This is a genomic window from Sphingomonas sp. SL1004 (assembly GCF_057815015.1).
In genome coordinates, this window is record NZ_JBYMUX010000001.1 from 1,138,080 (window position 1) to 1,368,765 (window position 230,686).

Consider the following 230,686-nt stretch of genomic DNA (forward strand, 5'->3'; position numbering starts at 1 on the left):
TCAACGGCGTGAAGGACGAAGCGTTCGAGCAGGCCTACCGCGCGCAGAAGAACCAACTTTACGACTTCGGCGGCAACATCAAATGGGACGTCACCGACAAGTTCTCGCTCGCACTCGACGGCCATATCGGCAAGGCGGACAGCACGCCGGACAATCCCAACGGCAAGACCTCGACCACGGTCGCGTTCAATGCGCCGGTCATCGCCGCGCATTCGCTCGACTGGGGCACCAACGGCTTCCCGGTACAGACGCTCGCCATCAACGATCGTACCACGAGCACGACGCCGACCGGCCAGACCTTCGTCAAGGGTAACGGCAACGGCGTGGTCGACATCGGCGATCTGTCGAGCGCGATCCAGCGCGAGTTCGCGTCGACCCAGTCGCAGCGGATCAAGGAAATCCGTCTCGATGGCGGTTATGATCTGGGAGGTGGCAGCCGGTTCGACTTCGGCGGCGACTACCGCGAGACCAAGACGCGCCAGACGCAGTACAACACCCGCCAGGTGCTGGGCGACTGGGGCAATTCGCTGCCGCCCGACATCGAGCGCGTCGCACCGGGCCAGGTGTTCCAGTTCTGCACCGCGTGCCAGTTCAATCACAATGATGCGAACCCGGACGCGAACACGATGGTCGCCTTCCGCACCGAAGACGCAACCAAGCTCTACAACTCGCTGTATAGCCACTATATCGGCATCACGAACGATGGCGTGAACCATCAGCTCAACATCGATGCGAACAACGACAACCGCGTTCGCGAGAAGATCTGGGCGGTGTACGGCCAGGTCACGTGGAGCGGCCAGTTCGGCGGCATGAACGCCAATCTGGTCGCGGGCGCACGGTTCGAAAGCACGCGGGTCAGCGCGACTTCGCTGCAGCCGGTGCCACTCGCCATCGTCTGGCAGGCGGACAACGATTTCAACATCCTGAACTCGGCCGACCGGCAGGCGATCTCGTCGAAGGGCAGCTACAACAACCTGCTGCCATCGATGGATTTCTCGGTCGACCTGACCAGCACGCTGAAGGGTCGCCTGTCATACAGCAAGACGATCGCGCGGCCGCCTTATGGCACGCTGTTCGCCTCGACCGGGGTCGGCGCGCCGCCGCGGCCGTCCGCAATCGGCGGCACTGCGACCGGCAATTCGAACAACACCGATCTCGATCCGCTCAATTCGGACAATTTCGACGTGTCGCTCGAATGGTATCCGCGCAAGGATGTGTATCTGTCGGTCGGGTTCTTCGACAAGCGGGTGCACAACTTCATCGGCAACACGCAGGTCAACCGCAACCTGTTCGGCCTGCGCGATCCGACATCGGGGGCTGCCGGCACGCGATCGGGTACGGCCAAGACGCAGCTGACCGACGTCTTCCGCGCGGACATCACCGACGTGAACCTGTTCACCTACACCGCCGTCCTGCAGCAGAACAACGGCAACGTGGCCGCCGCCAATGCGCAGTTCGCGCAGCATTACAATGCGGCGACGCGCTCGCTCGATCAGGGGTTCGTCGACCAGACTTTGGCGGCGGTCGACATCCTTGCCGATGCGAACGATCCGCTGTTCAACTTCTCGGTCAACACGCCGATCAACAACAAGGATGCCGAAATCTACGGCGCCGAGATCGCCGGGCAATATTTCCTGGGCGATACCGGCTTCGGCGTGGCGGCGAGCTATACACTGGTCCGCGGCAATATCGGCATCGACGTAGCGGCGGACCCGACCGTCGATCTGTTCGCGCTGGTCGGTCTTTCGGACACCGCCAACGCGACGCTGATCTACGAGAAATACGGCATCTCGGCGCGCGTCGCGTATAACTGGCGCGCGAAGTTCCTGACGCAGATCAACCGCGACAGCTATCGCAACCCGGTGTTCACCGCGCCGTACGGCCAGGTCGACGTCAACGTCAGCTACGACATCACGCCGCGGATCGCGGTCAGCGTCGAGGGCATCAACCTGTTCGAGGAAGGCGTCCGGACCTATGGTCGCGACAAGATCAACACCTGGTTCCAATCGGAAGGATCGGCGCGGTATCTGGCCGGCGTGCGCTATCGTTTCTAACGTCGTCGCCAGAGTGTGATCCACTCGACGTCAATGCGAGAAGGCCGCTGTACGGCGGCCTTCTTCGTGTAGACTATTCCCCTCATCCTCGGCACGAGTTGAAGCATGTCCGGCCCCATCCTGCTTAACCCCGTCCTGCTTAACAATGTGGACCATCATGACCTGCGCGTCGTCACCGCGGCGGGCGCGGCGTGGGGCGATGGCGTCAATCAGGTGGCGGTGTTCCCGACCGAATTCGAAGCCTTGTCGCGCGACTATGCGATCGTGTTTCGCCGCGATGCCGACGGCGCGCTGGAAGCGCGGGCGCTGCTCGGGCTGGAGCGCGGCGAGAACCTGTTTCTCGAGGACGACCACTGGACCGCGCGCACGGTGCCGGCGCTGATGCAGCGCGGACCGTTCTCGATCGGCGTGCCCGCCGGCGGCGCCCCCGGCGAACCGATGATCCATATCGACGCGTCCGATCCACGCGTCGGGCGTGACGACGGCGAGCGCATCTTCCTCGATCACGGTGGCAACGCGCCGTATCTGGACCGGGTCGGCAGCGTGCTCCGTTCGATCTATGCCGGGCGACAGATCATGCCGGCGATGATCGATGCGTTCGCCGAGGCCGAGCTGTTCGACGAGGTGACGCTCGAACTGGCCTATGGCGACGATCGCCGCCACGTCATCCCGGATGCGATCACGCTGTCGGCGGAACGGTTCGCCGCGCTCGACGGCGCGGCGCTCGCCCGGTTGCACGCGGGCGATTTCCTGCGGTGTGCAGTGTGGCTGATCTCGTCGCTCGGCAATCTACCGGCCCTGCTCGACCGCAAGCTGGTGCGCGATGGCCGACGCTGACGCCGTGATCTCGCGGGCGACCTGCCGGGTCAGGACGATCGAGAACGTCGCGATCGACGCCATCGCGGTCGGCGAACTTGTCGAGCAAGGCCGTCCGGTCCTGCTGAAGGGTGCGGCGCGCGACTGGGCGCTGGTACAGGCCGGGCTCGACTCCCCTGCCGCCGCCGCGGCGATGCTGCGCGAGGCCGATGCCGGGCTGCTCGTCGTCGGCTATGTCGGCGCGCCTGCGATCCGCGGCCGGTTCCATTATACCCCCGATGCGACCGCGATGAACTTCGCCAGCGAACGCGCATCGCTCGGGCAATTCCTCGATCGCATCCTCGGCACGCTGGACGATGCGGATGCGCCGTCGATCTATCTCGGCTCGACCGACCTCGACACGTATTTTCCCGGCCTGCGCGCGGCGAACGACCTCGTCCCGTCCGACGGCACTTTCACCGCGCACCCGCCAGTCGCCAGCATCTGGATCGGCAACCGCACGACCGCCGCGACGCACTGGGACATGTCGAACAACATGGCGGTCTGCGTCGCCGGCCGACGCCGTTTCACGCTGTTTCCGCCCGATCAGGTCGGCAATCTCTATCCCGGCCCGATCGAGCCGACGCCTGCGGGCCAGGTCGTCAGCATGGTCGATCTCACAGCACCCGATCTCGACCGCTATCCAAAGTTCGCGGACGCGATGGCCGCGGCCGAAGTCGCCGAACTCGAACCAGGCGACGTCCTCGTCTACCCGGCGCTGTGGTGGCATCATGTCGAGGCGCTGGCGCCGTTCAACATCCTGGTGAACTATTGGTGGAATGCCGCGCCCGACTATCTCGACACGCCGATGACCACCCTGCTCCACGGCCTGCTAAGCCTGCGCGGACGGCCCGATCACGAGAAGCAGGCGTGGCGCGCGATCTTCGATCATTATCTGTTCGCGCCGTCGGAGCAAGCGGCCGGACACTTGCCCGAGGCGGCGCAAGGCCCCCTTGCCCCGCTCGACGCGATGATGGCGCGGCGGCTCCGCGCCCTGGTCGCCAACAGGATCAACCGATGACCCAAGTCCCCCGCAAACGCGTCGTCATCGCCGGTGGCGGCACCGCCGGCTGGATCGCTGCCACCGCGCTGATCCGCCAGCTCGCCGGCCTGATCGACGTCACGCTGATCGAATCCGACGAGATCGGCACCGTCGGTGTCGGCGAGTCGACCATTCCGACGATCCGCACCTTCCACCAGTTCATCGGCGTCGACGAAGACGCGTTCGTCCGCGCGACCAACGCGACCTTCAAGCTGGGCATCGCGTTCGAGAACTGGGACCGGATCGACCAGCGCTATTTCCACGCGTTCGGATCGGTCGGCCGGTCGACCTTCGTCGCGGCCTTCCAGCATTTCTGGCTCGAGGCACGTGCCCGCGGGTTCGGCGGCGAATATGGCGACTATTCGCTCGAACTGCAGGCCGCCGCCGCCAATCGCTTCGCGCTCGATCGCGACCAGACGCTCGCCTACGCCTATCATCTCGACGCGACCGCCTACGCGAAGTTCCTGCGCGGGATTGCCGAACCCGCCGGCGTGCGGCGCGTCGAGGGCAAGATCACCAGGGTCGAGCAGCATGGCGAAACCGGCAAGATCGAGACGCTGGTCCTCGCATCGGGCGAACGCATCGACGGCGATCTGTTCATCGACTGCTCCGGTTTCCGCGCGCTGCTGATCGAGGATACGCTGAAGACCGGGTTCGAGGACTGGACGCACTGGCTGCCGACCGACCGCGCGTTTGCGGTGCAGACGACTGCGACCGAAGCGCCCGTGCCGTTCACGCGCGCGATCGCGCACGGCGAAGGCTGGCGGTGGAAGATCCCGCTCCAGCACCGCGTCGGCAACGGCCTGGTCTATTCGAGCGCGCATTTGTCCGATGACGACGCGCGCGCGCGATTGCTGGCGGGGATCGATGGCGAGCCGTTGTTCGAGCCGCGACAGTTGCGCTTCACCAGCGGGATGCGGCGGCGTGTGTGGAACGGCAATTGCCTGTCGCTCGGGCTCGCCAGCGGGTTCGTCGAGCCGCTCGAATCGACCAGCATTCATCTCGTGATGGTCGCGGTGACATGGCTGATCCAGCATTTCCCGTTCGGCGACGACAGTGACGCGCTGGCGGAACGCTTCAACGCGCGATCACGTCGCGAATGGGAGCAGGTCCGCGACTTCATCATCCTGCATTATGCGCTGACGCACCGCGACGACACGCCGTTCTGGCAGTCGCGCCGGACGCTCGACATTCCCGAAAGCCTCGCAACGCGGATCGCGCTCTTCCGCGAGGCGGCGATGGCGTATCAGGATCAGGACGAGCTGTTCCGCACGGACTCATGGGTCGAGGTGATGCTGGGACAGGGTGTGATCCCGCAGGCCCATCACCGCCTGCCTGCGACGATGCAGACGACACAATTGCAATCCGCGCTGACCGACCTGAAGCGCGGGATCGCCGCAAAGCTCGACCATCTGCCGACGCACGCCGAGTTTCTCAGGCGATACGCGCCGGTCGCAGCGTAAGGATCGTCCGAAGCCCGGACCGAACAGGCCGGGTTTCGGACGGCCTGTGGTTACTTCGCCGCGGTCGCCTCGATCTCGACGAGGAACGCCGGGCCCGCCAACGCCGCGACCTGCACCGTCGATCGCGCGACGGTGTTCGGGTTCTCGGGCGTGCCGAAAAACATCTTGAAGGCATCGTTCATGCCGGCAAAGTCCATCTTGCCGCCAAGCTTGGGGTCGCCCGCGACGAACACGGTGAGCTTGATGATGTCGCTCATCGCATAGCCCTGCGCGGCGAGGATCGTCTTGATCTTGGTGAACACGCTGATCGTCTGGGTCTTGGTATCGCCGAAATCCGCGATCGTCAGGTCCGCCGGCGCAATCTTCTTCGACGGATCGACCTGCGCCGCGAGTTGCCCGCTGAGGTACAATGTCGTCGCGCCAGCCGGCACCGTCACGCCCTGGAGGATCAACCCCGGCGGGGTGTTGGCGTGGCGTACCACTACAGGCTTGGTTGCGGCACTGGCCATACCAGGCATCGCCAGCGCACAGGCCAGCGCAGCGGCAATCGTTGCGGTCGTCATCTTCATGCATTTCTCTCCCGAAACATACTCGAATGGTTCGGGCGCAGGCAGCACGCCACCCACGCCCGATCTCTTAGAAGCTTACGTTGACGCGGGCATAATAATAGCCGCCGTTGATCCCGTACGGGCTGAACGTCAGCGGTGCGTCGAGCTGGTTGCCGCCGCCGACGAGCGTGTTGTTCAGCGTGCCGGGGACCAGGCCGATCGTCGGCGGACGCTTGTTGAAGACGTTGTTCGCACCGATCGAGAATTCGAGATCGTCGGTCGCCTTGAAGTTCAGTTCGACGTCGCCGATGAATGCGGTGCCGATCTTCTGCGTATAGAACACGCCGCCGTCCGGGCTGTATTTCGACGAACTCTTGCCATAGACCGTCCCGCGCAACGTCATCGAGAATTTGTCGATCGAGTAGAAGGTCGATCCGATGAGTTTGACGCGCGGTGATGCGGTCTCGATATTGGCGCGGGCACCATCGTCGAACAACAGGAGTGTGCCGAGCGCGGGCGGCGCGCTGGCGAGCTTGGTAATCTTGGTCTTGTTGTAATTGCCGGACAGCGTCCACGTCGCCTTGCCATAATCGCCGAAGTCGCTGGCATAGCTGGCGACGAGATCGAAACCGCGGGTGCGGGTGTCGGCACCGTTGGTGAAGATGTTGATGCCGGTCTGGCTGACGGTGGAGTCGAGAACGTTACCATTGGCCCGGATCGCGGCGGTCACGATCGGGAAGTTGGTCGCGCCGCCGCTGCCGAAGATCGAGCCTGTGCCAAGGATGCGATCCTCGATCTTCACCTGATAGGCATCAAGCGTGATCGTCAGCCGCGGCACCGGCCGAATGACGGTACCGAGGCTGTAGTTGGTCGACTTCTCCGGCTTCAGATTGGCAAAGCCGATGAGCTTTGCCGCCGCGGAGTTCGCTGGCAACTGCACGAATGCCGAGGTCGGCGAGACGTTCGTCGCGGAGTAGAAAGACTCCGCCAACGTCGGTGCACGGAAGCCGGTCGAGAAGGTGCCCCGCAGTGCGAACGCATCCGAGAAGTCGTAGCGGCCGGTGCCCTTGTAGATAAACTTGCTGCCGAAATCGGAATAATGCTCGTACCGACCCGCGACGTCGACCTTCAGGCCTTCGACCGGCATGAGGGCGATATCGACATAGGCGGCTTCGGCTTCGCGACCGTTTACGCCCGCATCGGAGGCGCGGAAGCCGGGATAGGACTGGCCGCCTTCCTTGTAGGTCGAGGCGGCGTCGCCAGCACCGATCTCGTAGACGTTCTTGCGGTACTCGCCACCGAAAGCGAGGTTTAGCGGTGCGGCCATCCCGACTTCGAACTCACGCGTGAAATCGGCGTTGGCGGTGAATTCACTCGATTTGAAGAAGCCGTTGTAGAAGGTCGTCGGGGTGAAACCGGTATCCGCGTAAAGCGAGGCATTGGCGGAATTGACGGTGTAGATCTCGTTCTTGTCCTGCCCGAACGTCGTCGACAGGTCGTAGTGGAAGCCGCTGGTATCACCGCGCACGCCACCGGTGAACGCCATGTCCTCCTCGCGGATCTTCTCACGCGGAGAGAAGCCGTTGACCGGGCTGTCGCCTTCGGGGTCGAAATAGGTCGTCACGCCCGCCACGGTGCGCGACACGCGGGTCGGCACGCGGACATTCTCGTACGCGCTGGCGATGCGACGCGAGAAGGTGCCGAAGCTGTAGACCTCGACATCGCCGAAATCATAGCCGGAATTGAACTGGAGATTGGTCAGTCGCGACTGCGCATCGCCGCTGATCTTGTTGACGTACGGGAAGCCCGACATGCCCGGATAGAGGCTCTGCTGGACCGCGGTGAGCGACGGGTTGGTCGTGCTGGTCAGCAGATTGCCGTTGATGTCGGTGACGCGGCGATCGAGTCCGCCGACCTGGGTAAAGTCGTGATAGCGATAGAAGCCCGTGACGTTGATGAAGCCGTCTTCGCCGAGCTTGGTCGCGAGGTGCAAGGTGCCGGCATAAGTGCGGCCGCCGGTATCGTAATTCTCGCCTGCGGTCGCGTAGCCGTCGCCGCCTTCCTTGTCGTCCTTGAGGATGATGTTGATGACGCCGGCGATCGCATCCGAGCCGTATTGGGCGGCGGCGCCGTCCTCCAGCACTTCGATGCGCTTGATCGACGAGGGCGAGATCAGGTCGAGATCGGCGGTTGCCGCGCCCTGATAGGGTCCGCCGAGGACGGCGAGGTTCGAGGTACCATGACGTCGCTTGCCGTTGATCAGCACCAGCGTGTGGTTCGGGCTCAGCCCGCGCAACCGCGCCGACAGCGTGAGGTTTGCGGTGTCGCCACCGAACGCCTGTGCGGTGAACGATGGCACGAGTTGGGTCAGGACCTGGTTGAGGTTCGGCTGGCCGACATGGCTCATCAGGTCGGCATCGAGCACCTTGATCGGTGCGGCGCTCTCGGCGGCGGTGATGCCGGTGGCGCGCGTGCCGGTGACGATGATCTCGTCGCCCGGTGTGGCTTGCGCGGACGCCTGGCCCGCGGCTTCGATGGCCTGGGCATGCGCGGCAACGGTCGAAAGGCTTGCGAGCGCCACGATGAGTGCGCCACGTGAAATGCTGCTAACGGTCTTCATAAGGATTCCCCCCTTATTGATGATCGCCTTCAGACATCTCTCCCAAATTGTACGATGATCTTAGTCACCTGTACGCGTTTCATCATTCTCGTAACGCAAGTTTACGAACCACAAGGCCCAGTATTGTTATTGGTCGGCATAAGCATGGTTGCGGTGATTTATTGGCAACGCAACTGATTCGACGCCGTATTGAAACCGTATCGTCACTATTTATAGAATCGTTACTTTAGAGCAACGATCCGCAAGCGATTATGCCGCGCGACGGGTCCGCTCGGTCGAGGCCTGCGCGGCGACACGGCGGGCGAGCGCCATCACCTGACCTTGCGCGGACTGGATTCCCCCCTCCTGCCAGCCCGGCGTCTGGCTGAGCGCGGCGGACGCGAAATACACGCGGCCGTCGGGCTTCTGCAGCAGGCGGAAGCTAGGCGTGTCTATATGCCCCTCCTGCCGACCATTCGCGCTGCCCGCATTCCAGTCGGGCCACGGCCCCAGGCTGTACGGGATCTTGTGCCAGTTCACCGCCAGCCCGTTGACCAGATCGGCGCCATGCCCCGGATGCAACCGGTCTATCACGCCCCGCGAGAAGGCGATCTGCTCGGCGATCGGCCGCTTGGCGAACTCCGCCGCGGCTGGCCCGGAGGAGTAACAACCGAGCAGCATGCCGCGCTCGGAGTGGAGGCCGGCCGAGGGGTACCAGATCAGCGTGGTCGGTCCGCCGACGAACGAGATGCCGCCATAGATCTGTTCGCGCTCCCAGAAGCGCGGGCTCTCGAACGCGACCTTGTTCGAATGATCATAGACGACGCTCGCGATCGTCTTCTTGAGCGCAGGCGAGAAATCGGTGTCGATCGTCGCCAGCACGGGGAACGGGATCGTGCAGATGATATAGTCCGCCGCGATCGTCTGGACGACATCGCTCGCCTTGTCGCGGTAGACCACGTCGACGCCGCGTGCGGTGTGGCGGATCTTCGTCACCTCGGCACCGCGGATCGCCGGGCGGCGCAGATTGCGATCGAACCCGGCGTGAATCCGGTCCATGCCGCCGACCGGTTCGAACATCGTCGCCTGCATATAGAGATTGTCTTCGAACAATGTCATCGGCAGCCGTTCGTTGGCGAGTAGCTGGTCGAGCGGGACCGCACTACCTGCCGACGAGAAGGTCACGCCCGCACCGGGGGCCGCGCCAAAGCCTGATCGCTCGGTCCCGGCAAAGGCGTAATCCTCGCCGAGATCGCCGTACGCCTTGAGGAACGGCATGAGCTTCTGCTTGTCCGCCGCGGTCATTGCCTGATCGAGCGAGCCCTGGTTGATCGCCTTGGCCAGAAGTTCGGCGATATGGCCGCGCATGTCGTTGATCGCGGTCCGCATCCGGATCTTGCTGCCATTCTCACCCATCACATAGGCAGAGCGGCTAGAATTCACCTCGACTTCGAGTGGCACGCCGAACTTCTTGGCGTATCCGATCAGGCCCTGGTGAAAGCTCGGGATCCGTGCCGGCCCTGCATTGAAATAGATGCCGTCGGAGAATTTCGCGGTCTGCGTCTGCTCGCCCATCATCTCGATCTTGTCGCCGTCGCGCACCGTCCAGGCTCGCCCGCCGACCCGGTCTCGCGCCTCCAGCAACGTCACCTGGAAGCCCGCCTGCTCCAGTTCGTACGCGGAGGTGAGGCCTGCGATCCCCGCGCCGAGCACGACGACGTGAACGCCCTTGCCCAGGGTCGGCGTCAGCGTCGCGATCTCCTCGCCGTGCGCTTCGCCGATCAGGCCGCCGGTCAGCCCCAACGCCTGCATTGCGCCAAGCGTCGCGCCGAGCCCCCCGATCAGGCCAAGTCGCTCGAGTGCCGTCCTGCGTGAAATCGCCGTTCCGTCGGTAACCGAAGCTGTGTGTGTCGTCCTGCGTATGATCATCGAGGCCCCCGAAAACGGCACCCCTCCCCAGGGTCTGCCGAGTGTCAGAAACACCGTCGGGTCCAACCCGCCGGCGGCCTTTCGCGATCATCCTCCCCCGATCAGTGACGATGGACGGCAAGCTACGAGTGGGAAAGAGCGCCATCGCCCTCCCCCACGCGGCGTCTCGGCCCGTTGCATCTTTTGACTGAACGAGTCGGATTGAACAGTGGAATGAATTGTAACGCAACTGAAATCTTACATTATTCTGACAGCATATCACGCAACAGTATATTTACGCGAACCCCCGAGGCATTACTAAGCTGCGTTTTGCTATATTTGACCGTTGCGCGCCGTATCCCTCGCCGGAGCTGCTGAAAGCCGATTCAAACGCAGGCCCAGTCCGTACGCGGCCTCTTGAATTCGGTTCGGTGCCCGGCCAACTCTCGCCCAGCGAATTCCAACGAAAGATTCTCCGGACACCATGACCAGCGAGACCATCCCACCGACCCAAACCCCCTCCACCGACGCCGGTGCGCCGGACGTTCCCGCCCCCGCGACCCACGCGTTCGAGGCGGATGTCGCGCGACTGCTGCACATGATGGTGCACTCGGTCTATTCCGATAAGACCGTGTTCCTGCGCGAGCTGATCTCGAATGCCGCCGATGCGTGCGAGAAGCTGCGCTACGAGGCGTTGAGCACGCCAGACCTGCTGGGCGCCGAGACCCGCACGCACATCGCGATCACGCTCGATCCCGATGCGCGGACGCTGACGATCGAGGACAATGGCATCGGCATGACCGCCGACGACATGGGCGAAGCGCTTGGCACGATCGCACGCTCGGGCACCAAGGCGTTCATGGACCGGATCGCTGCCTCGAGCGGCAGCGAGGGCGCGCAACTGATCGGCCAGTTCGGCGTCGGTTTCTATTCCGCGTTCATGGTTGCGGCGAAGGTCGACGTGGTATCGCGCCGCGCTGGCGCAGACACCGCGTCGGTCTGGTCGTCGGATGGTCTCGGCACCTATACGATCGCGCCCGTCGACACCGCCGAGGCACCGCCACGCGGTACCCGCGTCGTGCTGCACCTGCTCGAGGACGCGACGTCCTTCACCGATCGATACACCGTCGAGCGGCTGATCAAGGACCAGTCGGGTCACGTCCCCGTTCCTATCACCCTGCGCGAAACGCCCGACGCCGAGCCGGTCGACATCGCCGATGGCGCCGCGCTCTGGACCAAGCCGAAGTCGGAGATCAGCACGGAAGACTATGCCGATTTCTACCGCAGCGTCTCTGGCCAGTTCGACGAGCCTGCACTGACGCTCCACTACCGCGCGGAAGGGCTGCACGAATATTCGGTGCTGGCCTTCGTGCCGGGTGCCAAGCCATTCGACCTGTTCGATCCCGACCGCAACGGCCGGATGAAGCTGTACGTGAAGCGCGTGTTCATCACCGACGATGCCGAAGTCCTGCCGCGCTACCTCCGCTTCATGCGCGGACTGGTTGATTCATCCGACCTGCCGTTGAACGTCTCGCGCGAGATGATCCAGGAGAGCCCGATGCTCGCCGCGATCCGCAAGGGCGTGACCGGTCGCGTGCTGGGCGAACTCGACAAGCTCGCGACGCGCGATCCTGAGGCCTATGCGAAGATCTGGGAGAATTTTGGCGCGGTCCTCAAGGAAGGGCTGTACGAGGATTTCGAACGCCGCGAACCGCTGCTCAAGCTCGCGCGGTTCAAGACCACGACGTCGGCTGGCGCATGGCGTTCGGTCGCCGACTATGTCGCGGCGATGAAGGACAACCAGACGGCAATCTATTACGCGGTCGGCACCGATCTTGACCGCCTCGAAGCGTCGCCGCAGCTCGAAGGGTTCCGCGCCCGCGGGATCGAAGTCCTGTTGCTGCCGGATTCGGTCGACGGCTTCTGGGTGACCGCAGGCATCGACCATGACGGCAAGCCGTTCAAGTCGGTCACGCAGGGCGCCGCCGATCTCGGCCTGATCCCGCTCGTCGATGGTGGCGAACAGCCCAAGTCCGATGCCGCCCCGGAGGTCGCGGACTTCATCGCGTTCGTGAAGACGACGCTGGCGGACGCTGTGTCCGACGTGCGCGTTTCCGAACGCCTCACCGACAGCGCGGTCTGCCTGGTTGCGGCGGACAGCGGCATGGACCGCCAGCTCGAACGCATCCTCGCCATGAGCGGGCAGGCGCCGCCCGTGGCCAAGCCGGTGCTCGAGATCAACCCGACCAACCCGCTGGTCGCGAAGCTTGCGGCGCTCGGCGATGACGAGGCGAGCTTGCGTGAGGATGCCGCACACCTGCTGTTCGACGAAGCGCAGATCGCCGATGGCGAGCGCCCGGTCGACCCGCGCGCATTCTCGGCTCGTCTTTCACGCCTGTTTGATCGCGCGCTGGGGTAAGCGCCTCGACCACGGTTCCACAGATTTGCGGAACCGTGGTCCAGCGACTAGTCCGTTCCAAAGACTTAGGAGCAGGACATGTCGCCCATTCTAGACCGCCGCCAGATGCTGACAGGCGGCGCGGCCATTGCCGGTCTGTCGCTCGGTTCGACCGCGGCGTTTGCGCAGAGCGACCGGATCGAGAGCCTGATCGTCAGGATGACTCCGGCTGAAAAAGCCGGCCAGCTCAGTTGCTTCTCCGACCAGATCCGCCCGATCGGCGTGCCGTTCAATCCCGGCCTCGCCACCGGCGGCGCGGCCGAACAGATCGCGCGGATCAAGACCGGGCAGATCGGCATGCTGTTCAACGGCGTCGGCTATGCGGGTGCCAAGGCCGCACAGGATGCAGCGCTTGCCACCCGGCTCAAGATCCCGCTGCTCTTCGGGGGCGACGTCATCCACGGCCTGCGCACGGCGTATCCGCTGCCGATCGCCGAGGCCTGCGCGTTCGATCCCGACCTTGCCGAACGTACCGCGCGCGCCGCTGCTCTGGAAACCACCGCGCTCGGCATCCATTGGACGTTTGCGCCGATGGTGGATGTAGCGCGCGATCAACGCTGGGGCCGTGTTGCGGAAGGATCGGGCGAGGACCCGTATCTCGGTATCCAGCTGGCACGTGCGCGCGTCCGTGGTTTTCAGGGTAACGACCTTCGCGATCCGACGCGCGTGGCCGCGTGCGCCAAGCATTTTGCAGCGTACGGCGCGGTTTCCGGCGGCCAGGACTATAACTTCACCGAGATTTCGCCGGCCACGCTGCACGAGGTCCATCTTGCGCCGTTCAAGGCGGCGGTCGACGCCGGGGTCGCGACTTTGATGAGTGCATTCAACGAGATCGACGGCGTTCCTTCCAGCGGCAATCATTGGCTGATGACCGATCTCCTGCGCGGCGAATGGCGGTTCCGGGGCATGGTCGTCGGCGACTATACCGCGGACGAGGAACTGATCGCGCATGGCTATGCCAGCGACGGCCGCGATGCCGCGAAGAAGGCGTTCATGGCGGGCATGGACATGGCCATGCAGTCGAACCTGTTCAATCTGTGGCTGCCCGACCTGGTCGAGAAGGGCGAAGTCCCGCTCGCCCGGCTCGACGAAGGTGTCCGCCGTGTGCTGCATCTGAAGGACGCGATCGGGCTGTTCGACAATCCTTACCGCTCGGTCAGCCAGAAGGCCGAGCGCACCAGCGTCTCGACACCGGCGATGCTGAAGCTCAGCCGCGAGGCCGGCGCGCGTTCGATCGTGTTGCTAAAGAACGATGGCAACCTGTTGCCCTTGAAGAAAAACCCCGGCCGTATCGCGCTGATCGGTCCGTTTGCGGAGGACCGCAAGAACGTCGTCGGCACCTGGGCGTTCATGGCCGACGAAAAGCTCAACGTGTCGATCGCGCAAGGCCTCCGCGCGCGGGGGCTGACCGTCACGACGGCGCCGGGTTCGGACATCGAGGCCCCCCTGCCCGGCGGGATCGCCGCAGCCGTTGCCGCTGCGCAAGGCGCGGACCTCGTCCTGCTCGCGGTCGGCGAATCGCAGCTCATGTCGGGCGAGGCGCAGTCGCGCACCGAGATCACCATCCCTGCCCCGCAGATGGCGCTCGCCGAAGCCGTTGCCGCGACCGGCAAGCCGGTCATCGTCCTGCTCCGTCACGGCCGCGCGCTCGCGCTCCACGGCGCCGTCAAGGACGCGCCCGCGATCGTCGCGACCTGGTTCCTTGGGTCCGAAAGCGGCAACGCGATCGCCGACGTGCTGTTCGGCGACGTGAATCCCTCCGCCAAGCTGTCTGCCAGTTTCCCGAACGAAAGCGGTCAGGAGCCTTATTTCTACAACCACAAGAACACCGGCCGCCCGGCGCCGGACACGGGCAGCCAGGAATACAAGTCGCGGTATCGCGAGACGAAGAACGAGGCGCTCTACCCGTTCGGCCACGGCCTGAGCTACACGAGCTTTGCGGTCTCGAACGTCGTCGTGCCGGCGCGGATGACCGATACGCTTGCCGTCACGGCCACCGTGACCAACACTGGTGCGCGGGCCGGTGATGAAGTGGTGCAACTCTACATTCACGACCGGGTCGCAAGTCGCACTCGCCCGGTCCGCGAGCTGAAGGGGTTTGCGCGCGTCTCGCTGGCGCCCGGCGCATCGAAGCGCGTGACGCTGACGGTGGAGCGCGAGGACTTGCGGTTCTGGGAAGATGGCGATTGGGTCGTCGAGCCGGGCATGTTCGACGTGTGGGTCGCGACCAGTTCGATCGATGGCGAGAAGCGAAGCTTCGAACTCGTTTAACTTCGCAGGGAAACAATTTACATCCGCACGACCCGCGTTCCGATCCGCTCGGCCTCCGCCGGGTCGTGCGTGACCATCAGGATCGGCAGCTTGAGCACGTCGCGGACATGCTCGATCGCCAGCATAATCTCCTCGCGGCGGGCGCGATCGAGCGACGAGAGCGGCTCGTCGAGCAACAGGAAGCGCGGTTGGCTGAGCAACGCGCGGCCGATCGCGACGCGTTGCGCTTCGCCACCCGACAGCGTGCGCGGCCAGCGATCGAGCAGGTGGCCGATGCCGAGGAAGCCGATGATATCCGCGAACCGCTCCGCCTCGCCGCGGACCCCGTAGAGCAGGTTCGCGCGGACCCGCATGTGCGGGAACAACCGTGCTTCCTGAAAGACATAGCCGGCGCGGCGACGTTCGGGCGGGACGTCGATACCGTCGCCGAACAGCGTCTCGCCGTCGATCGCGATGCGTCCGCGATCGGGTCGGAGCAGCCCGGCAACCATGTTCAGGATGCTTGACTTGCCGACCCCGGAAGGTCCGAACAGCACCGTGGCGCCCTCGCCCGCCTCCAGCGTAAGCGACACCCGCGCATCGCCGAGGCGCTTCTCGACATCGATCTCAAAGGACATGCAGCCCCCGTCCGGCACGCCGGGTCAATAGTTCGGACGCGATCAGAGCGACCAGCGACAACCCCACGGAAACGGCCGACAATCGCCAGACCAGCGCGTCCGCCCCCGGCTGCTGCAGTGCGGAGTAGATCGCCAGCGGCAAGGTCTGCGTCTCGCCCGGCACGTTCGAGACGAAGGTGATCGTCGCACCGAATTCGCCGATCGACCGCGCGAAGCCGAGCACTGCGCCCGCCATCACGCCGGGAATGCTCAGCGGCAAGGTCAGCGTCCAGAACACGCGCCACGGCCCGGCGCCCAGCGTCCGCGCCGCGTTCTCAAGCCGCCGGTCGACCGCCTCGATCGAGATCCGCATCGCGCGCACCATCAGCGGCAGGGCCATCACCCCCGCCGCGATCGCGGCGCCGGTCCAGCGGAACAGCACCGTCACCCCGAACCAGTCCTGCAACCATCCGCCGATCGGCCCATTGGGGCCGAATGCGAGCAGCAAAAGCCATCCGGTGACGACCGGTGGCACGACCAGCGGCAGATGGATCGCCGCATCGACGACGACCTTCCCCGGAAACCGGACGCGCGCGAGCAGCCATGCCAGGGCGAAGGCGATCGGCAGGGTCACCGCCATCGCCACGCCGCCGACCTTCAACGACAGCCCGACGATCGCCCATTCGGTCGCATCGAGCATTTAACGCGCAGAGAAGCCATACCGCACGAAGATCGCCTTGCCCGCCTGCGACACCAGGAACCGCCGGAACGCCTCGGACTCGGGATTGGTCGACGCCCGCAGCCGCGCGACCGGGTAGGTAATTGCGGGGTGCGTGCTTTCCGGAAAAACGCCTGCGATCCGCACCTTGGCGGACGCCTTTGCGTCGGTTGCGTAGACGATCCCGAGCGGTGCAGCGCCGCGCTCGACCAGCGCCAGCGTCGCCCGGACATTCTCCGCGCGCACCACCTTTGGCGCGACCTGCGCCCAGACGCCGAGCTTCTCCAGCGACGCCTGCCCGTATTTGCCCGCAGGCACGGCGCTATCGGCCATCGCCAGCGGACCCGCGGTCAGCACCCGCACCAGCGCGGCAGGCGGACGGACCGGGATACGGACCGTGCTACCCGCCGGTGCCGCGACGACGAGCCGGTTGCCGAGGAACGTCACGCGGGTCGAGGCGACGATCAGGTTCTTTGCCGCGAGTTCGTTCATCCAGTCCTCGTCGGCGGATACGAACAGATCGGCGGGCGCGCCGGATTCGACCTGGCGCGCCAAGGCCGACGAAGCGGCGAACGAGATCGTCGGCTTCACATGGCCCTGCTTCGCCCAGGCGTCCGCCGCGGCGGTCAGCGACTCCTGCAACGACGCCGCCGCCAGCACGAGCGGCGGCCGCTGCTCCGCCTGCGCTGCGACCGACCCGCCGATCAGGGAAACGGCCAGGACCAGCCGCACAGAATGTTTCACTTTTGTGACTCCTCGAACCCGTAGCCCCCGCTATAGGGCGCGACGATTGTCCCGCGCTACCGCGAAACGGAGTTACGATCCTGCCGCTCAACTCGTTCCGTCGCGCCGCGCTCGTGTCGACACTGGCCCTTGGCGGGGTGGCGTCGCCAGCCGCCGCGCAGGAGCAGGGGCTCGACGTCAGCGGCAGCGTCCGGGTGCGCGGCGAGGCACTCGACGGGCAGCCGCGCGTCGGCATCTCCGCCGACGACCATGCCGTCTTCCTCCGGGTTCGGCTAGCAGCGAGCTATGCCAGCGGTCCGTTCGCGATCGGCGGCGAAGTGATCGATTCCCGCGCGTATTTCGAACCGCGCGGGTCGACCGTCAGTTCCAGCGAAGTCGATGCGCTCGAACCGGTCCAGGCCTGGCTTCAGTTCGCGCCAGGCGGGAACGCGAAGCTCCGTCTCGGGCGGTTCACGATGAACCTCGGCTCGGGGCGGCTCGTGGTCGACGAGAATTTCCGCAACACGACCAATGGCTTCACCGGTGCGAGGTTCGATTGGGGCAACACCGCCGGCGACGCGCTGACCGCGTTCTGGACGATGCCGCAACAGCGCCTGCCCGATGACGACGCCGGGATCCGATCCGATCGCCTGGTGCGCGACCGCGAACGCACCGCGCTGCAATTCTACGGCGCGATCGGCACCAAGGCCGGAGTGCTCGGCGGGAAGTTGGAGGGCTATGCCTTTCGCATGCAGGAACGCGACGCCCCAGACTTCCTGACCCGCAACCGGCGATTGTGGACGATCGGCGGTCGGCTTGCGAACAGCGCCGCCCCGGGTCGCTTCGATTACGAACTGGAAGGCGTATGGCAATCGGGGACCGCACGGGCCTCGCCCCTCGCGACCGACGTGACGGATCGTCGCGTCTCTGCGGTATTCGTCCATGGCGGGCTAGGCCAGAGCCTGCCGGGCACGTGGAAGCCGCGACTGCGGTTCGCCGCAGACTATGCAAGTGGGAACGGACGCGGGGACCGTATCGGGCGGTTCGATACGTTGTACGGCGCGCGCAGCTTCGAATTCGCCCCGAGCGGGTTGTATGGCGAGGTCGCTCGCGCGAACCTGATCAGCGTCGAAACGCGGCTGGAACTGGAGCCGACGTCGCGCACCGACGCCTATCTCGCGGTCCGCCCGCTGTGGCTCGCCGACGCCACCGACAGTTTCGGCCAAACGGGCGTGCGGGATGCGACCGGCGCGTCGGGGCGCGAGGTCGGCACGCAGGTCGAGGCGCGCGCACGGTGGTGGGCAATTCCCAAGCGCGTCCGCATGGCGGCGGGCGGCGTGTATCTCGCCAAGGGCCGCTTCCTCCGCGATGCGCCCAACGCGCCGGCCACGGGCGATACGCGCTACGCTTATGCCGAGATTACCTACAGCTTCTAGCGGGCGGCTCTTCTCCTTTGGCGGGGAGTAGATTTGTTCTAGTTCGCGGTTACCCGGCCGGTACGTGCCAGCTTGCCCCAGCCTACGAGCGGGCCACGCAACGCCTGCGCAATCGCCTTCAGGACGACGTAGTACATCACCTGACGATAGCCGATCCGCTGCGGGATCAGCAGCCACAGTAACCGCCAGCGTTCCTTGCGCTCGAGGGCGAACGCAATCGTCGCGGCCAGAAGGTCGATCGCGGTGAAGATCAGCCAATACGCGAGCATCGTATAGACGTCGTGGCTGGTCTGTTCCCAGCCATGCGCCTGGACCGCGACATAGGTCGAGAAGAAGCTGACCAGCAGTGCGAGATCGATGATCGGCGAGATCGAGGCCAGCACGATCTGGAACACGATCGCCTGCGGCAATCCGACCCAGCCTAGTCCACGCGGTTTCGATCCGCCGATCGCCGAGCGATGCTTGTACAGGCATTGCAACGTGCCGAATGCCCAGCGGAACCGCTGTTTGGCGAGCGCGCGGATCGTCTCGGGTGCCTCGGTCCAGGCGATCGCGAACTGGTCGTACTGGACGGTCCAGCCGTAGCGCTGGATCGCGATGGTGAGGTCCTGATCCTCGGCGAGCGTATCGTCGGGATAGCCGCCGACGCTCCTGATCGCTTCAAGCCGCCATGCGCCCACCGCTCCCGGCACCACGGTCATCGCGTTCAGCCGCGCGAGTGCGCGTCGTTCGAGATTCTGCGCGGTGATGTATTCGAGCGCCTGCCATTTGGTGACGAGATTGACCCGGTTGCCGACCTTCGCATTGCCCGCGACCGCACCAAGCTTCGGATCGTCGAACCAGCGTGCGAGGCGGGCGATCGTCATCGGCTCGAACTGCGTATCGGCGTCGAGCGCGATCACGATCTCGCCGCGCGCGAGTTCGAGGCCGCGGTTCAGCGCGCGCGCTTTGCCACCGTTTTCCAGCGTCAGCAGGCGGACGCGATCGTCGCCTGCGAACGCGTCGGAGACGACGCGGCTGGTGCCGTCGCTGGAGCCGTCGTCGATCACGATGACCTCGATCGCGACTTCGGCGGACGCCAGCACGCCCTGCACCGCGCGGACGATCACGCGCTCTTCGTTGAACGCCGGGATCATCACCGTCACGAACCGGTCGGGATCGATCGCGGGGAACACCGTGTAGAGTTCGCGACGGGCCTGGATCAGTGCCAGCGCCGACAACGCCAGCGCGCGCAAGATGCCGATCGTGATCGCGATCCCGAAAATCCAGCGCAGCGCGACGACGATGCCGCCCAGCGTGCTGAACAGCGCGAGATCAGCGACGGCGGCGACGCGGTCGCTCGACGAGATCACCGGCATCGCCGCATCGCGCGACAGGCCGGCAAGTGTCGATACGGGGACGAAGCTGTAGCCCATGCCGCGCAGCCGCTCGATGATGATCGGCAGCGCGGCGACCGTCTGCGCGCGGTTGCCGCCGGCGTCGTGGAGCAGGATCACGTTGCCGCTGCGCTCGGGATTGCCCGCCTCGACCTGCGTTATCGTCCGGTCGATGATCGCCTGGACACCGGGGCGCTTCCAGTCGTCGGGATCGACGTGGAGCCCGACCGAGATATAGCCGCGCTGCTGGGCTTCCAGTGCCGGCACGATTTCGTCGGCTGTGCTCGGCTCGGCATCGCCGAAATAGGGCGCGCGGAACAGCCGGAGCGAGCGCCCGGTGAACGCCTGGAACAGCCGCTGCGTGGTGTTCAGCTCGTATTTCACCTGCCGCTGCGAGACGCTGGCGAGGTTGGGGTGCGTGTAGGTGTGGCTGCCGATCTCGTGGCCTTCGTTGACCATTCGCTCGAGCAGGGGCCGCTCGGTCAGCGCATTCTCGCCGATCACGAAGAACGTCGCGGGGACGTGTTCGCGCTTCAGGATGTCCAGGATCTGCGGAGTCCATTCCGCATCGGGGCCGTCGTCGAAAGTCAGCGCGAGTTGTTTCGGGCGATAGCCAGTGCGGACGACGACATAGGGGGACGGCATCCGCGTAAAGACGACCTCGGCGATCGTGCCGTCCTTGGCGGTTACAGCGTTGCGGATGCCGGTGACCGGCTCGGCACCGATCTTCAGGATCTCGCCGCTGCCTTCGATATCGACATTGGTGCCGGCCGGCATCGCGTCGATCGCTGCGGGCGGCGGCAATCTGCGGTGGTTGCGGCCCCAGATCGACCAGAGGCCGGGATCTTCCGACCCGAGACGCCACAGTGCGACGCTGCCGAGCCCGGCCTTTTGCAGGAACGCGATCTGGTTGTACGCCGATGCCGCGTCGAGCAGCCAGACCTGGTGTTGCGAGCCGCCTTCCGAATAGGCGAAGCTGCTGTTGCCGCTGGTCTTGTCAAAGGTCGGCTTGGTGCCCGAGTCCGCCGCGTTCTGCCACGCTTCCTCGACGTCGAGCGCGTCGCCGCCCTTGTCGTGCCAGTCATACGCATAGGAGCCGATCGCGACGACCAGCTTGGCGGGCGGGATCCCCCGCGCTGCGTCGGCGACCATGCGCGCGAACCAGCGTTGCGAGGCGATCGGCCCGGCCGGACCGCTCGTCTCATGCTCGTCATACGCCATCAGGAAGACCTTGTCGGTCACCTTTGCGTACGCGGGCAGGTTCCAGTCAGGATTGCCGACCGGCGCCGCGATCGCGACCACCCAGCCGCGCGGTGCGAACCGGGCATGCGCGTCGGCGAGGAACGCGCGGTAGTTGGGCTGCGCGCTGGCCGGCAGATCCTCGAAATCGAAGAACGCGCCACCGGCGTGGTTGGCCGCCAGGAACGGCACCAGCTTGTCGAGGAATGCACTCCGCGCCTTGGGGTCGGCGAACAACGCGGCACTGCCGGCACCGTCCCAATTCCCCTCGACCGCGTTCTGCACCATCGGCAGGATCACCGGACGGTGAACCGCCTTGTTGAGGATGTCGCGCCCCGCCTGATCGCGGAAGACGGTGATGTGGTGATCTGCGCCGGTCACCGAAATCCAGCCGGGAATCAGCCAGTCGAGCTGCTCGACATGGCGACCGAGGCTGGCGACGCTGGATTCGTCCCATGGCGCATGGAAGGCGATCGCGAGCGACGGGTTCCCACTGCGTGCGGCCTGGCTCTTGGCCTGGCCCGGCAACGCGGCGCTCGCCCCGAACAGGCGGTTCGCATAGTAATTGATGTCGCGCTTGGTCTGGCGAATGATCCCCGCGCGTGGTGCGGGCAGTGCGCGAAGGGCGGGATGCTCCGGCTCGATCGGCAGCAGCGGCGCGGTCGGCACCATCCCGATCGATGCGGCGAACACAGCAATCGACAGCAGCAGCAGCGCGACGAACGCCACCACGCCCAGCGTGAACCGCCGCCGCCGCCGGCCGCTCGCATCATAGAAAACGGGATTGAGCGACATGGGCGTTCGTATCAACCGACTAAAGGAAACGGCAAATTGCCACGTCCTGCGCTACATGGCCAATCCGGTTCGCGCTCCTGAAAAATACGTCACTCGACGGGTCATGTTGCAGGGCTGACATGATCGGGAGCGAGCAATCCTCCCCCGCAAGGGGGAGGTGGCGCCGAAGGCGACGGAGGGGGAGGACACGGAACAGCGGTTTGCCCTTACCTCCCCCTCCGTCAGGCTGACGCCTGCCACCTCCCCCTTGCGGGAGAGGATCGAGGGGCGCCCTACTCGATCAGCGGAACTTGCCGCTGAGCGACACGCCGATGATCCGCGGCTCGTTGAACACGGCGGCCATGTAGTTCTCGATCACGCCCTTCAGGTTCTTCTCGCCGGTGATGTTGCGCGCGAATACCGCCAGTTCATAGGCATCGTTCGGCGCCGCGTAGCCGATCTTGAGACCACCTTCGAAGTTGCCGTTCGCGGTGAACTCCTTGGTCTTGTACAGCACGAACTGCGTGTAGCCCTGGATGTTGAAGTCGCCCGCGATGAACGCGCGACCGCCATTGCCCAGCGGCTGGTCGTAGCGCGCCGTCAGGTCGACGTTATACTCAGGCGCATTCGGCAGCGGCTCGCCGTCGATCTGCGCGAACACGTTTGTGCCGACCTTGATCGTCGGATTCTCGACCGTGCAGACCACTACGCCGTTCAGCGCGCAGACCTGTGCGTAGACGCGCTTGTCGCGGATCGCGCTATGCAGCAGGCTGAGGCCTGCCCCCAGCGTCAAGTTCGGTACCGGCTTCCAGTTCGCCTCGGCTTCCATGCCGTACGCCTCGGCCTTGTCGGCGTTGAACAGCACACCGTTGCCGTTCACGTCGTTGCCGTTGAGCTGGATGTCCTTCACGCGGTAGCCGAACACCGTCGCGTTCAGGGTCAGCGTGTTGTCGAGCAGACGCGTCTTGATGCCCGTCTCCCACGACAGGATCGTCTCGGAATTCGCGGTGGTGAAGTCGGAATTGAACACTGCCGACCGGCCCTGGATCGTTGGCCCGCGGAAGCCTTCAGCCACGCGCGAATACAGGCTGATGTCCGGGTTCACCTGGTACAGGACGCTCGCATCCCAGCTCGGCTTGGTGGCCTTCAGCGTGACGTCGGTACGCCCCTTGTAGGTGACCCCGCCGGTAGCCGAGTCCGCCGTCTTCAGAAGCTGCGTACGCTTCTTGTCCTCGGTGATGCGGCCGCCGGCCGTGATCGTCAGCTTCGGTGCTATCTCGTAGCTGATCTGGCCAAAGCCCGCCCAGGAGGTGTTGACGTCGTGCAGGCGCACCCAGTTGTTCGGGTTGCGCTGCGGCGTGGTCAGGAAATAAGCGCGCTGGTAGAAGTCCGTGACGTCGCGCGTATCGAAATACAGCCCGCCGATCTGCCAGTTGAACTTGCCGCCCGGCGTTCCCGCGACGCGCAACTCCTGCGACCATTGATCCAGATCGCGGATCTGGCCCTGCGATTCGCCGAAGCCATTAGGCTGGCCGCCAACCGGGAAGTTCGCCGCGGCACCACCATCGGTATCGCCGCGGCTGAAGCCCGAAGTCGTCTCGTACGCGGTGATCGAGGTCAGCGCGGCAGGACCGAAGTCGTAGGTCGCACGGACCGAGCCGCCATAGGTGTTGTAGCTCTGCGGGTTGTCGTTACCCTCGTCGAGCGACACGCTGTTGCGCGGCTCGGCCGAGACGTCGTTCGAACCCTTTTTTAGCGCGGCGCGGTGGAACAGGGTCGAGGTGCCGTCATACCAGCGCGCATGGCCCGACACGTCCAGCGTGAAGTCCTGGCTCGGGGTCAGCAGCAACTGAACGCGGACGTTGCGATCGTCGAAGCCGCCCATCGCGTCCTTGCGCGGGGTCGCGGTGCTGTCCTGGCTGACGCCGGCGAAGCGGTTGTCGACATAGTTCTCACGGTGCTGGATCAGCGTCGACAGGCGGATCGACAACAGGTCCTTGATCAGCGGACCACCGACACCGGCGTCGAGGCTGACGCTGTTATACGATCCGACCGAGGCCGATGCGCGGCTCTCGAAGTCGTTGGTCGGCTTGTTCGTGTCGAACTTGATGATGCCGGCCGTCGTGTTGCGCCCGAACAGCGAGCCCTGCGGCCCGCGGAGCACTTCGACCTGGCGGACGTCGTAGACCGGGTTCGACTTCAGCACGACATGCTCGAGGATCACGTCATCCTGGATAATCGTGACCGGCTGCGATGCGCCGAGGTAGAAATCGATATTGCCCAGACCGCGGATGTAGAAGCGCGGGAAGATGCGCCCGGTCGTCGTCTCGACATACAGGCCGGGAACGCGACCCGACAGCGCGAGCAGCGTATCGTCACCGCCCGACGTGTAGGTCCGGAGGTCATCGCCCGACGCGACGCCGACCGAAAGCGGCACCTTTTGCAGGTTTTCCGAGCGACGCTCTGCAGTGACGACGATCTCATCGAGACCGTCCGCCGGCCCTGCTGCCTGATCCTGCACGGGAGCGGACTGCGCGAAGGCAGCCGAACCGACCGACAGCGAACCACATGCGACGCCGAGCATCAGCGCCGACTTAACGACCGAAAACTTCAAGATGACATTTCCCCAATCGCGCGGCGCCGTCCCTGACGGGCGATCGCGCATCCCATACCCAACGCCGTGCTTTCCCGCGGCCGCCTTTCGGACGGTTCACGACATTACGCGACGCTCACTCCCCGAGCCGGCGATTAGGCGTCGATTGTGTTGGTATGATGACAGTTTGTACGCGGGGGCGGGCGGACGGCCCGTCCCGTCCCTCACGCTCATTTCGCCTCTGACGCCTCCAACGCCTTTGATGCCCCTCAAGCCGACCGCCCTCACCCGTCATCCCAGCGAAAGCTGGGATCTCCCCGTGGGGCGCGCGTCGGTAGCCACGCGGGAGACCCCAGCTTTCGCTGGGGTGACGGAAAGATGTCTGGAGTGACGGGAGAGATGTCTGGGGTAACGGGGAAGATGTCTGGGGTGACGGGAACATATCAGGCGTCATGGCCAGATATAGCGCCTTACCTCAGCGGGACCGTGCCACGTTGTTGCTCCGGTCCCGATCCGGCAGCTTATGATCCGGATCGAGTTCCGCGCTGACGACCGTCCCCCGCGGCACCGGGATCGCCGTCGCCGCCTGGCGGATCCACGTTTCCGCCGGCAGTCGCAGGTCGGTCTTGTGCCCATCCGCATAGGTGACCCGCAACGTCACCGGCATCACCAACCGGTCGCGAGACTCGACATTGACTAGCGGCGTGCCGTCCTTCGCAGCGGCGATCCCCGCCACCGCGAGATCCATCTGCCAGGTGTTGGCGTACCAGCCGCGCCACCACCACGACAGGTCCTCGCCCGCATCGCTCTCCATTGCGCGGAAGAAGTCGGCGGGCTTAGGATGCTTGAACGCCCAAGCGGCGATGAACTTGCGGAAGGCGGGATCGAACAACTCAGGCCCCAGGATCTGCTCGCGCAACAGCACTAGGCCGAGCGCGGACTTGAAATAGGTCACCGGGTGGCGCCATTTCTCGATCACGGTGTCGGACCGCGACAGGATCGGCGGCGCATCGGGATCGGCCAGTACCGGCAGGATCTCGTCGACCGGATTGCCGCCGCCCGGCGCGAATTCGCTGTCGCGCTTGGGCGCATATTCGCCGCGGTTGAAGTCGTCCGACTGATAGGTGTCGATGAAGGTGTTGAAGCCCTCGTCCATCCACGCGTGACGGCGCTCGTCGAAGCCGACGATCATCGGGAACCAGCTATGCCCGATCTCGTGCGCGGTGATCCAGAACAGCTCCTTGCCCTTGTCGTCGATCCCGTCGAACACGATTCCCGGATATTCCATCCCCGACGCCGGGCCGGCGACGTTGACGGCGGCTGGCCACGGATAGGGGAACCACTTCGCCGAGAAGCGCTCGACCGAATCCTTCAGATATTCGGTCGACCGCCCCCAGCGATCCTGCCCCTGCGATTCCGCGGGATAGAAAGACATCGCCAGTGACGACTTGCCGCCCGGCAGGTTGATCCGCGCAGCATCCCATGCAAACGCCTTCGAGGCGCTGAACGCGACGTCGCGCGTATTCTCCATCCGGTAATGCCAGGTCAGCGTTCCGCCCCGCTTCGGACGGCTGGCTGGGTCGGCGATCTCACCGGGCGCGCGGATGACGACGGTCGCGTCGCTCGTCCGCGCCTTCGCCAGCCGCGCGACCTGCGTCGGCGTCAGCACCTCGACCGGGTTCTGCAGTTCGCCGGATCCCGCCACGAGCATGTCCGACGGCAGGGTCAGCCAGTAATCGAAGTCGCCATATTCGAGATAGAATTCCTGCGCGAGATATGGCGCCGTGTCCCACCCGCGCAGATCGTCGTACACCGCCATCCGTGGATACCATTGTGCGATCGAAAAGATGTCGCCGCCGTTCTTCGAGGCCAGCCACCCGGTCCGCCCGCCGAACGCCTCCGACGGCACGGTATAATGATAGCGGATCCGGATCACCGCCTTCGCCCCCGCCGCGAGCGGTGTCGCCAGCCGTAGTTGCGCGCGGGTGTCGGAGATGAGCGGCGTCACCGTCGACGTCCGCCCGCCGCTCTCGACCGTCACCGTCTCCAGCGTCATGCCACCGGTATTGCCCGCCGCAGCACCGCCCCGCGAGTCCGCGCCGCGCGACCCCGGACGATACAGGTTCTGGTCGAGCTGCAGCCAGAGGACGTCGAGCACGTCAGGGCTGGCGTTTGTGTAGTGAATGTCGACGCTGCCCGTGATCGTCTTCGCCGCCGGATCGAGGGTCGCCCGGATCTGGTAATCCGCGCGGTTCTGCCAATAGTTTGGCCCCGGCAAGCCATTCGCCGACCGCACCCGTCCCGAGGGCTGCGCCATGTCGAACGGCGCGAACGTCTCGCGCGGCTGATAGCGAGACGGAGGGGTTTGGGCACTCGCGCCCGTCGCCAGCGCGAGGGTCAGCGCCAGCGTTAAAGTCTGATAGGATCCGGTCACGTTACCCCCATGTCGATCAATAATGAGACATTGTAACGGCTTGGCGGTCCATGCAAGAAGAGCGTCATCACTCCTGCCATTGTGAGTCTTTGATGCTGCGTTCCACCCTGCTTCGTTCCGCCGCCATCCTGTGCTGCATCGCCAGCACCGCTACCGTCCAGGCGGCCCGCGTCAATCCGCTGACCGTCCCCAGCACGCTGCCGTTCCAGGCGCCGCGCTTCGACCAGATCACCGACGCCGATTACCAGCCCGCGCTCGAACAGGGTATGGCGGAGCAGATCGCCGAGATGCGGAAGATCGCGAATAATCCCGCGGCGGCGACCTTCGCCAACACGATCGAGGCAATGGAGCGCTCGGGCCGGACGCTCGACCGCGCCAGCCAGGCGTTCTTCGGCGTGTCGCAGGCGAACACCAACGACGCGCTCGACAAGGTCCGCAGCGCAGTGGCGCCAAAGATGGCGCAGCACGGCGACGCGATCTATCTCGATCCGAAGCTCTTCGCCCGCGTCCGGGCACTGTATGCGAAGAAGGACTCGCTCGGGTTAGACGCCGAACAGAAGCAGGTGCTGGAAATCTACCACAGCGATTTCCTCCACGCCGGCGCGCAGTTGAACGATGCCGACAAGGCCAAGCTGCGGTTGCTCAACACGCAGATCTCGACTGCGACGACCGACTTCCAGCAGAAGCTGCTGGCCGGCACCAAGGCTGGCGCGCTCGTGGTCGACGACAAGGCCAAGCTGGCCGGCTTGAGCGATGCCGAGATCGCCGCTGCCGCGGAAGCCGCCAAGGAGCGCGGTCTTACCGGCAAATACGTGCTGTCGCTGCAGAACACGACGCAGCAGCCGGCGCTGTCCTCGCTCACCGATCGCGCGACTCGCGCCGCGCTGTTCGAGAAGAGCTGGAACCGGTCGCAGCGCGGCGACGCCAACGATACGCGTGCGTTGGTCCAGAAGATCGCCCAGTTGCGCGCACAAAAGGCGCAGCTGCTCGGCTATCCGAACTACGCCGCCTATTCGCTGTATGACCAGATGGCGAAGACCCCAGACGCCGCCAAGCGCTTCATGACGCAGCTCGTTCCCGCGACCGCCGCCGAACAGCGTCGCGAGGCCGCCGAATTGCAGAAGACGATCGATGCGACCGGCGCTTCGTTCCCGCTCGCACCGTCCGACTGGGATTTCTATTCCGACAAGGTGCGCAAAGCCAAGTACGACCTCGACCAGAACGAGCTGAAGCCGTATTTTGAGATTTCTCGGGTCCTGCAAGACGGCGTGTTCTTCGCGGCGAACCAGCTCTACGGCGTCACCTTCAAGGAACGCCGCGACATCCCGGTGTACCAGCCCGACATCCGCGTCTTCACGGTGTTCGACAAGGACGGCTCCGAACTCGGCCTGATGTATTTCGATTACTGGAAGCGCGACAACAAGTCGGGCGGTGCGTGGATGTCGAACTTCGTCGGTCAGTCGAAGCTGCTCGGCACCAAGCCGGTAGTCTACAATGTCGGCAACTTCACCAAGCCTGCGCCGGGCCAGCCCGCGCTGATCACGTTTGACGACGTCACGACGATGTTCCACGAGTTCGGCCATGCGCTGCACGGCCTGTTCGCGAACCAGACCTATCCGCTGGTCTCGGGCACCAATACCGCGCGCGACTGGGTCGAGTTTCCGTCGCAGTTCAACGAGCATTGGGCGCTCGATCCCAAGATTTTCGCCAACTATGCCAAGGACTATCGCAGCGGTGCGGTGATGCCAAAGGCACTCGTCACGAAGATCAAGAACGCGGCGAAGTTCAACCAAGGCTATGAACTGGGCGAACTGGTGGCGGCCGCGACGCTCGATCAGGACTGGCATTCGCTGCCGGCGTCGGCCGGACCGCAGGACGTCGATGCGTTCGAGACCAAGGCACTCACGACGATGGGGCTCGATACGAAGGACGTGCCGCCGCGCTATCGCACCAGCTATTTCGCGCACATCTGGGCGGGTGGCTATGCGGCGGGGTATTACGCGTATCTGTGGACGCAGATGCTCGACAACGATGCCTATGCCTGGTTCGTCGCGCATGGCGGTCTGACCCGCGCTAACGGCCAGCGCTTCCGCGACATGATCCTGTCGAAGGGCCATACCGAGGATTACGGCCCGATGTTCAAGGCGTTCTACGGCAAGGACCCCGACATCGGCCCGATGCTCGAAGACCGCGGCATGGCACCGACGGCTAAGTAAGCCGAGGGCATCGATCCAGGCTCGCCGTCACGCCGGCGGGCCTGGACCTTCATGGATGACACGCGTGATCTCAGGCGCCCGAGGGCCGCGCTACGCTCTTCAAGATAAAGTAAATTCGGGGAAAATCCCGGGCCCTGCCTCAGGAAAATCGGCAATGGTCGGGGCGATAGGATTCGAACCTACGACCCCTGGACCCCGAGACCAGTGCGCTACCAGACTGCGCCACGCCCCGACAACATTGCCGGTGAGCCCCCTAGCCCCGACCCGCAGATCGATCAAGACAAATATCCGTACCGCACCAGCATCCGGACGGCTCCACGCAACCTGCACCGGCATGGCGGTTCTTTTATCGTGCCCGACCAGCGACGTGCCGCGCGAGCATCCCGCCTATAATCGTTTTGCCTCCGAAACGGATTTCGTCGTGATTGTCCGGCCTGCGCCGTGCGCGCAGCTTTGACGGGACGCAAAGGGGCTTTCACAAAACCAGCGTCGCGTTCCCCTCACTCTACCAGGAGAGCAGACATGCCTAGCGAACAGGACATCAACGACATCGTCGCCCGCGTTTCGGCGCAGGTGCTGCGTGAAGTGAAGAGCAGCGAGCAAGTTTTCCGGATCGGCGACCTCAGCACGCACGTGATCGATCTCGGCAAGGGCGGCGAAGCGGCGTGGACCGTCACCTACAGCACCGCCGCGGCACAGCTGGGCGACGCGAGCCGGATCCGCCCGCTCGATCAGCTGGCGTGGACGATCAGCTACAGCACGTCGAAGGCGGCGCTGACCGAGCGCGGCATCGACGTAAAGAACTAGGGCGATGGACGGGAAGATCTGGCGCGGGGTTCAGTCCCTGCTGGACGCCTATGTCCGGATCGCCGGCGGCGACACCGCGGTTATCCTCTACACGAGCGATAGCCAACGGTCCGCCGCCCTCGTCTGCGCCGCGCTCGAGATGCGCGCCATCCCCGCCGTACGCGTGTGGATGGCGCCGCTCGTCGACGAGACGTTCGAGGAGCGGCTGCGCGCCGAACTGCCGTCGCTCGATGCGTTCGAAGGGTGGCTGATCCTGTTGTCGTTCGAGCGCGACACGTTCTCGCATACCGGTGCGCTGACGCGGGCGCTGGCGATCTACCCGCCCGAGCGCCTGCGGATTTTCCGGTCGATCAGCGCAAGCGACAGCCTGTTCGCTGATGCGCTGCTCGCGACACCCGACGAACTCTCCCGCCGCAACGTCGCGATCCTCGAGCGGCTGACGCGGGCGTCGAAGCTGCGGATCACGACGCGCGGGGGCACCGATCTGGAGGTCACGCTCGATCCCAAGCATCGCTGGATCAGCAACCGCGGCCGCGCCCGTGATGGCGGCACGGTGATCCTGCCCGCCGGCGAGGTCGCGACGTTCCCGGCGGCAATCTCCGGCATCCACGTCGCGGACTTCGCGTATAATGTGAACGCGATCACCGAGGACGACGTCCGGCTGGAGACCTTCCCGGTGACGATCGAGCTCGCCGGCGGCCGGGTCGTCGCGCATCGCTGCGAGGATGCGCGGACGATGCGGTTCCTCGATTCCGCGCTGACCACGCACTGCGCGTACAATGTCGGCGAGCTCGGCTTCGGCACGAACTTCGGCATCGGCGAGCCGATCGCGATGAACTCGCACATCAACGAGCGTCGGCCGGGCGTGCATCTCGGGCTCGGCCAGCACAACCAGGATCCGGGCGTGGTCGGCTATCAATGCGCGATCCACCTCGACCTGATCGCGCGCGGCGGCATCGTCGAAGTGGATGGCGGGAGCGACGTGATCGACCTCGAACACCTTGCGCCGTCGGACGCGCCGCATCCCGAAAGCACCCGCGACGAGGACGTGTTCTCGCCCGACACCTTGCAGATCGAGGATGGCGATTGCTGCGGGCTGTTGTCGGACGGCGTCCTGACGCCCTGCCCCGTGCCGATGGTCGCGGCGTGAATTACTGGACGTCCGCGCCCGGCATCGCGGACGCGTTCGTGCGGCCGGGCGGGCATGAAGAAACGAGTATCCCGCTCGAACTGACGATCCGCACGCTGACCGCAGTGCTCCCCGAGCGACCGTTGCGCGTGGTCGATCTTGGCGGTGGCGATGCGGCGCTCGCGGTCCGGCTGGCGATGGCGGGGCATGAGGTGGTGGTCCAGGACATCGATCCGCACATGATCGCGCTCGGCGAGCAGCGGCTGGCGCGGCGCCCGGCGGCGATCCGAGACCGCGTCCGGCTGATCTGCGCGGACGGCGCGACGATGGCGGCGGACCAGGCGGGCGTGGCCGACCTCGTCTGCTGCCATAGCGTGCTGATGTACGAGGACGATCCGGCGCCATTGGTCCGGGCCGCTGTCGCGCTCTGCAAGTCCGGTGGTCTCGTTTCGATCGTCGCGATCAATCCAGCGGCGGCGGCGATGCGTCCCGGACTGGCCGGACGCTGGACCGAGGCACGGATCGCGCTGGAGACGGGCGACGACGCGCACGGCCCCTATGCCGCGAGCCGCAATCACGCGCGGGCGACAATCGAGGCTCTGCTGGCCGAGGCTGGCGCCGATATCGTCGCATGGTCGGGGATCGGCATCTTCACCGATCATCACACCGGTCCGATCGCGGCCGACGATCCTGAAGAGGTGTTGCGCGCCGAATGGCTCGCGGGGCGCCTGGACCCGTATCGACAGGTCGCACGCTGCTATCAACTCATCGCGCGCAAGCTTTAGCCCGCCCGTCTATCCCCCGCGCGGCGGCGCTGCTAGGAGCGCGGCATGACTCCGCTCGACCGCATCCGCAATTTCTCCATCATCGCCCATATCGACCACGGCAAGTCGACGCTTGCCGACCGGCTGATCCAGGAAACCGGCGGGCTCACCGCGCGGGAAATGTCCGAGCAGGTGCTCGACAACATGGACATCGAGAAGGAGCGCGGGATCACGATCAAGGCGCAGACCGTGCGCCTCGCGTATCACGCCAAGGACGGCCTCGATTACGTCCTCAACCTGATGGACACGCCGGGCCATGTCGACTTCGCCTATGAAGTGAGCCGCAGCTTGGCCGCGTGCGAAGGCGCGCTGCTGGTGGTCGATGCCGCGCAGGGCGTCGAGGCGCAGACGCTGGCGAACGTCTACCAGTCGATCGAGCACGATCACGAGATCGTGCCGGTGATCAACAAGATCGACCTTCCAGCCGCCGAGCCCGAGAAGGTCCGCAAGGAAATCGAGGACGTGATCGGCATCGACGCATCCGAGGCCGTTCTCGCATCGGCGAAGTCCGGGATCGGCATCGTCGAGATCCTTGAGGCGATCGTCACCAAGATCCCGCCGCCCAGCGGCGATCCCGAAGCGCCGCTGAAGGCGATGCTGGTCGACAGCTGGTACGACCCGTATCTCGGCGTCGTCATCCTCGTGCGCGTGATCGACGGGGTCCTTAAAAAGGGCCAGCAGATCAAGTTCATGCAGACCGGCACGATGCACCTGGTCGACCGGGTCGGCTGTTTCCGCCCTAAGATCGAGCAGCTGACCGAACTTGGCACCGGCGAGATGGGCTTCATCACCGCGCAGATCAAAGAGGTCGCGCAGACGCGCGTCGGCGACACCATCACCGATGCGAAGCGGCCTGCGCTCGAAGCGCTGGCGGGCTTCAAGGAAGTCCAGCCGGTCGTGTTCTGCGGGATGTTCCCGGTCGATGCCGCCGAGTTCGAAAAGCTGCGCGAGAGCATCAGCAAGCTGCGGCTGAACGATGCGAGCTTCTCGTTCGAGATGGAAACGTCGGCGGCTCTGGGCTTCGGCTTCCGCTGCGGGTTCCTCGGGCTGCTGCATCTGGAGATCATCCAGGAGCGTCTCACGCGCGAATATGATCTGGACCTGATCACCACCGCACCTTCGGTCGTATACGAGATCGAGCTGACCCACCCCGATCCCTCCGGCACGACTCATATCGAGCTGCACAACCCCGCCGACATGCCCGAGCCAAACAAGATCGCGACGATCAGCGAGCCGTGGATCGAGGCGACAATCTACGTTCCCGACGAATATCTCGGGTCGGTGCTGAAACTCTGCCAGGATCGCCGCGGCATCCAGAAGAACCTGACCTATGTGGGCGGTCGCGCGCAGGCGACCTACGAACTGCCGCTGAACGAAGTGGTGTTCGATTTCTACGATCGGCTGAAGTCGATGTCGAAGGGCTATGCGAGCTTCGATTATCATCAGATCGGCTACCGCGAGGGCGATCTCGTCAAGATGGGTATCCTGGTCAACGAGGAGCCGGTCGACGCGCTCAGCATGATCGTCCACCGCGGCACCGCCGAAGTGCGCGGCCGCGGGATGGTCGAGCGGCTCAAGGAACTGATCCCGCGCCACCTGTTCAAGATCCCGATCCAGGCGGCGATCGGCGGCAAGGTGATCGCGCGCGAGACGATCAGCGCAATGCGCAAGGACGTGACCGCCAAATGCTACGGCGGTGACGCTAGCCGCAAGAAGAAGCTTCTGGAAAAGCAGAAGAAGGGCAAGCTGAAGATGCGCGAATACGGCTCGGTCAGCATCCCGCAGGAGGCGTTCATCGCGGCGTTGCGGATGGGCGACGACGCTTAGGCGCTGGCGGCGTCCCTGCGCGCTCAACGCGCTGCAGTGTTTTCGTCCGAAAAGCCGCCGTCACTAATCGGTTGGCGACGATCGCGTGGCTTGCGGCTTGCTCCCGCCCCCGCTCTTGTGCAGAGACGGCGCCTACCCCGAGGAGTTCAGACTAACATGGCAAGCCGCCTTGAGATCGACCAGGCCAGCGTTACCGACAACGACGTCGCCAAGCAGGTCGAGTTTACCGCCGAGATCGACGGCGACGAGCGCGATTTCGCGGTCCAATACGCCGTGCTCAAGGAATTGAGCGGCGACGAGCCCGAGGATGATGCGCTGGAGATGTTCGAGCGGTTCAACGACGAACTGACCGACATCTGCCTTGAAGCCGCGTTGCAGCGTCCTTCGGCCAACGTCGTGGTCATCGACGAAGGCGACCTGGAATAGTACCAGTACGGCGGCGTTGACGTGACCGGGTCGCGAACGCCGCCGGCTATACCGAGGGCAAAGCTCAGGCCGCGCCAACCGGGATGCGTGCCAGCGCTTCCTGCTCGATCTTTTCCAGCTCGTCGCGAGTCTGCACGATCGCCTCGCGCTGCGCATCCAGCAGGTCTATCCGCTGACGACATCGCTCCGCCAGCGCGCGCATCTGCTCGACATGTTTGGGATCGGCGTCGTACAGATCGAGGAACTCCTCGATGTCGCGCAACGTGAAGCCGAGACGCTTGCCGCGCAGGATCAACTGCATGCGCGCCACGTCGCGTCGGGTATAGACGCGGGTCGTCCCGATCCGGCATGGTTCGATCAGCCCCTTGTCCTCGTAGAACCGCAACGTCCGCGCACTGACGCCGAGCGTCCGCGATACTTCCTGGATTCCGGTAAGATCGTCCTGACGATCGTTCATGTCTGTACGTCCCTCTCCCCAGACGCCGCTTTTGCGTTTTCTTCAGCGACAAGTTCCTTTTTGGATAGCTTGCCGATCAGCGTCTTGGGGAGAGTGTCGCGGATTTCGACCTCGCGGGGAAGCTCGATCTTGCTTATCTTGTCGCGAAGAAAATCGCGCAGTTCGAGCGGGGTAGCCACCGCGCCTTCCGCCAGCACGACGAACGCCTTGGGGGCCTGCCCACGGTATTTGTCGGGCACGCCGATCACGACCGCTTCGAGCACGGCGGGGTGTTCGTACAGCGCCTCCTCGATCACGCGCGGATAGACGTTGTAGCCGCCCGCCAGGATCAGATCCTTGATCCGGTCGACGATGAAGAGGTAGCCGTCTTCGTCGAGATGGCCGACGTCACCGGTGCGCAGCGCGCCGTCCGCGAACAGGTCGGCGGTGGCGGCGGGCTTGTGCCAATAGCCTTGGGTGATCTGGGGTCCGCGCGCGCAGATCTCGCCGTTCTCGCCGATCGGCAGCAGCCGAGTCGGGTCTTCGCGGTCGCGGATCTCGATCGTCGTGCCGGGGAATGGCAAGCCCGCCGAGCCCGGCTTGTTGATGCCGTCGATGGGGTTGCAGGTGATGATCGGTGATGCCTCCGACAGGCCATAGCCCTCGACGAGCTTCGCGCCGGTCGCGGCCTCGAACGCGGTGCGGACTTCGGCGGGCAGCGGCGCGCCGCCCGAGATGCAGGCGTGGATCGAGGACAGGTCGATCTTTTGCGTTTCCGCCGCGGTGGTGATCGCGGCGTAGATCGTCGGCACCGCGGGAAAATAGCTCGGCTTGGTGCGGTCGATCGTCTTGAGCAGTTGCTGCAACTCGAAGCGCGGCAGCAGGATCATCTCTGCACCGGTGCGGATCGAATAGGTCAGCACGGTGGTCAGCGCAAAGACGTGGAACAGCGGCAGCGCGCCGAGCACGCGGTCCTGATGCGGCTGCTCGCCACCGACGAACATCACCATCGCATCGGCGTTCGCGACGAGATTGGCGTGGCTGAGCATCGCCGCCTTGGGCTCGCCGGTGGTGCCGCCGGTATATTGCAGCACCGCGACCTCGTCCGGGGAGACCGCGACCTGGGACGGCGCGCCCTTCGCCTTCAGCAGCGAGTCGAACGTGCAATGGCGCGCATCGCTGGGGGCGTGGCCGATCTCGGCACGCTTGAAGACCCGGTAGGCGATCGACTTAAGCGGCGGCAACGCGCCGGCGATCGGGCAGGTGATGACGTGCTTCACCCCCATCTGCCCCGCGACCTTCAGGACTCGCGCATGGATTTCGGCGATGTCGCAGGTCGCGATGATCGTCGCGCCCGAATCCTCCAGCAGATGCGCCAACTCCCGCTCGACATAGAGCGGGTTGACGTTGACGACGATGCCGCCGGCCTTGAGGATCGCGAAGAACAGGATCGGGTAATAGGGCGTGTTAGGCAGGCACAGCGCGACTCGCGTGCCCTTCACGACGCCGAGATCTTGCAGGCCCCGCGCGGCTCGGTCGACCGACTCGCCGAGTTCGGCATAGGTGATCGTCCGACCCATGAAGTCGAGCACCGTGCGTCCCCCGAACCGACCGACCGACGTATCGAGCATGTCGCCCAGCAGCCGAGGCTCGCCCAGCAATGGCTTGCCGATCGCTTTGCCCCCGGAAGTGTCCTGCATCTCGCTCTCCATAAGATGGTGTGCGTAAGCCATATTGTCGGCCGCTTCACCTTGACGTAAAGGTGAGGTATCGCACCTTAAGGGTAACCCGCAAGCGTTAACCGGGTCGACCGCAATATGAGAGGATCATCGTGACCAACGTCGTCATCGCCGGGTACGCCCGTTCGCCGTTCCACCTCGCTGGCAAGGGCGAGCTCGCCCGCGTCCGTCCGGACGATCTCGCCGCGCAGACGATTCGCGGGTTGCTTGACAAGACCGGCGTCGACCCCGCCGAGATCGAGGACATCATCCTCGGCTGCGCATTCCCCGAGGGCGAGCAGGGCCTCAACGTCGCCAAGCTGATCGCGCAGATCGCCGACTTGCCGATCTCGGTCGGCGGCATGACGGTCAACCGGTTCTGCGGCTCGTCGATGAGCGCGATCCACATCGCTTACGGCCAGATTGCGGTCGGCGCGGGCGAGGCGTTCATCTGCGCCGGCCTCGAATCGATGAGCCGCGTGCCGATGGGCGGCTACAACCCCCTCCCCAACCCCGAGCTCGCGAAGAAGAGCGCCGGCGCGTACATGGGCATGGGCGAGACCGCCGAGAACGTCGCGCGCAACTATCAGATCACGCGCGCCGAACAGGACGCGTTCGCGGTGAAGAGCCAGGACAAGGCCGCCGCGGCGCGTGCCGATGGCCGGCTGTCGGACGAGATCGTGACGATCCAGACCAAGGCAGGCCCGGTCAGCCAGGACGGCACGATCCGCGCCGGCACGACCACCGAAGCGCTCGCCGGCCTGAAGCCCGCGTTCAGCGCGGATGGCTCGGTGACCGCGGGCACCTCGTCGCCGCTGACCGATGGCGCGTCTGCGGTGCTCGTCACCTCGGAAGAGTTCGCCAAGAAGCACGGGCTGACGATCCTCGCGCGGATCAAGTCGATCGGCGTGTCGGGTTGCGCGCCCGAGACGATGGGACTCGGCCCGATCGATGCGTCGAAGAAGGCGCTAGAGCGTGCCGGGATCACCGTCGCCGACCTTGACGTGGTCGAGATCAACGAGGCGTTCGCGAGCCAGGCGATCGCCTGCATCCGCGACCTCGGCCTCAAGGACGAGACGATCAACCTCGACGGCGGCGCGATCGCGATCGGCCATCCGCTCGGCGCAACCGGCGCGCGAATCGTCGGCAAGGCGGCTGCGCTCTTGTCGCGCGAAGGTGGCCGCTATGCGCTGGCGACCCAGTGCATCGGCGGCGGTCAGGGCATCGCAACGGTGTTGGAGCGCGCATGATGGGCGATCAGGTCAAGAAGGTCTGCGTCATCGGCGCGGGCGTGATGGGCGCAGGCATTGCGGCGCAGGTCGCCAATGCCGGCATCCCCGTGCTGTTGCTTGATATCGTACCCCGCGAGGGTGACGATCGCGACGCAGTGGCCAAGGGTGCGGTCGCCAAGATGCTCAAGACCGACCCCGCCCCCTTCATGTCGAAGCGCGCGGCCAAGCTGGTCGAGACGGGCAACATCGACGATCACCTCGACCGGGTCGCCGAGTGCGACTGGATCGTCGAGGCGATTGTCGAGCGGCTCGACATCAAGCATGCGCTGTACGCCAAGCTCGAAGCGCTGAAGCGTCCCGGCACCGCGGTGTCGTCGAACACCTCGACGATCCCGCTCGGCAACCTTGTCGAGGGGCGATCGGACCAGTTCAAGGCCGACTTCCTCATCACGCATTTCTTCAACCCGCCGCGCTACATGCGGCTGGTCGAGATCGTCCGTGGTGAGCATACCGACGTCGCGGTCGCGGAGAGGGTCGAGGATTTCGTCGATCGCTTCATGGGCAAGCGGATCGTGCGGGCGAAGGATACGCCGGGCTTCATCGCCAACCGCATCGGCACCTATTGGCTGGCGATCGCGATCAACGCGGCGATGGACCAGGGGCTGACCGTCGAGGAAGCCGACCAGATCGGCGGCCGTCCGATGGGCGTGCCGAAGACGGGCATCTTCGGGTTGGTTGATCTTGTCGGCGTCGACCTGATGCCATTGCTGTCGAAGAGCCTTTCCTCCACGCTGCCGGCCGGCGATCCGTATTTCGATACGGTCCGCCCGCTGCCGCTGGTCGACAAGATGATCGCGGAAGGGTTCACCGGCCGCAAGGGCAAGGGTGGGTTCTATCGCTTTGACAAGGCGACGCGGACCAAGCTGTCGCTCGACCTCGCCACTGGTGAGTACCGTGCGGAAGCCAAGCCCGCGGAGTTGCCAGGCAAAACAGGCAAGGACCTTGCCGCGCTGATCGCCGAGCCGGGCAAGATCGGCACCTATGCGTGGACGATCCTCGGCCGCGTGTTGTCCTACGCGGCGATGCTCGTCGGCGAGGCGGCGGACGATGTCGTCGCGATCGATGACGCGATGAAGCTCGGCTACAACTGGAAATACGGGCCGTTCGAGCTGATCGACCGAATGGGGCCGGGCGTGCTGGCCGTGCGCCTTGCCGAGGAAGGTCGCGACGTTCCCGCGATCCTGACGACCGCGGGCGATCGTCCGTTCTACCGCGTCGAGAACGGCCAGCGTCAGTTCCTCACTGCCGCCGGCGAGTATGCCGACGTGCCGCGCGCGGACGGCGTCGAACTGCTGGAGGACATCAAGCTCCGCTCGCAGCCGATCCTCACGAACCTGTCGGCGTCGCTCTGGGATGTCGGCGACGGCGTCGCGGCGCTCGAATTCCACACCAAGATGAACGCGCTCGACGACCAGGTCGTGGCGCTCATCAACGAGGCGATCCCGGTCGTCCGCGAGCGCTTCAAGGCGCTGGTGGTGTATAACGAAGCGTCGAACTTCTCGGCGGGTGCGAACCTCGGCGCGGCAATGTTCGCGGTCGGGGCGGGCCTTTGGGACATGGTCGAGGCTAGCGTCCAAGGCGGGCAGCAGGCATACAAGGCGCTCAAATACGCCCCCTTCCCGGTCGTCAGCGCGCCGGCCGGGCTCGCACTAGGCGGTGGCTGCGAGATCCTGCTCCACTCGGACGCGGTGCAGGCGCATGCGGAGACCTATGCGGGCCTCGTCGAGTGCGGCGTCGGGCTCGTCCCCGGCTGGGGCGGCAACGGCGAGATGCTCGACCGCTGGACCAAGTCTCGCACGCTGCCGAACGGACCGATGCCGGTGCTGACCAAGGTGTTCCAGGCGGTCTCCACCGCGCAGGTCGCCAAGTCGGCGGCGGAGGCGAAGGAGATGATGATCCTGCGCAAGGACGATGGCATCACGATGAACCGCGACCGGTTGCTGGCGGACGCGAAGGCCAAGGCGTTGTCCTTGGTCGAGGGCTATGTCGCGCCGGAGAAGCCGACCTTCCGCCTCGCCGGCGCGAGCGGCCGGACCGGACTCAACATGGCGGTGTCCGACTTCCACAAGAAGAGCATGGCGACCGACTATGACCTCGTCGTCGCAGACCGTCTCGCCGAGGTGCTGACCGGTGGCGAAGCAGATCTCGTCGATACGGTGACCGAGGATCAACTGCTCGACCTGGAGCGCGCGGCGTTCATGGCGAGCGTCAAGGATCCGCGGACCCAAGCGCGGGTCGTCCACATGCTCCAGACGGGTAAGCCGCTGCGAAACTGACGCGTCGCGCTCCCTCACCGTCATGCCGGGCTCGTTCCGGCATCTACCTGTCCGCCCCCGCAATGCATCCGGGGTTGCGGACAGGTGGCCCGGGAACAATCCCCGGGCGGCGGAAACGAGGGCCGTCATCATCTCGGGCGGGCGGGGATACATATTCGCTGACGTGCGTATCCATCGCGACGGTGGCCATAGGGGTTCCCGCCTGCGCGAGAATGGCGAACGTGGCGAGATGAACACTTTTTCACCAAGCCGAATGAGTAAGAAGGCTTGACTAGTCTTCGTACAACTCTAGTCCGGAACGGTACCTGCCGTATACGGCAACAGGCTCGCGATTAGGTCGCTTGCCTAACTGGAACTCCGACGACCGTACGCATACGGCGTCACCCGCATCATAGGAGAGGATAGAAGATGTCCCTGTTGCTCATCGGCGCATTGCTCGCCGGCGCTCCAGCCACCGCCGAGACCGTCCTCGGCCGTTGGAAGACCGAAACCCACAACGCCATCGTCGAGATCAGCCGCTGTGGCCCGTCGATCTGCGGCAAGATCCTGACCTCCGACGCGATTCGCGCCAATCCTGCCATGAAGGATGCGAAGAATTCGGATGCCGCGCTGCGCAATCGTCCGATCCAGGGCATGCAGATGTTCGGTGGTTTCAAGCCGGACTCGGACGGCGTCTGGAGCGGCGGTCAAGTCTACAATGCCGAGGACGGCAAGACCTATAGTGGCAAGATCACGCCCCTGGGTGCGAACCAGCTGAAGCTGCGCGGCTGCGTCTTCTTCCCGCTCTGCAAGACGCAAACCTGGACGCGCGTGCGCTGAGGCGCCGCACATTCCACCAGTATATCAGCTGAGGACTTATCCCATGACTCTGCGTACCAAAGCCCCGCTTCTCGCCGCCTCCGCCCTCGTTTCGGCGTTCGGGTTCGCCAGCACTGCCTATGCCGACGCCTTCTATCTGCAGGCGCAGTCCGCGCGCGGCGCTGGTCGCGCGTTCTCGGGCGAGGCAGCCGACACCGGTGCCGCCTCGCTGTGGTGGAACCCCGCGGCGATCGCCGGCATCCGCGACGGCAGCGCGACGCTCAGCGCGACGGCAATTCTGCCCAAGGGCGACGTCGTCGACACCGGCACGCGTATCTGTCGCCCGGGCCAGGCCTGCACCACGATCAGCGGCCAGTCCGATTCGAGCGACCCTATCAACAAGGGCGTGCTGCCGTCGGGCGCGATCGCCTATCCGCTGACCGACCGGATCGCTGTCGGCGTTGCAGTGACGTCGCCTTTCAGCTTCACCACCAACTATGACGCCGACAGCTGGGCACGCTACAGCGCCGACAAGACCCGGTTGCGGACGATCGACATCCAGCCGTCGATCGGCGTGGCAGTGACGGATTGGCTGCGCGTCGGTGGTGCGCTGAACGTAGAATATACCGACGCGACGCTCAGCAACGCCCTACCCAATCTGTCCGCGGCGCTACCCGATGGCCGCCAGGAATTGAGCGGCGACGGTTGGGACTTCGGCTGGACCGCGGGCGTGCAGCTTCACAACGACTTCGCGACCGTGGGCATCAGCTACAAGTCGAGCATCCGCCATAATCTGAAGGGCGATCTCACGATCAGCGGCCTCGTCGGCCCGCTCGCGTCGTCGAACGCGACCGTGTCGGGGGCCAAGGCCGCGTTCAATACGCCCGGCCAGGTGATCGTCGCAGGCCGGTTCCGTGGCACCGACAAGCTCACGCTGAACGCGCAGCTGGTGGCGTATAATTGGAGCAAGTTCGACACGATCGATCTGGGCGCGCCGTTGAATACCGCGATCCCCGAGAATTATCAGGACAGCTGGAGCCTGGCCGGTGGTCTCGACTATGACGTCACGCCGAAGCTCACCGTACGGGCCGGCCTGCAACGCACCAAGTCACCGACGCAGGATGGCCAGCGCGACGCCCGCGTGCCCGATGCCGATCGTTGGACCTACGCAGCCGGTGGCTCGTACCAGCTCTCGCCGCACATCGCGCTCGATGCCGCCGCGCAATATGTCGACTTCGAGAATACGACGATCGACCGGGTCACGGCGGCGTATGTCGGCACGGCCGCGCAGACCAACATCCTGACGTCGGGCGCGCTGCGCAACGCCTCGGCGGTCGTGCTGTCGCTCGGCGGGCGCGTGAGCTTCTAAATTACTATCCTCCCCCGCAAAGGGGAGGTGTCTGGCGCTTGCCAGACGGAGGGGGCGGTGAGGGAGAAGCTTGGTTGCGAGTGCCTCCCCCTCCGTCGCCTTCGGCGACACCTCCCCCTGGCGGGGGAGGATTCTATACCTCGACCAACCTCAGGCCCTCGCCGTAGACGCGCTGCTTGGCCAAGTAGGCTGCGGCCGACATCTTGAGGCCGGCGATCGCTTCCGGCGACAACTCCCGGACCGCTTTGGCGGGCGAACCGACGATCAGGCTGCCGGCTGGAAACACCTTCCCCTCCGTCACCAACGCATTCGCGCCGATCAGGCAGTTCTCACCGATCACGGCATTGTTGAGGATAGTCGCCCCCATCCCGACCAGCACGTTGCTGCCGATCGTGCAGCCGTGGAGGATAGCGTGATGGCCAACCGTACAGCCCTCGCCGATCGTCAAGGGTGCGCCCGGATCGGAATGCAGCATCGCGCCCTCCTGGATGTTGGTCCGCGCGCCGACGAGGATCGGCGTGTTGTCCGCGCGGATTACGGCGCCGAACCAGACGCTTGCCCCCTCCCCCAGCCGTGCGTCGCCGATGACGTCGGCGGACGGCGCTACCCAGACATCGTCGGCCAGCGTCGGGCGCTTACCCTCGATCGCATACAGAGGCATCAGGCGGCATCCCTTTCTTTCGCCCGCGCGCGGAACGCGTGGAGCAGCGGCTCGGTATAGCCGCTCGGCTGCGTCAGGCCATCGAACACGAGTGCGCGGGCGGCCTGGAACGCGAGGCTCTCGTCCTCATGCCCCGCCATCGGGCTGTACAGCGGATCGCCCGCGTTCTGCGCATCGACCTTCGCCGCCATCCGCCGCAGCGCCGCGTCCGCCTCCTCGGGCCTCGCGATACCGTGGAGCAGCCAGTTCGCCATGTGCTGCGAACTGATCCGCAGCGTCGCGCGGTCTTCCATAAGGCCGATGTCGTGGATGTCGGGCACCTTCGAACAACCGACGCCCTGATCGACCCAACGCACGACATAGCCGAGGATGCCCTGCGCATTGTTCTCCAACTCCTCGCGAACCTCGTCAGGCTGCCAGTTGTACCCGGTCGCCACCGGAATAGTCAGCAAGGCATCCAGCGAGGCGATCGGCTCGGCCTTCCGCTCCGCCTGCCGCGCGAACACGTCGACGCGGTGGTAGTGCGTGGCGTGGAGCGTCGCGGCGGTCGGCGACGGCACCCACGCGGTGTTCGCGCCGGTCATCGGGTGCGCGATCTTCTGCTCGAGCATGTCCGCCATCCTGTCCGGCGCTGCCCACATGCCCTTGCCGATCTGAGCCCGGCCGCTGAGCCCGCAGGCGAGCCCGATCTGGACGTTGCGATCCTCATATGCCTTGATCCACGACGAAGCCTTCATGTCGCCTTTGCGGATCATCGGGCCGGCGCGCATCGAGGTGTGCATCTCGTCACCGGTGCGATCGAGGAAGCCGGTGTTTATGAACACGACGCGGTCCTTCACCGCGGCGATGCAGGCGGCGAGATTCGCTGAGGTGCGGCGTTCCTCATCCATCACGCCAACCTTGATCGTGTAGCGCGCGAGGCCGAGCAGGTCCTCGATTCCGTCGAACAGGCGGTTGGTGAAGGCGGCTTCGTCGAGGCCATGCATCTTCGGCTTGACGATGTAGATCGAGCCGGCGCGGCTGTTGCGGATCGGGCCGGCGCCCTTCAGGTCGTGCAAGCCGATCAGCGACGTGACGATGCCGTCGAGGATGCCCTCGGGCGCCTCTTTGCCGTCGGCGAGCAGGATTGCGGGCGTCGTCATCAGGTGGCCGACGTTGCGCACGAACATCAGGCTACGACCGGGCAACGTGAACGCGCTGCCGTCGTGCGCGGTGTACTGCCGGTCCGGTTCGAGCGAGCGCGTAACCGTGCGGCCGCCCTTATCGAAGCTGGCGGTCAGGTCGCCCTTCATCAGTCCAAGCCAGTTTGCATAGGCGGCGACCTTGTCCTCCGCATCGACCGCGGCGATCGAATCCTCGAGATCCGCGATCGTGGTCAGCGCAGATTCCAGCACGACGTCGGCGAGGTTCGCAGGATCGTCGCGCCCGATCGGATGCTCCGGATCGATGACAAGCTCGATGTGCAGGCCGTTGTGACGCAACAAGATATTGTCGCCAGCATGCCCGACAAGCTGGCTCGGATCGGCAAGTGCGGGCGTGCCACCGGTCCAGTCGGTCCACGATCCGCTGGCCAATGGCACTGCGTCGTCGAGGAAGGCCTTTGCCCAAGCAATCACCTGCGCGCCTCGAGCGGCGTCATACCCCTTGCCCGACGCCGCGCCCGGAATCGCATCGGTGCCGTAGAGCGCGTCGTACAAACTCCCCCAGCGCGCGTTCGCCGCGTTCAGCAGGAAGCGAGCGTTGAGGATCGGCACCACCAGCTGCGCGCCGGCGAGCGAGGCCACCTCCGCATCGACGTTCGTCGGCGCGACCGCGAACGGCGTAGGCTCGTCGACCAGATAGCCGATCTCGCGCAGGAATGCCTGGTACTCGGGTTGGTCGATCGGCTTGCCGGCACGGGCTTCGTGCCAAGCGTCGATCTTTGCCTGGAGGTTGTCGCGGACTGCGAGCAGTTCAGCATTCTCCGGTGCGAACCTCGCGTAGATGTCGGACACGCCCTGCCAGAATGCGGCCGGGTCGAGACCCGTGCCCGGCAGCGCCTCCGTCTCGATGAAGTCCACCAGTGATGCGGCGATCTTCAGACCCGCCCGATACTGATAGGTGTCGATCATCTCGGTCATGCTGCTCTCCTATGCTCTGTCGGGACGATAGACGTCCACCACCTTCGCCACTAGACACTATAAACCGAAAGCTGTTGATCGCGTGGAGAACGAATGGATCCCGACATCGTCCTCTTCGTCGAGGTCGTCCGCACCGCCAGCCTCAGCGCGGCGGGGCGCTCGCTCGGCATCTCGCCAGCGATGGTGTCGAAGCGGATCGCGCGGCTGGAGGCGCGGCTGGGCGTGCGATTGCTCAATCGGACCACCCGGCGGCTGGACCTGACGCCACGAGGCGCGGCGTATCACCGCGACATGCTGGAGATCCTCGCCGCGATCCGCGATGCCGAGGCGCGCGTGTCGGACCGCGCCGAGACGCCGGCGGGGCCACTCCGGGTCAGCGCGCCGACCTCGTTCGGCCGTCTCCACATCGCGCCGCATCTGAAGCCGTTCCTCGATGCGCACCCCGCGATCGAACTCGATCTCGATCTGTCGGACGGCTTCTCGGACGTGATCGGCGACCGGCTCGACCTCGCCATCCGGATCGCGCCGGCCGTGCCGCCGAGCCTGACCGGTTATCGTCTCGCCGACAGCCGCCGCGTGCTCTGCGCTGCGCCAAGCTACGTTGCGCCAAACGACGCGGCCGACCTCACGAAACACCGGCTGCTCGCGGCGAAGGGCCAGATGCCGTGGCGGCTCGCTGGACCAGACGGCGCCGTCACGATCGACCGCCCGAGCTACGTCGCGACCAACTCCAGCGAGGTCGTTCGCGAACTCACGCTGGCCGGCGTCGGCATCGCGTTGCGCTCGCTCTGGGATGTGAGCGCGGACCTCGCAAGCGGCCGGCTCGTGCGGGTCCTGCCAGAGATGGCGGGGTCTGCGGACGTCGGCATCTACGCGGTGCACGCACGCGGGGCGGTGTCGTCGGGCACCAGCGCGCTGCTCGATTACCTACGCGGCCTCTGGTCGCCAACGCCGCCGTGGGACTCCTGAGCGAGGTCGATCGTCACCGCGTCGATCCGCCGCAGCATCGCTACGAACTGCTCCACCTCCTTGGCCGAGAACCCGGCGAAGATCCGGCGCTCCAGATCGAGCGCTTTCGGCGCCACCGACGCATAGAGCGTGTGGCCGTCGTCGGTCAGCTTCAACAGATGCGAGCGACGATCCTCCGGGTTCGCGTGGCGCTGCATCAGCCCGCGCTCGACCAGCGCGATCGCGGCGCGGCTGACGGTCACCTTGTCCATCCGCGTCTGCTGGCCGATCTGCTGCTGCGTGATTCCGCCGGCCTCTGCGACCACGGTCACCAGCCGCCACTCCGGGATCGTCAGCCCGAACAGCGCCTCATACGTGTCCGCCACCGCTTCGCTGACGAGGTTCGACGTGATCGACAGGCGATACGGAATGAAATCGTCCAGGACGAGTGCGCGGTCAGCCATGGCGGAATCGTAACGATTGACACCAGTTGTTCAACCCGCCAGATTGGTAACAACGGATACCAACTGTCAGGATGTGATCATGGACCATATGGACGTAAACCCGATGGGTCTCGACGGGTTCGAGTTCGCCGAATTCACCTCTCCCGATCCAGACCGGATGGCCGCGCAGTTCGAGCAGTTCGGCTTCGTCGCCGCCTCGACCCATCCGACCAAGGCGGTCACCCGCTACAAGCAAGGCCGGATCAACCTGCTGCTCAACCGCGAGGATGGTGGCCACGCGGCGGCGTTCCGCGCAGATCATGGTCCGTCCGCAAGCGGCATGGCGTTCCGCGTTCACGACGCCAAGGAAGCGTTCGACGCGGCGCTCGCTCGCGGCGCCAAGGCAGCCGATGCCAGCATGGGCGCGCTCGGTGAGGGCAGCTACGTGCTCGAAGGGATCGGCGGTTCGCTGCTGTATCTGGTCGACAAGCATGGCGCGGCCGGCAGCCTTTACGACGACTGGACCGCGGTTTCTGGTGCGGCCGAAGCCGAGGCCACGAACAACGTCGGCCTCGACCTGCTCGACCACCTCACGCACAATGTAAAGCGTGGCCAGATGCGGACTTGGGCCGAGTTCTACGGCCAGATCTTCGGCTTCGAGGAGCAGAAGTATTTCGACATCAAGGGCAAGGCTACGGGTCTGTTCAGCCAGGCGATGATTGCCCCCGACAGGGCGATCCGCATTCCGCTCAACGAGAGCCAGGACGACAAGAGCCAGATCGAGGAATTCATCAAGGATTACAACGGCGAGGGCATCCAGCATCTGGCGCTGACCACCAACGATATCTTCGAGACGGTCGAGAAGCTGCGCGCGCGCGGCGTCAAGCTGCAGGACACGATCGAGACCTATTACGAGCTGGTCGACAAGCGCGTGCCGAACCACGGCCACGACCTCGAACGCCTGCGCCGCAACCGCATCCTGATCGACGGCAATGTCGGCGAGGAGGGGCTGTTGCTGCAGATCTTCACCGAGAACATGTTCGGGCCGATCTTTTTCGAGATCATCCAGCGCAAGGGTAATGAAGGCTTCGGCAATGGCAATTTCCAGGCGCTGTACGAATCGATCGAGCTCGATCAGATCCGCCGCGGGGTGATCACGGTCGACGCCTGATCAAGGATCGAAGCGCAGCTTCGGTCGAGATGCAGCGCGCAGGCGCTGCCGTCGACCGGCCGGCGCGAACGGAGCCGCCCCACAGGGCGCGGCTTCGCCGTGACCGACGGGGCTGCGGTTGGAAAAGAGTTTGAACGGCCGGCGGTTCGGGCGTTGATCGGAACAGGTGACGGAGAGGAAGCCATGACAATTCACCAGCCGACCAACGGCGCAGGCGAGACCGCCGGCCAGACCGAAGATAGCGCGGCGTACCGGCCCGGCTTCGGCAACCACGTATCGACCGAGGCCATCCCCGGCGCGCTGCCGATCGGCCGCAATTCCCCGCAGCGCCCCGCTTTCGGACTCTACACCGAGCAGCTCTCCGGCACCGCCTTCACCGCGCCCCGCCACGAGAACCGCCGCAGCTGGCTCTACCGGATGCGCCCGACCGCCGAGCATCCCCCTTTCGAGCGCTACGCCGGTGCCAAGCAATTCGCGCCCGGCACCACCGACGCGCCGCTCGCGCCCAATCGCCTGCGCTGGGATCCGATCGAGGCGCCTGCCCCGAATACCGACCTGATCGACGGCATGACAACGATGCTCGCCAACCGCGATCCCGCCGATCTCGAAGGCGTCGCGCTCCACGTCTACGCTGCTAACACCGACATGAAATCGCGCGTGTTTATGGATGCGGATGGCGAACTCCTGTTCGTGCCGCAGAGCGGTCGCCTCCGGTTGCTGACCGAACTCGGCCGAATCGACATCGCCCCCGGCCAGATCGCGCTGATCCCACGCGGCGTCCGCTTTCGCGCCGAACTCCCCGATGGCGAAGCGCGCGGCTACGTCGCGGAGAACCACGGCGCGCTGTTCCGCCTGCCCGATCTCGGCCCGATCGGCGCCAACGGGCTTGCCAACCCGCGCGATTTCGAGACGCCGGTCGCGTGGTTCGAGGACCGCGACGAACCGGTCGAGGTCGTCCAGAAGTTCATGGGCTCGCTGTGGACCACCACGCTCGATCACTCGCCGCTCGACGTGGTCGCATGGCACGGCAACCTCGCGCCTTGGCGCTACGACCTGTCGCGGTTCAACACGATCAATACGGTCAGCTTCGACCATCCCGACCCGTCGATCTTTACGCTGCTGACCTCACCCAGCGACGTGCCCGGTCGCGCGAACGCCGATTTCGTTATCTTCCCGCCGCGCTGGATGGTCGCCGAGGGCACGTTCCGGCCACCATGGTTCCACCGCAACGTCATGTCCGAAGCGATGGGGCTGATTACCGGCGCGTATGATGCGAAGGCCGAGGGATTCGCGCCGGGCGGTATCTCGTTGCACAACCTCATGTCGGGCCACGGACCCGATCTCGCCAGTTGGCAGGGTGCGAGTGCGGCCGAGCTGAAACCGCACAAGATAGACGGAACGATGGCGTTCATGTTGGAGAGTTGCTGGCCGTACAAGCCGACCGCCTATGCGCTCGAACATTCGCAGCTCGATTACGATGCGGTCTGGTCGGATTTCCCCAAGGCGATCCTGCCGAGGTGAGCCTTACTCTGCACGGCTATTGGCGCTCGACCACCGCCTACCGCGTTCGTATCGCGCTTGCCCTGAAGGACGTGGCGTATGCGCAGGTCACGCACGACCTTCGCAAAGGTGCGCAACGCGAGGCGGGGTATCGCGCGCTCAATCCTCAGGGGCTTGTTCCGACGCTGGAGACTGATGACCGGATCTTGACGCAGAGCCCCGCGATCCTCGAATGGATTGACGAGACCTATCCCAACCCGCCGCTGCTTCCTGTCGACACGAACGGCCGGGCGATCGTTCGTGCGATGGCCGCATCGATCGCGTGCGATATTCATCCGGTGAACAATCTTCGTATCCTGAACGTCTTGCGCACCGAGTTCGGGGCAGACGAGGCGGCGGTGAACCGCTGGATCGCACGCTGGATCGGCGACGGTTTCGCCGCGCTCGAGATGCAGATCGCGCGGCATGGCGACGGCTTCGCGTTCGGCGCGACACCGACGATCGCCGATTGCCATCTCGTCCCGCAAGTCTACTCCGCAGAACGGTTCGCAGTCGATCTTACCCCTTACCCAAAGCTCAAGGCGGCAGCAGACAACGCCAGCGCCCTGCCCGCCTTCACCGCTGCACACCCCGACCGGCAACCCGACGCCGACCGCGCATGAGCGACGGCGAACGGCTGACCGCCACGCCCGGCGGCATCAAGCTCGCGCCGCTTGACGCGATCGCGGACGGCAAGGCGCGGAACTTCGTACTCCAGATGCGTGCGGGACGCTTCCACGGCTTCGTCGTGCGCAAGGACGACGCGGTGTTCGGCTATGTCGATCGCTGCCCGCATATGGGCCTGCCGCTCGCGCAGGTGCTCGACGATTATCTCACGCCGCGCGGTGACCTGATCGCGTGCAGCTGGCACTCCGCCTTGTTCGAGATCGACAGCGGCGCGTGCGTCGGCGGACCGTGTGGTGGCGCGCGACTGACGCCCTGGCCGGTGGCAGTGGTCGACGGGATGATCGTCACCGCAGGCTGACGCGAGGGGCGTCTTGCGCTAAGGGGGCGCACCTCCTCCCCTGCACGATAGACCGATGACCGAAACCCTCCCCATCCGCGTCGTGGCGCTGTACCGCTTCACGCCCTTCGCCGACATCGCCGCCATCCAGCCGCCACTCGCGCACGTCTGCTGCTCGAACGGGGTCAAAGGTACGTTGCTGCTCGCGGCCGAGGGGATCAACGGGACGATCGCCGGATCCGAAGAGGGCATCGACGCGGTGCTCGCGCATATCCGTGCGCTGCCTGGATGTGCCGATCTCGATGTGAAGGAGTCCCGTGCCGACACGATGCCGTTCCACCGGATGAAGGTGCGGCTGAAGCGCGAGATCGTCACGATGGGCGAGCCTGCGATCGATCCGCTGGAAGGCGTCGGCCATTATGTCGAGCCCGAGGACTGGAACGCGCTGATCGCCGAGCCTGGGACGATCGTGATCGATACGCGCAACGACTATGAGGTCGCAGTCGGGACGTTTGCCGGCGCGGTCGATCCGCAGACGCGGACGTTTCGGGACTTTCCGGCGTGGTTTCGCGAGCATCGCGACGAACTGGTCGGAGAAGGCCCGCCGCCGAAGATCGCGATGTTCTGCACCGGGGGGATACGGTGCGAGAAGTCGACGGCGTTCCTGAAGGCCGAGGGGCTCGACGAGGTGTATCACCTCAAGGGCGGCATCCTGAAATATCTCGAGACCGTGCCCGCGGCGGAGAGCCTTTGGGAGGGGGAATGTTTCGTGTTCGATCAGCGGGTTGCGGTCGGACATGGCCTTGCGCTCGGAAGTCATGTCCTGTGCCATGCCTGTCGGATGCCGGTGAGTGTCGCGGATCATGCATCGCCGCTGTATGTCGAGGGGGTGAGTTGCCCGGCGTGTCATGACGCGCGGGACGAGGTGCAACGGGCGGGCTATGCGGAGCGCGAGCGGCAGGTTCGGTTGGCGGAAGCGCGAGGCGAGACGCATGTCGGGGCGGTGTTGCCGAAGACGCATGGGGCGGATTGATCCACGGAACCCTCGCCAATTATACCGCCCCGGCGAAGGCCGGGGTCCAATTGGGGAACGGCGCTAACGGAGCGCAGTTCGCCGTTACTGCAACCTTCCCAATTGGACCCCGGCCTCCGCCGGGGGGGGCGTCAAGGCTAATCGACCTGCTTCGAAAAGCGCTCGGCCAAAGTCGCATTGCCCTGCGACACCGCCAGCGAATGCACGGTGTTCCCTGCCGCATCGACGATCGCCGGGTCCGCGCCGTGCTCCAGCAACAGGTCGATGATCGCCGTCTTGTTGACCAGCGCCGCCATCATCAGCGCGGTTTGCCCGACGCCATTCCGCCGGTTCACGTCGGCGCCCGCATCGAGCAGGATCTGCGCGATCTCGGTATAGCCCTTGAAGCAGACGCCCATCAGCGCGGTGTTGCCGCGTGCATCCGCCGCTCCGTCGACCTGCGCGCCTGCTGCGAGCAAGGCCGCGGTGGCGTCAGCCTGGCCGTTGTAGCTGGCGATCACGAGCGGCGTGTAGCCCTTGGCGTCGGTGACCTCGATATCCACGCCCGCTTGCAACAACGCCGGGATCATCTCGTCCCGCCCCGTCCGCGCGGCGTCGAACATCAGTTCGACCAGCCGTTCCATCGGTGGTAACGGCGGCAGGTCTCGCGCGTCAGTCATCATTCGCCTCGATGATATGCGGCACGAACCGCGCGAGATTGCGCGTCACGACCGTGTCATCTTCTCGAACGCCGATCCCGGCGGCTTCGTTGCCGACCATCCACGCGCCGATCACCGGATGGCGGCCGTCGAACACGGGTGGAGGCGCATAGGCCTGGCGGATTGCGCCCTCCGCGCCATAGCCTTGGTCGAGCACCGCGTGGCCATCTTCGCCGATCACCTCGACGTTCGCACCCTCGCGTGAGAACAGCGGCTTGCGCACATATTTCGGCCCAAGAATCTTCGCGGCGGGATCGTCGTCGAAGAACGCGGGCAGCAGGTTTGGATGCTCGGGATGGCGCTCCCACAGCAGCGGCAGGATACCCTTGTTCGACAGGATCGACTTCCACGCGGGCTCGATCCAGCGCACGTCGGCGCGCGACAGGTTCGGCGCATAGGGCTCGCGGAGCATGAACTCCCACGGGTACAGCTTGAACGCGGCCTGCACCTCGAAGCCGTCGGTGTCGACGAAGCGACCGTCGGCGGCGAGGCCGATATCCTTCATCTCGACGAACTTCGGTTCGATCCCGACCTGCGACGCCAGATCCTCGAAGAACCGCACCGTCTGGCGGTCTTCGATGGCGCTCGCATCCGCCGCGAAGTGGACGAAGCCACCGCTCGGGAACAGCGCACGGAAGCGTTCACGGAGTTTGTCGAACAGGCTGTTGAACTGGTCCGTGCCCGCCGGCAACGCACCGCTCGCGAGCAAGTCCTCCAGCCACATCCACTGGAATGTCGCGCATTCGAACACCGAGGTCGGCGTGTCGGCATTATACTCGTACAGCTTGGCAGGCCCTGTGCCGTCGTACGCGAAATCGAACCGACCATAGAGCGACGGCTGGCGCGTGCGCCACGTCTCCGCGACGTAATTCCATTGCTCGCGCGGGATCGCGAGACGTTCCATCAGTTGCTGGTCGCGGACCACCTCGTCGACCAGATCGAGGCACATCGCGTGCAGCTGTTCCGCGGCGGGTTCGAGGTCGTCCTCGATCTCCGCCAGCGTGAAGGCATACGCCGCGCCCTCATCCCAATAGGGTTCGCCATCAGTGTCGTGATAGACGAACCCGATCGCATCGGCCCGTTCGCGCCAGTCGCCGCGCGGGTCGACCGCGATCCGGCGCATCAGGAGTCCGACGTCTTGGAGTCGTCGCGCTGCTCGATCTGCAGCGTTTGGCCGAGCTGCCCGGTCTTGGGGGCCGTCAGGCGCGCGAGCACGTCGTCCGCGGACGACTGGCCCGGTCCGATGCCCGCCAGCCGCAGCTTCTCGTCGAGGTCAGCGCCGGTGCGACGGTCTTCCAACTCGCCCGCAGCCTTGATCCGCTCGCCACGGATCGCTTGGCGTTCACGAATACGCGCGAGGCTGTCGGCCGCGGAACCGAGCTTGTTGCCCGCGCCCATGCTGCCCGACGCGACCGAGGCCTGCGCCTTCTGCACCGACTCGTTGACCTTGACGACCTCGACCTCGCGGCGGAGCTGTTCGATCTTCCGATCGGTCTGCGCGACGGCGGTGTGGATCTGCTCCTCGGCGGCGCGCATGTCCTCGACCTGCGGGGACTTCAGCGCGATGTCCTGTTCGAGATCGGCGATCCGCTGAGCCACCTGGCGCGCGAGATCCATGTTGCCCTTCTCGACCGCGATCCGTGCCGAAGCCTCGTACTTGGTCGCCTGCGCCCGGAAGCTCTCGACTTCGGTTTCGAGGATGCGGCGACGTGCGACCAGCCCGGCGAGATCGTCGCGAGCCTTGCCCTGGGCCTTGTCGGCGTCGCGAATTTCCTGGTCGAGGATACGCAGCGCGTTCGCGTCGACGACCGCCGCACCCGCTTCGTGCGCGCCGGCACGACCGAGGGTGAAAAGCTTGCTCCAGATGGCCATGCCAGTCTCTCCGTTTGTATCAGTTCAGGCGGCGGGAATCTGCGCGTGGCGCAGGTCGGTGGCCGCATCGATCGCATTCTCGGCAAGCGTGCGCAGTTCGATGATCACAGTATCGAGCCGGCTCGACGTCGCAAGTTCACCGAACAGCTCGTAATAGTCCCGGCCATCGACCGTGCCGATCCCAAAGTTCGACAGCGGCACCAGCTTCTGCGACTTCAGCAGGAAGGTGTTGAACGCCAGCTGATCTTCCTGCTCGTCGCACGGCCACAGCAACGTCGAGCACGCGATCTGCGCCTCGCTGACGTTGACGAACAGTTCGAGGTCGCCGTGGTGGTGCATCGTCACCAGCAGCACCGGGTCCGCGCCTTCCAGGATCCGCGCGGAAAATTCGCCGGCTTTCGCAGGCTCGGACGTGTCGAGCGCGGCTTTCAGGCTGCGGACGGTCCAGATGTCGGTCAATGCAAGAACTCCCGTGCTTGTCGCTCGCGCAGACACATAGGCGCGCACGAGAGGCACGCCAATGGCGCTTTGCGACGGCTCACGCTTTGGCCTATGCGGGGGGTCAATCAGAGATACGAGGATTGCATGTTCGATCGCCTGTTCGGCCGCAAGCCAGCGCTTGACGGCAACGCCCTGCCCGTCGTCCGCAACGTTACGCTGGGACGAACGGTGACCGTCGATCCGCTCGCATGGCGCCGGTTCGGGTCGGAGCTGCTGTTCCCGTTCGACCGCGATACGCTGGTGATCGTTGCGCAGGGTCTGATCGACCTCAACGAAGGCGGGTTCGTCCACCGGTTTTACACCGACGACGACATCATGTTCCAGGCGGTGTCGAACGACCGCGACGGGCAGGACGTGACCGATGTCACGCTGTTCGCGCCGTGGGACAGCAGCTATCCTTCGTCCGCCGCCGAGCGCCCGGCGTGGAAAAGCCGGCTAAAGGCACGCACCTTCACCGCCGAAGGACTGCCCGAATACAGCCGCGCATGGTTCGGTCCCGAAGCGAGCGAGCAGGAGCCGGTGACGTTCTGGGAGGAACTGCACGACGACCGCGACGGGATCGTCGACCGCCGCATCTTCCAGACCTGCATGCTGTTCAGCCGCGACCTGCCGGGCGACGACGGGCGCGAACTGCTGCTCGCAATCGACATGGAGACCGAGTCCGGCGACGTCTCGTTCGAGATCATGCTGGGCGTGGCACTGGAACTCGGCGAGTTCAGGGCCTAGCGTCACGCGTAGACGGCTCCGGGGGAAAATGCCATGATCGACCAATACAGCTTCGGTGCCAGCGCGCTCGCCTTCCTGATCGCGTTCGTCGCGGCCGGGGCGTTCACGATCGTCTTCAAGATCGTCTATCAGGTCGCGACGCCGTATCATGAGAAGTCGTTGATCCGCGAGGGCAATACCGCAGCCGCGATCACGCTTGGCGCGGCGCTGCTCGGTTATGTCCTGCCACTCGCCTCCGCGCTGACGCATACCGTATCGCTGCTCGAGTTCGCGGTGTGGGCGTTGCTGGCCGGCGTGATCCAGATCGTGACGTTCCTGGTGGTGCAGCATTTCGTGATGCGCGACTTCAACGACCGGATCGTCCGCGGTGAAATCGCGGCGGCGACCTATATGGGCAGCATCTCGCTGTGCGTCGGCATCCTCAACGCCGCCTGCATGACGAACTGAGGGGCATAGCGATGAAGCGTTCCAGATCGATCGTCCTCACCAGCCTGATCGCAGGCTCGGGCATCTCGCTGACCGCCTGCGACGGCGACGTCGGCGGCAAGCCCGTCGAGGCGCAGAGCTATGCGTCGGTGCAGGAGTGCCGCGCGGCAGGTGCCTTGTCGGCGGTACAATGCGACACCGCGTTCGAGCAGGCCAAGGCCGATGCCGCGAAGACCGCACCACGGTTTCAGGACCGGCAGACCTGCGAGGAGCAATACGGCGCCGCGCAGTGCGAACCGCGCAACAACGGCAGCGGCGGAAGTTTCTTCACACCGCTGCTCACAGGCTTCCTGGTCGGACAGGCGCTCAACGGCGGCTTCGGCAACCGCGGCGCGCCGATGTACCGGGATCGTGACGGTAACTATTACGGCGGTGCGGGCGGGCGGATCAACCGGGACTATGTGACCGGACGGACGCGCGTGGGTTCGGATGCGTTCACGCCGACCACGGCCAGGGCCCCTGCCCGCGTACAATCGCGCAGTTCGGTGATCTCGCGCGGCGGGTTCGGTGGTGGCTTTGGCGGCCGCAGCTTCGGGGGCTAGCATCACGTCACCCCGGACTAGTTCCGGGGTCCACCGTTCCGCGAATCCATCGGCTTGTGAGTCCGCGGAACAGTGGATGCCGGAACAAGCCCGGCATGACGGCTGGCTTCAGGCGTCCCGCGGCACCCGCAACATCGCCAGCGCCGCCACACCCATCACGCCGGCCGCGATCAGCATCGCCCAGACCGCGTCGCCGGGGAAGAACGTCCGCACCACTTCGCCCATCACCGACGACACGATCAGCTGCGGCAGGACGATAAAGATGTTGAACAGACCCATGTAAACGCCGAGCTTGGCCTGGGGCAGCGCGTTCGACAGGATCGCATAGGGCATCGTGAGGATCGACGACCACGCGATGCCGATCAGCACCATAGATCCGATCAGCAGATACTGGTCGCGGACCACGAGGAACGTCGCGAACCCCGCCGCGCCGCACAGCAGCCCGAGGATATGCGCGTCGCGCCGACCGATCCGCGCTGCCAGCGCCGGCATCACGAACGCCCAGAGCGTCGCCACGCCGTTATAGACGGCGAATAGCACGCCGACCCAGTTCGCGCCCTCGTTATACGCCGAACTGGTCGTGTCGGTCGTGCCGAAGACGTGCTGGGTGACGATCGGCGTGGTGTAGATCCACATGATGAACAGCGCCGACCAGGTGAAGAACTGGACCAGCGCGAGCCGTTTCATCGTCTCCGGCATGGTGGCAAGATCGCCGACGATCTGGCTGAGAACATTGGACTCCCGCCCCGACCGGACCAGCGCTGCGCTGACCAGCAATGCCGCGCCAAACGCGACCAGTCCGCCACCGAGCAGGTAGACCGGCTTGTCGAGCCCGAACCGCGCGACCGCGGCGATGACGATTGCTCCCAGCGCGATCCAGACGGGCGCGAGCTTTGCGCTGGAGCGAACGACCGTGTCGCGCGGTGCAACCTCACCCTCGTCCTCGAACGCGGTCATCTCGGCCGGCGAATATTCGCTGGTCGTCAGCACGGTCCACAGCACCGCGAAGAACAGGGCTAATGCACCGATATAGAAACCATATTGCACCGACGGCGGGATACCGCCCGCAGGCGCGGTATTCGCAACCTGGAACACGTCGGTGAGGATGATCGGCGCAAGGCTCCCGATCACCGCGCCCGCGCCGATGAACCCGGTCTGGAACGCGAAGCCCGCCGTCCGCTGGCGGCTGCCGAGCATATCGCCGACGAACGCGCGAAACGGCTCCATCGCAACGTTGAGCGATCCATCGAGCATCCACAGCAGCACCGCGGCAACCCAAAGCACCGGCGCATTGGGCATAGCCAGCAGCGCGAGAGTCGCCAGCAGCGCGCCAGCCAGGAAATACGGTCGCCGGCGCCCCAGCTTGCCCCAGGTCCGATCGCTGTAATGGCCGATCACTGGCTGGACGAGCAGCCCGGTCAGTGGCGCGGCGATCCACAGGAACGCGAGATCGTCGACCGACGTGCCCAGCGACTGAAAGATCCGGCTGACGTTCGCATTCTGCAGTGCGAAGCCGATCTGGATGCCGAAGAACCCGAACGAGATGTTCCACAGCCCCCAGAACCCCTGGCGCGGCTTTTCCCTACCTGAAATCGGCATTCAATGTCCTTCGCCCGACGATCGCCGGATGATCAATTGCGTAGGCAGCACGACACTCTCGGCCGGCCGGTTGCCGATCCGCGCGAGCAGCGTCTCGACCAGCCGACGCCCGGCCAAGCCGGTATCCTGCGCGACGGTCGTCAGGGGTGGATTGGCGAGGCTGGCGGCGGGAATGTCGTCGAAACCGACGATCGCCACGTCGTACGGTACGTTCAGTCCCGCGCCGGCCAGCACGCGCATCGCCGCCAGCGCGATCAGGTCGCTCGCCGCCACGATCGCGTCGAACTGCACGCCGCGCTGGAGCAGTTCCCGCGCCGCCCGCGTGCCGTCTTCCTCGGTCGAGATCGCCTCGACCTGCAATCGCGGATCGACCGTCAGGCCGTGTTCACCGAGCGCCGCGACATAGCCGCGATACCGGTCATGAAATTCGGGATAATGATCCGTCGCGCTGCCCAGGAACGCGATCCGCCGCCGGCCCCGCTCGATCAGGTGCCGCGCCGCCGCCGTCCCGCCCGCGACATTGTCGCACCCGATCGTGATCCCCGGCTGGCCCGGCTGGACCGAGCCCCAGCGCACGAAATGCGTGCCCTGCGCGACCAGCAGTTCGAGCCGCGCGCGATAATCGGCATAATCGCCATAGCCGAGCAGGATCAGCCCGTCGGCGCGGTGGCTGTCCTCGTAGTCGGTGTGCCAGTCGCCGGACAATTGCTGGAACGACACGAGCAGGTCGTAGCCGTGCGACGCGCACGCCGCCATCATCGCGCCGAGCATGCCGAGGAAGAACGGATTGACCATCGTCTCGTCGGGGGTCGGATCGCGGAACAGCAGTAGCGCCAGCGTCTTCGTCGTGCCGTTGCGCAGGTTCGAGGCACTGCGATCGACGGTGTAGTTCAGCTGCTTGGCGATCGCCTCGATCCGCTGCCGGGTGGCCGCGTTGACCGTCGAGCTGCCGCGCAGCGCACGCGACACCGTCGGCTGCGACACGCCCGCGAGTTGGGCGATGTCGAACGAGGTCGGTTTGCCCGCTGGTTTGCCCATAGGTCTGGCGGCGGTCACGTGAACGGCATCCTCGGTCAGCCCGTTCGATCGGCGGGCGCTACCCGCCCGACACAGCGCAGAACGTCTTCGCCGTCAATCGGTTAGGCGCGGCGGACTGTGTCCCGGACGCAACAGGTCCGGAGCGGCCGGTTTGAATACGTATGTAGCTTGCTTCCCTTTGCGCGGCGCGAATTCCAATGACGGTCTCGTTACATACCCGAGGCGCGAAAGATGCCCAACGGGACCCCAGGGGAGGATTACCATGACGGTTCGCATTCGTGCGTCGGCAACTGCCGCACGCGCCATCCTGAAGCTCTCGGCAAGCGGCGCGACGCTCGGCGCGGCGATGCTGTTCGCCGCCGCGCCTGCTTATGCGCAGGACGTGAATGCCGGCACCAAGGTGTCCGATCCCGCCGGCAGTTCGTCGACCGCCGGCAACCCCAACGAGTCCGGCAGCGCACCCGAGCGTCGCGCCGCCAACGCCGCCGTCACCGGTGACCTGACCCCGGCGCAGAACGAAGCTACGGCGCAGGCGGCAGGAAACGCGGTCCAGGACGCAGGCGGCACGACCTCCGAGGCCGAGATCGTCGTCACCGGCTTCCGCCGCAGCCTGGAGAACGCGGTCGCCGAGAAGAAGTCGCGCGATCAGGTCGTCGAGTCGATCTCGGCCGAGGACATCGGCAAGCTGCCCGACGCATCGATCGCCGAGTCGATCGCGCGCCTGCCCGGTCTCACCTCGCAGCGCGTCAACGGCCGCTCGAACAGCATCTCGATCCGCGGCTTCTCGCCCGACTTCTCGACCACACTGCTGAACGGTCGCGAGCAGACCTCGACCGGCGACAACCGTGCCGTCGAATACGACCAGTATCCGGCCGAAATCATCAACCAGGTGCTGGTCTACAAGACCGCGAACGCATCGCTGATCGGCCAGGGCCTGTCGGGCACCGTCGACCTTCGCACGATCCGCCCGATCGAATACGGCAAGCGCGTCATCTCGGTCGGCGGCCGCGGCACCTATGCCGATATCGGCAAGCTCAACGCCGGTTCGAAGGACAAGGGCTACCGCGTCACCGGCACCTACGTTGACCAGTTCTTCAACGATACGCTGGGCGTCGCGCTGTCCGCCTCGTATCTCGACGAGCCATACCAGATCCAGGAATTCAACGCCTGGGGCTATGCCGGCGACGGCACCGCGGCCGTCCCCGCGATCATCGGCGGATCGAAGTCATACGTCACCTCGACCAACCTCAAGCGCCTCGGCCTGCAGGGCACGGTCGAGTGGAAGCCGATCCCCGAGGTCACCGCGACGCTCGACGGGTTCTTCTCGGACTTCAACGACGACCAGATCAAGCGCGGCATCGAGCTTCCGCTCGGCTTCGGCGCGGCGACCACCATCCCGACCGCGACGACGATCACCAACGGCCTGGTTACCGACGGCTCGTTCCGCGGCGTCGAGGGCGTCGTTCGCAACGACAGCTTCGAGCGCAAGGCCAAGCTCTATTCGTTCGGCTATAACGGCAAGTACGAAGGCGACGACGGCTGGAACGCGATGGTCGACGTCAGCATGTCGCGCACGACCCGCGACGAGACCGTGCTCGAGACCTATTCGGGTACCGGCTACGGCCAGGGCGTCGGCGCACAGGACACGATCGGCTTCACGTCGAGCGACACCGGCACGTTCTTCAGCCCGACGCTGAACTATTCGGATCCGGGCCTGATCAAGCTGACCGATCCGCTCGGCTGGGGCGGCGCGAACGTCCAGGCGGGCTATTACAACGATCGTCACGTCGTCGACGATTTGAAGCAGTACCGCGTCGAGATCGAGCGTGAACTCGACAGCCCGATCTCAAGCGTCCGCTTCGGGATGAACTACACCGATCGCAACAAGTCGCTGACGCCGAACGAGGCGCTGGTGCAGCTTGCCAATGGTGCGCTCTCGCAGACGTTGCCGACACAGTATCAGCTGACGCCGACCAACCTGTCGTATCTCGGCCTCGGCCCGATCCTCAGCTACGATCCAACCGCGCTGCTGGCCGGCGGCGTGTACCGTCTCGTATCGAACAACAACAATCTGGACGTGGTGGCCAAAGGCTATTCGATCCAGGAACGCATCATGACGTCGTACCTGCAGGCGAACATCAAGCAGTCGATCGGCTCGGCCGAGTTGACTGGTAACGCCGGCGTGCAAGGCGTCTTCACCAATCAGAAATCGTCGGGCAACGTCGTCGCCAATGGCGGCCTGATCCCGGTGACGCGCGGCGCCGACTATATCGACTTCCTACCGAGCGTGAACCTTGCCCTGCGCTTCTCGAACGACATCGTCATCCGTGCAGCGGCAGCGCGTCAGATGCAGCGTCCGCGGCTCGACGACATGCGCGTCGCGCTCGCTTACGGCTATGACACCGCACAGGGCATCCTGAGCGGCAGCGGCGGCAACCCGTATCTCCGCCCGATCCGGTCGAACTCCTACGACGTCACGGTCGAGAAGTATTTCGGCAACCGCGGCTATCTGGCGGTCCAGGGCTTCTACAAGCAGCTCAAGAGCTTCGTTTACAGCCTTGCCGATACCAACTTCAGCTACGCGGGCTACCCGTTGCCGGCAAACGCACCGGCCACGACGTCGACGATCGGTACCGCGACCGTGCCCATCAACGGCGAAGGCGGCAACATCTACGGTGTCGAGCTGGCCGGCACGCTGCCGATCGGCGAGATCGTCTCCGCGCTCGATGGCTTCGGCCTGACCGGTGGCGGGTCGTACACCAAGACCGAGATCGTCCCGACGCCGGGTGGTCGCGCCGAGGACATCCCGGGCTATTCGCGCTGGGTCGCCAACGGCACCGCCTACTTCGAGAAATGGGGTTTCTCGGCACGCGGCAGCCTTCGGTATCGGTCGACCTTCGTCGGTGAGCTGTCGGGCTTCGGTGCGAACCTGGTCCGGCGTCGTGCGGCGGGCGAGATGATCATCGACGGCCAGCTCGGCTACGACATCTCGACCGGCATGCTGAAGGGCGTCTCGCTCTATGTGCAGGGCCAGAACCTGACCAACGAGCCGTTCACGACGATCAACGGCACGCGTAGCGACGAGATCATCGATTATCAGAAGTACGGCCGCCGCTTCCTCGCCGGCGCGACCTTCAAGTTCTGATGCCTACGTGCCGCGCGCCAAGGTGCGCGGCACGCTTTTCGCGGGGCTCATTGCTGGAGCCCTCGCCGGGCCGGATGCCCCTACCGACAAAGGATCCCGCATGATCAAGACGCTGATCCTTTCCGCGTTGCTCGGCGCCACCGCTCTGCCCGCAGTCGCCCAGACATCGTCGACCGACTACCGCGCGCGCCTGCCACAGGACGAGGTGATCTATTTCGTCCTCCCCGACCGGTTCGAGAACGCCGATCCTAGCAACGATCGCGGCGGGATCACCGGCGACCGGCTCAGAACCGGCTACGATCCGACCGCAAAGGGCTTCTATCACGGCGGCGACCTCAAGGGGCTGACCAAGCGGCTCGACTACATCCAGCATCTCGGCGCGACCGCGATCTGGCTCGGGCCGATCTTCAAGAACAAGGCGGTGCAAGGGTCGCCCGGCCACGAGTCCGCGGGCTATCACGGCTATTGGATCACCGACTTCACGCAGGTCGACCCGCATCTCGGCACCAACGCCGACATGACCGCCTTCGTCGACGCGGCGCACGCCCGCGGGATGAAGGTGTATATGGATATCATCATCAACCACACCGCCGACGTGATCCAGTACCGCGAATGTTCGGTCGGCATGCCCTGCCCGTACCGCGACCGCGCGACCTATCCGTACCAGCGCAAGGGCGGTGTCGGCGGCAAGGCGATCAACGACGGGTTCGTCGGCGACGGCGTCGAGACCGCGGCGAACTTCGCCAGACTGACCGATCCGACCTACGCCTACACGCCGTACGTCCCCGCCGCCGAGAAGACGGTGAAGGTGCCGGCGTGGCTCAACGACCCGATCTACTACCATAATCGGGGCGACACGACTTTCATGAACGAGAGCTCGACGATGGGCGATTTCTCGGGGCTCGACGACGTGATGACGGAGAATCCGCGCGTCGTGAGTGGGATGATCGACATCTTCGGATCGTGGATCGACCGGTTCAAGGTCGACGGCTTCCGCATCGACACCGCGCGCCACGTGAACCCGGAATTCTGGGCCCAGTTCGTCCCAGCCATGCTGACGCGCGCGCAGGCGAACGGCATCCCGAACTTCCACATCTTCGGCGAAGTCTCCGACCACGAGATCCGCCCCGCGGTGCTCGCGCAGCATACGATCGTCGACAAGCTGCCGGCGGTGCTCGACTTCGCGTTCCGCCAGGCGGTGGTCGAGACGGTCGCGGGCACGCGCGGCACCGACGCGTTCGAGGCCTTGTTCGACGGCGACGTGCTGTACGCGAAGGGGGCCGACACCGCGGCGATCTTGCCGACCTTCACCGGCAACCACGACGACGGCCGCTTCGCCACGTTCGTGCGGAAGGCGTTTCCGCAGGCGTCCAACGAGGAGGTGCTCAAACGCGTGCTGTTGTCGAACGCGATGCTGTTGACGCTGCGCGGCGTGCCGACGATCTATTCGGGCGACGAACAGGGCTTCGTCGGCGACGGCAACGACCAGGACGCGCGCGAGGACATGTTCGCGTCGAAGGTCGCGATCTACAACGACAACCGCCTGCTCGGCACGACCAAGACTACCGCGACCGAGAGCTTCGGCGATACGAACCCGCTGTTCCGCGAAATCGCCGACCTTTCGAAGGTCCGCATCACGCATCCCGCCCTCACCCGCGGCCGCACGCTGATCCGCAACCGCAGCGAAACGCCCGGCCTGCTCGCCGTCTCGCGCTTCGATCCGACCACCGGTGCGGAGATTCTGCTGGCGTTCAACACCTCCGCCAAGTCGCTCACGCAGGCGGTGCAGGTCGAGACCAACTCTTCCCGTTTCACCACGATCGCTGGCCGGTGCGCGCCCCGCGCTGCCGCGCCCGGCAGTGTCATGATAACCCTGCCCGCGTTCGGCTATGCCGTCTGCGCCGCGGAGACCCGTTAATGCCTGACACTGCCTTGCTGCCCGTTGCCGCCGATCACCGACTCCAGGACCGCCCGTGGTGGAAAGGCGCGACGATCTACCAGATCTATCCGCGCAGTTTCGCGGACTCGAACGACGACGGGATCGGTGACCTCCCCGGCATCACCCGGCACCTCGATTACGTCGCCAGCCTAGGCGTCGATGCGGTATGGCTGTCGCCGTTCTTCACATCGCCGATGAAGGACTTCGGCTATGACGTTGCGAACTACCGCGATGTCGACCCAATTTTTGGCACGCTCGCCGATTTCGATGCGCTGATCGCCCGCGCCCATGCGCTGGGCCTCAAGATCATCATCGACCAGGTCTACAGCCACACCTCGGACGAACATCGGTGGTTCGTCGAGAGCCGGTCGTCGCGCACCAACCCCAAGGCGAACTGGTACGTCTGGGCCGACGCCAAACCCGATGGCAGCCCGCCCTCGAACTGGCAGTCGGTGTTCGGCGGCCCCGCCTGGACCTGGGACGCGCGCCGCCGGCAATATTATCTGCACAACTTCCTGAAGGAACAACCGCAGCTCCACGTCCATGACGCCGACGTGCAGGACGAGATCGTCGATACCGCGAAGTTCTGGCTCGATCGTGGCGTCGACGGCTTCCGCCTCGATGCGATCAACTTCACGATGCACGATCCGGCGCTCACCGATAACCCGCCGGCGAGCGACAACAGCCCGAAGACGCGGCCGTTCGACTACCAGGCGCACGTCCACAATCAGAGCCATCCGGACATCCCGGAGTTCCTCGAACGGCTGCGACGGCTGATCGACGGATACGGCGACCGGTTCACCGTGGCCGAGGTCGGCGGTGCGGACAGCGACCGCGAGATGAAGCTGTTCACGCGCGGCAACACCCGGCTCAACAGCGCGTACGGTTTCGACTTCCTCTACGCCTCCGCGCTCGATCCGAAGACGGTGGCGGACGCGATCCTGCTATGGCCCGCGGACGCCGATCTCGGCTGGCCGAGCTGGGCGTTCGAGAACCACGACGCGCCGCGCGCGGTGTCGCGCTGGGTCGATCGCAGCCATCATCCGGAGGTGCGCGACGCGTTCGCGCGCATGAAGATGCTGCTGCTCGTCTGCCTGCGCGGCAACATCTTCCTGTACTATGGCGAGGAACTCGGCCTGACGCAGGTCGAGGTGCCGTTCGACCTGCTCCAGGATCCGGAGGCGATCGCCAACTGGCCGCTGACGCTGTCGCGCGACGGGGCGCGGACGCCGATGCCGTGGATCGCCGATGCGCGCAACGCCGGCTTCTCGAACGCGACGCCGTGGTTGCCCGTAGGCGGCGATCATGCCGCGCTGGCGGTCGACCGGCAGGAGGGCGATCCGGACTCGCTGCTCCAGTTCACCCGCCGCCTGCTTGCGTTGCGCAAGGCGAGCCCTGCGTTGGCGATCGGCGACCTAACCCTGGTCGAAGTCTCCGCTTCAATACTCGCCTTCGAGCGCCATGCCGAGGGTGAGACGATGCTGTGCGTGTTCAACATGGGCACCGACCCCACTGAATGGCGCCCCGCCCAGCCCGAGCGCTGGCGCGTGCGCGATGTCGTCAATTCCATCGATACCCATCACGCCGGGGGCTGGACCCTCGGCGCCTATGCGGCACTCGTCGCCGAAAGGATCGCCTGACCATGAAGACCCTGTTGCTGCTCTCCGCAGCGCTGATCGCCGTGCCCGCCTTCGCGCAGGACGCGGCCCCCGCACCGACCTCCAACGAAACGATCAAGCCGCAGCCCGCCTCCGCCATTCCGAGCGCCAGCGTGACCTCGCCCGATGGCGGCATCGTCGTCACCGTCGCGACCGACGGCGAGGGCAAGGCGAGCTACAGCATCACGCGCAAGGGCGAGCTGATCGTTAGCCCCTCGCGGCTCGGCTTCCTGTTCACCGACGCGCCGAAGTTCGATCGCCATCTCAAGATCGAAAGCGTGACCCGAAACAAGGCGGATTCGACCTGGACCCAACCCTGGGGCGAGTGGAAATCGATCCGCGACAACCACACCGAGATGCGCGTCCGCCTGGTCGAAACCGACCGGCTGAAGCGTGCGATCGACGTCGTGTTCCGCCTCCAGGACGACGGCGTCGGCTTCCGCTACGAATTCCCCGAGCAGCCGAACTTCAAGACGATCAACATCGCCGAGGAGCTGACCCAATTCGCCTTCGCTGAGGACGCAACCGCGTGGTGGAAGCCGGCGTTCGAATGGAACCGCGAGGAATACCTCTACAACCGCACGCCCCTGACCGGCGTCGGCACCGCCGCCACCCCGATCACGATGAAGCTCGCCAGCGGCACGCACGTCGCGCTGCACGAGGCCGCGTTGACCGACTATGCCGGGATGAACGTCGCCAAGGTCCAGGGCAACACGTTGAAGGCGGTCCTTACGCCGGGTGCCGGCGCGCCGAAGGTCACGCGGACGGGTCCGTTCGCGACGCCGTGGCGGACGCTGATCATCTCGAACGATGCGCCCGGCCTCTACATGAGCCACCTCGAACTCAACCTCAACGAGCCCAACAAGCTCGGCGACGTGAGCTGGGTGAAGCCGGGCAAGTTCGTCGGCGTGTGGTGGAACATGATCACCGGCAAATGGAGCTGGGCGACCGGGCCGCAGCACGGCGCCACCACCGCGCATGTGAAGAGCTACATCGACTTTGCCAGCGCCAACAAGATCCCGGGCGTTCTGGTCGAGGGCTGGAACGTCGGCTGGGATGGCGACTGGTTCGGCGACGGTAACGCGATGCAGTTCGACACGCCGACCCCCGACTTCGACGCGAACGTCCTGGCGAAATACGCGAAGGCGAAGGGCGTGTACCTGATCGGCCATAACGAGACCGGCGGTTCGGCGAGCCATTACGACAGCCAGCTCGACCGGTCGTTCGGCTATGCGCGCGATCACGGCATCCCCGCGGTCAAGACCGGCTACGTCACCGACGCGGGCCAGATCGAGCGCGTCGATCCCGATGGCTCGCAGCACCGCGAATGGCACGAGGGCCAGTGGATGGTGAACCACTATACGCGGGTCGTCACCACCGCGGCAAAGTACAAGGTCGCGATCGACAGCCACGAGCCGGTCAAGGACACCGGCCTGCGCCGCACCTATCCCAACTGGATCGCGCGCGAAGGCTCGCGGGGCATGGAATATAACAGCTGGGCCGGCAAGAACCCGCCCGAGCACGAGGCCAACCTCGCCTTCACGCGCATGCTCGAAGGGCCGATGGACTTCACGCCGGGCGTGCTGAGCCTCAAGGGCAGTGACAACAGCGACATCCTGTCGACGATCGCCAAGCAGCTCGCGCTGTACGTGGTGCTGTATTCGCCGGTCGTGATGGCGGCGGACACGCCCGAGAATTATGCGAAGTATCCGGCGGCGTTCCAGTTCATCAAGGACGTGCCGACCGACTGGTCCGACACGCGCGTACTAAACGGCGAGGTCGGCGATTACGTCACCTTCGCGCGGAAGGACCGGAAGTCGAACGACTGGTACATCGGCAGCGTCACCGACGAGAACGCGCGGACGCTGACGGTGACGCTCGACTTCCTCGATGCGGGCAAGAGCTACACCGCACAGATCTACCGCGATGGTCCGGGCGCGGACTACAAGACGGATGCGCGGCATTCGATCACGATCGAGACGAAGACCGTCCGCAAGGGCGACACGCTGACCCTGCCGCTCGCGCAGGGTGGCGGCGAGGCGATCCGGCTTAAGACGCGGTAACTGCCCGTTCCGTCGTCCCGGCTCAAGTCCAGGACGACGGAGCCGCGATCAGCGGCGCGCGGGCATCAGCGGACCGCCGATCTCGGTGGCAGCGATGAAGGCGGGACGAGCGCGCAAGCGATTGAGATACGCGGCAACGTCGGGGTGCTCCTTGAGCAGCCCGGCGGTCTCCGCGATCGCGAGCATGTAGCACATCTGGATGTCGGCCAGCATCAGCTGCTCGCCCATCAGATACGGACCGTCGCCGACACCCGCGCCGATATAGTCGAGCGTCTTGGTCACTTCGGGGCCGGTGAACTTGGCGAGACCGTCGGGGAGTCCGCCCATCCGTTTGCCGAGCGACGTGATCATGATCGGCAGCGATGCCGAGCTTTCGACATATTGCAGCCACTCGTCGTGGATCGCCGCGGCATCGGTGTCGACCGGCGGCGAGAACCGGCGGTCGCCATAGCGCTCGTCGATATATGACAGGATCGGTGCGCTCTCGGCCAGCGTCAGTGCGTCGTCGACGAGAACCGGTGCCTTGCCGAGCGGGTGGATCCCCTTGAGTGCGGGCGGCGCGCGGAAATTCTCGTCGCGCTCGTATTTGACGAGGTCGTACTCGATACCGAGCTCTTCGAGCAGCCACAGCACGCGGATCGAGCGCGAGTAGTTCAGGTGGTGGAGCGTTAACATAAGCGTCCTTCGTCAGGGAATGTGCTGCACTGCGGAACGGCTGGGCGGCGTCGAAGGTTTCGTCGACCGTAACTCCGGAATTCTCCGGCAACGGAGAGACGTATGACGAAGCTGACCTGCGACGTGGCGATCATCGGCGCCGGCACCGCCGGCCTTGCCGCCGAGCGCAGTGCGCGTCGCAACGGCGCGAAGACGCTGCTGATCGACGAGGGCTTTGGCGGCACGACCTGCGCTAGCGTGGGATGCATGCCCTCCAAGCTGTTGATCGCGGCGGGAAATTCGATGCACGCGGTCGAGCAGGCTTCGGTGTTCGGGATCGAGGCCTCGGGCAAGGTCGACGGCGTCGCGGTGATGGCGCGGGTGCGGCAAGAGCGCGATGCGTTCGTCGCAGGGGTCGAGGAGTCGATCGACAAATTGCCCGACGACGTGAAGATCGAGGCCCGCGCGACGTTCGCGGGTGCGACGATCCTCTTGTTGAGCGACGGGCGTGAAGTCCACGCCAAGTCGGTGGTGATCGCCACGGGGTCGAGCCCCTCAATCCCCGAGATGTTCGACACGGTGCGCGATCACGTGCTGACCAACGAGAGCATCTTCGAACTGCAGGACCTGCCGGGCTCGATCGGCGTCATCGGTGCGGGTGCGCTCGGACTCGAACTGGCGCAGGCGATGGCGCGGCTCGGCGTCGAAACGATGGTGTTCGATACGGGCGAGACGATCGGCGGGCTGAAGGACCGCCATGTCGCCGAGGCGTATCACGCGATCCTGTCTCGCGAGATGCCGATCCTGCTTGGCGTCGAGCTCGAGGTCGAGCCCGATGGCGACGGGGTCGCGCTGTCCTGGACGGGGTCGGCGTCGGGAACGAGGCGCTTCGACTATCTGCTCGTCGCAGCCGGGCGACCGCCGCGGATCGCGGGCATCGGGCTGGAGACGACCGGTCTGGCGCTGGATGAGCATGGGATGCCGGACTATGACTGCGAGACGATGCAGTGCGGCAGCGCGCCGATATTCATCGCCGGCGATGCGGATCATGATCGGGCGGTGCTGCATGAGGCGTCGGCCGAAGGGACGATCGCAGGGCGGAACGCGGCGAGCTATCCCGAGGTCACGCCGGGCAAGCGTTCGGTGCCGTTCGCGATCACCTTCACACATCCCAATATCGCGGTGATCGGCGAGATCGCGAAGGACGACGATGCGGGCAGCGTGATCGGTACCGCCTCGTACGACGATCAGGGGCGCGCGAAGGTCGAGGCATGCAACGCCGGGCTGGTGCGCTTCTATGCGGATCGACGTGACGGGCGGCTGACCGGTGCGACGATGGCGGGGCCGGCGGTGGAACACAGCGCACACCTGATCGCATGGGCGATCCAGAGCGGCTGGACCGCGACCGAGGTGCTGGATCTGCCCTTCTATCATCCGACGTTCGAGGAGGGGATGAAAGGCGCGCTTCGCTCGATCTGTAGCGCGGTGCATGCGCCAACGCCGCCGGATCGGGACGATGGGTTTACGCCGGGAACGTAATCTAACCCAAGAAATGAGCACTACCCCGGCGGAGGCCGGGGCCCACTTGGAAAGGTGGCAATAACCGATTGCCGTCCACTGTCAGTTACATCTCCAACTGGGCCCCGGCCTTCGCCGGGGTGGTGCTGTCGGGGGGAACGCGTGGAAGCTCCGCTTGCAGAGGTCGCGCTACTCCTCCAGATCAAGATACGCGACGACGTCGTTTTCCGTTGCCAGGTACAGCCCCGCTTGCACGTCCTCCTCCTGTTGTGCGGCGATTGCCAACGCCTCGCCCAGCGGCCCATAGAACAGCGTGGTCGCCGCCCCGCCCTCGCCGCTATCGTCGAGATGATACAGCCGAACCGAGACGCTCGAAGAAATCGTCCGCATTACAATACCCTACCCAAAGCTTCATGACCGAGAATTCACGGAACAAAACGCGAAGCAGCGCAACTTTGCCGCGCGTCGCTTGTTATGCCAACAGATACAGGGGTTTATATGCATCAGGATGAAGGTTTTCCGGTGTCACGCCGTGGCGTGATTGCCGGCGGTGTTGCGTCGGCCACGTTGGCTGCGGCACCTGCCGCGCAGGCCCAGACGCAGGGTACCGCGCAGTCGGCCCCGCCGACCATGCCGGTAACGCTCAAGGTCAATGGCCGTACCACCAAGCTCAACGTCGACACACGCACCACGCTGCTCGATGCGTTGCGTGAAAATTTGAAGCTCACGGGCACCAAGAAGGGCTGTGACCACGGCCAGTGCGGCGCGTGCACGGTGATCGTCGAGGGACGCCGGATCAACAGCTGCCTGACGCTCGCGGTCATGCACGAAGGCGAGGAAATCACGACGATCGAAGGCCTCGGCACGCCCGAGAAGCTGCATGCTATGCAGGCGGCGTTCGTGAAGCATGACGGTTATCAGTGCGGCTATTGCACGCCCGGCCAGATCTGCTCGGCGATCGCCACGCTCGGCGAGATCAAGGCCGGCATCCCGAGCCATGTCACCGGCGATATCGCCGCCCAGCCGACGGTATCGACCGCCGAACTGCGCGAACGGATGAGCGGCAATCTCTGCCGTTGCGGGGCCTATTCCAACATCATCGACGCGATCCACGATGTCTCGGGCACGGAGCGCACCGCATGAAGGCCTTCACCTATGAGCGCGCCACGTCGGCAAAGGCGGCCGCAAGTGCCGCGGTCCGCATGCCGGGCGCCAAGTTCATCGCCGGCGGCACCAACCTGCTCGACCTGATGAAGCTGCAGATCGAGACGCCGCAGCATCTGATCGACGTCAATGGCCTGGGCCTCGACAAGATCGTGCCGACGTCGGACGGCGGCCTGCGTGTCGGCGCGCTGGTGCGCAACACCGATCTCGCCGCCGACGCGCGCGTGCGGAAGGATTACGGCGTGCTCAGCCGTGCGCTGGTGTCCGGCGCGTCGGGCCAGCTTCGCAACAAGGCGACGACCGCGGGCAATCTGCTCCAGCGGACCCGCTGCCCGTATTTCTACGACACCACCAAGCCGTGCAACAAGCGCCAGGCCGGCAGCGGCTGCGCGGCGATCGGCGGGTTCAATCGCAACCTGGCCGTGCTGGGGACGAGCGAGGCCTGCATCGCGACTCATCCGAGCGACATGGCGGTTGCGATGCGCGTGCTCGACGCAACCGTCGAGACGGTCAACGCGGCCGGCGAGACGCGCGCGATCCCGATCGCCGACTTCCACCGGCTTCCCGGCACCACGCCGCAGATCGAGACGTCGCTCGCACCCGGCGAACTGATCACCGCGGTGACGCTGCCCAAGCCGATCGGTGGCACGCATATCTACCAGAAGGTGCGTGATCGGGCGTCCTACGCGTTCGCCGTGGTTTCGGTCGCGGCGATCATCCAGCCCGACGGTCGCGGCCGGCTTGCCTTCGGTGGTCTCGCGCACAAGCCCTGGCGCGTCGAATCCGCCGAGGCGCAGCTGCCCAACGGCGCCAAGGCGACCGCAGCGGCGGTTCTCGCCGGCGCCCGCACAACCTCACAGAACGCGTACAAGCTGCCCTTGGTCGAACGCACCATCGGCGCCGTGTTCGAAGACGCGAAGGCCTGATCGCCATGAAGTTCGATACCCCCGCAACCGCCAATCCCACCGACCGGATGAAGGTGCTCGGCCAACCGATCGATCGCATCGACGGCAAGCTGAAGACCACCGGCACGGCGCATTATGCGTATGAGCGCAGCGATGCGGCGCCCAACGCCGCCTATGGCTGGATCGTCGGCGCAGCGATCGCCAAGGGCCGGATCGAGAGCATCGACATGGCCGACGCGAAGGCCGCGCCGGGCGTGCTTGCGGTCGTCACCCATGAGAATGCCGGCAAGCTCGGCAAAGCGAAGAACCACACCGCGCGCATGCTCGCCGGCCCCGACGTCCAGCATTACGACCAGGCCGTCGCCGTCGTCGTTGCCGAGACGTTCGAACAGGCGCGTGCGGCGGCCAAGCTGCTCCGCGTCACGTACGCGCGGGCGAACGGCAATTTCGATCTCGCCGCCTCGCAAGGCTCGGCGACCAAGCCCAAGGGCGGCACGCCCGACACCGCAGTCGGCGACTTCGCAGGCGCGTTCGCCAAGGCGGCGGTCAAGGTCGACGAGCGGTATACGACGCCCGACCAGAGCCACTCGATGCTGGAGCCGCATGCGACCACGGCCGCATGGAAGGACGGCAAGCTGACGTTGTGGACATCGAACCAGATGCTCAACTGGGCGGTCGGCGACATGAGCGAGACGTTGCTGATACCCAAGGACACCATCCATGTGATGTCGCCTTACGTCGGCGGTGGCTTCGGGTCGAAGCTCTGGATCCGCAGCGATGCGGTGATGGCGGCGCTTGGTTCGCGCGCGATCGGGGGGCGTCCGGTCAAGCTCGCGCTCGCGCGGCCGCAAGTGATGAACAACACCACGCATCGCCCGGCAACGATCCAGCGCCTCCGCATCGGCGCGCAGAAGGACGGCAAGATCACCGCGATCGCGCATGAGAGCTGGTCGGGCGACCTGCCAGGTGGTGGTCCCGAGACCGCACCGAACGCGACCCGTCTGTTGTACGCCGGCGCCAACCGGATGACCGCGACGCGGCTCGCGGTGCTCGATCTGCCCGAGGGCAATGCGATGCGGGCACCGGGCGAGGCGGTCGGCCTGCTCGCGCTCGAGGCGGCGATGGACGAGCTTGCCGAGAAGCTTAAGATGGATCCAGTCCAGTTGCGGATCATCAACGACACGCAGGTCGACCCGGAAAAGCCGTCGCGCCAGTTTTCGCAGCGCGATCTGGTCGGCTGTCTGAAGACCGGTGCCGAACGCTTCGGCTGGGACAAGCGCAATCCGGTACCCGGCCAGGTCCGTGACGGTCGCTGGATGATCGGCATGGGTATGGCGTCGGCATTCCGTGACAACGTCACCATGAAGTCGGGCGCACGCGTCGGGATCGACAAGAAGGGCGTGGTGACGGTCGCCACCGACATGACCGATATCGGCACCGGCAGCTACACGATCATCGCGCAGACCGCGGCCGAGATGATGGGCGTGCCCGTCGATAAGGTCATCGTCCTGCTCGGCGACAGCAGCTTCCCTGAATCCTCGGGGTCGGGCGGGCAATGGGGCGGCAACAGCTCGACCGCCGGCGTCTATGCGGCATGCATGGCGCTGCGCGACGCGGTTGCCCGCAAGCTGGGGTTCAACTCGGCCGACGCCGTATTCGAGGATGGCAAGGTGAAGTCGGGCAACCGCAGCGTCGCGCTGTCGGAAGCGGCAGGCGACGCGGGGCTTTCCGCCGAGGACTCGATCGAGTTCGGTGACCTGGCCAAGACGTACGCACAGGCCACGTTCGGCGCGCATTTCGTCGAGGTCGCGGTCGATTCGGCAACCGGCGAGATTCGTGTCCGTCGCATGAGCGGTGCGTTCGCCGCGGGCCGTATCCTCAACCCGAAATCAGCGCGCAGCCAGATCATCGGTGCGATGACGATGGGCGTCGGCGCGGCGTTAATGGAGGACGCTGTGGTCGACAAGCGCTTCGGCTATTTCGTCAACTACGACATCGCCGAATACCATGTCCCGGCGCATGCCGACGTGCCGCACCAGGAGGTGTTCTTCATGGACGAGCTCGACACGAAGTCGTCGCCGATGAAGGCCAAGGGCGTCGGCGAGCTTGGCATGTGCGGCGTCGGCGCGGCGATCGCCAACGCCGTCTACAACGCCTGCGGGGTGCGGATCCGCGAATATCCGCTGACGCTCGACAAGGTCATCGGCAAGATGGCCTGATACCCTGCCCTCCACCCTGCCGCATCATCGGCCGGGGTGGAGGGAAAAACCGGCTCTGGCGCGCGCGAATGGGTTGCGCTAGAAAACCCATATGACCGTACCCGCTATTCTAAAAAACCTGCGACTGCCCGTTATCGGCTCGCCTCTGTTCATCATCTCGGGCCCGGAACTGGTGATCGCGCAGTGCAAGGCTGGCATCGTCGGCTCGTTCCCCGCGCTCAACGCGCGGCCCCAGGCGATGCTCGACGAGTGGCTGCACCGGATCACCGAGGAACTCAGCGCGCATAACCGCGCGCATCCCGATCGGCCGGCAGCGCCGTTCGCGGTCAACCAGATCGTCCACAAGTCGAACGACCGGCTGGAGAGCGACCTCGCCACCTGCGCCAAATGGCAGGTGCCGATCGTTATCACCTCGCTTGGAGCGCGCGAGGACCTCAATACTGCGGTGCACGGCTGGGGCGGCATCACGCTGCACGACGTGATCGACGACCGATTCGCGCGCAAGGCTATCGAAAAGGGCGCGGACGGGTTGATCGCGGTCGCGGCCGGTGCCGGTGGTCATGCCGGCCGCCTGTCGCCGTTCGCGATCGTCCAGGAAATCCGCCAGTGGTTCGACGGCCCGCTCGCGCTGTCGGGCTCGATCGCGACCGGCGACGCGGTGCTGGCGGCGCAGGCGATGGGTGCGGACTTCGGCTATATCGGCTCGCCGTTCATCGCGACCACCGAGGCGAATGCGGATCGGGCGTACAAGGACGGCATCGTCGCGGGCAAGGCGTCGGACATCGTCTATTCGAACCTGTTCACCGGCGTGCACGGCAATTACCTGCGCGCGTCGATCGTCGCCGCGGGCATGGATCCGGATGCGCTGCCCGAGGGTGACCTGAAGACGATGGACTTCGGGGGGGGCAATGGCTCGAAGCCCAAGGCGTGGCGTGACATCTGGGGTTCGGGTCAGGGCATTGGTGCGGTGACCGAGGTCGAGAGCGTTGCCGACCGTGTCGACCGGCTGGAGCGGGAATACAACGCAGCCCGGAACAGACTGGCACTGGGCACTTGAACGCCCGCAGCCGTCCCCTTCTCGGACGGGAGAGGACCTAGGTGGCAGTGGTGGCGTGACGACCTCCGGCTTTGATGCACCGTTAGAATGTGTTCGCGAGCATCATCTGCATCGATAGCGCGGGGCTGTTGATCACGTTCGGCGTATCCTGTGCAAGATCGAGGCGTCCTACCCGCCGGTGCAACTCCGCGCTCGATTCGACCAGGTTCCGGGCGTGCGTCGGCAGTAGGTCGAGCAGAACCTCGTCGGTTATGGGCGCATCGCCCAGCCGCCGTGATGGATCGAGCGCGTCATGCGCGCGCAATTCACCGGACTGCACCGCACGCTGCGTCAGCAGCCAGGCGATGACGTGCATCAATCGCGTCGTCACCTTTAGCGATTCGCAACTGAAGCTTACCCGGATAACGGGATCGAGCGCCTCGCGTTCAGCCCGTCCCGCCTCGTCGAAATACGCACGCGCTTCGTCGGCCAGCAGCATCGCCTCGACATACAGCGCGTCGACCAAACGTCGATGCAGCCGCAACTCCTGTTCCACGCCGTTCATTCCAAGGCGATGCCATAGCGGATCGGCCACGCCCAGAGTAATGAACGCCGTGCTAACCATAGAGTGTGCCGAAATGCGTCATTTACGCGGCGAATCGATGCCGGTCACTCGCAACGCGTTATATTCAGGCGATAATATCCGGAATTAGGAAGTCTTCACGCGCCGCGATCTCGTCGCGCAGGCGCAGTTTGCGCTTCTTTAGGCGGGCCATCTGCAACTGATCGGGAACCGGCATCAGCGCAAGCGCGGCGATCGCATCATCGAGATCGCGGTGCTCGATCCGCATCCCGTCGAGCCGAACCCTGATCTGTGCCTCGTCCACGCTGTTCCCCGGTTGCATGCCCATCGCGGTGTGGCTTTAGCAAAAAACGGCGATGGTGCGAGGGTTAAACCAATCGCGGCAGGCACCGGGCTAGCCATTCAGCCCGTCGCTCTGCCAGCCACTTCGCCTGCGCCACGCCCATCGTCGCCCCTCTCCAGTCGTCGTGCCGAATCGCTCGGTCAATCGATTAGGTCGATTTCCGATGAAGACATTTCGATGACACGGTGGTTTACTCAGTCTCCCAACCCGAATGCAGGAGGTACCTCACCATGCAGACGACGCATCAGACGGCCCTGAAAACCAAGCACGCCGTTCTCGATCAGCGAATTGCGGCCGAAACACACAGGCCTTTGCCCGATGCGACCATCCTGGCGGGCCTCAAGAAACAGAAGCTGCGACTGAAGGAAGAGATCGTAAGCCTCTGACGCTTCTACGCGCAAACCTTCGACATAGCTTCCCGGACTATGATCCGGGAGGCCACATCAATGCAAATTATCGGAACGAAGGATCAGGTCCTCGGCGGTGCCTTGGCGTAGAATGGCGGTAGCGACAGCGTCGAGATAGCGGTGCCAACCGGCTTGCGGGCTTTTTTAGGATCGATCACCGAATCGAGCGCGATGCCGATACGCCCCTGTGTGCACCATGCGACTTTGCCCGAGATTTCGCCGATCCCGCGCAGTTCCAGTCGCACCGGCGTACCGACTTCAGCGACCTTGTCGAGTTCGATCATGAGACCGCCCTCGGAGAGATTGCGGACCCGAACCTCGCGTACCCCTAGTTCCTCACCCAAACGAAGCTGAGCGACCAGAAGCAAGCTGTCACGGCCACGAGCCCGCGGAATTTGCACGCGCTCGGAAACGGGATCGTGCTCTACCGAACCGGAGTCGGCCACCTCGCGATTGAACCTGTCCATGTCGTGACCTCGCACCGTCAGTTCGTCGCGCTACGCATACGCCGCAAAGGCTGGCGGAACGCTTAACATACGCGGTACTAACCGTGTCGGAACCATCCGCAAAGGTAGCGAGGTCAATCTCCCGAGATCAGTCCTCGCGCGAGACCTTCTCGTTGCGCTCGTGACGCTCCTGCGCCTCGACCGTCATCGTCGCGATCGGCCGCGCTTCGAGGCGGGCCAGGCTGATCGGCTCGCCGGTCACTTCGCAATAGCCATATTCGCCTTCGTCGATACGCCGGATCGCTGCCTCGATCTTCGACACCAGCTTGCGCTGACGATCGCGGGTGCGTAGCTCGATCGACCAGTCGGTCTCGCTCGACGCGCGATCGGTGAGGTCGGCCTCGCGCAACGAATCGACCTGAAGTTGCGACAGGGTTTCCTGTGATTCCCGCAGGATCGCATCCTTCCAGGCTTGCAGCTTCGTGCGGAAATACGCCTGCTGCTTCAGGCTCATAAAGGGTTCATCGGCATCGGGCCGATACCCGTCATTGCCGCAATCGTTAGCGGCCTCTCGACTGGAATTCCCGGTATCGTCCATACGATTCATAACGGTCGCCATACCACTCTCCCTCTGGTTCCGTCGTATCAGCCTCGCTGATTTCCGGGAGCCGCCCCCAAATGGTGAAAGCGCCTATAGTCTCACGCGATGGCGACCACAAGCGACACGACTTGCGCAATCGACCGCTGATCGGACATTTTATTACGATATTTGGTGGGCCAGTTTCGGCGCGGGTTCCGGCAAGCCACAAGGTTGCGGACAGCGCGGGACTGACAGCATTGTGTCCCACGTCGGCACGTTAAGTGCGATCAGGACGCGGCCGATCCAGTAAATTCTCGTTTAACCATCCGAAATGTGGTTAACGCGCTTGCACTTAATGCTTTGTTTTGCAGTTAGTCGGATAGCGGTAATCCAATGCTGCAAACGGGGATCCGGCAACACGAGGGTGCCGGCAACGAGAAAGAAACGATATGTCGGTGCGGATGGCTTTAGCCAAATTGTGCGCGTGCGCATGCGGAGGTGCCCTGATCGGCGGTGGCGCCGTGCATGTCGCCGAACGCCCGGCGCGGACCGCGGACTCGAAGCGCGTTCTCGTCAAGCGCGTTGCCCGGCCGCAGCTCGCGGCCGTCACGCGCCCTCGCGTGCGGCGCGTAACGACCACGACTCGCACGACCTGCGCACCGACGATCGTCAAGATCGCCAACGCTGCGGTTCCCGTACCGGTTGGTGACGGATATATCGGCGGCGGCGGCGCTGGCCCCGCAGTGAGTGGCGGCGGCGGCACCGTACCGGTCGTGATTGGCGGCAGCGGCGGCTTCTTCGGCGGTGGCTTTGGTGGCGGGTTCGGCGGCGGCTTCGGGGGAAGTGGCGGATCGAGCGGCAGCATCGTGATCTCGTCGACGTCGAGCGGCGGTTCGACCTCTACCGGCGGTTCGTCGAGCAGCACGGGTGGCGCCGAGGTGTCCAGCACATCGTCGTCGGGCGGCTCCAGCGGTGACGTGTCGTCCTCGTCGAGCAGTTCGTCGGCATCCTCCTCCGCCTCGTCGTCTTCGTCCGCAAGCAGCGGCAGTTCGTCGGGTGGTTCGGGTGATCCCAGCGATCCAGGCAAGCCGGGTCACGGCCATGGCGGATGGGGCTCGAATGGCGGCTCGGGATCGTCCGGCGGCTCGGGATCTTCCGGCAGCTCTGGTTCATCTGGCAGCAGCGGTTCGTCGGGAAGTAGCGGTTCGTCGGGAAGTTCCAGTTCATCGGGGAGTTCGGCATCGTCGGGCAGCAGCAGCGGGAGCTCGTCGGGATCGAGCGGCTATGGTTCCAGCAGCAAGGGCTGGGGCTCCAGCGGCGGTTGGAACTCGACCGGAGGCTGGAGCTCCAACGGCAGTAGCGGGTCATCGGGCAGTTCGGGATCATCGGGCAGCAGCGGATCTAGCGGCAGTTCGAGCGGATCCAGCGCATCAAGCAGCGCCAGTAGCAGTGCGAGCAGTTCAGGTGGTAGCACCGGTTCGAGCGGCGGCCAGCCCGCTCCGGTTCCTGCACCGCCGATGGTGCTGTTGTTCGGTGCGGCCGCGGCAGCCCTCGTAGCGCGCAAGCGGTTTTCCAAGCCGAGCACTGCCACGGGCTAAGTAGCGTCATCACGCAGCAAAAAAGGCCCCGTCGGAAGTCTCCGACGGGGCCTTTTCTTTTTCGGCGGTTCAGGCGTTCTTGAGCGCCTTCTCGATGTCCTTGATCGGGTGACCGGTCAGGTCCTTGTCGAGTTCGCCGGCCAGGCGACTGCTGACCTCCTTGTGATAATGCTTGCGCAGTTCGCCGAGCGTCTTGGGCGGCGCGACGATGATCAGCGTCTCGAAATCGTTCTTCAGCGCACGCTTCTTGAGCATCGCGGCGGCATCCGCGGCAAAGCGATCTTCCTCGATCTGGTGGAAATCGGTCGGCTCGACCGAACTCTGCACGCCGCCCTGCGGTGACGAGGCGCGGCCTGCTGAATCGGTGGCCTGATCGCGCGTCGCGGGATTGTCCTGCTCCTGCGCTTCCTCAACGATCAGGTTGGGGAATTCACTGTCGCCCTCGTTGCGCAGGAACAGCATTTTCCGGCCATCCGCGACGAGCACGACGGAATTATGGGGAAGCTGCATGCGATATCTCCTTTTCGCTGTGCGTGTAGTGGATGAACGCGTGGCGTACCGGGGAGGTTGCTTCTGATCCGCCCTCGCCAAGGGTACGAGCGTAGGGGCGGGCCGCCTTGCTTACGCCTGCCCGCCCCGGCATAGCCTGAGCCATGCACGACATACGCCTGATCCGCGACGATCCCGCCGCCTTCGACGCCGCCCTCGCCAAGCGGGGCTTCGCACCGCAGTCCGCTTCGCTGGTGACGCTCGACGAGCAGCGCCGCGCGACGATCGCGGACTCGCAGACCGCACAGACCCGCCGCAACGAACTGTCGAAGGCGATCGGCCAGGCCAAGGCGCAGAAGGACGAGGCCAAGGCGCAGGCGCTGATGGCCGAAGTCGCGAGCCTAAAGGAGGCGCTACCCGCGCTGGAAGCCGACGAGGCACGGTTGAGCGGCGAACTCGGCGACCTGCTGGCAGCGATCCCCAACCTGCCCGCCGCGGACGTCCCCGAAGGCGGCGGCGAGGAGGACAACGCGCTCGTCCACACGCGCGGCACGCCCTCGACCTTCGCGTTCACCGCGCGCGAACACGACGCGATCGGCCCCGCGATCGGCCTCGATTTCGAGACCGGCGCGGCGATGTCCGGCGCACGCTTCACGCTGGTCCGCGGGCCTGCCGCCAGGCTGCAACGCGCGCTCGGGCAGTTCATGCTGGATCATGTCGCAGACGCCGGCTTCGAGCAGGTTTCGCCGCCGCTGCTGGTCCGCGACGAGGCTGTGTTCGGGACCGGGCAGCTGCCGAAATTCGCGGAGGATCTGTTCCGCACGACCGACGGTCGCTGGCTGATCCCAACTGCCGAGGTGAGCCTCACCAACATTGTCCGCGAGCAGATCCTGTCCGAAGCCGAACTGCCGCTGCGCTTTACCGCCCTGACGCCGTGCTTCCGCTCCGAGGCGGGCGCTGCGGGGCGCGACACGCGCGGCTACATCCGCCAGCATCAGTTCGACAAGGTCGAGATGGTGTCGATCGTCACCCCCGACATGTCCGAAGCCGAGCATGAGCGGATGACGGCGTGCGCGGAAGGCGTGCTCGACGCGTTGCAGCTACCGTTCAGGCGGATGCTCCTATGCACCGGCGATATGGGCTTCACCGCGGCACGCACCTACGATCTCGAAGTCTGGCTGCCGGGCCAGGCGCGCTACCGGGAGATCAGCAGCGTCTCGACCTGCACCGATTTCCAGGCGCGCCGGATGAACGCACGCTATCGTCCCGAGGGCGAGAAGGGTACGCGGTTCGTCCACACGCTCAACGGTTCGGCGCTGGCGGTCGGCCGGACGCTCGTCGCGGTGCTGGAGAATTACCAGCAGGAGGACGGCTCGGTCGCGGTACCGGCCGTGCTTCAGCCGTATCTAGGCGGGCTGACCGTTCTGGAGCCCAAGCGCTGATGCGGATCCTCCTCACCAACGACGACGGCTATCACGCGCCCGGCCTGAAGGTGCTGGAGGCGATCGCGAAGACGCTGTCCGACGACATCTGGGTGGTCGCGCCTGCAGAGGAACAGTCGGGGGCTGGGCATTCGCTCACGTTGTCGCGGCCGATCCGGGTGCGAAAGCATGGCGAGAAGCGCTATGCGGTGGCAGGCACGCCGACCGATGCCGTGATGATGGCGCTCGCCAAGATCATGAAGGATTGTCCGCCCGACCTGATCCTGTCGGGCGTCAACCGCGGCGCCAACCTCGCCGAGGACGTGACCTATTCCGGCACGGTCTCAGCGGCGATGGAGGGCGCGCTAGGCGGTATCCGGTCGATCGCGCTGAGCCAGATCTACAGCCGCGAGGGCATGGGCGACAGCGTGCCGTTCGAGGCGGCAGCGGCGTGGGGGGAGCGCGTATTACGCCCGCTGGTCGATGCACCGCTCGCCCCGCGAACGCTGGTCAACGTCAACTTTCCCGCCGGCCCGGCCGATGCGGTAAAGGGCGTGCGCGTCGTCGGTCAGGGCCTGCGCGACTATGGCCGGTTGCAGATCGTCACCAACACCGATCCGCGTGGGTACGAGTATCACTGGTTCGCGCTCGGCCGGACCGTCGAAACGCCTGCGCACGCGACCGACCTCGAAGCGACCGCGGAAGGGTATGTGTCGGTGACGCCGCTGCATCTCGACCTGACGCATTTCGAGTCGATGGACATGCTCGAACGGGCCTATCGCTGATGCGGCATACGCGCGCGCTGGTCTCGATCGCGGCGCTGCCGTTGCTCGGGCTCGCCGCGTGCATTCCGCATGTCGATCGTCCCGCCGGCTATGGCGGCCCGCCATCGCGCCCGTACCGCGATCCACCGCCTCGCCGCGACGATCCGCCGCCGCGCCGGGACGCCGCGCCGGCTAGGGACATCCCCGGCCGCGACACGGGCGAGGTCACCACCCTGCCCGCCCCGCGCCCCGCCTGGGAAGCGCGTCCGGTCAGCGCCGATGCGATGATCATCCCCGATTCGACCTATGTCGTCCAGCCGGGCGATACGCTGCGCCGCGTGGTCGATCGCAGCGGCGCGAGCCTCGAGGCCATCGCGCGGGCCAATGACCTCGACTCGCCCTACACGATCCGCAGCGGCCAGCGGCTGACGATTCCCGGCGGACGCTATCACCAGGTCCGCCGCGGCGAGACCGGGATCGCAATCGCGCGCGCCTACGGCGTCGAATGGTCGCGGATCGTCGCTGCCAACGCGCTGGTCGAGCCCTATGTCCTGCGCGCCGACCAGCGTGTCCTGATCCCCGACGCGCCGGGCGGCGGCAGGCCCAGCGCATCCGAACGCGCGCAGGCCTTCACGCTCGACATCGACGACATCCTGACCGGTGGCGAACCCGCGCTGGCGAGCAACCAGGCGCCGGCGAAACCGATCGCGACGCCGCGCCGCGTGCTGCCGTCGAACGCGGTCGTCACCGCCCCGGCGCGCTTGGCGAGCGGCGGGTTCCTTTGGCCCGTCGACGGCAAGGTCGTGAAACGCTTCGGCCACGGCGCCAGCGGCGAACGCAACGACGGCATAAAGATCGCCGTACCGGTCTCGACGCCGATCCATGCCGCGGCGGACGGCGTGGTCGCCTATGTCGGCGACGGCATCGCCGCACTCGGCGGGCTGGTGATCATCAAACACGGCGGCGGCTGGACGAGCGTCTATGGCCATGCGTCGAAGCTGCTCGTGCAACGTGGCCAGAGCGTGAAGCGTGGCCAGACGATCGCGCTGTCCGGGGATACTGGGTTCGCGGACCGACCGGAATTACACTTCGAACTCCGCAAGGGGCGCACGCCGGTGGATCCAACGTCGCAATTGCCGCGAACCTAGCCGCTCAGGCAAAACCGTCATCCCAGCGAAAGCCGGGATATCCCGGTTCGAGCCGGAGCACCCGCCCCATAAAGATCCCAGCTTTCGCTGGGATGACGGCGGTGGGAGCGCATGCTAGTCGCCCTCCCATGACCTACCAGTCCGACCTGCTCACCACGCTGACCTCGCGCGGCTATGTCCACCAGATGACCGACTCGAGCGCACTCGATGCGCTCGCCGGCACGCAGGTCGTCCCTGGCTATATCGGCTTCGATCCGACCGCGCCGTCGCTGCACGTCGGCAGTCTCGTCCAGATCATGCTGCTGCGCCGGCTTCAGCAGACCGGCCACAAGCCGATCGTCCTGATGGGCGGCGGCACCGGCAAGATCGGCGACCCCAGCTTCAAGGACGAAGCTCGGAAGCTGCTCGGTGAGGACGGGATCAAGGCCAACGTCGCCTCGATCCGCCGCATCTTCGAGCGCTTCCTGACGTTCGGCGACGGCCCCACCGACGCGGTGATGCTCGACAATGCCGAGTGGCTCGACGCACTCGAATACATCCCGTTCCTGCGCGACGTCGGCCAGCATTTCTCGGTCAACCGGATGCTCGCGTTCGATTCGGTCAAGCTCCGCCTCGACCGCGAACAGTCGCTGAGCTTCCTCGAATTCAACTACATGATCCTCCAGGCGTACGACTTCCTCGAACTGTCGCGCCGCGCCGGGTGCCGGTTGCAGATGGGCGGATCTGACCAATGGGGCAACATCGTCAACGGCATCGAACTCGCCCGCCGGATGGACTCGACCGAGGTCTACGGCGTCACCACGCCGCTGATCACGACCGCGGATGGCGGCAAGATGGGCAAGACGATGTCGGGCGCGGTCTGGCTGCACGAGGACCAGTTGCCGCACTTCGATTACTGGCAGTTCTGGCGCAACACCGACGACCGCGACGTCGGCCGCTTCCTGAAGCTGTTCACCGACCTCCCGCTCGACGAAATCGCGCGTCTCGAGGCGCTCGAAGGCGCGGAAATCAACGCCGCCAAGATCGTCCTCGCCAACGAAGCGACCGCAATGTGCCGCGGTCGCGATGCCGCCGAGCAAGCCGCCGAAACCGCGCGAAAAACGTTCGAAGAAGGCGCGTCGGGCGATGCGCTGCCGAGCCTTGCCGTAACGGGTAGTGCGATCGGCATTGTCGAAGCGCTCGTCGGGCTCGGCTTCGTCGCCTCGAACGGCGAAGCGCGGCGCAAGATCGCCGAGGGCGCGGTGCGCGTCGACGGCGAGCCGGCGCGCGAGGCGACGCTTTCGATCGACGTGACGGTTCCGGTTCGCCTCAGTCTCGGGAAAAAACGACATGGGATGCTAACCCCTTCGTAATAGACGCATTCTCGTTCCGAAAAACGGCGCGTTAAGGATGACCGTTCGTATCCGGTTCACCGCGCGGGTCTTACAATTGGCGAATGTTCGTAACCGGGGAACGATCAATGCCAGGCTATGCAATGGCCGTTCGAGATGCGCGCGGCGACCCTCGTGACGAGGTCATGCACCGCACGCGCGCGGTCGACTCCGAAGGGCGCAGCATCAAGCTGGTGCTCGTCAACATGTCCGCAAACGGCTTGATGGCGCGCTGCGAGGGCGATCCGAAGGCCGGCGATCGCCTGCAGATCCAGCTGCCGATCCTGGGCAATGTCGGGGCCGTGGTGCGCTGGTCGCTGGGCGGACGGATCGGCTGCGAGCTCGAACGGACGATTCCGCTCGCCGAATTTTACGGTATGCTTTCGGTGATGATCCGGCCCAGTTGACCGCTCAGCCCGAGCGAAGCAGCGCCACGCCCGCATCGCGGTCGAACAAATACAGCGCGGTCCTTGCCGCCTGCCCTCTCGGTCCCTCCAACCCGCCATCGCGATCGATCAGCAAGCGTGCGTCGTCGTGCGCGCATTGCAGGAGGTCGGCCATCATGTCCGGGGTCGCGAGCCGGAACGCCATCTCGCCCGACTGCTTCGTGCCGAGCAGTTCGCCGGCGCCACGGAGGCGCAGATCCTCCTCGGCGATGCGGAAGCCATCGTTGGTCTCGCGCATCAGGGCTAGGCGCGCGCGCGAGGTCTCGCTGAGCGACGAGCCGCGCATCAGCAGGCAGATCGATCGTCCGGTGCCGCGCCCCACCCGCCCGCGGAGCTGATGAAGCTGGGCGAGGCCGAAGCGATCGGCGTGCTCGATCACGATCAGCGTCGCGTTGGGGACGTCGACGCCAACCTCGATCACCGTCGTCGCGACGAGGACGGAGGTGCGGGCGGCGGAGAACTCGGCCATTACCGCATCCTTCTCCGCGGGTTTCATGCGGCCGTGGACGAGCGCGACCTTCTCGCCGAACCGGGCACGCAGCGTTTCCGCACGCATTTCGGCAGCGGCGAGGTCGCTCTTCTCGCTCTCCTCGACTAGCGGGCACACCCAGTATGCCTGCCCGCCATCCGCCAGATGCCGGCCGAGCGCGTTGACCACGTCATCGAGGCGATCCTCCGAGATCACCCGCGTTTCAATTGGCTGACGGCCCGGCGGCATCTCGTCGAGGCGGCTGACATCCATCTCGCCGTACTGCGCGAGCGTCAGCGTGCGTGGGATCGGCGTCGCGGTCATCGCCAGCAGATGCGGCGGTGCGACGCCCTTCGCCTGCAACGTCATGCGTTGCGCGACACCGAAGCGGTGCTGTTCGTCTACCACCACCAGCGCGAGGTCCTTGTAGCCGACCGCCTCCTGGAAGATCGCGTGCGTGCCGATCAGGATATCGATCTCGCCGCTCGCCAGCGCCATCAATGTTGCTTCCCGCACGCGCCCCTTGTCGCGACCGGTGAGCACGCCGACCTCGATCGGCAGACCGGCGAGCGTCTTGCGCAACGTCTCGTAATGTTGGCGAGCGAGGATCTCGGTCGGCGCGAGCATCGCCGCCTGCGCACCAGCCTCCACGGCGATCAGCATCGCCATCGCCGCCACCAGCGTCTTGCCGGAGCCGACATCGCCTTGCAGCAGCCGCAGCATCGGCGCGGTCTGCACAAGATCGCCCTCGATCTCGCCGACCGTCCGCGATTGCGCGCCGGTCAGCGTGTAGGGCAGCTTCAGCAGGTCCCGCAGCCGGCCGTTGCCCTGCAATGCACGGCCACGACGCTTGCGGGTGTCCGCGCGGACGATTGTCATCGCGAGCTGGTTCGCGAACACCTCGTCATACGCCAGCCGCTCGCGCGCCTTCGCATCCGACGGGTCGGCATGGATGCGCTCCAGCGATTCGTGCCAGCCCGGCCATTCGCGTTTCGCCTTCAGGCCGGGCTCGATCCACTCGGGCAGGTCCGGCGCGCGCGCGACCGCCTGCGTAGTCAGCGCCGCCAGCCGTCGCGACGTAAGGCCTTCCGACAGCGGGTAGATCGGCTCGCGTTCGCGCAACTCCTCGTCGGGTTCGACGATATCGGGGTGCACGATCTGCAATTCCTGGCCGTATTCGTCGAGCCGGCCCGAGATACGCTTGGCCTCGCCGATCGGGAGCAGTTTCTTCGCCCAGCCCGAACTGCCCCCGAAGAAGACGAGGCTGACGTAATTGCCGTGCTCGTCGGTTGCCTGCACGCGCGTCGGACCGCGGCCTGCGCTGATCCTGTAGTCGCGCGGGGTCAGCGTGATCGTGATGATCCGCCCGGCATCGCTCGACATCAGCTCGGTGCGCGGCAGGCGATCGACGTACCCCGTCGGCAGATGGAAGGCGACGTCGACGACGCGCGCGAGCCCGAGCCGGTCGAGCGGCTTGGCGAGCGCAGGCCCCACCCCCTTCAGGACGAGGGTTTCGGCGAACAGCGGATTGAGGATTTCGGGTCGCATGACTATCTGGCCTCTATAGCCTAGCCGACGCCCGCCGCCAGCGGGTCGCCGGCTCTTCGTGTTTGGAGATACGATGGACCACGAGACCCGCCTCAAGCGCCTGGGCTTTCGCAGCTCGCACCGCGGCACGCGCGAAGCCGACATGATGATCGGCGGCTTCTTCGAAACCTATGGCCGGACGTGGACGCCCGAGCAGCTCGACTGGTTCGAGGCGCTGCTCGAGGAACAGGACGTCGACATCATGGGCTGGGCGATCGGCTCGATCGCGTGCCCGCCCGAGTGGGACGGGCCGATGATGCAGGCGATGCGCGACATCGATTACGTGACGGTCGTGAAGTAATTTTCGGAACTGTTCCCCGGCGAAGGCCGGGGCCCAGGTGGGGGACGTCGATGATTGACGTTCGAGCCTAATTACCATTGCCTTCCCAACTGGGCCGCGGCCTCCGCCGGGGAACGAGAAGCGAATATGCCAGACCTCAAGACGATCCTTTCCGCGACGAGCCCGCTGACGCTGTCGGGCGTGCCGTCCGGTTTCCAGCCGTCGCTGCTCGCCGACCTTGCGCGCGCTGCGAAGACCCGCGCGGTGTTCATCGCGCCCGACGATGCGGCGATGCGCGCGATCGCCTCAACCGCGGCGTATTTCGCGCCCGATCTCGAAGTGCTGAGCTTCCCGGCCTGGGACTGTCTTCCCTACGACCGCGCCTCGCCGACGCTCCGCATCATGGCCGAGCGCGTCGCGGCGCTGCAACGCCTGCAAGGCAAGCCAAAGGGTCCGCAGCTCCTCCTCACCACCGCCAACGCCGCGACGCAGCGCGTCCTCACCCCGTTCCGCATCCGCCAGCTCGTCGCGCGGCTCGCCCCCGGCGAACGGATCGGCCGGGACAAGCTCGCGATGCTGCTCCAGGCGAACGGCTATGTCCGCACCGACACCGTCCACGACCAGGGCGAATACGCGGTGCGCGGCGGGATCGTCGATCTCTACCCCTCGGGTGAGGACCACGCGCTCCGCCTCGATTTCTTCGGCGACGAGATCGAGAGCGTCCGCACGTTCGACGCGGCCGACCAGCGCACCACCGGCCGGATCGACGGCTTCGTCCTGCTCCCTGCCTCCGAAGCGCTGCTCGACGAAGACTCGATCAAACGTTTCCGTACACGCTACCGTGACGCGTTCGGCGCGACCGCGACCGGCGATCCGATGTACCAGGCGATCTCCGAAGGTCGCCGCATCGCGGGCATGGAGCATTGGCTGCCGCTGTTCGAGGAGAAGATGGCGACGCTGTTCGACCATCTCGGCGCCGACGACGTGGTGGTGCGCGACAACGGCGTCGCCGCGGCGGTGGAGAGCCGGCTCGAATCGATTGCCGACTATTATGAGAACCGCAAGCGCGCCGAGGCCGCCCAGCCCGGCAGTTATCGGCCGATGCCCGCCAAGGCACTGTATCTCGACGCGCAGGAATGGTCCGGCGGGGTTGAGGCGTTCGCCGCGCATATCACGTCGCCCTTCCACGAACCGCCGAGCGACACTGTCCTCGACTTCGACGTCGACGGCCCGCGCGATTTCGGTCCCGAGCGCGCGGCGCAGGCGAACATCTACGAAGCCGTCGCAGATCACGTCGAGAAGCTCCGCAAGCAAGGTCGGAAGCCGATCCTTGCCAGTTACTCGATCGGCGCACGCGAACGCCTGGGGAGCCTGCTCGCCGACCACGGGATGAAGGGCGGCAAGCACGCCGACACCTGGCAGGAGGCGCTCGGCATCGCCGACACCGCCAAGAGCTTCGGCGTCGCGCTGATCGTCCTGCCGCTCGACCACGGCTTCACCGCGCCGGGGATCGCGGTTCTCACCGAGCAAGACATGCTCGGCGACCGCCTCGTCCACCGCAAGAAGCGCAAGAAATCCGCCGACGCATTCCTCGCCGAGCTCGCGACGCTGACGCCCGGCGACCTCGTCGTCCATACCGAGCACGGCATCGGACGGTACGAGGGACTGACCTCGATCCCGGTCGGCCAGAGTCCGCACGACTGCGTCGCGCTCAGCTATGCCGGCGGCGACAAGCTGTACGTGCCGGTCGAGAATATCGACGTCCTCTCGCGCTACGGCTCGTCCGAGGAAGGCGCGACGCTCGACCGTCTCGGCGGCGAAGGCTGGCAGCGTCGCAAGTCGAAGATGAAGGAGCGGATCCGCGAGATCGCCGGCGAACTCATCGCGACCGCCGCCGAACGCGCGCTGCATCCGGGCGACGTGCTCGAACCCGATGCGAGCGGCTACCCGAGCTTCGTCGATCGCTTCCCCTACGAGGAGACCGAGGACCAGGACCGCGCGATCGAGGACGTGCTCGGCGATCTCGCCGCGGGCAAACCGATGGATCGGTTGGTCGTCGGCGACGTCGGCTTCGGCAAGACCGAGGTCGCGCTGCGGGCAGCGTTCGTCGCGGCGATGGGCGGCAAGCAGGTCGCGATCGTCTGCCCCACCACCCTGCTCGCGCGCCAGCATTACAACAACTTCGTGAGCCGCTTCGAAGGCTTCCCGATGAACATGGGCCGCCTCTCGCGGCTCGTCACCGCGAGCGAAGCGAAGGCGACCAAGGAGGGGCTCGCGAACGGCACGATCGACGTCGTCATCGGCACGCATGCGCTGCTCGCCAAGAACATCGACTTCAAGCGGCTCGGGCTGGTAGTGGTGGACGAGGAGCAGCGCTTCGGCGTGACGCACAAGGAGCGGTTGAAGGCGCTGCGAGCGGACGTCCACATGCTGACGCTGACCGCGACGCCGATCCCGCGGACGCTGCAGATGGCGATGTCGGGCATCCGCGAGCTGTCAGTGATCCAGACCCCGCCGGTCGATCGCCTCGCGGTGCGGACGTACATCATGCCGTTCGACCCGGTCGTGCTGCGCGAGGCGTTGCTGCGCGAGCATTACCGCGGCGGGCAGAGCTTCGTCGTCACGCCCCGGGTGGCGGACCTGCCCGAGATCGAGGACTTCCTGCGCGAACAGGTCCCCGAGATCCGCTTCGTCGTCGCGCACGGCCAGATGTCGCCGACCGAGGTCGAGGAGCGGATGTCGGCGTTCTACGACAAGAAGTTCGAGGTGCTGGTCTCGACCACGATCATCGAGAGCGGGATCGACATCGCGTCCGCCAATACGATGATCGTCCACCGCGCCGATCGCTTCGGTCTCGCCCAGCTATACCAGCTGCGCGGGCGCGTCGGCCGGTCGAAGACGCGCGCGTACGCGTATCTCGTGACGCCGCCTGAGCGGCAGATGACCGTCACCGCGGAGAAGCGCCTGAAGGTGTTGTCCGATCTTGATTCGCTGGGGGCTGGCTTCCAGCTGGCGAGCCACGATCTCGACATCCGCGGCGCTGGCAACATGCTCGGCGACGAGCAGACCGGGCATATCAAGGAGGTCGGGTTCGAGCTCTACCAGGCGATGCTGGAGGAGGCGATCATGGACGCCAAGGCCGGCGGCATGACCTCGTCGCGGCCGCGCGATTTCTCGCCGCAGATCACGGTCGATGCGCCGATCCTCATCCCGGAGGATTACGTGCCCGATCTCGATTTGCGGATGGGGCTGTATCGTCGGCTCAACGACCTCGACGAGAGCCAAGAGATCGAGGCGTTCGCGGCCGAGATGATCGATCGCTTCGGCCCGCTGCCGGATGCGACCGAGAACCTGATCAAGGTCATCGAGATCAAGCTGAACGCCAAGAAGGCATGCGTGTCGAAGATCGATGTCGGGCCGAAGGGCGTGCTGGTGTCGTTCCACGACGACAAGCCGCCGAACATCGACAAGCTGCTGGCCTATGTCGAGCGGCTGAACGGGGTTGCGCGGTTGCGGCCGGACAGCAAGCTGGTGTTGCAGCGGGCGTGGGGTGATCCGAAGGCGCGGCTGCACGGGGCGTTGCAGTTGTCGAAGGGGTTGGCGAAGGCGGCTGGGTGATGTCTTAGCCCTCTCTCCCCTTCGGGGAGAGGGTTGGGTGAGGGGCGGCGCGGGCGCTGCCCTCTATAACAGCCCCTCACCCCGGCCCTCTCCCCGAAGGGGAGAGGGAGCAGCGCTACGAAAAAGGCCGGACTACCCTAGGGTAGCCCGGCCTTTTTACCGTTTCGAAATGTCGAAGGTTACTTCGGCAACACGACACTCGGTCCGATGCTGTCGACCACCTTTCGCGCATCGAAGGCGCGGATGTTGTCGCGGGGGATCGGGCCCTTGCGCATCACGATCTCGGCGGTCGCTTCATACCGATCGATCGTGCGGACGTCGAAGTCGTTGCCCCATGGGCCACCACCGAAACCGCCATAGCCGCCGCCGAAACCACCACCGAAGCCGCCGTAAGGGCTCCAGTTGCGCCAGCCGAAGCCGCGGCCGTAATAGCGCCACGACGGACCCCAGTAGCCGCCGAAGCCGCCATACCCGAACCCGCCGCCAATGCCCGGCGTCGAGTAGGTACGCGACTGGAGGTTGGTGTCGCGATCGGCCATCAGGTAATAGTCATAGCCGTTCTGCAACGTCAGTTCGGCCGCGCGGAAGAACAGGTAACGCTCGACGGTATCGCGCGACGTGACGCTGTTGCCAGCGAAGCTGACAAGGAAGCGACCGGGCTCGACCTGGCGGTCGCTATAGCCGGTGCGGTTGAACCCCTGACCCGTCGCGGGTCGATAAGCGGTCTCGGTCGCGCATCCGGCCAGCAGCAGCGCGCCCGTTGCGAGCGCTGCGAATGCGACCTTGCGACCCGGTGTCTTGAACATGGTCTAGTCTCCGTTCGCGGCGAATGCGGCGAAACGCCGCTTATTAGCCGTCAGTGGTGGAACGGTTGATGAACGACATCGCTCCAATGCGCCACCTAGCTGACGCATTTTTCATAATCTGGGTCAGTCGCCGATGGCGTGAAGTGCCAGAGTGCGGCGATGTGGGCGGCGGCGGTGCTCGAAGAGATAGATGCCCTGCCACGTGCCGAGTGCGAGTCGGCCGTCGATCAGCGGGATCGAGAGCTGGAGCTGGGTAAGCGCGGTGCGGAGGTGGGCGGGCATGTCGTCCGGGCCCTCGTCGTCGTGAAGATACTCACGCGATTCAGGAGCTATGCCGGCGAAATAGGCTTCGAGGTCGGTGCGGACCTCGGGCGCGGCGTTTTCCTGGATCAGGAGGGACGCGGAGGTGTGGCGGCAGAAGATTGTCAGCAGGCCTTCGGTCAGGCGCTGTTCGCGGGTCCAGCGGGCGATCTGCTCGGTGACATCGACGAGGCCTTGGCGGGTGGTGTCGATGGTTAGGATGGTGGAGGCTTGGCGCATGGCGTCCTAACGATCGGTCGGGAGGGTTGCTCCAAGTCCGGTTCCCCTGGGCGTAGCCGTTCCCCTGCGAAGGCGGGGGCCCAGAGTCCCATATGCCATCGCCAATGGCCTGGACTCCCGCCTTCGCGGGAGAACCGGAGGGGTCGCATCATATCGCACCACCCCGGCGGAGGCCGGGGCCCAATTGGGGGACGTCGCTAACGAAGGGCGCGCTCCGTTACTGCGACCTTGTCAATTGGGCCCCGGCCTTCGCCGGGGTGGTAGCAGGTTCGGAAATTGGCGAGCGTTTAGTCCCGCAAGCTCAGCGCCTCAAACAGCCCCGTGGCACTGCTTGTACTTGCGCCCCGACCCGCAAGGGCAAGGCGCATTACGGCTGACCACACCCTCCCAGTTCGCCGGATCCTCGCCGATGTCAGCCTCCTGCGGCTGCGGGATCTGCAACGGCGGCATCGTCGACGTTATGTGACCACGCGTCCCCGCATCGAAGTCGTTCGAGTCATCATCCCCCGTGAACGGGTCAAAATGCGTCGTGATGAAGTCCGGCAGTTCGGGCAGCCCGACCGGCGCCTGCATCTGGAACTGCGCATGCGCGATCGTCTTGGTCACGTCCTCGCGGATCGTCTCGAGCATCCGCTGGAACAGCGAGAACGCCTCCTGCTTATACTCGTTGATCGGCGTCTTCTGCGCATAGGCCCGCAGATGGACTACCTGACGCAGCGCATCGAGCGTCGCCAGATGCTCCTTCCAGTGATGGTCGAGGTTCTGCAACAGGATCGACTTCTCGACCGACGTCCACGTCTCCGCATCGAGGTCCGCCGACTTCTGCGCGATCGCCTCGTCGGCCATCGCCCGGACGCGCTCCTCGATCACCTCGGGGTCGACCGACTCCTCGAGCAGCCACGCGTCGATCGGCGGCTCGAGGTTCATCACCTCGGCAAGCCGCGTCTTCATCCCCGCGACATCCCACTGCTCGGGGTACGAGTTCGGCGGGCACGCATCGCCGACGATCACGTTGACCGTCTCCGCGCGCATGTCGGTCACCACGTCGCCGACCGTATCGGCATCCATGATGTCCGCGCGCTGCTCGTAGATGACCTTGCGCTGTTCGTTCATCACGTCATCATATTCGACGACCTGCTTGCGGATGTCGTAGTTGCGCGCCTCGACCTTCTTCTGCGCGGTCTCGATCGCCTTCGACAACCACTTGCTGCCGATCGCCTCGCCGTCCTCGATGTTGTTGCGCATCATCTTGGCGAACAGCGTGTCCGGCCCGAAGATGCGCAGCAGATCGTCGTCGAGGCTGAGGTAGAAGCGCGACAGGCCCGGATCGCCCTGGCGACCCGAGCGCCCGCGCAGCTGGTTGTCGATACGCCGGCTCTCGTGCCGCTCGGTGCCGAGCACGAACAGGCCGCCGGCGGCGAGCACCGCCTGCTTCTCCGCCTCGATCTCGATCGTGATCCGCTTCGCCGCCTCGTCATATTCGGGCGTACCCTCGACCAGCTCCGGATGCTCGTCGAGCATGCGGAATTCGAGGTTGCCACCGAGTTTGATGTCGGTGCCGCGGCCCGCCATGTTGGTCGCGATCGTCACCGCGGACTTGCGCCCGGCCTGTGCGACGATGTGCGCCTCCATCTCGTGGAAGCGCGCGTTGAGGACCTTGTGATCGACGTTCTCGCCGACCAGGAACTCGCTCAGCATCTCGGACTTCTCGATCGACACGGTGCCGACCAGCACCGGCTGGCCGAGGTCCGCGTGATGCTTGATCTTCTTGGCGATCGCCGCGAACTTGTCCTTGGTATCCTTGTAGAACTCGTCTTCCTCGTCGACGCGCTTTACTTCGACGTTGGTCGGGATGCTGACGACGTTGATCTTGTAGATGTCGTAGAATTCGGCCGCCTCGGTCGCCGCGGTGCCGGTCATGCCGCCGATCTTGGGGTACATGCGGAAATAGTTCTGGAACGTGATCGAGGCCATCGTCTGGTTCTCGGGCTCGATCTGGACGCCCTCCTTCGCCTCAACCGCCTGGTGCAGGCCGTCCGACCAGCGCCGGCCGTCCATCATGCGGCCCGTGAACTCGTCGATGATGATGACCTTGCCGTCCTTGACGATGTAGTCGATGTCCGACTTGAACATCACGATCGCACGCAGCGCCTGGTTGAGGTGATGCACGACCTGCGTGTTCTCGAAGTCGTACAGGTTCTGCCCCTCGAGCAGTCCGGCAGCCTCGAGCATCCGCTCGACCTTCTCTGTACCGTCCTCGGTGAGGATGATGGTCTTCTGCTTCTCGTCCTTGTCGTAATCGATCGGATCGAGCTGCTTCACGACCGCGTCGACCTGCATGTACAGCTCGGACTTGTCGTCGGTCGGGCCGGAGATGATCAGCGGCGTGCGCGCCTCGTCGATCAGCACCGAATCGACCTCGTCGACCACCGCGAAGTTGAACGCGCGCTGCGTCATCGCACTGCGCTCGTACTTCATGTTGTCGCGGAGGTAGTCGAAGCCGAACTCGTTGTTGGTGCCGTAGGTGATGTCGGCTGCGTAGGCGGCGCGGCGTTCCTCGTCGGACAGGTTCGGGATGATGACGCCGATCGTCATGCCGAGGAAGGTGTAGACCTGCCCCATCCATTCGGCGTCGCGTGCCGCGAGGTAATCGTTGACGGTGACGACATGGACGCCGTCGCCGGGGAGCGCGTTGAGATAGGTCGCGAGCGTGGCGACGAGCGTCTTGCCCTCGCCCGTCCGCATCTCGGCGATCTCGCCGCGGTGGAGGACGATACCGCCGACCATCTGCACGTCGTAGTGACGTTGGCCAAGCACGCGGTGCGCCGCTTCACGGACCGTCGCGAACGCCTCGGGGAGCAGGTCGTCGAGCTTCTCGCCCTCTGCAAGCCGCGCGCGGAACTTGACGGTCTGCGCGGAGAGTTCCTCGTCGGACATCGCCTGGAGCGACGGCTCGAACGAGGCGATCTTGGCGAGGATCGGGTTGAGCGACTTGACGTAGCGGTCGTTGGACGAACCGAACAAGGATTTGGCGAGGCCACCGAACATGGGCTGATTTCCTGAATTTGAGACGCGGCGGCGGCACACGGTGGGCGCACGCGGAAGTGGATCACTCGGATCCAAAGGTTACGATAACGTCACACCAAGACGCTATTCGCGGCGGCGCTCGGCCCATAGTGGTAGCGAGACGACGGCGATAGTGCGCAGCGCGCGGGCCACCGCGACCTGAGGCAAAGTAGAAAGGCGAGCTACCGGCCTTATCAAGACTTTGGCCGGCGTTGCAGCCACCGACTGCGAGCAAATGCTGCCTTGCGCGACCGCCTGCGCCGACTGGCCACGCACACCCGGGACCGCGCCGGTCAGCGCGGAGAGCAGGGCAGAGAGGAGCAGCAGCAGGTTCATGCAGCACCGGCTGTATGCGAGCTTGCGCGGAAAATCTACCGTTCGTCGGACGGCAGCACCCAACGGACGCGCGGAAGCTCGATCCTTGACGGGATGGCATGGCCCTTCGCATTGCGCGCGGCCACGAAACGACCGTGGCGAACCGCAGCGCGACACGTTCCGCGATCGAGCGAACCGGTTCCGCTGCGCGCAAGGATTTCGCACGCCTCGACCGCGCCATCCGCGCCAACGAGCAACGCTATACGAACTGCACCTTCCTTCTCGGCGCGCACTGCGGACGCGGGATAATCGTCGGGGCCGAACCAGTCCGCATAACGACCTACAGGTTGCGCCTTCTGGGCAACGACCGGCAAATCGCGCGGGATCGTGGTCGGGATCGGCAAGCGCCACCAGCGATAGCCATCCTCGGCGATCAGCAGGATACAGGCTGCCAGCGCCAGGCCGACCGTTGCGATCGCCACGAGGACCGCCACCATAACGCACGTGCTGCTGCCATCGAACCGCGCGACGGGTACCGTATCTATGTCCTGATCGATCTGCACGCGACCTTGGACACCGGCGCAAGGCGACCGGTCAAGTGCGACCGGCGATCTTGCCGGCACGGAAGCAGCGACTATTAAGGCGCGATGCAAACTTCCCCCCTCGCCCTGCCCTTTCCCGCCGCCCCTTCGATCGACGGCGTCGCGCTGCATGTCGCGCGGGCGCAGTACAAGACGTGGGATCGTTGCGACCTGACGTTCGTGACGCTGGAGCCGGGAACGGTGGTTGCCGGCGTGCTGACGCAGAGCAAGTGCCCGTCGCCTGAAGTGGAGTGGTGCCGCGCGGCGCTGACGCTGGGACAGGCGCGAGCGCTGGTAGTCAATGCCGGCAATTCCAACGCCTTTACCGGGTCGCGCGGGCGAGCAGCGGTCGAGGCAATCGCGGCCCGGACGGCTGCGCATCTTGGGTGCCTGCCTTCGGACGTGTTTGTGTCGTCGACCGGCGTGATCGGCGTGCCGTTGCCGATCGACAAGGCCGAGGCTGGACTCGACGCCGCGTTCGCGTCTGCGCCATGCGGTTGGGAGGATGCCGCCGCGACGATCATGACGACCGACACCTTCACCAAGGGCGCGGTGACGACGGCGGTGATCGGCGATCGGACCGTGACGCTCGTGGGGATCATCAAGGGCTCGGGGATGATCGCGCCGGACATGGCGACGATGCTCGGCTTCATCTTCACCGATGCCGCGGTCGAGCCGGAGTTCCTGCAGGCCGCGCTGTCGAAGGCGAACGCGCCGAGCTTTTCGTGCATCACCGTCGACAGCGATACATCGACCAGCGACACGGTGCTGGCGTTCGCGACGGGCAAGGCCGGTAACGTCGCGCTGGCGGACGATGACAGCGTGGGGGCGGACGCCTTCCGCGCGGCGCTGGCAGACTTGTGCCATCGACTCGCCATGCTCGTGGTTCGCGACGGCGAGGGCGCGCAGAAGCTGATCGAGATCCAGGTGACCGGCGCCGACAGCGACCGCAGCGCGCACCGCATCGCAATGAGCATCGCCAACTCGCCGCTGGTGAAGACCGCCATCGCAGGCGAGGACGCGAACTGGGGGCGTGTCGTCATGGCGGTCGGGAAGGCCGGCGAGCCCGCCGACCGCGATACGCTCTCGATCCGGTTCGGGAACACGCAGGTTGCCGAGCGTGGGCTGGCGCTTAGCGGCTATGACGAGGCGCCGGTCGCGGCGCACCTCAAGGGCCAAGAGATCGAGATTGGTGTCGACCTCGCGCTAGGCGAGGGTCGCGCAACAGTATGGACCTGCGATCTGACGCACGGATACATCTCGATCAATGCAGATTATCGCAGCTGATCCCCAAGCCCGTCACCCCAGTGAGAGCTGGGGTATCCCGGTTGGCGAGAGGGATGGCTCGAACCGGGAGATCCCCGCTTTCGCTGGGATGACGGAGGGGCAAGTGTTCCTTAAGCCAGCTCGCCCTCTAGCCAAGCCTTCAACTGCCCCTTGGGTGCAGCGCCGACCTTGGTCGCCGCCGGTGCGCCGCCCTTGAACAGGATCATCGTCGGGATCCCGCGCACGCCGTATTTGCCCGGCGCGTCGGGGTTCTCGTCGATGTTGATCTTGGTGATCGTCACCTTCTCGCCCAGCTCGTCGGAAAGTTCCTCGAGCGACGGCCCGATCATCTTGCACGGACCGCACCATTCGGCCCAGAAATCAACGAGCACGGGGCCTTCGGCGTTCAGAACGTCGGCGGTGAAGCTGGCATCGGTAATCTGCTTGGTAGCCATCGTGAAATCTCCTTCGTTGATCATAATCTAGGGTCGGGCGTGCACGCGCTCAACCACCGGGCGGCTAGCTTTGCTCCGTGCCACGATAGTGCGGCTTGTGCGCGGCTAGCATATCGGCCGTCAGCCCGATCAATCGCGGTCCCGCGGTGTAGAGCAATGCCGCCTCGACGGTCCGCCCGGGGAAGATCACCCCCAGCGCCTCGGCATAGGCCGCGAGTTGTTTCAGGTGGTACTCGGGCACCTCGTCTACTCCGCGGGGCGCGCGCCGCCCGGTCTTGAAGTCGACCACGCGAATGCGGTCGGCCTCGATCAGCAAGCGATCGACGGTGCCCGACACGACGATACCGTTCGGCAAGGTCGCCGCGATCGGCGCCTCGGCCAGCGTCTCCGCCCCGAACAGATCGGCAAGCTCGGGATCGTCGAGCACGGACAGCACGCTCCGCACGATCTCCGCGCGGGCTGCCGCATCCTCAACCCCGCCGGCCTTCTCCAGCCAGCGGTCGGCCGCGTCGGCGCGGTCTGGTGTAGCGACTGCGGGTAGCCGCTCGAACAGCGCATGGATCAGCCGGCCCCGCTCGGCCGCGATGCGCATCGCAGGCGTAGGCGGCGGATCGGACACCGCATCCTCACCCAGCGCCGACGGTGACAGGGGGCGAGGTGGACGCGCCTCATGTGGCGCCGGTTCGTGCGCCCAGGCCGGCAGGTGCGCGTTCTCCACCTCCCGGACCGACGCCGCAGGTTTCGCCACCACGGCGGGCTGAGGCTCGACCCCGGCGAACGTCCGCGCGCCCTCGCCTTCGACCACGCCGAGCGCCGTCAGCGCACGGTCAGCCGCTGCGTACCAGCTATTCTCCGGCGGCACGCCCTTCGCACGGGGACCGAGCGCACCGGCGATCACCAACCGCTCCTCCGCCCGCGTTGCGGCGACGTAGAACAGCCGCCAATGCTCCTCCAACTCGCGCTGTTCGGCCGCCGACACGACCGCGTCCAGCGGCCCGCCGCGCTCCGCCGATCGGGGGCGGAACACCGGTATCGGCGCAGCCCCAGGCTCGGGCGCCCATTTCAGGATCGAGCGCGGCGTCGCAGACGGGTCCGCCGTCGCATCTGCCAGGATCACAAGAGGCGCCTGCAACCCCTTCGCGCCGTGCGCGGTCATCACCCGGACCGCATCGAGGGGGGCGGACGGATCGCGGACGATCTCGACATCGCCGCGATCGAACCAGTCGAGGAAGCGTTGCAACGACGGTGTCGTCGTACTCTCGAACGTAAGGGCGGCGTTGAGCAGTTCCTCGATCGGATCGCGCGCCTCGGTCCCCAGCCGACGGATCAGTTTGCGCCGTCCGTCGAGCGGTCCCGACAGCAGTTCCTCCAGGAACTGGTACGGCGTGGCGATGTCAGCGCGCGCCAGCATCGCCAGCAACGGGGCGAGCCGCTCGGCCGACTGCGTGCGCTGCAGGTGGCGCCACAACGGGCCTGCCTCGCGCGGCGCCGCCGCCATAAGCTTGTCCTGCGTCCACCCGATCAGTGGGGACACGAGCAGCGCGGCGACGGACAGATCGTCCTCGGGCTGCAAGACGAAGCGGATCGTCGCGAGCAGATCCTGCACGGCCAGCGGCGCGTTCAGCCGCAGCCGATCGACCCCCGCCACCGGCACGCCCTCGGCATAGAGCCGCGCGACGATCAGTGACGCGAGATCGCCGCGCCGCTTGACGAGAATCATGACGTCCTCGGGCCGCAGCGCGCGGCCCTTGCTTTCCAGCATCAATCCGTCGGCGATCCAGCCTTTCACGGCGCGCGCAATGGTCCGCGCCATTTCGCGCATCGCATCGTCGATCCAGCCCTCTTCGTCCTCTTCCGCGCCGCCTGCCGATATCGTCGGCCACAGTGACACCGTGCCGGGCCCCGCGACCTCGCTCGCGTGACGTTCGACCTCGCCCACGATGCCTAAGCCCGGTTCGCCGATTGCACCGATTGCCGCATCGACGAACTCGAGCACGGTTCGCGTCGACCGGAACGAGTGTCGCAGCGACAGGCGCGCCAATGGCAACCCGCGCTCCTCCTCGGGCCAATCGTCGTCACCTTCGGCTTCGCTCGCACGGCCGCCGAAATACTGTTCGGCTGCCTGGAAATTGAGTGGATCGGTCCCCTGGAACCCGAAGATCGCCTGTTTGTAATCGCCGACCGTGAACAGGGTGCGCGTCGATGGCGCATAGATGCCGCGGCCGACGAAGAACTCGTCCGCCAGCGCGCGGACGATCCGCCACTGGTGCCCGTTGGTGTCCTGCGCCTCGTCGATGAGCAGGTGCTCGGTCGCTTGGTCGAGCTTGTAGCGGACCCACTCGCCGATCCCTGGCTGGTCGAGCAGCGCCACCGTCGTCGCGATCAGGTCGTCGAAATCGACCGCGCCCGCGCGCCGCTTGGCCTGCGCATAGCCGCGCGCATAATCGCGGCCGACCTCCAGCCCGTTGGCGAGCAGGTCGCAATAGATCGCGCGCTGGACCATCAACAGCACGTCGGTGCACGCCTCGCCCAGATCGCGGGCGAGGATTTCGTACTCGGGTTCGGCATCGATCAGTTTCTTCGAGGCCTTGCGCTGCGTGCCCGTGCCCGTGAGCACGACGCTGGCGAGGTCGGCCAAGGTCGCCGCGCGATCTTCGGAAACGAGCCAGCGCTGAACGGTCGCCGCCGCGGCCTGACCGGTGGCGGTCCCCCACGCGCGGTTCGCCGCGGCAATACGCGCAATCGCGTCGAGGTCGAGCGCGTCGCACCACTCCGCGATCGCCTCGTCGATGTCTCCGGACGGAAGCCCGAGTTCGCGGCGGAGCCACGGCTGGATGCCGACCGGGAGGGCCTCCAGCGCTGGCAGCGCACGCGCGCAGGCGAGCAGGAAGGCCTCCGCCCCGCCCTCGCCCATCCGCAGTGACAGGCGGCCGACGATCTCGACCGGGCGCTCGCGTCCATCGCGCTCGGCATCGGACAGCATCGACGCCAGCGCCTCGCGTGCGAGCCCTGCCTCTTCGCGCGCTTCCAGCGGTCGGAAGCCCGGCGTCAGCCCAGCCTCGACCGGGAATGCTGCCAGCAAGCCCTGGCAGAAGCCGTGGATCGTCTGGATGCGCAGGCCACCGCCGGGCGCATCGAGGACCTTGGCGAACAGGGTGCGGGCGCGGTCCTGCAACGCCTGCACCGGGCTCTCGCCGAGCGCGATCAGGTCCGCCGCGAGCGCCGGCGCGGGCATCCGCACCCAGGCGGCGAGGCGCCCGTTGATCCGCTGCGCCATCTCGGCGGCGCCCGCCTTGGTGAAGGTCAGGCACAGGATCGCGCCGGGATCGACACCGCGCAAGAGGAGCCGGAACACGCGCGCCGCCAGCACCTGCGTCTTGCCCGTGCCCGCCGACGCGGACAGCCAGACGTGCGAGGCGGGGTTGCTCGCATCGGCCTGTGCGCCCCTCAGCCGGGGCAGCGTTGCGAGCGCATCACCGCTCACGGCCATACCATTCGTCGCGTCGCATCAGCTGGTCATACTCGGCATAGGGGGCGTATTCGGGCACCAGTTTCGCGGTGAACGCGGCGCTGCCGGTCAGCCATTCGCCGACGACTTCGGTGAAGTTGTGCGCGGCGATCGCGGTGAACTCGGCGGTCGGGATCTTGTCGCGCTTGCCCTCGGGATCGACCGGGCTCTCGATGTAGCCGAACGCGTCGCGCTTCTTGCCGAGCGACCAATATTCGAACGCGCCTGCGGTGCCGGAGACGTCTGGGAAGCCGCCGCGCTCGGCGATCAGGCCGAGCAGCCCGAGTTGCAGGCTATAGCCAGCGCGGACTGCGGTCGGCGAAGGCGGCTTGCCGGTCTTGTAGTCGATCACGGCTAGGCGCCCGTCCGCCAGCTTGTCGATGCGGTCGTAGCGGCCCGACAGGGTGACGCCGGCGATCTCGATCTTGCCCTTGCCCTCGGCGCTGGCGACGGTGCGGCCGTCCTCGCCCTGCGCGACGATAGCGCCCGCGATCCAGTCGATCGCCTCCAGCAACCGCGGCTGCCACAGCGCGCGCATCATCGGATGCGTCCGTTCGTCGTCGAGCATCGCCTTCGCGCGCTGCCGGAGCGTGTCGACGGTGCAGTTGTCCTGCTTCCACCATTGCTCGAGAATGTCGTGCACCGCGGTGCCACGCCACGCGGCGCTCGGATCGGCATCGACCGGATCGAGCGGCATCAGCCCCAGCACGCGGCGTGCGTAGAAGGCGTAAGGGTCGGCCTTGAGGCGATCGACCTCGGTGACGGAGATGGCCTTGGGGCGCAGCAGAGCCGGCGGCGACGGGGCGGGACGATCCGCTGGAAGATGCTCTCCCGGATCGTCGAGCGCCCGTGTCCAGCCTTCGAGCGCCGACGCGCGTTCGAACCGATCGCCGGCAAGCGCCTGCAACCGGAGCCAAAGCCGCGAGGCCAATGCAGGCGACTTCGCATCACGCCGCGCTCGCGTGACCACCGCGCGTGGTGCGCCAAGCGCCTGCGCGAAATCATGTGCAGCGGTTCCCACGCGCCGTTCCAGCCCCGGCAGCCCAAGTTCCATCCGAATACGCGGCGCAAGCCAAGGATCGGGCGCGGGCCGGCCCGGCCACACGCCTTCGTTGAGCCCGCCCAGCACCATGACGTCGGCGGTCTGCAACCGCGCCTCGATCAGCCCGTAGATTGCGAGGCGGGGATGGCCGCCCGGCGCTGGCCGCACCGCGACCTCGTCGAGCAATGTTCGCAACAGTTGCGGCAACTCGCGCGGATCGATCCGCGGCGGTCCGGCCGGCGCTTCGGCTTCCAGATCGGCCAGGAACTCCGCCGCGGCTCGCCCCGCCAGCCCCGACCAGAGATTGTCGCCGCACAGGGTTTGCGCCGTCTCGCGCAGGCAGGCGAGCACCGACGCCAAGGGCTGCGGACCCTGATCGAACGCCGCTGCGATCGGCGTCAGTAACGGCTGGACGTCGGTCCACCACGTCGCCGCAGTTCCCTTGCGCTCATCCAGATGCCCGGCGATCCCGTCGAGCCCCGCCGCCGGCCTCGGCCCGCGTAGCCTGCGATCGAGCGCACGCGCGCCGTCGAGCCAGAGCAGGCGATCCTCGCCCGCGCGCACCAGTGGATGCTTGAGCAACGCCAGCAGTGCGAGCGGCGAGAAGCGCTGAGCCGCCGCCTCGGCCAACGCGAGCAGCAACGTTCCCGGCGGCAGGATCGACAAGGGCCGTCCCGCGCTGTCATCGATGCCGATGCCCCAGCGTCCGAGATGCGCCGACACGCGCCGCGCCAGGGCACGGTCCGGCGTGACGAGCGCCGCGGTCCGCTCCGGCACCTCCAGCGCTTCACGCAGAACGAGCGCAATCGCCTGTGCCTCTTCCGCCGGCGTCGCGAGTTCGGCTGCGGTCACCCCCTTCAAGCGGCGATCCTCCGCGGCGATCTGCGTCCACTTGCCCGTGAAATCCGCGGGCGCCAGCGCGTTGGCGATCGCCCGGCCGCGCGCGGCATCGGCGTCGTGCCCGCCGCCCTCGCGCCAAGTCTGCACCTCGCCGCGCGCGATGCCCATGCGCAGGAGCATCAACTTGGCATCGAACTGCGGATGCGTCTCGATCGACCGCCGAGCGAGCCCGGTGACCGGGTTCGGATCATGCGGGCCGAGCGCGTCCCATTCCTCGTCCGGCAGCGCGAGATCGAGTCCGGCGAACACCACCATCCCCTGCGGCATCTCGGCTATACACCTGAGCAGCTGTGCGACTGCGGGAGCGGAATCGGTCACGCCCGCGGCGCACACGATCCCGGCGGGCGGCGCGTTCCGCCAGCGCCGGGCAAGCCGGTCGAGCAACGCCGAGCGCCGCGTCGCTTCGTCGATCCGCCCCAGCCGTGCCAGTTCGCCCGGCCAGCGTTGCAGCACGATCTCGAACGTCGCCAGCGCGCGCCGCCAATGCTCGGTGAGTTCAGGCCCAAGCTCGATATCGCGCAATCTGGTCGGCGGCACCTCCTCGACCAGCAGCTGGTCGAGCGTCCGCGCGAGTTCGCCCGCCAGCCGCACCGCTTCGGCCGCATCGACGGGATGGCCTTCGCGCGCGCGCTCTTCCGACACCAGCCGCGCGAGGATCATGCGGCGTTGATAGGGCGGCACGGCGGGCAGCGGCGGATCGATGTCGTCCGCCGGATCGAGCGCGGCGCCGACCGCCTCACCCATCTCTGGATCGCCCAGCGCCACCAGCCGCGGCAACACGAGCCCGCCGCCACTCGCGCGCACGAACGCCTCGGTCACGGCCTTCACCGCGCGGTTGTTCGGCAACACGACAAGCGCTCGGGCCAGTGCGAGCGGATCTCGCCCCGCCCGTCGGGTCAGCCCGGCGACGAGCGCATCCGCAAACGCCCGGTGCGCGGGGATCGTGTACAGCGTCGGTCGATCCGTCGCGATGAGATCAGCCATCCGCGAGGATCGCCTCGGTCTTCGGGATCGCGGCGGGGGTGCCGACGTCGAACCACAGGCCCTGGTGGACCTGACCGTAGGCGCGACCGGCCTCGATTGCGCGGTCCCAGAACAGGTTGGTCGAGAACGGCCCCTCCGGCCAGTCCGCGATCAGGCGGGGATGCAGGATCTGGATGCCGGTATAGGCGAACGGCGCGACGCGGCCGGGCTTGCGCCGCCCCGCGATCCGCCCGTCGCTGCCGAGATAGAAATCGCCCATCCCGCCGTGATTGTTGGCGCGCGCGAGCGGCACCATGAGCAGAAGCGCGTCCATCTTCGCGTCGTCCCAGCGCGATGCGAGCAGCTTGATCGCGTCCATCGGCCCGTCGATCCAGAGATTGTCGCTGTTGACGACCAGCACCGGCGCATTCCCGAGCAGGTGCCGCGCCTGGACGAGCCCGCCGCCCGTCTCCATCAGCATCTTGCGCTCGTCGGAGATCACGACGTGGATCCCTTCGAACCGGTCTGTGACGTGCGCCTCCAGCGTATCCGCCAGATAATGCACGTTGACGACCGCGCGTTTGATCCCGGCGGCCTGCAACCGTTCGAAGACGTGATCGATCAACGGCTTGCCCGCGACCTGCACGAGTGGTTTGGGCCGCGTCGCGGTCAGCGGGCGCATCCGCTTGCCGAGCCCGGCGGCCATCACCATCGCCGTCTCTGGCACGATCCCGCGAGGGACAGGGCGAATCGTCTGCTGGCGGGTCACGCGCTCAAGGCCAGCGGATCGCCACGAAGTACCGACGGCACGTTCGCCGCGAACCACGCGGCGACCGGCGCCATCACCGGCTGCGCCAGATCGCGCTCCAGATACGTCCAAACGCGCGGGCACATCGTCGCGTAATGCGGCTTGCCGTCGCGCTTCCACAGCCGCGTGAAGATGCCGAGGATCTTTGCATTCCGCTGCGCGCCGAGCACGTGATACGCGTTCATGAACTCTTCCCCCGCGTCCGCCGCCGCGCGATATCGCTCGAGCATCGCCGCCTCGACCGCCGGATTGACCGTCCGCCGCGCGTCCTGCAACAGCGATACCAGGTCGTAGGCCGGATGCCCCGCCAAGGCGTCCTGGAAGTCGAGCAGGCCGAGCGAGCGCTCCGGCCCGACCAGCATCAGGTTTTCAGCATGATAGTCGCGCAGAACCGTGACTGGAGTCTCGGCGATCGCATGATTGAACACCGCCTCCCAAGCCGCGTCCCAACCCGCGAGATTAGGCTTGATCCCGACCGCCGGGCAGTACCATTCGACGAACAGCTCCGCCTCGCGCTTAAGCACCGCGCGATCATAGGGAGGGACCGGTCCCGCGGGCTCTGCACGCAGCCGAACCAGCAAGTCGATCGCCGGCGCGTACAACGAAAGCTCCTCGTCAGGCGCCGCGTCGACCGCCTCGCGCAACCGGTCGTCGCCGAAATCCTCGATCAGCACCAGCCCCTGGTCTAGATCGCACGCCAGGATCGCTGGAGCTGCAAAGTCGTGCTCGACCAGCCATTCCGCAATGGCGATAAAGGGGCGCGGGTCCTCATGCGGCGGCGGCGCGTCCATCAGGATGGCCTTACGCCCCCCCTCTTCGGCGCCTTCAACTGCACGGAAGTACCGCCGGAACGACGCGTCGCCTGCAACCGGGAGGATCTGCGCGCCTCCCCAGCCATGAGCATCGAGAAAAGCGGCGGCGCCGGGCGGCGGGGTCATGTCGGCCATCGCGACCTCCAAGCTTCCGGCACCTCGGCTGTCAAGCTGCGCGTGCCATCCGGCTCGATCGTCAGGCTGAGCCGAAGCGCGTCGGGCCAATGATCGGGACCGGCGCGCTCAGGCCATTCGACGAGCAGCAGGGAGTCGTAGCGTGCGTCGTCTAGCGCCAACTCCTCGATCTCGGCGGGATCGTCGATCCGGTAGAGGTCGACGTGGAGCACGGGGAAGTGGACCTCGGGCGGCTCGTAGGGCTGGACGATCGCGAAGCTAGGTGACGGCGCTTCGCCGGCGAGCCCGAGCGCGGTGAGGAGTCCGCGGGCGATGCTGGTCTTGCCTGCGCCGAGCGTGCCTTCGAGCGTGATGACGTCGCCGTGGCGGACGAGAGTAGCGAGCATAGCCCCGAACGCCTCGGTCGATTGCGGATCGGGTAGGAGGATCACGCGCATGAGCGCTCTCTCCCTCGGGGAGAGGGTTGGGCGAGGGGCTGCGCCAGATAGTGCACTGCTTGACTGCCCCTCTCCCCAGCCCTCTCCCCAGAGGGGAGAGGGAGTAGATTCAAGACCCTCATCGCCGCGGCAATTCTACGGTGATCAGCGTGCCCTCGCCCGGCTCCGACACCAGTTCGATCGTCCCGCCATGTGCCTCCACGAACTGCTTGGCCAACGGCAGGCCCAACCCCAAGGCGCGATCCCCCATCGTCTTCGATTCCGCAAACCGGTCGAACGCATGCGCGACGGCCTCGGCATCCATGCCGGGTCCGTCATCCGACACCACGATCCGCGCGGACGTCGCGTTGCCATCGGTATGCAACAACACCCGCCCGCCATCCGGCGTCGCCGCGGCCGCGTGGCGCAAGAGGTGCTCGACCACCTCCTTCAATCGCTTCGCATTCCCGTTCACCCGCCCTGTCGACCGCGCCACTTCCACTGCAAAATCCAGTTTCCGCCGCTTGGCCGACGGCAGGATCGTCTCCGCTGCCGCACGCACCGTGGTCGCGAGGTCGACGTCACTCCGGTCCGTCTCCTCGCGATCGCTCTCCGCGCGCGTCAGGTCGAGCACGTCGTCGACCAGCAACCCCAGCCGCTCGACGGACTCCAGGATCGCCCCGACATAGCCCTCCGCCTGCTTGGTCATCTTGCCGGCGTATCCCCCGTGCAGCATCTCCGCGAACCCGCTGATCGAGGTCAGCGGCGTACGCAGTTCGTAGCTCATATTGGCCACGAATGCGGTCTTGACCTTGTCCGCCGCCTCCAGCGCGTTGGCACGGTCGCGCAATGCCTGCTCCGCACGCCGGCTGTCGGTGATGTCGAGCATCGTGAACAGCGCGTTGCCATCGGGCAGCGGCACGCCGGCGAACTCGAAATGCCGACCGTCTGCAAACGCGACGCGCCCGCCGCGCTGCTGTCGCTCGACCGTCGCCGAGCGGACCAGATCGGGAATCAGCGCCGAGCGATTGGGCGTGAGCAGCTTTCCGCCTGCGGCCTCGGCGAACGCGTCGACGCGGGGGTGCGACGCCAGGAACTCTTCCTCCAGCCCCCAGAGCAGCCGAAACCGGTTGTTCCAGAGCTGCAACCGCCCGTCAGCTGCGAACACGCCGAGCGCCTCGAACAGATTATCGAACGTGGCGGTCCGCACGCGCAGCAACGTATCGCGCGCGCTGGCGAGCTGGACCTGCTCGGTGCGATCCTCAAAGATCAGCAGGAGGCCACCATCAGGCAGTGGCTGCGCGACGACTCGGAGATGCGTGCCGCCGCGAAGATGCCAATTCTCCTCCATCGCGCCGCCGCCGGGAGAGCCACTCGTCTGCATGAACCAGTCGCGGCGCTCCGCCTTCCAGCTCGGGAAGTCGCGCACTTCGGGCAACCGGTTGGCCTCGCGCATCCGTTCCAGCACGCGGTCGAACTCCGGCCGGTCGGCGAGCCATTCGCTGCGCATCGCGAACATACGCCGGAACGGCTGGTTGCAGAACACGAGCGACCGATCCCCGCCGAACTGTGCCACGCCCGCCGACAACCGGTCGAGCATCGCGCGTTGGGCTTCGGCGAACCGCTTGGCCCCCGACCGCGCCTGCTCCAGCTCCTCGATATCGATCGCGAACCCGGCAACCCCGCCGCTCGGCAACGGGACGTCGTAGATCTGCAACGACCGCCGGGCACCATCGATCGTCGCGGGCAGGACCTGCTGGTGCGGCCGACCCTGCTCGCGGGCCACCGCAGCACCAGCTAAAGGTCCGCCCCGCCCCGATCCCTCGACCAGCTCCAGCCCACGCGCCACCACGTCGGCGGCGTCGCGCCCCTCGACCGCATCGACATAAGCCGTATTCACCATCGCCAGCCGCAGGTCGGTCGCGCGATACCACATCGGCATCGGCGCCGCCTCGATCAGCCCGGTCAGCGACTCATACGCCTCGCCCAGCCGCGCGGTCTCCGCGCCGAGCCGGGCGATTTCCGCCTCGCTGTCGGTCGCATCGAACGCCCAGAGCAGCACCGCCCCGGTCGCGCCCATCTCGCCCGGCGCGCGCCCGCCGCGAAACGTGATCGCCCGCGTCGACTCCTGCAGCCGCACCGACCGCACGAACCCCCGTCCCGACCGCTGCGCCGCAGTGATATCGGCGATCAGTCGCGCGGCGTCCTCCGGTGAAAGCCCGGTTCCGCCGGTCGCCAATTCCGCAAGCGATCGCGGCGGAACCGCGAGCCCGAGCCAGTCCGCCATCCGCTGCGACATCTCGATCCGACCGCCCGAACGAATGATCGTGACGATCGCCGGCGATCCGTCGATCAGCGCTTGCAGATGCGCGTTGGCGTCCAGCGTCTCCGCCGCATCCCCCCGCGCCCGCATCCCCACAAACAACAGCACGCCCCCGGCGACGATCAGCACCAGCAGAAGCGCGCCCACCAGTACGGCTAGGCCGGTGCCAAGCGTGATCATCGGAAGTATGCGAGAAAATTCATCACACCCGTCTAAGCCAAGCATGTCGCGATAGGGAAGACGCTTGCCGCGAAATGCCGCCCTTTCGTGGGCGCGCAACCTGGCACCGATGACGCCTGTGAGTGGCACCTCGGACAAATCCGCTACTGTGGCGAATTTGTTTCACTTGGATCGAAAAGCGACAAGATCGCTGACATTCCATCGCATACGCTTTGCATTGCAGCATCCCCGTGACGCAATTGAAACATCATGTCGCGTTGATTGAGGAAGACTGAATTTGTCTCGGAACCTGCTCCTAACTGCTACCATCCTTGCCGCAGGAGCGCTGTCTGCGCCCGCATTCGCACAGGACGCCAGCGTTGCCGCGCCCGCAGCCGGCACCACGGCTGCCGCTGAACAAGCGCAGGAGCCGATCGCCGGCGAGGACGACGCGATCGTCGTTACTGGTTCGCGCATCCGTCGCCCCGATCTCGAATCCGCATCGCCGGTCGCCGTGATCGACTCGCAGCAGATCCAGTCGCAGGGTATCGTCAACACGCAGGACCTGCTGGCGAAGCTTCCCCAGGTCGGCATTCCCGGCCTCAGCCGCACGAACAGCAACTTCCTGACGACCGGTAACGGCGTCGCGACGATCAACCTTCGCAACCTCGGCGATTCGCGCACGCTGGTGCTGGTCAACGGCCGCCGGTTCGTGCCGGGCGTGGCGGGCACGTCGATCGTCGACGTCAACAACATCCCGGCCGACTTCGTCGAGCGGATCGAAGTCGTCACCGGCGGCGCATCAGCAATCTACGGCTCGGACGCCATCGCCGGCGTCGTCAACTACGTCATGAAGACCGACATGCAGGGCATCACCGCCCGTGCGCAGTACGGCCTGACCAGCCGTGGCGACAACCCGAACTACACCGCCAGCATCACCGGCGGCACGAAGTTCGGCGAAGATGATCGCGGGTCGATCATCGTCAACGGGACCTATTCGAAGGACCTCGGCCTGCTGTCGAACAAGCGCGGCATCTCGGCGGAGGATTGCTCGAACCTCGGTTGCGGTCCGCAGTCGTACAGCTCGTATTCGGCGCAGGGCCGCTTCCAGTTCCGGAACGGCGCCAACGAATCGACGAACGCTGGCGGCTATGCGAGCAACCTGTTCTCGTTCAACCCTGACAATTCGGTCGTCACGGGCAGCGGCACGGGCTTCAACCGCAATTCCGTACGTCGTATCTCGACGCCGACGGAACGCTACCTTGCGGCAGGTGCAGCGCAGTACAAGTTCAGCGACTCCGTGACGGCGTTCCTGGAAGGCACCTACGCCAAGACCAAGTCCAGCTCGCAGATCGAAGCACTCGCGCTCGATTCCGGGCTCGACGTCGGGACCGGCTATGCGATCGACAACCCTTATGTGCCCGCTGCGATTCGCCAGCAGATCATTGCCCGCAACAGCGACGGTATCGCCGACAACGACGTGACCTCGATCGCGTTTCGCCGTCGCCAGAACGAAGTGTTCAGCCGCAGCAACACCAACGACCGTGACACCTTCCGCATCGCCGGCGGCTTCCGCGGCGATATCGCTCCGAAGTGGAGCTATGAGGTATCGGGCGTCTATGGCCAGCTGAAGGATCGCACCAGCAGCCAGGACATCGACATCACGAAGTACGCGAACGCGCTCGACGCGGTCACGGACGCCACGGGTACGATCGTCTGCCGCGATGCAGCCGCGCGTGCCGCCGGTTGTGCACCGATCAACCTGTTCGGCTACAACACGGCAAGCGCCGCTGCATCGACCTACGTCCAGGCGGACGTGCCGCGTGAAGTGTCGATCAAGAACACGCAGTTCGTCGCGAACGCCAACGTCACCGGTTCACTGTTCGCGTTGCCATATGGCGACGTCCAGGTTGCATTGGGTGGCGAGTATCGCCGCGAGAAGAGCAGCGAGAATTGGGACGCGCTGACCAACGCCGGCCAGAATTCGGGCAACCAGACGCCCGATACGGTCGGCAAGTTCAACGTGAAGGAGCTGTTCGGCGAAATCGACATTCCGCTCCTGAAGGGCCTGCCGTTCGTCAATTCGTTGAGCCTGCAGGGTGCTGCGCGCTATTCGGATTATTCGACGATCGGCACCGTGTTCAGCTGGAATGCCGGCGCCGAGTATTCGCCGATCCAGGGCCTTCGCTTCCGCGGCAACTACGCCGTTGCGAACCGCGCTCCGAACATCAACGAGCTCTTCTCGTCGGCATCGGAAACCTTCCCGGCGGTGCAGGATCCTTGCGACGGCGTGACGGCAGCCTCGACCGGCACCTATGCCAATGCCTGCCGCCAGATCCCCGCGATCGCCGCCGCGGTGAGCAATGGCGGTACGTTCCAGTACTCGCTGGCGGACACCCAGAGCATCAACGGCTTCGACGGTGGCAATCGCAACCTGCAGGAGGAGAAGGGCAAGACCATCACGCTCGGCGCGGTCATCGCACCTGACCAGGTCCGTGGTCTCAGCCTGACCGTCGATTACTTCAACATCAAGCTGACCAACGCGATCGGCATCGTCCCCCGCGCGACGTCGATCCAGCAGTGCCTGCTCACCAGCGAGCCGCAGTTCTGCAACAACGTCATCCGCTATGACAACACCGGCTACATCAAGACGGTGAACGCGCAGAACATCAACATCGCCGACACGAAGACGAGCGGTATCGACGTCAATCTGCGCTACGGCCGTGCTCTTGGCTTGATCAGCGACGACCGTCTCGACCTGAGCGTGCTGTACACGCACACAATGAAGTACAAGACCCAGTCCGATCCGGCAGCGCCTGCCTATAGCGGCGTTGGCAACCTTGAATATGGTGCGGTGTTCCGCGACAAGGTCAACGCGACGGCCAGCTACAGCGCCGGTCCGTACAGCGTGAACTGGACCGCGACGTATCTCAGCCCGATGGTCGACACCGTTCGCGACGAGTTCGCCGAGTATTCCGACCAGATCGGACTCTCGCCCGAGATCGCCGCGCATAACGAGATCAAGGCGCGGATCTATCACGACGTTCAGCTCCGCGCGCGCGTCGGCGAGGAGAGCCGGCAGATGGAGATGTTCTTCGGCGTCACCAACCTGTTCGATCGCAAGCCACCGAAGCTTGAGGACACCGTGTTCTACGGCACGATCACCGGCACGACGACCGCAGCGGACGTCTACGACCCGATCGGCCGCCGCTTCTACGTCGGCGCACAGCTGAAGTTCTAGTAGTCCAGGATTTGGCAAACAGACGGGCGGGGCAGGCAACTGCCCCGCCCGTTTGCGTTTGTGCCACGTTGCGATGGCGGCGACAGATCTGCGATCTCAATCGGCCGCCAGATCCTTCTCGACCTTCTCGCGGAGAGTCTTCTGCTGGCTCGACGCGGGTAGCCGTCCATCCATCGTGTACAGATTTGCCAGCAGGCTACGGTCGATTGCGGTCATGCCCATAGGTTGAAGGGCGGGCCGAGGACGTATCGCATCTCGTGCGGCAAACAGGCCGAGGATCGTAGACGTATCGTAGGAGCCTGCCAGCTTCGGGCGCGACAGCGTGACCATGCACAGATAGTCACCCAATTGACCCCACGTCACGCCGGCGATCGCGCGTGCATCGACGACCGCGATCGCCTTGGTCAGACTTTGCCGGGTCTGCGCTCTCAGCCGCGACACCGAACCGCCCTTGACGGACTCGTCAACCTCGTCACGCCCCATCCACGTCACCGGCCGAGGCGCCATCAGCTCTTCCCATTCCGATTTACGTGGCAAACCATATCGCGGATCGCGCAGCAGTTCGGGCTCGCGCTTTCTGATGTCGAGCAGGACGTCTTGGGGCGCATCGGTGAACGCGACCACGATATTGGGTGTGCAATCATCCTTCCGCACGACCGGAATCTTCAGCGCCTCGGCGGTGGATTCAATTCGCTTGCGCAGAAACGTCGCATGGTTCGCCTCAAGCCCCACGACCTGAACGCATATGCTCCACTCCCATTTCGCAATCTGTCGGCCGCCACGCGACGGCGCAAGGTCGGCAATCATGCGATCGATGGTCTTGGCGCGTCGCCCCTCCACGATGATGGTGGCGCCCTGCTCCTGAGCGGGCATCGTCTGCGCGACCGCGGGCGTCGCGCTCGTCGTGCACATCATCGCGAGAAGATACGGCGTGGTACGGCGCAGCGCGAGGCTGGACAGCATCGGCGGCTCCGGAGACTAAACGATGTTCGTTCTAACCACTGGCCGTGCGCTAGGGCAACCCGGCCGTGCGGTATGGTCGTTGGAGCGCCCCGAACGCAGAAAGGCCGCGCCCACCTGAATGGTGGACGCGGCCCTCTACGCAACGATCGCGGGTGCGATCAGTAGCGGTAATGGTCCGGCTTGAACGGCCCTTCGACCGGTACGCCGATGTAGCCGGCCTGCTTGTCGGAAAGCTTCGACAGCTTCACGCCGAGCTTCTCGAGGTGAAGCATCGCGACCTTCTCGTCGAGGTGCTTCGGCAGGACGTAGACTTCGTTCTTGTAGTTCTCGCCCTTGGTCCAGAGCTCGATCTGCGCGAGCGTCTGGTTGGTGAACGAGGCCGACATCACGAACGACGGGTGGCCGGTCGCGCAACCGAGGTTCACCAGGCGACCCTTCGCCAGGATGATGATCTGCTTGCCGTCCGGGAACTTCACCAGGTCGGTGCCGGGCTTCACTTCGGTCCAGTCATAGTTCGACAGCGCGGCGATCTGGATCTCCGAGTCGAAGTGGCCGATGTTGCAGACGATCGACATCGGCTTCATCGCCTTCATGTGATCGGCGGTGATGACGTCGGCGTTGCCGGTCGCGGTGCAGAAGATGTCGGCGCGCTTCACGGCCTCTTCCATCGTCACGACCTCGAAGCCCTCCATCGCCGCCTGCAGTGCGCAGATCGGATCGACTTCGGTGACCATCACGCGCGCGCCGCCGTTGCGGAGCGATTGGGCCGAACCCTTGCCGACGTCACCGAAGCCGGCGACGCAGGCGACCTTGCCGGCGAGCATGACGTCGGTCGCGCGACGGATCGCGTCGACCAGCGATTCCTTACAGCCGTAGAGGTTGTCGAACTTCGACTTGGTGACCGAGTCGTTGACGTTGATCGCGGGGAACGGCAGTTCGCCCTTCTTGGCGATCTCGTAAAGACGATGAACGCCCGTGGTGGTCTCTTCCGAGACGCCCTTCAGGTTCTTGACCGTCTCGGTCAGATAGCCGGGGTTCTTCGCGACGTACGCCTTGAGCGCGCGCTGCATCTCGACCTCTTCCTCGTTCTCGGGCTCGGGCATCGTGTGGCCGGCTTCGAGCTTGGCGCCCCACAGTGCGAACATCGTCGCGTCGCCACCGTCATCGAGGATGATGTTGGCAGTCTGGCCTTCTACGTCGCGATCCCACGAGAAGATGTCGCCGACATAGTTCCAGTAATCCGCGAGGCTCTCGCCCTTGATCGCGAACACGGGGACGCCGGTCGCGGCGATCGCGGCGGCGGCATGGTCCTGCGTCGAGAAGATGTTGCACGTCGCCCAGCGGACGTCGGCGCCGAGTGCGGTCAGCGTCTCGATCAGCACCGCGGTCTGGATCGTCATGTGCAGCGAACCGGTGATCCGCGCGCCCTTGAGCGGCTGCGCTGCGCCGAACTCGGTACGCAGCGACATCAGGCCGGGCATCTCGGTCTCGGCGATGTTGATTTCCGCGCGGCCGAAATCGGCGAGGCTGATGTCGGCGACGACGTAGTCGGTCTTCGCGGGGGCGAGGGTGGTGGCCACGATGGGTCTCCTGGAAATTCTGTGATCGGCGAGCCTCATGCCCGTGCCGGATGCCGTGCCACTTAAGGGATCGGCGGGCTCAAATCAAATATAAAGATATCTTTATATCACGTGCGAGCGGGCGAACTCACGAACTCACTCCGTCACCCCGGACCTGTTCCGGGGTCTACCGTTCCGCATATCGTCAGGCCGGTAGATCCGCGGAACGGTGGATGCCGGAACGAGCCCGGCATGACGGAGTGGCGGGATCACGTTGGCCTGCCCCACCCTCACCTTCTTTCCCGAAATCACGCCCGCCCCGTCTCGGCGACAAGCAACCGCGGGTCCACGCCGGCCTGCGCGAACGCCAGCGTCCAGCGATCCTCCGCCACGGTATCGAACAGCAATCCGGTATCGCCGGCGACGTTGAACCACCCCGGCCGCGACAGCTCGCCCTCCAGCTGCCCGCCGTCCCAACCGGCATAGCCGAGTGCCACCACCCATTCCGACGGCCCCTTACCCTCGGCGATCGCGCGCAGCACGTCGACCGTGCTCGACAGCTTCCACCGCCCCGCGACGTCGACCGAATCCTGCCCGCCCCAGTCGGGCGAATGCACCACGAACCCGCGCCGCGGCTCGACCGGGCCGCCGAAATGGACCGGTGCATTGGGGGCATCGCCCGGCTCGATCCCGAACTGTTCGAGCAGATCGTGGAAGCCCAGCCCGTCGATCGTCGCGCCGATCCCGATGCCGATCGCGCCGCTCTCGTCATGGCTGCACATCGCGATCACCGCGCGGGCGAACCGCGGGTCGCTCATCCCCGGCATCGCCAGCAGGAATTGTCCCGAAAGAAAGGCCGTCTTGTCCATGCGTTGGAACATAGCGCCGCATGGGAGCCCCCGCCACGCTTGAAATCGCCGCCGGGTGGTACGAGGTACGGGCCGCCCGCGACCAATGCGCGGCGACAGGAGATTTCAGATGACGATCAGCGTCGGCGACCGGCTTCCCACCACCAATCTCGTCAAGGCCACGGCTGATGGCCCCGACCAGGTCGACACCGACAGCTTCTTCAAGGGCCGCAAGGTCGCGCTGTTCGCAGTCCCCGGCGCGTTCACCCCGACCTGCTCGGCCAAGCACCTGCCGGGCTTTGTCGAGAAGGAAGCCGAACTGAAGGCCAAGGGCGTGGACGAGATCGCCTGCGTGTCGGTCAACGACGCGTTCGTGATGGGCGCGTGGGGCAAGTCGGCGGGTGCCGGCGACATCACGATGCTGGCGGACGGCAACGGCGATTTCGCGAAGGCGATCGGCCTGACGATGGACGGTTCGGGCTTCGGCATGGGCACGCGCAGCCAGCGCTACTCGATGCTGGTGAACGACGGCGTGGTCGAACAGCTGAACGTCGAGGCGCCCGGCGAGTTCAAGGTGAGCTCGGCCGAGCATCTGCTGAGCGAAATCTGATCATTCCTCCCCGGCGCGGGGAGGTGGCAGCCCGTCAGGGCTGACGGAGGGGGCTCTCCGCGAACGTACCGTATGCGGCACGCCCCCTCCACCCTTCGCTTCGCGAACGGTCCCCCTCCCCGTGCCGGGGAGGATTTCGAAGTCTTGCCACCGTAACCTCCGCCACCTAACACTGTGCGATGACAATCGCATCCGACCTCGTCGCCGACCTCGACCGCCTCTACCGCGCCTCCGTCGCGCGCCTCCAAACTGCCATGAGCGCCTATATCGCCGACGGCACGACACCCGATCCGGTCAGCCGCACCGACGGTTCGTTCGCCTATCCCGAGATCCGGCTGATCTATAAGGGTGGCGTCGATCGCCCTACCCCGCTGCGGTCGTTCGGTCGTCTGGTCAACGCGGGCGAATACCGCATCAGCGTCACCAAGCCCGCGATCTTTGCCGAATACCTGACCGAACAGCTGACGCTGCTGATCGAGGATTACGACGTTACCGTCGAAGCGGTCGAGGGCCGCCAGGAGATCCCGTTCCCGTATGTGATCGAGCCCGGCCACGCGCTGAGCCTCGACGAGGTCTCCGCCACCGAATTGTCGCGTCACTTCCCCGCGACCGAACTCGCGCATATCGGCGACGAGATCGCTGACGGGCTTTGGGTCGCGAATGATGAGACGCGCCCGCTCGCGCTGTTCGATGGCCTGCGCACGGACTTCAGCCTCGCCCGCCTGCGCCATTACATGGGCACGCCAGCAGAGCACGCGCAGCGCTTCGTGCTGTTCACCAACTATCACCGCTATGTCGACGAGTTCGTCCGCTGGGCCGGCACGCAGCTTGGCGAGGGCTCGCGCTTCACCAGCCTGTCGGGCGCAGGCGGGATCACGATCTCGTCGGGCGACGACATCGACAAGATCATTTCCGACAGCGCATGGCGTCGTCACCAGATGCCCGCCTATCATTTGATGGCAGACGACCGCACCGGCATCACGCTCGTCAACATCGGCGTCGGCCCGTCGAACGCCAAGACGATCTGCGACCACCTCGCCGTGCTCCGCCCCGAGGCCTGGCTGATGATCGGTCATTGCGGTGGCCTGCGTCCCAGCCAGCGGATCGGCGACTATGTCCTCGCGCATGCCTATCTGCGCGACGACCACGTTCTCGACGACGTCCTGCCGCCCGAGATCCCAATCCCCGCGATCGCCGAAGTCCAGCTGGCCATGGCCAAGGCCGCCGAGATCGTCTCGGGCCAGTCGGGCGAGGAACTCAAGCGCCGCCTGCGGACCGGCACGATCGTCACGACCGACGATCGCAATTGGGAACTCCGCTATTCGAAGTCGGCGCTGCGCTTCTCGCTGTCACGCGCGGTCGGGATCGACATGGAGTCCGCGACGATCGCCGCGCAGGGCTACCGCTTCCGCGTCCCCTACGGCACGTTGCTGTGCGTCTCCGACAAGCCGCTCCACGGCGAGCTGAAGCTGCCCGGCCAGGCCAACCGCTTCTACGAGCGCGCGATCAGCGAGCATCTGCGGATCGGGATCGAGACCTGCGAACAGCTGAGGCTCGAAGGTGCCAAGCTCCACAGCCGCAAACTGCGCGCGTTCGACGAGCCGCCGTTCCGGTAAGGGGGCCGGCAAAAGTGGAGCGGATCGGCCGGTAATGCGTTACGCATCCGGAATCATTTCTGAGGGAGCATAGCCGTGGCCGACACCGACACGCCCGATACGGACGCCAAGAAGCCCGTTACTCGCCGTCGTGCGCCGCGCAAGGCCAGTGCGCCGAAGGCGGCTCCGGCTGCGACGTCGTCTGCAAAGCCGGTCGCGCCCAAGCCGGTACCGGTCGCGAAGCCGGCGGCGGACAAGCCGGTGTCCGCCGTGCCGCCAAAACCCGTCGCGAAACCAACGCCAAAGCCGCGCTCGACCAAGCGCAGCACCCCCCGCCCGGCCTCCGCGCGGAAAACGGCCACGCCGGTCGCGGTTGCCAAGCCACCCGAAAAGACGCGTGGCAAATGGGGTGCCGCGGCGATCTTCAGCGGTGTCGCGGTCGCTGGCGCGGCGGTCGGCGCGTTGCTGACGCTGCGTGGAAGTACGCCCAAGGTTCCGGCCGCGCCCAAGCCCAAAGGACAGCACGCGCACCAGGCGGACGGGGCGGACTCGTCAAAGTCGTTCGAGGCCGGGATTGCCGACGAAGGTACGATCCCGGAGTGACGAACGTCGAATAACCACCACGGCGAAATAAGCACCACCCCGGCGAAGGCCGGGGCCCAATTGGGGGACGCCGCTGACAGAGCGGTGCGCTTCGTTACTCTGGACGTTCCAATTGGGCCCCGGCCTTCGCCGGAGTGGAAGCGATGGGGTCGGTCCTGGCGAGAGCCGTTCCTCCGCGGAGGCTGGCTCGGCTAAAACCAAATGGTGCGTTCGTAACCTTGGGCCCCCGCCTTCGCGGGGGAACTAGATTTTATCGGGTAGCAGGCTCCCAACGCCTCTCACCACCCGGTCGGCTTCCCCTTGTTCTGAACGTCCAGCCACTTCTTCAGCGGCGCGAAATACTCGACCAGCGCCGCGCCCGACATCTCGCGGCTGCCGGTGAACACCTGCAACGCATCCGGCCAGGGTTTCGACTGCCCCATGCTCAGCATCGCGTTGAGCTTCGTGCCGACCGCCTTGTTGTTGTAGAACGAGCAGCGATGCAGCGGCCCCTTCCAGCCCGACTGGTCGCACGCAGCCTTGTAGAACTGGAACTGCAACACCCGCGCCAGGAAGTACCGCGTATACGGCACCGCCGCCGGGATATGGTATTTCGCCCCCGCATCGAATTTGGTCTCGTCCCGCGCAACCGGCGGCTTGATACCCTGGTATTGGAGCCGCAACGCATCCCACGCCGCCTGATACCCGGTCGTCGCGATCTGACCCGAGAACACCCCCCAGCGCCACTTGTCGATCAGCAGCCCGAACGGCAGGAACGCCACCTTGTCCATCGCCTGCCGCAGCAGCAGGCCGATGTCCTTGTCCGCGCTCGGCACCTTAGACGGGTCGAGCAGACCGATCTTCACCAGATAATCCGGCGTGATCGACAGCGCGACGGTATCGCCGATCGCCTCGTGGAAACCGTCGTTCGCACCGTTCGCGTACAGAAACGGCTGCGCCTTGTACGCGCGCTGGTAGTAATTGTGGCCGAGCTCGTGGTGGATCGTCACGAAATCGTCCGCATTCACCTTCGTGCACATCTTGATCCGGATATCGTCCTTGTTGTCGATATCCCATGCCGACGCGTGGCAGATCACGTCGCGGTCGGCCGGCTTGGTGATCTGCGACCGCGTCCAGAACGTATCCGGCAGGGCTGCGAAGCCGAGCGACGAATAGAACCCCTCGCCCTGTTTCACCATCTTCAGCGGGTCATAGCCCTTGGCCTTCAGCAACTCGCCGGTATCGTAGCCGACATCCCCCGCCCCCTTCGGCGCCACGATGTCGTAGATGTTGCCCCATTCCTGCGCCCACATGTTGCCGAGCAGGTCGCTGCGGATCGGTCCGGTCTTGGCCTGCACCGCGTCGCCGTATTTCTCGTTCAGCTTCCACCGCGTGTAGGTGTGGAGCGCCATGTACAGCGGCTCGACCTGCTTCCAGATCTTGTCGGTCAGCGCCGCGAACTGCTCCGGCGTCATGTCGTAGCCCGACCGCCACAGCGCACCGACGTCCTTGTAGCCAAGCTCGCGCGCGCCCTCGTTCGAGATCGACGTCATCTTGGCATAATCGCTGCGCATCGGCGCGCCGACCTTGTCGTTCCAGCTCGTCCACATCTCGGTCAGCTTGGCCGGATCGCGCACCGATCCCATCGCCGCCTCAATGTCCGACCCGTTGATCGGCTTGCCGTCGAGCGTCCCCATCCCCTTGCCGTAGGACGACGACATCTTCGTGGTGAGCGTCGACAGCTCCTCGGACGCCCCCGCGCGCGTCGGCGCCGGCAGGGTCAGGCCGCCGCGCAACAGATCGAGCTTGCGCTTGGTATCGAACGACAGCCCCGGCAGCGACGCGTACCGCGCGGCGCCAAGCGCGTACCTGACGCCAAGATCAGTCATCTCCGCGCCCGACTTCGCCGCCAGTGCATCGGTATCGTCGGTAATGTAGGTCGCGTTGACCCACGCTACGCGGTTCGCGTCGAGCGAGGCAGCGGCCATCGCCTGCTCGGCTTCGGCGACGAAGGCGTCGGCCTGCGCGACGGTGGGCGTGCCGGTCGCGACAGGCGCGGCAGGCGCGGCAGTCTGGGCCTTCGCAACGGACGGCACGGCAATCGCGCACGCGAGCGCGATCAGAGAGACGGTACGGATCATGATCTTCCCTTGGATTATGCGCCCAGAGTGGTCACCTGCCGCCGCCCGGTCAACTGCCAAGAAGCTGATCCTTGCGATCCTCCCCCGCAAGGGGGAGGTGGCGCCAAAGGCGTCGGAGGGGGAGGACACGGAACAGCAGTCGGCGCTTACCGCCCCTTCCGTCTGGCAAGTGCCAGCCACCTCCCCCTTGCGGGGGAGGATCGCGGGGATGGGGTGGATCAGGCCGCGAGGAAGTCCGCGATCGCCTGGCCGAGCTCGGGCTTCACGACCGCGCTCATATGACCGCCCGGTGTCTCGACATAGGTCCCGTTCGGCAGCACCGCCGCGAGATCCGGTGCCGAGCCGTTATCCTGGTCCTCGCCGCCGCACACGACCAGAGTCGGTTGCTGGATCGCCTTCACGGACTCGAGCGGCGTGTCGACGAACGTCTCGAGGATCCCGAGTAGCGCGACCGGATCGCCCCCGGTGGTCTTCAAGAACGCCTCCGCCAGCCATTCGGGTGTGCCCTGCACGTGCCGCCCGAGCTTGGTCAGGATGTTCCGGAAATGCCCGGCACGGCGCGACGTATGCGTCAGCCCCTCCAGCCCCATGCCCGAGAAGATCACGCGCCGCGGCGTCGCGCCCGTCGCCAGCATCCGCGACGTCGTCCGCGCGCCGAGCGAATAGCCGCCAAGGTCGTAGTCCGTCAGCCCAAGATGCGCGACCAGCGCGTGGGCGTCCTGCGTCAGTGCATCCGCGGGATACGCCTCCAGCCCGTGCGGCTTCCCGCTGTCGCCGTGCGCGCGCAGGTCCGGCATGATCACCCGGAAGCCCTTAGCGGCGATCTTCGCAGCGTGGCCGTAGCGGATCCAGTTGGTCTTCGCGTCGGAGAAATAGCCGTGGATCAGTACAACGGCGCGACCTTCGCCGACCTCGTGCCACGCCAGCCGGGTGCCGTCGAAGCTCTCGAAAAACTGGGTATCGCTCGGGGTGCTGGCCACGGTCTCATCCTGTCGTGCTGGGGGTGCCGCCAATTCGGTCTCCGGGTCCGGAGTGTCAACCCGCGGCCGTGTGAACTGAAAATCCGGTGCGCGGGGTAGCGCCCATGAAAAAGCCGCGCCACCAGGTCATAATGGCGGCGCGGCAATGTCGTTCAACCAGTCCTGGCCGGCGGGTTACGCCTTCTGCAGATGCCGCCGCCCGAGCAATTCGGCGATCTGGACCGCGTTCAGCGCGGCACCTTTCCGCAGATTGTCGCTGACGCACCACAGGTTGATGCCGTTTTCGACGGTCGGATCCTCGCGCACGCGGCTGATATACGTTGCGAAATCGCCGACGCACTCGATCGGGGTGATGTAGCCCCCGTCCTCGCGCTTATCGACCAGCATGATGCCGGGTGCCTCGCGGAGGATGTTCTGCGCCTCCTCGGCCGAGATCTCGTTCTCGAACTCAATGTTGATCGCTTCTGAATGGCCGACGAACACCGGCACGCGCACGCAGGTCGCGGTGACCTTGATCTTCTTGTCGAGGATTTTCTTGGTCTCGACCACCATCTTCCACTCTTCCTTGGTCGAGCCGTCGTCGAGGAAGCTGTCGATGTGCGGGATCACGTTGAACGCAATCTGCTTGGTGAACAGCTTGGGCTCGGCCGGATCGCCGACGAAGATGTTGCGGCTCTGCTCGAACAGCTCGTCCATGCCCGCCTTGCCCGCGCCGGACACCGATTGGTAGGTCGAGACGACCACGCGCTTGATCACGGCGGCATCGTGCAGCGGCTTCAGCGCGACGACCATCTGCGCGGTCGAGCAGTTCGGGTTGGCGATGATGTTTTTGACGCGGTAGCCGTCGATCGCCTCGGGATTCACCTCGGGCACGATCAGCGGCACGTCGGGGTCCATGCGGTAGAGCGACGAATTGTCAATCACCACGCAGCCTGCAGCGGCGGCGATCGGCGCGTAGACCGCGGTACCCTCGGAGCCGATCGCGAACAGCGCCATGTCCCAGCCGTTCCAGTCGAAATGCTCGATGTTCTGGCATTTGATCTGCTTGCCGGTGTCACCATAGTCGACCATCAGCCCTTGGCTGCGCGACGACGCGACGCAGGCGATCTCGTCGGCGGGAAACTCGCGCTCCGCCAGGATATTGAGCATCTCGCGCCCGACATTGCCGGTCGCCCCTGCGACCACCACCCGATAACCCATGTCATAACTCCGATTGGACTTGGCCGCGCCCTAACGTCGTTGCGCCGCAAGGTCCAACGGCTTTCGACTTGTTGCGCGGATAGGCGGGGTTTGAGGAGAACAACAAGCGAGCCCGATCGCTATTCACCGACTCACGGCAATAATACCTCCCCGGCGGAGGCCGGGGCCCAGTTGGAAAGGTCGCAGTAACGAGGCATCGCGCTCAGTTAGCTACGTCCCCCAACTGGGCCCCGGCCTCCGCCGGGGTGGCACATTGCAAGTGGGGCCCGAGCGGCCTTCAGATGCTCGACAATCCCGGATCGCCGGTTACTTCGTCGTCACCGCCTCTGCGGGAACCGGCTTGTCCTTCACCGTGCGATCGAGGAAGTTCAGGATCGTTCCCCAGACATGCTCGCTGATTCCCGGCCCCGACACGCGGTGCGTGTAGCCGGGGTAGAACATCATCTCGAACGGCGTCGCAGTCGCCTGCATCCGCGCGGCCACCTTGGTCGAATTGTCGAGGAACACATTGTCGTCCGCCATGCCGTGGATCAGCAGCAGCGGATCGACGATCCTGTTCGCCTCTTCGACTGCCGCCGACGTCACATAGCTCGCCGGATCCTTCGCCGGGTCGCCGAGATACCGCTCGGTGTAATGCGTGTCGTACAACTGCCAGTCGGTGACCGGCGCACCCGACACCGCCGCCGCGTACACTCCCGGTGTCTTCTCCAGCATCTTCAGCGACATATAGCCACCGTACGACCAGCCATAGGTCGCGATCTTGCTGGGCTCGACGAACGGCAGCGACTTCAGGTAGTTCGCGCCCGACAGCTGGTCCTCGACCTCGACCGTGCCCATCGCGTGGTAGATCTGGTCCTCGAACGCCTTGCCGCGATTGTACGAGCCACGATTGTCGATCTTAAAATAGATCCAGCCGCGATCGACGAGATATTGCGGCAACGCGCCCTGCCAGCCGCGCGTGACCTGCTGGCCGGTGCCGGGGCCACCATAATGTTCGAAGAATACCGGGTATTTCTTGCCCGGCTCCAATGGCGGCGTGATCATCTCGTAATGAAGCGTCATGCCGTTCTTCGCCTTCAGCGTCCCGAACTTGGTCTCCTGATGGCTGGCGAGATACGGGTAGTAAGGATGCCCATCGACCACCGCATTCTCATTGATCCACGAGAGCCGCTTGCCGGTCGCGTCCGCCAGATAGACCTGCGTCGGCTGTTTTGGGTTGGAGCGCGAGATAATGAACCGGCTGGCCGCCGCATCCATCGTCGCGCTGTTCCACCAGCCCGCCTCGGTCAGCTTGGTGATCGCATTCGGCTTGGCGACGTCGACCGAATAGAGCTGCTGCTCGAGCACGTCGTCCTTGTTGCCGAGAAAGAACAGCCGTCCCTTGGTCTCGTCTACGCCGACCAGATCGGTGACGACCCAGTCGCCCTTGGTAAGCTGCGTCCACTTACCCGATGCGAACCGGTAGAGATGCCCGTAGCCGCTGCGCTCCGACCGCCAGATCAGGCTGCCGTCCTTGAGCACATGATACGCATCGGACAGGTTGAGCCAGCTCTTCACGCCCGATTTTTCGGTGAACAGCACGGTCGACTTACCCGTCGCCGGATCGACGCGGAGCATCTCCAGCAGCTTCTGGTCGCGGCTCTGGCGCTGCACCAGCAGCATCCGGCCATCCGGCGTCCAGTCGACCCGCGCCAGATAGATGTCGGGGTTGAGACCCAGATCGACCTTGACCTGACCCGATCCGTCCGCCTTCATCACATACAGATCGACCAGCACGTTGGGCGTCCCTGCCGCCGGATAGCGTTGCTCGTACACCTTGGTGCCGGTCGCGCCGATCGACGCGCGCGTGGCTGTGTGAACCGGCGCCTCGTCGAACCGCTCGACCGCGACATATTGCTCGTCGGGCGACCACCAATAGCCCGTGCGGCGATCCATTTCCTCCTGCGCTACGAACTCCGCCTCACCGAAATGGACGGTGCCGCCGCCACCGGTGGTGACGGCCCGCGCAGTGCCTGCGCTCAGCGGCTGGACGAAGACGTTCTGGTCGCGGACGAACGAGACGAAGCCGCCCTTGGGGCTGACCACCGGGTTCAGCTCGCCGCCGGGGGTGTTGGTCAGCCGCGTCACCTTGCCGTCGAGCCCGGCCAGATACAGGTCGCCGTCGAGCGGCACGAGGATCGACTTGCCGTCGGGCGCCCAGTCATAGGCAACGATGCCCTTCGACCCGCCGATCCGCGCGCGCTCACGCTGCATCTTCTCGGCTTCGGTCAGTTCCGCGCCGCTGCCGACGGTCTTCGAATCCACCAGCATTCGCGCCTGCCCGGTCGCCGTATCGACCGCCCACAGATCGAAGCGCTCCTTCTCGTCCGCACGGTTGCGCAGCGACGTCAGCAGCGTGCCATCGGGCGACAGACGCACCGCGCGCGGCTGTTGTCCCGACAGGTCCGGGTTGCCGAACACCCGCGCCATCGTCAGGTCGCCCGGCTTGGCCGCCTCGACCGGCTTGATCGGCTCTACCGGACCAGCAGCGGGGGCAGCGGCGGGCGTAACCTGATCAGCGGCCATCGCGGCGGTTCCGACCGAAGCAAGTGCAAGCCCGAGCAACCATGTGCGCATCCTGTAGACTCCGTAGGGATCATGCCCCCGGATACGTCCCGGCGGCCTGTAGATATTCGTGGCGCGTTATCGCGACGGTGGCGGACGGCGTAAAGGCCGGATGTAGCGCCCAGACGTCTGGTGAAGCAGGCGATGGGCGGTCAATCAAATCACTTTGCGGTAATTAATTCTACGTAAACCATGTCTTTACGCGCTTCGTATAATGAAAACGCCGATAAGGATGTGCGGCCTGAGGCTCGCCGCGATGCATTACGTCCGGGGTATGATGATTTCGAACGCGGAAACACTGGTCGGGCCGACAAGCGCATGGGACGCACTCGTCCGCTTGGGCGAGGCGGATGGCAGTGCGGTCCACCCCCATTTGCGGCGTCTGACAGCAGGCGGTCCGGGGCAGCGCAACCTGTCCGATGCAGTCCATGCCCTGTGTTCGGTTCACGGTCATCACCCGGGCCTGATCGCCGATGTACGCGCGCGCGGCGTGCAGCCCGACGCGACCGCGTGGCTCGGCGATGCAGCGGCCGGGTTCGCCGACGAACGCGCCTATCTGGCGCAGCTCACCGCCGCCGTCGGCCCCCTGCCCTCGACACCAGGCCAAGCCATGAGCGAACTGGCGCTGGTCGCGGAACGCCACGCGCTGGAGATGCTGGCGCGCTCGGAGCGGACCGGGTGCGCGACCGGTGCCGCCGCCGCGCTGGTCCTCGACTGGATGGCGATCCGCCGCGTCCTCGACGTTGCGGCCGACAGGTTCGGCGTCGCCGTGCCCGCCTCGGCATTCCCACCCGAAACCGAGACCACCGCAGCGATCGCCACGCTCGGCGCGTCGCCCGGCTGCGAACGCGCGATCCTGTTCGGCGCGCAGCAGCTCTTCGCCCAGCACCGCGGCCTGTGGTCACTGCTCGAAGCGCGAGCGAGTGCCCGCGGGGATCTCTGACCGCTTGCGCTAGGCTGCGCATTCCCTCTATCCATACCCGGTATTCAGAACCGGACGGGACATCGCATGAAGCGCTTCGAGGGCACCCAGAGCTACGTCGCGACCGACGATCTGAAGGTCGCGGTCAACGCCGCCGTCACGCTGCGCCGGCCGCTGTTGATCAAGGGCGAACCCGGCACCGGCAAGACCGTCCTCGCCTACGAGATCGCCAAGGCGCTCGGCGCGCCGCTGATCGAGTGGAACATCAAGTCGACCACCAAGGCGCAGCAGGGCCTGTACGAATATGACGCCGTCGCCCGCCTGCGCGATGGCCAACTCGGCGATGCGCGCGTCCACGACATCGGCAACTATATCCGCAAGGGCAAGCTCTGGGAGGCGTTCACCCAGCCTGCCCCGCCCGTCCTGCTGATCGACGAGATCGACAAGGCCGACATCGAGTTTCCGAACGACCTGTTGCAGGAACTCGATCGGATGGAATTCCACGTCTACGAGACCAAGGAAACGGTGCGCGCGGTCGAGCGCCCGATCGTCATCATCACCTCCAACAACGAGAAGGAACTGCCCGACGCGTTCCTGCGCCGCTGTTTCTTCCACTACATCAAATTCCCCGATCGCCAGACGATGCAGGCGATCGTCGACGTCCATTTTCCCGGCATCCAGAAGATCCTTGTCACCAAGGCGATGGACCTGTTCTACGACGTCCGCGACGTGCCGGGCTTGAAGAAGAAGCCGTCGACCAGCGAGTTGCTCGACTGGCTGAAGCTGCTGCTGCACGAGGACATGCCGCTCGACATCCTCCAGAACCGCGACCCGACCAAGGCGATCCCGCCGCTCCACGGCGCGCTGCTCAAGAACGAACAGGACGTCATGCTGTTCGAGCGCCTCGCGTTCATGGCGAAGCGGCAGAAGAACCAGGGGTAAGGGCGCCCTTAACTTCCATGCGCGATAGGCGTGGCGGTAATCGCAATCCTCCCCCGCCAGGGGGAGGTGGCGCCGCTGGCGACGGAGGGGGAGGACACGAAACCGATGTTACCCCTTTCCGCACTCTTCGTCAGGCTCCGCCTGCCACCTCCCCCTGGCGGGGGAGGATTTTCGTGTCCCGATGGATCTGAACGTAGCTCCGCGGTCACGCCATGCTGACGGCGCAACGCCCCCCGTCCCGACCCAAGCGCGAGAAAGTCGCGCTCGCCGCCATCGTCCTGCTCGGCCTCGCACTACGCCTGTGGAGCGCGCGCGGCGGGCTTTGGCTGGACGAAGCGTGGTCGGCGCAGTTCGTCGCGCAGACCGAGTCTGCCTGGGGGATCTTCTGGCGGATCAACCACGACAATAACCATTATCTCAACAGCCTGTGGATCCTGCTGGTCGGGCCCTATGCGCCGCCACTGCTGATCCGCACCTTCTCGATCGTCACCGGTACCGTCTCGATCGCAGTCGCCGACGCGATCGGCTGGCGACGCACGCCCTCGGCGGGGCTGATCGCCGCAATCCTGTTCGCGGTCTCGCCGGTCCTCGTCGCATATGGCGCGGAAGCACGCGGTTACGGCCCGATGCTGCTGGCGATGCTTGTGTCGGTTCTGCTGATCGATCGTTGGCTAGCCCACGATGACATACCGGCCCCGGCCTGGACGCTTGCGGCACTGACGTTCGCGGGGTTGCTGGCTCAACTCACCTACCTGTTCGCGCTCGCCGCATTCGCAGGGTGGATCGTCATGGCCCGCAGTCGACGCGGCACGATCGACGCCGCCGTCGCCGCGACCGCCCGCGCGCTCGGCCCGTCGCTCGCGGTGTTAGCAGTCGTCGTCGCGTTCGTCGTCGCGGCCGCGTCGGCCAGCACGACCGGGTTCCAGGCCGGCGGCTATCCGAGCTTCACCCTCGCCTCGTTCGCCGACGTCCTGGCCGAGACGATCGCCTACACCATCGGTTTCGCGCTGCCCGTGGCATGGGCGACGATCATCGCAGCGTTGGCCGTCATCGCGATGCTGCTGCTGCGTGCGCCTGCCGATCGCCGGCCCTTCTATCTCTTCGCGACGATCGCGTTCCCGCTGGTCCTCGGGGTCGCACTCTGGCGGATCGGCAATGCCGGCTTTGCCCGCTATTATCTGGTTGCGGTCGTCGGATTGCTCCTGCTGTTCGCCGACACCGCCAGTGCCGCGATCCGACACGGCGGATGGCGCAGGATCGCCGCGATCGGCCTGACGATGCTGGTCGCCGCCGCAAGTCTCTACCGCGACGACGCACTGGCCACCGCGGCGCGCGGCGATCCAGGCTTGGCGATCGAGGCCATTCGCGCACGCGCACCGAACGGTAGTAGCATTCTCGTCGATACGATCCGCCCGATCCCGGTACTCGATGTCGCCGCCCGTAGCGCCGGCTATGCACTTGCCATCCGACAGCACTGTCCCGCTCCAGCCTTCGTCTTCGTCGATCTCGACCGAGCAGCGCCCGCTGCAGCCACGATCACCCGCTGCGACACTCGCTACTCGGGCATCCGGACCGGACGATACCTCGCGCTCTCCGGCCTCGACTGGGCGCTCTATACGCGCGCCGGTCCGACCGAAAAACGCGCTGAATCCATGCGTTAACCATAGGCCGAAACCGGCCAGTCACCGACTCTGCGGTACCTCTCGATGCATGAAGCGCATCCCCCGAACGCTCCTCCGCCTTGCTCTCGCAGCCGTCACGACAACCGTTACGGCCGCCAGCGCGAACGCCTCCCTGCTCGATTATGTCGGCCAGTGCGTACCCTTTGCCCGCGCCGCATCCGGTATCCAGATCTACGGCAACGCCTGGACCTGGTGGAGCCAGGCCGACGGCAAATACGAACGCACCCACACGCCCAAGGAAGGCGCGGTGATCGTCTTCGAGAAGACCAAGCGCCTGCCGATGGGTCACGTCGCGGTCGTCAGCCGTGTCGTCGAGAAGCGTGTCGTCATGCTCACCCACGCCAACTGGTCGCGCCAGAACGGCGAGCGCGGGCATGCCGAGCAGGACGTGACGCTGTTCGACGTCTCGCCGCGCAACGACTGGAGCGACGTGAAGGTCTGGTACAAGGACAGCGAGGGTCTGGGCGGCGGAATCTACCCAGTCTACGGCTTCATCTACGGCCATACCCACGCTGCCGCCGAACTGACGAGCCGTAACCCCGATTATGTCGGCGCGCTGATCGACGCCTATGTGCCCATCAGCGGAGAACCGATCGCGCGCTGACGGTCTTCACCCCTCCCTGGGAGGAAGGGTCGGGGGTGGGTCCGCCTCCGCATAGCCCGACAGTTGCGACCAAGGCCGGCCACCCCACTCCCAGCCCCCTTCCGGGAAGGGGAGCCAGAAGAGCCGTCGGGTCTGCATTTCTTAGATTGCCGCCACCCACGAAACCGTGTCACCACCGTTGGAAACACGGTGAGGACGACGATGCGGCTCAAGACTCTGACGACGATCACGCTGGCCTTGCTCGCGACCGCGGCGCCCTCGATCGTCGGCGCCCAGAAGGAAAAGGCCCCGCCGCCGGGCGGCGACATCCCCGCCAAGTTCACCCCGGCCAACACCGGCTTCGATTTCGACCGCCGCGAGGTCAACATCAAGATGCGTGACGGCGTCACGCTCCACGCCGTCATCGTCCAGCGCAAGGGCCTCACCGACGCCCCGATCCTGCTTCAGCGCACGCCCTACAATGCTGGAAGCAGCACCAGTCGATCGTCGAGCCCCCGCGGCGCCATGAACTTGCGCGCGTCCGACGCGATGTTCTTCGATGCGGGGTATATCCGCGTGTTCGAAGACGTCCGCGGCAAGAACGGCTCGAACGGCGCCTATATCAACGAACGCCCACTGATCGGCCCGCTCAACGCAACCAAGGTCGATCACTCCACCGACGCCTACGATACGATCGACTGGCTCGTGAAGAACCTCAAGAACAGCAACGGCCGCGTCGGTATCATCGGTGGCAGCTACGACGGCATGATGGCCGCGATGGCGCTGGTGAACCCGCATCCCGCACTGAAGGCCGCCGTCCCGATAAACCCGGTGATCAACACCTGGAAGGGCGACGACGACTTCCACGGCGGCGCGTTCCGCCAGATCGGCTACGATTATTACTACACGCAGGACGCGGCGAAGGGCGAAGCGGGCGACCTGTGGCGCGACGCCTACGACGATTACGACACCTTCCTCCGCGCCGGATCTGCCAGTGATTTCGTGAAGAGCCGCGGCCTCGAACAACTCCCCTTCGTCAACCGCCTCCACGATCACCCGACCTACGACGCATTCTGGCAGGGCCAGGCGCTCGAGACGATCTTGCCCAAGCAGACGCAGACCGTACAGACGCTCTGGGTCGCCAGCCAATGGGACCAGGAGGACATCTACGGCGCGGTCGCAGCATACGAGGCGGTATCGAAAGTCGACCCCAACCACGTCAACCACCTCGCACTCGGCCCCTGGGCGCATGGCGGCGCGAACGGCGACGGCTCGACCCTCGGCGCGATCCGCTTCGATGCCGACACCGCGCTCTGGTTCCGCAAGAACGTCCTGCTTCCGTTCCTGAACGGCGCGCTGAAGACCGGCGCGACGCCGCCCGCGCTCGCCCCCGTCACCGCGTTCCAGACCGGCACCAACCAGTGGCAGACGCTCGCCGGCTGGCCGAACTCGACGGCGACGCAGAAACTCTACTTCCAGCCCGCCAGCGGCCTCGCCCCGAGCGCGCCCACGCAGGATGGCCATGACGACTACATTTCCGATCCCGCCAAGCCGATCCCCTACCGCCTCCGCCCGATCCGCCCGACCTACGCGACCGGTTCGACCTGGCGGCAATGGCTCGTCGACGACCAGCGCCCGTTCTCGGATCGCACCGACGTCCTCACCTACCAGACTCCACCGCTGACCAGCCCGGTCGCGATCGCCGGCGCGCCCGTCGCGGACCTGATCGCCAGCACCACCGGCACCGACGGCGATTTCGTGGTGAAGCTGATCGACGTCTATCCCGCCGAATATTCCGACAAGCCCGAGATGGGCGGCTATCAACTCGCCGTCTCGATGGACGTCCTGCGCGGCCGCTACCGCGACGGCTTCGAGAAGCCGACCCCGATCGTCGCCGGCCAGCCCACGCATTTCCGCGTCGTGCTGCCCAACGCCAGCCACGTCTTCCTCCCCGGCCACCGCATCATGGTCCAGGTCCAGTCGAGCTGGTTCCCGCTCTACGACCGCAACCCGCAGACCTACGTCGCCAACATCTTCGATGCGAAGCCCGCCGACTACCGCAAGGCCACGATCAGCGTCTTCCACTCGACCGCGCAGCCCAGCGCGATCGAACTGCCGATCGCGGCTACCAAGTGAGGACGTGACCCCATGTTCCTGAACTTCCTTGACGAACTCCGCACCGCCGGCATCCCCTCCAGCCTGAAAGAGCACCTCATCCTGCTCGAAGCCCTCGACGCCGAGGTGATCGAGCGGACGCCGGAGGATTTCTACTACCTCTCCCGCGCGGTGTACGTGAAGGACGAGGGGCTGCTCGACAAGTTCGACCAGGTCTTCGCGAAGGTCTTCCGCGGCCTCGCCACCAGCTACGGCACGCCCGCCGGCGAAGTCCCCGAGGACTGGCTGAAGGCGGTCGCCGAGAAATTCCTGACCCCCGAGGAGATGGCGGCGATCAAGTCGCTCGGCTCTTGGGACGAGATCATGGAGACTCTCAAGAAACGTCTCGAGGAGCAGAAGGAACGCCATCAGGGCGGCAGCAAATGGGTCGGCACCGGCGGCACGAGCCCGTATGGCAACGGCGGCTACAACCCCGAAGGCGTCCGCATCGGCGGCGAAAGCACGCACAAGCGCGCGCTGAAAGTCTGGGATCAGCGCGAGTTCCGCAACCTCGACAACACCAAGGAACTCGGCACCCGCAACATCAAGGTGGCGCTACGCCGTCTGCGCCGCTTCGCGCGCGACGGCGCCGCCGACGAACTCGACATCGACGGCACGATCGCCGGCACCGCGCGGCAGGGCTATCTCGACATCGTCATGCGCGCCGAGCGCCGCAATGCGGTAAAACTGCTGCTGTTCCTCGACGTCGGCGGGTCGATGGACCCGTTCGTCAAGCTCTGCGAGGAGCTGTTCTCGGCCGCGACGACCGAGTTCAAGAACCTCGAATTCTTCTATTTCCACAATTGCCCGTACGAGGGCGTGTGGAAGGACAATACGCGACGCTTCGCCGAGCGCACGCCGATGTGGGACCTGCTCCACAAATACGGTCACGACTACAAGCTGATCTTCGTCGGCGACGCGTCGATGAGCCCGTACGAAATCACGCACCCCGGCGGCTCGGTCGAGCATTTCAACGAGGAGCCGGGTGCGGTCTGGATGCAGCGATTGACCAACACCTATCCGGCGGCGGCATGGCTCAACCCGGTGCCCGAGGCGCAATGGGGATACTCGCAGTCGGTGCGGATCATCCGCGAGCTGATGACCGACCGGATGTACCCGCTGAGCCTCGCCGGGCTCGACGACGCGATGCGCGAGCTGACCCGCAAACGGTGACTTCGGCGCGGTAAGCGGCGGACCGTAACGGAACCGTCACGGACGCGATCGGTTTATCGGGCATCATCCCTTACCGAAGGACAAGCCCTATGTCGTCGATCCCCAACTCCGCCATGCCGCACGCCAAGGTCCATCACGACGACGACCACAAGCCGAAGCCCGACGCGAAGAAGACCGCTGCGACCAGCGACTGGGTCGAGGACGCGACTGACGCGGCCAAGGCTGGGCTCGCGACGGCTACGGATGCGGTGAAGTCGCACCCGAAGACGGCGATCGCGGTCGGCGCGACGGTGATCGCGGGGATCGCAGCGGCGATCGCAGCGCCGGCGTTGCGCGCGAAGGACGCGGCGGAGAAGAAGGCTCCACCAAAGAAGCCCGAGCCGAAGAAGCCGGCCAAGACGAAGAAGCCGCACTGATACAAGGCCGCAGCCCCACCGTCCTAACCACCCCGGCGAAGGCCGGGGCCCAATTGGGGGACGTCGCTAACCGAGCGCGCGCTTCGTCACTGCAACCTTTCCAATTGGGCCCCGGCCTCCGCCGGGGTGGAAGAAGCCGTCGGGGTGGTAAAGGGTAAGGTGCGGTTACCGCAAAGCGCGTACTAGTTACACAAACCAGCCCCCCGCCCCCTTGTTCTCCCGCGAAGGCGGGAGCCCAGACTGGGCTCCCGCCTTCGCGGGAGAACAAGCTTTTTCACGTTGGCCGGCAGACTAAACCCGATCCACAACTCCACCAGCCATCGCCACCGGCACCCCAGTCGTCCCCGGAAAGCTGATCGCCAGCCCCTTCAACGTCCGCACCGCCATATACGCGAACCCCTCGGCCTCCAGCGCATCGCCGTTCCACCCGAGCACATCGGTAGGCTCCACCACCAACCCGGTCCGCGCAGCGATCATAGCCAACATCGTCGGATTATGCCGCCCCCCCCCCGCCACCAGCAACCGCACCGGCCGAGCCGGCAAATGCCGCAAAGCCTCAGCCACGGTAGCGGCGGTAAACGCCGTCAGAGTCGCCGCCCCATCAGCCGCCGATAACCCCCGAGCCGGCTGGATCGTAAAATCATTACGATCCAGAGATTTCGGCGGAGGCGCATCGAAAAACGGATGATCGAGCATCGCCGTCAGCACCGTCTCGTTCACCCGCCCGGACGCCGCCAACGCCCCCCCGGCATCATAGCGCGCGCCGGTCTCCGCCTCGACCCAGCTATCGATCAACCCATTCGCCGGCCCGGTATCGAACGCCACCAGCCCATCTCGGTCGGTCATCTGCGCCCGCTCCGGCGACATCTCCCGCGAATCATGCATGTCCCGCCCGCCGGGAATGAAGGTGATGTTCCCCACCCCGCCAAGATTGAGGACCGCAACCGGCCCCTCGAGCCCTGCCGCCAACGCCGCATGATACACCGGCAGCAACGGCGCCCCCTGCCCGCCCGCCGCCACATCCGCCGACCGAAAATCCGACACCGTCGTAATCCCGGTCGCCCGCGCAACCGCCGCCCCGTCGCCGATCTGCCACGTCCAGCGCCGATCCGGCCGATGCGCGATCGTCTGCCCGTGAAAGCCGATCACGTCGACATCCGCCGCCGCGACGCCCGCATCCGCCAGCAGCTTGTGCACCGCAAACACGTGCGCGCGCGTAATCAGCTCCCCAGCAGCGACCACCGGCGGGCTGGCACGCGGCTTCTCGAACGTCAGCGCCATCCGCGTAGCTTCCGCCAGTTGCGCCCGCGCCGCATCCGAATAGGGCTCGCCACGAAACGCGATCGGCCGCACGAACGCCTCGCCATCGGTCTCGATCAACGCGGCATCGATCCCGTCGAGCGACGTCCCCGACATCAGTCCAATCGCCAACATATCGGTTCCTTCCCGCGTAATCCGCCCACCCATGCAGGATGCGATTCCGCCCGCCTAGAAAAAACCGAACTTTGCGCCTATGTGCGCGGGCTTCATGGCAACAACACTCCCCTCCCCGCCGAAGATCGGCATGGTCTCGCTCGGCTGTCCGAAAAACCTCGTCGACAGCGAACGGATTCTCACCCAGCTCCGCGGCGACGGCTACCAGATGTCGCCGGATTACGCCGGCGCCGACATCGTGCTGGTCAACACCTGCGGCTTCCTCGATTCCGCCAAGGAGGAAAGCCTGGAGGCGATCGGCGAGGCCATCGCCGAGAACGGCCGCGTCATCGTCACCGGCTGCATGGGCAAGGAAGCCGACGCGATCCGCGCGCGCTTCCCGCAGGTCCTCGCGATCACCGGCGCGCACGAATACGAGCAGGTCGTCGGCGCGGTCCACGAGGCGGCCCCGATGCCGCCGTCCGCGTTCCTCAACTTGATCCCCGACGCCGGCCTGAAGCTGACGCCGCGCCACTACAGCTATCTGAAGATCTCCGAGGGCTGTAACCACCGCTGCTCGTTCTGCATCATCCCGTCGTTGCGCGGTGACCTCGTCAGCCGCCGCCCCGACGCGATCCTGCGCGAGGCGGAGAAGCTCGTCGAAGCGGGGACAAAGGAACTGCTGGTCATCAGCCAGGACACGTCAGCTTATGGCGTCGACCTGCGACACGCCAGCTGGCCGGTGAAGCCCGGTGGCCCGATGTCCCGCAACGAAGCACGCGAGGTCCGTGCGCACATGACCGACCTCTCGCGCGAACTCGGCAGAATCGCACCGTGGGTCCGCCTCCACTACGTCTACCCGTACCCGCATGTCGACCACGTCATCCCGCTGATGGCGGAAGGCCTCGTGCTACCGTATCTCGACATCCCGTTCCAGCACGCCGCGCCATCGGTGCTGCGCCGGATGAAGCGCCCCGGCAACGATGCGAAAGTGCTCCAGCGCATCCATAACTGGCGAACGATCGCGCCCGACATCACGATCCGCTCGACCTTCGTCGTCGGCTTCCCCGGCGAGACCGAGGAGGATTTCCAGTATCTGCTTGACTGGCTCGACGAAGCGCAACTTGACCGCGTGGGCGCCTTCCGCTTCGAACCCGTCGAAGGCGCCGCAGCTAACTTGCTCCCCGACCACGTGCCCGAAGAGCTCAAGGAAGAGCGCTACGCCCGCATCATGGAAAAGACCGCGGCAATTTCCGCGGCCAAGTTGCAGGCGAAGATCGGCCGCACGCTCGACGTGATTATCGACGCAGTCGACGAAGAGGGCGCGACCGGTCGTTCGCAGGCGGATGCGCCCGAGATCGACGGTGAAGTCTTCCTGCGCGACGCCGGGCACCTGACGGTCGGCGACATCGTCCCCGTCACGATCGAAGATGCCGACGACCACGATCTCTACGGCGTCCCGGTCTAACCAGGGTACGGCATCGTTCGAAAACGCAGGGGCTGGCGCGCGATTCCGTACGCAGCCCCTGCGCTTCGACTAGACGGCGCGACCGCGAACCGAGGGTTTGCGCAACGCGACCAACGAGCCGACCGCGGTCGCGGCGAACGCCCCGCCGAAGAACGCCGTCGTCGTTACAGCGGTGAGCCCCTCGGGCAGCAGGGGGCGGAACAGCCCCACGGCAATGATACCGCCGACCATGCCGATAACGCCGATCGCCAGGTCCCACCAAGGGTCGGGGTCCGGTCCCGGCGGATGCGGCCAGCGCCACCATCCGGGCCATTTTGTCCCGCACCACCCGATCATTGCAAGATAGGCGTAGATCATACGACATCCCCTGGACCAACTCGCCTGCCTGTCGGCTGTATCGGTCCTGCACAGATCATCGCATCTCACGGAGAATCGGCAACCGGGGATGGGTTCAGATCGGCGGCAACTGTGCAAGCTGCCACGAATACTGGTACTTACAGAAACGGGCGACCCAAATGATTGGGCCGCCCGCAGTATATCTGGCAATAGTGGCGTTTCGGAACGCCGGATGTCCGCGTGCCGAAACGCCCGCGTCAGACCGCGCTACGGCCGGTCAGCAGCTTGATCACAACCACGATGACCGCGATCACCAGCAGGATGTGGATCAATCCGCCGGCGACGTGGAAGGCAAAGCCTGCCAGCCAGAGGATCAGCAGGATTACGGCGATAGTCCACAACATGATTTTTTCCCCAATTGAAACGACGGACTCCCGGCCGTTCAGAGAAACGTCCTCGAACGGTCGTGAGTTCCCTCAACTCTTCTGCGGCAGGGCCCAGGCGATCACCTGATCGCCGATCGGCGTCTTCATGAAGTGATGGCCACCGGTCATCAGCACCACGTACTCGCGGCCATTCTGTTCATAGACCATGGGCGTCGCCTGGCCGCCGGCGGGTAGAACCGCCTGCCACAGGATCTTGCCCGTCTTCAGGTCGATCGCCTTGAACAGATCGTCGGTCGCGGCCGCCACGAAGATTATGCCGCCGGCCGTCACGATCGAACCGCCGTTGTTCGGCGTACCGATCGTCAGCGGCAGATGGCTCGGAATGCCGAACGGACCGTTCTTGCGTGCCGAACCGAACGGGCGATCCCAGATCGTCTTGCCCGTCGCGATGTCGATCGCGCGGATGCCACCATAAGGCGGCTGCTTGCAGAGCATGCCGGTGAACGGCATCTGCCAGCCCGCATTGACGTCGACCGCGTACGGCGTGCCTGCCTGCGGATCGCCCGCACCCTCGGCATGCGGCGTGCCGCTACGGCTGGCCGCGCCGGCCTTGTTAGCAGCAGCCAGTTCGGCATTCTGCTCGCGCGTGAACCAACCCTTCTTGTTGGCCTCCGCACGTGGCACCAGCCGCACATAGTTCGGCATGTCGTTATAGTTGGCGACGATCACGCCGCGCGCCGGATCCACCGCCACGCTGCCCCAATCGGTGCCGCCGTTATAGCCGGGATATTCGATCGAGTGACGATCCACCTCGGGCGGTGTGAAGAAGCCCTTGTAGCTCGCTCGCTTGAAGTTGATGCGGCAGATCATCTGATCGATCGGCGACATCCCCCACATGTCGGTTTCCTTGAGGTCGGGCTTGCGCAGCGTCTGCCACAGCGAGACGATCTGCGTGGGGCTACGCTGTTGCGGTTCGACCCCGCCGGTCGGTGCCTTGATCGTGCCGATCGGCGTCAGCGGCTTGCCGGTCGCGCGGTCCAGGACATACATGTCGCCCTGCTTCGACGACACCAGCAAGGCGGGAATGCCCTTATAGTCGATCAGGGTCGGCTGGCTGCCGAAGTCGTAATCCCATGCGTCGTTCTTGACCGCCTGGAACTTCCAGCGCGGCTTGCCGGTCGTCACGTCGAGCGCGACGATCGAGGTGCCGAAGCTGTTCTCGGTCTTGGTGCGGAGCGAACTCCAGTAATCGACGGTCGAATTGCCCATCGGCAGATAGACCAGGCCGAGCTGCTCGTCGCCGCTCGCCATCGTCCACATGTTGGGGGTGCCGCGCGCCCATTCCTGGCCCGCCGGCGGATAGCCGTTCCAGTCCGGGTGCAGCATGTCCCAGGCGAAGCGGAGCTTGCCGGTGACCGCGTCGAAGCCCTGGATCACGCCCGATGGCTCGTAGCGTTCCTGGCCGTCGGTGGTCTGGTGACCGGTGACCGCGATACCCCGGACGATGACCGGCGGCGAGTTGATCGAAACGAGGCCCGGGAACACCTTGCCCATGCCGATCTTGGCATCGACCTGGCCGTTGATGCCGAAATCGGCGCACGGCTTGCCGGTCTTCGCGTCCACCGCGATCATGCGGGCGTCGAGCGTGCCTTCGATGATCCGCGTCGCGCACGCGGCATCGGGATTGGCACCAGGAACAGCGTAATAGGTCACGCCGCGGCAGGCCGCGGTATAAGGGATCCATTCGTCCGCAACCTTGGGATCGAAGCGCCAGCGCTCCTTGCCCGTCGCCGCGTCCATCGAGATCATGATGCTCTTCGCCGAGCACAGATACAGCGCATCGCCGATCTTCAGCGGAGTGGTCTCGGCGCCATATTTGCCGACACCGCCGGCATCGGGCATGTCGCCCGTGTGGCTCAGCCACGCCTGCTCCAGCTTGCCCACGTTCGACGCGTTGATCTGAGTCAGCGGCGAATAGCGGCGGGCAGAGCCGGTACCGCCATAGGACGGCCAGTCGAGACCGGTCGCCTGACCCGATGGATCCATCATGCCCTGCGAACTGGGCGCCGGCAGTGCCGCGATCGCTTCTTCCTGCGATCCGATGACCGTGAAGAAGATCGCGACCACCGCGACGACGGCGACGATCCCGCCGCCCGCCAGCTTCCAGCGATTGGCGGCACGCGTCATCGTCGGGAGGACGAGGAACAAGGCGAGCAGCAGGACGATCGGCGCGATCACGCGCGGTACGAGCGCCCACGGATTGAGACCGGATTCGAAGAACGCCCACAGGATCGTCAGAGCAACGATCGCGCCGTACAGCCACGCGCCGGCCAGGCGCTGGCGAACCAGCAGGACGCCCGCGACGGCCATCGCGACGCCGGTGATGATGTAATATAATGAACCGCCGAGTGCGGCGAGCCACGCCCCGCCGATGGCGAGCACCAGGCCGATCGCCGCTATGACGACCCCCAGCACGATCGCGGACCAACTCCGTCGAGCGCCCATAACCTCATTCCCTTCGTTAGACGTGACGCCCTGCCCCCGCCGCTCTCCCGCCGCCGTTTGCTCGTCACCTGACCTAGATCAACTTGTCGAACTCGACGATTGTTCCGGACGGTTGCGCGAACCCAGCGTTTCTGTTTCGGTAGCTTCCATGATGTCCCGATTTCTGATCGCCGCAGCACTCGTGCTGCCGTCGCCCGCCCTCGCGCAAACGCTCACCCCTGCCGAGACCGCACAGATCGATACGCTGGTCGCCGGCGCGCTTGGCAATACTGGCGTGCCGTCCGCGTCGATTGCGGTCGTGCGCGGCGGACGGATCGTGTTCGCCAAGGCCTATGGCAAACCGTCCGAGGCCATCACAGTCGCCGACCCGAAACTACCGTATCAGATCGCCTCGATCTCCAAGCAGTTCACAGCCGCCGCGATCCTGCTGCTTGAGGACGAAGGCAAGCTGAGCCTCGACGACACCGTCGCGAAATATATCCCCGGCGTCACCGGTGGCGACCGCATCACCATCCGCCAGCTTCTCAGCCACACTTCCGGCCTGCAGGATTACTGGCCACAGGATTACAGTTTCGCCGCGATGGCCAAGCCCGTCACGCCGCAGGGGATCGTCGATCGCTGGGCGAAGAAGCCACTCGATTTCCAGCCGGGTACGCAGTGGCAATATTCGAACACCGGCTACGTGGTCGCCGGCCTGATCGTCGAGAAGGTCTCGGGCCAGCCGCTGTTGTCCTTCCTGCAGACGCACATCTTCAAGCCGCTCGACATCCGCGCGCTCGACCAGGACAAGGCGATCGGAAAGGCATTTCCGCAAGGTTACGGCCGGTTCGCGCTCGGCCCCGTCCGTCCCGAGACGCCGAGCGCAGACGGCTGGCTCTACGCCGCCGGCGAACTGTCGATGAGCGCCGAGGACCTCGCCAAATGGGACGTCGCCCGCCTGAACCGTACCACGCTTCCCGCCGACGACTGGGCCGCGCAGGAAACCCCGGTGAAACTCGCCGACGGATCGAGCAACGGCTACGGCCTCGGCGTCTTCACCGGCAGCGCGAACGGTCGTCGCTACTTCGAGCATAGCGGCGAAGCGGTCGGATTCCTGTCCGAGAACATCGTCTATCCCGACGACAAGGCGGCGATCGTCGTGCTCACCAACAGCTGGTTCAGCAACGCGGTCGGCCGCATTTCGAAGGGGGTGGCGAACATCGTCCTCCCCGCTCCCGTCGCCAATGCCGAGGATAGCGCCGCGCTCACCCACGCCCGCACCGTCTACGACCAGCTCCGCACCGGCACGCTCGATCGCAAGGGTCTGACCGAAGACGCCAATTTCTACTTCAAGCCGGTCGCGCTCGCCGACTACAAGTCGAGCCTGGGCGTACTCGGCGAACCGACCGCGTTCGTGCAAACCGGCAAGACCCGCTTGCGCGGCGGCTTCGTCAACCGCACTTACCGGATCACCTATCCCGACCGCACGCTCTCGCTCAGCACCTATGCCGAGCCCGGCGCGGGCGGACGGTACGAACAACTTTTGGTGGCGCCTGCTTCATGACCGACTTCGCTTCGATGCTCCAGCCCGACCGTGGCCAGCCCGCGCGGACCATCCATGTCGTCCATCCGGACGCCTATGAGACGTGGCTCGCAAAGCAACCGGCTCGCACCCGTACGACCGTCGCCGCGCACCGCCTGACTGGCAAGCCGGGCGACCGTGCCGTGCTCCCGGGCGAAGGCGCAGGCGACTGGTCGATGCTGCTGGTCTGCAACGAAGCGGTGACGTCGCCGTGGCGGATCGCCTCGCTCGGCGCGTCGTTGCCCGCGGGAACGTACCGTTTGGCGGAGGGCTCGGTCGGTGCGGCAGGCCTCGGCTGGATGCTCGCCCAGCACAGCTTCACGCGCTACGTCAAACCCGAACCCGTGGGCGCGCGCGTCCTGCTCACCACCGACGCCGCGCATATCGATGAGACCGTGCGTCTCGCCGAGGCCACCGCGCTCGTCCGCGACCTGGTCAACACCGGCGCCTCCCACATGGGCCCAGCCGATCTCGAAGCCGTCGCCGAAGCACTTGCCAACCGCTTTGGTGGCACGGTCGCCGTCACGCGTGGCGATGCGCTCGCGACCGGCTACCCGATGATCCATGCGGTCGGCCAGGCCGCGAGCAAGGATCGCGCACCGCGGTTGATCGAACTCGAATGGGGCGATCCCTCGCACCCCCGCGTCGCGCTGGTCGGCAAAGGCGTGACCTTCGATACCGGAGGTCTCGACATCAAGCCGTCCGCCGGCATGCGCCTTATGAAGAAGGACATGGGCGGCGCCGCGCACGCGCTCGCGCTGGCCAGCCTGGTGATGGCGGCCAAGCTCCCGGTCCGTCTCCACCTCCTGATCCCCGCGGTCGAGAACTCGATCGCCGGCAATGCCTTCCGCCCCGGCGACGTCCTGGCGACGCGTAAGGGTCTGACAGTCGAGAACACCAATACCGATGCCGAAGGACGCCTCGTGCTCGGCGATGCACTGACCAAGGCGGGCGAGAGCAACCCCGACCTGATCCTCGACTTCGCAACGCTGACGGGCGCAGCCCGCGTGGCCCTCGGCCCGGACCTCCCGCCGCTGTTCACCGACGACGAATCGCTGGCGGCCGACCTGCTCGCCGCCGGTATCGCGCAGACCGACCAGATGTGGCGCCTGCCGCTGTGGAACGGCTATGACGAAATGCTGAAGTCGGACGTGGCGGACATGGTCAACGCCCCTGATGGCGGGTTCGCGGGCGCCGTCACCGCCGCGCTGTTCCTCCGCCGCTTCATCCCGAAGGATACGGTGTGGGCGCATCTCGACGTCTTCGCGTGGCGCCCGTCGGCCAAACCCGGCCGTCCCAAGGGCGGCGAAGCCTGCGCCCTCCGCGCATCCTTTGCGGTGCTAGCGAAGCGTTACGGCATCTAGTCCATTCCCCCGCTTCCGCGGGGGAACAAGAAAGTTGCATATGCCGGGTGGATGAGGAGTCTTACCCCTCGGCGAACTGCCCGAATGGCAGCAGCTTGTCCGCCAGCGCCTTTGTCCCGCCGGCATCGCCCGCCCTGATCGGCACCAGCACCGCCGCCGCCGCGCGCCGCACGAACACGTCGATCGCGGTAGGAGCCGGCGCCTTGCTCGCGGTCTCGACCAGCATCCGGCCGCGCGCATCGTTCGGATCCAGCTCCAGCCGCAACAGCCCGGCCAGCCCCGCAAACATTGCCCGATTGCCCCCCAGCGCCACTGACCGGTCCAGTGCTTCGAACCCGACCGCCTTCTGCGCGCCCGCCGCCGCGCGCCCGACGAACCGGCCGAGCTTGGCGATCACCCCGACATGCCACGCGCCCAGCGCCGCCTGCGCCTCGGCGTTGCGCGGATAGCGCGTGACGAGCGCCTCATATTGTTTCCGCGCGGCAATCGCCTGGCCGCGGTTGCCGAGCAATTTCGCGCGGTAGCCGATCGCCATCGCCTGCATGATCGCGGCTTCCTGGTCGTTCGGGGAACGGCTCAGCGCCTGCCCCGCCACCGCCGCGGCCTTGTCGATCCGCGCCAGCGCCACGCCGCGATCGCGGTCGACGAAACCCGCCTGCGTCAGCAATTCCCGTGGTGTTTCAGCGCGTGCGGGGACCGAACTCACCACCGCGCAAACCGCTAGCGAAGCGCCTAAGCAACCGGGGAACCACCTGGTCATCGAAACCCTCAATTCTCTGCAGCGCTGTGCCGACCACCGATCCGCCCGCCGAATCGCAGGATTAATCATAAGACTGCTGTGTTTATCGGGACTTAACGCAAGTCATCAAAGTCCCGCCGCCGCCTCGATGATCGGTACGAATTTATCCGCGGTGAGGCTCGCACCGCCGACAAGCGCGCCGTCGACATTTGGCGTCGATAGGATCGCGGCCGCATTCGCCCCCGTCACCGATCCACCGTACAGGATCCGCACCCCCGCCGCTGCATCGCCGATCAGCATTCGCAATTTCGCCCGCGCGATCGCGTGGATCGCCGCGATCTCGTCGAGCGTCGGCGTGCGACCGGTGCCGATCGCCCAGCGTGGCTCGTAGGCCAGCGTGAACCAGCTGCCGTCGGCATTGTCGGGCACCGATTTCTCGATCTGTGCCTGCACGACGCGTTCGGCCCGGTCGGCGTCACGCTCCGCCTCGGTTTCGCCGCAGCACAAGATGACGTTCAGCCCCTGCCGCCGCGCGGCCGCCGCCTTTGCCCACGCGTCGTGGCTCGTCTCGTGCTGGTCTGCGCGACGTTCCGAATGGCCGACGATCGCGAAGCTCGCGCCGACCTCCTTCACCATTGCCGCAGACACGCAGCCGGTATGCGCGCCGTTGTCCGCCTCGTGGACGTCTTCCGCGCCGATCGCGAGCTCCGGCACGCGCTCCGCCGCGGCTGCGATCAGCGTGAACGGGACGGCCACCGCCACGTCGATTCCCGGTGCGGCACTCGCCGCCGCCGCGATCGCATCGAGCTCGGCCAGCGCCGCACGCGACCCGTTCATCTTCCAGTTTCCTGCCACGAGCTTACGCCGCATCATCGTCTCCCGAATATTTTGCCCAGCGATAGCGGAGCGTCCGTGAGGCACAACCCCGAACGACGTGATGCGCCCGACTTGAAGAGGGCGCGCCCTCACCGTAAAGCAGCCGCGTTCTATTCCTGTCGATCGGCTGTCCATGCTCGCTTTCTTCCGCCGCCTTACCCATTCGAAGGTCGGCGTGATCATCACCTTCCTCGTGCTCGGCGTGATCGCGCTCGCGTTCGCAGCGGGCGATGTCACGGGCCTCAGCTCGATGACCGGTGGCGCAGGCATTACCGGCGGCGACGTGGCGAAGGTCGGCAAGGCCGAGGTCACCGCAAACCAGCTCAAAACGCAGGCGCAGACCGAGATGGAGGGTTTTCGCCAGCAGCAGCCGACCCTCGACATGGCGACTTTCGTCAATCAGGGCGGCTTCGACGGCACGCTTGACCGGATCATCTCCAGCATGGCGCTCGAGCAGTTCGGTCGTGCGCAGGGCATGATCGTCAGCAAGCGCGCGATCGATGGCCAGATCGCCAGCATCCCGGCGTTGCAAGGCCCGACCGGCAAGTTCGACGAGAATTTGTACCGCCAGATTCTGGCACAGCGCAAGCTGACCGATGCGCAGATCCGCAGCGACATCGAGCGCGACACCTTCGCGCAGCAGCTGACGATCCCCAGCACCGGCGCGACGCAGGTGTCGAGCCAGCTCGCACTTCCCTATGCCTCGCTGCTGCTTGAAAAGCGCACCGGCACGATCGGGTTCATTCCGGCCGCGGTCGTCCCCGCCGGCCCGGCGCCGAGCGACGCCGACCTCGCCACTTTCTACAAGCGCAACATCGCCCGCTACACCGTGCCCGAGCGTCGCATCGTCCGCTACGCGATCGTCTCGCCCGATCAGGTCAAGGCGCAGGCGGTGCCGACCGATGCCGAGATCGCCAAGACCTATCAGCAGGATCGCGCACGCTATGCCGCGACCGAAAAGCGCACCATCACGCAGGTCGTCGTCGCCGATCAGGCTGGCGCCACCGCACTTGCCGCCAAGGTGAAGGCCGGCACCAGCCTCGCCGACGCAGCCCGTGCCGCAGGGCTCGAAGCCGCAACCCAGACCGGCGTCGAGAAGGCCGCCTATGCCGGTACGGCCTCCGCGCAGGTCGCCGACGCCGTGTTCGCCGCGTCGAGCGGGTCCGTAATCGGCCCGGTCCGTACGCAGCTCGGCTGGACCGTGGCCAAGGTCGACAAGATCGAGACGGTGGCAGCTCGTTCGCTCGATCAAGTCCGCGGCGAAATCGCTGCCGCACTCGGCATCCAGAAGTCGGCAGAGGCGCTCTCTACGATCCACGACAAGATCGACGACTCGCTCTCGAAGAACGCCACGTTCGACGAAGTGATCGCCGACCAGAAGCTCCAGCCCGTTACGACTCCCGCGCTCATCGCGAGCGGCGCCAACCCCGATGACACGGCGAGCCAGCCCAACCCGGCGATCGCGCCGCTCGTGGCCGCCGCGTTCCAGGCAGCCGAGGGTGACGGCCCGCAGCTCGTCCAGCTTGGCACCGATGGTGGGTTCGCCGTCGTCGCGCTCGGCCGGGTCGTTCCCGCCACGCCGCGTCCGCTGGCACAGGTTCGCGCCGCCGTCCTGCGCGACGTGGGCGCCGAACGCGCGCGTCAGGCTGCCCGGAAGGTCGCCGCCGACGTTCTGGCACGTATCAACAAGGGCATGCCGATCGCGCAGTCGCTCGCGCAAACCAAGCTGCCGATCCCCGCCCCGCGCCCGTTGACGGCGTCGCGTGCGCAGATCTCCGCCGATCCGCGCGGCGCACCGCCCGCGCTCGCGCTGATGTTCAGCATGGCGCCGAACACCGCCAAGACGCTGGCCGCGCCCGACGACAGCGGCTGGTTCATCATCAAGCTCGACAGCATCGCCAGCGGCAATGCGGCCGGCAACGATGCGGCGATCAAGGCGGCGCGCGCGAATATCGGCCGCTCGGTGGGTCGCGAATATGTCGAACAGTTCGCCAAGGCTGTCCGTGCCGATGTCGGCGTGAAGACCAACCCGACCTCGCTCGCCCGCGTCCGTGCGGACCTGCTCGGCCAGGGCGGCACAGGGAACTGATCGCATGAGCCCGCGGGATGCCTTGGCCGAGGGGCGCCCTGCGCTCGTCTGGCGCCGTCAGGTCGCCGATACCGAAACGCCGGTCGCCGCCGCGCTGAAGCTGATCGAGCCGGGACGTGGCGACTTCCTCCTGGAGTCGGTGGAGGGTGGCGCGACCCGCGGCCGCCACAGCCTGATTGGCCTCGCGCCCGATCTACTGTTCCGCGCGCACGGTCACAGCGCCGAGATCAACCGCCACTGGGCGACCGATCGCGAGACGTTCGAGCCGTGCGCCGCGCCCACGCTGGATGCGTTGCGCGCACTGGTCGCTGAATGCCGCGCGGACGTGCCCGTCGAACTACCTCGCGCGCTCGCGTGCCTCGTCGGCTATTTTGGCTACGAGACAATCGGCTTGGTCGAGAATTTGCCGCAGCCGGCGGTCGATCCGCTCGGCTTGCCCGACATGATCTTCGTTCGGCCGACCGTGGTGCTCGTGTTCGACCGCCTGACCGACGCGCTGTATCTGGTCGCGCCCGCTTGGCCCGACCCGTCGCGCGATGCTGATGCTATCGTCGCCGAAGCGGAAGACCGTCTCGACGCGGTCGCCGCCAAGCTCGCCAGCACGCCCGTCCCCGCCCCGATCCGCGCCGACGTCGCCGAGCCCGTCTACACGCCCGCGCTACCCGAAGGTCGCTATGGCGAAATGGTCGCCACCGCGAAGGATTATATCCTCGCCGGCGACATCTTCCAGGTCGTGCTAGCCCAGCGCTTCAGCACGCCGTTCGCGCTGCCGCCCTTCGAGCTCTATCGCTCGTTGCGCCGGATCAATCCGTCGCCGTTCCTGTATCATCTCGATCTGCCGGGCTTCGCGCTGATCGGATCGAGCCCCGAGATCCTCGTCCGTGTCCGCGACGACGAAGTGACGATCCGCCCGATCGCCGGTACGCGCCCCCGCGGCAAGACTGCCGCCGAGGACGAAGCCAACCGCATCAGCCTGCTCGCCGACCCAAAGGAGCGCGCGGAACATCTGATGCTGCTCGATCTCGGCCGCAACGATGTCGGCCGTGCCGCGTCGCCGGGCTCGGTGCGCGTGACCGCCAGCTACGGCGTCGAATTCTACAGCCACGTCATGCACATCGTCTCGAACGTCGTCGGCACGCTCTCGCCTGACAAGGACGCGCTCGACGCGCTGTTCGCAGGCTTCCCCGCCGGAACGGTGAGTGGCGCGCCGAAAGTCCGCGCGTGCCAGATCATCGCCGAACTCGAACCCGAGCGCCGCGGCGCTTACGCTGGCGGAGTCGGCTATTTCTCGCCCGACGGCTCGATGGACTCGTGCATCGTGCTTCGGACCGCGATCGTCAAAGACGGCATGATCCACGTCCAGGCAGGCGCCGGCATCGTCGCGGACAGTGTCCCCGAATATGAACAGCGCGAATGCGAAGCCAAGGCCGGCGCGATCCTCGCCGCCGCGCGCGAAGCGGTCAATCGGGCGAGGGCATCGGGTTTTGGCCAATAGATCCGGTCGCCCAGGACGACCTTCGCCTTAATATCACACCTCCCCGGCGAAGGCCGGGGTCCAGTTTGAAAGGTCGCGGTAACGATGTGCGACCTCCTTTACGAATGTTTCCCAACTGGACCCCGGCCTTCGCCGGGGAGGTCATTCGAGGTTACGGAGCAACCTCGACGACAAACGCTTACGGCGTGGTGTTCGTCTCGCTGGCCGAAGCACGACGCTCGGCCGCGTACGCCTGATTGCGCTGCATGAAGCAACCCGACTGGCCACCCGTCCCGACCGCCGAGCACGTATCCGGCAAGCCGCCAGCAACCCGCCCGATCTGGTCGATCGATGCGGCTCGATTGACCCAGCTCTGGTTCTGGGCGGCGATCGGCTTGTCATCGCGCAACGACTTGGGGATCCGGTAGGGCTGGTCGAGCGTGGAGCACACGACCACTTCGCCAGCGGTCGATTGCGGGCATTTCTGATCGCCGCTCAGCGTCACGCTGCGGATGCGCTGCGGCGGGGTATCTACCCGAGCGTCCTGCGCGGAAGCCATGGCGGGTAGCGCGATCAATGCGGCGAGGACGGCGGTACGAAACATCGGTTAAGCTCCTTTGGACTAACAACGTCCGTCTTACGGCATTGCTCCGCCCTGAATGATCTGTAGCAGAGGGAAAACCGCGGCACGCCGTCACCGGCCCCGCGTTACGCTGTAACATGGTTCTGCCCGGCCAGAGTGCAATCCCGTCGTGCCGTCTTGCATCCACCCGCCTTGCACGAGGCACCGCATCGGCTATGGCGTCCGCATGATCCTCGTCGTCGACAATTACGACAGCTTTACCTGGAACCTCGTCCATTACCTGATGGAGCTTGGTGCCGAGGTGGAGGTCGTCCGCAACGATGCGATCTCCGCCGGGCAGGCCCTGTCCTCCGGCGCGGACGCGTTCCTGATTTCACCAGGGCCTTGCACGCCGACCGAGGCAGGCGTCAGCCTGGACCTGGTCGCCGCCTGCGCGGATGCGGGCAAGCCGCTGCTGGGCGTGTGCCTCGGCCATCAGGCGATCGGCCAGCATTTCGGCGGCCGGGTCGAACGCGGTGGCCTCATGCACGGCAAGACTTCGCCGGTGCTGCACGACGACACCGGGCTCTACGCCGGCCTCCCCTCGCCGTTCATCGCCACGCGCTATCACTCGCTGATCGTCAACGCGGTGCCGGATACGCTGGTGGTGAATGCAACCGCGCAGGACGGCACGGTCATGGGCTTCCGCCACAAGACGCTGCCTATCCACGGCGTCCAATTCCATCCGGAGAGCATCGCGACGGAACATGGCCACGCGATGCTGGCGAACTTCCTCAAGATGGCCGGCATCCCCGTGAAGGCACGCGAAGGCCTGGAGCTGTGACCACCATCACCCTCCTTCCAGACCCCAGCTCCCCGCTCTCCCGCGAGTCCGCCCGCGAAGCCTTTGCCGACATCCTCGACGCGCGCGCCAGCGATGACGCGATCGCGACGTTCCTCACCAATCTCGCGACCCGCGGCGAAACCAGCATCGAAATCGCCGAAGCCGCGCGTGCAATGCGCAACCGGATGATCCCGATCGACGCCCCTAGCGGCGCGGTCGACGTCTGCGGCACCGGCGGCGACGGCCACCACACGCTCAACGTCTCGACCGCCGTAGCACTCGTCGTCGCGGCCACAGGCGTGCCCGTCGCCAAGCACGGCAACCGCGCCGCCTCCAGCAAGGCCGGCGCTGCCGACACGCTGGAAGTGCTCGGTCTCGACATGGACCGCGTTGGCGCCACCGCCGAGGCGAGCCTCAACGACATCGGCATCGCCTTCCTCTTCGCCGCCAACCACCATCCGGCGATGAAGCGCATCACGCCCATTCGCCAGCGCATCGGCAAGCGGACGATCTTCAACCTGATGGGCCCGCTCGCCAACCCGGCCGGCACCACCCGCCAGCTGATCGGCATCGCGCGGCCCGACTACGTCGCACTCTACGCCGACGCGCTGGAGCAGCTCGGCACCCAGGCCGCGCTCGTCGTCTCGGGCGAAGAGGGCCTCGACGAACTCTCCGGTGCGGGGCCCAGCGTCGTCGCCTCGGTCGGCACCGTTACGCTTCCCGCTAAGATCGCCCCCGAAGACGCCGGCCTCACCCGCCACGCCATTACCGACATTCGCGGCGGCGACGCGCATCACAACGCCGAAGCGCTCCGCCGCCTGCTCAAGGGCGAGACCGGCCCCTACCGCGACGCCGTCCTGCTCAACGCCGCCGCCGCCCTGATGGTCGCCGGCACCGTCTCCACTCTCGTCGAAGGCGTCGGGCAAGCCGCCGCCGCGCTCGACACCGGCAGCGCCGACGCGTTGCTCGCCCGCTGGATCGCCTACTGACATGACCATGCTCGACCGTATCCTCGAGACCAAGCGTGCCGAAGTCGCCGCGCGCAAGGCCACGACCTCGCTCGCCGACATCGACGCCGGCATCGCCCGCATGTCGAAGCCCCGCGGTTTCCGTGCCGCGCTCGACGCGAAAAAGGGCGATGCGAAGGCCGGCTACGCGCTGGTCGCCGAGGTCAAGAAGGCGAGCCCCTCGAAAGGCCTGATCCGTGCCGATTTCGATCCCGTCGCGCACGCCCGCGCGTACGAAGCCGGCGGTGCCGCGTGCCTGTCCGTCCTGACCGACGAGAAGTGGTTCCAGGGCGCCGACGCGTACCTGACGGCTGCTCGCGACGCAGTTTCGATCCCGGTGCTTCGGAAAGACTTCATGGTCGATCCATGGCAGTCGACCGAGGCGCGTGCGATCGGCGCCGACTGTATCCTGATCATCGTCGCCGCGCTCGACGACATCCAGATGGCCGAGATCGAGGCCTCCGCGCTGGAATGCGGCATGGACGTGCTGGTCGAGGTCCACGACGCACACGAGATGGAGCGCGCGCTGAAACTCAAGTCGCGGCTGATCGGCGTCAACAATCGCGACCTGCGCGACTTTACCGTAGATTTCCAGCGCACCTACGACCTCGTCGACAAGGCGCCCAAGGACTGCACCTTCGTTGCCGAAAGTGGCCTCACGACCCGCGCGGAGCTCGACGCGATGGCCGAGCACGGCATCCACTGCTTCCTGATCGGCGAAGCGCTGATGCGGCAGGACGACGTCGAAGCCGCGACGCGGGCGCTGGTCGGGTGAGCGGCCTTACTCACATCGACGAAGCCGGCGCGGCAAGGATGGTCGACGTCGGCGGCAAGTCCGTCACGGCCCGCGAGGCCGTCGCGACCGGCCGCATCACCATGTCCGCCGAAGCCGCCGCGGCCATCGGCGCGGGTACTGCGAAGAAGGGCGACGTCCTCGCGGTCGCCCGCGTTGCCGGCATCATGGCAGCCAAGCGCACCAGCGACCTGATCCCGCTCTGCCACCCGCTCCCGCTGACCAAAGTGGAAATCGACCTGGCCGTGGACGCGACCGGCGTCACCGCGACCGCGACCGCATCGACCGAAGGCAAAACCGGTGTCGAGATGGAAGCCCTCACCGCAGCCACGGTCACGCTGCTGACAATCTACGACATGGCCAAGGCGATCGACAAGACGATGATCCTGGGCGACATTCGCGTCGTCGCCAAGAGCGGCGGCAAATCGGGTAACTGGACCGCCTGACAAAACCCTCTCCCATAAGGGAGAGCGGAGAGACACCTAAGGCAGCGAAGGGTGAGGGCACGCCCGGCGGAGCGATCGCGTTCGAGCCCCGCTCAATCGTCTATCGCCCAATCATGCTTTTCGACGATCGTCGATTCCACCGGCCGCCCCGCCGCATCGAGCGACGGATCATACCGAAACCGCTGCTCGATAAGCCGGCACGTCAGGCTGTCCAGCTCCGCGCTTCCACTCGACCGCGTCACCCGGCACTGCGACACGCGTCCGCTGACCTCGACCACATACCGCACCGAAACCGTCCCGCGAATACCGGTTTCGGCGGCGTCCTTCGGATAATCCGAATCCTTCAGCCGCCCGCGCCGCCACCGCGGCGGCGTCTCCTCGCCCCCGCCACCGTCGCCATCCCCGTAACCGCCACTCCCGGTACCGTTACCGACCCCGCCGCTCCCGGTACCCGGTCCACGAACGTCCGACGCCCCGGCGGTCGCCTGCGCCCCAACCCCGGCCTTGGCCGCAACGACCACCGGCGGCGGCACCACGATCGGCACCACCGGCGGCGGCGCGACCACCTCGGTAGCCTTCGACTTCAGGTTAGGCGGCGACGCAGCCCCCTGCGGTCGATGACTGGGTGATGGCCGCGGCCTGACCTTTTCGACCGGCGGCGGTGGCGGAGGGGGCGCCACCCCGAACACCTTCAACGCCTCGCCCATCGCCGCCGGCATCGGCACCACCAGCCCGTTGAGCAGCGCGTAGCCAAGCAACCCCGGCAACACGATCGCCCCGACGGCCGCTCCGATCCTGTCTTTCGTACGTGGCTGAACTGCTGTCATCCTGCTGATCTGGTGTCTCATTCCGTGCAGGGAAAGCCCTTTCCAGATGAACCCAGACTGGCGAGGTAGGATCGGCTCCGCCTACTTGACGCCCCGAGTCTCCCCCTCGCCCTCCCGACAGGCACCTCGCCGGCGCAGGCCGGGGCCCAATTGCGATGGCAGACATCATGATGGACCGCCCGTCACCAAGCCTCAATATGTTTCCCTGCGAAGGCCGGGACCCAGTCTGAGCTCCCGCCTTCGCGGGAGAGCAAGGAAGCAGTAGCTGACATCGGATATCGATCCGCTTTCGACAGCGCGTTCGCCAAGACCGCCACCCAAGCCTCCGCACCAAGCAGCGCGTACCGCCGTCGCCCGGGTCCACCGCGGCGACAACACCTGTCCTACAAGCCAAACCCATGGCAAAGCACGGAACATGCCCGCCAACCAGGCGCTTCTCCCGTACGGAGTGCGAACCGGCAAACCGCTCCCAGCGTCTATACTTCCTATACTTCACTCAGCCAAACCGCCCAGCCGCAGAGTTCCCAGCATGACCCTAGTCCCCGTCGCCGAAGCCCAGTCCCGCCTCTTCGCCATGGCTCCCCGCGTGGGCCACGAGACGGTCCCCTTGCGCGACGCCGCCGGCCGCTGGGCGGCTGAAGACATCCTCGCCCGCCGTACGCAACCCGCTGCAGATCTTTCCGCCATGGACGGCTACGCGATCCGCTTCGCCGACATGTCCGGCCCTTGGAAAGTCATCGGCGAAAGCGCGGCGGGACGCCCGTTCACCGGCAAGGTCGGTCCAGGCGAAGCAACCCGCATCTTCACCGGCGCGGCAATGCCCGAAGGCGCCGACAGCGTCATGGTCCAGGAGGAAGCCGAGCGTGACGGCGAAACGCTGATCCTGGCCGGCGAAGGCCCTCCGACGCTAGGCCGTAATACCCGTCGCAAGGGCCTGGACTTCTCCACCGGCACCCGCCTGATCGCCGCTGGCGACCGGCTCAGCCCCGCGCGCATCGCCGTCGCCGCAACCGGCGGCCACGGCAGCCTGACCGTCAACCGCCGCGTCCGCGTCGCCGTCGCCGCGACGGGAGACGAACTCGTCCCCCCCGGCTCGACCACCGACGGCGTTGCGCTCCCCGAATCGAACGGCATCATGCTCGCCGCGATGCTCGCCGACATGCCCGTCGACATCATCGACCTCGGGATCCTCCCCGACCGTCTCGACATCCTGCGCGATGCCTTCGCCAGCGTCGAAGCCGACCTCCTGGTCACCACTGGAGGAGCCTCGGTCGGTGACCACGACCTCGTCCGCCCGGCGATCGAGGCCGCCGGCGGCACGATCGACTTCTGGCGGATCGCGCTGCGTCCGGGCAAGCCGATGATGGCCGGCCGGATCGGCGAGATGATGGTCCTGGGCCTTCCCGGCAACCCGGTCTCGGCATTCGTCACGGCGACGTTGTTCGTCAAACCGGTCGTCGCGCATATGGCCGGAGCCCGCGATCCACTCCCGCAGACGAGTCACGCGCTGCTCGGCGAAGACCTGCCCGCGAACAACGCCCGCACCGATTATCTCCGTGCCGAACTTCGCGACGGCAAGGCCTATGCATCGACGATCCAGGACAGCTCGATGCTCCTGACATTGGCGCGTTCGACCTGCCTCATCGTTCGCGCGGGCAACGCGCCGATCGCAAGAGAAGGCGAATCGGCGGAAATCCTCGTCATTGCGTGAAGCGAGCGCTTGACGGCGTTAATTATGTTCCATAGAAGTTCCCAGTCTGTTCCGGACGGAGAACCGCCATGCTCACGCGCAAGCAGCACGAACTCGTATGCTTCATCAACGACCGGCTCAACGATACCGGTGTCTCGCCGTCGTTCGAGGAGATGAAGGACGCGCTCGACCTGAAATCCAAGTCGGGGGTTCACCGTCTGATCAGCGCGCTTGAGGAACGTAACTTCATCCGTCGTCTGCCGAACCGTGCACGCGCGCTCGAAGTGCTGCGTATGCCGGAGCGCCCGGAAAAGAAAACGCCTTCGAAGCCGTCGAACGTGAAGACTGTGGCCGCTGTCGCCGCACCGCAGCCTGCGAACGACGTGATCGAAATCCCGCTGCACGGCCGCATCGCCGCCGGCGTCCCGATCGAAGCCTTCGAAGGCAGCACCATGCTTGCCGTTCCCGCAGCACTGCTCGGCTCTGGCGAACATTACGCGCTCGAGGTCTCGGGTGACTCGATGGTCGAAGCCGGCATCCTGGACGGCGATTATGCCCTCATCCGCCGCACCGAAACCGCCCGCGATGGCGAGATCGTCGTCGCGCTGATCGAAGACAGCGAAGCCACCCTGAAATACTTCCGCCGCGAAGGCGCGATGGTCCGCCTCGATCCGGCCAACCGGGCCTATGATCCGCAGCGCTATGCCCCCGCCCAGGTCCGCGTACAGGGCAAGCTCTCCGGCATCCTGCGCCGCTACGACTGAACTGCCGGGATCGGCCTGCTTCATCGCGATGCAGGCCGAAGTCGGCTTTTTGGCTGCTCAGGAAAAAGCGACCACCAGGCCGGCAAGCCAAGTCGCTCTTTCCCTCCGGCAAGAGCGACCGGGCCTATTCGGCAAACTAAGCGACGTGGCCGAGCGGTCGAAAAGCGGCCAGTTTTCGACACGCCCAAGCAAACACCATCAAGCGTCCGGAAGACTCTCTCACGCTCCGAGGCATAAGCGCGACCTCGACTCGAACCGTCAATCTTTGCACTTCTGCGCCTCTGCGCGAACATATCGCCGCCAACTTCCCACGCAGCCGAAGAATTGGTTCGCGCGGAGGCGCGGAGGCGCGAAGATGTAGTGCTTAGATTGGCGTCTATTTGCCTTCGCAGACCACCGAAACCGACGTGGGCTGATCGTTCATGGAGGTGTGAAGGTCTCCTGAGTCGCATCACCTTCGCGCCTTTGCGCCTTCGCGCCTTCGCGTGGACAATTCTACTTTTGACGGACTCGGCTGGCGCGAAACGCCGGCGCCGCATCATGAAACCGGACATGCCGCGGTCTAAACGAATGTGCCGTACGTTCGAGCATGGGCGGATCGCGCCAGGGATGGCGATCGCCCGCGTTCAGGATCGTCACGACCGTCCCGGTCCCCAAGGTCAGCGCGACTCCACCCGTCCGCTGCAGAACGCGTCGATCGAGCTTCAGCCACCGCGGCACGCAGCGCTTCGGCAGACCGCGTTCGCTGACGACGACGTCGGCCGCGCGACAGGCTGCAACGAACTCGGCAATCGGGACCATATAGGCGCTGCGGGTCGCAAGAATCCGCCACATCCGTCCGCGCGCGGCAATATCGGTGACGCAAAGATCACGACTGCACCGCGCATCGGGCTGGTCGGCCAGCAGCAGTGGCTCGCCGTCGCCCCCACCGTTCTCGGCAAGCATATCCCGCGTATAGTCGCCCGCCCGGTCCCGCAGCATCGAGAGGCCAGCAGCGGTCCGGACCGCGACATGCCGGCCGTCGCCCGTCACCAGAATATCGGGCGGCGGCGTGGCCAGCGCCCACACTGCCCCGATCATCAGCGGCAGCAGTCCCAGACGCCGCCACCGGGTCCGCCACAACGCGATCCAAATCCCCCCGATTGCCATCAGCGCGAACGCCGCAGTCGGCATGGCCGGCAGGGACCGCACCGATCCGGGCGCGCCCGCCACCACGTGGGCAAGCCAGAGCAGCGCGTCGAGCGATCGCTGGACCAGCCACCAGATTGGTGCACCGAGGCTTCCGACGTCCAGCAGCAACGCCAGAGTCTCCAGCGGCATGACAACGAACGTCGTCAACGGGATCGCGACGATGTTCGCGAATGCGCCGTACAGCCCCGCCTTGTGGAAATGGTAGACCGCGATCGGCATGAGCGCGAACTCGACGAGCAGTCCGGTGAGCAGCAGCGACGCCACGCCCCGTGCGAGGCGGCGTGCTCGTCCCTCCTCGTGCGGTCCGAAGAACGCGCGGATCACGGGATGTTCGTGCAGGGCCATGATCGCAGTGATCGCCGCGAACGATAGCTGGAAGCTCGGTCCGGCAGCCGATTCGGGCAACACCAGCATGACGCACGCCGCTCCCGCCGCGACGAGCCGCAAGGTCATCGCCTCGCGCCCCATCGCCAGCGCGGCCAACACGAGCAGCGCGGCGACGCACGACCGGATCGTGGGAACCTGGCTTCCCGTCAGCAGCGTATAGCCGATCGCCGCCGCCGCACCCGCCAATGCTGCGATCAGCGGCAGGCGCGCGTGCAAGGCCAGCCATGGACTGAGCGCCAGCAGGCGCAACACGATCAGCATCGTCGCCGCCACCGCCGCGGTGATGTGCAATCCGCTCACCGACAGCAAATGCGCGAGCCCCGCCCGGCGCATCGCCTCTGAATCCTCCTCGCTGATCGCGCCGACGTCGCCGGTGGCGAGCGCTGCCGCGATACCGCCCGCGCTGCCGTCCAGTCGCGAGACGATGTGGTGCGACAGCGCGACTCGGATGCCCGCACCTGATGCGCTCGGCGTCGTCACCACCACCGGTGCGAAGCCACGCCCGGTCGCGCCGATCCCGCCGAACCACGCGACCCGCGCGAAGTCGTAGGCGCCTGGCACCGCGGGCAAAGGCGGCGGCATCAGGCGGGCGCGAAGGTGCACGACTGCCCCGGTCCCGAGCAGCTTCGGCGCGTCGGCCTCCGCGAGGTTGACGCGGACCCGGTACGGCAAGGCAACCGGCTGCCCGTCGGTCTCCACACCTTTGCCGATCGGCAGAACCGTCAACCGCACCAGTTTCCGCGCCACCAGCGGCTCGATCGCCTCGACCTTCGCCGAGAAGCTCGCGATCGTCGGACCGCCCAGCACCGGCCGCGCCACAGATTCTGACCTTGCCCAGATCAGCCCGAGGCCGAGCGCGCCCGTCAGCAACCCGATCGCGAGCGCGCGCGCCGCACGCCCGCCCTGCCCCACGGCCAGACCCGCAAGCCCGCTCGCCACCAGCAGCAATATCGCCATGCACCACGCCGCCGCGTCCGGCAACGCGAACCATAGCGCTATACCGCCCCCAAGCGTCACCGGCAGCCACAGCACCAGCTGGTCGCGTTCCGCCTCCAGCCAGCGCTCGACCGTCAGGCCCCCGCGCGCCACGGCAAGCCCAACGACAGCCCCCCATCGCGGCACGCCCATTTGTCGCCGCCAAGGACGCATGCTAGGGGCGGCGACGGCTGTCATGGCCATCGTTTCTCCATGGTTTCATCAGTCTGGGAGCACCCGCGGTTGGGCGCAATATCTGATACGGGCACCGCCGCTTCGGCCGCACCCGTGGTTACCCGTTTCGCTCCGTCGCCGACGGGGTTCCTGCATCTTGGCGGCGCGCGCACCGCGCTGTTCAACTGGCTGTTCGCCAAGGCGAACGGGGGCAAGTTTCTGCTGCGGATCGAGGATACCGACCGGGTCCGCTCGACCCAGCCGGCGATCGACGCGATCATCGACGGCATGCGCTGGCTCGGGCTCGACTGGGACGGCGACGTCGTCATGCAGTTCGCCGGTGCCGAACGCCACGCACAGGTCGCGCACGAAATGGTCGCCAACGGCCACGCCTATCGCTGCTACATGACCGCCGAGGAAATCGCGGCGATGCGCGCCGAGGCCCAGGCCGCGAAGAGGCCGCTCCGCATCCGCAGCCCGTGGCGCGATCGTCCCGAGAGCGAAGCACCGAACCTTCCCCACGTCGTCCGCCTGCGCGCACCGCAGGAAGGTGCCGTCACGATCGAGGATCGCGTCCAGGGCGCGGTGACGGTCAAGAACGAAGAGATCGACGACCTTGTACTGCTCCGCTCCGACGGCACGCCGACCTACATGCTCGCGGTCGTGGTCGACGATCACGACATGGGCGTCACGCACGTCATCCGCGGCGACGATCACCTCAACAACGCGTTCCGCCAGCTGCCGATCTACCGCGCCATGAACTGGCCCGAGCCGATCTACGCGCACATCCCGCTGATCCACGGCCCCGATGGTGCCAAGCTGTCGAAGCGTCACGGCGCGGTGGGCATCGAAGCGTATCGCGACGAGATGGGTATTCTGCCCGAGGCGTTCGATAATTACCTGCTCCGGCTCGGCTGGGGTCACGGCGACGACGAGATCATCAGCCGCGAACAGGCGGTCGAGTGGTTCGACCTGTCGGGCGTCGGCAAGTCGCCCTCGCGCTTCGACCTGAAGAAGCTCGAGAACCTCAACGGCCATTATATCCGTGAAGCCGACGACGCGCGCTTGGCGCAACTCGCCGCCGACCGTCTCGGCCACGACCTGCCGACCGGCGGACTGGATCTTCTGACTCGCGCGATGCCCGTCCTGAAGCCACGTGCCGCAAACCTGAACGAACTGGCCGAAGGCTCGAATTTCCTGTTCAGCCAGCGTCCTCTAGCGATGGATGACGCCGCGGCGAGCCTTTTACAGGGTGAAGCGAGTGCAATTTTGGTCAATGCCCATGCCGAACTTGACGCGCTCGACAAGTGGGATACGGAGGCGCTCGAAGGCGCGGTACGGCGCGTGGCCGAAGCGCGGGGCGTCAAGCTCGGCCAGGTCGCACAGCCGCTTCGCGCCGCGCTGACGGGACGCAAGACGTCGCCGGGGATCTTCGATGTGCTCGACCTGCTCGGGCGCGACGAGAGTCTTGGCCGGATCGCCGACCGGATGGCTAGCTGATAAGATTTCGAGGAAGGATACAAGCATGAGCGAGACCGCAACCCTCAAGGTCGACGGCAAGGATTTCGAGTATCCGGTGATGTCCGGTACGGTCGGGCCCGATGTCATCGATATCCGCAAGCTGTACGCGCAGACGGACAATTTCACCTATGATCCGGGGTTCACCTCGACGGCGTCGTGCCAGTCGAAGCTGACCTATATCGATGGTGACGCGGGCACGCTGCTGCACCGCGGCTACACGATCGGCGAGCTGGCCGAACAGTCGAACTTTATGGAAGTCGCCTACCTCCTGCTCAACGGCGAACTGCCGAGCGAAGACGAGCTGGCGAACTTCTCCAACACGATCACGCGCCACACGATGGTGCACGAGCAGCTCGCGCAGTTCTTCCGTGGTTTCCGCCGCGACGCGCATCCGATGGCGATCCTGTGCGGCGTCGTCGGCGCGCTGTCGGCGTTCTACCACGATTCGACCGACATCCACGATCCGGCCCAGCGCGTGATCGCGTCGCACCGCCTGATCGCCAAGATGCCGACGATCGCCGCGATGGCGTACAAGTACAGCGTCGGCCAGCCGTTCGTCTATCCGGACAACACGCTGAGCTACACCGGCAATTTCCTGAAGATGACGTTCGGCGTCCCCGCCGAGAAGTACGTCGTGAACCCGATCGTCGAAAAGGCGATGGACCGTATCTTCATCCTCCACGCCGATCACGAGCAGAACGCGTCGACCTCGACCGTCCGTCTCGCCGGTTCGTCGGGCGCCAACCCGTTCGCGTGCATCGCGGCCGGGATCGCCTGCCTGTGGGGCCCCGCACACGGCGGCGCGAACGAAGCCGCGCTCAACATGCTGCATGAGATAGGCACCGTCGACCGCATCCCCGAGTACATCGCCCGCGCCAAGGACAAGAACGATCCGTTCCGCCTGATGGGCTTCGGTCACCGCGTCTACAAGAACTACGATCCGCGCGCGGCCGTCATGCAGACGACCGTCAAGGAAGTGCTCGGCGAGCTGGGCGTCACCGACCCGGTGTTCGACGTTGCGATCGAGCTCGAGCGTCTGGCGCTCAGCGATCCGTACTTCATCGAGAAGAAGCTCTTCCCGAACGTTGATTTCTATTCGGGCGTGATCCTGTCGGCGATCGGCTTCCCGACCTCGATGTTCACCGTCCTCTTCGCGCTCGCCCGCACCGTCGGCTGGGTCGCGCAGTGGAACGAGATGATCACCGACCCCGACCAGAAGATCGGCCGTCCGCGTCAGCTGTACAGCGGCCCGACCGCGCGTGACTACGTCCCGATGGCGTCACGCTGATGAAGACGCTCCGGCCGATCCTGATGGTCGTCGGCGTGCTCTGCGCGCTGATGGGTCTGCTCTGGATCGGTCAGGGGCTCGGTTACATCCACTGGCCGCAGTCGAGCTTCATGCTCGACCAGCGGCCTTGGGCGGATCGCGGCGCATTCCTCGCCGCGTTCGGCCTCGCGCTGATCCTAGTGGCGCGCCGGATCCGCCGGTAAGGTCAAGACGAACCGCGCGCCTTCACCAGGCGCGCTTTCGATCGTGAGATCCCCCTGCATCGCCCGCGCGAGACGCCGTGCGATATACAGGCCGAGCCCGTTGCCGCCGGCCTCAGACGGATCGACCCGCTCGAACTTCTCGAAAATCCGGATCTGATCCTCGGGCGCGACGCCCTTGCCCTTGTCGGCGACGATGACGATGGCCTGCGTATCGTTGCGCTCCACCGACACCGCGACGTGAGATCCCGCCGGCGAATACCGCACCGCGTTGCCGACGAGATTTACCAGAATCTGCAACACGCGACGAAAATCCCCGAGCGCGGGGACCCGCATGTCCATGGCGGGCCGGACGATCGTGACGTCCGCATTGCTCGCGCGCACCGTCAGCAGACCAGCGGCACGGCGCGCGACGTCGGCAAGATCGATCGGCTCTGGCGCGAGCACAAAGTCCGGCCGCTCGACGGCCTGGAGATCGACGAGGTCATCGACCAGTTCGAGCAGGTGGCGCCCAGCGCTGGCGATATCCGCGGCGTAGTCGGCGTAATCGCTCTGCACCGGGCCATCGGCCTGCGCATTGATGCTGTCGGCATTGGCGACGATCCGCGCCAAGGGAATGCGCAACGCCTTGTCGAGCCCACTGGTAAAGGTCGGCGACAACGTCGCAGCCTCGGCGGGCGGCTCGACCTCGTCGACGACCATCCGCGCCGCGCCAATGAACCCGGCGAAATCCCCCGAGGCATCATGACGCACGGTCGCGGTCAGCGTCACCGCCCGCCCCGAACTCCGCAACCGCGCCGGTTGCGCGATCATCGGCCGGCGCCGGGCGAGCGAATCGAGGATCGGCAACGTCCCGTCCGCCCCCGCATCGAGCGCGAACATCGCCGTCAACGGCTGCCCGAGTAGCGCGAACGCGTCGAAGCCATGCTTCGGCCCCGCATCCAAGGTCACGAACGTCAGTCGCAACGCGGAATCGGTTTCCCACCGCCAGTCGGTATCGCTGTCGAGAACGTCATTCTGCGCATCGGGTGCCGGTCGCGAAGGACGCCACGCCGCGATCTCACGCCATCCACTGACCGTCAGCCGCACATTCTCGCCGTCCGGTTGCGCGCGCACCCAGAGGTCGACATCGGTCTCGTCATCCGCGACCACCACGCCGCGTGACACGACGATTCCCAGCCGCCGCGCCAACCGCGCGATCGTCGCGAGTTGCGGCACAGCTAGCGGCGCGCCGCGCATGCCTCCGGCGCGCTGGTTCAGCGCGATCAACGCCGGGTCCGCGAACGACAACGAGCCATCGGGCGCAACGATGGCGTGCGCGATCGGGCTTTCGGTCGATGGATCGAACACGCTCATCGCCGATCCGTACGCGCCAGCGCGCGCAACGCCATCCGAAAATCGCGGTTCAGCGCCAATGGAGCGATCGATGCCCGCGCATCCTCCACACCGATCGACACGATGGCATCCAACGCGTCTGCGAAAGCCTCGATGTCGCGCCGCGGATCGGCTTCCGAAAGCGCCAGACCGATCTTGGCAATGGTCGGCCGATCCATATCGAGTGCACGCAGCGCCAGCCACAGCCGATCGCCGTCCGGCTCCAACGTGATCGATCGCGCCTGATCGAACGCGATGCCCAGCGCATGTGCCAGCACCGCGATGAATAGCGAAAGCCGTCGGTCGCCGATCGATTCGACCAGCACGGCGGCCAGTTCATTAGGTCGCGCATCCAGCGCCTTCGCCAAACGCGTCGCGACCGCGTCGGGCCGTTCGCCCTCGTCATGCGCGGCTAGGCTGCGCTCGGCCGCATCGGTGATCGCCCGATCGCTGTCGCGCGTCGTCTTCAGGCCATCGCGGATCGCCGCCGCCACCCACCAGACCAGCCGGTGATGCAGTTCGGCGGGCAATTCGCTTCCGCCTGCCGAGCCCTGCTCGTTCGCGACCCGTCGCCGGCTCTCCGCCGCCAGCAGGGCCGACGCGGCCGACGCGACGATGCTGTCCGGCACGCCCGCCAACCGCACGAGCAGACTCGCCTCGTCCGGCTCGGCCACCTCGACCGGCAGCGATGCCGCGACCAGATCATGGCGGACGCGGGCGATCAGTTCGTCCATCAGGTCTTCGTCACGCAGCAGCCCCGCGCGCGTCAGGCGTTCTAGGACGGTTCCCGCCCCCGCCTTCAGGATCACCTCGCCCGCGCGCGTCGCGCCGCTGCCGGCCAGCAACCGCGCCGCATGGCGCCGGATGTCCCATTCGATCGCAGCGACGATCGCGGCGAGCACCTGTGCGAGCATCAGCCGCGTACGATCGTCGAGCCGCGCATCAGAATCGAGGAAAAAATCGGCGATCGTCCCCGCCAGCCGGGCCTCGGCACGCAGCCGCGCCGTCTCGGCCCGCTGCACTGGATCGTAGGACGGCATAGCGTCTTGCATCGTGGGGCCGACCGACATGCTTCCGTGCTTAGCCCCCGGTCGTTAAGGTCCGCCTAAGGCGTGCGACGCAATCGTTCGATCACCGCCGCCAGCGTAGCGGTCGCGTAGATCGCCGTCACGCCCAGTCCGACCACCGGAAAACCGATCAGCGCGAACACCGCGACGACCAGCAGATACGCCGCCGGACTGCCCCACCACAGCACACGCTCGCGTTCGACGATCGCACGCTCGGCAAGTCCACCGACCACGACGAGCGCGGTACCGATCGCCAGCGCGGTGTTCTCGCCGGCGTAGCCGCTGACGAAAAATGCGAATACCAGGATCGCGGCGGCAACGACGCCAGCGATGGCCAGCGTCTGACCATGCGCCATCGGTTCCTCATCGCGAAGCCCGCTCAACACCGAGCCGAGCGCCAGCGCGATACAGCCGAGCAACGCGACCACGAGCCCGATCGACGAAAGCCCGAAGCCGATCGTCACGAGCCCGGCGAGCCCCAACGCCAGGCCCGCCGCGCCGACGGTCGTCCCCGCCGCACCGCGATCCACCAGCAACGGCAGTGCCAGTCGCGCGATCGGCGCAAGCACGAACCGGTCGAACCAGCCGCGCCGCCCCGATACGATCGTCATCAGCACCGCGCGGCCGCGCTCCTCGAGCGTCCGCGCCTGGCGCTCGATCCCATGTCCACCGCGCACCGCATCGGTCGGCAGCAACACTTGCGTCGCGCGCGACTGTACCGCCAGACGCAGCAGCGACGACTGAAGATCGTAATCCTGTGGCAATGCCGCGACCTCGGCGATCCGGCTCGAGCTCAGCCGCGCGACGCCGGCCCACGCCATCTGCCCGCCGACGCGTTCGAACCCCGGCCCCGCATCGCTCTCGGGCACGACAAGCAGGCAATCGCCCTCCTCGCCCGCCATCGCCTTGACGATCGCTTCGGTGGTGACCAGCCCGTCGCCAAGCATCAGCACGCGGGCGAGCGGATGCAGCTTTTCGACCGCCTCGGTCGCCGAGCGCACCGTATCGACCGAAACGCCGCGCCGCCCGATCCGGTTGATCGCCCCAAGAAGTTCGGGCGTCATCCGCGCGACGACGACGATCACCTGCGATACACCGGCCGCGATCAGCAACCGTGCCTGGTACTCGATAAGCGTGACGCCGCTGAACGGCAGCGTCGCGGCCAGACGATCGGGGCGATCGTCGGCGTCGTGAATTGCAAATAATAGGCCGGCAAGCATGTGCGGCTGTTAGGCGGTACGCGCCGTCCTGCAAAGCCCGCGTTCGGCCGAACCGCCCCGCGCTAAGGCCGGAACCGCGTCATAAGCGCGATATAGCGCGCCGCAGCTTCTTCAAACCCTCGGCATCGCGCGGATCGCCTTCCGCGACTTCGGTCGCCAGCGCCATCAGCCGTACCGCGCCGAAACTGGCCGCCAACCCCTTCAGCCGCCACGCCGCGCCCCGCCACTCCTCGACCTCGGTGGCCAGCGTCATCGCGGTCAACGCGCGCTCGGCGCTCTCGACGAACGCGATTCGCAGTTCGGCGATCAGCGCAGGCTCGTCGCCGACCGCAGCTGCCAGCGTCGCATCGATTGCCCCCGGATCATACGCCATGTCGCCCTGCTTACCGGACGGATGCTTAAGAGAAGATTGCACTATGCGTTTTGTCCGACCGCGTTTCGTGGTACTTCCACACCTCATGAACGGGGGTTCGTCAATGATCGGGTTTCGCGCGACGGCAGGCAATGCCCATCCTATTCGCGCGGACATCGTGATGGATCCGGTGATAGAAGACATGTCCGAAACCGTCACTGAACCTGAATTCGACGAGGTTTATCAAGAACATGCGGGCGAACGTAGCGCGGTGTTTGCCGGCATTGCGGTCGCGATCGTAGTGATCTGGCTGGCAGCGATGCTCTGGATCGCGCGCGGTTCGCTCGGGGGAATGGAGCCGGTCGCGCTCGTCCAGTTCATCGCCGCGTTGTGCGTCGTTCCCGTGCTCGTCGGCATCGTCTGGCTGCTCGCGATGCGGACCAGCCGCGCCGAGGCGCACCGCTTCGGCATCACCGCGCAGGCGATGCGCGACGAGGCCGCCAGCCTGGAACGCACCGTCGCCGCGCTGTCGAACACGATCGACGCCAACCGCGTGCAACTCGCCCAGCAACTCGACGCGCTGATGGCCATGGGCGGCGGCGCGACCGAACAGCTCGCGGCAATCGGCCGCGGCATGGTCTCCGAGATCGACCAGGCCGCCGCGCACGCGCGCAACCTCGCCACCTCCACGGCCGGCGCGCAGACCAGCCTCGGCGTCCTGATCGCCACCCTCCCCCGCGCGCAGGCGGATATCGACGACGTCGCCAAGCGGCTCGAACGCACCGGGCTCTCGGCCAGCGAGCACGCCGCCGCGCTCGACGCGCAGATCGTCGCGCTCGCGGAACGCGGTCGCGAGGCCGACACGATGGCGAGCGGCGCCGCGCAACGCCTCGCCGCGCACATCGTCCGCATGGAAGCGACCAGCCAGACCGCGGGCGCGCATCTCGAAGCGGTCACCGACGGCATGTCGGGCGCGGTCGACGCGCTGCTCAACCGTACCGCCGACGCGGTCGACGACGCGCGCAAGGGTATCGCCGCGCAGGGCGACGCGATGCTTGCGATGGTCGGCGCCAACCAGGCTGCGCTCGACACCGCAGCCCGTCACAGCGCCGAAGCGCTTGCCCGCCGCATCGCCACCGTCGAGGACGCGATCGAACGCGTCGCGATCCGCCTCGACCTGCAACGCAACGCCGGCGAGCGGATCGTCGACGACCTCCACACCGGGCTCGGCGAAGTCGAGGCGCGGATCGAACTACTGCATCGCCACGGGACCGAGCGCACCCAGGGTCTCGCCGCATCGATCAGCGCGCTCGGCGGCTCTGCAGATGCGATGACCGAGGCGCTACGCTCCGGCGATGAGATGGCGCACCGCACGATTACGACTACCGAGACGCTTCTGGTCGCGCTCGATGCCGCCGCGCGGGAAATCGACGAGACCATGCCCGAGGCGCTTGGCCGGCTCGATTCGCACGTCCTCGCCAGCAAGAGCATCGTCGTGTCGGCCCGGCCGGAACTGCTTGCGCTGGTCACCGCGGCGGAGAGCACGCACGATGCGATCGAGGCGATCGCCGGCGTCATCGGCGAACAGCGCCTGGTGCTCGATACGCTGTCGACCGACCTGCTCAACACGCTCAACACCGGCCGCGCGAAGGCCGACGCGCTGGGCCAGATGGTCGACGAAGCGATCGGCCGGACTCAGCACTTCGCCGAAGACGCCGCCCCGCAGTTGATCGAGGCGCTCCACCGCGTTCGCGAAACCGCCGCGGTTGCTGCCGACAAGGCGCGCGAGACGCTGTCGAAGGTCATTCCCGAAGCCGCAGCCGCACTCGAAGCTGCCAGCGCCGACGCGATGCGCCGCGCGACCAACGACACCGTGGAACGCCAGGTCAAGGCGCTTACCGATGCGACGGGCGCCGCGGTCGACGCCGCGACCGGCGCGACCGAACGCCTCGCGCGCGAAGTCCAGGCGATCGTCGACCAGACCGGGGTCGTCGAAACGCGGATCCAGGAGGCGCGCACCGAACGCGAAGACGCCGATCAGGACACCTTCGCGCGCCGCGTCTCGCTGTTGATCGAATCGCTCAACTCTGCCTCGATCGACATCACCAAGGCAATCGCGCCCGAAATCTCCGACAGCGCGTGGGGTGCGTATCTCAAGGGCGACCGCGGCGTCTTCACACGCCGCGCCGTCCGCATTCTAGATGCGAGCGAAGTCCGCGAGATCGCTGGGCTGTATGACGAGGACGAGACCTTCCGCGAGATGGTCAATCGCTACATCCACGACTTCGAAGCGATGCTCCGCGCGATCCTGACCCAGCGCGATGGCTCACCGCTCGGGGTAACGTTGCTGTCGTCCGACATGGGCAAACTGTACGTTGCCCTTGCGCAGGCCATCGAGCGTCTGCGCTGAACCGGACCTCAAAGGAGCTTTCGAAATGATCCAGCGTCACCGCTGACGCGGCCCTCGCCAGCGGAGCAATCCGCTGAACGGACTCCTATTTCGAGGCTCAAATGCCAAGACTGAAGAACAAGATTTGCGTCGTCACCGGCGCAGCACGCGGCATCGGCCGCGCGATCGCCGAGCGCTTCCATGACGAAGGCGCTATCGTCTTCGTCACCGACATCGACGAAACCGCCGGCGCCGAGACAGCGGCGGCCATCGGTTGCCAGTTCGAAAAGCTCGACGTCCGCGAAGAGGCGGACTGGCAGCGCCTGGCGGCGGTCGTTCCGGTGGCCGACGTGCTCGTGAACAATGCGGGCGTAACGGGTTTCGAGCACGGCATGGTCGCACACGATCCCGAACATGCGAGCTTGGCCGACTGGCGCGCAGTTCATGCGGTCAATCTCGACGGTACGTTCCTCGGCTGCCGCTATGCGATCGGTGCGATGAAAGCAGCGGGTACGGGTTCGATTATCAACATCTCTTCGAGATCCGGGCTGGTCGGCATCCCGCTTGCCGCGGCCTATGCGTCGTCGAAGGCGGCGATCCGCAATCACAGCAAGACGGTGGCGTTGTATTGCGCGCAACAGGGGTGGAAGATCCGCTGCAACTCGGTGCATCCCGCGGCGATCCTGACGCCGATCTGGGAGCCGATGTTGGGGGATGGAGCCGAGCGGGAGGCGCGGATGGCGGCGCTGGTGGCCGATACGCCGTTGAAGCGGTTCGGGATGCCGGACGAGGTTGCAGCGGTCGCGGTGATGCTGGCGTCGGACGAAGCGACGTATATCACGGGGACGGAGATCAATATCGATGGCGGGTTGCTGGCTGGCTCGGCCGCATCGCCAGGGTGATGGCAACCTCGCGATCCTCCCCCGCAAGGGGGAGGTGGCACCGAAGGTGACGGAGGGGGAGGACACGGAGCCGAGGTTGCGCTTACCTCCCCCTCCGTCTGGCAAGTGCCAGCCACCTCCCCCTGGCGGGCGAGGATCGTGATTTATCGATCGGGCATCAACGAGGTCCGCCCCTTAGCGCGTCACCATGTTCCCGCGGTCGAACAGGTCGACGCTTTGCGGCGTGATCCACCCGTAAGAATAATTCAGCTGGAACAGCACGAACAACACCGTCGCCACCACCGTCACCCGCCACGCCGTCCGCCCCGAGCGAAACTCGTGCGGCGCGCTTTCGGCTTGGCCGGGGACGTGTTCGCCCCCGACTTCACGCGTTGTCTTCACGCCGAACGGCAGGACCAGGAACACCGAGAACGCCCAGAACAGGACGTAGATCGCGAGTGCCGAGGTCCAGCGCACCCGATCAGCCCTCGATCAGCAGGACATCGACGATCGGCTGCTTGCCGGTCCAGCGCTTGGCGACCTTGCGCACCGCGAGACGGATCTGCTCGCGCATCTTCTCGCTCTCGCGCTTACCGCCGCGTACCGTATCCGCGGCTGCCTGCACCGCATCGGCGATAAACGCCGCACGGTCTTCCTCGACCGGCACGCCCTGCACGCGAACCTGCGGCTGGCCGACCATCCGGCCGTCCTTGCCGAGCGCGACACCGACCGAAATCTGGCCGTTGATCGCCAGCTTCCGCCGCTCGCTCAACGTCGCGCCGTCCGCCGGCAGGATCACGTCGCCGTCGAGCACCAGGCGGCCGACCGTCGCGTTGCCGATCTTCGCCGGGCCCTTGGGCGCCAGACGAATGATATCGCCATTGCTCTGCACGATAGCGCGCGGAATGCCCTGCTCGAGACCGAAGCGCGCATGCTCCATCATGTGGCGCATCTCGCCGTGCGTCGGCACCAGCACCTCGGGACGCAGCCAATCATACATCTGCGCGAGTTCAGGCTGACCCGGATGGCCCGACACATGGACGTGCGCCTGGCGCTCGGTGATCATGCGGATGCCCTTGGCCGCCAGCGTGTTCTGGATGCGACCGATCTGGACCTCGTTGCCCGGGATCTGCTTCGACGAGAAGATCACCGTGTCGTCGGCCTCGAGCGTGATCGTGTGCTGGCCATTGGCGACACGTGCGAGCGCCGCACGCTCTTCGCCCTGGCCGCCGGTGGCGATGATCAGCACCTTGTTCTTGGGCAGACGCATCGCTTCGTCGGGGCTGATCGTGTCGGGGAAATCCTTCAGATACCCCGTAGCGCGCGCGACCTTGATGATCCGGTCGAGCGAACGCCCGGTCACGCACAGCTTGCGTCCGGTTTCCTTCGCCACTTCGCCGAACGTGTGCAGACGCGCGGCGTTCGACGCGAAGCTGGTGATCATCACGCGGCCCTTGGCCTTGCTGACCTCCTCGAACAGACCTTTCCGCACGGTGCTCTCGCTGCCCGACGCGGTGGTGTTGAAGATGTTGGTCGAATCGCAGACGAGGACGTCGACGCCCTTGTCGCCGATCGCCATGAAACCCTCGGGCGTGGTCGGGTTGCCGATCACCGGGTTCTTGTCGAGCTTCCAGTCACCGGTGTGGAACACACGGCCATAAGGCGTGTCGATCAGCAGCGCGTTCGCCTCGGGGATCGAATGCGACATCTCGACGAAGGTAAAGCCGAACGGCCCGAGCTGGAAATTGCCGCCCATCGGGATCATCTTGAGCTTCACGCGGTTGGCGATGCCCTCTTCCTCGAGCTTGCCGCGGATCAGGCCCATCGTAAACGGCGTCGCGTAGATCGGCACGCCGAGGTCTTCGGCGAGGTACGGCAACGAGCCGATGTGATCCTCATGGCCGTGCGTGATGACAATGCCGAGCAGGTCGTCGATGCGGTCCTCGATAAAGGACAGGTCGGGCAGGATCACGTCGACGCCGGGATATTGCGGATCGGCGAAGGTGATGCCCAGATCGACCATCACCCACTTGCCCTGGCAGCCGTACAGGTTGACGTTCATGCCGATTTCGCCGGAGCCGCCAAGGCCACAGAAAAGGAGTTCGTTCTTCGGAGTCATTGATTACTTTCAGGATTATACAGGAATATGGCCCGCAGGCCGGTCGGCGCGAGCCCAATGGCCCTAGATATGGTGACGATCCCACATCATCGCCAGCCCCTGGATCGTCAGGTCGGCTTCGATGACGTCGAACACGTCGGTCTGTTTCTCGAATAATGTAGCAAGGCCGCCGGTGGCGACGACCTTAACGGGACGGCCGATCTCGCGCTTCATCCGCGCGACCAGCCCCTCGATCATCGCGACATAGCCCCAATAGATGCCGATGTGCATCTGCGAGACGGTGTTGAGTCCGATCACGCTGGTATCCGTCGGTGCCTCGATCGCGATCCGCGGGAGTTTCGCCGCGGCGGTCACCAGCGCGTCGAGCGAGAGGTTGATCCCCGGCGCGATGATCCCGCCCTTGTACGCGCCGCTATAGTCGACGACGTCGAAGGTGGTCGCGGTGCCGAAATCGATCACGATCAGGTCGCCCGGATGCAGCGCATGCGCGGCGATCGTGTTGACCGCACGATCGGCGCCGAGCGAGGCGGGCTCGTCAACATCGATCGCGATGCCCCATTCGACCGGAGCGTGGCCCGCGATCAGCGCTTCGGTGTTGAAGTATTTCGACGCGAGCACCTGGAGGTTGTGGAGCGCGCGCGGCACGACGGTGGCGACGATCACGCCCTCGACCGCAGTGCGATCATGCCCGCCAAGCTGCATCAACTGGCTCAGCCACACCGCGTATTCGTCCGCCGTCCGCCGCGGATCGGTGGCGATCCGCCAGCGCGCCACGATCTCGCCGGCTTCGACCAGCGCGAACACGACATTGGTATTGCCGGCATCGATCGCGAGCAGCATCAGCGGGGCCTCAAAGCAGGAAGACGTCGGCAGCGTGAATGACACGCCGCTCGCCAGACGCCAAGCGGAGGATCAGCGCGCCGTCGGTGTCGAGCCCGACGAACAGACCGTCGATCCCGCTGCCATCCGGGAGCCGCGCAGTCAGCGCGGTACCGGCGGGGTGCGCACAGTCGACCCAACGCTCACGGACGGGGGCGATACCTTCGGTGCGCCAACGGCCGATCCAACGCGCGAAACTGTCGGCGAGGATGTCGAGGAACATCGCCGGATCGACTACGACACCGTGCGCGGCCAGATCGGTCGTCACACGGTCCGGCAAATCAGGGTGATGCGCGATGTTGACGCCGTAGCCGACGATCACCGCGTCATCAGCGCGTTCGAGCAGGATTCCCGACAGCTTAGCGTCCGCCAGCAGCAGGTCGTTCGGCCATTTCAGGACCAGCGTCTCGCTCGCATCGGTCGTGCCCTGACAGATCCCGGCGACGAGAAAGGTCGACACGGTTTCCTGCAAGGCGACCGCGGCGACTAGCGCGAGGCTGGCGGCCGGCGGATCGTTCGGCCGCAACCGGACGAGCGTGCTCGCGTAAAGGTTACCCTCGGGCGACGACCATTCGCGCCCGAGCCGCCCCCGCCCCGCCGTTTGCCGGATCGCGCGCAACCAGAGACCGTCCTCGGCACCGCCGCGTGCAAGCTCCAGCAGGTCGGCGTTGGTCGATCCTGTCTCCGCGACGGTGCGGATGATGCTCAGAACAGCGCCCGTGCGGCCGCCATCGTCCACGCGCCGAGCACGGGGATGAGGAGGTAGCCGACTGGCGACACGAACACCGCGGCGATGGCGATCAGGCCACCCTCGACCTTGCTCTCCATCGGCGCGAACGCAGGTGCCGGGTCATCGAAGTACATCGTCTTCACGACGCGAAGGTAATAATACGCGCCGATAACCGAGGCGGCGATGCCGACCACTGCGAGCGGGAACAGACCGGCGTCGACCGCCGCGCTGAACACCGCGAACTTCGCGTAGAAGCCGAACAGCGGCGGGATGCCGGCGAGGCTGAACATGAAGATCGCGAGTGCCGCGGCCAACGCAGGCCGAGTCCGCGACATGCCGGCGAGGCTGTCGATCGTCTCGACCGGCTGCCCGTCGTCACCGCGCATCTGCAACACGACCAGGAACGAACCCAGCGTCATCGCGACGTAGATCGTCAGGTACATCAGCACGCCCGACACGCCTTCCGGCGTCCCGGCCGCAAGACCGATCAGGGCGAAGCCGACATTGTTGATCGACGAGTAAGCGAGCAGCCGCTTGATGTTGGTCTGGCCGATCGCGGCGACCGCACCGAGAATGATCGAGGCAAGCGCCGCGAAGATCACGATCTGACGCCACTGGTCGGTCGCCGGACCCATCGCATCGACCGCCACGCGGACGCTGAGCGCAAGCGCCGCGACCTTGGGGGCGGATGCGAAGAACGCGGTGACCGGGGTCGGTGCGCCCTCGTACACGTCGGGCGTCCACATGTGGAACGGCACGGCGCTGATCTTGAACGCGAGGCCGGCGAACACGAACACCAGACCGAACAACGGGCCGAGCGACTTGGTGCCGGCGTATGCTTCCGAGATGCCCGAGAACAACGTCGTGCCGCTGAACCCGTAGACCAGCGAGATTCCGTACAGCAGGATGCCGCTGGCGAGCGCGCCGAGCACGAAATACTTCAGGCCTGCTTCCGCCGAACGCCCGTCGCGCCGCATGAAGCTGGCGAGGACGTAGGCCGCAAGGCTCTGAAGCTCCAGACCGACATACAGCGTCAGCATGTCGGTGGCCGAGACCATGATCCCCATGCCGCATGCCGACAGCAGGATCAGCACCGGATATTCCGGACGCAGATCGTCGCCATGCGAACGCGCGAAGAAGCTAGGCGCCATCACGATTGCGACCGCCGAGGCGATATAGATCAGCACCTTGGCAAACGCGCCGAACGCGTCCGCGCGGTAAAGGCCGTCGAACGCATAGCCGCCCGACGACGCGGGACCGACCAATGCGATCCCGGCCCCAACGAGGACGAAGACGGCAGCGATCGAGACGGCACGCGTGGACTTGTCCCCGCCCCAGGCCGAGACGAGCATCAGGGCGATCGCACCCAACGCCAGCACCAGTTCGGGCAGCGTCATTGCGATGTTAGCGGCGTAATCCATCAGTGTGCCTCCCCGTGCGCGGCACTATGGACGGTTGCGGCGGGCTTCCCCGCGGTTGGGTTGGAATCGCTGGCAGGCTTGGCGCGGTCGACGCGGGCGAGAAGCACGCCCACGTCCTTGCGCATCGGTGCCAGGAAGCTCTCGGGATAAACGCCCATCCACAGCACGACGGCGGCGATCGGTGCGAGCAGCCACATCTCGCGGCCCGACAGGTCGACCATAGCACGGACGTCGTCCGACTTGATCTCGCCGAACACGACGCGGCGGTACAGGAACAGCATGTACGCGGCGCCCAGGATGATGCTCGTCGTGCAGAGCAGCGCGGTCCAGGTCGAGACCTGATACGTGCCCATCAGCGACAGGAACTCGGCGACAAAGCCGCTGGTGCCCGGCAGGCCGATCGAGGCCATCGTGAAGAACAGGAAGAAGATCGCATACTTCGGCATGTTGATCGCGAGACCGCCATAGCGCGAGATCTCGCGGGTATGGAGCTGGTCGTAGATCACGCCGACGCACAGGAACAACGCGCCCGATACCAGGCCGTGGCTCAGCATCATGATCATCGCGCCTTCGATGCCCTGCCGGTTGAAGGCAAAGAGCCCGATCGTGACGATCGCCATGTGAGCGACTGACGAATAGGCGATCAGCTTCTTCATGTCCGACTGCACGAGCGCGACGAGGCTCGTGTAGATCACCGCGACCGCCGACAGGCCGAAGATCAGCCAGGTCAGCTGGCCCGAGGCTTCGGGGAACATCGGCAGCAGGAAGCGCAGGAAGCCGTATCCGCCGAGCTTCAGCAGCACACCCGCCAGGATGACCGAGCCTGCGGTCGGCGCCTGGACGTGCGCGTCGGGCAACCAGGTGTGGACCGGCCACATCGGCATCTTGACCGCGAACGACGCGAAGAACGCCAGCCACAGCCACGTCTGCACGTGCGCGGGGAAGTCGTAGTTCATTAGAGCCGGAATGCTGGTCGTGCCCGCCGTCTTCGCCATGTACAGCATCGCGATGAACATCAGGACCGAGCCGAGCAGCGTGTACAGGAAGAACTTGTACGACGCGTAGATCCGGTTCGCACCACCCCAGATGCCGATGATCAGGTACATCGGGATCAGGCCGGCTTCGAAGAACACGTAGAACAGGAACAGGTCCTGCGCCGCGAACGTGCCGATCATCAGCACTTCGGTGAACAGGAACGCCGCCATGTATTCGGGCACGCGGGTCGTGATCGAGCGCCAGCTGGCGCCGATGCAGATGGGCATCAGGAACACGCTCAGCATGATCAGCATCAGCGCGAAGCCGTCGATGCCGAGCGACCAGCCGAACGGGCCGAAGATGCCCGGGGCATGTTCGACGAACTGCCACTGCGCGCCGCCGATGTCGTAGTTCATCCACAGCATGATGCCGAGAACGAAGTCGATAAGCGTCGCCGCCAGCGCCATCATCCGCGCCGTGTTCGCCGAGACGAACAGGCACACGACGGCCGCGATCATCGGGACCGCGATCAGGACGGAGAGGATAGGAAAGCCGGTCATTACAGTCCGATCGCCCAGGTTACGGCTGCGGTCAGCCCGATCAGCATGACGAAGGCATAGGTGTAGAGGTATCCCGTCTGGAAGCGGTTGGCGACACGGCTACCGATCTGGACGACCCAGGTCGCGCCGTCAGGCCCGAACCGGTTGATCGTCTTATCGTCACCGCGGTGCCACAGGAAGCGGCCGATCGCGAACGCCGGGCGGACGAAGATCAGGTCGTACAGCTCGTCGAAATACCACTTATGCAGCAGGAAGTCGTAGAGCACGCCGAACTGTTCGACGACCTTGGCCGGGAACGTCGGTGCCTTGATATAGGCGTACCAGGCGGTCAGCAGGCCGAGCAGCATCGCGATCGTCGCCGACAGCTTGATGAGCAACGGCACGCCGTGCATCTCGTGCATCAGATGTTCGCGGAACGCGAGTGCGCCCTTCCAGAACTCCTCGCCTGCGGTCGGCTCGATGAAGAAGCCGTGGAACACGAAGCCGGCGAGGACCGCACCGATCGACAGAACGATCAGCGGGATCAGCATCGGCAGCGGGCTCTCGTGCGGGTGATACCCGCCATCGCCTTCCGCCGGCGCATGTTGCGCGTCGTGGTGATCGTGCGGCGCATGACCTGCGTCCTCGGCCTGCGCCGGGTTCGCATGGTGATCGTCGACATGATGCGCATCGCCGTGGTCGTGTCCGTGCGCGTAATGGAGCGCATGCTGGATGTGCTCCGATGCGGCCCAGCGTGGCTTGCCCCAGAAGGTCAGGAACATCACGCGCCATGAATAGAAGCTGGTCAGCAACGCGACGAGCACGCCGACGAACCAAACACCCGGCTGACCCGCAGCCCAGCTCGCCTCGATGATCGCATCCTTCGAATGGAAGCCTGCGAAACCGATCGCGGTGTTGCCGAAGATGCCGGGGATGCCGACGCCGGTGATCGCGAGCGTACCCGCCATCATCGCCCAGAACGTCACCGGGATCTTCTTACGCAGGCCGCCGTAATAGCGCATGTCCTGCTCGTGGTGCATCGCATGGATGACCGAGCCGGCACCGAGGAACAGCAGCGCCTTGAAGAACGCGTGCGTGAACAGGTGGAACATCGCCGCGCCATACGCGCCGACACCGGCCGCGAAGAACATGTAGCCGAGCTGCGAACAGGTCGAATACGCGATCACGCGCTTGATGTCGGTCTGCACGAGGCCGCAGGTCGCCGCGAACAGGCAGGTCGCGGCACCGACCGAGGTGACCACAGTCAGCGCGACCGGGCTCATCTCGAACATCGGCGACAGGCGGCAGACCATGAACACGCCAGCCGTAACCATCGTCGCCGCGTGGATCAGCGCCGACACAGGCGTCGGGCCTTCCATCGCGTCCGGCAACCAGGTGTGCAGGCCGAGCTGTGCCGACTTGCCCATCGCACCGACGAACAGCAGGAGGCAGAGCACCGTCATCGTGTCGAAGCGGTAGCCGAGGAAGCCGAGCGTCGAGCCCGCCATGCCGGGCGCCGCGGCGAGGATCTCGGGGATCGAGACCGTGCCGAACACCAGGAACGTGCCGAAGATGCCGAGCATGAAACCGAGATCGCCGACGCGGTTGACGACGAACGCCTTGATCGCGGCTGCGCTGGCGGACGGCTTGCGGAACCAGAACCCGATCAGGAGGTAGGATGCGAGACCCACGCCTTCCCAGCCGAAGAACATCTGGACGAGGTTGTTCGCGGTGACGAGCATCAGCATCGCGAAGGTAAACAGCGACAGATACGCAAAAAAGCGCGGCTGATCAGGGTCTTCATCCATATAGCCCCAGCTATACAGGTGGACCAACGCCGAAACCGACGTGACGACCACGAGCATCACCGCGGTCAGCGCATCGACGCGCAACGACCAGGCGACGTTCATGTCGCCCGAGTGGATGAAGTCGAGCAGCGGCGCGACGGTCGCCGTGCTGGTGCCCGAGAGGAAGCCGATGAAGATCGGCCAGGACAACAGGCACGACGCGAACAGCGCAGCCGTGGTGACGAGTTTCGCCGGCACGTTGCCGATCGCGCGATTGCCGAACCCGGCAACGATCGCGGCCAGCAAGGGCAGGAAGACGATAAGCTGGATCAACCGTATTACCCCTTCATCCGGTTGACGTCGTCGACCGCGATGGTGCCGCGACCGCGGAAATAGATCACGAGAATGGCGAGGCCGATCGCGGCTTCACCCGCGGCGACCGTCAGCACGAACATCGCGAACACCTGTCCGACGAGATCGTGGAGGAACGCCGAGAATGCGACCAGATTGATGTTCACCGCCAGCAGGATCAGCTCGATCGCCATCAGGATGACGATGAGGTTCTTGCGGTTCAGGAAGATGCCGAGCACCCCCATCGTGAACAGGATCGCCGCGACGACCAGATAATGGACGAGACCGATCGTCACAGTTCGACTCCCTGCCCGACGACCGGGCTCGTGTTGCGCGTGGCATCCTGTGGACGACGCGCGTTCTGGCGGCTGACGTTTTGCGCCTTGACGCCGCCACGCTGGCGGTGGGTCAGCACGATCGCCCCGATCATCGCGACCAGCAGCACCAGGCCGGCACCCTCGAACACGAACAGATAGCGCGTGTAGAGCAGGTTACCGATCGCCTGGATGTTGGGCACGGTATCGTCGATCGGTGCGGCACGCCGCGCGAGCTGGATCGGACCCGTGCTCCAGGCACCGATCGCGATCATCACCTCGGCGGCGAGCGCCACGGCGAGTGCGAGGCCGATCCCGAAATACCGGGCGACGCCTGCGCGCAGCTCGGTGAAGTCGATGTCGAGCATCATGACGACGAACAGGAACAGCACCGCGACCGCACCAACATAGACGATGACGAGCAGCATCGCGATGAACTCGGCACCGACCAGGATCATGAGGCCGGCCGCGTTGAAGAACGCGAGGATCAGCCACATTACCGAATGGACCGGGTTGCGCGACGCGATCGTCAGCGCGCCCGACAGGACCACGACGAAGGCGAAGAGGTAGAAGGCTAAGGCCTGGATCATGAGGTCCTCGTCACCCCAGCGGACGCTGGGGTCTCAAGCCGCGCGGGCGCGCTCTGAAACGGGGAGATCCCAGCCTGCGCTGGGACGACGGAGTTAATCTGTGTCATCGCGGCGCTCGCTTAACGGTACGGCGCATCGGCGGCAAGGTTCGCCGCGATCGCGCTTTCCCAACGGTCGCCATTATCGAGCAGCTTCGACTTGTCGTAGATCAGCTCTTCGCGCGTCTCGGTCGCGAACTCGTAGTTCGGACCCTCGACGATCGCATCGACCGGACACGCCTCGGCACACAGGCCACAATAGATGCACTTGGTCATGTCGATGTCGTAGCGCGTCGTGCGGCGCGAACCGTCGTCGCGCGGCTCGGCCTCGATCGTGATCGCCTGCGCGGGGCACACGGCCTCGCACAGCTTGCACGCGATGCACCGCTCTTCGCCGTTCGGATAACGACGCAACGCATGCTCGCCACGGAACCGCGGCGACACCGGATTACGCTCGTACGGATAGTTGATCGTCGCCTTTTCCTTGAAGAAATAGCGAAGCGTCAACGCGTGCGCCTTCACGAATTCCCACAGGGTAAACGACTTGATGATCTGAGCGACGCTCATGAACCCACTCCAACGCGCGTCAGCATGAGATAGCCCGACACGAGGAAAACCCAGAACAGCGACACGGGGAGGAAGACCTTCCAGCCGAGCCGCATCAGCTGATCGTAGCGATAGCGCGGCACGGTCGCCTTCACCCAGCTGAACAGGAAGAAGAAGAACAGGATCTTGGCGAACAGCCAGATGATCCCCGGCACGTAATACAGCGGCGCCCAGTCGACCGGTGGCAGCCACCCGCCCCAGAACAGCGTCGCGTTCAGCGCGCACATCAACAGCACGTTGGCATACTCGCCGAGCCAGAACAGCGCGAACGACATCGACGAATATTCGGTCTGGTACCCGGCGACGAGCTCGCTCTCCGCCTCGGTCAGATCGAACGGCGCACGCTGCGTCTCGGCCAGCGAGGAGATGAAGAACATCACCGCCATCGGGAACATCAGCGGGTTCAGGATGTACCCGTTGAAGAACCAGACGTGCGACTTCTGCGCCATCACGATCGCCGACAGGTTGAAGCTGCCGGTCCACAGCACGACCGAAATCAGGATAAAGCCGATCGCGACTTCATACGACACCATCTGCGCGGCCGCACGAAGTGCCGAGTAGAACGGGTATTTCGAGTTCGATGCCCAGCCCGACAGGATGATCCCGTACACGCCGAGCGACGACGCCGCGAGCACGTAGAGCAAGCCGACGTTGATATCCGCGAGAACCACGCCGACCCCGAATGGCACCACCGCCCAGACGATCAGCGCGACCGTGAAGGTGATGATCGGCGCCAGCAGGAACAGCGTGCGGTTGGCGGCTGCGGGGACGATCGTCTCCTGCAGGAACACCTTCAGGCCGTCGGCAAAGCTCTGGAGCAGGCCAAACGGGCCGACGACGTTGGGACCACGGCGCAGCGCCATCGCCGCCCAGATTTTCCGGTCGGCATAGATGATCATCGCCACCGCCAGCATCAGCGGCAGCGCGATCACGAGGATGTCGATGATCGTCGCGAGGAAGAATGCCCAGTCGTAGCCGAGCGAGGATTCGAACCAGGAGATCATTCCGCCGCCTCCGCGAACTCTTCACCGTGGAGCAGTTCCGCCGAGCAACGCTGCATCGTCGGCGATGCGCGACAGATCGCGTTGGTCAGGTAGAAGTCCTTGATCGGATAGCCGGCGAGAACGCCCTCACCTGCCCCACTGAGCGAAGGCGGGTTCCACTCGAACGTAGCGAGCGCCTGGTGACGCAGCGCAGGCACGTCCGCGTACATTTCCTCGCGCAGGCCGTCGAAGCTGTCGAACGGCAGCGTGTGACCGAGCGTGTCGGACAGCGCGCGAAAGATCGACCAGTCGTCACGTGCGTCGCCGGGTGCGAACACCGCGCGCTCGCCGCGCTGGACACGGCCCTCGAGGTTCACCCAAGTGCCCGACTTCTCAGCATAGGTGACACCCGGCAGGATGACGTCGGCAGCCGCCGCACCCTTGTCGCCGTGATGGCCCACGAACACCTTGAAGCCTGCGAACTTCGAATAATCGACCTCGTCCGCGCCGAGGAAGAAGCCGAGCTTCGCCCCCATCACGTCGGCGATGCCGCCCTTCTGCGCATAGCCGAGCATCAGCCCGCCCATCCGCGAGGCCGCCATGTGGACGACGTTGAAGCCGTTCCAGTCCGCCTTCACGAGACCCAACGTATCGACGAGCTTCAGCGCAGCCGCATGGCCACCCTTCAGCGCGCCGCCACCGACGATCACCATCGGACGCTCGGCCTTGCCGAACGCCTCGGTCACCGCGTCAGGCAGACTGCCGAGCAGCGCCAGATCGTCGCCGAGCCATTCGACCTTGTACGTCAGGTCCGTCTCCGGTCCGATCGCAAAGACCTTCGCGCCCTTCTTGATCGCTTTCCGCACCCGCGTGTTCACCAACGGCGCTTCCCAGCGCAGGTTGGTGCCCACCAGCAGGATCGCATCCGCACGCTCGGTGCCGGCGATCGTCGTGTTGAAATTGACAGCGGCGATGCTCGTCGCGTCATAGTCCATGCCGGTCTGACGGCCTTCGAGCATTGTCGAGCCCATCTTCGCGAGCAGCGCCTTGGCGGCATACATCGTCTCGCAATCGACCAGATCGCCCGCGACAGCCGCAACGCTCGACCCGGCGTTGACCGCCTTGATCGCCGCAAACGCTTCGTCCCACGTCGCGGGCTGGAGCTTGCCGTTCACCCGGACATAAGGCTTGTCGAGACGACGACGCACGAGCCCGTCGATCGCGTGGCGCGTCTTGTCGGTCGCCCACTCCTCGTTCACGTCCTCGTTGATCCGCGGCACGCAGCGCAGCACCTGACGACCGCGGCTGTCGAGCCGGATGTTGGTGCCGACCGCGTCCATCACGTCGATCGTCAACGTCTTGCGCAATTCCCACGGACGCGCCTCGAACGCATACGGTTTCGACGTCAGCGCACCGACCGGGCACAGATCGACGACGTTGCCGCTCAGTTCGCTCTTGACCGCATTCTCGAGATACGAGGTGATCTGCATATCCTCGCCGCGGAAGATCGCACCGATCTCCTCGACGCCGGACACTTCCTCGGCGAACCGGATGCAGCGCGTGCACTGGATGCAGCGGGTCATGACCGTCTTGACGATCGGACCCATATACTTCTCGGTGACCGCGCGCTTGTTCTCGTCGTAGCGCGAATGGCCGCGACCATAGGCGACCGACTGGTCCTGCAGATCGCACTCGCCGCCCTGATCGCAGATCGGGCAATCGAGCGGATGGTTGATTAGAAGGAATTCCATGATGCCCTCGCGAGCATTCTTCACCATCGGCGAGTTGGTGAAGATCTCCTGCTTGTCCGCCGCCGGCAGCGCGCACGACGCCTGCGGCTTGGGTGGACCAGGCTTCACCTCGACCAGGCACATCCGGCAATTGCCGGCGATGCTCAGCCGCTCATGATAACAGAAACGCGGGATCTCCTTGCCGGCAAGCTCGCACGCCTGCAGCACGGTGGCACCCTGCGGCACCTCGATCTCTACGCCATCGACTTTGACTAAGGGCATTACTCTGCGGCTTCCATCATCGGCGCGGTGTCGCCACCACGTTCGCGGATACGGCGCTCCATCTCTGGGCGGAAATGCTTGATCAGACCCTGGATCGGCCATGCTGCGGCGTCGCCGAGCGCGCAGATCGAGTGACCCTCAACCTGCTTGGTGACCTGCTGGAGCATGTCGATCTCGGCCAGTTCGGCGTCGCCGGTGCGCATCCGCTCCATCACGCGCCACATCCAGCCGGTGCCCTCGCGGCACGGCGTGCACTGGCCACAGCTCTCGTGCTTGTAGAAGTACGAGATGCGACTGATCGCGCGGACGATGTCGGTCGACTTGTCCATGACGATGATCGCCGCGGTGCCGAGGCCCGAGCCAACCGCCTTCAGGCCGTCGAAGTCCATCGCGCAGTCCATGATCTGCGCGGCGGGCACGAGCGGCACCGAAGAGCCACCCGGGATCACGGCGAGCAGATTGTCCCAGCCGCCACGGATACCGCCGCAATGCGTCTCGATCAGGTCGCGGAACGAGATGCTCATCTCTTCCTCGACCACGCACGGCTTGTTCACATGGCCGCTGATCTGGAACAGCTTCGTGCCGCGGTTGTTCTCGGCGCCGAAGCTGGAGAACCATGCAGCGCCACGTCGCAGGATCGTCGGCGCAACCGCAATCGATTCGACGTTGTTGACCGTCGTCGGGCAGCCATAGAGGCCAGCACCTGCCGGGAAAGGTGGCTTCAGCCGCGGCTGGCCCTTCTTCCCCTCGAGGCTCTCCAACATCGCGGTCTCTTCGCCGCAGATGTAAGCGCCAGCGCCACGGTGCACGAACACGTCGAAGTCGTAGCCTGACCCGCACGCGTTCTTGCCGATAAAGCCGCGGTCATATGCCTCGGCGACGGCCGCGAAAAGCGTCTCGGCCTCGCGAATATACTCGCCGCGGATATAGATGTACGCGGCGCGCGCGCGCATCGCGAATCCGGCGATCAGCGCGCCTTCGATCAGCTTGTGCGGATCGTGGCGGATGATCTCACGATCCTTGCAGCTGCCCGGCTCGGATTCATCGGCGTTGATGACGAGGAAGTTCGGCCGGTCCGGCTTCGGCTCCTTCGGCATGAACGACCATTTGGTACCGGTCGGGAAGCCCGCACCGCCACGGCCGCGCAGACCCGACGCCTTCATCACGTCGATGATCGCGTCCTGGCCGAGCGCCATCAGGTCCTTGGTATTATCCCAATCGCCGCGCATGATCGCGGCGTCGATGTTCCACGGCTGGAAACCGTAGACGTTGGTGAAGATGCGGTCCTTGTCGGCGAGCATCAGGCCCACTCCCCCCGGTAATCGTGGTTCGCGTCGACCATCGCCTTCAGCGAGGTCGGGCCGCCTTCGGGGCAGCTTGCGCGACGTCCGAATTGCGGCCCCGGCGTCGGGTGCCCGCCGTTGGCCAGCACCTCGAGGATCTCGGTCGTCTTGTCGTAATCGAGGTCTTCGAAGTTATCGTCGTTGATCTGCACCATCGGCGCATTCGCGCACGTGCCGAGGCACTCGACCTCGGTCAGCGTGAACATGCCGTCCGGCGTCGTGCCGCCCTTGACCAGACCGCGGTTCTTGCACGCGGCCAGAACGTCGTCGGACCCGCGCAGCATGCACGGCGTCGTACCGCAGACCTGGACATGGAAGCGACCGACCGGCGCTAGATTGAACATCGTGTAGAAGGTCACGACCTCGTACACGCGCATGTATGGCACGCTGATCTGACGCGCGACGAACTCGATCACCGGCACCGGCAACCAGCCCTGCGTCTGCGTTTCCGCGCCGACCTGGCGCTGCGCCAGATCGAGCAACGGGATCGACGCGGACTGCTCGCGACCCTTGGGATAGCGCCCGAGGATCTCGTTCGCCTTCACCTGGTTCTCGTCCGTCCACGCGAACGAACCCCAGCGTGCGCGGGTCTCGGCCTCGTCGGGAATTTTCGGAGCTTCAGCCATTAGCGGTCACATTCACCAAAAACGATATCCATCGCGCCGAGGATCGCAGTCGTATCCGCCAGCATGTGGCCCTTCGCCATGAAGTCCATGGCTTGCAGATGCGAGAACGCGGTCGGGCGGATCTTGCAGCGGTACGGCTTGTTCGAGCCATCGGCGACCAGATACACGCCGAACTCGCCCTTGGGGCTTTCGGTCGCGACATAGACGTCGCCGGCGGGAACGTGAAAGCCCTCGGTGTAGAGCTTGAAGTGATGGATCAACGCTTCCATCGACTGCTTCATCTCGGCCCGCTTGGGCGGCACGACCTTGCGATCGAGCGACGCGATCGGCCCCTCGGGCATGTTGCGCAGGCACTGCTTCATGATCCGCGCAGACTGACGCACTTCCTCGACGCGTACCATGAACCGGTCATAGCAATCGCCGCGCGTGCCGACCGGCACCTCGAAGTCCATCTTCGCATAAACGTCGTAGGGCTGCGACTTGCGCAGATCCCAGGCGATACCCGAGCCGCGGATCATCGGGCCGGAAAAGCCCCACTTGATCGCATCGTCGCGGCTGACCACGGCGATGTCGACGTTGCGCTGCTTGAAGATGCGGTTGTCCGCGACCAGCGAGATCGCATCCTCGAACAGCCGCGGCAGCCGCGTGTCGAGCCAGTCGCCGATGTCGGCGAGCAGCTTCAACGGCGCATCCTGATGCACGCCACCCGGACGGAAATAGTTCGAATGCATGCGCGCGCCCGAGACACGCTCGAAGAAGTTCATGCAATCTTCGCGGATCTCGAACAGCCACAGGTTCGGCGTCATCGCGCCCACGTCCATGACGTGCGAGCCTAGATTGAGCATGTGGTTCGAGATGCGCGTCAGCTCGGCAAAGAACACGCGGAGATACTGCGCACGCTCGGGCACTTCAAGGTCGAGCAGCTTCTCGACCGCCAGCACCCAGCTATGCTCCATGCACAGCGGCGAGCAGTAATCGAGACGATCGAAATACGGCAGCGCCTGCGTGTAGGTCTTGTACTCGATCAGCTTCTCGGTGCCGCGGTGAAGCAGGCCGACATGCGGATCGACGCGCTCGACGATCTCGCCGTCGAGCTCCATGACCAGGCGCAACACGCCGTGCGCGGCCGGATGCTGCGGACCGAAGTTGATCGTGTAATTCTGGATCGTGACGTCGCCGGTCGTGGGATCGGCTGCGTCGGCTTCACCCAGAAGCTCTTCGACATACAGACTCACTGGTTCTGTCCTCCACCCTTGGTCGGGACCACGTCGGGGTTCGCAGGCTTCGGCGTCGCATCGGACTCCGACTTGCCGGCGCCCGTCTGCGCGGTCGACTCAGTGCTCTTGGGTTCGGTCGGCGCCTGGGTAGGCGACTGCGCTGCGTCCGCCTTGACGATCGTGTCGGCCTTGAGCGGCGTCGGCGCGCCCTTAGCCTCGGGCAATGCGCCCTTCTCGTCGCCGGGGAGCACGTAGTTCGCACCCTCCCACGGGCTCATGAAATCGAACGTGCGGAAATCCTGCGCAAGCTGAACGGGCTCGTACACGACGCGCTTAGACTCTTCCGAATAGCGCAGCTCGACATACCCGGTCAGCGGGAAGTCCTTCCGCTGCGGATGACCACGGAAACCGTAATCGGTCAGGATGCGGCGCAGGTCCGGATTGCCGCTGAACAGCACGCCGTACATGTCGTACACTTCACGCTCGAGCCAACCGGCGACCGGCCAGATATCCGTCACCGACGGCACCGGCTTTTCCTCATCGGTCGCGACATGCACGCGCAGGCGGTGGTTCCGCGTCAGCGACAGCATGCAATAGACAACTTCGAACCGCTCAGGCCGATCCGGATAGTCGACGCCGGCGATCTCCATGAGCTGCTGATAGGCAAGCCCCGGCGTGTCGCGCAGCGCGATCATCGCGTCGTACAGGTCTTCGCGACGAACGTGCAGCGCGACTTCGCCGACATGATCGACCGCGTCGAGCAGCATGCCGCCGAGCGCCGCGCGGGCGCTGTCGATCACGCCGTCGTTCGACGTGTAAGCTGGTGCGGGAGCCCTCAACGCTCGATGCTCCCGGACCGCCGGATCTTCCGCTGCAACTGCATGATGCCGTACAGCAATGCCTCAGCCGTCGGCGGGCACCCGGGAACGTAGATGTCCACCGGCACGATCCGATCGCAGCCACGCACGACGCTGTAGCTGTAATGATAATAGCCGCCGCCGTTCGCGCACGATCCCATCGAGATCACGTACTTCGGCTCCGACATCTGGTCGTAAACCTTGCGCAATGCAGGCGCCATCTTGTTGCAGAGCGTGCCCGCAACGATCATCACGTCCGACTGGCGCGGGGAGGCTCGCGGTGCCGCGCCGAAGCGCTCGAGATCGTAGCGTGGCATGTTGACGTGGATCATCTCGACCGCGCAGCACGCGAGCCCGAACGTCATCCACCACAGCGAGCCGGTACGCGCCCACTGGAACAGCTCCTCGGTCGACGTGACGAGGAAACCCTTGTCCGTCAGCTCACCGTTCAATCCGTCGAAAAAGCCCTGGTCGGGTGGCACCAGCGAACTGGGCGAACCGGGTGCGGGCTGAAGCTCTACTCCCAATCGAGTGCTCCCTTCTTCCATGCGTAGACGAGGCCAAGGGCCAATTCGCCGATAAAGATCATCATCGAAATCCACGCGGTCCAGCCGAGCGTGAAGACCGAGACGGCCCAGGGATACAGGAACGCGGCCTCGAGATCGAAGATGATGAAGAGGATGGCGATCAGGTAGAAGCGTACGTCGAACTGGCTGCGCGGATCCTCGAATGCGGGAAAGCCGCACTCGTATTCGCTGAGCTTCTCAGGCGTAGGCTTGTGCGATCCCGTGAGGCGCGAGACGGCCATCGGCAGGAACACGAACGTGCTCGACAATGCGATGGCGATCCCGAGGAACAGGAGGATCGGAAGATAGTGCGAAAGGTCGACCAAATTGCTTCTCGCAAGTGCGAACGGAACGGGGCCGCTTTAGGCCGATGGGGGGTGATGGGCAAGGCTCGGGGGGTGTGAGAATCACTCGCAACAGGAGGGGCGAGGGCGGTGGGAAACATGCGTTACTTGGCGCGCCGGGATGCAGACGAGGCTACTGCGAAATAGCGGCAACATTACCAAATCCACCCGGTCACCCCGGACTGGTTCCCGGCTTCACGGCGCGCAACTCAACCGCCGACGAAAATGCGGAACAGTAGATGCCGGAACGAGCCCGGCATGACGGATTGTCGACGCGCCCGCACCGCAAGATCCGGCTTGCGGCCTCCCGGCTCCCAGACCCATTCGTCACCCCAGCGAAAGCTGGGGTATCCCTGTGGTAGCCGCATCGTCCGCCAGCCACGATACCCCAGCTTTCGCTGGGGTGACGGATGTGGGTAAAGTGACGCAGCTCTGTTTCGTGGCCCCTATGAGTGAACGCGCCTTCACTCCCACCCGACTTAGCGAAGTGCGCCGGCCACCAGCTTATGCAGTCGCGAATGCAGTGCGTCGTTCGCGGCGAGGAACTCGTTACGCTCCATCGCGCGATCGCCACCACGGAAGTCGGTGACGAAACCGCCAGCTTCCTTCACCAGCAACATGCCCGCCGCGACATCCCAGGGCTTCAGGTTCGATTCCCAGAAGCCGTCAAACCGGCCAGCCGCGAGCCACGCCAGATCAAGTGCCGCAGCACCCAAACGACGGATGCCCGCAACCTCAGGCGCAACCGCGCCGAAAATCCGGCTCCACTGCGCAAAGTCGCCGTGGCCGAGGAACGGGATCCCCGTGGCGATCAGCGATTCGGACAGATCACGCCGCGACGACACACGCAAACGCTGGTCGGTGAGCCATGCCCCGCGGCCCTTCTCGGCCCAGAAGCTTTCGTCGGTCAGCGGCTGATACACCAACGCCGTCGTGACCTCGCGCTTGCCGTTCGGCATCGGCTCCTCGACCGCGATCGAGATGCAGAAATGCGGGATGCCGTGGAGGAAGTTCGACGTGCCGTCGAGGGGATCGACGATGAACCGCGGCTTGTTGGGGTCACCCTCGACCTCGCCGCGCTCTTCCATCAGCATGCCCCAGTCGGGACGGGCGTGGCTGAGCTCTTCGAAGATCGTCTGCTCGGCGCGCTGGTCGGCCTGGCTGACGAAGTCGGCCGGCCCCTTGCGGCTCACCTGGAGCTGCTGGACCTCGTTGAAGTCGCGACGCAGGCGCGGCGCGGCTTTGCGGGCGGCGCGCTCGATGACGGTCATGATGCCGGAATGGCTGGGCATGGTATTCTATCTCCCCCCTCCCGCAAGCGGGAGGGGCCGGGGGTGGGCTCGCGCTATCAGCGTCGCGCGGCATCGAAATCGTTCGCGCCAGTATCGTCGCGTAACATGGAGGGCGGGTGCCCACCCCCCGGCCCCCTCCCGCAAGCGGGAGGGGGAGCAGAAATCAGTCTGCGCGACGCACGTACGTCTGCTCGTACACATCGACGACGATCCGCGTGCCCGCCCCGATATGCGGCGGCACCATCACGCGCACGCCATTTTCCAACACAGCGGGCTTGTAGCTCGACGAAGCCGTCTGCCCCTTAACAACAGCATCCGCCTCGACGATCAGCGCCTCGATCGTATCGGGCAGCTGGACCGAGATCGGCCGCTCTTCCCAGAGCTCCATCACCACGTCCATGCCGTCCTGCAGGAACGCCGCGGCGTCGCCCAGGATGTCGGCATCGAGCGAGATTTGCTCGTAATTGATCTTGTCCATGAAGGTGAGCATGTCGCCCTCGCGGAACAGGAACTGGAAGTCGACGGTCTCGAGCCGCACCTTCTCGACGCTCTCGGCGGAGCGGAAACGGATGTTGTTCTTGCGGCCGTCGATGAGGTTCTTCATCTCGACCTGCATATAGGCACCGCCCTTGCCGGGCTGGGTGTGCTGAATCTTGACGGCGCGCCAGATGCCGCCCTCATATTCAAGAATGTTGCCGGGACGAATCTCGACCGCGTTGATCTTCATGACCGATTCCTGCTGGAAAGAGCTAGGGGCCGTCCGCGAAGCTTAGCCCTGAAGCCCGGCTCTGCGGAAACCCGAAGCGGCGGGCTTTAGCGGGACGACCCCGTTCCGGCAAGCAGCGGGTACGGGTTCACGTTCTCACCCTGCCACCAACGCTCACCCGGCTGCATCTTGGTCAGCCCGAAATGGAGATGGTAATTGCCCGCCCCCGCATCGCCGGTATCGCCGACATAGCCGAGCGTATCGCCTGCCTTGACCGCCATGCCCTCACGAATTCCGGCCGCGTACCCCGCGAGGTGCGCGTAATAATAAGTCCAGCGGCGGTCGGGTGAGCGGACATAGAGCGTGATGCCGCCAAGCCCGCTCTGGAACAGCTTCTCGATTCGCCCCGGCGCGGCCGCCACGACCGGCGTGCCGCCTGCTGCCATGATATCCGTCCCGTGATGCCCGCGTAGACCGCCCCCCCGTGCGTCATTCCAGCTATCCGCGATCGCTTTCCGCGAAACGCCAACCACCGGAACGGCCAGAACTCCCAGCGTCACGGCAGCGACCTCGGGGACAGGCTCCGGCTTCCGCCAAGGCACCCGCCGCTCGATGCCGCTGCCGCCACTTCCGAACGACAGCATCGACGCGAACCCGCCGGCCACGACGACGATCAGCCCGAGAATGATCCAGAACGTCCGCGTCATCGCCTTACGCCTGGAACACGGCCTTGGTCCCCGGCTTGATCATCATCGACAATCGCGCCGCATCCCAATTGGTCAGGCGGATGCAGCCATGGCTTTCCGCACGCCCGATCGTCTCAGGGTTGGGCGTGCCGTGGATGCCGTAATGCTCCTTAGACAGGTCCATCCACACCACCCCGACCGGACCGTTCGGCCCCGGCGGGAGCATCTCCTTCTGCTGCCCCTTCTTCGCATCCCAGAACAGCGCGGGATTGAAGTGGAACTTCGGATTGTAATCCGAGCCCTTGATCGTCCACGTGCCGAGCGGCAGCGGATCATGGCTCGACCCCATCGTCGCGGAGAACTGCGCGATCAGCTTGTCGTTCGCATCGAGCACGCGGAGCACGCCGTCCGACTTGTCGACGACGACATGATCCGCCTTTGGCTGGTTCGCATCGACGTTCAGCATGGTGAGCGTCGCGATCCAATCCGGCTTCAGCTTCGGATCATAGGCACGCGACGTCGGGAGCGCGTTGGGGAACACCACCTTGGTCCCCGGCGTCAGCTTGGTCGTCGGCGAGTTCAGCGCAACGATCACCGCCGGTGTCGTGTGGAACATCTCGCCAAGCTTTTCCATGACGGTCTTGTAGCCTAGCGCGGGGAGTTCGGCCTGCTGGGCGGGATCCTTCGGGAACGGATTGACGAACGGCCCCGCCAACATTTCGGGCGTCAGCGCGACCGTCACGGTCGGCCTAGCGGCGCGGTACGGATACAGCGCCTGCAACGTCCGCGCATCGGGCTTGCCAGTGATCGGCAGTCCCTTCGATTCCTGGAACCCCTTCAACGCCGCGACCAGCGACTGCCCACCGCGACCATCGAGCACGCCTGGCCCGAATCCGAGATGATCGAGGATGACCTGGACGTGGAGAATGTTGCGGTCGAGCGGCGCCGGCGTGGTCGGCACAGTCTGCGCCAGGACAGGCGACGCCGCACCAAACAGGCATGCCGCAAGAACCGAATTTTTCATCATAAATGCCGTCATGCCCGTCATCCCAAACCGTTACGCTCCTGCATCAAACGGTCGGGACGACGGTTGTTTCCACCGGTTCAGCGCTTCGCAAGAACCTCGGCAAACGCCTTGACCGCGGCGACCTCATCGCCACCCCAGACCGAACCGGACACGGCAATGAAGTCCGCCCCGGCGGCCACCAGCGGCGCGGCATTCTCCGGCGTGATGCCACCGATGGCGACGCAAGGCATCTCGAACAGCGTCGACCACCAGGACAGGATCACCGGCTCGGCGGTATGCGTCGCGACCTTCGTCGTGGTCGGATAGAACGCACCGAACGCGACATAGTCGGCCCCGGCCTCGCCCGCTTCCATCGCCAGATGGCGACTGCCGTGACAGCTCACGCCGATCTGAGCATTGGGCCCAAGCTGGGCGCGCGCCTCACGCGGATCGCCATCGTCCTGCCCGAGATGCACGCCATCCGCGTCGAGTCGCTTGGTGAGCCCGATATCGTCGTTGACGATGAATGCGACGTCGCGCTCAGCACATATCTTCCGGAGGGGTTCACCCAGCGCGGCGGCGGCATGCTGATCGATGTCCTTCACGCGGAACTGGAACGCTGCCACCGGCCCAGCGTCGAGCGCCCGCGCCAGACGCTCGGGAAAGTCGCCCCCGACGTCCAGCGGCGACACCAGATACAGCTGGCAAGCCGGACGGCGCATGTCGCGGCGGAAATTCTCGGCGAAATTGGGATCGAGCGGGCCCAGCGGATCTTCGAATTCGGTCATGCGACACGCCCCTGCAACGCCCGCACGCGCAACGCAAGGAACAGCGGCAATCCGCACGACACGCTGACCAAGCACGTTGCGACGATCGCCACCCATCGATGACGCACGCGATCCCGCCGCCCCTCGACGATGATGAAGGGCATCAGGCCCGCCGCGGAGACGATCACATCAAGCCCAAAGAACGTTCCGATCCGCGTCGAGAACAGTTCGGCGACCAAGGCCGATCCGTCCAGACCGTGATCGCCGACCCAGGGTATCAGACGACTATACGGCACCACCAGACCGACCGCAGCCAAGGCCAGACACGCGGCGGCCAGCCTACGCGCCCGTCCGCTCATGCGTTGCGCCCTTAGACTGGGCCCCCTCCGACTAGAATGAAACGGTTCAACGCCGCGGCGAAACCGGCGGGGTCGTCCAGCCGGTGCGCAATCGTCGAGATTTTCCGCCGACCGACCGGTACCGGCTCTGCGAGATCGACCAGCGTGTTGGGGTACGCGATCAATGCCAGGTTCAACACATGGCGCTGCTTCAACGTCGCCGCGTCGCAAGATGCCCGCAATCCAAGAATTTGCGTAGTCGATACGCTGACCGATCGCAGCCGGCCGACTCGCATCAGCAACCGGTCCGCGTCCAGTAACACGGGCAAACGGCGAAACGACCGCACGGATATTACCAGCCAGACGATTCCGGACAACGTCAGTACAGCGACGACGATCGCAAACCGCGGCCACCAATGCGCCAGCAACAGATGGACCACGACCAGCTCAATGGTCGACAGCCCAATCAGCACCCAGATCATCGGGGCGATCGCCTTGTGATAAGAGAACGCCCCGATCACGGGACCTTACTCTTCGTTCTTGTAGATCCGGATGATCCGGTCGAGCATCGCCAGCGCCTCATCGCGCGGGCGCTGGAAGGTGTTGCGGCCGATGATCGAGCCGTTGCCGCCGCCATCGCGGATATCGCGCGCATCCTGGAAGATCGCGTCCTCGCCCTTCGACGCGCCACCCGAGAAGACGTTGATGCGACGCCCGGCAAAGCTCGACTGGACAACGTGCTTCACGCGGTCCGACTGCTTCGACCAATCGGTGTTCGCGTAGAGCGGCTTAGCTTCCTTCTGCTCGATATGCGCGGTCGGCAGCTTGGTCTTGATGATGTGCGCGCCGAGCAACGCCGCGATGTGCGCGGCATAGGCCCCCACGTCGAGCGCCAGTTCGCCGTCCTTGGTCAGCTCGCCACCACGCGGATACGACCAGATCACAGTCGCGATGCCAACCGACTTCGCCTCTTCGCTCAGCTCGCGGATTTCCTCGACGAGGTCGAAGAACTGGTCCGCGCCCGGATAGATCGTGAAGCCGATCGCCGCCGACCCGAGCCGCACCGCGTCCGAGACCGTCGCCGTCACCGCCTGATCGATCGTCGTCGCCCAGCTGTTCGAGCTGTTGCACTTCAGGATCGTCGGAATCTGCCCCGCGAACGTATCTGCCCCCGCTTCGAGCATCCCGAGCGGTGCCGCGTAGGCGCTGAGCCCCGCGTCGATCGCGAGCTGGTAATGGTAATGCGGGTCATACGCCGCCGGATTAACCGAGAAACTGCGCGCCGGGCCGTGCTCGAAGCCCTGGTCGACCGGCAGGATCACGAGCTTGCCGGTACCGCCGAGCTTGCCCTGCATCAGAATGCGCGCGAGGTTCGCCTTCACCGCCGAACTGGTGGCTTCATACTTGTCGAGAATGGCCTTTACGGTCGGCGTCATCGTCTTCTCCTGGTGCATAGCGTTGTTGGGGGGACTGTTAGCCGCCGCGTTCGACTGCCGCAACGCAGCGGCTCACAGATCGAGCCACCGGCGCAACGCCTGATCGATCTGCAGCATGTCCGCATCGGCGATGAAGCCGGTCGTGCGTTCGATACGATCGGCGCGGTACGTGTAGATCCAGTCGATCTCGACCTGGCTGATCGCCGTCAGGCCATTGTCGGGCGATGGTTGCACCAAGGGGCGGATCGACGACGCCACCCTGATCGCCGACGTCAGCGGGCAGAGCGTGACCTTCGGCGCATCGTCGAGCGTCGACGTTCGCTGGATCACGACGCAGGGGCGGAGCTTGCCGGCAGGCCCTGCCCCGCCGCGAACGAGTACGACGTCGCCCCGCCTCAAACCGGTGGCCCTTCCGGACCCCAGTCATAGCCTCCGTCTTCGTCGTCGAGCGCGCGTAGCCAGTCCTGCATGCTCGCATCGTGGCGGTCGAGTTCCTCGCGGGTGGTGGAGTCGGCGATCAACTTCGCCGCGCGTCTCATCTGCTGGTCGACGCTCTCGCGCTTCAAACGTTCGAGTATCCACTCGCGCGCGACGACGCTCTTGCCAAGCCCCACCGCCTTGGCGTGACGCGCAAGCTGCTCCTCGTCGTCGGTCGATAACCGGATACCCAACATCGCGCGCCTCCGTTCAACATGTTGAACATAAGCGCTGGATATCAGAGCGTCAACGCGGCGACCCCGGGCAGGTCCTTGCCCTCCATCCACTCCAGGAACGCGCCCCCTGCGGTCGAGACGAACGTGAACGCGTCCGCGACGCCCGCGTGGTTAAGCGCTGCAACCGTATCGCCACCGCCTGCGACCGAGACGAGCGAGCCGCCTTCGGTGAGGGCCGCCGCGGTCTTAGCGAGCGCGACGGTGGCCTTGTCGAACGGCACAGTCTCGAACGCGCCGAGCGGGCCGTTCCAGACCAGCGTGCGGCAGTTCTTGAGGACGTCGCCGAGCGATTCAACCGCGGCCGGGCCGACGTCGAGGATCATCTCGTCGGCGGCGACTTCGTGGACGTTGACGGTGCGCGTGGCGGGGTTCGGCTTGAACTCCTTCGCGACCACCACGTCGTACGGCAGGTGGACGGTGCAATTGGCCTTGTCGGCGGCTTCCATGATCTGCTCGCAAACGCTCGCAAGCTCATGCTCGCACAGGCTTTTGCCGACATCGACACCGCGTGCCGCAAGGAAGGTGTTGGCCATGCCGCCGCCGATGATCAGATGATCTACCTTGGTGACCAGGTGACGCAGAACGTCGAGCTTCGACGACACCTTCGCGCCACCGACAACCGCCGCGACCGGATGCTCGGGCGCACCGAGCGCCTTCTGCAGCGCGTCGAGTTCGGCTTCCATCGCGCGACCGGCGAAGGTTGGCAGGACGTGGGCAAGGCCTTCGGTCGAGGCGTGCGCGCGGTGTGCAGCGGAGAAGGCATCGTTTACGTACAGGTCGCCGAGGCTCGCGAACCGCGTCACCACTGCCGCATCGTTGGTCTCTTCGCCCCCGAAGAACCGCGTGTTCTCCAGAACCGCGATATCGCCGGGCTCCAGCGTCACGACCGCGTCTTCGGCGCCTTCCCAATCGATGTAGCGGACTTCACGGCCGAGCACTTCGCTATACGGCTTCACGACCTGCGACAGTGAGAATTCCGGGCTCGGCACGCCCTTGGGACGACCAAAATGCGCGAGGATTAGGACGATCGCGCCTTTGTCGGCAAGCTCGCCAACCGTCGCAACAGTGGCACGCAAGCGGGTATCGTCGGTGACTCGACCTTCAGCCATCGGCACGTTGAGGTCTTCACGGACGAGCACCCGCTTGCCCTGGACATCGCCCATATCGTCGAGCGTCTTGAATGGCTTGGTCATGGTTCTTCGATCCTGATCTCATCACCGACGGCAATCTTGCCGCCCATCAAAACTCGGCTACACGCCCCGCCGCGCCAGTCGGGCGTCAGCGCGGCGAACAATCCGGGCGCTAGCGCTTCCATGCGTTCGCACGGATCGGTGTGGCGCGTCACCTCCAGCACGACGTCCGCACCGATGCGGAGCCGGGTGCCGGGTATCTGGGGTAGGTCGAAGCCATCGACGAGCAGGTTCGCGCGACGTTCTTGCCAAGGGATCTCCTGGCCCACCTCGGCCATCGCCGCCGCCCAGTCGCCGCGTTCGAGCAGCGTGACCTGACGCCGGCCCTTGCCGCCGGGCTTCACATAGCCGCGGAAGTCGCCGTGCAGGCCAGCCTCGATGGTGATCTCGACATGGTCGATGACTTCCATCGGGGCTTTCGCGCGGGGGTGACGGGCAATCCCGGCGATGGTGCCCACCATCCCGAAGGCCTGAGCCACCGCCCCCTCCCCGTTCGTGTCGAGCGCAGTCGAGACACCATCTGTCACGGGAGACGACTTCTCGACTGCGCTCGAAGCGAACGGAAGAGGGAGTGCATGGATCGCGAGCTTAGATGAACTTCGCCATCGCCGTGGCGGTATCGACCATGCGGTTCGAGAACCCCCACTCATTGTCGTACCAGCTGACGACACGGACCAGCTTGCCGTCGATCACCGCGGTCTCCAGGCTGTCGATCGTCGACGACGCCGGGGTATGCTGCAGATCGATCGAAACGAGCGGCTCGTCCGACCAGTCGAGTACGCCGACCAGCGGGCCGCTCTCTGAGGCTGCCTTCAGCACCGCATTCACCTCTTCACGCGTCGTATCGCGCGACGGCGTGAAGGTCAGGTCGATCAGCGACACATCCGGCACCGGTACGCGGATCGCCGAGCCGTCGAGCTTGCCCTTCAGCTCCGGCAGCACTTCGGCAACCGCACGTGCGGCACCCGTCGTGGTCGGGATCATCGACATCGCCGCAGCACGCGCGCGACGCAGGTCGGGGTGGATCTGGTCGAGGATCTTCTGGTCGTTGGTGTAGGCGTGCACGGTCGTCATCAGGCCGCGCTCGATGCCGATCGCATCGTTCAGCACCTTGGCGACGGGCGCGAGGCAGTTGGTGGTGCACGACGCGTTCGAGACAATCGTGTGCTCGGCGGTCAGCTTGTCGTGGTTGACGCCGTAGACGACCGTCAGGTCGACGTTCTTGCCGGGCGCCGAGATCAGCACCTTCTTGGCACCCGCGTCGAGATGCTTCTGGCAGCTCGCCTTGTCGGTGAAGAAGCCGGTGCATTCGAGGACGATGTCGACGCCCAGCTCGGCGTGCGGCAGATTGGCGGGGTCACGCTCGGCGGTGACGCGGATGCGCTTGCCGTCGACGACCAGCTCGTTGCCCTCGGCCGAAACCTCGCCCGGATACTTGCCGTGGACGCTGTCGCGCTTGAACAGCCAGGCGTTCGACTTCGCATCGCCGAGATCGTTGATCGCGACGAGTTCGAGTGCGCCGTTCGACTGTTCGAGTACCGCACGGGCGACGAGACGGCCGATGCGCCCGAAACCGTTGATCGCAACCTTGACCGTCATTGCTGTCTCTCCGCTACGCCCGCGAGTCCGTTCCGGGCGCGCAGCCTTTGCGGGGCGGTGGGGCGCCCTGTCAACACCGTGGATGGTGATGGGTTTCGCCTAAACCGACTTGTCGCACCCCCCGTCCATGCTATCTCGCATGGCATGTCAGAAACACTTCCCGACGGACCAACTGCCGTCGAACGGATCGACGCCGCGATCGCACGGATCGAATCCGCCATTGCAGCCCGCACCGAAGCCGGCGACGCGCTCGCCAAGCGCCACGCCGCCCTCAAGGCGCGGATGGCCGAAGCCGTCGCCGCGCTCGACGACGTCATCACGCGTGGGAGCCCCAACTGATGGCCCAGGTCATGCTCGATATCGGCGGTCGTCCCCACGCCGTCGCCTGCCGTGACGGCGAAGAGTCGCGCGTGCGCCTGCTGGGCGCAATGGTCGCCGAACGCTGGGCCACTGCGGACCGGGCGGCGGGCGGTCTCAGCGCCGAGCGCGCGATGTTGTTCGTCGCGCTGATGCTCGCCGACGACCTCGACGAAGCCGCGCATCGCCCACCAGAAGGTTCGGCGGTCAGCGAGATCGCACTTACCCGGATCGCAGATCGTCTCGAAGGGCTCGCGCAAGCCCTTGAGCTTAGCCCGCCCAACGCCTAGATTGGCTGTGGCGGGTTCTGCCCGGTACGAGCCTTTATTATCCCTGAGGCTATTCATCATCCATAGGGGGCTGTCCCTGTTAGGATCCTGGTCCGAAGCACATGGTCCCCACCTGACGTACCGTGCGTCAGTGGATAACCCGGCACACGGCCATGGTGGGCCCGCCACACCACCCTCTTCCCCCTATCTCAGGGTCACAAGCGCATGACCGACAAGAGCGCGCTGAGAGCCTCGCTCCGCGCCGCGCGGGAAGCCCGCCCGCTGATCGAGCTTCCGGTGCCGTCGGCGTTTCTGGCACGGCTGAAACCCGGACTGACGGTCGCCTCCTATGTCCCGTTCGGGGGCGAAGCGGATCCCTCGCCCTTCGCGCGCGCCGCCGTCGATGCCGGATGCGTGATCGCCCTGCCCCATGTCGTGCGCCGTTCGCTGCCGATGCGATTCCTGTCCTGGGCGACCGAGGCGGCGCTGATCGCAGGTCCATTCGGACTGCACCAGCCCGCCGAAGATGCGGCCGAACTCGAACCCGACATCATCCTGACGCCGCTCGTCGGCTTCGATCGGAGCGGCAACCGGATCGGCCAGGGCGCCGGCTATTACGACCGCGCCTTCCTCGCGCACCCGAACGCGTGGCGCGTCGGGGTTGCGTTGTCGGTGCAGGAAGTCGACACGCTGACGCCCGACCCGTGGGACATCCCACTCCACGCCATCGCCACCGAATCAGACTGGATCACGCCATGACGCCAACCTGGCGCAAACCCGTCGGGATGCTCGGCATCCTGCTCCTGATCCTGGTGTGGTGCGTGGCCATCGTCAGCCTGTCGAACATCGTCGGCAGCTGGCACTGGCTGGCGCAACTGGTGTTCTACCTGTTCACCGGCCTGATCTGGATAGCACCGCTGAAGCCGGTCCTACGCTGGATGGAACTCGGGCGGTAGAGCCTGCAGTCTCCCTGAACCGATGCGCTCCGCCGCCCCCTCCCTCGTTCGTCCTGAGTAGCCACCGAGTAGTCGCCGTAGGCGGCGTATCGAGAGGGCGTATCGAAGGACAGGTTGGCGCGCGGAACCCATGCTTTGATACGAGCCCTCGATACGCTTCTTACGAAGCTACTCGGTCTCTACTCAGCACGAACGGTATGTGGGGGTTATCATGACCTAAGGCGGCCGGACGGAATGCTCTCAGCATCCAAAATCTATAAGGATCACGCTCACCCCATAAGGGTGGCGCGAGTGACGGGACTCGAACCCGCGACCTCCGGCGTGACAGGCCGGCGCTCTAACCAACTGAGCTACACCCGCATTCCCAATGACGAACCCTAGCGCCCCAAGGGACACAGCGGAAGGCTCGTCAAAACCTCAACACTATCTCGAACCATCTACCCGGTCAGGGCAAACGATGGCGCGAGTGACGGGACTCGAACCCGCGACCTCCGGCGTGACAGGCCGGCGCTCTAACCAACTGAGCTACACCCGCTGAAACAGCGTGGAGGCGGCAACTAGGCGAGGGTTCGGATACCGTCAACCCAAATTATCCGCCAGTTTCACGTTGTGGCTCGGGTGGGTCGCCACGACGGCGATTTCGCCCGGTTTTGGGCTGCACCAGCGTCCCGTGCTCGAACAGGAACCCGGCGATATCGGGCTTGCCAGCCGCCCCCAGCACGGTCTGGATGATGATCAGCAGCGGTACCGCCAGCAATGCCCCCGACGTGCCCCAGACCCATCCCCAGAAGCTCAGAGAGATCAGGATCAGCAGCGGGCTGATCGTCAGCCGGTGCCCGACGACGAACGGCGTAATCGCGTTCGCCTCGATCAGGTGCAGGCCGTACATCACCGCGGGCGGCAGCATCGCCATCCAGATGTCCGAGAACGTCATCAGCCCGCCCAGCGCGAGTAGGAACGCCCCGATCACCGGCCCGAAATACGGGATGTAGTTGAGCAGCGCGACGATCCCGCCCCACATCGCCGGATACGGCATGCCGATGAACCACAGCGCGGTCCCGGTGACGATCCCGAGCACGATGTTGATGAGGGTAATCGTCCCGAGATAGGCCGACACGTCGTCGACGATATCCTGGATGACGCGCGCCGTCGCCATCGCCCCATCAAAGCTGGTCCGCCCGGTGATCGTCTGGCGCCGCATCCGCGTCCACCCCGACAGGAAGAAGAACACGATCAGCACCCCGAACAGGAACTGGACGATGACGGCGGGAGCCGACGTCGCGGCGAGCTCGAGGATCGATCCCGGCGCGGCGACGCCTGCGGTCGCGGGCTGCTTGATCGGCGTCGAGGCGACCTGGCGCAGCGTCTTGTTCACGTATTTCTCGAGGCTCGAATACAGATCGAGCAGCGGCGCGAGGTTGCTCTGGATCCGATCCAGCCGGGTCGGCAGCAGCCGGAAGAAATCGGTCGCCGGGACGAGGATCGCAGCGATCGCGATGTTCGCGGCGATCAGGAAGACCAGGATGCACAGGATCGCGGCGAGCGGTGACGGCACATGCCGCCGCTCCAGCCATTCGAGAACCGGCACGAGCGCGACCGAGATCACCAGTGCAATGGTAAGCGGGAGGAAAAACTCGGCCCCCGATTTCAGCGCGAACGGGATGGCAAGGATCAGCCCGACACCCGCCGTCAGCGTCAATGCGGCCAGCAACCGGTCGCGGCGCTGCGCGATCCGCATCGCATCCTCGACCCCGACCGCGATCGGCAGCCCGAACGCACTCTCGACCGGCGGGCCTTCCGCAACCGCATCGCCCCCGTCCTGCGACTGGTTCGGTTCCTGGCGAAGACCCTCGTCCCTCATGGCGTCCGACATGACATTTTCCTTTGTTCCCCCATCCCGTAATCGTGGCTAGCATTCAAGCATGCCAGACCATGCTTCCGATCTAATTCTCGTCATCGACGAAGGCACTACGTCCACCCGCGCCATGCTGTTCGCGACCGACGGCCGCTGCATCGCCAGCGAAGCTCGCGCGCTCGACCAAGCCTATCCGCGCGCGGGCTGGGTCGAGCACGACGCCGCCGAGATCTGGCGCAAGACGCTTCGGGTGACCGCGGCGATGGTCGCGCAGGCGGGCGGTGCGCACCGAATCGCCGGGATCGGCATCACCAACCAGCGCGAGACGATCGTCTTCTGGGACCGCGAGACCGGCGAACCTCTTGCCCCGGCGATCGTCTGGCAGGATCGCCGGACCGCCGCGACCTGCCGCGACCTCCGCGAGCAAGGCCATGAGGCAGAGGTTCAGGCCAAGACCGGCTTGTTGCTCGATCCGTATTTCTCGGCGTCGAAGATCGGCTGGGCCATGCGGGAATGGCCGCAACTGGCCGCAGCAGGCACGCGCCTTGCGATCGGCACGGTGGACAGTTGGTTGATCTGGAAACTGACCGGCGGGCTGCACGTCACCGACGCCACCAACGCCTCGCGGACCGCGCTGATGGACGTGCACACGGGCGACTGGGACGACGCGCTCTGCGCGCTGTTCGGCGTACCACGCGCGGCATTGCCCGAAATCGTCGATTGCGCCGGCCGATTCGGCGAGACGACGGCGTTCGGCGCGGCGATCCCGATCTGCGGTATCGCCGGCGACCAGCAGGCGGCCGCGATCGGTCAGTCCTGCCTAGCCCCCGGCCAGACCAAGGCGACGTTCGGGACGGGTGCGTTCATCCTTACGCATGCCGGCCCGACGCCGCCGACTTCGGGGCATCGGATGTTGTCGACTGTCGCGTGGCAGTTGGACGGCGAACGGGCCTATGCGCTGGAGGGATCGGTGTTCGTTGCCGGCAGCCTTGTCCAGTGGCTCCGCGACACGCTCGGTCTGATCGGCACCGCCGCGGAGACGGAGACGCTCGCGCGGAGCGTGCCGGACAATGGTGGCGTGTACTTGGTGCCGGCGCTGAGCGGCCTTGGCGCACCGTGGTGGGAACCGGATGCGCGCGCGAGTATCTCGGGACTGAGCTTCGCCACCGGCAAGGCGCACGTGGCCCGCGCGGCGCTGGAGGCGATGGCGTACCAGGCGCATGACCTGAAGACCGCCTTCGCCGCCGACGGCATCGACTGGCAAAGCCTGCGGATCGACGGCGGCATGGTCGCCAACGACTGGATGGCGCAGGACATGGCGGACCTGCTAGGAATCAAGGTCGAGCGCCCGAAATTTGCGGAGACGACCGCACTGGGCGCCGCGATGCTGGCTGGCGTCGGCGCGGGCGTGTTCGCCGGGCTTGAGGAGGCCACCGCAATGCGCGGCGATGTCGAGACGTTCGTGCCATCGCTCGGCGAGGACGAGCGGCAGGCGCGACTGGCGGGGTGGAAAACGGCCGTGGATGCGGTGGTGGCTGGGGCTAAAGCCTAGCTGCTTGTGCGTACCACACCGGCGAAGGCCGGGGCTCAATTGGGGGACGCTTCTGGTTAAGGACGGCGTATCGTTACTGCGGCCTTTCCAATTGGACCCCGGCCTTCGCCGGGGAGGCGCGCGATGCGAATGATGATCGCTCCTATGCAAAGACCCTCAGGCCATAGCCACCCGATCCTCGAACAACACCTGCAAGTCCTTTTTCAGGATCTTCCCGTTCGCATTCCTCGGCAGCGTCTCATGCACGAACCGCACCGCGACCGGCGTCTTGAACGCCGCCAGATGCTGGCGGACCCAGCCCTGCAACTCCGCCTCGGTCGTCACCGCGCCGGGCGCGAGATGCACCACCGCCGCCGGCTCCTCGCCGAGAATCCGGTGCGGGATACCGATCAAGGCGGCGTCGGTCACCGCGGGGTGTGCGTAGAGGACGTTCTCGACTTCGCTGGAGTAGATGTTCTCGCCACCGCGGATGATCATGTCTTTGGCGCGATCGACGATATAGCAGAATCCTTCATCGTCGAGGCGGGCCAGGTCGCCGGTTCGGACCCAGCCGTCGACGAACGTCGCCGCGGTCGCGTCCGGCTTGTTCCAATAACCCTTCACGATCATCGGCCCGCGCGCCCAGAGTTCGCCGACCTCGCCCAGCGGCATCTCGGTCACGCCGTCGTCCGCCATGATCTTCAGGTCGGCGGCCGCGACCGGCGGCCCCGCGCTGGTCGGGCGGTTGAGGTAATCCTCCCCGCCGTGATGCGTGACAGTCGCCATCGTCTCGGTCATGCCCCAGCCATTGCCGGGCATCGCGCCGAACTCGGCATGGATGCGCTTCACCAGTTCGGGCGCGGCGGGCGCGCCACCGTAAGCGATCGATTCGAGTGACGAGAGATCGTATTTCTCGCGGTCCGGATGCTCCAGCAACTGCCACGCGATCGTCGGCACACCGCCAGTGACGTTGACCTTCTCCCGCTCGATGATCTCCATCGCGCGGATCGTGTCCCATTTTCGCATGAAGATCATCGTGCTGCCGGTCGCGATCACGCCCATCATGCCGGCCGAGCAGGCGGTGACGTGGAACAGCGGGATCACCGTCAGCGTCACGCGCGGCGTCGGTTCGGGCGGTGCCTCGCCGCGCCGCAGGAACGAGCGCGCCGACGAATAACCGCCCGACAGGATGTTCGACATCATGTTGCGGTGCGTGCCGAGTGCCCCCTTGGGTGCGCCGGTGGTGCCGCTGGTGTAGAAGATCGTCGCATCGTCGTCGGGTGCGATCGTCGCGTCGGGCAAGCCGACATCAGGCAACGCAGCCCAGTCGTGCGGCGTCCCGATCACGTCCTCCAGCCGCGTGACGATCCCCGCCAGCGGCTCCGCGGCCCGCGCGACAAACACGTGCTCCAGCGCCGGCAGCGTCGCGTACGCCGCCTCCAGCCGATGATGCCGCTCGTCATCGGTAATCAGCACGCGCGCGCCCGAATCGGCGAGACCGTATTCCATCTCGGCGCCGGTCCACCACGCGTTGAGCGGCACCATGATCGCGCCGATGCTCGCGCCAGCAAAGAACGCGACCGGCCATTCGGGCAGGTTGCGCATCGCCAGCGCGACGCGGTCCCCGGGACCGATCCCCATCTCGCGCAACCGGTGCGCCAGTACCGCGATCGCGCGAAAGTTCGCCTCGTAGGTGACGCGCTCGTCCTCATACGCGGTGAACACCCGGTCGCCATGCGCGCGTGCCGCCTCGGCCAGCCATCTGAGCGACGGCGGCGCGTTCTTCCAGATGCGCGTCGCGATTCCGTCGATCGTGATCGTCTCCATCTCGAATTTCGCGCCGGGTGCGGTCAGCATTCGCTCGGCATCGGCGAGCGACATCGCCGGCCAGGAGGGATCGAGTGCGATGATCGGTTCGCTTGCCAAGACCGGTTGACTCCAGAGTTGAATTTCGGGTTTGGCTTATCGCCTGTTCGAAGACAGGTTATAGTTGATTCCTGCCGCACTCAAGGCAATAGAGGCACCAAGTTCGAACTAGGGGTATGGAGCGGGTCATGACACGGACGGTCGAATCGTGAAAATCGCTGAACCTACCGCGCACGGCTTCGATGCGAGCCGGTTGGCGGCGATCGATACGCTGCTCCGCACGCGCTACATCGATTCGGGCAAGCTGCCGAACGCGCAATTGCTGATCGCGCGCGACGGCGAGATCGTCCATTTCTCGAACGCGGGCGCGGCGCGCGAAGGCGGCAAGGCGATAGACGAGGGATCGCTGTTCCGGATCGCGTCGATGACCAAGCCGATCACCTCGGTCGCGTTCATGATGCTGGTCGAGCAGGGCCTCGTCGCGGTCGATACGCCGGTCCACCACGTGCTGCCCGAGTTCAAGGATATCGGCGTCTATGATGGCGGCGGTGGCGGCGTGCCGTTCGTGACCAGGCCGACGGCCGAGCCGATGCGGATGATCGACCTTCTCCGCCACACCTCAGGGCTGACCTATAGTTTCCAGAACCGCTCGAACGTCGATGCCGCCTACCGCGAGGGCAAGATCGAAGGTTGGCATGGTGGGTATGACCTCGACGGGTTCATCGGCGCGCTGGCGAAGGTCCCGCTCGAATTCTCGCCCGGCACCGCGTGGAATTATTCGGTCGCGACCGACGTGCTCGGCGCGGTCGTGCAGCGCGTGTCGGGCCTGCCGCTCGACCAGTTCTTCAAAGAACGCATCTTCGCGCCACTTAAGATGGACGACACCTTCTTCCAGGTCCCCGCCGACAAGCTCGACCGGTTGACCGATTGCTACACGCTCGCGCCGGGCAAGGGCCGCGTGATGTACGATCGCGGCGCGGAGAGCGCGTGGAGTCGGCAGCCGAAGCTAGTGTCCGGCGGCGGCGGGCTCGTCTCGACCGCGCTCGATTACCACCGGTTCAACACGATGCTGCTGAACGGCGGCGAACTTGACGGCGCGCGCATTCTCGGGCGCAAGACGCTCGACCTGATGACGCAGAACCACCTGCCGGGAAAATCGGATCTCGCGGCGATGTCGAAGTCGCTGTTCAGCGAGGCGTCCAACGCGGGCACCGGCTTCGGGCTCGGGTTCGCGATCACCGACGACGTCGCGAAGACGATGGTGCCGGGGTCGAAGGGCGAGTTCTACTGGGGCGGGATGTTCTCGACCGCGTTCTTCGTCGACCCCGTCGAGCGCCTGTCGATGGTGTTCATGACGCAGCTTTCCCCGAGCAGTTTCTATCCCATCCGCCGCGAACTGAAGACGATGATCTACGCGGCGATGACCTGATCCACGCATACGAATTTACCCCGTCACCCCAGCGAAAGCTGGGGTCTCCCGGTTACGAGGAGATACCAGCTTCCGCTGGCATGACGTTCAAATCACAGGAGACTCTATGACTTCGCCGATCCGCACCGAACGCCATGACGACGTGCTCGTCATCATCTCGAACAACCCTCCCGTCAACGCGCTCGGCGCCGCGGTCCGGCAGGGCCTCGAAGCGGCGATCAAGGAAGGCGTGAACGACGACAGCATCACCGCGATGGTGATCCGCTGCGACGGCCGCACGTTCTTCGCGGGCGCCGACATCACTGAGTTCGGCAAGGAAATGGTCGAGCCCGGCCTGCCCACCGTCGTCGACATGATCGAGGCCTCGTCGAAGCCCGTCGTCGCGGCGATCCACGGCACCGCGCTAGGCGGCGGGTGCGAGGTCACACTCGGCTGCCATTACCGCGTCGCCGTTCCGTCGGCGAAGATCGGCACGCCCGAGGTGAAGCTCGGCCTGCTCCCCGGCGCTGGCGGCACGCAGCGTATTCCGCGCATCGCCGGCGTGAAGCTCGCGCTGGAAATGACCGCGAAGGGCGATCCGATCTCGGCCAAGAAGGCGCTCGACGCCGGCCTGATCGACAAGATCGTCGGCGAGGACTCGCTCGAAGCCGATGCCGTCGCGTTTGCGCGCGAGATCGCGACCAAGCGCCCCCTGCCCCGCGCGTCCGAGAAGACGGCGCAGGCCGATTCCGACGCGGTCGCCGCGTTCAAAAAAGAGAATGCGCGTCGTTTCCGTAACTTCGACGCGCCGGCCGCCAATATCGCCTGCGTCGAGAAGGCTGCCGACGGCTCCAGCTTCGAAGAGGGCATCGCGTTCGAACGCCGGGAATTCATGAAGCTGATGACCGGCGTGCAGTCCGCCGCACAGCGCCACATCTTCTTCGCCGAGCGTCAAGCCGCCAAGATCGACGACGTCCCCGCCGACACCAAGCTTCGCGAGATCAAGCGCGTCGGCGTGATCGGCGCGGGCACGATGGGCGGCGGCATCTCGATGAACTTCCTGTCCGCGGGCATCCCCGTGACGATCGTCGAAATGCAGCAGGAGGCACTCGACCGCGGCACCGGCGTCGTGCGCAAGAACTACGAGGCGACCGCCGCCAAGGGCCGGATCAAGCCCGAGCAGGTCGAGCAGGCGATGGGCGCGCTGAAGCCGACGCTCGATTTCGCCGATCTGGCCGAGTGCGACCTGATCATCGAGGCGGTGTACGAGACGATGGAGGTGAAGAAGGAGATCTTCACCAAGCTCGATGCGATCGCCAAGCCGGGTGCGATCCTGGCGTCGAACACCTCGTATCTCGACATCGATGCGATCGCGGCGTGCACCAAGCGGCCCGAGGACGTGGTCGGGATGCACTTCTTCTCGCCCGCCAACGTGATGAAATTGCTCGAGGTTGTGCGCGGCGACAAGACCGCGGACGACGTGCTGGCGACCGTCATGGCGCTCGCGAAGAAGATCAAGAAGGTCGCCGTGGTGGCGGGCGTCACCTACGGGTTCATTGGCAACCGGATGCTGATGCCGCGTCAGGTCGAGGCGACCAAGCTGTTGCTGGAGGGCGCGAGCCCCGAGCAGATCGACAAGGTGCATGTCGCGTTCGGGATGCCGATGGGGCCGTTCCAGATGAGCGACCTCGCCGGCGTCGACATCGGCTGGCACCGCGATCCGAGCCGGATCGAGAACATCCGCGATGCGCTCGCGGCGGAGAATCGCTGGGGCCAGAAGACCAAGGCGGGTTTCTACGATTACGACGAGAAGCGGACGCCGTCGAACTCTGCGCGCGTCACCGAGATCATCGACGACTTCCGCAAGAAATCGGGCGTGACGCCGCGCGAGATCAGCGACGAGGAGATCGTCGTGCGGACGCTCTACACGATGGTCAACGAAGGCGCGCTGATCCTCGAAGAGGGCAAGGCGCAGCGGGCGTCGGACGTCGATGTGGTCTGGATCTATGGGTACGGCTGGCCGGTGTACCGCGGCGGGCCGATGTTCTGGGCGCAGTCCGAGGGCTTGCCGAAGGTCGTGGCGGGCCTCGAGAAATACGGGTTCACCGTTGCGAAGTCGCTGAAAGATGCAGCCGCAACCGGCGGTAAAATCAGGTAACTTCTACTCCCTCTCCCCTCCGGGGAGAGGGCGGGGGTGAGGGGCGCCGCGAGCGTTGCCCTACCCATCAGCCCCTCACCCCGACCCTCTCCCCGCAGGGGAGAGGGAGAAAGGATTTAACATGACCGACCTCGACACCTTCCGTGACCAAACCCGCGCCTGGCTCGCGGAGAATTGCCCGCCCGAGATGCGCAAGCCGGTGCGCTCGGAGGACGACGTCTGCTGGGGCGGACGTCAGTTCAAGCCTTCGAGCCCTGCGCAGAAGGAGTGGCTCGACAAGATGGCGGCCAAGGGCTGGACCGTGCCGGATTGGCCCAAGGCGTATGGCGGCGGTGGCCTGTCACCCGCAGAGACGAAGATCCTGCGCGAAGAGATGGCGGCAATAAAGGCACGCAACCCGCTCAATTCGTTCGGTATTTCTATGCTCGGGCCGGCTTTGCTCAAATACGGCACCGAGGAGCAGAAGCTCGATCACCTGACCACGATCGCGCGCGGCGAAATCCGCTGGTGCCAGGGGTATTCGGAGCCGAATGCGGGGTCCGATCTTGCCGGGCTCGCGACCTCGGCGGAGGACAAGGGCGATCATTATCTCGTCAACGGCCAGAAAGTGTGGACGTCCTATGCCGACAAGGCGGACTGGATCTTCTGCCTGGTCCGTACCGACAAGACGTCGAAGCAGGGCGGGATCAGCTTCGTGCTGTTCGACATGGCCTCGCCGGGCGTCTCGACCAAGCCGATCCTGCTGATCAGCGGCAATTCGCCGTTCTGCGAGACGTTCTTCGACAATGTCGAGGTGCCAAAGGTCAACCGCGTCTACGAGGAGAACAAGGGCTGGGACGTCGCGAAATACCTGCTCGGGCACGAGCGCGAGATGATTTCCGGGATGGGTCTCGCGTCGAGCGGCGGCAACCCGTTGATCGACGGGGCGATCGCGACCGTTGGGCTTGGGCATGACGGGCGGCTGGCCGATCCGCTGCTGCGCGCGTCGATCGCGCTATTCGAGGTCCGCGCGAAGGCGTTCGGGGCGATGTCCGAGCGGTTCATCGACGAGCTGAAGGCGGGCAAGGCGCATCCGGCGCAGCCGAGCATGATGAAATATTACGGGACCGAGCTGAACAAGGGTCGGTACGAACTGATGATGGCGGCGGGCGGCTCGGACGCGCTCGAATGGGACAGCGAGCGGTCGCGCGGCGGGGCGATCCCGCGGTCGTGGCTACGGACCAAGGCGAACTCGATCGAGGGCGGGACCAGCGAGATCCAGCTCAACATCATCGCCAAGCGGATCTTGGAACTGCCGGCGTAATGCGACGCTGATCACGCACGTCACCCCAGCGAAAGCTGGGGCCTCCCCGTAATGAAACGCCCCCCTGCCGCACGATACCCCAGCTTTCGCTGGGGTGACTGAGGGTCTTTGGGGCGACGGAGTTTTCGAAATGCCACTGTATCTAGATGACGACCAGACCGTCCTTCAGGACACCATTCGCGATTTCGTCGCCGAGCACGCGCCGGTCAGCCACTTGCGGGCGCTGCGCGATGCCGACGACAAGACCGGCTTCTCGCGCGACCTGTGGAAGCGGTTCGCGGAGATGGGCTTTACCGGCATCCTGATCGGTGAAGATCAGGGCGGGCTCGGGCTGGGCCATGTCGAGGCCGGTGTGGTTCTTGAGGAGATCGGGCGCAATTTGTCCCCCTCCCCGTTCCTCTCCACCGCGGTCGCGGCGGTCGAGGCATTGAAAGGCACGGGGCAGGCCGAGCGCTGGTTTCCAGGGATCATCGCGGGCGAGACCGTCGCGGCGTTGGCGATCGACGAGGGCGCCAAGCACCGTGACACCGTGGCGATGAAAGCCGAACGCTCGGGCAACGGCTTCAAGCTGACCGGCGCCAAACGGTTCGTGGCGCATGGTCATACCGCCGACCTGATCATCGTCGCCGCGCGCACCGGCGGTAGTGCTGACGACCAAGACGGCATCACGTTGTTTGCCGTCCCGAAGGATGCCGCAGGGCTGACTGCAAACGCCGAACGTCTCGCGGACTCAAGCCTGGCCGCCCGCCTCGAATTCGAGGGCGTCGAGGTCGATGCGGATGCGGTGATCGGCGAGGTCGATGCTGGTCGCACGCCACTCGACCGCCTTCTGCGCGCAGGCCGGACCGGTGCGTCGGCGGAGCTTCTCGGCGTCGGCGGCGGGGCGATGGACATGACGATCGGCTACATGAAGGAGCGCAAGCAGTTCGGGACGCTGATCGGCAGCTTCCAGGCGCTCCAGCACCGCGCCGCGCATCTGTATTCGGAAATGGAGGTCGCTCGCGCCGCCGTTCTCAAGGCGCAACAGTTGCTCGACCAGAGCAGCGACCGCGCGGACGAGGCGGTGTCGGTGGCCAAGGCGATGACCGCGCTGGCGACGACGCTCAGCGTGCAGGAAGGCATTCAGATGCACGGCGGGATCGGCATGACCGACGAATACGACATCGGCTTCTACATGAAGCGCGCGCGCGTGCTGGCCGAGATGTTCGGGGATGCTAACTTCCATGCGGACAGGCTGGCGGTAGCCGCAGGGTATTGACCAGAACTTGTACCCCCGCGAAGGCGGGGGCCCAGACTGGGCACCCGCCTTCGCGGGTGAACACGGAGGTCAGATGAACTTGGACACTGCCGATACTTCTCCCGAGGCACTCGCCCAGGGTCTCGTCGACCTGCTCGAGATCGAGGAAGTCGATACCGACCTCTATGTCGGCAAGCGCCAGCCCGGCGGGGTCGGCCGCGTGTTCGGCGGGCAGGTCATCGCGCAGGCGCTCCAGGCCGCGCAACGCTCGACCGAGGCACCCAAGGCCGCGCATTCGCTGCACGCCTATTTCATGCGCCCAGGCAACGAAGACTATCCGATCGTCTACCGCGTAGTCCGCGATTTCGAGGGCCGCAGCTTCGCGACGCGCCGCGTGATCGCGATGCAGAAAGGGCAGCCGATCCTCAACATGGCGGCGTCGTTCCAGACGCCCGAGGACGGGCTGCATCACCAGGACGCGATGCCCGACGTCGCGCCGCCGGAAGACCTGCGTTCCGATCGCGAGCTGCGGCTGGAGAGCATCGACGGAATCCCCGAGAAATTCCGCGCACACATGCTGCGTCAGCGTCCGATCGAAATCCGCCCGGTAAATCCGCGCAGCTGGATCGAGCCCGTTGCGCAACCCGCGATGCACGCCAACTGGTTCCGTCTGGTCGCGCCGATCGGCGACGATCCGGCGATGCACCGCGCGATACTGGCTTACGCATCGGACATGGCGCTGCTCGGCACGGCATTGCTGCCGCACGGCGTGAACTGGATCACGCCGGGGTTGCAGACCGCGAGCCTCGATCACTCGCTCTGGCTGCACGAGGATTTCCGTGCCGACGACTGGCTGCTCTACGCCTGCGACGCGCCCTGGTCGGGCCACGCGCGCGGGTTCAACCGCGGCCGGATATTCTCGCGCGATGGTCGGCTGGTCGCCAGCGTCGCGCAGGAAGGGCTGATCCGGATGCGGTCGTAAGAGTTACTTGCGCGTCCAGACCTTCTCGCCGCCGATCCACGTCTCCTGCACGACGGTGCCGCGCAGGTCGGTCGGCGAGGCCAGCGTCGGATCGCGGTCGACGATGATGAAATCCGCACGCTGGCCAGGCGCGAGCGCACCGAACTGCTTCTCGGCAAACCCGGCATAGGCCGCCGCGCCGGTCATCGCCCACCATGCCTGCTCGCGCGTGACCAATTCTTGCGGCTGCCACCCGCCCTGCGGTTGCCCGTCGGCATCTGCCCTCGTGAACGCTGCCGCCCAAGTTGCGAACGGATCGGGTTTCTCGACCGGAAAATCGGTGCCAAAAGCTAGCTTGGCGCCATTGGTCAACATCGATTTCCAGGCATAGGCACCGGCAAGACGGTCCGGGCCGAGCCGAGCCTCCGCCATCTTCCGGTCGCTGGTCTGGTGAGTCGGTTGCATCGAGGCGATCGTGCCGAACTTGCCGAAGCGCGGCAGGTCGGTGGGATCGACGACCTGCGCATGCTCGATCCGCCAGCGACGGTCGCCGGTATAGGTCTCGCTCTCGACCTGGATCGCGTCGAGCACTTCGCGGTTGGCCTTGTCGCCGATCGCGTGGACCGCGACCTGATAGCCGTCCATCGCGGCGCGGCTCATCTGGTTCTGAAGCTGGTCGTCGGTGAGGAAGCCGAGGCCGGACTGGCCGGGCGCGTCGGCATAGGGCTTCAACAGCCACGCACCGCGCGAGCCGAGTGCGCCATCGGCATAGAGCTTCACGCCGCCCATCCGCAGGCGATCGTTATAGAGCCACGGCGTCGGTCCCTTGCCGCCGATCCGCCCCGCGGTCTCAACGCCCATCGCATAGCTCATGATGCGGACACGCAGGCCACCAATGTCGGCCATGCGGCGATAGGTGAGCCAGTCGTCGAGCGTCGTGCCCATGTCGGCGACGGCGGTGACGCCGTAGCGCAGCAGGATACTCTGTGCGGTGAGGAAGGCGGCATCGCGCTCCTTGGGGAGCGGCTGCGGCACGACCTTCTCGATCAAGGCCTGCGCGCCGTCGACGAACACCCCCGCGGGCGCACCGCCAATCTTCTCGATGCGACCGCCTGCGGGCGAAACCGTGGCGCCGGTGACGCCGGCCTCGCGCATCGCCTCGCGGTTCGCCCAGCCGGCATGGCCGTCGGCGCGCGACAGCCAGATCGGGTGCCCGCCCGAGACCGACTCGAGGTCCGCGGCGGTCGGGAAACGACCAAGCCCCCAGGCCTCCTGGTTCCAGCCGCGGCCGAGCACCCATTTCCGATCGGGATTGCCGGCGACATAGGCGGCGATCCGCGACTTCGCCTCGTCGAGCGACTTGGTCATCGACAAATCGAGTGACAGCGCGCCGAAGCCCATCTCGACGACATGGCCGTGCGCATCGATGAAGCCCGGCAGCACGGTCTTGCCGCCCATGTCGATCCGCCAGTCGTAGAGTGGCTTGCCCGCGTTCTTCTTCAGTTCCTTGCGGCTGAGCTTGGGCGCTTCCTCGCCCGGCGGCACGAGTCGCGTGACGCGACCGTCCTTGTCGATCAGGATCGCCTTGAAGTGGATGACGCGGCCGCCATCGGCGACCGTGATGCCGTTGACGTTGTCGACGATCCCGTCGGCCAGCGCCGGGGTGGAAAGCAGCGCGATCGCGGCTGCGGAAACCATCAGACGCATCACTTCGGCAATCTCCGTACCAGCGCGCTCGTGTCCTGCCGGGCGCCACCCATCTTCTGCACATCCGCGTAAAACTGATCGACCAGTGCCGCCACCGGCAGCACCGCGCCGTTGCGCCGCGCCTCGTCGAGCGCCAGCCCCAGGTCCTTGCGCATCCAGTCGACGGCAAACCCAAAGTCGAACTCGTCCTTCGCCATCGTCGGCCAGCGATTGACCATCTGCCAGCTCTGCGCCGCGCCGCCCGAGATCGCCTCGAACACCTTGTCGAGATCCAGCCCTGAATTTTGCGCGAACCGAATCGATTCGGCGACACCCTGGATGACGCCGGCAATCGCGATCTGGTTGCACATCTTGGTGGTCTGGCCCGCGCCTGCCTCGCCGACATGGACGATCCGCAAGGCATAGGCCTGCATGAAGGGTTCGGCCCTCGCCATCGCCTCGGCTGAGCCGCCACACATGATCGACAGCTTGCCGTTCTCCGCGCCCGCCTGCCCGCCCGATACCGGCGCATCGACCACCAGCGCCCGCTCGCCTGCGAGCCGCCGCGCGATCGAGGCCGAGACGGTGGTGTGGTCGACGAACACCGCATCGTCACGCATCGCCGCGAATGCGCCGTCGTCGCCTAATGTCACGGCAAAAAGATCGTCGTCATTGCCGACGCAGGCGAACACCGCATCCGCATCCTTCGCCGCCGCGGCCGGCGTGTCGGCAACCTCGCCCCCGTATTTATCGGCCCACGCCAACGCCTTGGCCTGAGTCCGATTATAGACGGTGACGTCGTGCCCTGCCGCGACGAGATGCCCCGCCATCGGCGCGCCCATGACGCCGGTTCCGATGAATGCCAGTTTTGCCATAGCCCCCGCGCATAAGCGGTGTTTCCCACGCGCGCCAGATGGTCTAGCGGGTCGGGCATGGCTACCCAAGCTGCCGTAGCGGCACCCACCCTCCCCGTCTCGATCGACGACGTCCGCGTCGCGCATGACCGGATCCGCGCCTCGATCGTCCGCACGCCGACGCTCATCAGCAAGACGCTGAGCCAGATGACCGGCGCAACGGTGTATCTGAAGTTCGAGAACCTCCAATTCACCGCGGCCTACAAGGAGCGCGGCGCGCTCAACACGCTGCTGCAGCTGTCACCGGAAGCGTGCGCGAAGGGCGTCATCGCCGCGTCCGCGGGCAATCACGCGCAGGGCCTCGCCTATCACGCCAACCGGCTCGGTATCCCCGCGACCATCGTGATGCCGACCAACACGCCGACCGTGAAGGTCACGCAGACCGAGGGTCATGGCGCCAATGTCGTGCTGCACGGCGAGACGTTCGACGCCGCCTATGCCCATGCCCGCATCCTTGAGGGCGAGTGCGGCTTCACCTTCGTCCACCCGTTCGACGACCCACGCGTCATCGCAGGCCAGGGCACCGTGGCGGTCGAGATGCTGGAGGACGTGCCGCAGATCGATACGCTCGTCATTCCGATCGGTGGCGGCGGATTGATCTCGGGTATGTCGACGGTTGCGCGCGCCGCCGACCACAAGATCGAGATCGTCGGCGTTCAGGCCGAGCTGTTCCCGTCGATGTACAACCGGATCAACGGCACCGACATGCCGTGCGCGGGCGATACGCTCGCCGAGGGCATCGCGGTCAAGGAGCCGGGCGCGATCACCTCGAAGATCGTCGCCGAACTGGTCGACGAGATTCTGCTGGTCAGCGAACGCAGCCTCGAGGAGTCGGTCAGCCTCCTGCTCCAGATCGAGAAGACCGTGGTCGAGGGCGCCGGCGCTGCCGGGCTCGCCGCGTTGCTGTCGCATCCGGGGCGGTTCGCAGGCCGGACGGTCGGGATCGTGCTATGCGGCGGCAACATCGATACGCGGCTGCTCGCCAACGTGCTGTTGCGCGATCTGGCACGGTCAGGACGACTGGCGCGGCTGCGGATCCGGTTACAGGACAAGCCCGGTGCGCTGTTCCATGTCGCGCGGATCTTCGATCAGGAGCGGGTCAACATCATCGAGATCTATCATCAGCGCGTCTTCACGACGTTGCCGGCGAAGGGCCTGATCACCGACATCGAATGCGAGACGCGGGACCGCGCGCATCTCGACCGGTTGGTGGGCGCGTTGCGCGCTGGCGGGTATGAAACCTCGACCGTCGAACTGGCGTAAATACCACGGTAAGGCGGTGATTTACCGCGTTAACCCATAATCGTGGTAAACCGCCTTTTCAGTATTGCAGGACGCGACCATATACGGTGCAACGCGGCCTCTCGCGCTTGCCTCAAGGACATGGGTTTCGGTGACTGCGCCTTTTCGTTTCCCGCGCTTCTTCGTCACCAGCCCGTCCCCGTGCCCGTATTTGCCGGGTCGGCAAGAGCGCAAGGTGTTCACAGAACTCACCGGGCCGCACGCTAACGAACTGAACGATGCGCTGGGGCGCATCGGCTTCCGCCGTAGCCAGGGCGTCGCCTACCGGCCGTCCTGCGCGGGCTGCACCGCCTGCGTGTCGGTTCGTGTCGTGACGGCGGAGTTCGTGCCCAACGCCACCCAACGCAAATTGCTGAAGCGGCACGGCGATATCGAGGTGACGGCTTGCAAGGCGTGGGCGACCGACGAGCAGTTCCAGTTGCTCCGCCGCTATCTCGGCACGCGCCATCCTGGCGGCGGCATGGCCGGCATGGACGAGGACGACTATGCCGACATGATCGAGCATTCGCCGGTCAACTCGGTGATCGTCGAATACCGCGAGCCGGGCGTAAACGGTGTGCAAGGCCGGCTGATCGGCGCATGCCTGACCGACCGCCAGGCCGACGGGCTATCGATGGTCTACAGCTTCTTCGCCGCGGACGAGGGCAGCCGGCCGGGGTTCGGCAACTTCATCATCATGGATCACATCCTGCGCGCTCGCGATGCCGGGCTGCCGTATGTGTATCTGGGCTATTGGGTGAAGGGCTCGCCGCGGATGGAGTACAAGACCCGGTATCGGCCGCTGGAGGTTCTCGGACCGGCGGGCTGGCGGCGGCTGGAGGATGCGGATCTGGTGACGCCGCCGACACGGGTTGCGGCGCTGGTCTGAAGTCAGGGCAATCACATAACGCTGCGCCCAGCCTGCAAAGCTATCCCCCCACCGGCGAAGGCCGGGGCCCAACTGGCAAACGCTGCTAATTGCGTGCAGTCCTCCGTTACGACCACCTTGCCAATTGGGCCCCGGCCTTCCGCTGCGGGGGACCTTACAGACCCTAGCCCTGTTGTTCTCCCGCGAAGGCGAGAGCCCAGACTGGGTACCCGCCTTCGCGGGGAAACGATCTCAGTCCTCGCGCTGCACCACGACGTCGACGTCGAGTTCCTCGCCACCCTCGCCCAGTCGCGATCCTGCTACCGGCGCTGCTCCTGCCGCGTCCAAGGCCATCGCGACGCGGACATAATGCTCTTCGGGCGACATTCCGGTGCACGGATCGAACCCGACCCACCCGAGTCCGTCGACGAACGCTTCTGCCCAGCCATGCGGGGTCGGCAGATGGACGACCTCGTGATCGTTATGGTGATAGCCAGATACATACCGCGCGGGCGCGCCGAGCGAACGTGCGGCCACCGCGAACATCTGCGCCATGTCGCGTGGCGTGGCGCTTTCCCGACGAAACGCTGCGGCGGCGGTCCGGCCCGGCTCGGGACGTCCGGCATCGAAGGTGAACCGTTTGTGGAACGCCCTGTTCAGTCGATGCAACGCGCCGATCCGGTCGTGCGCGCTCTCGGCAGCGCTGGCGGCGAACTTGGCGATCGCCACGTCATGCGCAGTCGCCTCCGTAGACCGGAGGAACAGCGCAGGCGGCAAGGTCTCGTGAACGCCGTGCAGGACGCCGTCCGAATGGCTGGTGAGCACCTCGCCTTTCACCGTGATCTCGATCCCGTCGACCGGTCCCTCGGCGTAGAGCATGGTGATCGCGTTGCCGAACCCATCGCGGCCGGGTCGCAGTCGCGCGTCGCAATCGACATCGATCCGCCACGACGCCACCGTCTGGTCATGCGTGTTCTCGGGCGTCAGCCGGAGCATTTGAACGAGCCGTCCCTGCGGCTGACTGAAGCGGTAGATCGTGTGATGATCGATCGACAGCCGCATCAAAGGAACTTGAACTGGCGGCCGATGGCGCCGTGCAGCAAGGCGTTCTCCGCGATGAACGCCTGCAGATACTGATGCAGGCCGGAGGATATCACCTCGCCAGACCGCGTCTTGGCCATCCGGCTCGCCCGCATCCGCGCCATCCTGTCCGCCTCCCCGTGATTGCCCGTGCGCTTGGCCAGCAGATTGAGCACGTCGACCGTTTCCTCGACCGACGCCGCCAGACTGCGCGGCAGTTCCGCGCGGGCCAGCAGCAGGTCGATCACGTCGGCGGGGCGCAACCCGTCATTGTAGAGCCAGCGATAGGCGGTAACGGCCGAGACGGTCTGCAGGATCGTCGTCCACTGATCACGGTCGATCGCGCCGCCGAGGCGTTCACCCTCGGGCAACAGGATGTGATATTTGACATCGAGCAGCCGCGCGGTGTTGTCCGCGCGCTCTACCGCCTGGCCGAGCCGAATGAACCACGTCGTCTGGTTGCGGAGCATCCGATGAACCGCGCCCTCGAACCCTCGGGTCTCGTTCTTGACCGCCTCGACCAGGTTCAACTGCGCAGTCGTGCTGCCGGGTGTCGCGCGGTTCTCGAACAGCAGCCATGCGCGGTTGATCGCGGTCCAGGCCTCGCGGGTCAGCGCGGTACGGACGGCTTTGGCGTTGTTGCGCGCCATGTCGAGACAACGGACGATCGAACCGGGATGGCTCGAATCGAGCGTCAGGAAGCGGACGACGTCGCGCTGGCCGATCTCGACATTGGTCGCGGCGTAGGCCTCGTCGGTCTCGGTGACGGCGAGCGCCGAGCCCCAGGCGGCCTCGCCCGCCGGCTGCGACGACAGCACGTCGAGCCGGACGGTCGCCTCGACAAGCCGAGCAATGAAATCGGCGCGCTCGAAATACCGGCCGAGCCAATACAGCGACGATGCGGTCCTAGAGAGCATCGGGCGTTCCCAACGTCTGCGACATGCCGCCCATCGTCTGCGTCATTCCGCCCGACCCCATCCGCTGGGACTGGTCTGCCATCAGGACGAAACTGTCCTTGGTGCCGCCGCCCTGGCTGGAATTCACGACCAGCGATCCTTCTTTCAGGGCAACACGCGTGAGGCCACCCGGCACCACCTGAACGCCCTTCGATCCGGTCAGTACGAACGGGCGGAAATCGACATGGCGCGGCGATAGTCCACCACGAGCCATGGTCGGTACGGTCGACAGCGCCAGCGTAGGTTGGGCGATGTAGCGATGCGGTTCAGCGATCAGCGCGGCGCGGAAATCTTCGATCTCCTGTTTCGATGCCGTCGGGCCGACGAGCATCCCGTAGCCACCGGAGCCGTCGACCAGCTTCACGACGACATCCGCGAGGTTGTCGAGGACATACTGCAGCGCCTGGGGTTCGCGGCAGCGCCAGGTTTCGACGTTGCGCAGCTTGCACTCGCCCCCTGAGTAGAACTTCACGATGTCGGGCATGTAGCTATAGATCGCCTTGTCGTCGGCGATCCCGTTGCCCGGCGCATTCATGATCGCGACGTTGCCGGCCGCATAGGCTGCGATCAGCCCCGGCACGCCCAATGCGGAATCCGGACGGAACACCAGCGGATCGAGATAATCGTCGTCGATCCGGCGATAGATCACGTCGACCTTTACCCGGCCCGCGATCGTCCGCATCCAGACGACGTCGTCGTCGACCACCAGATCGGCGGCCTCGACGAGTTCGATCCCCATCGAATCCGCGAGGAAGCTGTGCTCGTAATAGGCGGAGTTATAGTGGCCGGGGGTCAGCAGCACACAGGTCGGATTGGAGCCGGTGCCGTGCGGCGCGACCGACTTCATCGTCTCCAGCAAGCGATCGGGATAGCTGTCGACCGCCGCCACCCGGAACTCGCGGAACAGCTCGGGGCACAGCCGGAGCATAGCCTCGCGGTTCTCCAGCATGTAGCTGACGCCGGACGGCGTACGAGCGTTGTCCTCGAGGACAAAGAAGTCGTCCGGACCGGTGCGGACCAGATCGATCCCGCAGATATGCGCCCAGATGCCGTGCGGAGGGCGCATGCCGGCGATCTCGGGGCGGAACTGCGGATTGCCGAGTACCAGGTCCTCTGGAAGAATGCCTTCCTTGAGGATGCGGCGCTCGCCATAAATGTCATCGAGAAACGCGTTGATCGCCTCGACGCGCTGAACGAGCCCCTCGGACAACCGGCTCCATTCGTCGTGCAGGAAGACGCGAGGGACGATGTCGAACGGGATGATCCGCTCGGCCGCCTCGTTCTCGCCGTACACAGCAAAGGTGATGCCGAGCTGCCGGAACGTGGTCTCGGCCGCCTCCTGCCGGCGACGCAACTCGGCGTCGGGCGTCTCCTCGATCCACCTTCCGAGTGCCGCCAATTCGGGACGGGCGGTCGTGTCGCCCGGTGTCCCCATGATCTCGTCGAACGCTTGTTTCCCCATCGAAACGGTCAATTCCCCATCAAGCGTTACGGTTCCATGCTGCAACGCTTTGGTGCGGCGCACAAGGACTTGTTATCCACACCTAAATCAGGCGCCGAGCCCTTCCAGCAAACCGGGCGTCAGGACCTGCGGCAGGACGGTCGGTTCGGCAGCCCCCGGCGCATAATAGAGGTACAGCGGAACGCCCGCGCGGTTGTGCGACTGGATGAAGCGGCCCATCACCGGATCGCCGTCGGTCCAGTCGCCGATCAGCGCCGCGACCTTGTGCTTGGCGAAGGCGTCGCGGACGTCGGTCGTGTCGATCGCCGCCTTCTCGTTGACCTTGCACGTCAGACACCAATCGGCGGTGAAGTACACGAACACAGGGCGCTTTTCGGCACGGAGCGAGGCGAGTTTGGCTTCGGTGAAGGCTTCATCGCCGGTGGTCGCAGCTTTTGCCGACGCGGGCGGCGTCTGCGCGATCAGGGCTGCGCTGCCGACAAAGACGATGGCCAGTGCGACCTGCGCCACGACTCCGAACGCCTTGCCCTTGCGCTGCCGCGTGCCGCCTATCCATAGGACCACGCCGACCGCCAGCACAGCAATCAGCGCAAGCGTGAGCGCTTCGACGCCGGTCTGGCGGCCGAGCACCCAGCCGAGTGCGATCGCGGTCAGGAACATCGGCACCGACAGGACATGGCGGAACGTCTCCATCCATACGCCCGGCTTCGGCAACCACCGCCGCCACGACGGGATAAACCCGATCGCGAGGAATGGGAGCGACAAGCCGATCCCGAGCCCGCCGAACACAGCGAGCGCCGCCGGCCACGGCAGCACCAGCGCCGCGCCGAGCGCCGCGCCCATGAACGGCCCGGTGCACGGCGTCGCGATGAACGCCGCCAGCGCACCGGTCGCGAACGCGCCGCTCGCGCCACTCTCGCCGGCAAAGCGGGGTGTCGGGACCTCGAACAGCCCGGTAAGGTTGAACGCGATGGCGGTGCTCAGCAGCAGCAACGCGACAATCGCGCCGGGATGCTGCAACTGGAACGCCCAGCCCACTGCGGAGCCGCCTGCTCGCAACGCCAGGATCGCGCCGCCGAGGCCGAGGCACACCAGCACGACGCCCGCGGTATACGCCAAAGCCTCGCCCCGCGCATCCTTCTCGCTCGCGCCGCCGCGGGCGAGGCTGAGCGCCTTGAGGCTGAGGATCGGGAAGACGCACGGCATGATGTTGAGAATCAGTCCGCCGAGCACTGCGCCCGCGAATGCGATCAGCGCGGTCAGCCAGAGGCTCTCGCCGTTCGCGCTCGTCGCGTCGCCGCCAGCCGTTTCAGCCACCGCACCGAGCATCGCCTTGACGCCGAGCCCCTGCCCGTCGCCGATCCGGAGCACGCCCTCGATCGGCCCGCCATCCTTCGCATTCGCCGCGACCTTGGTGCTGATCGTCAGCCGGTGGCCGTCGCGCGTTACCGTCTGCGCCGCACCGTTCTCGATCGCGCCGGTGGTGACCGGGAAGAAATACGCCTTGTCGATCTTTGCGCCCGCCGGGAACGGCACAGCGATCCGTATCGTCCCGTTGCTCGCCGCGTACGTCGCACCGGCATCGAGCGGCTTGGGAATCGCCTGACGCCAGCCTGCGAACGCGGCGGCCTGTGACGGCGCGCCGTCGCCGATCGTGAGGTCAAGCGAGAGCGCCTTCTCCTCTGGCACGCAGATCGTCGCCGAGCAGACGAGGTAGCTCGTCTTCAACCGGATCGGGAATTTGGTCCCCGCCGCCAGCCCCGCCGGGACCTGGATCGTCACGAGCGGCGCATAGGGCGCCTCGTAGACATAGTTCATCAGGCCCGCGATCAGCAGCGTCGTAGGCACTGGCCATTCCGGCTCGCCCGCCTTCGCGCCAGTCGGCAAGGTCCAGTCGAACGTCGCCGGAAAGCCCGCATCGCCCGGGTTGCGCCAATAGCCATGCCAGCCGGTCTCGGGCGTCGTGGCGAGCGCGATCGTCAGCGGGGCGCCGGCCTTGGGGTGATCGCTTTCGGCGACTAGCTTCATCATCAGATGCTGACTGGAGCCGTTCAGCGATTCCGCAAGCGCGGGTGCGCTCGCCAGCCCGCAGACGGCCAGCAAGACCGTCATCACGGCGCAACGTAATCCGCGCATGGCCATCCTTGTTTCGTTCATCGCGCAAAGCCATAGCGGTGACGATCTCGTATTGCACTTCAAAGCGTCGCGCTCGGTTGCGGGCCCATGCTTGCTAAAGGACTGTTCGTGAAAGCACTTATCGCCGCCCTGCTCCTGACCACGGCCACAACGGTATCCGCCCAGACGGTGCCCCCCGCGCCCGCAGCAACGCCAACTACCCCGCCGAAACTGATCGTCGCGATCTCGGTCGACCAGTTCGCCGCCGACCTGTTCCAGCAATATCGCAACCGCTACACCGGCGGCTTCACGCGACTGCTCAACGGCGCGGTGTTCCCCAGCGGCTATCAGAGCCACGCCGCGACCGAGACGTGCCCCGGCCATTCGACGATCCTGACCGGCATGCGGCCTGCGCATACCGGGATCATCGCCAACAACTGGATCGACCAGCGCGCCGGGCGGCCCGACAAGATCGTCTATTGCTCGGAGGACGAGCGCGTCACCGGCAGCACGCACGACAGCTACACCGTGTCCGAAATGCATCTGAAGGTGCCGACGCTCGGCGAGATGATGAAGGCGCGCGATCCGCGGACGCGCTCGGTGTCGGTCGCGGGGAAGGATCGCGCGGCGGTGATGATGGGCGGCCACAAGGTCGACGAACTCTGGTGGTGGGACGGCAAGACCTATGTCTCCTACGCAGGCCGCGCGGTGCCGCCCGCGGTGCAGCGCACGCGCGACGCGGTCGCCGCGCTGATCGCCAAGCCGCAGGCGGCGCTACCGCTGCCAGGCTATTGCGCAGGCGTGAACCATCCGATCGTGATCGCGGGCAAGACGTACGGCCAGGGGCGCTTCGAGCGCGAGGCAGGCGACGCGAAGGGGTTCCGGGTTTCGCCCGCGTCCGACGCGGCGGTGTTCGCGATGGCGGCCGCGCTGGTCCAGGACATGAAGCTCGGCAAGGGGCCGCAGACCGACATCATCGATATCGGCGCGTCGGCGACCGATTATGTCGGGCATACCTACGGCACGCAGGGCTCGGAGATGTGCATCCAGATGGCCGAGCTCGACCGGACGCTGGGCGATTTCTTCAACGTGATGGACGCGACCGGGGTCGATTACGAGGTCGTGCTGACCGCGGATCACGGCGCGCATGACGCGACCGAGCGCCAGCAGCAGCGCGCGATGCCGATGGAGGCGCACATGGACGAGAACGTGCTGGCCAAGCAGGTCGGCACCGCGATCGCCAAGGACATGGGCCTGCCGGGCAGCGTACTGCTCGGGACCGAAGGCGACGTCTATATCGACGACTCCCTGCCGGAGAAAACGCGCGCAAAAGTCCTGACCGAGGCGCTGCGTCGCTATCGCGCGATGCCGCAGGTTGCCGCCGCGTTCTCCGCAGCCGAGATCATGGCGACGCCGATGGCGAAGTCGCCGCCCGAGACGTGGACGCTGATCGAGCGTGCGCGCGCGTCGTTCTACGAGGGGCGTTCCGGCCAGCTGGTCGCGCTGCTCAAGCCGCGCGTGACGACGATCGTCTCGCCGGCAGGCGGCTATGTCGAGACGCATGGGTCGCCTTGGGATTACGATCGCCGCGTGCCGATCCTGTTCTGGCGCAAGGGCATGACCGGGTTCGAGCAGCCGCTGTCGGTTGAGACGGTGGACATCGTGCCGACCCTGGCGGCGACGATCGGATTGCCGGTGTCGGGATTGGACGGGCGGTGCCTGGATCTCGATCCGGGTGCTGCGAGCACTTGCCCGAGCTGAGGTAGCCGCGGCTCATCCCCGTCATCCCAGCGAAAGCTGGGATATCCCGGTGGCGGGCGGGCGCTATCCCAACGGGGATACCCCAGCTTTCGCTGGGGTGACGGTAATAGGGGTTGGTGCGCCGCGCCCCTGAAGCTCAGCGCGTCTCGAACGGCTTGATGCCGGCGCCCAGCCGGTTCGCCCCCAGCGCCAGCCGGTCGTGGCTGAAGTCCACCACGAACGTCGGGGTCTTGTCGTCTCCCGGCGACAGGCGCGCATCATTGTCCTCAATGCGCAGCCCGGTCGAGCGGTACGTCTTCGCCTCGGCCGAGACCACGATCAACGCCGACCCGTTCTCCTTCTGCCTGCCCTGCACGAAAGCGTTGCGCGCGATCAGCCCGGTGGCGCCTTCGGGCAGGTCGATCATGTAGTTGGTCTTCTTGCCCGCGGTATCGTCGAAGCTGTTGTCGGCGATCGTCACGGTCGGCACGCGCAGCTTGACGTAATGCCCGCCCGTGCCACGTTCGAACCGCGAATTGGTGACCGTGACGCTGCCCTTGTTCGCCAGGTAGATCGAATGCGAACAGTTCGGCGCCTCGTCGCACTGGCCGAGCCCGGAAAAGGTCGAGTGGTCGATCGTGATGCGCTGCCCGGACGGTTGGCCGCCGAGGATGCCCTCCTGGCTGTCGAGGAACATCGCGTTGGTGACGGTCAGGTCGCCCATCTCGGTGCGGATGCCTGCACCGTTGCCGTCGGTAACGCGGTAGCCGCGGAAGACGAGACCATCGACGACCGAACCCTGCCCGCGAAGCACCAGGGCCGCCTTGTCCTCGCACGGCACGCTCTCGAAGATCGCGGTCCCCGGCTTGACCGCCTTAAAGGTGATGTGACCGCCAGCCTGAATTGCGCATTCGCGGTAAGTGCCGGGCGCGATCAGGATCGTCGCGGTGCCCATGCGGATCGACGACACCGCCTCCTGCAGCGTCGCGAACCCCTGCCCATTCACCGTAAACGGTGCCGCGGTCTGCGCGAAGGCGGGCGTAGCGAACAGCGCGAGCGCCAGCAGCGATCGTTTCATGGCGTATCCTTGTCATCCGGTACCAACGACACCGTAGGACCCGTTCGCACGGAACGCCTCCGTCCCGCCAGCCGATCCGCCCGGTCCGTAATCGCCTGTCCCGAAATGACGCAATGCAGAGATCGGTCCGTCCTGATTGGATCGAAGGACGCGCATATTGCCGCGCTCTGTTCCGTTGAATACTATCGCTACCGTAACGAAGCCGGCGGAGGGAACCGACCGGGCCCGAGGGGACCATATGCACGCCATGACGCCGACGGAGGTTTTCCTCCTTGCGATGCTCATCATCTTCACGGTGCCGTATCTGGTGTGGCGGCTCGGGCGGACCGATTACTGGGCGCCGCTGGTGGTGGTGCAGATCATCGGCGGCATCCTGCTCGGGCCGGGTGTGCTTGGCGCGGTGTATCCGGACTATTACGCGACGATCTTCACACCCGCGACGATGGGATCGCTTAACGGTGTGGCGTGGTGGGCGGTGATGATGTTCGTCTGGGTCGCCGGCATCGAGCTCGACCTCGGCGAGGCCTGGAAGCGGCGCGGCGAGACGGGCGTCACAGCAGGGCTCGCGCTCGCGGTGCCGCTGGTCACCGGCAGCATCGCCGCGGCGCTGATGCTGCGCTATCCCGGCTGGCGAGGACCGGACGGCGCGACGTGGCAGGTGGTGCTCGGCATCGGCATGGCCTGCGCGGTCACCGCCCTCCCGATCCTCGTCCTGTTCCTCGAAAAGCTCGACATCCTGCGCGAGCCGATCGGCCAGCGGATCCTGCGCTATGCCAGCCTAGACGACATCGCGATCTGGGGCGTGCTGGCACTGATCCTGCTCGATTGGGAGCGCGTCGGCCGACAGGGCGGCTTCCTCGTCGGGTTCGCGGTCGCTACGTTGCTGGTGCGCAAGCTGATGGGCATGATCGAGGAGCGCGATCGCTGGTATGTCAGCCTGATCTGGCTGGCCGGTTGCGGGTTCGCGGCAGACTGGGCGGGGCTGCACTTCATGGTCGGCGCGTTCCTGTCCGGCGCGGTGCTCGACTCGAAGTGGTTCACGACCGCGAAGATGGACCAGTTCCGCCACTTCGTGCTGCTCGCGGTGATGCCGGTGTTCTTCCTGTCGACGGGGTTGAAGACGCAGTGGGCGGTCGGCGGCTATGCGGTGTTCGGCGCGGCGGCGTTGCTGCTGGTCGCGTCGGTAGGCGGCAAGCTCGCGGGCGTTCACGCGGCGGGACGGATCCTGAAGTGGCGGCCGGGCGAGGCGTCGGCGATCGGCTGGCTGCTCCAGACCAAGGCGTTGATCATGATCATCTTCGTCAACATCCTGCTGGATAAGAAGATCATCACGAATGAGACCTTCACCGCGCTGCTGCTGATGGCGCTGGCGAGCACGATGCTGACCGTGCCGATGGTCGCACCGAAGCTGAAGAAGCTGGCCGGGTTGGTCGGGAAGAGCGGGTAACGCAACACCTACGATCCTCCCCCGCAAGGGGGAGGTGGCGCCGAAGGTGACGGAGGGGGAGGCAAGCGAAACCTCTGCTCCGTGTCCTCCCCCTCCGTCTGGCAAGAGCCAGCCACCTCCCCCTTGCGGGGGAGGATTACTTTAACCTCCCGCGTTGAGGAGGTCGTGGCGCTTCAGGGCGTGGCGGAGTTGGTCGTAGCTCAGGCCTAGCGCATCGGCGGTGGCGCGTTGGTTAAAGCGGTGTTCCGACAGCGCGCGTGACAGGAGGTCGCGTTCGAAGCGGGACACGCGAGACTTGAAGTCCGAAGGGCCTTCTTCGCACGCGACGACCGGATCCTCGCCTTCATCCGGTTCGGCCGCGCGCGGAGTCACCACCATAGGTTTAGGCGCGGTCGAGGCTCCCGGCCGGTGCGGAGACTGAAACGGGTCGATCTCTATCGCGTCGATCGGCCCGGTCTTCTCCCACCGATACACCGCGCGCTCGACGACGTTGCGGAGCTCGCGGACATTGCCCGGCCAACGATACGCGATCAGCGCATCCATAGCTGCCGGGCCGAAACCCTCCCAGCGCTCGCGACCGAGTTCGGACGCCATGCGCCGGCCGAAATGCTCGGCCAGCACGACGACGTCGCCGGTCCGCGCGCGTAAGGGCGGCAAGGTCACCACCTCGAACGACAATCGGTCGAGCAGATCGGCCCGGAACTCGTGCCGGTCGACCTTGTCGGGCAGATGCTCGTTGGTCGCCGCCACGATCCGTACGTCTACCCGCATCGGCCGCGACGAGCCAATCCGCGTGATCTCGCCATATTCGACCGCGCGCAGCAGGCGGTCCTGCGCGGCCATCGACAGCGTGCCGAGTTCGTCGAGGAACAGCGTCCCGCCATCCGCCTCCTCGAACCGCCCGACCCGCGCCTTCGTCGCACCGGTGAACGCGCCTGCTTCATGCCCGAACAGTTCCGCCTCGATCAGCGTCTCGGGCAACGCCGCGCAGTTCATGATCACCAGCGGCTGATCCCACCGCGGCGACAGGCGGTGAAGGCGTTCGGCGACCAGTTCCTTGCCCGTGCCGCGCTCGCCGATCACCAGCACAGGACGGTCCAGCGCCGCCGCCCGCGATGCGCGTTCGAGCGCGGCCATGAACGTGCCGGACTCGCCGATGACCTGTGTGGTTCGCTCCATGGCGAAGATGTGGCGCGAATTCCCAACTCTTGGCAAGCTTCCGCCACAGCCCAAACACCTGAAATCGCGCAAACCCCTGCAATCTCGCCATTTTCGAAACTGGCACGACTGATGCAATGCTTCAGGCAACCCGCCGAATAGCGGAAACGACCATCCTCAAAGGGGACCCACCATGTTCAACACCACCATCGCCCGCACCGTCGTCGCCGCCCTCTGCACCATCGTCGCCAGCGCAACCTGCGTCATCGGCGCGGTAGGACCTGCGACCGCAACCAACATGACGCCTATCGCGGCAACCACCGCAATCGTGGCATAAGACCCCGACGGCTCGCCAAGAGCCTCGGGCCGACCCCTGGAGTAGGATTTACATGGGCATCTTTTCCCGCACCCGCGACATCGTCGCCGCCAACTTCGCCGATCTCATCGAGAAGGCCGAAGACCCGTCGAAGATGATCCGCATGATCATCCTCGAGATGGAGGAAACGCTGGTCGAGGTTCGCGCCTCCGCCGCGCGCACCATCGCCGACCAGAAGGAGATGCGCCGCCATATCTCGAAGCTGGAGCAGCTCCAGGACAACTGGACCGAGAAGGCCGAACTGGCGCTGAGCAAGGACCGCGAGGACCTCGCCAAGGCAGCCCTGGTCGAGCGTCAGAAGGCGTTCGACATGGCCGAGCAGTTGAAAGGCGAGGTCGGCGTGCTCGACGATGCTCTCCGGGCTTCAGAAGAGGACATCGCCAAGCTCCAGACCAAGCTCCGCGAGGCGCGCACCAAGCAGAACGCGGTGCAGACCCGGCTTGAGAGCGCGAACAACCGAACGCGCCTACGCGAGATGTACAACGGTCCGAAGACGCACGAGGCGTTCAGCCGCTTCGACATCCTCGACCGCCGCGTCGACGAGGCCGAGGGCCGCGCGGATGCGATGGGGCTCGGGGTCGTCAAGTCGCTCGAAGAGGAAATCGCCGAGCTGCGCAGCGACGACAAGGTCAACGCCCAGCTCGCCGCGCTCAAGGCGCGCATGAAGAAGGACGATTGAGATGGATGACCTGACCCCCGTTCTCGTCTGCGCCGTGCTCTTCATCGGGCTGCCGTGGGTGATCCTGCACTACATCACAAAGTGGAAGCAGGCGCCGCGGATCACGGAGGAAGACGAAAAGCTGCTCGACGAGATGCAGGCCTTGGCCCGCCGCCTCGAAGACCGCGTGATGACCGTCGAACGGATCATCGCCGCCGACAATCCCGACTGGAAGCCGGGTCTTGGCACCACGCAATCGCCGTATCTGTCGGACCATCAGTCCGACCGCACTTCTGATCGGAGGAACTGAGATGTCCGGCAGCCGCACACAGTTTTACCTCGATAAGCAGAACGCCAAGTGGAAGGGCGTCTGCGCCGGGATCGCCGACTACACCGGCGTCGACGCGCTCTTCGTCCGGGTCGGGATGGTCGTCCTGACGCTTGCCGGGGGCTTTCCCTGGACGCTGCTGGCCTATTGGATGGTCGCCTGGATGGGCCATGCCAAACCGATCGGCCTGTACGAGACGCCGGACGACGCGAAGTTCTGGCAGGGCGTCCGCTCGAACCCGAAGCGCTCGACCGCCGAGGTCCGCAGCAAGTTCCGCGACATCGACCGCCGCTTGGCCGACATCGAGACGCATTACACCAGCCGCTCAAGCAACAGCCTTGCGGCAGAGATCGACAGCCTGCGCTGAGACGCGGCGTCGATCCAAAAGGGGAGAATACCATGCCACCGGAAGCAGCACTCACACTGGGTATCATACTTGGCACGCTGGCAACGCTGACGATCCAGGCATTTGGTCGGCGCAAGGCGCGGATCGCGTTCAAGGCCGCGAACCGGGATGCGGAACGCACCATCGCGCTGCTCGACAGCGAGAATGCGCGCCGCACCGGCCAGATCGACCGCTTGCAGGAGCGGATCCAGGTCCTCGAACGGATCACCACCGATCCCGCCGAGCGCACCGCCCGCGAAATCGAGGCGCTTCGCCTCCAGCCGAACTGAAGGGATACTGCAATGGATTGGGGTTTGATCATACCGATCGTGGCGATTTCGATCGGACCGGTTGCCTGGGTTGCGAACAACTGGGTCCGCGCAAAGCATGGCTTCGAGCCAGAAGCGCGCCGCCGCAGGCGCGGGCGGGATGGCGATGTCGATGGCGAGCGCCAGGTATTGCTGCTCAGCAACGAGAACGAGCGCCTGACCGGGCAGGTCTCCCGCCTCGAGGAACGGATCGCGGTCCTCGAGCGCATCGCCACCGATCCCGCCGAGCGTACCGCTCGCGAGATCGAAGCACTCCGCGATCGCTGAGGGACATCGGTCATGGACGGATTTACGGTTTTCATGCTTGCCATCGTCTGTGTCGGCGCGCCCGTCACACTCGGGATCGGCAGCGAGATGTTCAAGAGCTGGTTGCGGCACAAGGAGACGATGGCCACCGCGCTGAACGCGCAGACCGCGGAGAAGGCGGCGCAATATGCCGCCCACACCGAACGTCTCGAACAGCGCGTCCGCGTGCTGGAACGGATCGCCACCGATCGCGGCACCGGCGTCGCCGACGAGATTGAACGGCTCCGGGTCGAACCAACCCCATCCCAGGCGGTACTGTCACCCGCATCCCCACCGATCGCGCTGACGGCCCGGCACCCGAGCCTCGTTGAAGGAGAAACACGATGAACCCCTTTTCGATGGTCGTCTGCATCGTGCTGATCGTGATGGCCGCCAAGGTGCTGACCGCGCGCTACCGCGCGATGGGCGACGCCCCGGCCAAGCCGGCCGACAGCATCGATACGCTGCGGCTGCGCGACGAGGTGCAGCAGATGAAGGAGCGTATCCAGGTTCTGGAGCGCGTGATCACCGACAACCACAAGAGCGTCGATCTCGACCGAGAGATCGAACGGCTCCGCGACCGCTAGAGGAGGCGGACATGATCGAACCCAACGTCTATATCACGCTCGCGCTGGCGAGCCTTGCCGGACTCGCGATGGTCGTCGCCGGGGGACTGGCCGGATGGCGCGGCTGGCTCTCGCTGCGACGGATGGAACTGGATCAGATGCATGACGGCCGGATGCCGGTCGCAGTGTCGACCGGATCGCGGATCGAGATCGCGGACCTGAAGGAACGCATCAAGAAGCTCGAGGCGATCGCCGCCGGGGTGGATCTTTAGGACTTACCCGGCAAGCATGTTCCCCCGCGAAGGCGGGGGTCCAGACTGGGCCCCCGCCTTCGCGGGGGAACACGGTGTTGAAGCGCTACGGCCGAACCGCTACCGGTCGGGAATGGCATCCCTTTCCGACATCCGCGAAGAATATGAGTTTCTGGACAGCAAGGACGATCGACAGCGGCTCCTTATCGAGCTCGGCCGCGAGTTAGAGCCGATGCCTATGGCTTTGAAGGTCGACAAAACTCTAGTTAGAGGGTGTAACGCCTCCGTTTGGACGTACCCGACCCGCAACACAGATGGATCACTGCATTTTCTAGCAGACTCAACATCGGCGATAACAAAAGGCATTATCGCGCTCGTCGTTACGATCGTTCAAGATCTCCCACCAGCCGATATACTGTCGCTCGATATCAATAAGCAGTTGGAGCCGTTCGATGTAAAGAACCACCTCTCTTCGAGCCGCACATCTGGAATTCCCAATATGATCGCGCTGATTCGCGAGACCGCCGAGCGATACGCGACTTAACGCGAGAACCGTGCCCTCACCCCTCCCACGGCCAAGCGGCCGCTGGCCCCTTCCCTCTCCCCCTCAGGGGAGAGGGAGAGACGCCAGAGGCGGCGAGGGTGAGGGCAAGCTCGCCTGCTCGCTCAGCGTCGCAACGACCTCATCGGCATCGGCACCGGCCGGCACCAACATCCACCGGTCCGGCCGAGCGCCGTCGACCATCACCACCGCGTTCTTCGGGCAAACCCCGAGGCACTTGACCTCGACCACCCCGCGTTCCGCCTTGCGGCCCTTCTTGACGCCGAGTGCCTTACGCAACAGCTTCACGAGGGGCGTCCGGCCCTTTTCGCCAAACCCGCCATCCAGCTTCTTCGAACACTTCCCGCAGACCAGCACGCTTCCCTGCCAGCGACTGGCGAGGACCCGGATCACGCCGGTTTCCAAGTCCGCTGGTCTTCGGCGACCTTCAAAACCTCATAGGCCGCCTGCACGCCCTGAAACCGCTTCGCCGCGTCCTTGTCGTTCGGCCGCACATCCGGATGGTTGGCCTTGGCCATCCGTCGCCACGCCGCCCGCACGTCTTCGAACGTCGCATCGGGCTCCAGGTCCAGCACCTCCAGCGCACGCATCTCGTCGCGCGAGCGGCTGCCGTCACCCGAGCCTGCCCACGCGTAATGCTTGGGATCGGTATAACCGTCCGCGGTCCGGGTCTCTGCCGCCTCGCGCTCCGCCGCTTCCTCCGCGCTCAAGCCTTCGAAGTAATTCCAGCCGCGATTATATTCGCCAGCGTGGTTCATGCAGAAATACCAGCGGTCCGGGCTGTTAGGTGATTTCGGTGCCGGGCAATTGCCGGGCTCGTTGCAACCATGCCGGTCGCACAGCCGCACCGTCACCGCCTCGGTGCTCGCGCCATATTCGCGCCAGCGCGGAAAACCCCAGTCGGAAGATCGTGTCGTGCTTCTCGCCATAGCGCCCCGAGATAGGCGTCCCCGCAGACAACGCAACCGTACGCGGCAAAGCGGCTCAAACTCCCACAGCCCGATAATCTTCCGCGTCGCAACATTCCGCCTTGAGTCAGCCACCGTTCATCGATTACTGAACATGAACTATTTGTCATGTGGCATGGATAGATGCGTCCGCGTCGGACATATTCCCGGCCGACACCTTAGCGACAGGAGCCCTGGTGCCGACTCTCATTCCAAAGCTTACCACATGGCGCGCGGATCTTCCCGCCTCCATCGTCGTCGCGCTCGTCGCCCTGCCGCTGTGCCTCGGCGTGGCGCTCGCGTCCGGCGCGCCGCTGTTCGCCGGTGTCATCTCGGGGATCGTTGGCGGTATCGCCGTCGGCCTGTTCTCGAAGTCGCCGCTGTCGGTCAGCGGCCCCGCCGCCGGCCTGACGGTCATCGTGCTTACCGCGATCGAGAGCATGCCGAGCTACCAGATGTTCCTGATGGCGGTCGTGCTCGCCGGCGTGCTCCAGATCTGCTTCTCGTTGACCCGCGCCGGCATCCTCAGCGAATTCGTGCCGTCCTCCGTGATCACGGGCATGCTCGCGGCGATCGGCCTGATCCTGATCCTCAAGCAGATCCCGCACGCGGTCGGCTTCGATCGCGAGGCCGAGGGCATCTTCGAATTCACCACCGCGAACGGCATCAACACCTTCTCGCGCATTTTCGACAGCCTTAGCGCTGCGGTCACGCCGGGGGCGATCCTGATCGCCTCGGTCAGCCTCGCTTTCCTGTTCTGGTGGGATGGCGCAAAGCCGAAGGACGGGCCACTCCGCTTCGTTCCCGGTCCTCTGGTCGTCGTGCTGATCGGCATATTCGGCAATTCGCTGCTCGGCGCGGTAAAGCCCGAATGGCAGCTCAAGGCGACGCATCTCGTCCAGGTACCGATCACGCAGACGCTGTCGCAGTTTCCGTCGCTGTTCACCTTCCCCGATTTCTCGGGAATCACGATGGGTGTCGTGTGGACCAGCGCGGTAACGCTCGCGATCGTCGCCAGCCTCGAATCGCTGCTCAGCGTCAAGGCTGTCGACGAGATCGATCCGCGCCGCCGCTCGACCGACAAGAATTGGGAGCTGATGGCGCAGGGCGGCGGCAACATCATGTCCGGCCTGATCGGCGGCCTGCCCGTCACGTCGGTGATCGTCCGCTCGTCCGCGAACGTCGACGCGAAGGCCGAGAGCAAGCTGTCGACCATGCTGCACGGCTTCTGGCTGCTGGTCAGCGTCGCGCTGATCCCTGCGGTGCTGAACCTGATACCGCTGTCGGCGCTTGCCGCGGTGCTGATCGCGACCGGCTACAAGCTGACCAAGCCAAAGCTGTTTACCGAGCGCTTCAAGCAGGGCTGGACGCAGTTTATCCCGTTCGTCGTCACGGTCGCCGCGATCCTGTTCACCGACCTGCTTGAGGGCATCG

Annotated in this window: 201 protein-coding genes and 3 tRNA genes (2 of these 204 only partly in view); 96 read left to right on the plus strand and 108 right to left on the minus strand. The window is 65.7% G+C overall.

What is annotated here, in order from left to right:
• The 4 genes from AC3D24_RS05035 to AC3D24_RS05050 form a co-directional block, all read left to right on the plus strand.
• Positions 1-2,054 carry the 3' portion of a TonB-dependent receptor gene (locus AC3D24_RS05035; protein WP_489028770.1) on the plus strand. It extends 1,237 nt beyond the left edge of the window, so only the last 2,054 of its 3,291 coding nucleotides appear in the window; its start codon lies beyond the left edge, outside the window; its stop codon occupies positions 2,052-2,054.
• Between the two features lie 105 nt (positions 2,055-2,159).
• The gene (locus AC3D24_RS05040; RefSeq protein ID WP_489028772.1) at positions 2,160-2,891 is read left to right on the plus strand and encodes a SapC family protein; all 732 of its coding nucleotides are present in this window, start codon (positions 2,160-2,162) and stop codon (positions 2,889-2,891) included.
• Positions 2,878-3,930, plus strand: coding sequence for a cupin-like domain-containing protein (locus AC3D24_RS05045; RefSeq protein WP_489028774.1), 1,053 nt, complete (start codon positions 2,878-2,880; stop codon positions 3,928-3,930). The genes AC3D24_RS05040 and AC3D24_RS05045 overlap by 14 nt, the downstream gene beginning before the upstream one ends.
• A complete protein-coding gene (locus tag AC3D24_RS05050) occupies positions 3,927-5,414 on the plus strand; it encodes a tryptophan halogenase family protein (protein ID WP_489028776.1) in 1,488 nt (495 codons plus the stop codon). The genes AC3D24_RS05045 and AC3D24_RS05050 overlap by 4 nt, the downstream gene beginning before the upstream one ends.
• A 50-nt stretch (positions 5,415-5,464) precedes the next feature.
• On the opposite strand, the gene AC3D24_RS05055 is transcribed toward AC3D24_RS05050, so the two are convergent.
• From AC3D24_RS05055 to AC3D24_RS05065, 3 genes are all read right to left on the minus strand, one after another.
• Positions 5,465-5,983 carry a RidA family protein gene (locus tag AC3D24_RS05055; RefSeq protein ID WP_489028778.1) on the minus strand — a complete coding sequence of 173 codons (519 nt, stop codon included), beginning with the start codon at positions 5,981-5,983 and terminating at the stop codon, positions 5,465-5,467.
• Positions 5,984-6,050: 67 nt separating this feature from the next.
• Positions 6,051-8,582: a TonB-dependent receptor plug domain-containing protein gene (locus AC3D24_RS05060; RefSeq protein WP_489028780.1), complete on the minus strand. Its 2,532-nt coding sequence runs from the start codon at positions 8,580-8,582 to the stop codon at positions 6,051-6,053.
• Between the two features lie 249 nt (positions 8,583-8,831).
• On the minus strand, positions 8,832-10,490 hold the full coding sequence (locus AC3D24_RS05065; RefSeq protein WP_489028782.1) for a flavin monoamine oxidase family protein: 1,659 nt from the start codon (positions 10,488-10,490) through the stop codon (positions 8,832-8,834).
• A 463-nt stretch (positions 10,491-10,953) separates the two neighbouring features.
• Between AC3D24_RS05065 and htpG the strand changes: the two genes are divergently transcribed.
• Together htpG and AC3D24_RS05075 are read left to right on the plus strand one after the other, a co-directional pair.
• Positions 10,954-12,888 (plus strand): molecular chaperone HtpG, encoded by a 1,935-nt coding sequence (gene htpG / locus AC3D24_RS05070; RefSeq protein ID WP_489028784.1) that lies wholly within the window; start codon positions 10,954-10,956, stop codon positions 12,886-12,888.
• Between the two features lie 78 nt (positions 12,889-12,966).
• Positions 12,967-15,198, plus strand: a complete 2,232-nt coding sequence (locus AC3D24_RS05075) for a glycoside hydrolase family 3 N-terminal domain-containing protein (protein ID WP_489028786.1) — start codon at positions 12,967-12,969, stop codon at positions 15,196-15,198.
• Between the two features lie 17 nt (positions 15,199-15,215).
• On the opposite strand, the gene AC3D24_RS05080 is transcribed toward AC3D24_RS05075, so the two are convergent.
• From AC3D24_RS05080 to modA, 3 genes are read right to left on the minus strand one after another with little or no spacing between them, the layout of a single operon-like run.
• Positions 15,216-15,815 carry an ATP-binding cassette domain-containing protein gene (locus AC3D24_RS05080; RefSeq protein ID WP_489028788.1) on the minus strand — a complete coding sequence of 200 codons (600 nt, stop codon included), beginning with the start codon at positions 15,813-15,815 and terminating at the stop codon, positions 15,216-15,218.
• Positions 15,805-16,494 (minus strand): molybdate ABC transporter permease subunit, encoded by a 690-nt coding sequence (gene modB / locus AC3D24_RS05085; RefSeq protein ID WP_489028790.1) that lies wholly within the window; start codon positions 16,492-16,494, stop codon positions 15,805-15,807. Before modB ends, AC3D24_RS05080 begins: the two co-directional genes overlap by 11 nt.
• Positions 16,495-17,244, minus strand: a complete 750-nt coding sequence (gene modA / locus AC3D24_RS05090; protein WP_489033048.1) for a molybdate ABC transporter substrate-binding protein — start codon at positions 17,242-17,244, stop codon at positions 16,495-16,497. It abuts the gene before it with no gap.
• A gap of 125 nt (positions 17,245-17,369) precedes the next feature.
• On the opposite strand from modA, the gene AC3D24_RS05095 reads away from it, so the two are divergent.
• Positions 17,370-18,671 carry an alginate export family protein gene (locus tag AC3D24_RS05095; RefSeq protein ID WP_489028792.1) on the plus strand — a complete coding sequence of 434 codons (1,302 nt, stop codon included), beginning with the start codon at positions 17,370-17,372 and terminating at the stop codon, positions 18,669-18,671.
• A 38-nt stretch (positions 18,672-18,709) separates the two neighbouring features.
• Here the strand turns inward: AC3D24_RS05095 and AC3D24_RS05100 are convergent, their stop codons facing one another.
• The 3 genes from AC3D24_RS05100 to AC3D24_RS05110 form a co-directional block, all read right to left on the minus strand.
• Positions 18,710-22,081, minus strand: a complete 3,372-nt coding sequence (locus AC3D24_RS05100) for a polysaccharide deacetylase family protein (protein ID WP_489028794.1) — start codon at positions 22,079-22,081, stop codon at positions 18,710-18,712.
• Positions 22,082-22,361: 280 nt separating this feature from the next.
• Positions 22,362-24,644 (minus strand): TonB-dependent receptor, encoded by a 2,283-nt coding sequence (locus AC3D24_RS05105; RefSeq protein WP_489033050.1) that lies wholly within the window; start codon positions 24,642-24,644, stop codon positions 22,362-22,364.
• Between the two features lie 484 nt (positions 24,645-25,128).
• Complete coding sequence (locus AC3D24_RS05110; protein WP_489028796.1) at positions 25,129-27,087, minus strand: M1 family metallopeptidase; 1,959 nt, start codon at positions 27,085-27,087, stop codon at positions 25,129-25,131.
• A 92-nt stretch (positions 27,088-27,179) separates the two neighbouring features.
• On the opposite strand from AC3D24_RS05110, the gene AC3D24_RS05115 reads away from it, so the two are divergent.
• A complete protein-coding gene (locus AC3D24_RS05115; protein WP_489028798.1) occupies positions 27,180-29,303 on the plus strand; it encodes a M3 family metallopeptidase in 2,124 nt (707 codons plus the stop codon).
• Positions 29,304-29,458: 155 nt separating this feature from the next.
• On the opposite strand, the gene AC3D24_RS05120 is transcribed toward AC3D24_RS05115, so the two are convergent.
• Positions 29,459-29,535 (minus strand) — tRNA-Pro (locus AC3D24_RS05120).
• 290 nt (positions 29,536-29,825) lie between these two features.
• Between AC3D24_RS05120 and AC3D24_RS05125 the strand changes: the two genes are divergently transcribed.
• From AC3D24_RS05125 to AC3D24_RS05145, 5 genes are all read left to right on the plus strand, one after another.
• The gene (locus AC3D24_RS05125; RefSeq protein ID WP_489028799.1) at positions 29,826-30,110 is read left to right on the plus strand and encodes a hypothetical protein; all 285 of its coding nucleotides are present in this window, start codon (positions 29,826-29,828) and stop codon (positions 30,108-30,110) included.
• A 4-nt stretch (positions 30,111-30,114) separates the two neighbouring features.
• Positions 30,115-31,260: an aminopeptidase gene (locus AC3D24_RS05130; protein WP_489028801.1), complete on the plus strand. Its 1,146-nt coding sequence runs from the start codon at positions 30,115-30,117 to the stop codon at positions 31,258-31,260.
• A complete protein-coding gene (locus tag AC3D24_RS05135) occupies positions 31,257-32,024 on the plus strand; it encodes a class I SAM-dependent methyltransferase (RefSeq protein WP_489028803.1) in 768 nt (255 codons plus the stop codon). The genes AC3D24_RS05130 and AC3D24_RS05135 overlap by 4 nt, the downstream gene beginning before the upstream one ends.
• Before the next feature lie 45 nt (positions 32,025-32,069).
• Positions 32,070-33,890 (plus strand): translation elongation factor 4, encoded by a 1,821-nt coding sequence (gene lepA / locus AC3D24_RS05140; protein WP_056049136.1) that lies wholly within the window; start codon positions 32,070-32,072, stop codon positions 33,888-33,890.
• A gap of 156 nt (positions 33,891-34,046) precedes the next feature.
• Positions 34,047-34,316, plus strand: a complete 270-nt coding sequence (locus tag AC3D24_RS05145) for a DUF1488 family protein (RefSeq protein ID WP_489028806.1) — start codon at positions 34,047-34,049, stop codon at positions 34,314-34,316.
• 64 nt (positions 34,317-34,380) lie between these two features.
• Here AC3D24_RS05145 and AC3D24_RS05150 read toward each other — a convergent pair whose 3' ends face one another.
• Both AC3D24_RS05150 and AC3D24_RS05155 read right to left on the minus strand, forming a co-directional pair.
• Entirely contained in the window at positions 34,381-34,773 is a 393-nt protein-coding gene (locus AC3D24_RS05150; protein ID WP_489028808.1) for a MerR family transcriptional regulator, read from the minus strand.
• Positions 34,770-36,452: a long-chain-fatty-acid--CoA ligase gene (locus AC3D24_RS05155; RefSeq protein ID WP_489028810.1), complete on the minus strand. Its 1,683-nt coding sequence runs from the start codon at positions 36,450-36,452 to the stop codon at positions 34,770-34,772. Before AC3D24_RS05155 ends, AC3D24_RS05150 begins: the two co-directional genes overlap by 4 nt.
• A gap of 131 nt (positions 36,453-36,583) precedes the next feature.
• On the opposite strand from AC3D24_RS05155, the gene AC3D24_RS05160 reads away from it, so the two are divergent.
• From AC3D24_RS05160 to AC3D24_RS05175, 4 genes are all read left to right on the plus strand, one after another.
• Positions 36,584-37,720: a thiolase family protein gene (locus tag AC3D24_RS05160; RefSeq protein ID WP_489028812.1), complete on the plus strand. Its 1,137-nt coding sequence runs from the start codon at positions 36,584-36,586 to the stop codon at positions 37,718-37,720.
• The gene (locus AC3D24_RS05165) at positions 37,720-40,038 is read left to right on the plus strand and encodes a 3-hydroxyacyl-CoA dehydrogenase/enoyl-CoA hydratase family protein (protein ID WP_489033051.1); all 2,319 of its coding nucleotides are present in this window, start codon (positions 37,720-37,722) and stop codon (positions 40,036-40,038) included. The genes AC3D24_RS05160 and AC3D24_RS05165 overlap by 1 nt, the downstream gene beginning before the upstream one ends.
• Before the next feature lie 408 nt (positions 40,039-40,446).
• Entirely contained in the window at positions 40,447-40,857 is a 411-nt protein-coding gene (locus AC3D24_RS05170) for a DUF2147 domain-containing protein (protein WP_489028814.1), read from the plus strand.
• Between the two features lie 43 nt (positions 40,858-40,900).
• Entirely contained in the window at positions 40,901-42,205 is a 1,305-nt protein-coding gene (locus AC3D24_RS05175) for an OmpP1/FadL family transporter (protein ID WP_489028816.1), read from the plus strand.
• Between the two features lie 133 nt (positions 42,206-42,338).
• Here AC3D24_RS05175 and AC3D24_RS05180 read toward each other — a convergent pair whose 3' ends face one another.
• Positions 42,339-42,866, minus strand: coding sequence for a gamma carbonic anhydrase family protein (locus AC3D24_RS05180; RefSeq protein WP_489028818.1), 528 nt, complete (start codon positions 42,864-42,866; stop codon positions 42,339-42,341).
• Complete coding sequence (locus AC3D24_RS05185; protein WP_489028820.1) at positions 42,866-44,986, minus strand: malate synthase G; 2,121 nt, start codon at positions 44,984-44,986, stop codon at positions 42,866-42,868. Before AC3D24_RS05185 ends, AC3D24_RS05180 begins: the two co-directional genes overlap by 1 nt.
• A gap of 93 nt (positions 44,987-45,079) precedes the next feature.
• Between AC3D24_RS05185 and AC3D24_RS05190 the strand changes: the two genes are divergently transcribed.
• The gene (locus AC3D24_RS05190) at positions 45,080-45,955 is read left to right on the plus strand and encodes a LysR family transcriptional regulator (protein ID WP_489028822.1); all 876 of its coding nucleotides are present in this window, start codon (positions 45,080-45,082) and stop codon (positions 45,953-45,955) included.
• On the opposite strand, the gene AC3D24_RS05195 is transcribed toward AC3D24_RS05190, so the two are convergent.
• Positions 45,910-46,398, minus strand: a complete 489-nt coding sequence (locus tag AC3D24_RS05195; protein ID WP_489028824.1) for a MarR family winged helix-turn-helix transcriptional regulator — start codon at positions 46,396-46,398, stop codon at positions 45,910-45,912. The genes AC3D24_RS05190 and AC3D24_RS05195 overlap by 46 nt on opposite strands.
• A gap of 79 nt (positions 46,399-46,477) precedes the next feature.
• On the opposite strand from AC3D24_RS05195, the gene hppD reads away from it, so the two are divergent.
• The 5 genes from hppD to trhO all read left to right on the plus strand — a co-directional run bounded on the left by hppD (position 46,478) and on the right by trhO (position 51,084).
• Positions 46,478-47,548, plus strand: coding sequence for a 4-hydroxyphenylpyruvate dioxygenase (gene hppD / locus AC3D24_RS05200; RefSeq protein WP_489028826.1), 1,071 nt, complete (start codon positions 46,478-46,480; stop codon positions 47,546-47,548).
• 183 nt (positions 47,549-47,731) lie between these two features.
• Entirely contained in the window at positions 47,732-49,069 is a 1,338-nt protein-coding gene (hmgA, locus tag AC3D24_RS05205) for a homogentisate 1,2-dioxygenase (RefSeq protein WP_489028828.1), read from the plus strand.
• A complete protein-coding gene (gene maiA, locus AC3D24_RS05210) occupies positions 49,066-49,710 on the plus strand; it encodes a maleylacetoacetate isomerase (RefSeq protein WP_489028829.1) in 645 nt (214 codons plus the stop codon). Before hmgA ends, maiA begins: the two co-directional genes overlap by 4 nt.
• Positions 49,707-50,072, plus strand: a complete 366-nt coding sequence (locus AC3D24_RS05215) for a Rieske (2Fe-2S) protein (RefSeq protein ID WP_489028830.1) — start codon at positions 49,707-49,709, stop codon at positions 50,070-50,072. Before maiA ends, AC3D24_RS05215 begins: the two co-directional genes overlap by 4 nt.
• 55 nt (positions 50,073-50,127) lie before the next feature.
• The gene (trhO, locus tag AC3D24_RS05220) at positions 50,128-51,084 is read left to right on the plus strand and encodes an oxygen-dependent tRNA uridine(34) hydroxylase TrhO (RefSeq protein ID WP_489028832.1); all 957 of its coding nucleotides are present in this window, start codon (positions 50,128-50,130) and stop codon (positions 51,082-51,084) included.
• A 137-nt stretch (positions 51,085-51,221) separates the two neighbouring features.
• On the opposite strand, the gene AC3D24_RS05225 is transcribed toward trhO, so the two are convergent.
• The 4 genes from AC3D24_RS05225 to AC3D24_RS05240 are packed head-to-tail and all read right to left on the minus strand — an operon-like array spanning position 51,222 to position 54,113.
• On the minus strand, positions 51,222-51,743 hold the full coding sequence (locus tag AC3D24_RS05225) for an ankyrin repeat domain-containing protein (protein WP_489028834.1): 522 nt from the start codon (positions 51,741-51,743) through the stop codon (positions 51,222-51,224).
• Positions 51,736-52,905, minus strand: a complete 1,170-nt coding sequence (locus AC3D24_RS05230; protein ID WP_056049204.1) for a glutathionylspermidine synthase family protein — start codon at positions 52,903-52,905, stop codon at positions 51,736-51,738. Before AC3D24_RS05230 ends, AC3D24_RS05225 begins: the two co-directional genes overlap by 8 nt.
• The gene (locus AC3D24_RS05235; protein ID WP_056481642.1) at positions 52,905-53,654 is read right to left on the minus strand and encodes a PspA/IM30 family protein; all 750 of its coding nucleotides are present in this window, start codon (positions 53,652-53,654) and stop codon (positions 52,905-52,907) included. The genes AC3D24_RS05230 and AC3D24_RS05235 overlap by 1 nt, the downstream gene beginning before the upstream one ends.
• Before the next feature lie 24 nt (positions 53,655-53,678).
• The gene (locus AC3D24_RS05240) at positions 53,679-54,113 is read right to left on the minus strand and encodes a YjfI family protein (protein ID WP_056049210.1); all 435 of its coding nucleotides are present in this window, start codon (positions 54,111-54,113) and stop codon (positions 53,679-53,681) included.
• A gap of 126 nt (positions 54,114-54,239) precedes the next feature.
• On the opposite strand from AC3D24_RS05240, the gene AC3D24_RS05245 reads away from it, so the two are divergent.
• Genes AC3D24_RS05245 through AC3D24_RS05255 form a run of 3 tightly spaced genes read left to right on the plus strand, consistent with a single transcriptional unit; the run spans position 54,240 to position 55,909 of the window.
• Complete coding sequence (locus tag AC3D24_RS05245; protein WP_056481639.1) at positions 54,240-54,881, plus strand: DUF2491 family protein; 642 nt, start codon at positions 54,240-54,242, stop codon at positions 54,879-54,881.
• 33 nt (positions 54,882-54,914) lie between these two features.
• Positions 54,915-55,328 (plus strand): DUF350 domain-containing protein, encoded by a 414-nt coding sequence (locus tag AC3D24_RS05250; protein WP_353435682.1) that lies wholly within the window; start codon positions 54,915-54,917, stop codon positions 55,326-55,328.
• Positions 55,329-55,339: 11 nt separating this feature from the next.
• On the plus strand, positions 55,340-55,909 hold the full coding sequence (locus AC3D24_RS05255) for a DUF1190 domain-containing protein (RefSeq protein WP_056049223.1): 570 nt from the start codon (positions 55,340-55,342) through the stop codon (positions 55,907-55,909).
• Between the two features lie 108 nt (positions 55,910-56,017).
• On the opposite strand, the gene AC3D24_RS05260 is transcribed toward AC3D24_RS05255, so the two are convergent.
• Complete coding sequence (locus AC3D24_RS05260) at positions 56,018-57,508, minus strand: MFS transporter (RefSeq protein WP_489028839.1); 1,491 nt, start codon at positions 57,506-57,508, stop codon at positions 56,018-56,020.
• The gene (locus AC3D24_RS05265) at positions 57,509-58,546 is read right to left on the minus strand and encodes a LacI family DNA-binding transcriptional regulator (RefSeq protein WP_489033053.1); all 1,038 of its coding nucleotides are present in this window, start codon (positions 58,544-58,546) and stop codon (positions 57,509-57,511) included.
• A 262-nt stretch (positions 58,547-58,808) separates the two neighbouring features.
• On the opposite strand from AC3D24_RS05265, the gene AC3D24_RS05270 reads away from it, so the two are divergent.
• From AC3D24_RS05270 to AC3D24_RS05285, 4 genes are all read left to right on the plus strand, one after another.
• On the plus strand, positions 58,809-61,691 hold the full coding sequence (locus tag AC3D24_RS05270; RefSeq protein WP_489028841.1) for a TonB-dependent receptor: 2,883 nt from the start codon (positions 58,809-58,811) through the stop codon (positions 61,689-61,691).
• Between the two features lie 100 nt (positions 61,692-61,791).
• Entirely contained in the window at positions 61,792-63,609 is a 1,818-nt protein-coding gene (locus tag AC3D24_RS05275; RefSeq protein WP_489028843.1) for an alpha-amylase family glycosyl hydrolase, read from the plus strand.
• Positions 63,609-65,270: an alpha-glucosidase gene (locus AC3D24_RS05280; protein WP_489028845.1), complete on the plus strand. Its 1,662-nt coding sequence runs from the start codon at positions 63,609-63,611 to the stop codon at positions 65,268-65,270. Before AC3D24_RS05275 ends, AC3D24_RS05280 begins: the two co-directional genes overlap by 1 nt.
• 2 nt (positions 65,271-65,272) lie before the next feature.
• A complete protein-coding gene (locus AC3D24_RS05285) occupies positions 65,273-67,351 on the plus strand; it encodes a glycoside hydrolase family 97 protein (protein WP_489028847.1) in 2,079 nt (692 codons plus the stop codon).
• 48 nt (positions 67,352-67,399) lie between these two features.
• On the opposite strand, the gene AC3D24_RS05290 is transcribed toward AC3D24_RS05285, so the two are convergent.
• The gene (locus AC3D24_RS05290) at positions 67,400-68,026 is read right to left on the minus strand and encodes a glutathione S-transferase family protein (protein ID WP_489028849.1); all 627 of its coding nucleotides are present in this window, start codon (positions 68,024-68,026) and stop codon (positions 67,400-67,402) included.
• Positions 68,027-68,128: 102 nt separating this feature from the next.
• Between AC3D24_RS05290 and AC3D24_RS05295 the strand changes: the two genes are divergently transcribed.
• Positions 68,129-69,544 carry a dihydrolipoyl dehydrogenase gene (locus AC3D24_RS05295; RefSeq protein WP_489028851.1) on the plus strand — a complete coding sequence of 472 codons (1,416 nt, stop codon included), beginning with the start codon at positions 68,129-68,131 and terminating at the stop codon, positions 69,542-69,544.
• Between the two features lie 168 nt (positions 69,545-69,712).
• Here the strand turns inward: AC3D24_RS05295 and AC3D24_RS05300 are convergent, their stop codons facing one another.
• Entirely contained in the window at positions 69,713-69,913 is a 201-nt protein-coding gene (locus AC3D24_RS05300; protein ID WP_132738404.1) for a hypothetical protein, read from the minus strand.
• A gap of 108 nt (positions 69,914-70,021) precedes the next feature.
• Here AC3D24_RS05300 and paoA point away from each other — a divergent pair, with 108 nt between their 5' ends.
• From paoA to AC3D24_RS05320, 4 genes are all read left to right on the plus strand, one after another.
• Positions 70,022-70,666: an aldehyde dehydrogenase iron-sulfur subunit PaoA gene (paoA, locus tag AC3D24_RS05305; protein ID WP_489028853.1), complete on the plus strand. Its 645-nt coding sequence runs from the start codon at positions 70,022-70,024 to the stop codon at positions 70,664-70,666.
• Positions 70,663-71,613 carry an FAD binding domain-containing protein gene (locus AC3D24_RS05310; protein WP_489028855.1) on the plus strand — a complete coding sequence of 317 codons (951 nt, stop codon included), beginning with the start codon at positions 70,663-70,665 and terminating at the stop codon, positions 71,611-71,613. Before paoA ends, AC3D24_RS05310 begins: the two co-directional genes overlap by 4 nt.
• A 5-nt stretch (positions 71,614-71,618) precedes the next feature.
• Positions 71,619-73,811 (plus strand): aldehyde oxidoreductase molybdenum-binding subunit PaoC, encoded by a 2,193-nt coding sequence (paoC, locus tag AC3D24_RS05315; protein WP_489028857.1) that lies wholly within the window; start codon positions 71,619-71,621, stop codon positions 73,809-73,811.
• A 91-nt stretch (positions 73,812-73,902) separates the two neighbouring features.
• A complete protein-coding gene (locus AC3D24_RS05320) occupies positions 73,903-74,868 on the plus strand; it encodes an NAD(P)H-dependent flavin oxidoreductase (RefSeq protein WP_489028859.1) in 966 nt (321 codons plus the stop codon).
• A gap of 82 nt (positions 74,869-74,950) precedes the next feature.
• Here the strand turns inward: AC3D24_RS05320 and AC3D24_RS05325 are convergent, their stop codons facing one another.
• Together AC3D24_RS05325 and AC3D24_RS05330 are read right to left on the minus strand one after the other, a co-directional pair.
• The gene (locus tag AC3D24_RS05325; protein WP_489028860.1) at positions 74,951-75,472 is read right to left on the minus strand and encodes a DUF1465 family protein; all 522 of its coding nucleotides are present in this window, start codon (positions 75,470-75,472) and stop codon (positions 74,951-74,953) included.
• A 64-nt stretch (positions 75,473-75,536) separates the two neighbouring features.
• On the minus strand, positions 75,537-75,752 hold the full coding sequence (locus AC3D24_RS05330) for a YdcH family protein (RefSeq protein WP_489033054.1): 216 nt from the start codon (positions 75,750-75,752) through the stop codon (positions 75,537-75,539).
• A gap of 251 nt (positions 75,753-76,003) precedes the next feature.
• Between AC3D24_RS05330 and AC3D24_RS05335 the strand changes: the two genes are divergently transcribed.
• Positions 76,004-76,159, plus strand: coding sequence for a YdcH family protein (locus AC3D24_RS05335; protein ID WP_489028862.1), 156 nt, complete (start codon positions 76,004-76,006; stop codon positions 76,157-76,159).
• Positions 76,160-76,242: 83 nt separating this feature from the next.
• Here the strand turns inward: AC3D24_RS05335 and AC3D24_RS05340 are convergent, their stop codons facing one another.
• From AC3D24_RS05340 to AC3D24_RS05360, 5 genes are all read right to left on the minus strand, one after another.
• Positions 76,243-76,647, minus strand: coding sequence for a PilZ domain-containing protein (locus tag AC3D24_RS05340; protein ID WP_489028864.1), 405 nt, complete (start codon positions 76,645-76,647; stop codon positions 76,243-76,245).
• A 127-nt stretch (positions 76,648-76,774) separates the two neighbouring features.
• Positions 76,775-77,245, minus strand: coding sequence for an RNA polymerase-binding protein DksA (gene dksA, locus AC3D24_RS05345; protein WP_489028866.1), 471 nt, complete (start codon positions 77,243-77,245; stop codon positions 76,775-76,777).
• A 313-nt stretch (positions 77,246-77,558) separates the two neighbouring features.
• Positions 77,559-78,293, minus strand: a complete 735-nt coding sequence (locus tag AC3D24_RS05350; RefSeq protein ID WP_489028868.1) for a hypothetical protein — start codon at positions 78,291-78,293, stop codon at positions 77,559-77,561.
• Between the two features lie 195 nt (positions 78,294-78,488).
• Positions 78,489-78,770, minus strand: coding sequence for a hypothetical protein (locus AC3D24_RS05355; RefSeq protein WP_489028870.1), 282 nt, complete (start codon positions 78,768-78,770; stop codon positions 78,489-78,491).
• A 103-nt stretch (positions 78,771-78,873) separates the two neighbouring features.
• Positions 78,874-79,314: a host attachment family protein gene (locus AC3D24_RS05360; RefSeq protein ID WP_489028872.1), complete on the minus strand. Its 441-nt coding sequence runs from the start codon at positions 79,312-79,314 to the stop codon at positions 78,874-78,876.
• 143 nt (positions 79,315-79,457) lie between these two features.
• On the opposite strand from AC3D24_RS05360, the gene serS reads away from it, so the two are divergent.
• From serS to AC3D24_RS05385, 5 genes are all read left to right on the plus strand, one after another.
• Positions 79,458-80,735, plus strand: coding sequence for a serine--tRNA ligase (gene serS, locus AC3D24_RS05365; RefSeq protein ID WP_489028874.1), 1,278 nt, complete (start codon positions 79,458-79,460; stop codon positions 80,733-80,735).
• Positions 80,735-81,499, plus strand: coding sequence for a 5'/3'-nucleotidase SurE (gene surE, locus AC3D24_RS05370; RefSeq protein ID WP_489028876.1), 765 nt, complete (start codon positions 80,735-80,737; stop codon positions 81,497-81,499). The genes serS and surE overlap by 1 nt, the downstream gene beginning before the upstream one ends.
• Positions 81,499-82,626: a peptidoglycan DD-metalloendopeptidase family protein gene (locus AC3D24_RS05375; protein WP_489028878.1), complete on the plus strand. Its 1,128-nt coding sequence runs from the start codon at positions 81,499-81,501 to the stop codon at positions 82,624-82,626. Before surE ends, AC3D24_RS05375 begins: the two co-directional genes overlap by 1 nt.
• A 128-nt stretch (positions 82,627-82,754) precedes the next feature.
• A complete protein-coding gene (gene tyrS, locus AC3D24_RS05380) occupies positions 82,755-83,978 on the plus strand; it encodes a tyrosine--tRNA ligase (RefSeq protein ID WP_489028880.1) in 1,224 nt (407 codons plus the stop codon).
• Positions 83,979-84,085: 107 nt separating this feature from the next.
• Positions 84,086-84,403 carry a PilZ domain-containing protein gene (locus AC3D24_RS05385; RefSeq protein ID WP_489028882.1) on the plus strand — a complete coding sequence of 106 codons (318 nt, stop codon included), beginning with the start codon at positions 84,086-84,088 and terminating at the stop codon, positions 84,401-84,403.
• A gap of 4 nt (positions 84,404-84,407) precedes the next feature.
• On the opposite strand, the gene recG is transcribed toward AC3D24_RS05385, so the two are convergent.
• On the minus strand, positions 84,408-86,459 hold the full coding sequence (recG, locus tag AC3D24_RS05390) for an ATP-dependent DNA helicase RecG (RefSeq protein WP_489028884.1): 2,052 nt from the start codon (positions 86,457-86,459) through the stop codon (positions 84,408-84,410).
• Positions 86,460-86,532: 73 nt separating this feature from the next.
• Here recG and AC3D24_RS05395 point away from each other — a divergent pair, with 73 nt between their 5' ends.
• Both AC3D24_RS05395 and mfd read left to right on the plus strand, forming a co-directional pair.
• Positions 86,533-86,799: an FAD assembly factor SdhE gene (locus AC3D24_RS05395; RefSeq protein ID WP_333927506.1), complete on the plus strand. Its 267-nt coding sequence runs from the start codon at positions 86,533-86,535 to the stop codon at positions 86,797-86,799.
• Between the two features lie 126 nt (positions 86,800-86,925).
• Positions 86,926-90,396, plus strand: a complete 3,471-nt coding sequence (mfd, locus tag AC3D24_RS05400) for a transcription-repair coupling factor (RefSeq protein WP_489028886.1) — start codon at positions 86,926-86,928, stop codon at positions 90,394-90,396.
• A gap of 179 nt (positions 90,397-90,575) precedes the next feature.
• Here the strand turns inward: mfd and AC3D24_RS05405 are convergent, their stop codons facing one another.
• The 5 genes from AC3D24_RS05405 to AC3D24_RS05425 all read right to left on the minus strand — a co-directional run bounded on the left by AC3D24_RS05405 (position 90,576) and on the right by AC3D24_RS05425 (position 95,686).
• Entirely contained in the window at positions 90,576-91,202 is a 627-nt protein-coding gene (locus tag AC3D24_RS05405) for a CC0125/CC1285 family lipoprotein (protein ID WP_353468224.1), read from the minus strand.
• A 123-nt stretch (positions 91,203-91,325) separates the two neighbouring features.
• Positions 91,326-91,742 carry a secondary thiamine-phosphate synthase enzyme YjbQ gene (locus tag AC3D24_RS05410; protein ID WP_489028889.1) on the minus strand — a complete coding sequence of 139 codons (417 nt, stop codon included), beginning with the start codon at positions 91,740-91,742 and terminating at the stop codon, positions 91,326-91,328.
• 309 nt (positions 91,743-92,051) lie between these two features.
• Positions 92,052-94,790 carry a preprotein translocase subunit SecA gene (gene secA / locus AC3D24_RS05415; RefSeq protein WP_489028891.1) on the minus strand — a complete coding sequence of 913 codons (2,739 nt, stop codon included), beginning with the start codon at positions 94,788-94,790 and terminating at the stop codon, positions 92,052-92,054.
• A gap of 102 nt (positions 94,791-94,892) precedes the next feature.
• Positions 94,893-95,144, minus strand: a complete 252-nt coding sequence (locus AC3D24_RS05420; protein ID WP_489028893.1) for a hypothetical protein — start codon at positions 95,142-95,144, stop codon at positions 94,893-94,895.
• Positions 95,145-95,179: 35 nt separating this feature from the next.
• Positions 95,180-95,686 (minus strand): energy transducer TonB, encoded by a 507-nt coding sequence (locus AC3D24_RS05425; protein ID WP_489028895.1) that lies wholly within the window; start codon positions 95,684-95,686, stop codon positions 95,180-95,182.
• 84 nt (positions 95,687-95,770) lie between these two features.
• Here AC3D24_RS05425 and argJ point away from each other — a divergent pair, with 84 nt between their 5' ends.
• Positions 95,771-96,991, plus strand: coding sequence for a bifunctional glutamate N-acetyltransferase/amino-acid acetyltransferase ArgJ (gene argJ / locus AC3D24_RS05430; protein ID WP_489028897.1), 1,221 nt, complete (start codon positions 95,771-95,773; stop codon positions 96,989-96,991).
• 110 nt (positions 96,992-97,101) lie between these two features.
• On the opposite strand, the gene trxA is transcribed toward argJ, so the two are convergent.
• From trxA to AC3D24_RS05465, 7 genes are all read right to left on the minus strand, one after another.
• Positions 97,102-97,425 carry a thioredoxin TrxA gene (gene trxA, locus AC3D24_RS05435; RefSeq protein ID WP_489028899.1) on the minus strand — a complete coding sequence of 108 codons (324 nt, stop codon included), beginning with the start codon at positions 97,423-97,425 and terminating at the stop codon, positions 97,102-97,104.
• A 64-nt stretch (positions 97,426-97,489) separates the two neighbouring features.
• Entirely contained in the window at positions 97,490-100,915 is a 3,426-nt protein-coding gene (gene addA, locus AC3D24_RS05440) for a double-strand break repair helicase AddA (RefSeq protein WP_489028901.1), read from the minus strand.
• A complete protein-coding gene (addB, locus tag AC3D24_RS05445; protein ID WP_489028903.1) occupies positions 100,899-103,859 on the minus strand; it encodes a double-strand break repair protein AddB in 2,961 nt (986 codons plus the stop codon). The genes addA and addB overlap by 17 nt, the downstream gene beginning before the upstream one ends.
• Positions 103,852-104,607 (minus strand): nucleotidyltransferase family protein, encoded by a 756-nt coding sequence (locus AC3D24_RS05450; RefSeq protein ID WP_489028905.1) that lies wholly within the window; start codon positions 104,605-104,607, stop codon positions 103,852-103,854. The genes addB and AC3D24_RS05450 overlap by 8 nt, the downstream gene beginning before the upstream one ends.
• Positions 104,604-105,584, minus strand: a complete 981-nt coding sequence (locus AC3D24_RS05455) for an aminoglycoside phosphotransferase family protein (protein ID WP_489033055.1) — start codon at positions 105,582-105,584, stop codon at positions 104,604-104,606. The genes AC3D24_RS05450 and AC3D24_RS05455 overlap by 4 nt, the downstream gene beginning before the upstream one ends.
• Entirely contained in the window at positions 105,581-106,030 is a 450-nt protein-coding gene (gene tsaE / locus AC3D24_RS05460; RefSeq protein ID WP_489028907.1) for a tRNA (adenosine(37)-N6)-threonylcarbamoyltransferase complex ATPase subunit type 1 TsaE, read from the minus strand. The genes AC3D24_RS05455 and tsaE overlap by 4 nt, the downstream gene beginning before the upstream one ends.
• A gap of 118 nt (positions 106,031-106,148) precedes the next feature.
• Positions 106,149-108,512: a sensor histidine kinase gene (locus AC3D24_RS05465; protein ID WP_489028909.1), complete on the minus strand. Its 2,364-nt coding sequence runs from the start codon at positions 108,510-108,512 to the stop codon at positions 106,149-106,151.
• A gap of 277 nt (positions 108,513-108,789) precedes the next feature.
• On the opposite strand from AC3D24_RS05465, the gene AC3D24_RS05470 reads away from it, so the two are divergent.
• The gene (locus tag AC3D24_RS05470) at positions 108,790-111,732 is read left to right on the plus strand and encodes a TonB-dependent receptor domain-containing protein (RefSeq protein ID WP_489028911.1); all 2,943 of its coding nucleotides are present in this window, start codon (positions 108,790-108,792) and stop codon (positions 111,730-111,732) included.
• 96 nt (positions 111,733-111,828) lie between these two features.
• Here AC3D24_RS05470 and AC3D24_RS05475 read toward each other — a convergent pair whose 3' ends face one another.
• The 3 genes from AC3D24_RS05475 to AC3D24_RS05485 all read right to left on the minus strand — a co-directional run bounded on the left by AC3D24_RS05475 (position 111,829) and on the right by AC3D24_RS05485 (position 115,123).
• Complete coding sequence (locus AC3D24_RS05475) at positions 111,829-112,695, minus strand: hypothetical protein (protein WP_489028913.1); 867 nt, start codon at positions 112,693-112,695, stop codon at positions 111,829-111,831.
• Positions 112,696-112,853: 158 nt separating this feature from the next.
• A complete protein-coding gene (gene ahcY, locus AC3D24_RS05480) occupies positions 112,854-114,314 on the minus strand; it encodes an adenosylhomocysteinase (RefSeq protein WP_404969325.1) in 1,461 nt (486 codons plus the stop codon).
• 248 nt (positions 114,315-114,562) lie between these two features.
• A complete protein-coding gene (locus AC3D24_RS05485) occupies positions 114,563-115,123 on the minus strand; it encodes a YqgE/AlgH family protein (protein WP_489028916.1) in 561 nt (186 codons plus the stop codon).
• 109 nt (positions 115,124-115,232) lie between these two features.
• Between AC3D24_RS05485 and AC3D24_RS05490 the strand changes: the two genes are divergently transcribed.
• From AC3D24_RS05490 to AC3D24_RS05500, 3 genes are all read left to right on the plus strand, one after another.
• Complete coding sequence (locus AC3D24_RS05490) at positions 115,233-115,712, plus strand: peroxiredoxin (protein WP_055877594.1); 480 nt, start codon at positions 115,233-115,235, stop codon at positions 115,710-115,712.
• A 179-nt stretch (positions 115,713-115,891) separates the two neighbouring features.
• The gene (locus AC3D24_RS05495) at positions 115,892-117,328 is read left to right on the plus strand and encodes an AMP nucleosidase (protein ID WP_489028918.1); all 1,437 of its coding nucleotides are present in this window, start codon (positions 115,892-115,894) and stop codon (positions 117,326-117,328) included.
• Between the two features lie 75 nt (positions 117,329-117,403).
• Complete coding sequence (locus tag AC3D24_RS05500; protein ID WP_489028920.1) at positions 117,404-117,910, plus strand: hypothetical protein; 507 nt, start codon at positions 117,404-117,406, stop codon at positions 117,908-117,910.
• Between the two features lie 278 nt (positions 117,911-118,188).
• Here AC3D24_RS05500 and AC3D24_RS05505 read toward each other — a convergent pair whose 3' ends face one another.
• The 4 genes from AC3D24_RS05505 to AC3D24_RS05520 form a co-directional block, all read right to left on the minus strand.
• A complete protein-coding gene (locus AC3D24_RS05505; RefSeq protein ID WP_489028922.1) occupies positions 118,189-120,030 on the minus strand; it encodes a M2 family metallopeptidase in 1,842 nt (613 codons plus the stop codon).
• Positions 120,031-120,248: 218 nt separating this feature from the next.
• On the minus strand, positions 120,249-121,010 hold the full coding sequence (locus AC3D24_RS05510) for an alpha/beta fold hydrolase (protein WP_489028924.1): 762 nt from the start codon (positions 121,008-121,010) through the stop codon (positions 120,249-120,251).
• Between the two features lie 174 nt (positions 121,011-121,184).
• Positions 121,185-122,210, minus strand: coding sequence for an aspartate-semialdehyde dehydrogenase (locus tag AC3D24_RS05515; RefSeq protein ID WP_489028926.1), 1,026 nt, complete (start codon positions 122,208-122,210; stop codon positions 121,185-121,187).
• A 306-nt stretch (positions 122,211-122,516) separates the two neighbouring features.
• The gene (locus AC3D24_RS05520; protein WP_489028928.1) at positions 122,517-124,826 is read right to left on the minus strand and encodes a S9 family peptidase; all 2,310 of its coding nucleotides are present in this window, start codon (positions 124,824-124,826) and stop codon (positions 122,517-122,519) included.
• Positions 124,827-125,070: 244 nt separating this feature from the next.
• Here AC3D24_RS05520 and AC3D24_RS05525 point away from each other — a divergent pair, with 244 nt between their 5' ends.
• The 7 genes from AC3D24_RS05525 (at position 125,071) to AC3D24_RS05555 (ending at position 132,686) form a co-directional block, all read left to right on the plus strand.
• Positions 125,071-125,757: a DUF6975 family protein gene (locus tag AC3D24_RS05525; RefSeq protein WP_489028930.1), complete on the plus strand. Its 687-nt coding sequence runs from the start codon at positions 125,071-125,073 to the stop codon at positions 125,755-125,757.
• A 66-nt stretch (positions 125,758-125,823) separates the two neighbouring features.
• Complete coding sequence (locus tag AC3D24_RS05530; RefSeq protein WP_489028932.1) at positions 125,824-126,678, plus strand: AAA family ATPase; 855 nt, start codon at positions 125,824-125,826, stop codon at positions 126,676-126,678.
• Positions 126,679-126,890: 212 nt separating this feature from the next.
• On the plus strand, positions 126,891-128,339 hold the full coding sequence (locus tag AC3D24_RS05535) for a hypothetical protein (RefSeq protein WP_489028934.1): 1,449 nt from the start codon (positions 126,891-126,893) through the stop codon (positions 128,337-128,339).
• 49 nt (positions 128,340-128,388) lie between these two features.
• Positions 128,389-128,964, plus strand: coding sequence for a CHAP domain-containing protein (locus AC3D24_RS05540; protein ID WP_489028936.1), 576 nt, complete (start codon positions 128,389-128,391; stop codon positions 128,962-128,964).
• Positions 128,965-129,165: 201 nt separating this feature from the next.
• Entirely contained in the window at positions 129,166-131,079 is a 1,914-nt protein-coding gene (locus AC3D24_RS05545) for a CocE/NonD family hydrolase (protein ID WP_489028938.1), read from the plus strand.
• Positions 131,080-131,091: 12 nt separating this feature from the next.
• On the plus strand, positions 131,092-132,270 hold the full coding sequence (locus tag AC3D24_RS05550; protein ID WP_489028940.1) for a vWA domain-containing protein: 1,179 nt from the start codon (positions 131,092-131,094) through the stop codon (positions 132,268-132,270).
• A gap of 89 nt (positions 132,271-132,359) precedes the next feature.
• Positions 132,360-132,686 carry a hypothetical protein gene (locus tag AC3D24_RS05555; RefSeq protein WP_489028942.1) on the plus strand — a complete coding sequence of 109 codons (327 nt, stop codon included), beginning with the start codon at positions 132,360-132,362 and terminating at the stop codon, positions 132,684-132,686.
• A 291-nt stretch (positions 132,687-132,977) separates the two neighbouring features.
• On the opposite strand, the gene AC3D24_RS05560 is transcribed toward AC3D24_RS05555, so the two are convergent.
• A complete protein-coding gene (locus tag AC3D24_RS05560) occupies positions 132,978-134,120 on the minus strand; it encodes an anhydro-N-acetylmuramic acid kinase (protein ID WP_489028944.1) in 1,143 nt (380 codons plus the stop codon).
• Between the two features lie 94 nt (positions 134,121-134,214).
• Between AC3D24_RS05560 and rimO the strand changes: the two genes are divergently transcribed.
• Complete coding sequence (rimO, locus tag AC3D24_RS05565; protein ID WP_489028946.1) at positions 134,215-135,567, plus strand: 30S ribosomal protein S12 methylthiotransferase RimO; 1,353 nt, start codon at positions 134,215-134,217, stop codon at positions 135,565-135,567.
• Between the two features lie 69 nt (positions 135,568-135,636).
• Here the strand turns inward: rimO and AC3D24_RS05570 are convergent, their stop codons facing one another.
• From AC3D24_RS05570 to AC3D24_RS05580, 3 genes are all read right to left on the minus strand, one after another.
• Complete coding sequence (locus tag AC3D24_RS05570; RefSeq protein WP_489028948.1) at positions 135,637-135,924, minus strand: hypothetical protein; 288 nt, start codon at positions 135,922-135,924, stop codon at positions 135,637-135,639.
• Positions 135,925-136,160: 236 nt separating this feature from the next.
• Complete coding sequence (locus tag AC3D24_RS05575; RefSeq protein ID WP_489028950.1) at positions 136,161-136,307, minus strand: lmo0937 family membrane protein; 147 nt, start codon at positions 136,305-136,307, stop codon at positions 136,161-136,163.
• Between the two features lie 72 nt (positions 136,308-136,379).
• Positions 136,380-138,794, minus strand: a complete 2,415-nt coding sequence (locus tag AC3D24_RS05580; protein ID WP_489028952.1) for a membrane-bound PQQ-dependent dehydrogenase, glucose/quinate/shikimate family — start codon at positions 138,792-138,794, stop codon at positions 136,380-136,382.
• A gap of 151 nt (positions 138,795-138,945) precedes the next feature.
• Here AC3D24_RS05580 and AC3D24_RS05585 point away from each other — a divergent pair, with 151 nt between their 5' ends.
• Both AC3D24_RS05585 and AC3D24_RS05590 read left to right on the plus strand, forming a co-directional pair.
• Positions 138,946-140,337, plus strand: a complete 1,392-nt coding sequence (locus AC3D24_RS05585; protein ID WP_489028954.1) for a serine hydrolase domain-containing protein — start codon at positions 138,946-138,948, stop codon at positions 140,335-140,337.
• On the plus strand, positions 140,334-141,719 hold the full coding sequence (locus tag AC3D24_RS05590) for a leucyl aminopeptidase family protein (RefSeq protein WP_489028956.1): 1,386 nt from the start codon (positions 140,334-140,336) through the stop codon (positions 141,717-141,719). The genes AC3D24_RS05585 and AC3D24_RS05590 overlap by 4 nt, the downstream gene beginning before the upstream one ends.
• Before the next feature lie 61 nt (positions 141,720-141,780).
• On the opposite strand, the gene AC3D24_RS05595 is transcribed toward AC3D24_RS05590, so the two are convergent.
• A complete protein-coding gene (locus tag AC3D24_RS05595; protein WP_489028958.1) occupies positions 141,781-142,425 on the minus strand; it encodes a hypothetical protein in 645 nt (214 codons plus the stop codon).
• 159 nt (positions 142,426-142,584) lie between these two features.
• A complete protein-coding gene (gene tpiA / locus AC3D24_RS05600) occupies positions 142,585-143,331 on the minus strand; it encodes a triose-phosphate isomerase (protein ID WP_489028960.1) in 747 nt (248 codons plus the stop codon).
• Positions 143,332-143,467: 136 nt separating this feature from the next.
• Here tpiA and AC3D24_RS05605 point away from each other — a divergent pair, with 136 nt between their 5' ends.
• On the plus strand, positions 143,468-145,423 hold the full coding sequence (locus tag AC3D24_RS05605) for a peptidylprolyl isomerase (RefSeq protein WP_489028962.1): 1,956 nt from the start codon (positions 143,468-143,470) through the stop codon (positions 145,421-145,423).
• Positions 145,424-145,427: 4 nt separating this feature from the next.
• Positions 145,428-146,918, plus strand: coding sequence for an anthranilate synthase component I (trpE, locus tag AC3D24_RS05610; protein WP_489028964.1), 1,491 nt, complete (start codon positions 145,428-145,430; stop codon positions 146,916-146,918).
• 178 nt (positions 146,919-147,096) lie between these two features.
• Here the strand turns inward: trpE and AC3D24_RS05615 are convergent, their stop codons facing one another.
• Positions 147,097-147,501 carry a hypothetical protein gene (locus tag AC3D24_RS05615; protein ID WP_489028966.1) on the minus strand — a complete coding sequence of 135 codons (405 nt, stop codon included), beginning with the start codon at positions 147,499-147,501 and terminating at the stop codon, positions 147,097-147,099.
• Between the two features lie 205 nt (positions 147,502-147,706).
• Here AC3D24_RS05615 and AC3D24_RS05620 point away from each other — a divergent pair, with 205 nt between their 5' ends.
• The 4 genes from AC3D24_RS05620 to moaC are packed head-to-tail and all read left to right on the plus strand — an operon-like array spanning position 147,707 to position 150,549.
• Entirely contained in the window at positions 147,707-148,303 is a 597-nt protein-coding gene (locus AC3D24_RS05620) for an anthranilate synthase component II (protein ID WP_489028968.1), read from the plus strand.
• Positions 148,300-149,292 (plus strand): anthranilate phosphoribosyltransferase, encoded by a 993-nt coding sequence (gene trpD, locus AC3D24_RS05625; protein ID WP_489028970.1) that lies wholly within the window; start codon positions 148,300-148,302, stop codon positions 149,290-149,292. The genes AC3D24_RS05620 and trpD overlap by 4 nt, the downstream gene beginning before the upstream one ends.
• Before the next feature lies 1 nt (position 149,293).
• Positions 149,294-150,085 carry an indole-3-glycerol phosphate synthase TrpC gene (gene trpC / locus AC3D24_RS05630; RefSeq protein WP_489028972.1) on the plus strand — a complete coding sequence of 264 codons (792 nt, stop codon included), beginning with the start codon at positions 149,294-149,296 and terminating at the stop codon, positions 150,083-150,085.
• A complete protein-coding gene (gene moaC, locus AC3D24_RS05635) occupies positions 150,082-150,549 on the plus strand; it encodes a cyclic pyranopterin monophosphate synthase MoaC (protein ID WP_489028974.1) in 468 nt (155 codons plus the stop codon). The genes trpC and moaC overlap by 4 nt, the downstream gene beginning before the upstream one ends.
• A 92-nt stretch (positions 150,550-150,641) precedes the next feature.
• On the opposite strand, the gene AC3D24_RS05640 is transcribed toward moaC, so the two are convergent.
• Positions 150,642-151,376, minus strand: a complete 735-nt coding sequence (locus tag AC3D24_RS05640) for a TonB family protein (RefSeq protein WP_489028976.1) — start codon at positions 151,374-151,376, stop codon at positions 150,642-150,644.
• Positions 151,377-151,905: 529 nt separating this feature from the next.
• Here AC3D24_RS05640 and AC3D24_RS05645 point away from each other — a divergent pair.
• Both AC3D24_RS05645 and lexA read left to right on the plus strand, forming a co-directional pair.
• A complete protein-coding gene (locus AC3D24_RS05645) occupies positions 151,906-153,087 on the plus strand; it encodes a molybdopterin molybdotransferase MoeA (protein WP_489028978.1) in 1,182 nt (393 codons plus the stop codon).
• Between the two features lie 68 nt (positions 153,088-153,155).
• Entirely contained in the window at positions 153,156-153,830 is a 675-nt protein-coding gene (gene lexA, locus AC3D24_RS05650; RefSeq protein WP_489028980.1) for a transcriptional repressor LexA, read from the plus strand.
• A 495-nt stretch (positions 153,831-154,325) separates the two neighbouring features.
• On the opposite strand, the gene AC3D24_RS05655 is transcribed toward lexA, so the two are convergent.
• Positions 154,326-156,536 carry a ComEC/Rec2 family competence protein gene (locus tag AC3D24_RS05655; RefSeq protein ID WP_489033056.1) on the minus strand — a complete coding sequence of 737 codons (2,211 nt, stop codon included), beginning with the start codon at positions 156,534-156,536 and terminating at the stop codon, positions 154,326-154,328.
• 60 nt (positions 156,537-156,596) lie between these two features.
• Between AC3D24_RS05655 and gltX the strand changes: the two genes are divergently transcribed.
• From gltX to AC3D24_RS05670, 3 genes are read left to right on the plus strand one after another with little or no spacing between them, the layout of a single operon-like run.
• Positions 156,597-158,057: a glutamate--tRNA ligase gene (gltX, locus tag AC3D24_RS05660; RefSeq protein WP_489028982.1), complete on the plus strand. Its 1,461-nt coding sequence runs from the start codon at positions 156,597-156,599 to the stop codon at positions 158,055-158,057.
• 25 nt (positions 158,058-158,082) lie between these two features.
• On the plus strand, positions 158,083-159,366 hold the full coding sequence (locus AC3D24_RS05665) for a citrate synthase (RefSeq protein WP_056048581.1): 1,284 nt from the start codon (positions 158,083-158,085) through the stop codon (positions 159,364-159,366).
• Entirely contained in the window at positions 159,366-159,569 is a 204-nt protein-coding gene (locus AC3D24_RS05670; protein ID WP_489028984.1) for a hypothetical protein, read from the plus strand. The genes AC3D24_RS05665 and AC3D24_RS05670 overlap by 1 nt, the downstream gene beginning before the upstream one ends.
• Here the strand turns inward: AC3D24_RS05670 and AC3D24_RS05675 are convergent.
• From AC3D24_RS05675 to AC3D24_RS05690, 4 genes are all read right to left on the minus strand, one after another.
• On the minus strand, positions 159,543-160,922 hold the full coding sequence (locus AC3D24_RS05675) for a sensor histidine kinase (protein WP_489028986.1): 1,380 nt from the start codon (positions 160,920-160,922) through the stop codon (positions 159,543-159,545). The two genes, AC3D24_RS05670 and AC3D24_RS05675, sit on opposite strands and share 27 nt — an antisense overlap.
• Entirely contained in the window at positions 160,919-162,010 is a 1,092-nt protein-coding gene (locus AC3D24_RS05680) for a DUF2336 domain-containing protein (RefSeq protein WP_489028988.1), read from the minus strand. The genes AC3D24_RS05675 and AC3D24_RS05680 overlap by 4 nt, the downstream gene beginning before the upstream one ends.
• A gap of 35 nt (positions 162,011-162,045) precedes the next feature.
• Entirely contained in the window at positions 162,046-163,227 is a 1,182-nt protein-coding gene (locus AC3D24_RS05685; protein ID WP_489028990.1) for a hypothetical protein, read from the minus strand.
• Between the two features lie 79 nt (positions 163,228-163,306).
• Positions 163,307-163,600 carry an Hpt domain-containing protein gene (locus AC3D24_RS05690; RefSeq protein ID WP_489028992.1) on the minus strand — a complete coding sequence of 98 codons (294 nt, stop codon included), beginning with the start codon at positions 163,598-163,600 and terminating at the stop codon, positions 163,307-163,309.
• A gap of 103 nt (positions 163,601-163,703) precedes the next feature.
• Between AC3D24_RS05690 and AC3D24_RS05695 the strand changes: the two genes are divergently transcribed.
• Positions 163,704-165,989, plus strand: coding sequence for a coiled-coil domain-containing protein (locus tag AC3D24_RS05695; RefSeq protein ID WP_489028994.1), 2,286 nt, complete (start codon positions 163,704-163,706; stop codon positions 165,987-165,989).
• Positions 165,990-166,090: 101 nt separating this feature from the next.
• Positions 166,091-166,870 (plus strand): SDR family oxidoreductase, encoded by a 780-nt coding sequence (locus AC3D24_RS05700; protein ID WP_489028996.1) that lies wholly within the window; start codon positions 166,091-166,093, stop codon positions 166,868-166,870.
• Between the two features lie 174 nt (positions 166,871-167,044).
• Here AC3D24_RS05700 and AC3D24_RS05705 read toward each other — a convergent pair whose 3' ends face one another.
• From AC3D24_RS05705 to gap, 31 genes are all read right to left on the minus strand, one after another.
• Positions 167,045-167,326: a DUF1467 family protein gene (locus AC3D24_RS05705; RefSeq protein WP_333922776.1), complete on the minus strand. Its 282-nt coding sequence runs from the start codon at positions 167,324-167,326 to the stop codon at positions 167,045-167,047.
• A gap of 4 nt (positions 167,327-167,330) precedes the next feature.
• Entirely contained in the window at positions 167,331-168,968 is a 1,638-nt protein-coding gene (locus AC3D24_RS05710) for a ribonuclease J (RefSeq protein ID WP_093397297.1), read from the minus strand.
• A gap of 63 nt (positions 168,969-169,031) precedes the next feature.
• Positions 169,032-169,808 carry a type III pantothenate kinase gene (locus AC3D24_RS05715; RefSeq protein ID WP_120300085.1) on the minus strand — a complete coding sequence of 259 codons (777 nt, stop codon included), beginning with the start codon at positions 169,806-169,808 and terminating at the stop codon, positions 169,032-169,034.
• A 10-nt stretch (positions 169,809-169,818) separates the two neighbouring features.
• A complete protein-coding gene (locus tag AC3D24_RS05720; RefSeq protein WP_489033058.1) occupies positions 169,819-170,550 on the minus strand; it encodes a biotin--[acetyl-CoA-carboxylase] ligase in 732 nt (243 codons plus the stop codon).
• Between the two features lie 2 nt (positions 170,551-170,552).
• The gene (gene nuoN / locus AC3D24_RS05725) at positions 170,553-171,998 is read right to left on the minus strand and encodes an NADH-quinone oxidoreductase subunit NuoN (RefSeq protein ID WP_489028999.1); all 1,446 of its coding nucleotides are present in this window, start codon (positions 171,996-171,998) and stop codon (positions 170,553-170,555) included.
• Positions 171,998-173,533 (minus strand): NADH-quinone oxidoreductase subunit M, encoded by a 1,536-nt coding sequence (locus AC3D24_RS05730; RefSeq protein WP_489029001.1) that lies wholly within the window; start codon positions 173,531-173,533, stop codon positions 171,998-172,000. Before AC3D24_RS05730 ends, nuoN begins: the two co-directional genes overlap by 1 nt.
• Positions 173,533-175,632 carry an NADH-quinone oxidoreductase subunit L gene (nuoL, locus tag AC3D24_RS05735; protein ID WP_489029003.1) on the minus strand — a complete coding sequence of 700 codons (2,100 nt, stop codon included), beginning with the start codon at positions 175,630-175,632 and terminating at the stop codon, positions 173,533-173,535. Before nuoL ends, AC3D24_RS05730 begins: the two co-directional genes overlap by 1 nt.
• Before the next feature lie 5 nt (positions 175,633-175,637).
• A complete protein-coding gene (nuoK, locus tag AC3D24_RS05740) occupies positions 175,638-175,946 on the minus strand; it encodes an NADH-quinone oxidoreductase subunit NuoK (protein ID WP_082441002.1) in 309 nt (102 codons plus the stop codon).
• Positions 175,943-176,554 carry an NADH-quinone oxidoreductase subunit J gene (locus tag AC3D24_RS05745; protein ID WP_489029006.1) on the minus strand — a complete coding sequence of 204 codons (612 nt, stop codon included), beginning with the start codon at positions 176,552-176,554 and terminating at the stop codon, positions 175,943-175,945. The genes nuoK and AC3D24_RS05745 overlap by 4 nt, the downstream gene beginning before the upstream one ends.
• Before the next feature lie 119 nt (positions 176,555-176,673).
• Positions 176,674-177,159, minus strand: a complete 486-nt coding sequence (nuoI, locus tag AC3D24_RS05750; RefSeq protein WP_055877898.1) for an NADH-quinone oxidoreductase subunit NuoI — start codon at positions 177,157-177,159, stop codon at positions 176,674-176,676.
• On the minus strand, positions 177,156-178,202 hold the full coding sequence (gene nuoH, locus AC3D24_RS05755; protein ID WP_056058320.1) for an NADH-quinone oxidoreductase subunit NuoH: 1,047 nt from the start codon (positions 178,200-178,202) through the stop codon (positions 177,156-177,158). Before nuoH ends, nuoI begins: the two co-directional genes overlap by 4 nt.
• Entirely contained in the window at positions 178,199-180,193 is a 1,995-nt protein-coding gene (gene nuoG / locus AC3D24_RS05760) for an NADH-quinone oxidoreductase subunit NuoG (protein ID WP_489029009.1), read from the minus strand. The genes nuoH and nuoG overlap by 4 nt, the downstream gene beginning before the upstream one ends.
• Positions 180,193-181,494, minus strand: a complete 1,302-nt coding sequence (gene nuoF, locus AC3D24_RS05765) for an NADH-quinone oxidoreductase subunit NuoF (protein WP_489029011.1) — start codon at positions 181,492-181,494, stop codon at positions 180,193-180,195. The genes nuoG and nuoF overlap by 1 nt, the downstream gene beginning before the upstream one ends.
• Entirely contained in the window at positions 181,494-182,162 is a 669-nt protein-coding gene (locus AC3D24_RS05770; protein ID WP_489029013.1) for a complex I 24 kDa subunit family protein, read from the minus strand. Before AC3D24_RS05770 ends, nuoF begins: the two co-directional genes overlap by 1 nt.
• Positions 182,162-183,373, minus strand: a complete 1,212-nt coding sequence (locus AC3D24_RS05775) for an NADH-quinone oxidoreductase subunit D (protein ID WP_489033059.1) — start codon at positions 183,371-183,373, stop codon at positions 182,162-182,164. The genes AC3D24_RS05770 and AC3D24_RS05775 overlap by 1 nt, the downstream gene beginning before the upstream one ends.
• 20 nt (positions 183,374-183,393) lie before the next feature.
• Positions 183,394-184,218: an NADH-quinone oxidoreductase subunit C gene (locus AC3D24_RS05780; protein WP_060524704.1), complete on the minus strand. Its 825-nt coding sequence runs from the start codon at positions 184,216-184,218 to the stop codon at positions 183,394-183,396.
• Positions 184,215-184,763: a NuoB/complex I 20 kDa subunit family protein gene (locus AC3D24_RS05785; protein WP_056058310.1), complete on the minus strand. Its 549-nt coding sequence runs from the start codon at positions 184,761-184,763 to the stop codon at positions 184,215-184,217. Before AC3D24_RS05785 ends, AC3D24_RS05780 begins: the two co-directional genes overlap by 4 nt.
• On the minus strand, positions 184,754-185,128 hold the full coding sequence (locus AC3D24_RS05790) for an NADH-quinone oxidoreductase subunit A (protein WP_056048518.1): 375 nt from the start codon (positions 185,126-185,128) through the stop codon (positions 184,754-184,756). The genes AC3D24_RS05785 and AC3D24_RS05790 overlap by 10 nt, the downstream gene beginning before the upstream one ends.
• A 497-nt stretch (positions 185,129-185,625) precedes the next feature.
• Complete coding sequence (locus AC3D24_RS05795) at positions 185,626-186,438, minus strand: inositol monophosphatase family protein (protein ID WP_056048515.1); 813 nt, start codon at positions 186,436-186,438, stop codon at positions 185,626-185,628.
• A gap of 163 nt (positions 186,439-186,601) precedes the next feature.
• The gene (gene efp, locus AC3D24_RS05800; RefSeq protein ID WP_093397280.1) at positions 186,602-187,165 is read right to left on the minus strand and encodes an elongation factor P; all 564 of its coding nucleotides are present in this window, start codon (positions 187,163-187,165) and stop codon (positions 186,602-186,604) included.
• Positions 187,166-187,251: 86 nt separating this feature from the next.
• Entirely contained in the window at positions 187,252-187,851 is a 600-nt protein-coding gene (locus AC3D24_RS05805) for a M23 family metallopeptidase (protein WP_489029018.1), read from the minus strand.
• 4 nt (positions 187,852-187,855) lie between these two features.
• A complete protein-coding gene (locus AC3D24_RS05810; protein ID WP_489029020.1) occupies positions 187,856-188,869 on the minus strand; it encodes a L,D-transpeptidase family protein in 1,014 nt (337 codons plus the stop codon).
• Between the two features lie 65 nt (positions 188,870-188,934).
• Positions 188,935-189,624, minus strand: coding sequence for a thiamine phosphate synthase (thiE, locus tag AC3D24_RS05815; RefSeq protein WP_489029022.1), 690 nt, complete (start codon positions 189,622-189,624; stop codon positions 188,935-188,937).
• Entirely contained in the window at positions 189,621-189,962 is a 342-nt protein-coding gene (locus AC3D24_RS05820) for a DUF2834 domain-containing protein (protein ID WP_489029024.1), read from the minus strand. The genes thiE and AC3D24_RS05820 overlap by 4 nt, the downstream gene beginning before the upstream one ends.
• An 11-nt stretch (positions 189,963-189,973) precedes the next feature.
• Positions 189,974-190,462 (minus strand): hypothetical protein, encoded by a 489-nt coding sequence (locus AC3D24_RS05825; protein WP_489029025.1) that lies wholly within the window; start codon positions 190,460-190,462, stop codon positions 189,974-189,976.
• Positions 190,463-190,468: 6 nt separating this feature from the next.
• Complete coding sequence (locus AC3D24_RS05830; RefSeq protein WP_489029027.1) at positions 190,469-191,377, minus strand: class I fructose-bisphosphate aldolase; 909 nt, start codon at positions 191,375-191,377, stop codon at positions 190,469-190,471.
• A 72-nt stretch (positions 191,378-191,449) separates the two neighbouring features.
• A complete protein-coding gene (locus AC3D24_RS05835; protein WP_489029029.1) occupies positions 191,450-191,776 on the minus strand; it encodes a type II toxin-antitoxin system PemK/MazF family toxin in 327 nt (108 codons plus the stop codon).
• Positions 191,773-192,051, minus strand: a complete 279-nt coding sequence (locus AC3D24_RS05840; RefSeq protein ID WP_489029031.1) for a hypothetical protein — start codon at positions 192,049-192,051, stop codon at positions 191,773-191,775. Before AC3D24_RS05840 ends, AC3D24_RS05835 begins: the two co-directional genes overlap by 4 nt.
• 41 nt (positions 192,052-192,092) lie before the next feature.
• Entirely contained in the window at positions 192,093-193,283 is a 1,191-nt protein-coding gene (locus AC3D24_RS05845) for a phosphoglycerate kinase (RefSeq protein WP_489029033.1), read from the minus strand.
• Entirely contained in the window at positions 193,280-193,741 is a 462-nt protein-coding gene (locus AC3D24_RS05850) for an MOSC domain-containing protein (protein WP_489033061.1), read from the minus strand. The genes AC3D24_RS05845 and AC3D24_RS05850 overlap by 4 nt, the downstream gene beginning before the upstream one ends.
• Positions 193,742-193,868: 127 nt before the next feature.
• Positions 193,869-194,879 (minus strand): type I glyceraldehyde-3-phosphate dehydrogenase, encoded by a 1,011-nt coding sequence (gap, locus tag AC3D24_RS05855; RefSeq protein ID WP_056048489.1) that lies wholly within the window; start codon positions 194,877-194,879, stop codon positions 193,869-193,871.
• Between the two features lie 144 nt (positions 194,880-195,023).
• On the opposite strand from gap, the gene AC3D24_RS05860 reads away from it, so the two are divergent.
• The 4 genes from AC3D24_RS05860 to AC3D24_RS05875 all read left to right on the plus strand — a co-directional run bounded on the left by AC3D24_RS05860 (position 195,024) and on the right by AC3D24_RS05875 (position 196,461).
• The gene (locus tag AC3D24_RS05860) at positions 195,024-195,218 is read left to right on the plus strand and encodes a hypothetical protein (protein WP_181321090.1); all 195 of its coding nucleotides are present in this window, start codon (positions 195,024-195,026) and stop codon (positions 195,216-195,218) included.
• The gene (locus AC3D24_RS05865; RefSeq protein ID WP_056048487.1) at positions 195,218-195,526 is read left to right on the plus strand and encodes a cell division protein ZapA; all 309 of its coding nucleotides are present in this window, start codon (positions 195,218-195,220) and stop codon (positions 195,524-195,526) included. The genes AC3D24_RS05860 and AC3D24_RS05865 overlap by 1 nt, the downstream gene beginning before the upstream one ends.
• A 204-nt stretch (positions 195,527-195,730) precedes the next feature.
• On the plus strand, positions 195,731-196,264 hold the full coding sequence (locus AC3D24_RS05870) for a 5-formyltetrahydrofolate cyclo-ligase (protein WP_489029036.1): 534 nt from the start codon (positions 195,731-195,733) through the stop codon (positions 196,262-196,264).
• Positions 196,261-196,461, plus strand: a complete 201-nt coding sequence (locus AC3D24_RS05875; protein ID WP_132739963.1) for a DUF2842 domain-containing protein — start codon at positions 196,261-196,263, stop codon at positions 196,459-196,461. Before AC3D24_RS05870 ends, AC3D24_RS05875 begins: the two co-directional genes overlap by 4 nt.
• Before the next feature lie 283 nt (positions 196,462-196,744).
• Here AC3D24_RS05875 and AC3D24_RS05880 read toward each other — a convergent pair.
• The 3 genes from AC3D24_RS05880 to AC3D24_RS05890 all read right to left on the minus strand — a co-directional run bounded on the left by AC3D24_RS05880 (position 196,745) and on the right by AC3D24_RS05890 (position 198,334).
• Positions 196,745-196,821, minus strand: a tRNA-Asp gene (locus tag AC3D24_RS05880).
• Positions 196,822-196,919: 98 nt separating this feature from the next.
• Positions 196,920-196,996 (minus strand) — tRNA-Asp (locus AC3D24_RS05885).
• A 54-nt stretch (positions 196,997-197,050) separates the two neighbouring features.
• Positions 197,051-198,334 (minus strand): AI-2E family transporter, encoded by a 1,284-nt coding sequence (locus AC3D24_RS05890; RefSeq protein WP_489029037.1) that lies wholly within the window; start codon positions 198,332-198,334, stop codon positions 197,051-197,053.
• Positions 198,335-198,383: 49 nt separating this feature from the next.
• On the opposite strand from AC3D24_RS05890, the gene glpK reads away from it, so the two are divergent.
• The gene (gene glpK, locus AC3D24_RS05895; RefSeq protein ID WP_489029038.1) at positions 198,384-199,868 is read left to right on the plus strand and encodes a glycerol kinase GlpK; all 1,485 of its coding nucleotides are present in this window, start codon (positions 198,384-198,386) and stop codon (positions 199,866-199,868) included.
• Positions 199,869-200,024: 156 nt separating this feature from the next.
• On the opposite strand, the gene AC3D24_RS05900 is transcribed toward glpK, so the two are convergent.
• On the minus strand, positions 200,025-201,728 hold the full coding sequence (locus AC3D24_RS05900; protein ID WP_489033063.1) for a class I adenylate-forming enzyme family protein: 1,704 nt from the start codon (positions 201,726-201,728) through the stop codon (positions 200,025-200,027).
• A gap of 193 nt (positions 201,729-201,921) precedes the next feature.
• Here AC3D24_RS05900 and AC3D24_RS05905 point away from each other — a divergent pair, with 193 nt between their 5' ends.
• The 5 genes from AC3D24_RS05905 (at position 201,922) to AC3D24_RS05925 (ending at position 208,801) form a co-directional block, all read left to right on the plus strand.
• Positions 201,922-203,142, plus strand: coding sequence for a serine hydrolase domain-containing protein (locus AC3D24_RS05905; RefSeq protein WP_489029039.1), 1,221 nt, complete (start codon positions 201,922-201,924; stop codon positions 203,140-203,142).
• Between the two features lie 106 nt (positions 203,143-203,248).
• Positions 203,249-205,279: a 3-hydroxyacyl-CoA dehydrogenase NAD-binding domain-containing protein gene (locus tag AC3D24_RS05910; protein WP_489029041.1), complete on the plus strand. Its 2,031-nt coding sequence runs from the start codon at positions 203,249-203,251 to the stop codon at positions 205,277-205,279.
• Between the two features lie 121 nt (positions 205,280-205,400).
• Positions 205,401-206,582: an acyl-CoA dehydrogenase family protein gene (locus tag AC3D24_RS05915; protein ID WP_489029043.1), complete on the plus strand. Its 1,182-nt coding sequence runs from the start codon at positions 205,401-205,403 to the stop codon at positions 206,580-206,582.
• Between the two features lie 130 nt (positions 206,583-206,712).
• Positions 206,713-207,840 carry an acyl-CoA dehydrogenase family protein gene (locus AC3D24_RS05920; RefSeq protein WP_489029045.1) on the plus strand — a complete coding sequence of 376 codons (1,128 nt, stop codon included), beginning with the start codon at positions 206,713-206,715 and terminating at the stop codon, positions 207,838-207,840.
• A gap of 73 nt (positions 207,841-207,913) precedes the next feature.
• A complete protein-coding gene (locus AC3D24_RS05925; RefSeq protein WP_489029047.1) occupies positions 207,914-208,801 on the plus strand; it encodes an acyl-CoA thioesterase in 888 nt (295 codons plus the stop codon).
• Between the two features lie 3 nt (positions 208,802-208,804).
• Here AC3D24_RS05925 and AC3D24_RS05930 read toward each other — a convergent pair whose 3' ends face one another.
• Positions 208,805-210,487 carry an amidohydrolase gene (locus AC3D24_RS05930; RefSeq protein ID WP_489033065.1) on the minus strand — a complete coding sequence of 561 codons (1,683 nt, stop codon included), beginning with the start codon at positions 210,485-210,487 and terminating at the stop codon, positions 208,805-208,807.
• Positions 210,487-211,341 carry an NAD(P)-dependent oxidoreductase gene (locus tag AC3D24_RS05935; protein ID WP_489029049.1) on the minus strand — a complete coding sequence of 285 codons (855 nt, stop codon included), beginning with the start codon at positions 211,339-211,341 and terminating at the stop codon, positions 210,487-210,489. Before AC3D24_RS05935 ends, AC3D24_RS05930 begins: the two co-directional genes overlap by 1 nt.
• 57 nt (positions 211,342-211,398) lie before the next feature.
• On the opposite strand from AC3D24_RS05935, the gene AC3D24_RS05940 reads away from it, so the two are divergent.
• On the plus strand, positions 211,399-212,643 hold the full coding sequence (locus AC3D24_RS05940; protein ID WP_489029051.1) for a threonine ammonia-lyase: 1,245 nt from the start codon (positions 211,399-211,401) through the stop codon (positions 212,641-212,643).
• A gap of 130 nt (positions 212,644-212,773) precedes the next feature.
• Positions 212,774-213,550, plus strand: coding sequence for an arginyltransferase (locus AC3D24_RS05945; RefSeq protein WP_489029053.1), 777 nt, complete (start codon positions 212,774-212,776; stop codon positions 213,548-213,550).
• A 231-nt stretch (positions 213,551-213,781) separates the two neighbouring features.
• Here AC3D24_RS05945 and AC3D24_RS05950 read toward each other — a convergent pair whose 3' ends face one another.
• From AC3D24_RS05950 to AC3D24_RS05965, 4 genes are all read right to left on the minus strand, one after another.
• Complete coding sequence (locus AC3D24_RS05950) at positions 213,782-214,591, minus strand: transglutaminase family protein (protein ID WP_489029055.1); 810 nt, start codon at positions 214,589-214,591, stop codon at positions 213,782-213,784.
• Entirely contained in the window at positions 214,591-215,526 is a 936-nt protein-coding gene (locus AC3D24_RS05955; protein ID WP_489029057.1) for an alpha-E domain-containing protein, read from the minus strand. Before AC3D24_RS05955 ends, AC3D24_RS05950 begins: the two co-directional genes overlap by 1 nt.
• The gene (locus tag AC3D24_RS05960) at positions 215,516-217,027 is read right to left on the minus strand and encodes a circularly permuted type 2 ATP-grasp protein (protein ID WP_489029059.1); all 1,512 of its coding nucleotides are present in this window, start codon (positions 217,025-217,027) and stop codon (positions 215,516-215,518) included. Before AC3D24_RS05960 ends, AC3D24_RS05955 begins: the two co-directional genes overlap by 11 nt.
• Positions 217,028-217,114: 87 nt before the next feature.
• Positions 217,115-219,163 (minus strand): protein-disulfide reductase DsbD family protein, encoded by a 2,049-nt coding sequence (locus AC3D24_RS05965; RefSeq protein WP_489029061.1) that lies wholly within the window; start codon positions 219,161-219,163, stop codon positions 217,115-217,117.
• 87 nt (positions 219,164-219,250) lie between these two features.
• On the opposite strand from AC3D24_RS05965, the gene AC3D24_RS05970 reads away from it, so the two are divergent.
• Positions 219,251-220,903, plus strand: coding sequence for an alkaline phosphatase family protein (locus AC3D24_RS05970; RefSeq protein ID WP_489029062.1), 1,653 nt, complete (start codon positions 219,251-219,253; stop codon positions 220,901-220,903).
• A 136-nt stretch (positions 220,904-221,039) separates the two neighbouring features.
• On the opposite strand, the gene AC3D24_RS05975 is transcribed toward AC3D24_RS05970, so the two are convergent.
• Complete coding sequence (locus tag AC3D24_RS05975; protein ID WP_489029063.1) at positions 221,040-221,960, minus strand: right-handed parallel beta-helix repeat-containing protein; 921 nt, start codon at positions 221,958-221,960, stop codon at positions 221,040-221,042.
• Between the two features lie 238 nt (positions 221,961-222,198).
• Between AC3D24_RS05975 and AC3D24_RS05980 the strand changes: the two genes are divergently transcribed.
• On the plus strand, positions 222,199-223,407 hold the full coding sequence (locus AC3D24_RS05980; protein ID WP_489029065.1) for a cation:proton antiporter: 1,209 nt from the start codon (positions 222,199-222,201) through the stop codon (positions 223,405-223,407).
• 141 nt (positions 223,408-223,548) lie between these two features.
• On the opposite strand, the gene pspF is transcribed toward AC3D24_RS05980, so the two are convergent.
• Complete coding sequence (pspF, locus tag AC3D24_RS05985) at positions 223,549-224,586, minus strand: phage shock protein operon transcriptional activator (RefSeq protein WP_489029066.1); 1,038 nt, start codon at positions 224,584-224,586, stop codon at positions 223,549-223,551.
• 172 nt (positions 224,587-224,758) lie between these two features.
• On the opposite strand from pspF, the gene AC3D24_RS05990 reads away from it, so the two are divergent.
• From AC3D24_RS05990 to AC3D24_RS06035, 10 genes are all read left to right on the plus strand, one after another.
• Positions 224,759-224,902, plus strand: a complete 144-nt coding sequence (locus tag AC3D24_RS05990) for a hypothetical protein (RefSeq protein ID WP_168711631.1) — start codon at positions 224,759-224,761, stop codon at positions 224,900-224,902.
• Between the two features lie 52 nt (positions 224,903-224,954).
• Positions 224,955-225,620: a phage shock protein PspA gene (pspA, locus tag AC3D24_RS05995; protein ID WP_489029068.1), complete on the plus strand. Its 666-nt coding sequence runs from the start codon at positions 224,955-224,957 to the stop codon at positions 225,618-225,620.
• Between the two features lies 1 nt (position 225,621).
• The gene (pspB, locus tag AC3D24_RS06000) at positions 225,622-225,909 is read left to right on the plus strand and encodes an envelope stress response membrane protein PspB (RefSeq protein WP_380779091.1); all 288 of its coding nucleotides are present in this window, start codon (positions 225,622-225,624) and stop codon (positions 225,907-225,909) included.
• A 1-nt stretch (position 225,910) separates the two neighbouring features.
• The gene (pspC, locus tag AC3D24_RS06005; RefSeq protein ID WP_056482352.1) at positions 225,911-226,294 is read left to right on the plus strand and encodes an envelope stress response membrane protein PspC; all 384 of its coding nucleotides are present in this window, start codon (positions 225,911-225,913) and stop codon (positions 226,292-226,294) included.
• 32 nt (positions 226,295-226,326) lie between these two features.
• Positions 226,327-226,602: a hypothetical protein gene (locus tag AC3D24_RS06010; protein WP_489029071.1), complete on the plus strand. Its 276-nt coding sequence runs from the start codon at positions 226,327-226,329 to the stop codon at positions 226,600-226,602.
• A 12-nt stretch (positions 226,603-226,614) separates the two neighbouring features.
• A complete protein-coding gene (locus AC3D24_RS06015; RefSeq protein ID WP_253070602.1) occupies positions 226,615-226,908 on the plus strand; it encodes a hypothetical protein in 294 nt (97 codons plus the stop codon).
• 12 nt (positions 226,909-226,920) lie between these two features.
• Complete coding sequence (locus AC3D24_RS06020) at positions 226,921-227,274, plus strand: hypothetical protein (RefSeq protein WP_446741115.1); 354 nt, start codon at positions 226,921-226,923, stop codon at positions 227,272-227,274.
• Complete coding sequence (locus tag AC3D24_RS06025; RefSeq protein WP_136190431.1) at positions 227,271-227,513, plus strand: hypothetical protein; 243 nt, start codon at positions 227,271-227,273, stop codon at positions 227,511-227,513. Before AC3D24_RS06020 ends, AC3D24_RS06025 begins: the two co-directional genes overlap by 4 nt.
• 11 nt (positions 227,514-227,524) lie before the next feature.
• Entirely contained in the window at positions 227,525-227,764 is a 240-nt protein-coding gene (locus AC3D24_RS06030; RefSeq protein ID WP_380779085.1) for a hypothetical protein, read from the plus strand.
• A gap of 112 nt (positions 227,765-227,876) precedes the next feature.
• A complete protein-coding gene (locus AC3D24_RS06035; protein WP_489029074.1) occupies positions 227,877-228,287 on the plus strand; it encodes a SufE family protein in 411 nt (136 codons plus the stop codon).
• 63 nt (positions 228,288-228,350) lie between these two features.
• Here the strand turns inward: AC3D24_RS06035 and AC3D24_RS06040 are convergent, their stop codons facing one another.
• Together AC3D24_RS06040 and AC3D24_RS06045 are read right to left on the minus strand one after the other, a co-directional pair.
• A complete protein-coding gene (locus AC3D24_RS06040) occupies positions 228,351-228,695 on the minus strand; it encodes a (2Fe-2S) ferredoxin domain-containing protein (protein ID WP_489033067.1) in 345 nt (114 codons plus the stop codon).
• A complete protein-coding gene (locus tag AC3D24_RS06045; RefSeq protein ID WP_056058203.1) occupies positions 228,695-229,234 on the minus strand; it encodes a J domain-containing protein in 540 nt (179 codons plus the stop codon). Before AC3D24_RS06045 ends, AC3D24_RS06040 begins: the two co-directional genes overlap by 1 nt.
• Positions 229,235-229,449: 215 nt before the next feature.
• Between AC3D24_RS06045 and AC3D24_RS06050 the strand changes: the two genes are divergently transcribed.
• Positions 229,450-230,686, plus strand: partial view of a SulP family inorganic anion transporter gene (locus AC3D24_RS06050; protein ID WP_489029076.1) — the 5' portion only. 344 nt of this gene lie beyond the right edge of the window; 1,237 of the gene's 1,581 nt are visible here — the first part of the coding sequence; its start codon is at positions 229,450-229,452; its stop codon lies off the right edge, out of view.

Bases quoted from the DNA above. Each gene is read 5' to 3' on its own strand.
- AC3D24_RS05040 (WP_489028772.1), top strand. From the start codon at position 2,160: ATGTCCGGCCCCATCCTGCTTAACCCCGTCCTGCTTAACAATGTGGAC.
- AC3D24_RS05045 (WP_489028774.1), top strand. From the start codon at position 2,878: ATGGCCGACGCTGACGCCGTGATCTCGCGGGCGACCTGCCGGGTCAGG.
- AC3D24_RS05050 (WP_489028776.1), top strand. From the start codon at position 3,927: ATGACCCAAGTCCCCCGCAAACGCGTCGTCATCGCCGGTGGCGGCACC.
- AC3D24_RS05055 (WP_489028778.1), bottom strand. From the start codon at position 5,983: ATGAAGATGACGACCGCAACGATTGCCGCTGCGCTGGCCTGTGCGCTG.
- AC3D24_RS05060 (WP_489028780.1), bottom strand. From the start codon at position 8,582: ATGAAGACCGTTAGCAGCATTTCACGTGGCGCACTCATCGTGGCGCTC.
- AC3D24_RS05065 (WP_489028782.1), bottom strand. From the start codon at position 10,490: ATGATCATACGCAGGACGACACACACAGCTTCGGTTACCGACGGAACG.
- htpG (WP_489028784.1), top strand. From the start codon at position 10,954: ATGACCAGCGAGACCATCCCACCGACCCAAACCCCCTCCACCGACGCC.
- AC3D24_RS05075 (WP_489028786.1), top strand. From the start codon at position 12,967: ATGTCGCCCATTCTAGACCGCCGCCAGATGCTGACAGGCGGCGCGGCC.
- AC3D24_RS05080 (WP_489028788.1), bottom strand. From the start codon at position 15,815: ATGTCCTTTGAGATCGATGTCGAGAAGCGCCTCGGCGATGCGCGGGTG.
- modB (WP_489028790.1), bottom strand. From the start codon at position 16,494: ATGCTCGATGCGACCGAATGGGCGATCGTCGGGCTGTCGTTGAAGGTC.
- AC3D24_RS05100 (WP_489028794.1), bottom strand. From the start codon at position 22,081: ATGTCGCTCAATCCCGTTTTCTATGATGCGAGCGGCCGGCGGCGGCGG.
- AC3D24_RS05105 (WP_489033050.1), bottom strand. From the start codon at position 24,644: ATGCTCGGCGTCGCATGTGGTTCGCTGTCGGTCGGTTCGGCTGCCTTC.
- AC3D24_RS05115 (WP_489028798.1), top strand. From the start codon at position 27,180: ATGCTGCGTTCCACCCTGCTTCGTTCCGCCGCCATCCTGTGCTGCATC.
- AC3D24_RS05125 (WP_489028799.1), top strand. From the start codon at position 29,826: ATGCCTAGCGAACAGGACATCAACGACATCGTCGCCCGCGTTTCGGCG.
- AC3D24_RS05130 (WP_489028801.1), top strand. From the start codon at position 30,115: ATGGACGGGAAGATCTGGCGCGGGGTTCAGTCCCTGCTGGACGCCTAT.
- lepA (WP_056049136.1), top strand. From the start codon at position 32,070: ATGACTCCGCTCGACCGCATCCGCAATTTCTCCATCATCGCCCATATC.
- AC3D24_RS05145 (WP_489028806.1), top strand. From the start codon at position 34,047: ATGGCAAGCCGCCTTGAGATCGACCAGGCCAGCGTTACCGACAACGAC.
- AC3D24_RS05150 (WP_489028808.1), bottom strand. From the start codon at position 34,773: ATGAACGATCGTCAGGACGATCTTACCGGAATCCAGGAAGTATCGCGG.
- AC3D24_RS05155 (WP_489028810.1), bottom strand. From the start codon at position 36,452: ATGCAGGACACTTCCGGGGGCAAAGCGATCGGCAAGCCATTGCTGGGC.
- AC3D24_RS05165 (WP_489033051.1), top strand. From the start codon at position 37,720: ATGGGCGATCAGGTCAAGAAGGTCTGCGTCATCGGCGCGGGCGTGATG.
- AC3D24_RS05170 (WP_489028814.1), top strand. From the start codon at position 40,447: ATGTCCCTGTTGCTCATCGGCGCATTGCTCGCCGGCGCTCCAGCCACC.
- AC3D24_RS05175 (WP_489028816.1), top strand. From the start codon at position 40,901: ATGACTCTGCGTACCAAAGCCCCGCTTCTCGCCGCCTCCGCCCTCGTT.
- AC3D24_RS05180 (WP_489028818.1), bottom strand. From the start codon at position 42,866: ATGCCTCTGTATGCGATCGAGGGTAAGCGCCCGACGCTGGCCGACGAT.
- AC3D24_RS05185 (WP_489028820.1), bottom strand. From the start codon at position 44,986: ATGACCGAGATGATCGACACCTATCAGTATCGGGCGGGTCTGAAGATC.
- AC3D24_RS05190 (WP_489028822.1), top strand. From the start codon at position 45,080: ATGGATCCCGACATCGTCCTCTTCGTCGAGGTCGTCCGCACCGCCAGC.
- AC3D24_RS05195 (WP_489028824.1), bottom strand. From the start codon at position 46,398: ATGGCTGACCGCGCACTCGTCCTGGACGATTTCATTCCGTATCGCCTG.
- hppD (WP_489028826.1), top strand. From the start codon at position 46,478: ATGGACCATATGGACGTAAACCCGATGGGTCTCGACGGGTTCGAGTTC.
- hmgA (WP_489028828.1), top strand. From the start codon at position 47,732: ATGACAATTCACCAGCCGACCAACGGCGCAGGCGAGACCGCCGGCCAG.
- AC3D24_RS05215 (WP_489028830.1), top strand. From the start codon at position 49,707: ATGAGCGACGGCGAACGGCTGACCGCCACGCCCGGCGGCATCAAGCTC.
- trhO (WP_489028832.1), top strand. From the start codon at position 50,128: ATGACCGAAACCCTCCCCATCCGCGTCGTGGCGCTGTACCGCTTCACG.
- AC3D24_RS05225 (WP_489028834.1), bottom strand. From the start codon at position 51,743: ATGACTGACGCGCGAGACCTGCCGCCGTTACCACCGATGGAACGGCTG.
- AC3D24_RS05230 (WP_056049204.1), bottom strand. From the start codon at position 52,905: ATGCGCCGGATCGCGGTCGACCCGCGCGGCGACTGGCGCGAACGGGCC.
- AC3D24_RS05235 (WP_056481642.1), bottom strand. From the start codon at position 53,654: ATGGCCATCTGGAGCAAGCTTTTCACCCTCGGTCGTGCCGGCGCGCAC.
- AC3D24_RS05245 (WP_056481639.1), top strand. From the start codon at position 54,240: ATGTTCGATCGCCTGTTCGGCCGCAAGCCAGCGCTTGACGGCAACGCC.
- AC3D24_RS05250 (WP_353435682.1), top strand. From the start codon at position 54,915: ATGATCGACCAATACAGCTTCGGTGCCAGCGCGCTCGCCTTCCTGATC.
- AC3D24_RS05255 (WP_056049223.1), top strand. From the start codon at position 55,340: ATGAAGCGTTCCAGATCGATCGTCCTCACCAGCCTGATCGCAGGCTCG.
- AC3D24_RS05260 (WP_489028839.1), bottom strand. From the start codon at position 57,508: ATGCCGATTTCAGGTAGGGAAAAGCCGCGCCAGGGGTTCTGGGGGCTG.
- AC3D24_RS05265 (WP_489033053.1), bottom strand. From the start codon at position 58,546: ATGGGCAAACCAGCGGGCAAACCGACCTCGTTCGACATCGCCCAACTC.
- AC3D24_RS05270 (WP_489028841.1), top strand. From the start codon at position 58,809: ATGACGGTTCGCATTCGTGCGTCGGCAACTGCCGCACGCGCCATCCTG.
- AC3D24_RS05275 (WP_489028843.1), top strand. From the start codon at position 61,792: ATGATCAAGACGCTGATCCTTTCCGCGTTGCTCGGCGCCACCGCTCTG.
- AC3D24_RS05280 (WP_489028845.1), top strand. From the start codon at position 63,609: ATGCCTGACACTGCCTTGCTGCCCGTTGCCGCCGATCACCGACTCCAG.
- AC3D24_RS05285 (WP_489028847.1), top strand. From the start codon at position 65,273: ATGAAGACCCTGTTGCTGCTCTCCGCAGCGCTGATCGCCGTGCCCGCC.
- AC3D24_RS05290 (WP_489028849.1), bottom strand. From the start codon at position 68,026: ATGTTAACGCTCCACCACCTGAACTACTCGCGCTCGATCCGCGTGCTG.
- AC3D24_RS05295 (WP_489028851.1), top strand. From the start codon at position 68,129: ATGACGAAGCTGACCTGCGACGTGGCGATCATCGGCGCCGGCACCGCC.
- AC3D24_RS05300 (WP_132738404.1), bottom strand. From the start codon at position 69,913: ATGCGGACGATTTCTTCGAGCGTCTCGGTTCGGCTGTATCATCTCGAC.
- paoA (WP_489028853.1), top strand. From the start codon at position 70,022: ATGCATCAGGATGAAGGTTTTCCGGTGTCACGCCGTGGCGTGATTGCC.
- AC3D24_RS05310 (WP_489028855.1), top strand. From the start codon at position 70,663: ATGAAGGCCTTCACCTATGAGCGCGCCACGTCGGCAAAGGCGGCCGCA.
- paoC (WP_489028857.1), top strand. From the start codon at position 71,619: ATGAAGTTCGATACCCCCGCAACCGCCAATCCCACCGACCGGATGAAG.
- AC3D24_RS05320 (WP_489028859.1), top strand. From the start codon at position 73,903: ATGACCGTACCCGCTATTCTAAAAAACCTGCGACTGCCCGTTATCGGC.
- AC3D24_RS05325 (WP_489028860.1), bottom strand. From the start codon at position 75,472: ATGGTTAGCACGGCGTTCATTACTCTGGGCGTGGCCGATCCGCTATGG.
- AC3D24_RS05330 (WP_489033054.1), bottom strand. From the start codon at position 75,752: ATGCAACCGGGGAACAGCGTGGACGAGGCACAGATCAGGGTTCGGCTC.
- AC3D24_RS05335 (WP_489028862.1), top strand. From the start codon at position 76,004: ATGCAGACGACGCATCAGACGGCCCTGAAAACCAAGCACGCCGTTCTC.
- AC3D24_RS05340 (WP_489028864.1), bottom strand. From the start codon at position 76,647: ATGGACAGGTTCAATCGCGAGGTGGCCGACTCCGGTTCGGTAGAGCAC.
- dksA (WP_489028866.1), bottom strand. From the start codon at position 77,245: ATGGCGACCGTTATGAATCGTATGGACGATACCGGGAATTCCAGTCGA.
- AC3D24_RS05360 (WP_489028872.1), bottom strand. From the start codon at position 79,314: ATGCAGCTTCCCCATAATTCCGTCGTGCTCGTCGCGGATGGCCGGAAA.
- serS (WP_489028874.1), top strand. From the start codon at position 79,458: ATGCACGACATACGCCTGATCCGCGACGATCCCGCCGCCTTCGACGCC.
- surE (WP_489028876.1), top strand. From the start codon at position 80,735: ATGCGGATCCTCCTCACCAACGACGACGGCTATCACGCGCCCGGCCTG.
- AC3D24_RS05375 (WP_489028878.1), top strand. From the start codon at position 81,499: ATGCGGCATACGCGCGCGCTGGTCTCGATCGCGGCGCTGCCGTTGCTC.
- tyrS (WP_489028880.1), top strand. From the start codon at position 82,755: ATGACCTACCAGTCCGACCTGCTCACCACGCTGACCTCGCGCGGCTAT.
- AC3D24_RS05385 (WP_489028882.1), top strand. From the start codon at position 84,086: ATGCCAGGCTATGCAATGGCCGTTCGAGATGCGCGCGGCGACCCTCGT.
- recG (WP_489028884.1), bottom strand. From the start codon at position 86,459: ATGCGACCCGAAATCCTCAATCCGCTGTTCGCCGAAACCCTCGTCCTG.
- AC3D24_RS05395 (WP_333927506.1), top strand. From the start codon at position 86,533: ATGGACCACGAGACCCGCCTCAAGCGCCTGGGCTTTCGCAGCTCGCAC.
- mfd (WP_489028886.1), top strand. From the start codon at position 86,926: ATGCCAGACCTCAAGACGATCCTTTCCGCGACGAGCCCGCTGACGCTG.
- AC3D24_RS05405 (WP_353468224.1), bottom strand. From the start codon at position 91,202: ATGTTCAAGACACCGGGTCGCAAGGTCGCATTCGCAGCGCTCGCAACG.
- AC3D24_RS05410 (WP_489028889.1), bottom strand. From the start codon at position 91,742: ATGCGCCAAGCCTCCACCATCCTAACCATCGACACCACCCGCCAAGGC.
- secA (WP_489028891.1), bottom strand. From the start codon at position 94,790: ATGTTCGGTGGCCTCGCCAAATCCTTGTTCGGTTCGTCCAACGACCGC.
- AC3D24_RS05420 (WP_489028893.1), bottom strand. From the start codon at position 95,144: ATGAACCTGCTGCTGCTCCTCTCTGCCCTGCTCTCCGCGCTGACCGGC.
- argJ (WP_489028897.1), top strand. From the start codon at position 95,771: ATGCAAACTTCCCCCCTCGCCCTGCCCTTTCCCGCCGCCCCTTCGATC.
- trxA (WP_489028899.1), bottom strand. From the start codon at position 97,425: ATGGCTACCAAGCAGATTACCGATGCCAGCTTCACCGCCGACGTTCTG.
- addA (WP_489028901.1), bottom strand. From the start codon at position 100,915: ATGGCCGTGAGCGGTGATGCGCTCGCAACGCTGCCCCGGCTGAGGGGC.
- addB (WP_489028903.1), bottom strand. From the start codon at position 103,859: ATGGCTGATCTCATCGCGACGGATCGACCGACGCTGTACACGATCCCC.
- AC3D24_RS05455 (WP_489033055.1), bottom strand. From the start codon at position 105,584: ATGACCCCGCCGCCCGGCGCCGCCGCTTTTCTCGATGCTCATGGCTGG.
- tsaE (WP_489028907.1), bottom strand. From the start codon at position 106,030: ATGCGCGTGATCCTCCTACCCGATCCGCAATCGACCGAGGCGTTCGGG.
- AC3D24_RS05465 (WP_489028909.1), bottom strand. From the start codon at position 108,512: ATGATCACGCTTGGCACCGGCCTAGCCGTACTGGTGGGCGCGCTTCTG.
- AC3D24_RS05475 (WP_489028913.1), bottom strand. From the start codon at position 112,695: ATGCTGTCCAGCCTCGCGCTGCGCCGTACCACGCCGTATCTTCTCGCG.
- ahcY (WP_404969325.1), bottom strand. From the start codon at position 114,314: ATGAGGCTCGCCGATCACAGAATTTCCAGGAGACCCATCGTGGCCACC.
- AC3D24_RS05485 (WP_489028916.1), bottom strand. From the start codon at position 115,123: ATGGACAAGACGGCCTTTCTTTCGGGACAATTCCTGCTGGCGATGCCG.
- AC3D24_RS05490 (WP_055877594.1), top strand. From the start codon at position 115,233: ATGACGATCAGCGTCGGCGACCGGCTTCCCACCACCAATCTCGTCAAG.
- AC3D24_RS05495 (WP_489028918.1), top strand. From the start codon at position 115,892: ATGACAATCGCATCCGACCTCGTCGCCGACCTCGACCGCCTCTACCGC.
- AC3D24_RS05505 (WP_489028922.1), bottom strand. From the start codon at position 120,030: ATGATCCGTACCGTCTCTCTGATCGCGCTCGCGTGCGCGATTGCCGTG.
- AC3D24_RS05515 (WP_489028926.1), bottom strand. From the start codon at position 122,210: ATGGGTTATCGGGTGGTGGTCGCAGGGGCGACCGGCAATGTCGGGCGC.
- AC3D24_RS05520 (WP_489028928.1), bottom strand. From the start codon at position 124,826: ATGCGCACATGGTTGCTCGGGCTTGCACTTGCTTCGGTCGGAACCGCC.
- AC3D24_RS05525 (WP_489028930.1), top strand. From the start codon at position 125,071: ATGCATTACGTCCGGGGTATGATGATTTCGAACGCGGAAACACTGGTC.
- AC3D24_RS05530 (WP_489028932.1), top strand. From the start codon at position 125,824: ATGAAGCGCTTCGAGGGCACCCAGAGCTACGTCGCGACCGACGATCTG.
- AC3D24_RS05535 (WP_489028934.1), top strand. From the start codon at position 126,891: ATGCTGACGGCGCAACGCCCCCCGTCCCGACCCAAGCGCGAGAAAGTC.
- AC3D24_RS05540 (WP_489028936.1), top strand. From the start codon at position 128,389: ATGAAGCGCATCCCCCGAACGCTCCTCCGCCTTGCTCTCGCAGCCGTC.
- AC3D24_RS05545 (WP_489028938.1), top strand. From the start codon at position 129,166: ATGCGGCTCAAGACTCTGACGACGATCACGCTGGCCTTGCTCGCGACC.
- AC3D24_RS05550 (WP_489028940.1), top strand. From the start codon at position 131,092: ATGTTCCTGAACTTCCTTGACGAACTCCGCACCGCCGGCATCCCCTCC.
- AC3D24_RS05555 (WP_489028942.1), top strand. From the start codon at position 132,360: ATGTCGTCGATCCCCAACTCCGCCATGCCGCACGCCAAGGTCCATCAC.
- AC3D24_RS05560 (WP_489028944.1), bottom strand. From the start codon at position 134,120: ATGTTGGCGATTGGACTGATGTCGGGGACGTCGCTCGACGGGATCGAT.
- rimO (WP_489028946.1), top strand. From the start codon at position 134,215: ATGGCAACAACACTCCCCTCCCCGCCGAAGATCGGCATGGTCTCGCTC.
- AC3D24_RS05570 (WP_489028948.1), bottom strand. From the start codon at position 135,924: ATGATCTACGCCTATCTTGCAATGATCGGGTGGTGCGGGACAAAATGG.
- AC3D24_RS05575 (WP_489028950.1), bottom strand. From the start codon at position 136,307: ATGTTGTGGACTATCGCCGTAATCCTGCTGATCCTCTGGCTGGCAGGC.
- AC3D24_RS05580 (WP_489028952.1), bottom strand. From the start codon at position 138,794: ATGGGCGCTCGACGGAGTTGGTCCGCGATCGTGCTGGGGGTCGTCATA.
- AC3D24_RS05585 (WP_489028954.1), top strand. From the start codon at position 138,946: ATGTCCCGATTTCTGATCGCCGCAGCACTCGTGCTGCCGTCGCCCGCC.
- AC3D24_RS05590 (WP_489028956.1), top strand. From the start codon at position 140,334: ATGACCGACTTCGCTTCGATGCTCCAGCCCGACCGTGGCCAGCCCGCG.
- tpiA (WP_489028960.1), bottom strand. From the start codon at position 143,331: ATGATGCGGCGTAAGCTCGTGGCAGGAAACTGGAAGATGAACGGGTCG.
- AC3D24_RS05605 (WP_489028962.1), top strand. From the start codon at position 143,468: ATGCTCGCTTTCTTCCGCCGCCTTACCCATTCGAAGGTCGGCGTGATC.
- trpE (WP_489028964.1), top strand. From the start codon at position 145,428: ATGAGCCCGCGGGATGCCTTGGCCGAGGGGCGCCCTGCGCTCGTCTGG.
- AC3D24_RS05615 (WP_489028966.1), bottom strand. From the start codon at position 147,501: ATGTTTCGTACCGCCGTCCTCGCCGCATTGATCGCGCTACCCGCCATG.
- AC3D24_RS05620 (WP_489028968.1), top strand. From the start codon at position 147,707: ATGATCCTCGTCGTCGACAATTACGACAGCTTTACCTGGAACCTCGTC.
- trpC (WP_489028972.1), top strand. From the start codon at position 149,294: ATGACCATGCTCGACCGTATCCTCGAGACCAAGCGTGCCGAAGTCGCC.
- AC3D24_RS05640 (WP_489028976.1), bottom strand. From the start codon at position 151,376: ATGACAGCAGTTCAGCCACGTACGAAAGACAGGATCGGAGCGGCCGTC.
- AC3D24_RS05645 (WP_489028978.1), top strand. From the start codon at position 151,906: ATGACCCTAGTCCCCGTCGCCGAAGCCCAGTCCCGCCTCTTCGCCATG.
- lexA (WP_489028980.1), top strand. From the start codon at position 153,156: ATGCTCACGCGCAAGCAGCACGAACTCGTATGCTTCATCAACGACCGG.
- AC3D24_RS05655 (WP_489033056.1), bottom strand. From the start codon at position 156,536: ATGGGCGTGCCGCGATGGGGGGCTGTCGTTGGGCTTGCCGTGGCGCGC.
- gltX (WP_489028982.1), top strand. From the start codon at position 156,597: ATGGTTTCATCAGTCTGGGAGCACCCGCGGTTGGGCGCAATATCTGAT.
- AC3D24_RS05665 (WP_056048581.1), top strand. From the start codon at position 158,083: ATGAGCGAGACCGCAACCCTCAAGGTCGACGGCAAGGATTTCGAGTAT.
- AC3D24_RS05670 (WP_489028984.1), top strand. From the start codon at position 159,366: ATGAAGACGCTCCGGCCGATCCTGATGGTCGTCGGCGTGCTCTGCGCG.
- AC3D24_RS05675 (WP_489028986.1), bottom strand. From the start codon at position 160,922: ATGAGCGTGTTCGATCCATCGACCGAAAGCCCGATCGCGCACGCCATC.
- AC3D24_RS05680 (WP_489028988.1), bottom strand. From the start codon at position 162,010: ATGTCGGTCGGCCCCACGATGCAAGACGCTATGCCGTCCTACGATCCA.
- AC3D24_RS05685 (WP_489028990.1), bottom strand. From the start codon at position 163,227: ATGCTTGCCGGCCTATTATTTGCAATTCACGACGCCGACGATCGCCCC.
- AC3D24_RS05690 (WP_489028992.1), bottom strand. From the start codon at position 163,600: ATGGCGTATGATCCGGGGGCAATCGATGCGACGCTGGCAGCTGCGGTC.
- AC3D24_RS05695 (WP_489028994.1), top strand. From the start codon at position 163,704: ATGATCGGGTTTCGCGCGACGGCAGGCAATGCCCATCCTATTCGCGCG.
- AC3D24_RS05700 (WP_489028996.1), top strand. From the start codon at position 166,091: ATGCCAAGACTGAAGAACAAGATTTGCGTCGTCACCGGCGCAGCACGC.
- AC3D24_RS05710 (WP_093397297.1), bottom strand. From the start codon at position 168,968: ATGACTCCGAAGAACGAACTCCTTTTCTGTGGCCTTGGCGGCTCCGGC.
- AC3D24_RS05715 (WP_120300085.1), bottom strand. From the start codon at position 169,808: ATGCTGCTCGCGATCGATGCCGGCAATACCAATGTCGTGTTCGCGCTG.
- nuoN (WP_489028999.1), bottom strand. From the start codon at position 171,998: ATGGATTACGCCGCTAACATCGCAATGACGCTGCCCGAACTGGTGCTG.
- AC3D24_RS05730 (WP_489029001.1), bottom strand. From the start codon at position 173,533: ATGACCGGCTTTCCTATCCTCTCCGTCCTGATCGCGGTCCCGATGATC.
- AC3D24_RS05745 (WP_489029006.1), bottom strand. From the start codon at position 176,554: ATGATCCAGGCCTTAGCCTTCTACCTCTTCGCCTTCGTCGTGGTCCTG.
- nuoI (WP_055877898.1), bottom strand. From the start codon at position 177,159: ATGAGCGTCGCTCAGATCATCAAGTCGTTTACCCTGTGGGAATTCGTG.
- nuoH (WP_056058320.1), bottom strand. From the start codon at position 178,202: ATGATCTCCTGGTTCGAATCCTCGCTCGGCTACGACTGGGCATTCTTC.
- nuoG (WP_489029009.1), bottom strand. From the start codon at position 180,193: ATGCCCTTAGTCAAAGTCGATGGCGTAGAGATCGAGGTGCCGCAGGGT.
- nuoF (WP_489029011.1), bottom strand. From the start codon at position 181,494: ATGCTCGCCGACAAGGACCGCATCTTCACCAACGTCTACGGTTTCCAG.
- AC3D24_RS05770 (WP_489029013.1), bottom strand. From the start codon at position 182,162: ATGGCTGAAGCTCCGAAAATTCCCGACGAGGCCGAGACCCGCGCACGC.
- AC3D24_RS05795 (WP_056048515.1), bottom strand. From the start codon at position 186,438: ATGCCCAGCCATTCCGGCATCATGACCGTCATCGAGCGCGCCGCCCGC.
- efp (WP_093397280.1), bottom strand. From the start codon at position 187,165: ATGAAGATCAACGCGGTCGAGATTCGTCCCGGCAACATTCTTGAATAT.
- AC3D24_RS05805 (WP_489029018.1), bottom strand. From the start codon at position 187,851: ATGACGCGGACGTTCTGGATCATTCTCGGGCTGATCGTCGTCGTGGCC.
- AC3D24_RS05810 (WP_489029020.1), bottom strand. From the start codon at position 188,869: ATGACGGCATTTATGATGAAAAATTCGGTTCTTGCGGCATGCCTGTTT.
- thiE (WP_489029022.1), bottom strand. From the start codon at position 189,624: ATGACCGAATTCGAAGATCCGCTGGGCCCGCTCGATCCCAATTTCGCC.
- AC3D24_RS05820 (WP_489029024.1), bottom strand. From the start codon at position 189,962: ATGAGCGGACGGGCGCGTAGGCTGGCCGCCGCGTGTCTGGCCTTGGCT.
- AC3D24_RS05830 (WP_489029027.1), bottom strand. From the start codon at position 191,377: ATGACGCCGACCGTAAAGGCCATTCTCGACAAGTATGAAGCCACCAGT.
- AC3D24_RS05840 (WP_489029031.1), bottom strand. From the start codon at position 192,051: ATGTTGGGTATCCGGTTATCGACCGACGACGAGGAGCAGCTTGCGCGT.
- AC3D24_RS05845 (WP_489029033.1), bottom strand. From the start codon at position 193,283: ATGACCAAGCCATTCAAGACGCTCGACGATATGGGCGATGTCCAGGGC.
- AC3D24_RS05850 (WP_489033061.1), bottom strand. From the start codon at position 193,741: ATGGTGGGCACCATCGCCGGGATTGCCCGTCACCCCCGCGCGAAAGCC.
- gap (WP_056048489.1), bottom strand. From the start codon at position 194,879: ATGACGGTCAAGGTTGCGATCAACGGTTTCGGGCGCATCGGCCGTCTC.
- AC3D24_RS05860 (WP_181321090.1), top strand. From the start codon at position 195,024: ATGTCAGAAACACTTCCCGACGGACCAACTGCCGTCGAACGGATCGAC.
- AC3D24_RS05865 (WP_056048487.1), top strand. From the start codon at position 195,218: ATGGCCCAGGTCATGCTCGATATCGGCGGTCGTCCCCACGCCGTCGCC.
- AC3D24_RS05870 (WP_489029036.1), top strand. From the start codon at position 195,731: ATGACCGACAAGAGCGCGCTGAGAGCCTCGCTCCGCGCCGCGCGGGAA.
- AC3D24_RS05875 (WP_132739963.1), top strand. From the start codon at position 196,261: ATGACGCCAACCTGGCGCAAACCCGTCGGGATGCTCGGCATCCTGCTC.
- AC3D24_RS05890 (WP_489029037.1), bottom strand. From the start codon at position 198,334: ATGTCGGACGCCATGAGGGACGAGGGTCTTCGCCAGGAACCGAACCAG.
- glpK (WP_489029038.1), top strand. From the start codon at position 198,384: ATGCCAGACCATGCTTCCGATCTAATTCTCGTCATCGACGAAGGCACT.
- AC3D24_RS05900 (WP_489033063.1), bottom strand. From the start codon at position 201,728: ATGTCGCTCGCCGATGCCGAGCGAATGCTGACCGCACCCGGCGCGAAA.
- AC3D24_RS05910 (WP_489029041.1), top strand. From the start codon at position 203,249: ATGACTTCGCCGATCCGCACCGAACGCCATGACGACGTGCTCGTCATC.
- AC3D24_RS05915 (WP_489029043.1), top strand. From the start codon at position 205,401: ATGACCGACCTCGACACCTTCCGTGACCAAACCCGCGCCTGGCTCGCG.
- AC3D24_RS05920 (WP_489029045.1), top strand. From the start codon at position 206,713: ATGCCACTGTATCTAGATGACGACCAGACCGTCCTTCAGGACACCATT.
- AC3D24_RS05925 (WP_489029047.1), top strand. From the start codon at position 207,914: ATGAACTTGGACACTGCCGATACTTCTCCCGAGGCACTCGCCCAGGGT.
- AC3D24_RS05930 (WP_489033065.1), bottom strand. From the start codon at position 210,487: ATGCGTCTGATGGTTTCCGCAGCCGCGATCGCGCTGCTTTCCACCCCG.
- AC3D24_RS05935 (WP_489029049.1), bottom strand. From the start codon at position 211,341: ATGGCAAAACTGGCATTCATCGGAACCGGCGTCATGGGCGCGCCGATG.
- AC3D24_RS05940 (WP_489029051.1), top strand. From the start codon at position 211,399: ATGGCTACCCAAGCTGCCGTAGCGGCACCCACCCTCCCCGTCTCGATC.
- AC3D24_RS05950 (WP_489029055.1), bottom strand. From the start codon at position 214,591: ATGCGGCTGTCGATCGATCATCACACGATCTACCGCTTCAGTCAGCCG.
- AC3D24_RS05955 (WP_489029057.1), bottom strand. From the start codon at position 215,526: ATGCTCTCTAGGACCGCATCGTCGCTGTATTGGCTCGGCCGGTATTTC.
- AC3D24_RS05960 (WP_489029059.1), bottom strand. From the start codon at position 217,027: ATGGGGAAACAAGCGTTCGACGAGATCATGGGGACACCGGGCGACACG.
- AC3D24_RS05965 (WP_489029061.1), bottom strand. From the start codon at position 219,163: ATGCGCGGATTACGTTGCGCCGTGATGACGGTCTTGCTGGCCGTCTGC.
- AC3D24_RS05970 (WP_489029062.1), top strand. From the start codon at position 219,251: ATGCTTGCTAAAGGACTGTTCGTGAAAGCACTTATCGCCGCCCTGCTC.
- AC3D24_RS05975 (WP_489029063.1), bottom strand. From the start codon at position 221,960: ATGAAACGATCGCTGCTGGCGCTCGCGCTGTTCGCTACGCCCGCCTTC.
- AC3D24_RS05980 (WP_489029065.1), top strand. From the start codon at position 222,199: ATGCACGCCATGACGCCGACGGAGGTTTTCCTCCTTGCGATGCTCATC.
- pspF (WP_489029066.1), bottom strand. From the start codon at position 224,586: ATGGAGCGAACCACACAGGTCATCGGCGAGTCCGGCACGTTCATGGCC.
- AC3D24_RS05990 (WP_168711631.1), top strand. From the start codon at position 224,759: ATGTTCAACACCACCATCGCCCGCACCGTCGTCGCCGCCCTCTGCACC.
- pspA (WP_489029068.1), top strand. From the start codon at position 224,955: ATGGGCATCTTTTCCCGCACCCGCGACATCGTCGCCGCCAACTTCGCC.
- pspB (WP_380779091.1), top strand. From the start codon at position 225,622: ATGGATGACCTGACCCCCGTTCTCGTCTGCGCCGTGCTCTTCATCGGG.
- pspC (WP_056482352.1), top strand. From the start codon at position 225,911: ATGTCCGGCAGCCGCACACAGTTTTACCTCGATAAGCAGAACGCCAAG.
- AC3D24_RS06010 (WP_489029071.1), top strand. From the start codon at position 226,327: ATGCCACCGGAAGCAGCACTCACACTGGGTATCATACTTGGCACGCTG.
- AC3D24_RS06015 (WP_253070602.1), top strand. From the start codon at position 226,615: ATGGATTGGGGTTTGATCATACCGATCGTGGCGATTTCGATCGGACCG.
- AC3D24_RS06020 (WP_446741115.1), top strand. From the start codon at position 226,921: ATGGACGGATTTACGGTTTTCATGCTTGCCATCGTCTGTGTCGGCGCG.
- AC3D24_RS06025 (WP_136190431.1), top strand. From the start codon at position 227,271: ATGAACCCCTTTTCGATGGTCGTCTGCATCGTGCTGATCGTGATGGCC.
- AC3D24_RS06030 (WP_380779085.1), top strand. From the start codon at position 227,525: ATGATCGAACCCAACGTCTATATCACGCTCGCGCTGGCGAGCCTTGCC.
- AC3D24_RS06035 (WP_489029074.1), top strand. From the start codon at position 227,877: ATGGCATCCCTTTCCGACATCCGCGAAGAATATGAGTTTCTGGACAGC.
- AC3D24_RS06045 (WP_056058203.1), bottom strand. From the start codon at position 229,234: ATGGCGAGAAGCACGACACGATCTTCCGACTGGGGTTTTCCGCGCTGG.